Consider the following 222,143-nt stretch of genomic DNA (forward strand, 5'->3'; position numbering starts at 1 on the left):
GAGTGCCGGATCGCCCAGATGGCCGCAGCGGCACGGGTTCATCGCGGCGATGAGCTGCACCCGCGCCGGGTAGGTGACGTGGGCATTGGCGCGCGCGACGGTGACTTCGCCCGTCTCCAGCGGCTGGCGCAGCGAATCGAGGACCTGGCGCTGGAACTCGGGCAGTTCGTCGAGGAACAGCACGCCCAGATGCGCCATCGAGACTTCGCCGGGGCGCACTTTCAGCCCGCCGCCGGTCAGGGCGGCGATCGAGGCGGAGTGGTGGGGTGAACGGTAGGGGCGGGCGCGGCTGATGCGGCCGTCTTCCAATGTGCCCGCCACCGAGGATACCATGGAGACTTCCAGTGCCTCGGCCGGGGTGAGTTCGGGCAGGATGCCGGGCAGGCACGCGGCGAGCAGCGACTTGCCCGCGCCCGGCGGCCCGATCATCACCAGATTGTGCGCACCCGCCGCCGCGATTTCCAGCGCGCGCCGGGCGGTTTCCTGCCCCTTAACCTGCTTCAGATCGGGCCCGCGCTCGGGAGGGTCGGCGCGGCCCGGCTTGGGCGGGGGCAGGACTTGCGTGCCTTTGAGATGGTTGAGCAGACTGATCAGGTTGGGCGCGGCCACCACCGGCACGCCGCCCTTGCCGTTACTGGCCCAGCTGGCCTCGCTGCCTTGCGCGGCCGGGCAGATCAGGCCCTTGTCCCTCTCGCTGGCATGGAGCGCGGCAAGCAGCACGCCGGGCGAGGGGATGATTCGTCCGTCCAGCGCCAGTTCGCCCACGGCGACGAAGTCCGCCATTTGCTCGGCATCGACCACGCCCATGGCACTGAGCAGGGCAAGGGCTACCGGAAGGTCATAATGCGAGCCGTCCTTGGGCAGGTCCGCCGGGGAGAGATTGACCGTGATCCGCTTGGGCGGCAGCGCCAGCCCCATGGCGGTAAGCGCGGCGGAAACCCGCTGGCGGCTCTCGCTCACTGCCTTGTCAGGCAGGCCGACCAATGTGAAGGCGGGGAGGCCGGGCGCGATCTGGCACTGGACTTCGACGGCACGCGCTTCCAGACCGAGATAGGCCACGGTCGAAACCAGCGCGACCACGAAAAGCCCCCATTTCTCTAAGGTGTTAATTAACGATCGGGTTTTACTATCCGATTTGTCCGGACGCGGGGATCGATAATTTATCCCTTACAACGTTTTAACCAGATCGGGCATGATTTGGGTAAGGCGCGCGGGCGCACCCTTCGCGCATGCGCTCGTCCCCTGTACTCCTCGGGCTGTTCAGTCTGGCTGCCGCGTCCCCCCTGTCGGCGCAGACCATCGCCTACGAGGCCGTCGAAGTGGATGCCGACCTTTTCGTCAACGGTGGCGAGCGCAGTCTTCCTGTCCGCTGGAGCACGGCTCCTGCAACGCCGGTTCCGGCGGGGGCGGTCCACTACGGCCCGTTTCGCGTGCTCGATGAAGGGCGGGCGGCGCTGGTGGATGTCACTGGCCCGCGCAGCCCGGGCCAGTTCGCGGCGATGCTGCGCGATCATCCGGGCATTGCCGAGATTGAGATGGTGGAATGCCCGGGCACCGAGGATGACCTTGCGAACTTGCGGCTGGGCCGGATGATTCGGGAGCGGGGCATCGCCACGTACGTTCCGAACGGCGGTTCGGTGCGTTCGGGCGGGGTGGAGCTGTTTCTGGCGGGCGCGCGCCGCTATGCCGATCCCGGCGCAGAGTTCGCCGTGCATTCGTGGAAGGACGACGCCGGGCTGGAGCCGGACGACTATTCCGCCAATGCCCCCGAGAATCGCCGCTACCTTGATTACTACGCGCAGATGGGCATGAGCCCGATCGAGGCGGAGGCTTTCTATGCCATGACCAATTCGGTGCCGTTCGAATCGGCCAAGTGGTTTGGCACGGGAACGATGGGGCTGTGGGTCAAACTGGACCGCGCCGTGCCGGAAAACCAGGCCGTAAACTTGGCGCATCAGCACGTCTCGTCCTTGACTCTCTCCTACAGCTCCAGTAACGGCCCGCGTCTGTAATCGGCTGTCCGCCGCGCGGGCGGCCCTTTTTGTTCGGGTCCTTCGGGACCGATTTGGAATTTCGAGGACTGACATGAAGCGCACTTTCCAGCCTAGCCGCCTTGTCCGCGCCCGCCGTCACGGCTTCCGCGCCCGCACGGCGACCGCCGGTGGCCGCAAGGTGCTTCGCGCTCGCCGTGCCCGCGGCCGCAAGAAGCTCTCGGCGTAATCTGCCTGGCAGCAGGCAAGGGCGTTCGCCCTTGCCGTTCGGCACCAGCCCACGCCCCCGTCCGGCCCTTGCGGTGATGGACAGGGGCGTGGGCTGGTGCCGTTTTGCTTGGTGCGAATCGGTGGTTCCGGTTCCATCGCTGCCGCATTGGCTGTAAACGCTCACCCATGACCGCTGCCTATCAGACGATGACCCGCCGGTCCGACTTTCTGGCTGCCAATCGCGGCCTGCGAGTCGCGCGTGCGGGATTCGTCCTGCTGGCCAACGCCAATGGCGGGCAAGGGCAGCGGGCAGGGATCACCGTGACCAAGAAGATCGGCAATGCCGTGGTGCGCAACCGCATGAAGCGCCGCTTTCGCGCGCTGCTGCGCGAACTGCTGCCGGAGCATGGCCTGCCCGATACCGACCATGTGCTGATCGGGCGCGAGAACGGGATCGAGCGCGATTTCGCGCTGCTGCGCGAGGAACTGGTGGCGGCTTTGGGCCGTGCGCGGGCGGGCAAGGGCGATCCGGCCCGGCGCAAGGGCGCGCCGCGAAAGGGGCGCCGGTGACAGGCGGGGGCATGAAGAGGGCGCTGGCCTTTGTCGTCTCGCTGCCGGGGCTGCTGTTGATCGGCATTGCCCGGGCGTGGCAGCTCGGGCCGTCCCGGCTGATGCCGCCGACTTGCCGCTACAGTCCGTCGTGCTCGCAATATGCGATTGAGGCCGTGCGCAAGCATGGTGCGATTAAGGGTGGATGCCTGGCGATATGGCGTCTATTGCGCTGCCAGCCTTGGGGCGGGCACGGCCATGATCCGGTTCCGGATTGAATAGAACGCCCCGGTAGAACGATTGACGAGAAGCGGGCGGCTTGCGGCGCCGCTGCTGACGGGAATACGACAGGAAGCGCCTTCGTGGATAATCAGCGTAACATCATCCTGGCGGTCGTTCTGACCGCGCTTGTCCTTTTCGGATGGGAAGCCGGAATCGGCTATTTCTATCCGCAGGCCAAGGCGCCGGTACAGGCCGAACAGACGGCGGACGCCAGTAAGAGCACGAAGCCTGCTGATGCCAGCAAGATCAAGCCTACCCGCGAGGGAGGCTTGCGCGATGCGGCCGACGTGGCGCTGGAAAAGCAGGATCTGAAAGCCGCGCTGACTCACGGCGGCCGCGTGCCGGTTGCGGCGCCGGGCCTGTCGGGCTCGATCAACCTCACCGGCGCGCTGATCGACGATCTGGTGCTCAATCGCCACCGCGAGACGGTGAAGAAGGATTCGGGGCCGGTGCGCATCTATTCGCCCGCCGGCACGCCCGCGCAGCAGTTCGCGCAGTTCGGCTGGACCGGCGATGCCGGAGTTACGCCCCGGGCGCAGACGGTCTGGAGCGTGCCTGCAGGGGCTAAGCTGACGCCGTCGACTCCGGTGACGCTCACCTGGGACAACGGCAAGGGGCAGGTCTATTCGATCACGTTCAAGATCGATGACAACTACATGATCACCGCCGACCAGAGCGTGGCCAACAAGGGCAATGCGCCGGTTTCGGTGCAGCCTTTCGGCCTTGTGAACCGCACGGACGAGACCGCCAGCCTCGATACCTGGAACGTGCATTCGGGGCCGATCGGCGCGTTCGACGGTTCGGTGAATTTCGGTACCAACTACAGCACGGTCTCTGACGCTCGGACTGTCAAGGAAGCCGGCAATACCGACTGGATCGGCTTCACCGATATCTACTGGATGTCGACGCTGATCCCGGTGAAGGCCAAGGCGGAAGGCACGTTCCGTTCGCTGGGCGATCACATTTTCCGGGCCGATGTGGTTTATGGTCCGTCGGTGGTGCAGCCGGGCAAGGTTCTCACGCAGGAAACCAAGCTGTTCGCCGGGGCGAAGGAGCACACCGTGCTCGATGCCTATGAAAAGCAGGGCATCACCAACTTCGGTCTCGCCATCGACTGGGGTTGGTTCCGCTGGTTCGAAAAGCCGATCTTCTGGCTGCTCACCAAACTGTTCAGCCTGGTCGGGAACTTCGGTGTCGCGATCATCCTGCTGACGGCGATCGTGCGCGGCATGATGTTCCCGATCGCCCAGCGCGGCTTTGCCAGCATGGCGGCGATGCGGGCGATCCAGCCGAAGATGAAGGCGATCCAGGAGCGTTACAAGGACGACAAGGAACGCCAGCAGAAAGAGGTGATGGAGCTCTACAAGAAGGAAGGCGTGAACCCGCTTGCGGGCTGCCTGCCGATGTTCCTCCAGATCCCGGTGTTCTTCGCGCTCTACAAGACCCTGATCCTGGCGATCGAGATGCGCCACCAGCCCTTCGTGCTGTGGATCAAGGACTTGTCCGCGCCCGATCCGCTGCACATCCTCAACCTGTTCGGCCTGCTGCCGTTCGATCCGCCGGGCTTCCTGGGGATCGGCGTGCTGGCGCTGCTGCTGGGCGTGACGATGTACTTCCAGTTCAAGCTCAACCCGGCACAGATGGACCCGACGCAGCAGCAGATTTTCTCGCTGATGCCGTGGTTCATGATGTTCGTGATGGCGCCGTTCGCCTCGGGCCTGCTGATCTACTGGATCACCTCGAACCTGCTCACGATCGCGCAGCAGAAGTACCTCTACAGCCGCCATCCGCAGCTCAAGGCACAGGCGGACAAGGATGCGCAGGACAAGCAGCGCGCCAGCGAGCGAGAGAAGAGCAAGGCCTGACGTGGACAAGACACCCGAGGATCTGGCCGCCGGCGAACTGGCCGAGCGTGCGCGCAAGCTCTTTTCAGGACCGGTCGCGTTCCTGAAGAGTGCGCCCGCGCTCAAGTTCCTGCCCGATCCGGAAGTGCCCGAAGTGGCCTTTTGCGGGCGGTCCAACGTCGGCAAGTCCTCGCTGCTCAATGCGCTGACGGGCCGCAAGGCGATTGCCCGCACCTCGGTGACGCCGGGGCGCACGCAGGAACTGAACTTCTTCGACGTGGGCGATCCGCTGCAGTTCCGTCTGGTCGACATGCCGGGCTACGGCTTCGCCAAGGCGCCGCCTGCGGTGGTCGAGACATGGCGGCGGCTGGTGCGGGACTTCCTGCGCGGCCGGGTCGTGCTCAAGCGCACGCTGCTGCTGGTGGACAGCCGTCACGGCGTGAAGCCGGTCGATGCCGAAATGATGAAGATGCTGGACGAGGCCGCGGTGGGCTATCGCATCGTCCTTACCAAGGCGGACAAGATCAAGGCCAGCGAGCTGGAAAAGGTGCACGCGGCCACTGTGGCCGAGGCGCGCAAGCATCCGGCGGCCTATCCGGACGTGCATGTCACAAGTTCGGAAAAAGGCATGGGTATAGAAGCGCTGCGCGCCGCCGTGCTGGGTGACGCGGAACTTTGACGGGAAGCGGAAGGTTTCTCCGGAAAACTGCCGGTTTTCGTGAATATGACGATTGTGTGACGGCTCGCGGCCCATTATGGGCTCGCGCTTTCATGCGCCGGGGGGAAGGAGGATATCTTGCCGATGCGCCAGATTGCCGTTCTTCCTTATCGCACCACCGGGCCGGAGGTGGATGCGCCGATCCAGATCCTGCTGATCACCTCGCGCGAGACGCGGCGCTGGGTCGTGCCCAAGGGCGGGCTGATGAAAGGCCTGCCGCCGCATGCCGCCGCCGCCGTGGAAGCGGAGGAGGAAGCGGGCGTGCTGGGCGCGGCCTGCCCGGTGCCGCTCGGCTCCTACCGCTATCGCAAGAAGCGCAATTCCGGGGCCTTTGTGTGGGCCGACGTCGATGTGTTTCCGTTCTCCGTCACCGAGGAGCTCGATACCTGGGACGAGCAGCACCAGCGCGAGCGCCGCTGGTTCTCGCTGGCCGAGGCGGCCGAGGCGGTCGACGAGGAAGACTTGCGGGCGCTTATCCGTTCCTTCGGTGCGCGCGAGTTTCGTGCCGCCGCCAGTCCTGCCCGCCTGATCGGGGCCGTGGCCGACAAAACAGGGGTTAATACGATGTTCGCGTGGTTCCAGAAGCTGCTGCCGCAGCAGAGCCATTTCTTCGACTTGTTCGAAAAACAGGCGGCAACGCTGGTGGCCGGGGCCGATGCGCTGGCGCGGCTGGCGCAGGGCGGTTCGGCCCGGGGGCAGCACATCCGCGAAATCGAAGAGCGCGAGCACGACGCCGACGATATCACCCGCGACGTGCTCCATGCGGTGCGCCGCAGTTTCCTGACCCCGTTCGACCGTTCGGCGATCACCAGCCTGATCACCACGATGGACGATGCCATCGACGAAATGCAGCAGACTGCGGGCGCCGTCGATCTTTACGACGTCAGCGAGTTCGAGCCGGAAATGCGCGACATGGCCGCAATCATTGTCGATGCCGCGCGCCTGACGGCGGAGGCCATGCCGCTGCTGCGCAAGATCGCGGACAACGGCCACCGCCTGCACGAGCTGACCGAGCGGCTGGTGCGCATGGAAGGCCATGCGGACGAGATTCACGCGCAGGGCCTGAAGCGCATATTCAAGGCCAGTTCCGGCAAGGATCCGCTGCACTTCATCGTGCGCCAGGAGATGTTCAAGCGGCTGGAGCGCGTGGTCGACCGCTTCGAGGATCTGGCGAACGAGATCGACGGCCTCGTGATCGATCACGCCTGAGCCTGCCATGGATCACAGTCTTGCTCTGCCGCTCCTGATCGGCCTTGTCATGATGGGGCTGGCGTTCGATTTCCTGAACGGCCTCCACGATGCCGCCAATGCCATTGCCACGGTGGTGGCGACGCGGCTGCTCTCGCCGGTCATGGCGGTGCTGTTCGCCGCCGCGGGCAACTTCGCTGCCTACTGGTTCGTGGGCTTGCACGTCGCCGAGACGGTGGGCAAGGGCATCATCGACAAGGACGCGGTGACGCCTGCGGTGGTTTTCGGGGCGCTGGTCGGGGCGATGTTCTGGAACGTCGTCACCTGGTTGAAAGGCATTCCTTCCAGTTCCAGCCATGCGCTGATCGGCGGGCTGCTGGGCGCGGGCATGGCGCATGGCGGTTTCGCGGTGGTCGAAAGCTCGGGCACGACCAAGACGGTGGTGGCCATCGTCGCTTCTCCGGTGATCGGGTTCGCGATCGCCATGGCGCTGATGCTGGCCACAAGCTGGGGTTTCCGGGGCTTTTCGTCGCGTTCCGCCAATCGCTCGTTCAAGGGGCTGCACTTGCTGTCCAGCGCCGCTTATTCGATCAGCCACGGCGGCAATGACGCGCAGAAGACGATGGGCATCATTGCCGTGCTGCTCTATTCGACCGGGCATCTTTCCGGAGGGTTCCACGTGCCCGAATGGGTGGTGCTGTCCTGCTATACGGCGATGGCGCTGGGCACGCTTTCAGGCGGGTGGAAGATCATCAAGACGATGGGCTCCAAGCTGACCAAGCTTAACCATCATTCCGGTTTCTGCGCGTCCGGAGCCGGTTCGATGGTGGTCTTCGGGGCCAGCGCGATGGGCATTCCGGTTTCGACCACCCACGTCATTACCGGTTCGGTCGTCGGCACCGGCGCGGCCCGGCGCGCCAGTGCTGTGCGCTGGTCGGTGGCGAGCCGGGTGATCGTTGCCTGGGTCATCACGATCCCGGCGAGCGCAGCGGTGGGGGCGCTGTTCTATGAGCTGACGCGGCTGTTCTGACCCTTCAGGGGATCTTGTGAACGGCAAAGGCGATCCGCGTGGGGGCCGTGCCGTGATCGAATGCGGCCGCGGCGAATTTGGGGCGCGACATTTTTACGCGCACATCGTTGGAAAAGCCCACGCGTTCCAGCGGCATGCCAATGAAGTTCCGGTCCGCCTTGCCGTTGCCATTGGCGTCCCAATAGGCCTGCGCGGCATAACGGCCGGGCGGCACGCCGCGCACGGTCACGACAGTCGTACCGGCGCGGGCCGCGGTATCGGCGGACCACGGGCAGTCCTTGCGGGTGAATTGGGCAGGCGGGCAGATATCGACATGAACCTTCCCGCTTGCGGTCTCGATTCCCGAAACCGCCACTTCCACCGGCGCCCCGGCGGGAGCGGCGCCCGGAAGAAGCGAACCGGCAAGGAGAGCCATGAGTCTGCGCATGCCGCAGTTATGATCCAACGGAGATCATAAGTCCATCGCGGTAAATACGGCTTCTGCCTCGACAGGCCCCGCTGCAGAGACTAGTCCCTGCCGCTCAAGCCAAAGGGAAGCCCCGCCCCGTGAAGCTCATCATCGGTAACAAGAACTATTCAAGCTGGTCGCTGCGCGGCTGGCTGGCCTGCAAGCAGTCTGGCCTGCATTTCAAGGAATTGACTGTGCCCCTGTTCGGAGAGGACTGGGCGCATATCAAGCAGTCTTCGGACGATCTGGCCCCCAGCCACGGCAAAGTGCCGGTGCTGTGGGATGGCGACGCCGTCGTGTGGGACAGTCTGGCGATCATTGAATATCTGGCCGACAAAGTGGGCCGCGACAGGTTCTGGCCCAAGGCGGACGATGCCCGGGCCATGGCCCGTTCGATGGTGGCGGAAATGCACTCCAGCTATCTGCCGCTGCGCCGGTCTTGCCCGATGAATGTCCGCGCGAAAGTGCAGGGCGCGCAGATCGAGGAGGACGTGCGGGCCGATATCGTGCGCATCCTCACGCTTTGGGCGGAGGCGCGCGCGCGGTTCGGCAAGGGCGGGCCTTACCTGTTCGGGACGTTCGGCGCGGCCGATGTGATCTATGCGCCTATCGTCAGCCGGTTCCTGACTTATGGCATTGCCGTTCCCGGCTTCGCGCAGGCCTATATGCAGGCCATGTGGGAACACGAATGGATGCAGCAATGGATCGCGGCGGCCGAGGCCGAGGAATGGGTGATCGAACAATACGAAATGCCGGTGGCCTGACGATGCGTGCCCTGCTTCTCCTGATCGCCGCGCTGGCTTCATTGGCAGCTTCGCCTGCTCTTGCCTGGGGCGCCTACGGCCACCGCACGGTCGCCGCGATCGCGCTGGAAAACGTGAAGCCCGCCACGCGCGCGCAGATCCGCGGGCTGCTGCACGCTGCGCCGGAGCTGGTCACGCCCGAATGCCCGGTGAAGAGCTTGGAGGATGCCTCGGTCTGGCCTGATTGCGTGCGGCGTGACGGCGCGCGCTGGGCCTATACCTTCCCCTGGCACTACCAGAACATTTCGGTGTGCGAGCCGTTCAACATCAAGGCGAACTGCTCTTACGGCAATTGCGTCAGCGCGCAGGTGAGCCGCAACGCGCACTTGCTCGCGGACCGGCGGCTGCCTGCCGAACAGCGGCTGGAAGCGTTGATGTTCCTCACGCACTTCGTGGGCGATCTGCATCAGCCGCTGCATGTGGGTGAGAACCACGATCTGGGCGGCAACCGGGTGAAGGCGGACTATGGCATGGCGACTGGCCTCAATCTGCACTGGATCTGGGACGGGCCGGAGGCCGAACGCGCCATATCCTCAGCCAATCCGCCGCTGGTGCGCCGGTACAGCGCGGCGGAAAAGGCGCGCCTGGCCACGGGCACGGTCACCGATTGGGCCAGGGAAAGCTGGCAGGTCTCGCGCGATTTCATCTACCCCGCTGCGTTCGGCAAGCTGCCGTGCAACCGCACTGAGGCCGAACACGTAGTGTGGACCAACGAAGCGATCGAAAAGGCGATCCCCATCGTCGATGAGCGAATCGAGCGTGCAGGGCTGCGGCTGGCGAAGATGCTGGACAAGGCGCTGGGCTGAATTTGCCGGGCGGATGCGGCAGCAGTGACGGTGCAGCCAGGCTTGCACCGTCTTAACAAGCGGGGACGCGGCCGCTCTAGGCCCGCGATCAACGAATTTTAAGCTCCTTGTGACATCATCTCCAGACTTCGACCGGAGTCTTGATGGTGCTCGAATTTCTGTTGTGTATCCGCGAGGAACATGACCTGCGTCTGGTGCTTCTGGCAGTGGGGGTAAGCCTGCTGTCGGCGAAGCTTGCAGTGCTGACAATTCGGCAGGCGGGGCCGCAGCAGGCGCGTGCGGCCCGCATCCGGGCCGTGGCGGGCGGTCTGGTAACCGGATTCGGCATCTGGATTGCCCATTTCATTGCACTTGCCGGTTTCCATCGCAGCTCCGTTTCCGGCCACGGGATGGTCATGACCACCGGCTCGCTGCTGGCCGTTCTGGCTGCCATGGCGGGAGCATTCTGGATCGTCAGGACCAGCCGCGCCCGGTATCGCATGCTTTGCGCCAGTGCCATCGCTGCGGCCGGTCTGGCGGTCATGCACTACACCGGTGCGGCGGCGCTTGAGGTTGCCGGGCCGGTTCGCTGGCATCTTCTTACCTTGCTGCTTTCGCTGGTCGTCCTGACCGTTCCTCTCTATCCGGCGCTGTCTCTGGCGGAGCATGGCAAGACCTGGCTGTCGGGCGCTCTGGCATCCGTGATCATGGCCTGTGCGGTTGTGGGCGGACATTTCCTGGGCATGGTGGCGATGCAGTTTCCTGCCGTAGAGGTGACGCCCCCGGAGGAAATGCTCTTGTCCCAGCCGGATCTGGCGGTGTCCGGCGCGGTGTCGGTGGCGCTTCTGGCCTTGTGCTACGCCATCTGGGAAATCTCGCGCCGCAGGGCGGCGACGGCCGCGAGCGAGCGGGAATTCGGATTTCTGATCAAAGGCGTGTCGGACTGCGCCATCTACATGCTCGATCGCGAGGGGCGGATCGCGAACTGGAACGCCGGAGCGCAGCGGCTCAAGGGCTATACCTGCGGGGAAGCCGTGGGCATGACGCTGGACGCATTTCACACGCAGGAAGACCGGGAGGCCGGGCTCTCCGGCAAGTTGCTGGCCATCGCGCAAGACGCAGGCAAGTGCGATCATGCAGGCTGGCGCGTGCGCAAGGACGGTTCGCGCTTCTGGGCCGATGAGACGATCGAGCGGATCGAGGACGATTCCGGGCGCCATCTGGGCTTTGCCAAGATCACGCGGGACATGACCCAGTGTAAACGGGACCAGGACCGGATCCGCGTGACCAGCGGAAACCTCGATGCGGCGCTGGAGCACATGCACCATGCCTTGTGCCTTTATGATTCGAACGACCGCCTGGTGCTGTACAATCGCCGCTTCCTGGAAATGTGGGACGTGACGGAGGACAGTGTTCCGCCCGGAACGCCGTTCATGCAGGTCGTGGAAACGGTGGTGGAGAAAAAGACCGGCGCGAAAGTCCCGCAGGAGCGTCTCGACAATGTGCGGGTGCAGTTGCAGCTGGCGCTGGCCGATCCCAATCGCGCGCCTTACGTTTCCGAATTCAACGGCGGCTTTGTCGTTGCGACTACGGCCCGCGCGCTTCCCGATGGGCGATGGGTGATCACTTTCGAGGACATCTCGGAGCGCCGCCGGTCGGAACAGCAGATCGCCCACATGGCCTTGCACGACGGGCTGACCGGGCTGAACAACCGCACCAGCTTCAACCGCTGGCTTGACCGGGAAATCGGGCAGGTGGAGCAGCGCGGCCAGCAGCTGGCGCTGGTCGCGATCGATCTGGACCGGTTCAACGAGATCAACGACAGCCGCGGCCACAGCGAAGGGGACGCGGTGCTGCAGGGCGTCGCCGATGCCTTGCTGGGAACGGCGCATGACGACGAGATCGTCGCGCGGCTGGGAGGCGACGAGTTCGCCGTGGCCAAGCCGTTTACGGCCCATGCCGAGCTTGTGGATTTCGTCACCCGCATAAACGCCTGTTTCGCCAAGCGGGACGCGGAAGAGGACGAGGGCGGGATCGGGGCAAGCCTGGGCATCGCGATCTACCCCGCCGACGCTTCCGAGCGCGAAGCTTTGCTGAACAATGCGGACCTGGCGATGAAGCGGGCCAAGGAAAGCCTCAGCGAGAATATCTGCTATTATGAGCCGGGCATGGATGAACGCGCCCGCCACAGGCGCCAGCTTGCAAACGATCTGCGCCATGCCCTTGCTCGCGATGAGCTGCGTATCCTCTACCAGCCGCAACGCTCGCTCAAGACCAATAAAGTCAGCGGCTATGAAGCGCTGCTGCGCTGGCATCACCCCCGCTTCGGGTTGATTTCGCCCGCCGAGTTCATCCCGATCGCGGAGCAGACGGGGGAGATCATGCGCATCGGCGAATGGGTGCTGCGCGCTGCCTGCGCCGAAGCCGTGCGGTGGAAGTGGGACGGCAAGATTGCCGTGAACCTCTCACCCGTGCAGTTGCTCAAACCCGATCTGCCCGAGCGGGTGACGAATATCCTGCTGGAAACCGGCCTGTCCCCCCGGCGCCTGGAGCTGGAAATCACCGAAACCGCCATCATCGCCGACAAGGCGCGCGCGCTGCACAGCCTGCGCCGCATCAAGGCATCGGGCGTCAGTGTGGCGATGGACGATTTCGGCACCGGGTATTCGTCGCTCGATACGCTGCACTCGTTCCCCTTCGACAAGATCAAGATCGACAAGTCGTTCCTGCTGCGCGCGGAGCAAAGCGAACAGGCAGGCACGATCGTCCGCGCGGTGCTGGCGCTGGGCAAGAGCCTGGGCATCCCCGTGCTGGCGGAAGGCGTCGAGACGGAAAGCCAGCTGGCGCTGCTGGTCAGAGAGGGATGCGACGAGGCGCAGGGCTATTACTTCGGCAAGCCCGGAGAAGCGCCCAGCATGATCGCATACCGGGCTTCCTTCCAATAGCCGTCCGTTTCCGGTGTGATCCTCTCGCCAGGGCCTGAGCCTAGCGAATCCGTTTGGTGGGGTAGGGCGTGCCGTCCTTGTGGAAGTATCCCTCGCTGGTGAACTTCATGTCGATGTCCGGATAGGCGCCGGTGCCGTTGCGATTGCCTGCGCTGATTGCGATGAAAGTGCAGTCCGCGCTGCTTTCGTTGATCAGGTGGTGCCCGTTGGGGGCGCCCTTCGGCCAGGCGCAGACATCGCCGGGTTTCAGCACGGTGCGGCCATCGTTTTCCACCAGCACGGCCTCTCCTGCCAGCATGATCAGCAGTTCGTCCTCGTCGTCGTGCCAGTGGCGCTGGCTGGACCAGGCGCCGGGCTTGAGCACCACATGGCTCGCGCCCATTTCGGTCAGCCCGCCCGCCGGGGCCAGGCGCCGCCACCAGCGGCCGGAAACCGCCTCGTCGAAGGGCGGGGGATAGCCTGTTGCGTTGGAAGGGGGGATGGCGTCGATATCGAGCTTGGGCATGCTGGCGGTTCCTCCCTATAGCTATCGCTGCAGGCTTATGCGATGAGCGGGCGTTATGTCCCAGACCGCGCCTCTAGCTGCAAGTGTCATAGACCTTGCCGAAGCCCTGATCGCCTGCCCCAGCGTTACGCCCGCCACCGGCATGGTGTTCGATTGCCTGGAAGAACAGCTCGCGCCGCTGGGTTTCGATGTCACGCGCTTCGCCGCGGGCGATGCGCCGGACGGTCCGGTGGAGAATCTCTTCGCGGTGCGGCGCGGTCCGCAAGGATCGCGGCATTTTGCCTTTGCGGGACACCTTGATGTCGTGCCGCCGGGGGAGGGGTGGACGACGGCGCCGTTCCTGCCCGAACGGCGCGGCGAACTGCTGTATGGACGCGGCGCGGTTGACATGAAGGGCTCGATCGCGGCGATGGTTGCCGCCGTGCGCGAGATCCCGGTGGACACCGGCACGATCAGCTTCATTATCACCGGGGACGAGGAAGGTCCGGCGCGCCATGGCACGGTGGCGCTGATCGAGCTGATGCGCGAACGCGGCGAAATTCCGGACATGTGCCTTGTCGGCGAACCGACTTCGGTCAACCGGCTGGGCGACATGATGAAGATCGGCCGCCGCGGTTCGGTGAACATCTTCCTCGATGTCGATGGCACGCAGGGCCATGTCGCCTATCCGCATCTGGCGGATAATCCGGTGACGAAGCTGATCACCATGCTGGCCGAGCTTAACGATCTGGCGCTCGATGACGGCACCGACTGGTTTCAGGCCAGCAATCTTGAGATCACCGATCTGACTGTGGGCAACCCCGCGCACAATGTGATTCCTGCCCAGGCCGCCGCCCGCATTTCGATCCGGTTCAATGATCTGCACACCGGCGCGGAACTGGGCGAGCGGGTCGCGGCGATTGCCGAAAAGCACGGGGGCACGGCCCGCCCGATCGTGTCCGGAGAGGCATTCCTTACGCAGCCGGGGGCATTCTCTACGCTGTTGGCGGATGCGATCCGGGCCGAAACCGGCGTCGAGCCGGAACTGTCCACCAGCGGCGGAACGTCGGACGCGCGCTTCCTCAAGGACTTGTGCCCGGTGATCGAATTCGGCCTGTGCAACGCAACGATGCACAAGCGGGACGAGGCCGTGGCAATCGCCGATCTGGATACGCTGACCCGAATCTACCAGCGGGTCATTGCCGCGGCGCTGGCAGCGCCCAGCGTAAATTCCTGACACCCCGTGACATTGACCCGACAGGTTCGGGTGTTACGGTTCCTTTCGATTTTCTTGCGGGGGTTGCATGGCCAAGCGGCTGACGTTCTTCATTATTGCCGGCATGGTTCTCGGTATTCTGGTAGGCTGGGTGCTCAATATCACGCACACGGCGGGCGATCCGGCGCTGCAAGTCTGGGCCGACTATCTCAAGCTGCTGCCCGACGTTTTCCTGAAACTGATCAAGATGATCATTGCCCCATTGGTCTTCGCGACCATCGTCACCGGCATTGCCGGCATGGGGGACAGCGCCGCGCTCGGGCGCATCGGCGGCAAGGCGATCGGCTGGTTCGTTTCCGCCAGCCTCGTTTCGCTGATGCTGGGGCTGCTGCTGGTCAACCTGTTCCGCCCCGGGGTGGGCGTGGGGCTGGAAAGTGCGGGGGATCTGGGCGATCTGGCCACGGGCGAGCTTTCGTTCCGCCACTTCGTGCTGGAAATCTTCCCCACCAGCGCGTTCGATGCGATGGCGGAAAACAACATCCTGCAGATTCTGGTCTTCTCGCTTTTCGTGGGTGTGGCGCTCACCGCGATCGGAGAGAAGGGCGCGCCAGTGGTCAAGGCCAGCGAGGCGCTGTCCCACCTCATGCTGCAGATCACCGATTATGTGATGCGCTTTGCCCCGGCGGCGGTGTTCGGTGCGCTGGCCAGCGTGATCGCCACCAAGGGGCTCGGCATCGTCGTGACCTATGGCGTGCTGGTGAGCGAGTTCTACTTCGGCCTGCTGCTGCTCTGGACGCTGCTGCTTTCCTTTGGCGCGATATTCCTGCGCGGGCGCATCTTCACGTTGATCCGCTATATCCGCGAGCCGCTGCTGCTCACCTTCTCCACCGCGTCGTCCGAGGCGGGGCTGCCCAAGCTGTTCGAGCAGCTCGACCGGTTCGGCGTGCCGCGCCGCGTTTCGGGCTTCATCCTGCCGCTGGGCTATTCGTTCAATCTCGACGGTTCGATGATGTACATGAGCTTCGCGACGATTTTCGTGGCGCAGGCCTATGGCATCCACGTGCCGATCGGCACGCAGATCCTGATGCTGCTAACGCTGATGGTCAGTTCCAAGGGCATTGCGGGCGTGCCGCGCGCCAGCCTGGTGGTGATCGCGGCGACACTCAGCCAGTTCGGCCTGCCGGTGGAAGGCATTGCGCTGCTGCTGGGCATCGATACTTTTCTCGACATGGGCCGTTCGGCCACCAATGTCATCGGCAATGCGGTGGCGACCTCGGTCATCACCCGCAGCGAAGGCATGTTGCAACCGCTGCTGGACGACGATGCCGAACCGCCGCACGCGCCATCGCACACGTCCTCGCACGGGCGGGCGGGGCTCAATGTCGATCCGGAGCAGTACGAAACCACCTGAACCGCCCGGCAAGGCCGGGCTCCCGGCCCCTCCGGCAAGCCATGCGATAGCCTCCCGACTGGACAAGGGCCCCCGCGATTGCGACCATGCGCGCATACGCGGGGGGCCACCAGCTTGGGAGCGCGCGCATGACAGACATGGTTGAGGATACCAGCGCTTCGGAGCATGCCGGGCACAACCGCCTGCAATGGCGCATTCTCGCCGGGTTCCTGAGCGGACTGGTGCTCGGCCTTCTGGCCTATACGTTCGCGCCCGAAAGCCACTGGATCGCTGCGATCATGGCCTATGGAACCGTGCCTGCCGGGCAGCTGTTCCTGCGGCTGCTGTTCATGCTGGTGATCCCGCTGCTGTTTTCCGCGCTGGTGGTGGGCATTGCCGAAATGGGCGAGCTGCGCGCCTTGCGCAAAGTGGGCGTGGCGACGCTTGTCTATACGTTTGTTGTCTCCGGAATCGCGGTGGCACTCAGCCTGCTGGTGGTCGATACGATCCGGCCGGGCGCGGGGGTGGACCGGCAGGCCGCCCAGGAACTGCTGGCGCAGGGCGCGGAAAACGCGGGGGCCATCGTCAAAGCCTCGGCACAGGCCAAGACCGGCGTCGATGCGGTGCTGGGGCTGATCCCGTCCAACATCGTCTCCGCCATGAGCGACAACGACATTCTGGCGGTGATGTTCTTCGCGCTGTTCTTCGGGATCGGGCTGCTGCTGGTGCGCACGCCGCGCGCGCTGGTGCTCAAGGATGCGATCGAGGGGCTGTTCGAAGTCTCGATGACGCTGATCGGCCTCGTCATCCGGCTGGCGCCCTATGCGATCTTCTGTTTCATGTTCAATCTCGCCGCCCAGTTCGGGTGGGATCTTCTGATCAAGCTGGCGGCCTATGTCGGCGTGGTGCTGCTGGCGCTGGGCCTGCAGATGTTCGGTGTGTTTCCGCTGCTGCTGGCGTTTCTGGCGAAGAAGAGCCCGCTCGCCTTCTTCCGCGAGACGCGCGAGGCGGCGGTCATGGCGTTCTCCACCTCCAGCTCCAACGCCACGCTGCCCACCGCGCTGCGCGTGGCGGACGAGGACCTGCACCTGCCCCCGCGCATCGCCCGTTTCGTGCTCACCATCGGGGCCACGGCTAACCAGAACGGCACGGCCATGTTCGAAGGCGTGACGGTGCTGTTCCTCGCGCAGTTCTTCGGCGTCGATCTTACGCTTCAGCAGCAGTTGTTCGTGATGGTGGTCTGTATCCTCGCGGGGATCGGCACGGCGGGGGTGCCGGCGGGATCGCTGCCGGTGATCGCGCTGATCCTGGGCGGCGTGGGCGTGCCGCCCGAGGGGATCGGCCTCATCATCGGCGTGGACCGCTTCCTCGACATGTGCCGCACCACGCTCAATGTCGTGGGCGATCTGGTCTGCGCGACGGTGATTTCCGCGATCGGCGGCGGCGATGCCGGGGCTTCGGAGCCCGTGCCTACCTGACCAGCTTCACCGGTACGAACGGGCCCATGCCGCAGCCCGCGCCCCGATCGAAACTGCTGCCGTACTGACGCAGCGGATAGATGATGTCGTTGCGGCACAGCTGCGAGAGCGAGGTTTCGTACGTGAACGTATCCGCCGCCTTCAGCCCACCGCAGCGGTTGGGCAGGGTCACGCGCCAGACTTTGCGGCCCGCGCCGAAGAAATCGATGGTCCGGTCGTCGCGGATGCGGGTGGAGGTGAATTGCGTGAGCGGCAGGCAATCGCGCGCCGGGCCGAGCGCTTCGGCGGCAGGGCTGGGCGGAGGCAGATCGCGCGGCGAGTCCTTGGAGCAGGCGCTCAGCGCCAGCGGGGTGAGGAAAAGGGCGGGCAGGAATGCGGCTTTCATGAAACCCTCCGTTCAGGAAGCCTTCTTGCCGGCTCCCTTTTCCATGACTTTGGGCTTGTAGCCACACAAGTCAACGACCGGGCAGCGCCAGCATTCGGGAGTGCGCGCCTTGCAGATATAGCGCCCGTGCAGGATCAGCCAGTGATGCGCGCCCACGCGAAAGGGCCCGGGCACTTTCTTTTCAAGCTGCTTTTCCACCGCCAGCGGCGTCTTGCCCTTGGCGAGGCCGGTGCGGTTGCCGACGCGGAAGATATGCGTGTCCACCGCAAAAGTCTCGGCCCCGAAGGCGCAGTTCATCACCACATTGGCGGTCTTGCGGCCCACGCCCGGCAGTTCGACCAGCGCGTCGCGGTCTTCCGGCACTTCGCCGCCGTACCGCTCGACGAGGATCTGTGAGAGGGCGATGACGTTCTTCGCCTTGGAATTGAACAGGCCGATGGTCTTGATGTGCTGCTTCAGGCCCTCTTCGCCCAGCTCCACCATTTGCTGCGGCGTTTTTATGTCGCGAAACAGCGCCCGGGTCGCCTTGTTGACTCCCACGTCGGTCGCCTGCGCGGAAAGCACCACGGCGACGAGCAACTGATAGGTGTTGCCGAATTCCAGCTCCGTCTCGGGCGCGGGATTGAGTTCGGCAAGACGGCGGAAGAATTCGAAGATCTGGTCCTTCTTCACCGCAACCACCGACCCATTTCAGGATAGACCGGTGCGTCCTCAGGGCCCATGCGCCCGCTCCGCGTCATGCCGTACCAGGTGAGCAAGGGAATGCCGGGGCCATTGTCCGTGGCAAAGGCGGTGCTCAGCGATTCGCTGCCGCCGCGATAGCCACCGGAATGAAACACGACGTCGAGCTCGACATCGCACGCTTTTGCGGCAGCGGCGGACCAGGCGATCGCGGCCATTTCCTCGCCTGCGTCATCACCAACTTCCGTCATTGTGGCGCGGCGGGCAGGTTCGGCGACGGCAATGTGTCCGGCTTCATGCAGGAGATCGCCCGGCCAGATCGCCTCTTCGGGATCGATGCGCACCGTTGTGCCGCAGACACCCAGCCCCGGCAGCACGATGGCTTCGCACGGGGCCACCGGCTCCACGGCAATACCGATGCCTTCAAGGAAGGCCAGGATGCGCTCGGCCGCTGCCGCACCACCTGGCTCGCGCCAGCGGCAGGCTTGAAGCGCGGGATGCGCGGTCACAGGCCCAGAACTTCGGGCATGGTGTAGCGACCCGGCTTCTGCCCCTGCAGCCACTGCGCCGCGCGGACCGCGCCTTTGGCGAAGATGCTCCGGTTCTCGGCCATGTGCGAGAGGGCGAGCCGTTCGTTGTCCGCCAGGAAGTGGACGGTGTGATCGCCCGCCACGGTGCCGCCGCGCAAGGCGGCGAAACCGATCGTGCCTGCCTCGCGCTGGCCGGTGATGCCGTCGCGACCGCGCACCGCGCTGTCGGCCAGCCCGACGCCGCGCCCATCCGCCGCCGCTTCGCCCAGCAGCAGCGCGGTGCCGCTGGGGGCATCGACTTTCATGCGGTGGTGCGTCTCGACAATCTCGATATCCCAGTCCTCGCCCAGACGGCTCGCCGCCTCGCGCACCAGATGGGCCAGCAGCGTTACGCCGAGCGAGGTGTTGCCGGTCTGCAGCACCGGTATCGTCTGCGCGGCACTATCGATCAGCCAGTGGTGACGCTCTTCCAGCCCGGTGGTTCCGATGACGATCGGCACGCCCGCCGCCATCGCCGCATCGAGATTGGCTTCGAGCGCTGTGGGACTGGAAAAGTCGATCAGCACATCGGCTTTCGCGGCCACGGCCGCCACATCGCCGTCCTGGTCCACGCCGCCCGCAAGATCCTCGCCCGCGTCGGCCAGCGCCTTGGCAATGGCCTGGCCCATGCGTCCTGCGCTGCCGATGATTCCGATCGTGCTCACTTGTCTTCTCCGGCGGGCGTCATGCCGAACTTGTTCCGGCGTCCATCATACCCCAAAATCCCGCCAGCGAATGGCGCACTATGGCCTGCGAAACAAGTTCAGGCTGAAGAAAAGGGCACAGACTTGGCTGCAATCCGCAATATCGTGATCCTCACCGGGGCGGGCGTTTCGGCGGAGAGCGGGATCGATACCTTCCGCGATTCGGGGGGGGTGTGGGAACAGCACCGGGTAGAGGATGTCGCTACGCCCGAAGCTTTCGCCCGCGATCGCGATCTGGTGCTGCGTTTCTACGACATGCGGCGTGAGGCGATCCAGACGAGGCAGCCCAACGCCGCGCATCTGGCGCTGGCGAAACTGCAGGCGCAGTGGCCGGGACGGGTTACGCTGGTGACGCAGAACGTCGACGATCTGCACGACCGCGCGGCGGCGGCGCTGGGCGTGACAGCGGCGGACCTCATCCACATGCACGGCGAGCACCTCAATGCCTGGTGCACGGCCTGCGATGTCCGCTCGCCCTGGGCCGGGCCGCTGCTCGACCGTCCGGCCTGTCCGTCCTGCGGGGAGGCGGCGCTGAGGCCCGACATCGTCTGGTTCGGGGAAATGCCCTACCGCATGGAGGAAATCTTTGCCGCGCTGCGCGAGGCGGACCTGTTCGTCTCGATCGGCACCTCCGGCGCGGTCTATCCCGCCGCCGGATTTGTGCGCAATGCGCGCGATCTGGGCGCGGCGACGCTGGAACTCAATCTCGAACCCTCGCAAGGCAGCTTGTGGTTCGACGAGGCGCGCCACGGCCCGGCGACCGTAGTGGTGCCCGCATGGGTGGAGGAAATGCTGGCGCGTTGATGGCGTGCGCTCAATGCGCGCCGCATCCCTTGCAGGCCGGATCTTTGGCGATTCGCAGCGGGCGCATGGAGGGCGCCATGCCGTCGATCAGGTGCAGGGTGCCGAATTGGGGATCGCCGAATGCGGCATGGCCCGCCAGCAGCACGCGAATCGCATGCATCGCGGCGAACGTGCCGGTCACGCCCACCATTGCGCCCAGCACGCCGTCGGCCGCGCATGTGTCGCAGTCCTGCGCATCGAAGGCATCGCCTACAAAACAGCGGTAACAGGGCTGGTCCGGCAAGTGTCCGGCGAAGTTCGCAACCTGTCCCTGGAACCGGCCGATCGCGGCGCTGGTGAGCGGGATTTCCTGTTTTACACAGGAATCTGACACTGCAAGGCGAGTCGCGAAGTTGTCACAACCATCCAATACCAGACTCGCGCCGGAGAGGATTTGATCAGCGTTGTCACCCCCCACCCGCGCGGCGGCTGAATCGACCTTGAGGCCAAAATCAAAACGCCGCACCCACTCGGCCGCCACTTCCGCCTTGGGCTTGCCGACATCAGACGGCGTGTAAATCGTCTGGCGCTGGAGATTGCTGACGTCGATGACGTCATCATCCACCAGTGTCAGCCGCCCTATGCCGGCTGCGGCGAGATATTGAAGGGCAGGACTGCCAATCCCGCCGCAGCCGACAAGCACGACGTGCGAATCGGACAGGGCTGCCTGACCCGTGCCACCCACTTCGGGCAGGACGATATGGCGGGCGAAGCGCTCAAGACGGTCCGGGGAGAGCGTCATGCCGGGGAGGCCTCAGGCTGGGCCCGAGGCGTTGTCGTCGGGCAGGCGTTCCTTGACGAAACCGTGCAGCCCGAACCACCACTGCGCGGCAATGACCGCGCCCTTGGCGGGCTGGAGCATGCCCAGCATCATCACCAGCGCCAGCGGCACCAGTATCGAGACCATGGCCAGCGGACCCATTTCGAAATCGAGCGACAGCATGATGATCAGCGGCGCCATCAGGTGGCCGGTGACGAGGATCGCGATATAGGCGGGAAAGTCGTCCGCGCGCTGCGGCATAAGATCCAGCGTGCAGACGGGGCAGTGTTCGCGCGGCTTCAGCCATTTGCGAAACAGGCTGCCCTCGCCGCAACGGGGGCATTTGCCGCGAATGCCGCGCATGGCGGCCTGAACGAAAGTGCCGGGAATCATGGCGCGGGCCTACAGCAAGCAGGGCAGCCGGTGAAGCCGGAAAAGGCCGGGGAGGCTGGCAGAAACGAAACCGGCCGGGCTGCACAAGGTGCAGCGCCGGCCGGTCCGGGGGCATAGAGGGAATATCAATTGGCGGCAGCGTGGATCCGGTTGCGGCCGCCGTTGCTGGCATCGCCGAGCGCGGCTCCGGCCCGGCTGCAGGCCTCGTCGAACTGGGCATAGTTCCGGATGGGCGCCAGGCCGCAGGAGAACGTCACGGGCCAGCCCTGTTCGCCCAGGCTCTGGTCCAGCGCCATCGAGGCGCGCAGGCGCTCCATGATCAGCCGGGCTTCGTCGAGCAGGGTATCGGGCAGCAGCACGGCGAATTTCTCTCCCTCCCAGCGGGCGGTCAGGTCGGTGCGGCGCAACTGGCTTTCCAGGCGGCGGCCAATGGCTTTCAGCACTTTGTCCGCGGCGGCCTCTCCGAACTGCTCCTGGATCAGGGCGAAGTGATCGACAGCGATCAGCGCCAGCACGGCGGTATGCTGGCCAAGCAGCACTTCGCGGGCCGAGTCGGTGAAACCGCGCCGGTTGCCGATGCCGGTGAGCGGATCTCGTTCGGCGGCATCGGTCAGCCGCTTGATGCGGGCGGCCGATTCGTTGGCAGCGGTCGCGACACCGCGCAAAAGCCGGCCGACAAGATCGTTGCCGCCTTCGGGAATCTCTCCGGCTGTTTCCCCGGCCTGAACCGCTTGCAGCAAGGCCGCGGCATCGGCGAGCGGCGCCAGCAAGGCGCGGATCGCTGCGGCTGCAAGGATAGTGCCGGTCACAGTGGCGGCCAATACGATGGCGAGCAGGGTGAAATCCCATTGCCCGCTTGCGGCCTGCACGGCCACGCAAGCTGCCAGCGGGATAAGCGCTGCACCGCTGCAGATCAGGATAATCCTGTTCTCGTAGTGGTTTGGAAACAGAAAAGCTGTGGCTTTGTAGAAGCGCATCGGGGGGTGCCTCTTCCAGTTCTGTCAGTCCGCGATTCGTTCGCGAATCTATTGCCTAATAGTATCGGTATGCGCTTATCAAAGTGTTAAGATTTACAGCCAGAAAGGCAGATATTGTGCAGGTAAATCGATTGTATTTCTGGAATTGGCACTTTTACTTTTCATGTCCGGCGCGGGTAGGAGGCACGGGCGGGGCACCACAACGAAACAGGGCCTGCGAAGCGGAAGCCGCCGCGCAGGCCCTGTGGTAAACCCCGTGGATAGCCCCCGGATAACCGGGGGAGAAATCAGCTTTCGAGCTGGCGCAGGAGCGAGCGCACGTCACCGTCCATATCGGCGTCGCGCGTGCGCAGCTCCTCTATCAGGCGCACCGCATGGATCACGGTGGAGTGATCGCGTCCGCCGAACTTGCGGCCGATTTCCGGATAGGAGCGCGGGGTGAGTACCTTGGCGAGGTACATTGCCACCTGGCGCGGGCGCACGACGGCGCGGGCGCGGCGCTTGGAACTCATCTCGGTCCGGTCGATCCGGTAGAACTGGCAGACCGTGCGCTGGATCTCGTCGATCGTGATCCGGCGGCGGTTGGCCGAAAGGATATCGGTCAGTTGCTCTTCGGCCAGTTGCAGGGACACCTGCTGGCCGGTGAGCTGGGCATAGGCGATCAGCTTGTTGAGGCCGCCCACCAGCTCGCGCACGTTGCGGTTGATCGTGCGGGCGAGGAACTCGATCACGTCGGCAGGCACGTCGATCGAGGCGAAGCGCGTCAGCCGGTTTTCGAGGATCGAGCGGCGCAGTTCGATGTCGGCGGGCATGATGTCCGCGACAAGGCCCATCGACAGGCGGCTGAGCAAGCGCGGCTCAACCCCGTCGAGCGCCTGCGGCGCACGGTCCGCGGCAAAGACCAGGCGCTTGCCTTCCGCCAGCAGCGCATCGATCGTGTAGAGCAGCTCTTCCTGTGCCGAAGCCTTGCCGATGATGAACTGGATATCGTCCACCAGCAGCAGGTCGAAGCCGCGCAGGCGGGCCTTGAACTCGATCATCTGGTTCTGGCGCAGGGCCTGCACGAACTCGACCATGAAACGTTCGGCCGAGCAGTAGAAGATGCGCGCATGCGGGTGATTCGCCAGATAGGCGTGGCCGATCGCGTGGAGCAGGTGCGTCTTGCCCTGGCCGGTCGCGGCCTTGAGGTAGAGCGGCGAGAACTGGGGTTTTTCGTTGGCGGCCATGCGCTGCGCGGCGTTGAACGCCAGAACGTTGGCCGTGCCCGTCACGAACGAAGTGAAAGTCTGCGAGGCATCGATGCTGGCCGGGCCCTGGCCCAGGGCCGTGAACGATTCGCCGGGGGCCGAGGCCGAAAGCGAATTGCTGCCGCCGTGGGCCGAATCGTTGGCCGGCGCGCTGCTCGGGCGGCCGCCGCTGCCCAGGCGCAGTTCGGGAAGCTGGCGACGGCCGGGGTGGACGAGGATGCGCACGTGGCGCACGTCGGGCCGGGCGATCTTCCATGCCAGCGAGAGGCGGTCGGCGAAGCGGTCGTTCACCCAGTTCGCCGAGAATTCGGTCGGCAGGTAGAGGTCCAGCGTGCCGGTTTCCTTGCAATAGTTGCCCGGCTGAATCGGTTTGATCCACTGGCTGTGGACCTGATGGCCCAGGTCCTTGCGCAGGCCCTGGCTAATATCCGCCCAGTCGGCCGCCAGATTCACGGCTTCCTGATCCTCTTCCATCACTGCACGCACCGCCTTAGACTTCCTGTTCGCTGAACCAGCGTTTTGACCTGTTGATGACCCTGACACCCGCGCGAACCCCCTTGTTCGTGTGACCCCAAGCAAACCCTGGCGGAGCTGGTTCCCCACGATGGCGCCCATACCTTAACGGACAAAAAAGCCCTTGCGCCGCAAACAGCGTTTGCGGCTGTGGATGTTCAAGCTATCGATGTTTCCCCGGCCAGTTCCGCGAAGGCCGGCGTCCCTTTTGGGAGGGGTTTCGCCAGCGCGCAATATGGTCTGCGCCAAATAAAAATATTTTTGGCCGTTGACACACGCATGACTGCGGGCTTCCGCCGAAAAATTAAATTTATGCTTTTAAAACAACGTCTTCCGCAATGCGGTGCTGCGAATCGCAGCGTTTTCACGGATTTGTAGCAATTCGTGTTGCAATGCAGCGGAAAACGAAACGGAGCCGGAGATTGCCTCTCCGGCTCCGTTCCTGTTTCGTGCCCGGGACAGATGTTTGGATCTGCCCCGAAAGCCGAATCGGCGTGCGACTCAGAGCGCGGAAACGCGCTTGGTCAGGCGCGACATCTTGCGCGCGGCCGTGTTCTTGTGGAGGACGCCGCGCGCCACGCCGCGAGCGAGCTCGGGCTGGGCTTCCTTCAGCGCGGCAGCGGCAGCGCTCTTGTCGCCGCCGGCGATGGCCGATTCCACTTTCTTCACGAAAGTGCGGATGCGGCTCATGCGGTTGGTATTGATCAGGGCACGGCGCTCGTTGCGACGGATGCGCTTGCGGGCTTGCGGCGTATTGGCCATCGAATTTCCTCTGTCTGGCCGACCGTGCGGCCCCTACCTAAACGAATCTGCGGGAGGCGAGCGGACTCGCCGGAAAGCGCGCCCCTTAGCGGTGAGCGGTGCCTGCGTCAACCCGCAGACGATGCGCTAACCCGCTCGTTTCCGCTGGTTTGCCGCCTTTGGCCGCCGCTTTCGGGCCGGAATCGTTTCTGCCGGCTACCTCTGGCATTGCCGGCACCAGAAGGTGCTGCGCCCGCCTTGGACGAAGCGCAGCACCGGCGCGCCGCAAGTCGTGCACGGCTCTCCCTCGCGTCCGTAGACCTGCCAGGAGGCGGCGAAGTAACCCAGTTCGCCGGTCGGCTGCGCATAGTCGCGAATCGTCGAGCCGCCTGCCGCGATCGATTCGGACAGCACCTGCTGGATCGCGGGCACCAGCCGGGCGAGGGCAGGGCGCGAAACACGCCCGGCTTCCTTGTCCGGACGGATGCCCGCGCGAAACAGCGCTTCGCAGACGTAGATATTGCCGAGCCCGGCCACGATCGCCTGATCGAGCAGCAACTGCTTCACCGGGGCGGTGCGGCCCTGAAAGGCCTGTTTCAGGTGCCGGGGCGTCAGGTCCGGGCCGAGCGGTTCGGGGCCCATCCCGGCGAACGGTCCCCAGCTTTCGAGACCGTCCGTCTCCACCAGATCGACCGAGCCGAACCGCCGCGCGTCGTTGAGAGCGAGGACATGGCCCGATTCGGTCTCCAGCACGAGATGGTCGTGCTTTTCGGGCCGCTCGGGCTCGATACGCCAGCGGCCCGACATGCCGAGGTGGAACACCATGGTCCGCTCGCGGTCGGTATGGATGAGCCCGTATTTGGCGCGCCGCCCCATCGTGGTGACGCGCGCGCCGGTCAGCGTCTGGACCAGATCGGGCGGGAAGGGGCGGCGCAAGTCCGGCCGATTCACCTGCACGCGCGCGATTCGCTCGCCTTCGAGAAAGCGGGCGAGGCCGCGCACGGTGGTTTCGACTTCGGGGAGTTCTGGCATCGGCCACCGGGTTAGCCGGATCGGCACCGCCTGTCATCGGGGAGAGCGTACGATCCCCTCTCCCAACCCTCTCCCCTCAAGGGGAGAGGGCTACATGCCTTCCCGGTAACGAGTCCTGACATTACGCGGGCGCGGAATCCTTCTGGACCCGGGCGAAGACCGCGCGCACGTCCTCCGGCAGCGCGGCGTCAGGATCGCTCAGCATGGCCACGGCGCGGGCTTTCATGCCCGGATCCCAGAACTGGACGATATGGTCCACCGTGGCCGCTATCGCTGCCTCCTGCCCTTTCACGGCGAAATTGCGCAGGATCTGTCCGGCCATGTAGGCAAGGCGCTCGTCGGTGCTCATCATGGCCCCGGTTCCTTCCATAGAATCCTCTACTCCGCGGGTTCGGCTGGTTCGATGCGGCGGCTCTGTTCGGCCTGCGCGCGGTACTGCATCTGCCATTCGGACGGGCCGTTGGACGGTGCCACTTGCACCGCCGTCACCTTGTACTCGGGGCAATTGGTGGCCCAGTCGGAAAAGTCCGTGGTGATGACGTTGGCCTGCGTGTCCGGGTGGTGGAAAGTCGTATAGACGACGCCGGGTGCCACCCGCTCGGTGATCAGCGCGCGCAAGGTGGTCTCGCCCGCGCGGCTGCGCAGCGATACCCAGTCGCCGTCGCGGATGCCCCGGTTCTCGGCATCGAGGGGGTGGATCTCCAGCCGGTCCTCGGCATGCCAGGCCTCGTTCGCGGTGCGCCGGGTCTGCGCGCCGACATTGTACTGGCTGAGGATGCGCCCGGTGGTGAGCAGCAGCGGAAAGCGCGGGCCGGTGCGCTCGTCGGTCGGCACATAGTCGGTCACCACGAACAGCCCCTTGCCGCGCACGAAGTGATCGGCGTGCATCGTCGGGGTGCCTTCGGGCGCGGCGCCGTTCACCGGCCATTGCAGCGAGCCGCGCGCTTCCAGCAGATCGTATGTCACGCCTGCGAAAGCCGGGGTCAGCCGCGCGATCTCGTCCATGATCTGCGCGGGGTGGGTGTAGTGCCAGTCCAGCCCCATCGCCTGCGCCACGCGCTGGACGACTTCCCAGTCCGCATATCCTTTTCCATCGGGGCCGTTCTTCGGCTCCATCACCTTGCGCACGCGCTGGATGCGGCGTTCGGCATTGGTGAAGGTGCCGTCCTTTTCCAGAAAGGTCGATCCCGGCAGGAAGACATGGGCGTAGCGGGCGGTCTCGTTGAGGAACAAGTCCTGCACCACCACGCATTCCATCGCCGCAAGGCCCGCCGCGACGTGGGTGGTGTTGGGATCGGACTGGAGAATGTCCTCGCCCTGGATGAAGATGCCCTTGAACGTGCCGTCTGTCGCCGCATCGAGCATGTTGTTGATGCGCAGGCCCGGCTCGGGATCGAGCGTGACGGCCCAGTCCTGTTCGAACAGCGCGCGCGTGGCGCTGTCCGCGATGTGGCGGTAGCCGGGCAACTCGTGCGGGAAGCTGCCCATGTCGCACGAGCCCTGCACGTTGTTCTGCCCGCGCAGCGGGTTCACGCCAGTGCCGGGCCTGCCGACGTTGCCCGTCGCCATGGCAAGGTTGGCAATGGCCATCACGGTGGAGGAGCCCTGCGAATGCTCGGTGACGCCGAGCCCGTAATAGATCGCCCCGTTCCCGCCCGTGGCATAGAGCCGGGCGGCGGCGCGCAGATCGGCGGCGGGCACGCCGGTCAGGTCCTCGATCGCTTCTGGCGAACGGGCGGGCTCGGAGACGAAGGCGGCCCATTCGGCATAGGCATCGGTGTCGCAGCGCTCGCGGATATAGGCCTCGTTCACCAGCCCTTCGGTGACGATCACATGCGCCATGGCGGTGAGCAGCGCGACATTGGTGCCCGGCCGCAGCGGCAAGTGATGCGCGGCGGCGATATGCGGGGATCGCACGAGATCGATGCGGCGCGGATCGACGACGATCAGCTTCGCGCCTTCCCGCAGCCGCTTCTTGATGCGGCTGCCGAAGACGGGGTGCCCGTCGGTCGGGTTGGCGCCGATCACCAGGATGACGTCGGCCTGCTCCACGCTGTCGAAATCCTGCGTGCCTGCCGAAGTGCCGAAGGTGGTCTTGAGGCCATAGCCGGTGGGCGAGTGGCACACCCGCGCGCAGGTATCGACATTGTTGTTGCCGAAGCCCTGCCGGATCAGCTTCTGGACGAGGAACGTCTCCTCGTTGGTGCAGCGGCTGGAGGTCACGCCGCCGATGGCGCGGGTGCCATAGGCGTTCTGGATGCGGCGGAATTCGGACGCGACGCGGGCGATGGCCTCGTCCCAGGACACCTCGCGCCAGGGTTCGTCCACCGAATCGCGCACCATGGGGTTGAGAATGCGGTCGCGGTGCTGGGCATAGCCCCAGGCGAAGCGGCCTTTCACGCAGGAATGGCCATGGTTGGCCTTGCCTTCCTTCCACGGCACCATGCGCACCAGATCCTGTCCGCGCATCTCCGCGCGGAAGGTGCAGCCCACGCCGCAATAAGCGCAGGTGGTGACGACGGCACGGTCCGGCGTGCCCTTTTCGATGACGGTGTTCTCGATCAGCGCCGATGTCGGGCAGGCCTGCACGCAGGCCCCGCATGAGACGCATTCGGACGGCAGGAAGCCCACGTCCTGACTGGCGGAAATCTTGCTGGCAAAGCCGCGTCCATCGACCGTGAGCGCCAGCGTGCCCTGCACTTCGTCGCAAGCGCGCACGCAGCGCGAGCAGACGATGCACTTGGCCGGATCGAAAGTGAAATAGGGATTGCTCTCGTCCTTGCAGCCGTCGAGGTGGCTGGCGCCTTCATAGCCGAAGCGCACATCGCGCAGGCCCACCGAACCGGCCACGTCCTGCAATTCGCAATCGCCGTTGGCCGAGCAGGTCAGGCAATCGAGCGGGTGGTCGGAGATGTAGAGTTCCATCACCCCGCGCCGCAGCTTGCGCAGCTTATCGGTTTCGGTGCGCACCACCATGTCCGGCGCGACCGGCGTGGTGCAGGACGCGGGATAGCCCTTGCGCCCCTCGATCTCGACCAGGCACATCCGGCACGAGCCGAAGCTTTCGAGACTGTCGGTGGCGCAGAGCTTGGGGATCGCGGTGTCCACCATCGCCGCCGCGCGCATGATCGAGGTTCCGGCGGGCACGCTGACCGGCTGGCCGTCGATGGTGAGCGATACGGTCTCGCCGGTCTTTTCGGGCGTTCCGAAGTCTTTTTCGCGGGTGAATGTCATCTGTTCTACTCACCTGAATCCGAAGTGTGCATTCCTAATTCCGTCATCCCCGCAATCCCGTCATCCCCGCGAAGGCGGGGATCCCGCTTTCTATCGTGGCGTAGAGGAGAAAAGCGGGGCCCCCGCCTTCGCGGGGGCGACGAGTGGCGACAAAGGGAACGCGCGCTTCCATCATACTACTCCGCCGCTTCGGTCAGCGTTTCAGCGCCGCCGAAATCCTCGGGGAAATGATCGAGCGCGCTCAGCACCGGGTAGGGTGCGAAACCGCCCAGTGCGCAGAGCGAGCCATGCTTCATCGTCTCGCACAGATCGCGCAGCAGCTCGATTTCCTCCTCGTGCGTGCGCGCGGCGGTGCGGGCGTTGCGCAGCTGCGGCAGCGTTTCGGCCGCGCCTGCCGCGCGCGGGGCCTTGGAGACGATGCGGTCTATCAGTTCAACGCCGCGTGTGGAGCCGATGCGGCAGGGCGTGCACTTGCCGCAGCTTTCGGCGGCGCAGAATTCCATGGCGAAGCGGGCGAGCCGGGCCATGTCCGCCGTATCGTCGAACACGGTGATCCCGGCATGGCCGATCAGCCCGCCCGCCGCGGCGAAGGCCTCGTAATCGAAGGGCAGGTGGAACATCGCGGGCGGGAAATAGGCGCCGAGCGGTCCGCCCACCTGCACCGCGCGCACCGGGCGCCCGCTGGCGGTGCCGCCGCCGATCTGGTGGACCAGTTCGCCCAGCGTCACGCCGAAGCCGATCTCGTGCAGCCCGCCATATTTCACATTGCCCGCGATCTGCACCGGGATCGTCCCGCGCGAATGGCCGAAGCCGACATTGGCATAGGCCTGCGCCCCTTCGGAGAGGATGAAAGGCACGGCGGCGAGGCTGAGCACATTGTTGATCACGGTGGGCCGGCCCCACAGTCCCTCGATAGCGGGCAGCGGCGGTTTGGCGCGCACTTCGCCGCGCAGGCCCTCAATCGATTCGAGCAGCGCGGTCTCCTCGCCGCAGACATAGGAGCCCGCGCCCACGCGCACTTCCAGCGTGAAGGGGGCGATGCGCCCGGCGGCACGGCGGATCGCCGCGCGCATGGCCTCTATGGCGAAAGGATATTCGCTGCGGATATAGATATAGCCGTGGCTCGCGCCCACCGCGTGCCCGGCAATCGCCATGCCTTCGATCAGGCAATAGGGATCGCCTTCCATCAGCATGCGGTCGGCGAACGTGCCGCTATCGCCTTCGTCGGCATTGCAGATGATGAATTTCTCGTCCGCCGCCGCATCGAGCACGGTTTGCCACTTGATGCCGGTGGGAAAGCCCGCCCCGCCGCGCCCGCGCAGGCCCGAGGCCTTGACCGCGTCCACTACCGCCTGCGGGGGCAGGGCATGGGCGGCCTCCAGCCCCTTCCAGCCGCCATGCGCGGCATAGTCGGCAAGGCTCAGCGGATCGGTCACGCCGCAGCGGGCGAACGTGAAGCGCTGCTGGTTCGAAAAGAACGGATGGTCCGCGATCGCGCCGATGCGGGCAGGGTGGCTGCCGTCGAGCACGGCGGCCACGTCTTCGGGGCCGATGGGGCCGTAAGCCACGCGGCCCTCGGCGGTTTCCACTTCGGCCAGCGGCTCGATGGCGAAAAGACCGTAGGAGCCGGTGCGCACGACTTCGCAGCCCGCCCGCGCGAAAGCTTCCGCCACATCGTCCGCGCCGAGCGCGACCGAAGCCATGTCCTTGCTGACGAAGACGCGCGTCATGCTTCCACCTCGCTGGCGATCCGGGCCGCGGCCTCGCCGTCTATCCGCGCCACCGGGCGGCCATCGACAAGCGCATTGGGGCCGATGGCGCACAGGCCCAGACAATAGACCGGCTCCAGCGCCACTTGCCCGTCCTTGCGGGCATGGCCCATGGCCACGCCGAGCCGGTGCGCGAGCGCCGCCTCGATCGCCGCGCCGCCGCGCGCCTGACAGCTTTCGGCGCGGCACAGCTTTACCACGTGGCGGGCGGGCGGCTCGGTGCGGAAATCCGGATAGAAGCTGATGACCCCGTGCACTTCGGCGCGGCTGAGGTTGAGGGCGCCCGCGATCAGCGGCACGGCGGCGGGGGCGATAAAGCCGAATGCTTCCTGCAATTCATGCAGCAGCGGGAGCAGGGCGCCGCGCGTGGTGGCGTGGACGGTACCGTCGATAACGGCCTGAATCTCGGAAAGGTCTGTCATAGGGTCTGCCAGGGCGCTCTTCTCTTTGCTGTCACGCTGCGGCATCGGCCGGGAGTGGTCAAATTGATAAGAGCGATGCCTGATAGAAACTGTCAATCAACAGGCAGTTCGGCGATGGCGCGGGCGCATCCCAGCGCGGCGGCGGCCATCGGGTCCAGCGGCGTGCGGTCTCCGGCGATCAGGCCGATGCGGCTGACGGGCCTTGCGGTGGCCAGCGGATGCACGCTGGCCCAGCCTGCGCCTTCGATCAGGCCGGTATGGCGTTCGGGCATGATCGTCGCCAGGCCGCCGGAACGCACCATGGCCAGCAGCGCGGTATAGCTATCGGCGGTGGCCCGGGGGGCGGCGGCAATGCCGGCATCGTGCATCAACTCGTCGATAATGCGCCGGTTCTGCATGCCCTGGTGCAGCAGGCACAGCGGATGGCGCGCCACGTCCTGCCAGCATACGTGCCCCGGCGGCGGGCTGGCACCGCCGCGTGCAGTCACGAAGACATAGGTTTCCGTATAGAGCGGCACGCTGATCACATTGGCCGGGCGTTCGTGGTCGAGATAGGTAATCCCGGCATCGATCTCGAACGCATCGATAGCGCGCACGATCCCGCGCGAGGTCTGGGAGCGGACGGCGATCGTCATGCCGGGATGGGTGCGCAGCAGGGCTTCGGCGAAGCGGCCGGCCTCGGGCATGGCTGCGGGTATGACGCCGAGCCGGAACTCCCCGTGCAGCGGCCCGGCTTGCGCTTCCACGGCATGGACCATGCTTTCGTGCGCGGCGAGCAGCTGCTGCGCCCAGGGCAGCATCGCCTGTCCTTCCGGCGTCAGGCCGATATAGCGCCGGTCCCGCTCGACAAGGCGCTTGCCAAGCTGGGTTTCGAGTGCGGCCAGTGCGGAGGACAGCGTTGGCTGGGTGATGCCGCAAGCTTCCGCCGCCAGGGCGAAGTGCTGTTCGCGCGCCAGTGTTACGAAATAGCGCAAGGCCCTGAGTTGCATGTCCGCATCCGTTTTCGAAGTAATAGACGCAGCCTATCATCCCGTGGCGCGAAGGGAATACGGCCCTGGTGGTCTCAGGGCAGGGCGGGATCAGCCGTTGCAGAGCTGCCCAAGCACCGTTTCCAGCGCGTGGCGGGCCGTGCCGGTGAGGCGGAGGAACGAGCGTCTGGCATCCGAAGGGTCGTTGTGCCGTTCAACATATCCATTCTGGATCAGAATAGTGATCCAGCGCAGTCCTGTCGATGTGGGGACACCTGCGGCGAGACAGGCACTGGTGATATATATCTTCTTTTGCTCTTCTTCCGCCATGTAGAGATCAAGCAAAATGTCCCACGCAGGGTCGCTGAAGAGTCCTTCCGAGAACACCTGCTCTCGCATTCGTCTTGTCTGATAGAGCTTATGGGCGATTGCTCTTGTATTTTTACTATTTTTAGGGAAGTTTGTTAACGTATATTCTGGAGTGTGAGAGTCCGCAGGTGGAGCTGATCGTTCGAGACAGCCGAAGGGTGGATCTTCGGTGAACGTGTTTCTATCCATCTGCACCCCTTATGCGGCCGTGTAACCTCTGCGTTAATAGACCAACTTTAATCCGTTTTGGAACCAAAATTTACGTATTTTTCCTATGAGAAGGATTGCGCGCGGTATCTTTCCGGAGAGCGCCGGGAAAATCCGTTAGGCTCTTATTCCTAGTGCGTTAGATTGACCTCAAACGAGAATTTCGATTCAGATGGAAGTGGGACTCATGTTCTCAAAAGCGAACTCCCCGGAAGACGCGCTTCGAGCGTCGATCACGGTTCTGGACCAGGTCGTGTCCCTCTATGACCGCCTCGGCCTCACGTTCCCGGCCGTACACGCCGCAACGGCGCTGCAGGCCGCGCATTTCGCTCTGGAAGAAGGCGCGGTTACCGGGTTGGATAGTCAGCAGCAGTCCGCGCGGACCTGAGATAGCAAGGGCGCAGGAGCGCTCTTCGTATCATGCCGTCAAGGCAAGCATGTCTGACGGTCCCCGGGCCTGCTTGACTTCGTAAAGCCTGGCATCCGCGGCTCTCAAAAGCGAATCCAGCTTCTGGTTACGGTCATGGCTGACTATTGTGCCGATACTGGCCGATATGCCGATGGTCTGGCCTTCGATATCGAACGGCTGCCGGATCGTGGCGCCAATGCGCCGGGCGAGCAGGGCGGCTTCATCAGCGTGGTGGAGGCCGAACTGTATGATCGCGAACTCGTCGCCGCCGAGGCGGGCGACAAGGTCGCCGCTGCGTATCGCGCTGCGCAGGCGGTCGGCCACGGCAAGCAGCAGCGCGTCGCCTGCTGCGTGTCCGTACCGGTCGTTGACAGGCTTGAACCCGTCAAGGTCGAGGTAGTGGATCGCGATCGGCTGGTTGGGGGAAATCAGCGCGGCCCGCTCGTCGAAATACTCCTGCAGCGCCAGCCGGTTGGGCAGTGTGGTCAGCGTGTCGCGCCGGGCGAGGGAAATCGAGACCAGCCGCCCCCCGATTTCCGCCTTGGCGGCGGTGTAGCGCACCATGATCCAGCGGGTTCCGCCCAGCACGAACGACGTCGCGATAAAGGCCATGGCCAGATAGGCGGGATCGGGGCGGAAGGCGGAAACCAGGATCGGCGGCCCAACGGAAACCAGGATGCTGGCTATGGCAAGCCGGGGCCTGAGGCCGCAGTTCGTCGCCGTGCCTGCGCAGAAGCCGACAATGACGCAGATCGTAAGCATGTGAATTTCCGGCGCTGGCGACCGGAAAACCAGCAGGCCGAAAATGCCGAGCAGCACGGCGAAAAGAAAGTAAGGCATCGAAAAGAGCATTTCCAGCCGCCGGGCTTGCGTGCGGTCAAGCGGGCCGGTCAGGGCAAGGTCGCGGTAGTAGAGGGTAATCCCGATGCGCAGTGCGCTGGCCGCCAGCCCGGCTCCGCCCAGCACCAGCCAGCCGGGTTCCGGCGCGCGGCTGTAGGCCAGCCAGAACGTGATGGCGAATGCGGCCCACATGGCGATGGCAGGCAGCAGATGCAGGTAGAGACTGCGAACCTGTTCCACATAGACCCGCTCGATCAGGGACTCGATGCTACTAGCGGGCAATTGTCCGATCCTCTTAGATAGGATCGCCGAGCATACCCTGCCGCGTGGGCGTTAGGCAATTTGTGGCTGTTTTGCGCCGTACAGCGCGGTTTCCAACCGGCAACAGGCTGAAAGAAAACCGTATATTGCCTGCGTCAGCTAATTGGCAGCGGCAGGCGCGGTGCCTGCCGACTGCCTTGCCGGGCGGGATCAGCTGCGGCCGACGGACGTATAGGCGAAGCCTGCTTCCCGAACCATGTCCGGCTGGTAGATGTTGCGCAAATCCACCAGCACCGGCGCCTTGGCGAGCGCCTTGACCCGGTCGAGATCGAGCGCGCGGAAGGCATCCCATTCGGTCACGATCACAACGGCATCGGCGCCGTCGATCGCGGCGTAGGGATCGGAGACCATTTCCACTTCGGGCATGAGCGGCTTTGCCAGTTCCATGCCTTCCGGATCGTAGGCGGCCGCCGAAACGCCCGCATCGGCCAGGGTCTGGGCAATGGCGATTGCTGGGGAATCGCGCATGTCATCGGTGTTCGGCTTGAACGTCAGGCCAAGCAGAGCGGCGCGCTTGCCGCGTGCGGCATCGGCGCCACCGAGCGCTTCGATCACCTTGCGGCCCATCGCGCGCTTGCGCAGGTCGTTGACCTTGACCACCGCCTCGACGATCCGCACCGGGCTTTCATAGTCCTCGGCGGTCTTGAGCAGGGCCAGCGTGTCCTTGGGGAAGCACGAGCCGCCATAGCCGGGCCCTGCGTGAAGGAACTTGCCGCCGATCCTCCCGTCGAGGCCGATGCCGCGGGCCACGTCCTGCACGTTGCCGCCCACTTTCTCGCACAAGTCGGCCATCTCGTTGATGAACGTGATCTTGGTCGCGAGGAAGGCGTTGGCTGCATATTTGATCAGCTCGGACGAGCGCCGCGAGGTGAACAGGATCGGCGATTCGTTGAGGAACAGCGGGCGGTACACCTCGTGCATGACCTCGCGGCCGAATTCGTCCTCGGCACCGATGACGATGCGGTCCGGGCGCTTGAAGTCGCCGATCGCGGCGCCCTCGCGCAGGAATTCGGGGTTCGAGACGACGGCCACACGGTGGGGCGTGCCGCTTTCCTTGAGGATGCGCTCCACTTCATCGCCGGTGCCGACCGGGACGGTCGACTTGGTGACGACCACGGCGTCGTTGGAAAGACTTTCCCCCACTTCGCGGGCGACGGCATAGACGAACGAAAGATCGGCGTGCCCGTCCCCGCGGCGCGAAGGCGTGCCCACGGCGATGAAGATCGCGCTGGCCCCCTTGATGCCTTCGGCGAGGTCCGTGGTGAAGGACAGCCGCCCTGCCTTGACGTTGCTGGCAACCAGCGCGTCGAGCCCGGGCTCGTAGATCGGCATGACGCCTTCGTGCAGCCGGTCGATCTTCGACTGGTCCTTGTCGATGCAGACCACATCGTGACCGAAATCGGCAAAGCACGCCCCGGATACCAGCCCCACATAGCCAGAGCCCACCATTGCAATCTTCATGAAAACCTCATTCGGTCGAAACCCGCCCTGCCTTTAGGCGGCAAATGCGGTCAGGTCCAATCCCATCCCGTATGATCATCACATTGAGTGATAAGTGCGGAACCATTCGACGAAGCGAGGCACGCCTACGTCGAGCGATGTCGAGGGGGCATAGCCGGTGTCGCGGGTGAGGGCGGCGATGTCGGCATAAGTCGCGGGGACATCGCCCGGCTGCATGGGCAGCAGGTTGAGCTGTGCCTTGCGGCCACACGCCTGTTCGAGCAGTTCGATCAGGTGCATCAGCTGTTCGGGCTTGTTGTTGCCGATGTTGTAGAGCGCGTGCGGCTTGACGCTGCCGCCTGCCTTTTCCTCGCCGTTGTCGAGCGGCGGCCGGTCCAGGCAGGCCAGCACGCCGCCGACGATATCGTCGATATAGGTGAAGTCGCGCTGCATCTCGCCATGGTTGTAAACGTCGATCGGGCGGCCCGAGAGAATGCGCTCGGCGAACTTCCACATCGCCATGTCAGGGCGGCCCCAGGGGCCGTACACGGTGAAGAAGCGCAGGCCGGTCAGCGGGATGCGGAAGAGATGGGCATATGTCTCGCTCATCAGTTCGTCCGCCTTCTTGGTGACAGCGTAGAGCGAGACGGGGTGGTCGGCGCGGTCCTCCACCGCGAAGGGCAGCTTGGTATTGCCGCCATAGACCGAGCTGGAGCTGGCATAGACCATATGCGCCACGCCGCGTGCGCGCGCCAGTTCGAGCATGTTGACGTGCCCGGCCAGATTGGCGGAGACATAGGCCTGCGGGTTTTCGAGCGAATAGCGCACGCCTGCCTGCGCGCCGAGGTGGACGATGGCTTCGAACCCGGTTTCGCCAAGCGCATCACTCAGCGCTTCCATGCTGGAAAAGTCCAGCTTGCGGAAATGGAACAGGTTGCCGAACCGCGCCGCCAGACGGTCGAGCCGGGCCTGCTTGAGCGAGACCTGATAATAATCGTTCATGCTGTCGATGCCGATCACCGGCTGGCCGCGAGCCATCAGGGCTTCGGAGACCGCAGCCCCGATGAAGCCCGCCGCGCCTGTTACCAGCACCGTCGAATCGTTTTGAAGCATGAATTCTCCAGATCTGCGGCCTGTTTGCGTCCGGACAGGCGGCTTCCGCGCGAACGAGCCCTAGAGCATTTTCCGATCCGGTGGAAATGCGAAGCGGGTACAGGAGAGAGGGACACGCCCCTCCTGTACCCGCTCCGCGTTCCCGCTTCCGGCGGTGTGGCCGGTATGCGGGAACGGTCACCTCGGGCCGCCCCGGCGCGTGCGGATTTACGCACGGCTTCAGGGGCGGAATATCTCGGGGCCGGGCAGGGCAGGACGGTCCCGCCGGGCTTGCGGCGCGGCAGGTAACATGCGCCTGTGTCAGTTTAGCGTCGCTGAACGGGGAGCGGTGCCGCAAGGCAGGAGGGGACGAATTCCGGACGAGCCGTTGCGGCGCGCCATTGCTTTCAGCCGTTGCGCGGATACCGGGCCCGCGCGGGGGCGGGGCTCGTGCTTCGGTCTTTTGCGGAACGTGCGCTTATGCGCCGCGGATTTCGGTCAGCTTGCGCTCCCAGGCGAGTGCGTGCTCGACGATCGTGGGCAGGTCGGCGTAGCGTGGCACCCAAGGGACGGTTGCCTTGATCCGGCTGTTGTCGGAAATGAGCGAGTCCGGGTCGCCCGCGCGGCGGCCTTCCATGCGCCGGTCGATCGTCCGGTTCGTGACACGGTCGACCGCATCGAGCACTTCGAGCACCGAGAAGCCGCGTCCGTAGCCGCAATTCATGGTCAGCGACTGGTCCGGATTTTCGATCAGGGCTTCCAGCGCGAGCACATGGGCGTTTGCGAGGTCCGAAACGTGGATGTAATCGCGCACGCCGGTGCCGTCAGGCGTGTCGAAATCAGTGCCGAACACCCCGACATGGCTGCGCTTGCCCAGTGCCGCTTCGACCGCGACCTTGATCAGATGGGTTGCGCCTGCCGTCGATTGGCCGGTGCGGGCCTGCGGATCGGCGCCCGCGACGTTGAAGTAGCGCAGCGCGCAGAAATTGAACGGATGGGCCTTCGCCACGTCGCCCAGCATGATTTCGGTCATCAGCTTGGACATGCCGTAGGGATTGATCGGGGCCTTGGGGCTGTCTTCGGTGACGGGCGAAACTTCGGGGATGCCGTAAGTCGCGGCGGTCGAGCTGAAAATGAAGTGTTTCACGCCCGCTTTCACGGCGGCATCCACCAGCGCGCGGCTCTTGGCGGTGTTGTTGTGATAGTACTTCAGCGGGTTTTCGACCGATTCGGGAACGATGATCGACCCGGCGAAATGCATGACCGCGCCGATCTTCTGCTCGGCGAAGATCCGCGCGAGCAGGTCCGCGTCTTCGATATCCCCTTCATAGAGCGGCACGTCTTCGGGAATGGCGAAACGGAAGCCTGTGCTCAGGTTGTCGATCACCGCCACCGGCCAGCCGGCATCCTTGAGGGCGAGAACGGCGTGGCTGCCGATATATCCGGCGCCGCCGGTGACGAGAACGGGGAGTTTGGTATTCATGATTTGGGCAGACTGCTCCCTGGCGCATAACGAGGCCGCTGTCATGGCCATGGCGGCCTGACAGCACTGTTTCCCAACCGTTTATCCAACCGGGCGGTCTGCGTCCACGCCTGGTGCGGGGCAAAAGAGGGAGCGATTGGAAAAAAAACGGGAGGGTGGGGTTCAGCCTCGGCGGAAATGTTCGACGATCCGGCCGTCGATCGGTTCCTTGAAGCGCAGGGCGAGGTGGCTGGCATCCTTGCGGGTGGCGCTGGCATGGAACGGGCCGACAGCGCCGATCCACAGGGAGACGTCGCCATCGCTGACGGCGCAGAACGCGTCGGTCTCCAGATCGCAGCCCTGATCCGCGAGGTCCGAAATACGGACTTTCGCGGTTTCCTGCGGGCCAATGCACTCGCCGTACAATATCGTTGCCATAGGCATTCATGTGTCCGGGATCAGCCGGACCCTTCCAATCAGTATACCGCCGCGGCTTGTGCCGTCTGGCGGGCGGAGCCAGAGCCCCGCGTCCTCTCCTTTACGCGCTCTAAAGGTCAGAACGGTTTCAAGCCAGTGTTCATTGCATGACCAATGCTGACAAAAGCTTGAACCGGTTTCTACGCAAGAGCGGCGAACCGGCACTGCCGGACGCCGGAGGGCTGCCGTCAGGCGACCTCTTTTTGCGGGCTGGTGCCGCTGGTCCCCTCACCGAACAGGGCCTTCACGAATTCATCGCGCCAGAACACGACGTCTTCGTCCCGCACCGAGGCCAGCAGCTTTTCGTGGCGGCTGCGCCGTTCCGCCAGCGGCATGTCGAGCGCACGCTTGATCGCTTCGCTGACATCCTCGATCGAGTGCGGATTGACCAGCAGCGCGTCGGTCAGTTGCAGCGCCGCGCCTGCAAATTGCGAAAGGACGAGGACACCGGGATATTCCGGGTTCTGCGCCGCGACATATTCCTTGGCGACAAGGTTCATGCCGTCGCGCAGCGGGGTGACGAGGCCGATATCGGCCGCGCGGTAGAAGCCCGCGAGCTGGCGGCGCGGGTAGCCGCGGTTGACGTAGCGGATCGGCACGAAAGCGACATCGGCGTGGGCGCCGTTGATGTGCCCGGTCTTGCGCTCCAGGTCTTCGCGGATCTGCTGGTAGCTGGCGACGTCCCCCCGCGAAGGCGGCGCGATTTGCAGCAGCACCACCTTGCTGGCGAGATCCGTATAGTCGCCCAGAAACCGCCCGAAGCTTTCGAAGCGTTCGCCTAGTCCCTTGGAATAGTCGAGCCGGTCCACACCGATCATCACCTTGCGGCCGCGCACGCTGGCCTTGAGGTGCTCATAGGCTTCCAGCGCCTCGGCGCTCTCCGCGCCTTCCACGAATTCCTCGTAGTCGATCCCGATCGGAAAGGCACGGGCGACGATACGGCGCCCGTCGTAATCGATGGTCCCGTCCTTGTTGACGGAAAGACCCATCTCCTTTTCGACATAGTGCAGGAAACTGCCCAGCCATTCCTCGGTCTGGAAGCCGATCACGTCGTATTCGAGCATTGAGCCGACCAGCCGTTCATGAAACGGCAGCGAGACGAGCAGCCGCGCGGGTGGCCATGGCGTGTGCAGGAACAGGCCGATGCGGTTCTTCACTCCTTTCTGGCGCAGCATCGAGCCGAGCGGCAGCAAGTGATAGTCGTGCACCCAGACGAGATCGTCGGGCTCGATCAGCGGCAGCACCGAATCGGCGAAGCGTGCATTGACCCGTTCGTAGCCCTCGCCGAAGTTGCGGTCGTATTCGGTCAGATCGATCCGGTAGTGGAACAGCGGCCACAGCGTGCGGTTGGCATAGCCGTTGTAGTATTCGTCGATATCCTGCGGTTCGAGGTCGATCGTCGCGGTGGTGACATCGTCGATCCGCTGCATGTTGAGATGGCCGTTGAACTCCTCGGTCTCCTGCCCGGACCAGCCGAACCAGATGCCGCGGTGTTCGCGCAGGGCTGAGTTGAGCGCCACGGCAAGGCCGCCCTGCGCGCCCGCGGCGCCGGCGGCCTTGGGTACGGAGACCCGGTTCGAAATAACGATCAGCCTGCTCATTCTTGTATCCCCTGTGCGGCCCAGCTCGCGGCGCGGCCCCGGATTGCCCCCGGCCTGACGGGCGTCAGCGCCAGTCCCGCCACGACCGGGACAATTGCCCGGCGCAATTAATTATACCGACCAGCGAATAGGTCTGGGGAAAGTTCCCCCACAGTTCGCCGGTTTCGAAATCCATGTCTTCCGACAGAAGCCCCGATTTGGTGCGGTGTCCCAGCATCGCTTCGAACAGGCGGCGCGCCTCTTCGTCGTCGCCGCTGCGGTGGAGCGCCTCGATCAGCCAGAACGTGCAGATGTTGAAGGCGGTTTCGGGCAGGCCGAAATCGTCCTCGTTGGCATAGCGCAGCATGTGCTCGCCGCGCCGTAGCGCCTTTTGCACGGCCGTGAGCGTGGCCCGGGCCTTCGGTTCTTCGGCCCGCAGATAGCGCAGCTCCACCATCTGCAGCAAGCTGGCGTCGAGTTCCGATCCGCCGAAGCTGGCGGCATAGTGCCCGTCCGCTTCGTGCCCCTCCACGCTGCACCAGGCGCCTTCGTCGATGTTCTCGCGCACAGTGTCCGCCCGCTCGCGCCATAGCTTGGCTCGCTCCGACAGGCCCAGGCGCTCGGCGGCATTGGCCAGGCGGTCGCAAGCGGCCCAGCTCATGACGCTGGAATAGGTATGCACGGCGGTGCGGGTGCGCAGTTCCCACAAGCCCGCGTCGGGCTGGTTGTGGGTCTGCCAGGCCATTTCGCCCACTTTTTCAAGGCTGGCGAAATCGTCCATGTTGGCGATGCGCAGCAGGCGCTGGTCGGTGAAGGCCTGGATCGAAGGCAGCACGATCTGCCCGTAGCAGTCGTTCTGCACCTGATAGTAGGCGGCATTGCCCACGCGCACCGGCCCCATGCCGCGATAGCCGGGCAGATCCTTGGCTTCCCATTCGATGATCTCGCGCGCGCCGCTGACGGCATAGAGCGGCTGGATCGCCCCGCCTTCGGCATCGTCGACGATGTTGCGCAAGTAGGAGAGGTACTTTTCCAGCACGTCGAGCGCGCCGAGGTGGTTGAGCGCCTGCACGGTGTAGTAGGCGTCACGGATCCAGCAGTAGCGGTAGTCCCAGTTGCGCTGCGAATGCGGCGCTTCGGGGATCGAGGTGGTGAGCGCGGCGACGATCGCGCCGGTTTCCTCATGCTGGCACAGCTTGAGCGTGATCGCGGCGCGGATCACCGCGTCCTGCCAGTCCAGCGGCGTGGCCAGGCTGCGCACCCACAAGTGCCAGTAATTGCTGGTGAGCTGGAGCATGGTGTCCAGCTCGTGCTCGACATTGCCGGTGAACGGCTCGTCGGGGCCGAGGAAGAAATGCAGCGAACGTTCGACCCGGAAAAAGCGCTCATCGAGCACGTAGCCGACCGGTGCATCGGTGGTCAGGCGCAAGGTGTTGCGCTCGACCAGATAGCGGATGTGGTTCGAGCCGTGGGTGATCTGCGCCAGCTCAGTGCCGTAACCGCTCATCGGGGTCAGCACCGTGCGGATGCGCGGCGACCCGGCAACGGGGCGCACCACGCGCGCATAGGCGACCGGGCGGTAGGTGCGGCCGCTGCGTTCGAAGCGCGGGCAGAAATCGTAGATGTCGACCGCACCGCCGCTGGCATCCTCCAGCCGGGTGACGAGGATCGGCGTGTTGCGCATGTAGTGCTGGCTGACCGAAACCTGGTTTTCCAGTTCGAAGCGCCAGGTGCCCGCGTCCTGCCCGTCCTGCCCGCGCATCAGCGCGCAGAACGTGGGATCGCCATCGACCCGGGGCACGCAGCCCCAGACGATCGCGCCGCGTTCGTCGATCAGCCCGCTGACCTGGCAATTGCCGATCGGCCAGAGTTCCAGAGAGCTGTGATGGGTGCCGTTGCGATCGGGCGAACTCATGCCTTGGTCTTCTCCTCAAGCGCCGCGGCAAGCCAGTCGTGGACGGCGGCGACGCCCGCGAGACGCCAGGTGGCGGCAGTCGGGCGCATCGCCCCGACCAGAATGCCGTTGCCGCCGAAACGGATGACGGCGCGGAACGCATCCTCGTCGGTCACATCGTCGCCCACGAAAAGCGGCGCGGTGCCGGAGAATTGCGGCAGATCCATGAAGCGGGCGACAGCGCTGCCCTTGTCCGACCCCGGCATGACCAGTTCGATCACCTGCTTGCCGTGTTTCATCTTGAGGCCGTGCATAGCGGCCAAATCTTCGGCGCGGGCCAGCAGGTTGTCCCGGGCATGGGGATGATGACGGTAGTGCACGGCAACGCTGAACGGCTTGGGCTCCACCAGCAACCCGCCATTGGCCAGTGCGAAACCAGTGAGGTCTTCGACGATGCTGCCGGGCAGGGGATCGGCCAGAGGGTAGACTTCGCCGCCTGCCGCGGGCCGGAACTCGCCGCCGTGCGATCCGGCCATGGCTACGCCGAGCGGCCCGAGCAGGGTTTCGAGCGCATCCAGCGAACGCCCGCTGACAAGCGCGAGGCGTCCGTCCAGGCGCTGCGAGAGCGCTTCGATCAGGCCGGGCAGTTGCCTTGCGACGACGACGGCATCGGGGCGGTCAGCAATGTCGACAAGCGTGCCGTCGAAGTCCAGAAAAAGCGAGGTCTGCGGCGAAATTCGCAGGGGGGGCGGTTGTGGCAGATCGCGCGGTTCGGCGCCGTGTTCCGCCAGCGAGGTATCGTCGCTCGGGTCGGTCATTGCAGGCAGTCTTGCACCATCGGACGGGATATGGCCACCCCCAAGGCTGCACGAAAATGCCGCAGCTGCGAAATCGCGCTGCGGCGGGCTGTCGCAGGGGCGCAGAATGGGGGCGGCGCCGGGGCGCGGGCGCGGCGGGCCGGGGCGATCGAATGGCGCAAGGTGCGCTGCCGCACGGGGCATATGGTTGAAAACCCCCGGCGCCATCGCCATTGTGCCCGCCTGCCAAAGGCCATGCGGGCCATCACTTCAGGAGGCACAGATCTCGATTTTCGACGATGCGCACGGGGTGCTGACCCGGGCCGGTGCTTTCGAGGGCGGTCTTGTCAGCGGCGTGCTTTCCGTCACGGGGCTGGTTCTGCTGGGCTGGTTTGCCAACTGGCTGGCGAAGAAGCTGGTGATCCGGCCGGTGACGGAGATCATCGCACGCACGCCGCTGCGCAACGAGGCTGCTGACGCGCGTTCGCTGGTAACGCACCTGGCCAATGTGGTGCCGGCCGTGATCCTGCTGCAGGGCATTCCGCTCGTTGCCGGGTTGCCCGAGCGGTTCGTGCTGTTCGTGCAGGTCGTGGCGCAGTCTTTCGTCGTCTTCACGCTCGCGCGCGCGCTGAGCGATCTGCTGGAACTGGCGAACGACGCCTATGAGCTGAAACCCGATGCCGCGAGCCGCCCGATCAAGGGCTATGTGCAGGTCGGCAAGATCGTGGTCTATGCCGCGGCGGCCATTCTGATCACCGCCACGCTGATCGGCCAGTCGCCGTTCCTGCTGCTTTCCGGGCTTGGCGCGCTGGCCGCAGTGCTGATGCTGATTTTTCGCGACACGATCCTGTCACTGGTCGCTTCGGTGCAGCTGCGCTCCAACGATATGCTGCGCGTGGGCGACTGGATCGAGATGCCGCAGCTCAATGCCGATGGCGATGTGATCGATATCGCGCTGCACACCGTGAAAGTGCAGAATTTCGACAAGACCGTTACCACCATTCCCACGCACAAGCTGATCTCCGATTCCTACCGCAACTGGCGTTTCATGCGCGAATGGGGCGGGCGGCGGATCAAGCGGCCGCTGCTGCTGGATCAGACCACGGTCAGCTTTCTGTCGCGCCAGCAATGGGACGATTTGCGCGCCTTTGCGATCCTGCGGCCCTATATGGACGCCAAGGAGCAGGAACTGGCAGTCTGGAATGCCGCGCATGCCTATGGCGAGGGGGAGGAGGACCGCCCGGCGAACCGGCGGCGGCCGACCAATGCCGGGACGTTCCGGGCCTATGTCAAAGCCTATCTCAAGGTGCATCCGCGCATTTCCAAGCGCGGCACCTTGCTGGTGCGTCAGCTTGAACCCACTGAAAAAGGGCTTCCGCTGGAAATCTATTGCTTCACCAATACCGCGGACTGGGGCGAGTACGAAGCGATCCAGGCGGATATCTTCGATCATCTTATCGCGATCCTGCCGCAATTCGGGCTCCGGCTGTTCCAGCAGCCGGGCGGTGCCGATCTTGCGCGGCTGGACGCTTGCGTTTCCGGCGGAACGCATCAAAGCAGGGTGCCGTCCCGGCAAGGGGATACCTGACGGGGGTAATCCCGCTGATGCCTTGCCATGTAAATGACGCAAGCTATGAATAATTCGATGCGGGCGGCAGATGCAGCGTCCCCATACCGCGCTGCTGCGGCCAGTATTTCTTGAAGGGGTATACATGAAGAAGATTGTGGCGTTCGATCTCGACGGAACGCTGGCGTTGAGCAAGCAGCCGTTGACGGACGAGATGGCGGACCTGATGGCCGAACTTCTGACCGTTGCCCAGGTCGCCGTCATTTCCGGGGGAGACTGGCCGCAGTTCGACAAGCAGGTGGCCAGCCGCCTGCCCGCGCACGCCGATCTTTCGCGCCTGTGGATGATGCCCACCAGCGGCGCCAAGCTCTTCGTCCATCGTGAAGAGGCCTGGACGCCGGTCTATGCCGAACTTTTCACCGAAGAGCAGAAGCGCGAGATTCTGGAAGCTTTCGATGCCGCGCTCGATGCTACGGGCTTCACTCCGGAAGAAACCTGGGGCGAGCGGATCGAGGATCGCGGCAGCCAGATCACCTTTTCCGCGCTGGGCCAGCAGGCCCCGCTTCATGCCAAGGAAGTCTGGGATCCCGATTTCGCCAAGCGCAAGGTGATACAGGCCGATCTGATCCAGCGCCTGCCGGGCGTCTCGGTCAATCTGGGCGGCGCGACATCGGTGGACGTAACCCAGCCGGGCGTCGACAAGGCATGGGGCCTGAAGCGCCTTGCCGAACACAGCGGCGTGGCCGAAGCGGACATGTTGTTCATCGGCGATGCGATCTTCCCCGGCGGCAACGACTATCCGGCCAAGGCGATGGGGCTCGATACGATCTGCGTGCGCGATCCGGCCGATACCGCGAATGTGATCGCCGCTATCGTTGCCTGCCAGAAGGCGGGCTGAGCGCGGTCTGCCTCGGCAGCAGGGCTCCGCACAGGAACGATCGCGATGCCCGCTTTCTATCTGACGCTGATTGCCGTCCTGCTCGCCGGGATCGGCGCGCGCGGCCAGATGACGATCGCAGGCCTTGCGCGGGCACAAGGCGCGCGGCCCGGCGTGCTGATCGTGGCGCTGGTCTCGGCCGTGCTGACCGCGCTGCTGGCGGCGTGGGCCGCGCATGCCGTGCTGGCGGAACTGCCGCCGCCGGCGCGCATGGTCTTTGCGGCCATGGCGCTGGGTCTGGCGGGGCTGGAATCCCTGGCGCTGGCCCCCCGGCGGGACGATCCGCGCGAGCCGACTCGCTCGCTGGGGGCGCTGGCGCTGGTCCTGCTGGCGCAGCAAGTGACCGATGCCGCGCGGTTTCTGATTTTCGGCATGGGGGTCGGCCTGGCCGCGCCCATCGCATCGGGCGCGGCGGGCGTGCTGGGCGGCGCCGTGCTGGCAGGGGCCGCCTGGGCTTTCCCGCAAGTGTCCGGAATGTCCGCCGTGCGCTGGATACGGCGGACTGCCGGCGGTTTGCTCGCGATCGCGGCGCTGGTGTTATTTCTTTCGCAAATCGGGATTCTCTGATCGAAAAATTCAGTCGAACAAACTCTTATAATCGGCGTTTTATGCGGTAGAGCGTGTTTACGAGACACAACAGAGGGAAACGCCATCATGACCTCCAAGGACAATTCCAAAGCCGCCCTGATCGACAGCCTGAACGGCCTGCTGGCGGATAGCTTCGCGCTGTACCTGAAGACCAAGAACTTCCATTGGCACGTGCGTGGCCCGCAGTTCCACGATCTGCACTTGCTGTTCGACACCCACGCCACCGAGGTTTTCGGGCTCACCGATCTTATCGCCGAACGCGTGCGCAAGCTGGGCGGCACGACGATGACCTCGATCGGTTCGATCGCCGCCAAGACCACGATCCGCAACGAGGACGATGCGCGCCTTGATGCCATGGCGATGGTCAAGCAGCTGTTCGAGGATAACACGGCGTTCGTGGCCACGCTCAAATCGGTCAAGGAACTGGCGGGCGAAGCGGGCGACAATGCCACCGACGGCATTATCGACGACTGGACCGACCAGGCCGAACAGCGCGCGTGGTTCCTGCGGGAAATTATGGCCTGACCATTTCGTGACGGCGGGGAGAGTGCTAGACCTCTCCCCGATGTCCAAGCTCGAAATCCTTAAAAACGCCGATAACGGCGCCATTGCCGCATGGTTCGCGCAGCGCCTGCGCGCCGCGCTGGCCCTGAACCCGGAAATCGCGGTGACAGTGCCGGGCGGCTCCACCCCGTTTCCGATCTTCGACCTGCTGGCGAAAGAGGATCTGCCGTGGGAACGCATCGCGGTCTGGCCCGGGGACGATCGCATCGTCGATGAGGATCATCCGGCCAGCAATGTGGGCAAGATCCGCGCGCGGCTGGAGCCTGCCGGGGCGAAGATCGTGCCGCTGGCAGAGGATGCGCAGCCGCCGCATTTCGCCATCGCCTGGCTGGGCATGGGCGGTGACGGGCATGTGGCCTCGCTGTTTCCCAACACCGATCCGCAGGCGGACGATCCGCATCCGGTGCGCCGCCTGACGCCCGATCCCCTGCCGCCCGAAGCCCCGTTCGACCGTCTGAGCCTGACGATCCCCGCGCTGACGGACAGCGACGAGATCATGTTCGTGATCCGGGGGGCGGATAAACGCGCCGTGTTCGATGCGGCGGTGAAGGGCAAACATGATCTGCCGGTTTCCCGTCTGCTCAAGGCGGCGCGGCATAAAGTGACGTGTTTCTGCTGAAAATCCTGCCGGCCCCACTGCACCGGGCGCTTTACCGTCTGGCGCACTGGGCGCGAAAGCAGGTGTGGAAGGTCCGGCGTTCGAACGTATCCGGCGTGCGCGTGCTGGCGCTTGACGAGGCAGGCCGCGTGCTGCTGGTTCGCCATTCCTATGGCACGCGCAGCTGGATGCCGCCGGGTGGCGGCTTCGGTGGGGAGGAAGACCCGGTCGCGGCAGGTCGGCGCGAACTGGCCGAGGAGACCGGCTGCGGGCTGCACGCGGCGCGGCTGGTGGCGGTTGTCGACGAGGATCTGCACGGCGCCACGAACCGCGTTCACATCGTCGCCGGGCGCGCGGAGGGGCAGGCCATGCCGGACAGGCGCGAGATCGTGGCAGCACGCTTTTTCCCGCTGGATGCGCTGCCGGGCGCCATGGGCAAGGGGCTGGCGGACAGCATCTGCGGCTGGGTGGAAACCTACCGCGCGCAGGGGCCGTCACAGCAGAGATAACTGGCCATCCTTCGCCGGGCGGGCTTCCTCCTCTGTGCGTTCCAATGCGGACAGGGTGAGGCCCATCAGCCGGATCGGCTGGGGCAGGGGCATCAATTCGTCGAGCAGGGCATGGCCGATCGCGCCGAATTCCGCCTTGTCCGCCACATAATGCGTTAGCGAGCGGGCGCGGGTGAGCGTCTTGAAATCGGCATAGCGCAGTTTCAGGGTTACGGTGCGTCCGCGGGCCGAGGCGCGTTCGATCCGTTCCCAGACGGTATCGACGATGTGGTCCATGGTCTCGCGCAGCGCTTCGCTCTCCTTGATATCCTCGGAAAAGGTGCGCTCGCCGCCCACCGATTTGCGCGGGCGATTGGCGCGCACCTGCCGCAAGTCCACCCCGCGCGCGGCGCGAAACAGGTATTCGGCGAAGCTGCCGAAATGGGCGCGCAGGAAGGCGAGGTCTTTCGTCGCAAGGTCCGCCCCGGTCTCGATGCCCAGCTTTGCCATCTTTTCCGCCCCGCGCGGGCCGACGCCGTGGAACCGGCGCACCGGCAGACCGGCCACGAAAGCGGCGCCTTGCCCGGGCCGGATTACGCAGAGGCCATCGGGTTTGTTCTGATCGCTGGCCAGCTTGGCGAGGAACTTGTTGTAGGAGACCCCGGCGCTGGCGGTGAGGCCCGTTTCCGCCTTGATGCGGCGCCGGATTTCCTCGGCAATGCGGGTGGCCGAGCCGATCCCCTGGAGGTCGGCGGTCACGTCCAGATAGGCCTCGTCGAGCGAGAGCGGCTCCACATGCGGCGTATATTCGAGGAAGATCGCGCGGATCTGGCGGCTGACGGCGGTGTAGACATCGAAGCGCGCCTTGCGGAAGATCAGGTCCGGGCAGAGCCGCAGCGCCCGTTTCGAAGGCATCGCCGAACGCACGCCAAAGGTGCGCGCCTCGTAGCTCGCTGCCGCCACCACGCCGCGCCCGGCCGCGCCGCCCACCGCCACCGGTTTGCCGCGCAGCGCGGGATCGTCGCGCTGTTCCACGCTGGCGAAGAAGGCGTCCATGTCGACATGGATCACCTTGCGCAGCCCATCGGCTTCCTCTTCGTGTCCGGACGGTGCAGGGGGCGGCGGCATGCCCGTTCTATAGGACGGGTTGGCGATGTTTCACAAATGTTCTTGCGCCGGATGACGGTTGCCTTGTTCGCACTTGCGGCTTTTTCGCGCTTGCGGCATGGGCGCGGCTATGCATTCCCCCGATGCGCCTGTCCCCTCTGAACAACCCGAACGCTTCCCCATGGGAGAGGTGGAATTCGTCGCGCTCCTTGCGTCCATCCAGGCGCTGATGGCGCTGTCGATCGACGTGATGCTGCCTGCGCTTGGCCGCATTTCCAACGATCTGGGCGTTTCCGATCCGAACGAGCGCCAGCTTATCGTCGGCGTGTTCCTGATCTGCTCGGGGCTGGCTTCGCTGTTTCCCGGCGCGATCGCGGACCGGTTTGGGCGGCGGCGGGTGCTGCTGACGGCGGTTTCGGGCTATATCCTGCTCTCGCTGATCTGCGCCGTCTCGGGCAGTTTTACCCTGCTGCTGATTGCGCGCGGGGTGGCCGGGGCGATCACTTCGGCCATGCTGGTGCTGCCGATGGCGATCCTGCGCGACCGGTTCGACGGGGACCGCATGGCGCGCACCCAGTCGATGATCGCGATGACGTTCATGGTGGTGCCGATGATCGCGCCCATGGTGGGGCAGACGGTGCTGCTCATCGCCAGCTGGCGCTGGATCTTCGGGATCATGACGGTGATGGGGCTGGTGGTCTTCACCTGGATCCTGTTGCGCCTGCCCGAAACCCTGAAGCCCGAATTCCGCCAGCCGATTCAGGTGCGGGTGATCGCCGGAAACATGGCGCTGGCCTTGCGCGAGCGCGCCTCGTTCGGATACTTCTTCGGCGCGGCCTTCGTTCAAGGCGCACTGTTCGGCTATATCAACAGCGCGCAGCAACTGGTGGGCGAGCATTTTGGTGCAGGGATGCTGTTCCCGGCCGTATTCGGCGGCATGGCGCTGGTGATGGCCAGCACCAACTTCATCAATTCCCGCATTGTCGAACATTTCGGCGCCCGGCGCGTGTCGCACACGGCGCTGATCGCCTACATCGGGCTGGCGGCGTTGCACCTGATCGTTGCGTTGAACGGTGAGAACCTGTGGATCTTCGTGCCGCTGATGACACTGAGCATGTGCATGATGAGCTTCATCGGCGCGAACTTCCAGGCGATTTCGCTGCAGCCGTTCGGGCGCATTGCCGGGGCGGCCTCTTCGGTGATGTCGTTCCTGCGCACGGTGATCGGCGCCGTGCTCGGCACGCTGATCGGGCAGGCCTATGACGGTACGGCGCGGCCGATTATGGCCGCGATGGCTGTCTGCGGGACCACCGCGCTGGTGCTGGTGCTCTATTCGGAGGGTGGGCGCCTGTTCCGCCGGATCAATCCGCCGGGTTTCTACAAGAACAACCCGCCGCCGGCCGCGCACTGAGTTCCGGTGCCGGGCCCGGCAGCTTGCCGCGCGCCGGTTCTATCTCCCGTGTTTGCCGGATATGCTGGCCGGGCCGCTACATGCGACGGCCACGGAACAGCTGAACCAGTCCAACGATGACGGCGATCACCAGCAGCAGATGGATCAGCGCGCCGGATACCTTGAATACGATGAAGCCGAGCAGCCAGAGGGCCAGCAGGACGGCGGCGATGGTGAACAGCATGAGCGTTTCTCCCGAATCGTGTCCATAAGGAACGCACAGGGCGCTCAAATGCTCCCGCAGCTACCGGGAGGCCGCTGTGGTGAAGTCGCCTCGGGTCAGCGCAGGGTGAGGCGCGATTGGCGGATCGCGGCGCGCTTCGCCCCATGCGGCGGCAATAAAACGTGCCTTTTCCATTGGGCTTGTGGAGACGCGGTGGTCCCAGGCATGCTCCCCGAGCCGTTCGACTTTGCGGGCGATGGCGCCGTAGATATTGGCGGCGGACAGCACTGCCCAGCGCTGGCGGAAGGCCAGCCGGGCCGCGCCGGTGCGGGCCGAAGCCTCGTATTCCCGGGCCAGCGTGCAGGCGCGGGCGATCATCGGCACCAGCGCACGGCGATAATGCGGCTTGGTGACTTCGCCGGGCGGAATGTCGGCTTCCGCCAGCCACTCCACCGGCAGATAGCAGCGCCCCTGTGCATCGTCTTCCCACACGTCGCGCACGATGTTGCCGAGCTGGAAGGCGATGCCGAGATCGCAGGCGCGGTCGAGCGTGTCCCGGTCGTCCGCGGGCACGCCCATCACGGCGGCCATCATCACCCCCACGGCTCCGGCGACATGGTAGCAGTAGCGCAGCATGTCGGCCTCGCTGCGCGGACGCCATTCGTCCGCGTCCATGGCAAAGCCGGTCAGCACGTCTTCCACCATCGCACGCGTCAGCGGCACTTCCTGCATGAGCAGGCCCAGGGCATCGAACGCGGGGGTGCCGGTGGCTTCCCTGGCCATCGCCAGTTCGGTCAGCGTGCGGATCGTCGCGAGGCGGTTTTCCGGGGCCAGCCGGGTGCCGATGGGGCCGGGCAGCACGGGGCGGCCATGTTCCTGCTCGTCGGCAATGTCGTCGCAGGCGCGGCACCAGGCATAGAGCAGCCAGACCCGTTCGCGCGTCGTGCGGTCGAACAGGCGGCTGGCGGCGGCAAAGCTCTTCGAGCCCCGGCGGATCGAGCGGCGGGCTGCGGCGACGAGCGCGGGGCGGTCATATCCGGCCATGGCCGTCCCCCCGCGCATGGATGCTCACAGCGTATCCGGGTTCATGTTCACGATGGGCGTGACCGGTTCGTGTGCCTGCATGCGCTGCAGCAGCAGGTCCAGCTCGCTTTCGGCCATGACGATGCCCTGGTGGGCGGGGCGCACGAAACCCACTTCGGCCATGTGCCGGTTGAATTCCAGAAGCCCGTCGTAGAAGCCGAATGCGTTGAGGATGCCCACCGGCTTGTTGTGATAGCCCAGCTGCGCCCAGCTTACCGCTTCCCACAATTCGTCCATCGTGCCCACGCCGCCGGGCAGGACCAGGAACCCGTCCGACAGGCGGGTGAAGGCAGCCTTGCGCTCGTGCATGTCGGAAACGATGGTCAGTTCGCAATCGTAATTGGCGACTTCCCCCGTTACCAGCGCTTGCGGGATCACGCCGATCACTTCGCCGCCCGCCAGCATGGCGGACCCGGCGATGGCGCCCATCAGGCCCAGCTTGCCGCCGCCGTAAACGACGCCGATGCCCTTTCTGGCCAGTGTTGCGCCGACCTCGCGGGCAAGGTCCATGTAGCGGGGATCGGCGGGGGTGGCGGAGCCGCAATAGACGGCAAGGCGTTTCATATCAGTTCGTGGCCTTCAGTTGGATGGGAGTGCCTTCGGGCAGGTCCTGCGTCTGGCAGGCGACTTGCCCGGTAAAGGAGAGAAGCTCCGCCAGCGGCAGGCGGATCAGGGTTTCGGGAGCATAGTCACCGGCCAGCAGCGCCTCGGGCGTGCGCGAATAGACTTCGCCGTCCTGTGGCGGGCCGAGCCGTTGGCGCGCGGCTTGCGCCAGCGCTTCGGCGCGCCAGACAAGCGCCACTTCGGGATCGCCCATGTACTGCGCGGCCTGATCCTCCCCGCCCAGGCGGATCAGCTCGCGAGTGTCGGGATCGAGATAGTGGATGGTGCCTTCCGTATCGGCCAGCAGCACATGGCCCATCGGGCTGACGGCGATGATCTCTTCGAAGGCTACGCCGGTCCAGCTCCAGTCGCGGTGCAGGGCCCGCATCGCGCGCTTCATCGCAGGTCTTCCTGCATCAGCTTGGCCGTGGCCTTGGCGCTGCCGACGACGCCGGGAATCCCCGCGCCGGGATGCGTGCCCGCGCCGACGAGGTACAGGTTTTTCAGCTTGTCGTCGCGGTTGTGCCCGCGGAACCACGCGCTTTGCGTCAGCCGCGGCTCCAGGCTGAAGGCATTGCCTTTCCACGCGCCGAGGTCCGCTTCGAAATCGGGCGGGGCGTAGTGGAACTTCGTGACGATCCGGTCGTCGATATCGGGGATCAGCCGCCGCCCCACTTCGGCCAGCACGCGCTGTTCCAGCTCGGGGCCCACGTCCGCCCAGTCGATCGGCAGCTTGCCCATGTTGGCCACGGGCACGAGGGCATAGAACGTGCTCTTGCCCTGCGGCGCCATCGAGGGATCGGTGACGGTGGGGTGGTGCAGGTAGATCGAGAAATCGCGGGGCAGCACCCCGTGCTCGAAAATGTCGTCCAGCAGGCCCTTGTAACGCGGGCCGAACAGGATGGAGTGGTGCGGAATGCCCGGCCAGGTGCCTTCCAGCCCGAAATGGACGATGAACAGGCTGGGCGAAAAGCGCTTGTTCGCCAGTTTGTGCGCCATTTCCTGCCCGCGCCGGTTTTCCCCCAGCAGATCGCCGTACGTGTGCATGATGTCGCCATTGCTGGCGATGGCATCGAAGCGCTGTTTCCAGCCGCTGGCGGTTTCCACTTCGGTGACGTGATCGCCCAGTGTGTGGATGCGGGTGACTTTCTCGCCCAGCTTGATCTCGCCGCCCAGCCGCTCGAACAGGCTGGCCATGCCGTGCGCCAGCTTGTTGGTGCCGCCCCTGGCCCACCACACGCCGCCGTCCTTTTCCAGCTTGTGGATCAGGGCGTAGATCGCGCTGGTGGTCATCGGATTGCCGCCCACCAGCAGCGTGTGGAACGAGAGCGCCTCGCGCAGGTGTTCGTCCTTCACGAAGCTGGAGACCATGGCATAGACCGAACGCCAGGCCTGATAGCGCAGCAGCGAGGGCGCGGCTTTCACCATGCTGGTAAAATCGAGGAACGCCTCGTGCCCCAGCTTGACGTAGCCTTCCTGCCAGACCCCGGCGGCATAGCGCTGGAACTCGTCGTATCCGGCCAGATCCTGCGGGGCGAGGCGGGCGATTTCGCGGTGGAGTGCGGGTTCGTCGTTCGAATAGTCGAACACGGTGCCGTCGGTCCAGTTGAGCCGGTAGAACGGCGATACCGGCATCAGCTCGACATCGCCGGCCATGTCATGCCCGGAAAGCGACCACAGCTCGCGCAGGCAATCGGGATCGGTGATGACGGTAGGGCCCGCATCGAACGTGAACCCCTCGCGCTCCCAGACGTAGGCGCGCCCGCCCACCTTGTCGCGCGCTTCCACCAGGGTGGTGGCGATTCCGGCGCTTTGCAGGCGGATGGCAAGCGCGAGCCCGCCGAAGCCCGCGCCGATGATGCAGGCTTTCTTCATGCGGCGCTCCCATCAAGCGAGGCTAAAGGGCGCCCGCGTCCCGTCAGGCTGGCAAGGGCAGCCCCCACCGGGACGGGCGGCTTGCCCGCGAGGATGCGCGCCTTGTCCGCCATGGTGGAGCGGCCGGCATAGAAACGCTCGATCAGCGGTTTAGGCAGGCCGTAGAACCGTTCGAGCACGCGCCAGCGCGCCTCCGGGCGCGCCGCGCCGAAAAGCATTCGGGTCAACATCCGGTAGAAGCGCCCCTTGCGCCAGTGCTGTGCGGCCCATGCATGACTGGCCCTTTCTAGGCGCGTGCCGGAGAGGTTGTCGAGAGTGGTAAGATGCAGCGCGAATCTTACAGCATCGGGAACCGAATACGAAGTGAGCGGATGAACCAGCGCCGCGCGCGTGCCCGCCCGCGCCGCACCGGCTTGTCCCGCGCGCCAGAACGCGTTGAAATCCCCCGCTGCGATCACCGGCAGCACGCCGCTTTCCTCATATTCGCAAGAGTCCACTTGCCAGCCCTGCCGCGCGGCATAGTCCGCGATGCGGCGGCGCAGCAGCGGCAGATCCAGCGCGGACCCATCGGCGTAGTAGGTGTCTTCCACGAAGACTTCGGTGGGGGAAAACGGCAGGCAATAGACAAAGCGGTAGCCGTCCGTCTGCTCCACCCGCGCGTCCATCACTACCGGCATCGCCAGCCCGTGCGGCGCGGCAAGGCGCAGGCGTTGTCCCAGGAATTTCTGCCAGCCGCCCGCCATGTGCGGCAAGCCGGGGATGCCGCGCGCGTCGAGCACGCCTTTCGCCGCGATCGAGCGCCCGTCCGCCAGGGTGATCGAGGTGGGGGTGACGGCGGTAGTTTCGACGCCGGTGATCACACATTCCGGGGGCAGCGCGGCGCGCACGGCGGCGTCCAGTCTGCCGCTGCTCATGGTGCGGTAGGGCGTGGCGAGAACCCGGGAACGGCTCGGAAAACGGACCTCATAACTATCCCAGCGCGCCGTTGTCAGCGCGTCGGCCAGCGCTTCTGCGCCTTGCGGAAGGTCGCTGGCGAAGAACGACCAGAGGTGCTGCCCGCCCAGCGCCGCGCCGCGCTCCACCACGATCACGCGCAGCTCCGGGCGCAGCCGCGCCATGGCCAGTGCCACAAGGCCGCCCGCCAGCCCGCAGCCGGCGATGGCAAGATCACAGCTTTCCGGTCGCATCGCTGTCTCGTTTAGGGATGGGCGGTGTTCGCCGCAACTTGGCATCGTTGTTGCGTTGGGGCATTGTCACAGAGATGACAGAAGACCTGACTATCTGCGAGGCTGGTTTCGAAGACTCCGCGGGTATCGCGGAAATCTACGCGCATTACGTGCTGGAGAGCACGGCGACATTCGAAACCGAACCGCCCGATGCCGTGGAAATCCGGCGGCGGATCAGTGACATCGTGGATGCGGGCTATCCGTTCCTGGTTACGCGGGACAGCACCGGGCGCGTGCTCGCCACGGGTTTCGCGCACCGCTACGGCCCGCGCGTGGGCTACCGCTACAGTGTGGAAACCACGATCTACGTCCGGCCGGACTGCGTCGGGCGGGGCATCGGCAGCGGCTTGCTGACGGCGCTTGTGGAGGCGTGCGAGGCGCGCGGCTACCGGCAGGCCTTCGCCGTGATCGCGGCTTCCGAACCGGCATCGGTGGTGCTTCATGCCAGGGCCGGATACCGCCCTGTGGGCACGCTGACGGGGGCCGGGTGGAAGCATGGCCAGTGGATCGACGTTTTCCTGATGCAGCGCCAGCTTGGACAGGGTAATGAGACTTTACCGGAAGATGCCGGTGAAAGTCTGGCTCAGGATCAATAAGTTTCGGCCTGTTGCGCAACCCGCACCGGTTTCCGGCGTTGGGATATGGGCAGACAGGGAAGGATATCCGCATGATTGCACGCCCGTTTTTATTCTCCGCGCTTGCGGTGGCCCTCGTGGCGCCCCTCGTGCTGCCCGCCGCCGCGATGGCGCAAGATGGGGCCCAGGATGCGCCTGACGGAAACGTGCTCGAAGGCGACCATCTGACGGTCGGCGCGGGCGGCGTCTACGGCCCCAGCTACGATGGTTCGGACGACTATGTCCTCTCCCCGTTTCCGATCATTCAGGGGCGGGTCCACGGCATAGAGATCACACCGCGCGCGGGCGGCATCGCGCTTGACGTGATCCCCGACGGCAAGGATGCACGGATCGGCTTTTCGCTGGGCCCGGTGGCCAGCCTTTCGTTCAACCGCAACCGGCAGATCAAGGACCGGGTGGTCAAGGCGGCGGGCAAGCTCGATACCGCGGTCGAGCTCGGCGTCAACGGCGGCGTCACCGCCTACAAGCTGCTCAACGACTACGATTCGCTGACGGTTTCGGCGGATGTGAAATGGGACGTCGGCGGCGCCTACAAGGGCATGACCTGGTCTCCCTCGGTCAGCTACGCGACCCCGCTCAGCAAGGCGGTTCTCGTGGTGCTCTCGGCCAGTGCGCACCATGCCGACGGCAAATATGCGCGGTACTACTATTCGGTGACGCCGGAGCAGAGCGCGGCCAGCGGTTTGCCCGAATATACCGCCAAGAGCGGCTGGGACAGTGCCAGCGTCGGTATGCTGGCGGGCTGGGACTTGTCGGGTGATTTGCGCGATGGCGGCTGGGCGCTTTTCGGCCTGGCCAATTATTCGCACATGCTCAACGCTGGCAAACGCACGCCCTATACCTCTATCCGGGGCGAAGCGGGCCAGTGGACGCTGGGCGCGGGCGTGGCCTACACGTTCTGAGAGCCTGCGCCTGAAACGGTTATTGCAGCGCGGCGCGCACGCGGGCTTGCAGATCCGGCAGAACCTCGTTTTCGAACCAGGGATTCTTCGCCATCCATAGCCGGCTGCGCCAGGCAGGATGGGGCAGGGGAAGCAGCCCTTCCGGCGCCGCGCGCCAGCGGCGCACCGCTTCGGTGAGGTTCGGCGCGAAGCCGCGCGGAAGGTAGCGCTTGTGCGCGTATTGCCCGATGACCAGCGTCAGCTGCACCTCCGGCAGAGCCTCGCGCAAGGGGGCGTGCCAGCGCGGGGCGCATTCGGGGCGCGGCGGCAGGTCGCCGCCACTGCCCTTGCCCGGATAGCAGAACCCGCTGGGCATGTGCGCCACGCGATCGGGATCGTAGAATTCTTCCGGCGAAAGGCCGGTCCATGCGCGCAGGCGGTCTCCGCTGTCGTCGTCCCAGGCCCGCCCGCTGGCGTGGACCTTGCTGCCCGGCGCCTGCCCGATCACAAGGATGCGCGCGCTCCGGCCCGCCTGCACGACCGGGCGCGGATCGTGCGGCAGGGCGGCTTCGCACAGGCGGCAGGAGCGGATCGCGTCCAGCAGGGTTTCAAGGTCCGCGGCCATGATGGCCAGATGGCGCCGGGCGCCGCCCGATGCAAGCAAGGCCCGCCGTTCCTGTCGCGCAAATCGGCGCTTTACGCAGCCCGCCGTGCAGTTCATCCTGCCTGCAACAAAAACGGGGGAATGGAGACTGATGCATGCCTGATCTGACGCTGGCACCGGCCTGGACCGCGCTGTTTCTGGGGCTTTTCGCACTGTTCGCGGGAATCGGGGAATTCCGCAAGCCCGGGCACTGGCAGAAACTGATCGAGGAGATCGTCGCCTCGCCTGCGCTGCAACTGGCCACCGGCTTGCTGGAGCTGTTCCTGGGCGCGGTAATCTATATCGTCAATCCCTGGGCCTCGCCCGACTGGCTGTCGAGCTTTCTCAGCGTTGTCGGCGGGCTGATGTGCCTCGAAGCGCTGGCGGTTCTGGCCTTCTCCGATGTCTACATGGCTTTCTGGGTGCGCCGTTTCGGGCCGCTGTCCAAGCTGTGGTGCTGCGGTTCGATCGTGATCGGCCTGATCCTGATCGGGGTGAGCCTGCTGCACTTCTGAGGCGGCACCTTGCCGCTGCGGATTGGCGGTTTTGTCAGGCATTCGGTCTGTCCTGAAAGGGCATTCATTCAAAATTTAGCATGGTCTGGCACTGATAGGGCTCCCTCGGCATTTGTGGAGCAATTCAGTGGAGTTAGGCAGCCGGTTCAGCAGGCTTCCTTTGGCAACCAGAATCACCGGCGCCTTCGTCGTGGCCATGGTGCTGCTATCGGTTACCAGCTACCTCGTCACTACGGGGCTGATGCTCCGTAACGCGGAACGCAGCGCGATCGAGCGCCAGGAAGTGAACATGCGCGTGGCATGGAACGTCCTGACGGGATATGGCCCGATTCATACCGAGAACGGCCAGCTCATGGCGGGCAGCCAGGTGCTCAACGATTTCAACGAGCCGGTTGACAGGATCAAGGAACTGGTCGGCGGCACGGCCACGATCTTCCAGCTGGACCAGCGTGTCGCCACCAATGTCGAGAAGCCGGACGGAACGCGCGCGGTTGGCACCGTGCTGGCCAAGGGGCCGGTCTGGGACACGGTGATGGGTGAGCACAAGCCGTTCCGGGGCCAGGCCACCATTCTGGGGCGCTCGTACTATACCGCTTACGATCCGATCATGGATGCGGACGGGAACCTTGCGGGCATTCTCTACACTGGCATTCCGACCTCCGATTTTCTTTCCAGCGTGCACCATGTCGGCCTGCTTTCGGCGCTGGCGGCCATTGTCATCACGGTGATCGCGGCGGCCGTTACCTTGCGGTTTTCCCGCAAGCAGTTTGCGCCGCTGCAGGACTTGCGAGACAGCATGGGCGAGATGGCGCAGGGGCGCTACGATGTCGCCATCGGCCATGAAGGCCGCACGGACGAGATCGGCGCGATGGCCGATGGTCTGCGGGTGTTCCAGCAGGCCGCGCTGGAAAGGCAACGCGCCGATGCGGACCAGCTCAAGGCGATGGATGGCGTGGCGCGCGAACTGGCGGCGCTGGCCAAGGGAGACCTGACGGTGCGGATCGGCAGCGATTTCCCGCAGGCCTACGCGCGTCTTGGCGAAGATTTCAACGCGGCGGTCACGCCGCTGGGGGCGGCGATCGAGACGATCATCGATTCGACCCGCAAGATCCACCTGACGGCGAGCGAAATCCGCTCCGCGGCAGACGATCTGGCCCTACGCACAGAACGCCAGTCCGCACGGCTGCAGCAGACCGCGAGTGCGATGCAGGATATCACCGGCACCGCGCAGCAGTCTGCCGAAATCGCGGGCAGGGCGCGCGAATCGATGGATACGATGCAGGGCGAGATCGAGGAAACCGGGCAGACCGTATCGCAGGCGATCAGTGCGATGCAGGCGATAGAGGAATCGTCGGACGAGATCGCCCAGATCGTGACTCTGATCGACGGGATCGCCTTTCAGACCAACCTTCTGGCGCTCAACGCCGGGGTCGAGGCGGCGCGGGCGGGCGAGGCCGGAAAGGGCTTTGCCGTGGTCGCTGCGGAAGTGCGCTCGCTGGCCCAGCGGTCGGCCGATGCAGCCAGCGAGATCAAGGAACGGATCGCCAAGAGCTCCACGCAGATCGGCCGGGGCGTGGAAGTGGTGAACCGCACCAGCGAAACCCTGTCGCAGGCGGTCAACCGCATCGGCGACATCGGCAAGCTGATCCGCGAGATCGCGCAGGGCGCGCAAGCGCAATCGGGCGGCGTGGCCAAGGTCAACAGCGCGATCAGCGAGATGGATCTGGTCACCCAGCAGAACGCGGCGATGGTGGAGGAAGCGACCGCCGCCGTTGCCAGCCTGACCGACAGTGCCCGCGAACTGGTGGAGGAAATCTCGCGCTTCAAGACGGCGGGCAGTGGCACTGGCCGTCCGGGCGCCGCGATCCGGCGCGCGGCCTGATCCTCAGTCTTCGGGCGCCCGGCGCAGGTCCATCAGCGAACTGGAATAAGGCTGGACCAGCGCCTGCGCCCGGTCCCAGCCGCCGTGCAGCCACAAGTCGCGAGCGGCAGCATCGGGCGGCAGGATCACCGGCATCGTCTCGCGCCCCTCGGCCCTGAGCGCGGCATTGGCCGGGCAGGCGAGCAGCGCGAAGCCCGGGATCTCGCTGTCCTTCCACACCGCCGCCATGGCAAAGAGCGGCTGGTCGGCGCAGGAAAACCAGCACTGGCGCCGTTTGCCGTCCGCCGGGGAGGGCTTGCCCCATTCCATTAAGGCCGTGGCGGGGATCAGGCAGCGGAACTCGCTGTTGCGCAAGTTGCCGATCCAGAACGGACTTTCCAGATTGCGCACGGTCAGCACTGGCCGCCCGTCGGGCACCGAGGGCGGCGGCGGCACGCCCCACAGGCGCGGGATCATCCGTGTTTCCAGCACCCGCCCGGCCGGACGCGGCCCGGCGATGAATTCGCGCCCCGCCGTGATGACAGGCGCGAACTGCCCGGGCGCGACATGCCCGCCCGCCCAGGGATCGTCCCCCACCCGGGCGTTGAACGCGCGCCCCACCGCAAGCGCGGGGGCGTCGAGGCGATAGAGCATGGGCATGGTTTGGTGTGTCTATTCGGCCGTAGCGGCTTGTTCGGCGCTTGCGACCAGTGCCTGTAACGCAGCCATGTGCGCTTTGAAGGCCTTGCGTCCCTTGCGGGTGAATGAGATCCAGGTTCGCTGGCGCCCGTCCATGGCGGCTTTCTTGAGCGTGACGTAACCGGCCTCGGCCATGGCCGAAAGGTGTTTCGAAAGCACCGAATCGCTCACGTCGGCGATCTCGCGCAACTTGGCGAATTCGGCGCTGCTCACGTTGGAGAGCACTGCTGCGATTTGCAGCCGGGCCGGTTGATGCAAGGCGGGGTCCAGGGGCGGTAACGGTTTCACGCCGCGGGGTCTTCCAGAAGTTCGCGCTTGAACACCCGATGCCACCACAGGCTGAGCCCCACAGCGATGGCAAAGGCCAAGGCGGTGAGGCCGGCCTTTGCCGGCAAACCGAAACCGCCAAGCCGCAAATGCAGAGCGAGAAGAATGAACGGAACGAGGACGACTAGATATGCCAGGGTGACGGCGAGCGTCTTGCCTCGGCGGTAGCCGTGGACGAACACTCCGTTCCTGCGTTCATCGGATCGTTTGATCAGTATGATCAACATAATGATCACCGGAATCGTGGCGAATTGAACCGCCGAAGATATGCTGATGGCCCCGATCAGCAGCGCGAACATGCCGCCAAAGGCCGCGTGGCGCCATGGGGGGCAATTCGCGATGTCATCCGCGAGTGCCGCCTTGGTGCCGCTGATCGTGGCAAGGGCCTGCTTTGCCTCCTCGTGCTGCGTTTCTTGTTCCTGAGCCATCATCATTCCCGCGTTATCCTGCCGGTCTATGCCTTGGATACGGCACTGTCGAGGTTATGCCCGGCCTGTGGCGCCGCGCGCCGGGCGGCTCTTCCGTCAAGCCAGAGGCTGATTGCCGGGCGCACTGTCAGTGCGATGACGTCAACCGCCGCGTGGAGAACGATCGATGTCATCAGCGATCCGGTCGAGAGGTAAACGTAGCTAAAGAAACCGCTGATCCCGGTAATCAGAAGCACGCTTTTCCATCCTTGATACCAGTGGGCCAGGCCAAAGCTCAGTCCGGCGATGATGAAGCCTGCCATGGCCGAACCGGTCGCCAGCGTGGCAACCATCGGCAAGGCCAGGCGGAAGAACACTTCCTCGCTCAGCCCGGCATTGATCGCGAGGGGCAGCGTTGCCAGCACTTCGGCGCGATTGCGGGGGAACAAGGCTTCGACATCGCCGATCACGGGCTGGGTCTTGCGGCGCAGCAGGAAGCGCCAGATCACGTAGGACACGCTTCCGCCACAAGCCACGCCCCCGATCATGCCGCCGTAGTAGGCAATGGAGCCGGTGTCTGATCCGTCCGCGCCGGAAGACTGCCCCAGCAGGAGGCGCAGCGGTTCGAATTCGTGAGGAAAGGCCCGCACTGCTCCCGCCTTGCCCACGATCGCCAGGATCGCCATGCCGATAAGTCCGAACTGGACGAAGGAGCGCAGTGTCATGCGCAAGTAGCAGCGCTGCCGTTCCGCACTGCCGGTCAGCAGGCGGAACCGCGCCATGGCGCCCTGGTTTGCGTATGTACGGTAGGCCAGCGCGGCCAGCAGAATGACGAGCAGCGCCATGTAGGGCAGGGATAAGGTCACGATGCGATCCTTCCTCTATCGAAGTGGAATGACTTTCCAATTTGGAAAGTTCCTAGACGTTACTTTCCAATTCGGAAAGTTAAATCTTTCCATATTGGAAAGTGATGGGCTGCGCTGGACCTGTGCCGCAAGGATGTCTATCATTCACGCCAACCCCGGGGAGGCAGCACCCCGCATCGATCTATCGGATGCGGGAAAAAGCCTGAGAGTTGTGGGTATGCTCCACAAGACCCGTCGAACCTGAACCCGTTAGCACGGGCGGAGGGAGTGGACTGCCGTCACCGGTGCATCCGCTTTCCATTCGCCCATGGAGAGAAGCGCATATGGCTGACATCAACAGCAAGCTGGAAATCGGCGTCACCACCGGCCCCATTCGCGGATCGAAGAAGATCTACGTTCCGGCCCAGTCGAACCCGTCGATCAAGGTCGCCATGCGCGAGATCCATCTGGAGCCCACCAGCGGCGAACCGCCGGTGCGCGTCTATGATACGTCCGGCCCCTACACCGATCCCGAAGCCGTGATCGACATTGCCGCCGGCCTGCCCGCGCTGCGCCGCGAATGGCAGCTGTCGCGCGGCGATGTGGAGGAATACGAACCGCGCGAAGTGAAGCCGGAAGACAACGGCCAGCTCGGGCCGGACCGCTCCGGCGGCGTCCCCCCGTTCCCCACGGCTCTGCGCAAACCCCTGCGCGCGAAGCCGGGCGCGAACATCTCGCAGATGCACTACGCGAAGCAGGGCATCATTACCCCGGAGATGGAATACGTCGCCGAGCGTGAGAATCTGGGCCGCGCGCGCCTTGCCGAATATGTCCGCCAGGGCGAAAGCTTCGGCGCCGCGATCCCCGATTACGTCACGCCCGAATTCGTGCGCGAGGAAGTCGCCCGGGGCCGCGCGATCATTCCCAGCAACGTCAACCACCCGGAATCTGAGCCGATGGCGATCGGCCGCAACTTCCTGGTCAAGATCAATGCCAATATAGGCAATTCGGCCGTCGCCTCTGACGTGGCCGCCGAAGTCGACAAGATGGTCTGGTCGATCCGCTGGGGCGCGGACACGGTGATGGACCTGTCCACCGGCCGCAACATCCACGACACCCGCGAATGGATCCTGCGCAACAGCCCCGTGCCGATCGGCACCGTGCCGATCTATCAGGCGCTGGAAAAAGTCGGCGGCATCGCCGAGGACCTGACGTGGGAGATCTTCCGCGACACCCTGATCGAGCAGGCCGAACAGGGCGTGGACTACTTCACCATCCACGCGGGCGTGCGCCTGCCCTACATCCCGCTGGCGGCCAAGCGCATGACCGGCATCGTCAGCCGCGGCGGCTCGATCATGGCCAAGTGGTGCCTTGCCCACCACAAGGAATCGTTTCTCTACGAACGCTTCGACGAGATCACCGAGATCATGAAGGCCTACGACGTCGCCTACTCGCTGGGCGACGGCCTGCGCCCCGGCTCGATCTACGACGCCAATGACGAGGCGCAGTTCGCCGAACTCTACACCCTGGGCGAATTGACCAAGAAGGCCTGGGCGCAGGACGTGCAGGTGATGATCGAGGGCCCCGGCCACGTGCCGATGCACAAGATCAAGGAGAACATGGAAAAGCAGCTGGAAAGCTGCGGCGAGGCTCCGTTCTACACGCTCGGGCCGCTCACCACCGACATCGCGCCGGGATACGACCACATCACCAGCGGCATCGGCGCCGCCCAGATCGGCTGGTACGGCACGGCGATGCTCTGCTACGTCACGCCCAAGGAACACCTGGGCCTGCCCGACCGCGACGACGTGAAAGTGGGCGTGGTGACGTACAAGCTCGCCGCCCACGCGGCCGACCTCGCCAAGGGCCACCCCGCCGCGCAAGTGCGCGACGATGCCCTTTCCAAGGCCCGCTTCGAATTCCGCTGGCGCGACCAGTTCAACCTGTCGCTCGATCCCGATACGGCCGAGCAATACCACGACCAGACGCTCCCGGCCGAAGGCGCCAAGACCGCGCACTTCTGCTCGATGTGCGGTCCCAAGTTCTGCTCGATGAAGATCAGCCAGGAAGTGCGGGATTTCGCGGCCAAGCAGAACCAGCCGAGCGACGCCTTCATCGCCGCTGAGGAGGCGGAGAAGGGCATGGAGGAGATGTCCAAGGTCTATAAGGACAAGGGCAACGAACTCTACCTGCCGGCAGAGGACTGACAATGCGCCGCGGCGCGGGCAGGGCGTGGCTGGCGGCAGCGGCGCTCGCCGCGCTGTGCGCCGCCTGTGCGCAGGAAGAACCGCCGCTCGATGAGGCGGCGGTTCTCGCCCGCTCCGATGCAGTGGCCGGACACTTCCAGAGCGCGCTGCAAGGACAACTCAAGACCGCGCTTGCGGCAGGCGGGCCGATGCTGGCCGTCACTGTTTGCCACGATGCCGCGCCACTGATCGCGGCGCAGGAATTAGAACGCAGCGGCGCTGAGGTCAGCCGCGTGGCGGAGCGCAACCGCAGCCCCGCCGGAAGGCTGACCGACGAAGTGCGCGCCCACTACACTGGGCTCGCCAGCGCCCCGCTCGTGAACGGCAAACCCGCCAGCCGCATCTGGCGCAGCGGCATGGGAGACGGCGCGATCATCAACGTGCTGCGCGCGATCCCTATGCGGGAAAAGCCCTGCACCGTATGCCACGGCACGAATGTCGCATCCGATCTGGCTGCACGCATCCGGGAACTCTACCCGAACGACAAGGCCACCGGCTTCAAACCGGGCGACATGCGCGGGGCTATGCTGATCCGCTGGCCTGCTGCGGCGTTTGCGGAGTAGGTATTGTTGCTAGCTGGATGCTGTATCTTATCGTGCCTTAATGCAAAAGGCAGGGGGGATTATAGCAAATCTTGGCAGCGCATAATTGCGTCGGTGCGTCGTGTGGTTGCATCCGATAGGCATTTTGTCCGTTGGTAATAGCTGCTCTGTGAATAGCATTTATTGATTTCTGTAAAATAATTGGCGTGTGCGACTGCCATGCATGCATCATATTCTGAGCCTTGAGCTGAAACGGAAGTAGGAGTGATCGTCGCCATAGCCATTACAAGTGCAGGCATTAAAATGCGTTTCATACTCATTTCCCTATTACGAAGGCGATCAGTGCCACTATTTCAATGACGATATGACGCATATATCGTATACTGTCAAGGTGCTGTGTCTAGGATGTCCGTCTAGAAGTCGCGGTAGCAGTATACCAAACTGCCAGATCGCGCGTTTGTTTTGTCTAGTTCTGCAATTGCGTTGCGATACCCTTGTGAAGACCTTGTTCAAAATCATATCATGATCGGCAGTTGACCGAGCATAGTGGTGGGACAGGGGGGCGCGATGCCGGTGCGCTGGAAAGCGCGCTGGCGCGGCCGGTCAACAAGTGGATGTATATGAGGATGACCGCTGCGCTCTCACCTATGCTTATGGCATTGCCCGCAATCATCCTTTTGCGGACGGCAACAAGCGCACCGCATGGGTGTCCGCGCGGTTGTTCCTGCTGCTCAACGGGGTGATCCTTTCGTTTGCGCCGAGAGGGGCTATCGACATGGTTCTGGCTCTCGCGGCGGGGGAACTGTCCGAGGACGAACTCGCGAGGTGGTTTCGGGTGCATCTCGAAGAAACGTGAAGCGGGATCCCCGCCTGCGCGGGGATGACGAAGCCGGGTTGGGAGGATAGCGCACAACGCGGTTGCAAGGCGTTACGCCGACGGTATGGGGAGCGCGAGGAGTCCTGAGCGTGTCGAAGGGCCCTCGCACGTTCCTTCTTCCCCCCTCCCGACAAACCGTTTTCCTACACACCCGCCGGTGCCGTATTCTCGCGGCCATGCCCCAAACTCCTCTCCGCTGGCCTGCTTACTTGCGCATTCCGCCGTTTGTGCCGGTGCCGCTGCGGCATCGGCGGGACGGGTGGTCGGCGGTGCGGCAGGGGGAGTTTGTCGGGTGGCTGGCTGAGACGGGATCGGTGTCCGAAGCGGCGGCGCGGGTGGGGGCTTCGCGCGAGAGTGTCTACCAGCTGCGGCGGCGGGAGGGGGCGGTCTATTTCGCCGCCGCGTGGGACTTTGCCCTTGCCGCCGGTGCTGCCGGGCAGGGTGACATTCCGGCCTTTCCGAAGTTGACAGGCTGGGCGCTGTCCGAGGCGGCGCACCGGGAGGTGGTTGCCGTGCGGATGCGGTGCGGGCGCTATGCCGGATGTTCGCTGAAGCCCAGCACGTCCGCGCTGCTCAGGGTGCTGGCGCAGTTCGATCGCGGCGCGCCCGATCCGCGCGCGCCGGGGTGGTGGTGAGCAAGGTGACACCCAAGGTGACACACACTTTTCTGCGCTTGCGTGTAAACTGGAGTGTCACAGTGGCGGGGCGGCGCGGGCGTCAGCCGAACAGGTATTTCATGCGGATGGTGAGGGGCGTGCCGGGGGCGATGTCCGTCAGCGACTTGCCATAGCCAGGCATGCCGCCGGGATTGTTCGAGATGCCCACGCCTTCGAGCGGCATGCCGATGAAGTTGCGTTTGGTCTTTCCGTTGCCGTCCTCGTCATGGATGACGGTGACGGCGTAGCGTCCGGCGGCGGGCAGCGGCAGGGTGACGTGCATCGTGGGGCCGGTGACGGGGAAAGTGCGCCGGATCGCGGTCTTGCTCTTTTCGCAGCTCGGGAACTTCACCTTGTCGCGCCACAGGCAGGCCACGATCTGGCCCTTGGTGGAGTGCAGGCCGGTTACGGTGAGCGTGAAAGTGCTCTGCGGCTGGGCCATCGCCGGGCTGGCGGAAAAGGCGGCGATGAGGGCGGCGAGCGGGCGTGTCTTCACGAGGGGCCTTTCGGTTGCAGTCTGGCCATGACGCCGCGGCGGGTGGTGGTCCGCAGGAAGGGCTTGCACGCGGGGCTCTCAGGCGGGGGCGTGGCGGTGCAGCAGGGCGCCTGCGATATCGAGATCGCCGTTCCAGGCGCGTTCGTGGAAGAAGAACACGACGGCGTTCACCAGCGGCTCGATCAGCGCGATCCCGCCCGCCATGGCGACGGAGCCGGTGATGGCGAAGGCCACGGTGAAGCCGACGAGCAAGTGCAGGGTCAGGAAGCTGGCGGTTTTGGCAAGATCGTGAGACATCGGTTGGTCCTTTCGCTGGCGGCATTAATGCGAATATCTCGCAATAATAAGCGGACGATGCTGCATGCAGTGATCGGGCGGGGCGATTACGACGGGCCGATCGGGAGGGGCATCCGGCGCATGGATGGGCCGGTCTGGCGGAAGCCGTGCAGAGCAAATTGCGCTCTGCGTGCAAACGGGTATGCAGCACGGCAGAGGCCGTTACAGGCCCACGGGCCGCCAGGGGAATACGATGCATCAATCCGCCGCCGAAATCGCTATCCGCACGCGCCGGGCCGCGTTCAACCGGGCCATTGCCGATGGCGATGTGGCGGCGATCTCACCCTTGCTGGGGCGCGACGTGGTGATGGTGACGGGCAGTGACAGCGCTATCGTCTCTGGCCGCAACGCACAGCTCAAGGCCTGGCGGCGCGAATTCGCGAGCCCCGCGCGGGTGGTCTACACGCGCACACCCGTCAGCGTGGCGGTGTCGCGGGTGGAGCCGGTGGCGCTCGAACAGGGGCACTGGAAGGGGTTGGAGGCCAGTTCGGGCCGGGCGATGGCGGCCGGGGACTATTCGGCGAAGTGGCGCGAGGTGCTGGGCGAATGGGTGATCGTGGCGGAGATCTACGCGACGCTGGGATAGGCTGTTAACGGGCTTGGTTTTCTACGGGGAACTACGGAGCCTTGCAGGCGGCGCTTAATTTTCGCCGTTAGCGTGCGTCTTAAGTTCCATCGGGGCGAATATCTTGTCGGGCCCCGGTAAAGGGAACTCGGGATTACAGGTGCCGCCATGCTCAGCAAGATGAACTCTTCCGTACCCGTGGCGCATTGCTGGTATTTGCGCCGCCATGTGCCGGAAGGGCGGCGGCGGCGCGAGGCGGGCGGTGTGGTGCATTGCACTTGCCGCTATTGCCAGCGTCCGATCCGTTCGCGCGACGGCGGCCGGTGGGATCTGTCTGACGGTTTTGACCTTGATGCGATCGCAAGTGCCGGGCGGACAAGCCATTTTTGCGTGATCGACACGCTCGATGAAATGGTGATTGCCCGCTACACCCTGCCGCACGGCGCGGACGAGGACATGATCGCCGAGCGGCTCGCGGAGATACGCGAGAAGCACGAGATCGAAGAGGACGAGGACGTGCTGGAAGTCCGCCTGGTGCAGAGCCAGGGGGCCCTTACACTCGTCCACTGATCTGAGGGCGGTACCGCTCAAGGGCCGTCAGCTTTCTTATATCAATAGTTAACTTCCGTTCCGTTCCGCGGCTGTCACGTCTGCCGCAGCGGCTTCCGCACGCGCAGCCGCATCGGCCGCTGCGTCCTGTGCTGTGCTGCCGCCTGGGGCGAGCGGCTCTCCGGCAGGTTCAGCCCCGGGCGGCTGGTCCATTCCACTGGCAGGACCGCTCTGCCCGTCCGGCTGGCCGGCATCGTCGCTGCCATCCCATTCGTCACGGCCGAACGGCCAGGCGGGGATATCGAGAGCAGACAAGTCGTCTTCTATCCATGATGAGTTTCCGCCCAGAGCTAATGCTCGCCGGGCATAGTCCGCAGTGGGCCGGGCGGCGATCACCGGTACCTTGGGATAGGTGCGCATGGCGTGCGTGGTGGCGCTGGCGGCCAGAATGCCTGCACAGACGCTGCCTGCGATGAGGAGCAGAACCAGTTTGCCGGAACCCATCGGTCCTCCGTCAAGGCTTTCTCCCGCATCCCGCAGTTCGAGGCTTACGGGCCTGAGACTGACAGCGGGCTGAACGTCAGGCTCCCATACACGAAAGGGGCGTCATCCGCGAGGGATGACGCCCCTTGTGTGCTGCGCTGCACGGCCGGGCGATGGGAGAGAGGAGAGAAACCCGCCCGCGAACGCTGCTTGATCAGTCGTTGGACAGCGCGTTCTTGGCGTCCGACGTGGTGAAGCTGACGGGACGGCTGTTGTAAGTGCCGGTCACGCGCTCGCCCTTGACGAAAAGGCGGAAGGGGACACCGGACTTGGTGTGGCCGTTGATCACCGTAACCTTGCCCTTCTGGGCGGTGGTGTAGGTGTAGTCCACGCCTTCGTGCGAGAACTGGCGGGCTTCGCTGGCCTGCGCGGCGGCAGGAACGGCGAGGAGCGAAACGGCGGCAGTCGCGAAAATGGTCTTGAACATGGCAATATCCCTTTAAGTGGATGCAGGAAGATTGCCTCGGGCATCTCTTCTTGTTGTTGCGGTGCAGCATTTACGCATGTTGCACTGCGGTGCAATTTCAAAACTTCGACCCTCGGTTGCGATTATTGCAACAGTGTGGATTTGTCGTTTACGCGGAATGGGTTGGGCAAAAGCGTTGGCCATCGAATGGCGTGCATTTTTTGCAGAGATTTTAGTTAGCGCTACCTTTCGGCGCTTTTCCGAAGGCTTCGGGCGTGCAAGGAGGGGCGGTCTTGCTGCTTGCAGGGGGTAAGGATACCATGGTCCTATGGAGCGTTCCCTTCCCCCCTTTGTCCTGATGCTGCCCATGGTGCTGGGGGCGTGCAGCGGCGGCGTGAGCGGTGTGCCTGGTGACAGCGAGGATCGTGCGCCGTTTCATGCGATTGCGGAAGATGAGGCGGTAAATGTCACTGGCACGGAGCCGTTCTGGGGCGGTCAAGTGGCAAAGGGGCGTTTCCATTACACCACGCCCAATAATCCGGAAGGCGCCGATGTGCCGGTATCGCGGTTTGCCGGGCGCGGCGGATTGTCGTTTTCGGGGGACTTCGAAGGCAAGACGCTCACGCTTGCCATCACGCCCGGCGCTTGCTCGGACGGGATGTCCGAACGCCAGTATCCTTTCGTGGTCACGTTCCGTCTGGGTGCAGAGTTGCGGCATGGTTGCGGCTGGACGAAGCGGCAGCCCTGGAGCGGCGGGGAGTGAGCCAGGGGGCATCCGTGCCGGCATTGGCGGATGGACCTTCGAACCGTGGCGCGGCACGTTTTACCCGGAGAAGCTCGCGAAAGCGCGGGAGCTGGAATACGCCGCTTCACGGCTGACTGCGATCGAGGTCAACGGCACGTTCTACAGCGCGCAGACGCCCGCGACATATGCCAGGTGGCGCAAGGCCGCGCCCGAGGGCTTCCTGTTCGCGCTCAAGGCCGGGCGGTTTTGCACCCAGCGCAAGGATCTTTCCCAGGCGGGCGAGAGCGTCGCCCGTTTCCTTGGCCAGGGGCTGACCGAGCTGGAAGACCGGCTTGGCCCCATTTTGTGGCAACTGCCGCATACCAAGGCATTCGATGCCGCGCAGATCGCGGCTTTTCTGTCGCTGTTGCCCGCTTCGCAGGATGGTGTTCCGCTGCGCCATGCCATCGAGCCGCGCCATGAAAGCTTCGCGGATCCCGCGTTCTTCGATCTTGCCCGCAAGGCAGGCGTGGCGGTGGTATACGCGGATTCGCCGAAATATCCCTGCTTTCCGGAGCAGACTGCCGCTTTTACATACGCCCGTCTGCAGGATGCGCACGAAGACATCGCAACCGGCTACGGCGCGGCGGCGCTCGATGGCTGGGCGGACAGGGCGCGGGACTGGGCCGAAGGTGGCCGTGATGTCTTCATGTTCTTTATCAACGGTGCCAAAGTGCGTGCACCGGCGGCGGCCGAGGCGCTGATCGAGCGGGTCGGCCGCCCGCCTGTCAGCGCTTCTTGACGAACTCCGCGCGCAGGACGAGGCCCTTGATGCCCGGGTACTTGCAGTCGATTTCCTGCGGATCGCCGGTCAGGCGGATCGACTTGATCAGCGTGCCCTGCTTGAGCGTCTGCCCGGCGCCCTTGACGTCGAGATCCTTGATCAGGGTTACCTGATCGCCGTCCGCCAGCACGTTGCCGACGGCATCGTGCACGACCACCGTATCGGCTGCCGCGCGTTTGGCCGCGAGTTCGGAAGCGGGCATCCATTCGCCGCTTTCCTCATCGTACACATAGTCTTCGTCGTCGTTTGCCATGGCCTGTTCCCTTTCTGCGGGAGGCCATGGCAGGCCAATCCCGCTCTGGCCACTTTTTTCTGGGGTCCGCAGCGAGGTGCCCGCAGTGCGCTTGCGGAAGCGTTGTGCCTGACGCCTCTGGATAGAAAACAAAGAAATACTAGAGAGTACGCTAATCGTACTGCACTGCAAAAATGACGGTTTCCTAAGCTAATTGAGTATTGTTTGCTTCCCGCCGGGCGCCAACAATGTTACAAACTATTCATACAAAGACGGGCCGCTATGTACGGCACCGTGTGGGAAGAGGATGGTGTCATGAAGCAATTCCTGACAGCATTGCAGGCAGGGATTGTCCTGTTTGCGATGGCAATGTCTGGTACGGGCTGGGCCAGCGAGACCCGGGTTGAACCCGGTGCAATGACCGGCGCCTATTACATGCGTGACACTTTGGTTCCCCGAGCAGACGATCTCGCCCTTATCCAGCGCAAGCCGGCTCTTTACGTCGCCAGTTTCAACGATGGCATGGCGACAGTTGCCTATTCGCTGGAGAACGGGCGGATCGTCTATCGGGTGGTAAAAGGGGAAATCGATGCGGCTGCGAAGGCCGACATCGACAAGGCATTGACCAGGCTGCAGCGCAAGCTGGCCTGAGAGCGCGAAACGCGCACAGGAGCTCTCGGGTCGTTCGAAGGGCTAAGGGATGGGGAGAAGCGCAAGGCGCGGCAGGGAAACTTGCCGCGCCTTGTCGTTTGTGCAGTGACCTTGCAGATTTCCTGAAATTTGCGGTTGGTAAAATGCCCCGGACGGTCCGGTGGTTGTACCTACCAGCTTCGTGACCAGTCATCATTAACGGCGCGGTATTAAATAGACCTGCCGGTGGCGAATCGACCCTGATGCGTCGGTCCCACGGCTGGCCACAAACGATTGCACGGCAGGTAGTGACAACAGGCAATATACGCCTGGGAGGGGTAAATAATGCTCGATTGGTTTGAGAAGAAGGCGCCGATCCGCAAGAAATTTCAGACGCTGGCCTTCGTGCACGGCGGTCTTACGGGGATTGGGTTGATCGTCACCGTCTTCGCGGTGCTGGATGGCCTGCCTTCCGTTGTTCTGATCGGGGGCGCGACGGGCGTGTTCGTGGCGACCATCGTTACGGTCATGGTCACGAGGGAGCGCATCTGCACCCCTTACGTGAACACGGTGGTGCGCATGGAACAGCTGGCTGCGGGCGATACGGACAGCGAAATCCTTTATACCGACTACAGCGATTGCGTGGGCCGGATGACCAAGGCCATGGCAACCTTCCGCGATAATGCCGCGCTTGTGCGGAAAAACGGCGAGACTCAGGATGCTGTCGTTTCCGGTCTTGGCAATGCCCTGCAGCGCCTGGCCAGAAATGATCTGGACTGCCAGATCCGGGAAACTTTTCCGGAAGGATACGATGGCCTGCGCCAGGACTTCAACCGCGCCGTCGAAGAGCTTGCGGGGGCGATCGCCTCGGTCCATCAGACGGCGGATTCGGTGCTTACCGGGGCGTCTGAAATTCACACCGCGTCGGACGATCTGTCCCAGCGCAACGAACACCAAGCGGCCAGTCTCGAACAGACGTCTGCTGCGATGAACCAGGTGACGAAGGGCGTCAGCGACGCTGCATCCGCAGCGCTCGATGCCCAGAAGTCCATTTCCAATACCCACCGCGAGGCCAGTGAGGGCGGCGCGGTTGTCGATCAGGCTGTGCAGGCCATGGCGGCGATCGAGAAATCGTCTCAGGAAATCAGCCAGATCATCGGTGTGATCGATGGCATCGCGTTTCAGACCAATCTGCTCGCCCTCAATGCCGGGGTCGAGGCGGCGCGGGCCGGTGATGCGGGCAAGGGCTTTGCCGTGGTGGCCACCGAAGTGCGTGCGCTGGCCCAGCGTTCGGCCGATGCGGCCAAGGACATCACGGCGCTGATCAACGCTTCAAGCGAGCAGGTGGAGACAGGCGTCAGGCTGGTTGGCGAAACCGGCAGCAGGCTTTCCAAGATCGTGTCGCGCGTGGGTGAGATCAACACGCTCATTTCGGGCATTGCGACGACCGCGCAGGATCAGGCGGCGAGCCTGAACCAGGTTAATGAGGCGGTGGGGGATCTCGACCGGGTGACGCAGCAGAACGCTGCCATGGTCGAGGAATCGACGGCTGCCGCCCGCTCGCTCACCGACGAAGCGCGTGAGCTGTCGAAGATCGTTTCCAGCTTTACCACCGGCAAGCGGCAAGGGAGGGGCGCGGCAAGCCTGCCCATGCAGGCGCGGCCGCGCCAGGCCATGCCAGCCATGCCGGTTGTGCAAGGGAACGCGGCTTTGAAGCTTCCAGAACCGAATGGAGACGACTGGTCTGAATTCTGATCGGGCAGCCCCGCCGGTTCTCAGCGACGGGGCGCTCTTTTGCTGGACACGCCTGCTCCGGCGCAGGCATAGTTTCGCCCGAACAGCGATCGGGGGGACGTCCATGGACTATGTGAAGGTGGCCAGCGCACAGCAAGTTGCGGAAGGCGCGCTGGTTCCGGTGGAAGCGGGCGGCGACAAGCTGCTGCTGACCAAAGTGGGCGGCACGTACTATGCGGCGCAGCGCAAGTGCCCCCATCTTGGTTTCAACTTGTGCAAGGGGAAGCTGGAGGGGGCTGCGGTCGTGTGCCCGCTGCACAAGGCGAAGTTCGATCTGAATACCGGACAGGTCGAGCGCGATCCCAAGCTGTTGTTCATCGGCATGAAGGCCAAGTCCGATTTGAGGACTTACCCCGTGAAGGAAATGGGCGACGATATCTACGTGGGAATCTAGGCCGCATCGCATTCTTTTGAGTGCCGGGCGATCCTAGTGTGATGCGAACTTCAGTTCCGTCATACTAAAGCGTGATCATCTTTGAATGAAACACTCGTCATTGCGAGCGAAGCGAAGCAATCCAGGGCAGTGTCACTGCGCTTTAGGCTGCCGCGGCCCTGCGGGTCTCGCAATGACGATTCAACATAAAATGATCAGTCCTAACGGTAGTTGCGGCCCAGTTTGATCGCCTGCCGGGGCTCGGAGAAGATCGATCCTGCCGTTACCCGGGTGCCGCGCAGCACCAGCACGACTGTATCGCCTGCCTCGATCTTCACGTCTTCCGAAGGGTGGACGTAGCTCTGGCCATTGGGGCGGTCTATCTGCACGAGGAAGAACGCGCCGGCTCCGCGCCGCTCTGCTTCGGCAACCGTCGCGCCCGCCAGACCTGACTTTTCGGGCACGGTCACGGCTTCGATCTCCAGCCCGAATTCGTGCAGCCCGCGTTTCAGGTCGCGCACTTGCGGAGCCTCGCCCAGGAACTTGGCGGTCGTGGGGTACAGCACCATTTCGGCGATGCGTTCGGCGCCGATGTGGGTGGGCAGCACGACTTTGTCCGCGCCTGCGTGGATCAGCTTGCCTTCGGTTGTCGGGTATTCGCCGCGGGCGATGATTTCCAGGCGCGGGTTGAGATTGCGGGCGGACAGCGTGATGAAGACGTTCAGCGCATCGTCGGGCAGCACCGTGGCCAGCACCCGGGCCCGTTCGATGCCGACCGCGCGCAGGGTGGCCTCGTCGGTCGCGTCGCCCTTGTGAGTGAGGTGCCCGCAGCTTTCCGCTTCGGCCAGTTTGGCGGGATTGCGGTCAAGGATGATGAACGACGTTCGGGCGCGCTGCAGCTCTATCGCAAGCTGTTTGCCGATGCGGCCGTAGCCGCAGATGATGGTGTGGTTGGTCAGGCGGTCGATCTGGCTTTGCATGCGGTCGATCCCGAGAATGTTGCGTATCTGGAAATGGGCGAAAACCTGGACGAGGGCGCCAGTGAAGAAGATGATGCCGGTGCATCCCAGCACGATCGTCGCCATGCCCAGCGTGCGCAGCCAGGTGGTGTCGAGCGGGTGAACTTCGTTGTAGCCGACCGAGAAGATCGTCAGCGTCACCATGTAGGTGGCATCGCTCAGCGACCAGCCTTCCGCGACGAAGCCCGCCGTGGCGAGGACGAAGATGATGAGGATGAACGCCGCGGCACTGATCAGGTTCTGGACCGGCGAGCCCAATACGCGGCCTGCCGCTCCTCCAATCCTGTCGTGCTCACCGGTCATCGGTCGCGGCTGCCCCATTCCTGTCTTGTGCCCGAACCCTGTGTGCGGGTGCTAGGCTTGTCCGGCGGCAGGATCAATTCCCCGGATTCCAATCGGGTTCGGCCAGTTCGAATCCGGCAAAGTCGAAACCGGGGGAAACCACGCAGCTGACAAGCGCCCAGCCGCCCTGTGGCTCCGCAGCCTGCCAGTGTCCGGCCGGCACGATCAATTGCGGCGCCTGCCCGGCCAGGACGTCTCCTCCCAGCGTGTAGGGTGTGACGGGTCCGGCGTCATCCGGCGCCATGGACAGCGTGATCGGACTGCCCGCATGCCACAGCCAGATTTCGGCGGCATCGACCCGGTGCCAGTGCGAACGCTGGTGCGCTTCAAGCAGGAAATGGATCGCCGTGGCCCCGGGCCGCGCGCCGGACGGGCAAGAAGCGCGCCAGGTTTCTGCGTACCAGCCCCCTTCGGGATGCGGAGCCAGCCCCAGTTTCTCGATGATGATGGCGGCCTCGCTTCGGTCTGGCTGCATGGTCTGGTCCTTCTGTCGCGATTACCGGTATCCGGCGCGAATGCGTGCTGTATAGGGAAGAGCGTCTAAGGGAGAAGATTCGTTCATGCCACATCCGCTCGGCATTGAATTGCTTACGGTACTTGGAATGGGGCCGGTCGAACATGTGACGCTGGCGGCCGATCTGGGGTGCAGTGCCGTGTCGATGGGGCTTACCCAGCTGCCTTTCAACCCGCATGGCTATGCAGGCTGGTCGCTGCGCGACGATGCCGGGTTGCGGCAAGAGCTGAAAGCAGTCCTGCGCGAACGGGGCATCGTGATCGCCCTTGCCGAGGGGGTGAGCGTTTCGGCCGAAAAGGACGCGTCCGAGCTGGCGGCCGATATGGATCTCTTTGCCGAACTGGGCGCGCTGCGGGTCAACGCCGTGGACAGAGGTGTCGAGCGCGCGCGTGCTTACGACCAGTTGGCCGCGCTGGCCGGGATGGCCCGTGAGCGGGGCATGGAGTTCTCGTTCTCGTTCTGCCCGGCCTTTACGATCGGCAATCTGGAAGAGGCGCTGAAAGTCGTCCGGCACATCGGCGAAGGCGATGCCACGGTGCTGATCGATTCGATGCACTTCTTCCGCTCCGGCGGAACCGTGCGCCAGATTGCCGAACTCGATCCCGCGCTGATCGGCTACGTCCAGCTTTGCGACGGCCCGCGCAAGGGCGGCGGCGAATACATGCAGGAAGCGATGTATTCGCGGATGATTCCAGGCGAGGGCGAACTGCCCTTGCGCGAATTCGTGGATGCCTTGCCGCGCGGGCAGATGCTGGGGCTGGAAGTGCCCTTGATGGCGCAAGCGGAAAGCGGCCGCCCGGCGCCGGAATACATTCGCGAGATCGTTACGAAGACACGGGATCTGCTCGCCTAGGGGTTGCGGGGATTCAGCCCATGCGGCTGTCCCAAAACAGAGCTTTAGCGCTTTCCATCGCCGATCACCATTTCGGCGCCCTTTTCGGCGATCATCATCGTCGGGGCATTGGTGTTGCCGGACGTGATCGCGGGCATCACTGAGGCATCGATGACGCGCAAGGCGCCGATGCCGTTCACCCGCAGGCGGTGATCGGTCACAGTGCCCATCGCGGCCGTGCCCACGGGATGGAAGATGGTGGTGCCGATATCGCCAGCGGAGCGGCGCAATTCGTCTTCGCTCTGGAAAGCGATGCCCGGGCGCACTTCTTCCGGGCGGAAGCGGGATAGCGCCGGTTGCGCCACGATCCCGCGCACCTGCCGGATCGCTTGCGCGGCCACGCGGCAATCCTCGCTGGCAGAAAGGTAGTTCGGGCGGATGCTGGGCGCGGCGGCGGGATCTGCCGCGGTGATGCGGGTGGTTCCCCGGCTTTCCGGGCGCAAGTTGCAGACACTGGCCGTAAAGGCGGGAAAGGGATCGAGCGAGCCGCCGAAAGCTTCCAGGCTTAGCGGCTGCACATGGTATTCCAGGTTGGCCGAGGCATAGTGCGCATCGCTTCTGGTGAAGACGCCGAGCTGGCTGGGCGCCATCGCCATCGGCCCGCTGCGTTTCAGCAGGTATTCCAGCCCGATCAGCGCCTTGCCGAACAGGTTCGCGGCGCGCTGGTTGAGCGTGGCGACGCCAGAGACACGCCAGGCGCAGCGCAGTTGCAAATGGTCCTGTAGATTGGCGCCGACTTGCGGCGCATCGCATACGGGGGTGATGCCGAGTGCGGACAGATGGGCCGCCTCTCCAATCCCGGAGCGTTCGAGAATTGCGGGTGAACCGATCGCCCCTGCCGCCAGCAGTACTTCGCCGTTTGCACGCGCTGTCCGGGGGGAGCCGTCCAGCGTGTAGGAAACGCCCACGGCGCGGCCCTGTTCGATGATCACCTTGTCCACCAGTGCGCCGGTCACGACTTTCAGGTTCGTGCGGCTGCGCACGGGCTTCAGGAACGCGTCCGAAGCGCTCCAGCGCCAGCCCTTGCGCTGCGTGACCTGAAAGAAACTGGCGCCTTCGTTGTCGCCGGTGTTGAAGTCGCCGATGGCGGGAATGCCAGCCTGGCCGCAGGCTTCGCGGAACGCTTCGAGAATGTCCCAGCGCAGCCGCTGTTTCTCCACCCGGATTTCACCGCCGCTGCCATGCACGGGGCTGGCGCCGTCATAGTGGTCTTCGGCGCGGGTGAAGTAGGGCAGCACGTCGTCCCAGCCCCAGCCCGGATTGCCTGCCTGGCGCCACCCGTCATAATCCGCAGCCTGCCCGCGCATGTAGATCATGCCGTTGATCGAGGAGCATCCGCCCAGCACACGCCCGCGCGGGTACTTGAGCGCGCGGCCATTGAGCCCCGCTTCGGCTTCGGTCGAGAGGCACCAGTCGGTGCGCGGATTGCCGATGCAGTAGAGATATCCGACCGGCACCTTGATCCAGATGTAATCGTCCTTCCCGCCCGCCTCCAGCAGGAGCACGCGGGTCTTCGGATCGGCGCTCAGCCGGTTGGCGAGCACGCACCCGGCGCTGCCGCCGCCCACGATGATGTAATCGAAATCTCCCATAATGGTGGGGCTAGGCTGCAGGGCTGCGGCAATCAAGCGAACGTTGGGACGGGACAATTGCTCGCAGGGGCGATGCCGGGAAACTGGGGGCGCAAAGCCCTTGAAGGGCTCTGGAGTGCAGCCCAAGATCACCGGTAAAGACAGCGAGGAGGAGAGCGCCATGGCGGTACCGGCCATTGGAAAGACCGGCATCTGGTCTCTGGAACTGCGTTTCGGAGACAAGGGGCAGGCCAATGAAGCCGCCGCCGAGCTGGATGAACTCGGCTATGGAGCGCTCTGGATTCCCGGCGGGATCGACAGTGGTGCGCCCGCCGATGTGCAGCGCCTGCTGGGGGTGACCCGCCGCGCCACCATCGCGACCGGCATTCTCAACCTCTGGAAGCACGAGCCGGTGGAACTGGCGGCGTGGTTCGCCAGTCTGGACGAAGCGGAAAAGGCACGCACGTTACTGGGCATCGGTGTCAGCCACGGCCCTCTGATCGGCGAGCAGTGGGGCAAGCCGCTGCCGGCGATGCGCCGTTTTCTGGACGGCCTGGACGCCGCGGGCATGCCGCGCGGCCATTTGTGCCTGGCGGCGCTGGGGCCGAAAATGACCGCGCTTGCCGCAGAACGCACAGCGGGCGCTCACCCCTATCTGGTCACACCGGAACACACCGCGCAGGCGCGCGCTATTTTGGGGCCGGGAAAGCTGCTGGCGCCGGAGCAGGGTGTGATCCTGGAAGAAGATCCCGCGCGGGCGCGCGCACTGGCGCTGGGTGCGCTCGAACACTACCGCAGGCTGCCCAACTACAGGAACAACTGGCTGCGCCTCGGCTTTGCCGAAGACGAGATCGATGCCTGTTCCGATCGTTTGATCGAAGCGCTCTTTGCCGTGGGCGGCGTGGAACAGGCAGCCGCGCGGGTGCAGGCGCATCTCGATGCGGGCGCCGATCATGTCTGTCTGCAAGTCATCGGCGGCCAGTCCGGAGCAGGTTTTGATGCGTTGCGGCCGTTATGGCGCCGCCTGGCGGAGGCCTTGCTTTGACCATCGCGCGGCAGAACCGGGGCACATCGCGCAAGACCGGCGGGCGTTGCACAGAACGCCGTATCGAGATTGGCGCACCGCCTGAACTGGTCTGGGATTTTCTGGCCGATTTCGAAGGCTGGGGGGCGTGGAACCCGCTCTACATAGAGACCAACGGCCGTGCGGAGCCGGGAGAGCGGATACGCTTTGCGGTAAAGCTCGAAGGGATGAAGCCGGGCAAGGGGCATGGCACGATCGGGACAGTAAAGCCCAACGAACTGCTGGAATATACGATGGCCAGCTTCGGCGGTCTGATGAAAATACACCGCTACATTGCGGTGGAGGAAATCTCGCCCACGCGGTGCACGGTGATAAACGGAGAGGTGATGAGCGGGCCCATGAGTGTGCTTGTCTACCGGGCGGTAGGAGAGAAAGTGGCCCGGGGGTTCGAGGGCATGAACGAAGCGCTGCGCAAAGTGGCCGAGCAGAAATGGATGGGGCAGGCATAGCCCGGCAGGCCGGGGCCGGCCTGCAGTCGATCAGATCTGCGATCGATCAGCGTTCGTCCGGATGTCTTGACCGGTTCCCGGCACGATTAAGATTTCTGCAATCCATTGCACATACTTTCCATACGTGCAGGGGATGGCGGTTTTGCCGCCATAGTCGACAAGAGCCGTCGATGCCCGGGAGCGCGCAGAACCGTCGGGGGGCGGCCTGCTGTGCCCAGGCGGGTCGCGAACTTGGGTCGCGTTCGGTAACTCGCCTTCGTCGGCGGCTCTATATCCTGCCGCTCCGGCAGGAGCAGATATCCCGTCAGTTGCCTAACGCGTGTTCTATGGCCGTGACCGGATCGCCTTGCGCTGGACGGTCCGCCAGCGCACGCTCGATCCAGATTGCGGACATGGCCAAAATGGCCAGTATCAGACTTGCTATCAAAACGTAGCGGACGATGTGCGGCGTGCTGCCGCCGCGTGCCTCGTCGCCGTCGAGATGAATCTCGTCGTCAATTCGCTGCATTGTGCTTCTCCCGCTGGCCGGGCAGCGGCACCTGGGCCGCAGTTTGCAACCCGGCCAGAAACAAAACGCATGAGGGAGCCGGATGGTTCCCAAACAGATTCTCAGTGATCCGTGCGGCCGAGAAGCTGCAAGGTGCGCGCGTCGCGCTGCCCGTCGTGGAAGGCATCGAGCGCGTCGGCGAACCGGCTGCCGGGTGTGGCTGCCGCCAGTTCGAACAATGTCATTGAACTGCGGAACTTGAGGGCGTCCACAGGGCCCAGGATAGCAATGGCGCCGCGCCGCCCGCGCCAGTTCAGCATGGCATCCGTGCACTCGGCAAGGCGAGGGCCGAGCAGGGGATGGGCAAGGTAGTCCTGCGCTTCACCCAGTCCGCCGATCGCATAGAACCGGGCAGTGGGGCTGTGGCCGAGGCCTGCAAGCTGCGGAAACACGAACCACATCCAGTGGCTGCGTTTGGCTCCGGCCCGAAGTTCGCCAAGGGCCTGCGCGTAGACATCGCGCTGGGCATCGGTGAAACGTTCGAGGCCGGAGGGGCCCATCATCTCGTCAGGCTGCCATGTCAGTCGCGCAGGAGGTCGTTAATCCCGGTCTTCGAACGGGTCTGCGCGTCCACCGTCTTCACGATCACCGCGCAGTAGAGTGAGGGGCCGGGCGTGCCGTCGGGCAGTGGCTTGCCAGGCAGCGCGCCAGGCACGACAACCGCATAGGGCGGAACACGGCCAATGTGGATTTCGCCCGTCGCGCGGTCGACGATCTTGGTCGATGCGCCGATGAACACGCCCATCGAAAGGACCGCGCCTTCCCCGATCACCGCGCCTTCGGCCACTTCCGAACGCGCGCCGATGAAGCAGTTGTCCTCGATGATGACGGGGCCTGCCTGCAGCGGTTCCAGCACGCCGCCGATGCCGACGCCGCCCGAAAGGTGCACGTTTTTGCCGATCTGCGCGCAGGAGCCGACGGTGGCCCAGGTATCGACCATCGTGCCTTCGCCGACATAGGCGCCCAGATTCACGAAAGAGGGCATCAGCACCGCGCCCTTGGCGATGTGGGCGCTGCGGCGCACGACCGCGCCGGGCACCACGCGGATGCCCGCTTCGCGGAACTTCGCTTCGTCCCAGCCTTCGAACTTCAGCGGAACCTTGTCGAAAGCGGGGGCGCCGGCCGAGCCGTATTCCATCACGGCGTTGTCGTTGAGGCGGAAGCTCAGCAGTACGGCCTTCTTGAGCCACTGGTTGACGACCCATTCGCCGTCCACTTTCTCGGCGACGCGGGCCTTGCCCGAATCGAGCAGCGCGAGCGCTTCGTCGACGATCTTGCGAACATCCTCGCTGGCGGGCGTTACGGTATCGCGCGCATCAAACGCGGCTTCGATGGCGGCTTCGAGTCCGGACATTGCAGAAAGTCTCCGAAATAAGTCAGTTTCGTGCCGGGCGCCTATCGCGGGAACGCGCAGAGGACAAGCGCGTCAGGCTGAAAAGTGGGGGCAGCGGGCATGCCGGGCTTTGGAGTGGGTGCTGATCCCGATCAAAGACTCTCTGTTATGGTAAATAAACAATGACCGCGCCGCGCGAGTCGTGGCGAAGTCTATGGAGGCTATTATGCCCGACAACGACAATATGGATGAGCGCCGCAAGAAAAAGGCGAATGAAATCATCACCAACATGCATGATAACAAGGCTAGCGGCCGGGATATTCAGGCGCAGAAGAAAGCGAACAAGGAATCTTTCGGCCACGAGGGCGAATATACGCCCTGAAAGCATATCCATCGCGATGGGGATGGCGCTATGACGGCACATGCCAAACACACCAAGCAGCCCAAGCCGGACAGCCCTGTTCCCGTCGCGCTGGAAACTCCGGCCAGTGGGAAAAATGCGGGAAAGATATGTTTCTTTGCCGACTGTCCTGAGAAGATCAAATATCCGACGACGGGGATGCGGCAGTTGCGATCTGCCGAAGACGGCATGGTTTTTTGCAAATGGTGCCAGGAAGACCTTGAAAGCGGCTACAAGCGGATCAAGGCGCCGCCGCCGGTAACCGATGTTTCAGATGTTCAGCCCTACCCGGAACCGCGCAGGCACTTCGCGCTGTTCAAGTGTCACAGCCGCAGGGACTGTCCGGTTTTCCTGAAAGAGCAGAAGAGCGTGGCGATTCTTCCGGGCGAAACGATCGAAGACAGTATCATGCCTTACGACACGCCCCTGCAGGCGTATGACGATGGGCACTGGCCTTGCGAGGTTTGCGAAAAAGACCACGGCATCCCGTGGCTTTAGCCTTCCGGCTGCATCAATTCGCGCACGAATCCGATCAGGCCGGTCTGGCGCGCGCGGCGCATGCGCTCGGCTTCCAGGATTTCCGTGACCTTTTTGTAGCACGTCTGCATATCGTCGTTGACCACCACGTAGTCGTATCCGTCCCAGTGGCTGATTTCAGAGCGTGCGCGCTCCATGCGCCCGGCGATGATCTCGGCGCTGTCGGTGCCGCGGCCAGTCAGGCGGCGGCGCAGCTCCTCGATGCTGGGTGGCAGCAGGAACACGCGCACCACGTCGCGCTCCAGCTTCTGGTAGAGCTGCTGGGTGCCCTGCCAGTCGATGTCGAACAGATAGTCCTGCCCGTTCTTCAGGCCGGCTTTGACCTGCGCTTTGGGCGTGCCGTAGCAGTGATCGAAGACCCGCGCCCATTCGAGCAGTTCCTCGTTCTCCACCATCCGGTCGAACTCGGCTTGGCTGACGAAGTGGTAATGCGTGCCGTCCACTTCGCCGGGGCGGGGCGCGCGCGTCGTCACAGAAACCGAAATGCACACGTCCGGATCCTGTTCGAGCAGCATGCGTGAAATCGTCGTCTTGCCGCCGCCGGAGGGCGAGGACAGGATGAACATCAAGCCGCGGCGGGCGAGCGGGCCAGCCGGTTCGGATGATAACGCGGGCGAGTGTGCGGACTTTGGCATGCTCTTCCCGATGGCGGCCCGCGCCGGTCAAATCAACCCGAAGCGTGCGGCTGTCTGGGGGAAACGACGCTTCTGCGCCTTAAAGTCTGTTTGGAAATTCGCCGGAAGCGAATTTCGCGGCACCAGCCCACACCCCCACCCGGCCTCCCACAGGATACTGCCGATGGGAGGCCGGGTGGGGGAGTGGGCTGGTGCCGCACCGAAAATGCCCGAATGGGCATTTTTCGAACAGGCTCTTAGTCTTCCTCGCCGTTGCGGGCCATTTCCGCCAGTTTGGCTTCGCCGTCGCGCCGGGCTTCGCGGGCCTTGGTACGATCGTAGAGCGTTTTGGCCACCAGCGCGCCGCCAACCACAATCGCGCCGGGGACCGAGCGCATGGCAACTTTGGCAAGGGCGCCGTGCAGCATCGATTCGCCCATGGTGCGGCCCTTCAGGATCTTTGCGGCCTTGCTGGGGGCGTATTTCCGCCCGAGCAGCGCGCGTTCTATGGCCTGGCGGGCCAGAGCGGTGCCGCCGCGCAGGGCAATGTCGGCAATCGCCAGGTTGGTGGCAGTGCTGGGGCTGGGGCCATGCATGTCGCCGGGGGAAGGCTTGGGTTTTCCCTTGCGGCGTGCTGCCTTTTGGGATGAGCCGCTCTTCCCCGTGTTGTCTGGCGCGGCTTCGATGCCTTCTGGAGGTGTTTCTTCCGAAGGCCCGGTGCTGCTCACTTCTTCTTGCCGAAATCCACAGAGACGACATTCGATCCGTCTTCGCTGGGCGTCACGCGCGAAGCCAGATCGCGGTCTGTCTCGTCGTTACCCACTGGGCCGGAAAACTCGTCTTCGTTGTCGGCAATCGCCTGGAACTGCAGGCCGAAATCGACTGCCGGATCGACGAAGGCCGTGATCGCGGAGAAGGGCACGTTCAGCAGGGCAGGCACCTGATTGAAGCTGAGCCCGACCGAGAAGCCTTCATCCGTCACGTTCAGATCCCAGAACTTGTTCTGGAGGACGATCGTCATTTCATCCGGGAAACGGGCCTTCAGGTCCGCCGGGATGTCCACGCCGGGCGCGCCGGTCTTGAACGTGATGTAGAAGTGGTGGCTGCCGGGAAGCGTGCCGTTGGAGGCCTCTACTTGTCCGAGCACACGCCCGACGACGGCGCGCAGGGCCTCCTGCACGATTTCGTCATAAGGGATCAGGCTATCTGGCGGCGTATCGTTCATCGCGCCCTACGTGCGCATGGTTCATCGGACGGTCAAGCCGTTACAGCATCGATTTTAAGACCTTTTGCCGGTTTTACCAAGGAAATATCCATAGGGGCATTAACCACGGGGTGCTGCAGCGCTGTTTGCATGCAATTGATTCCCGCACTCACAGGTCTATAGGCGCTTTTCATGCGCACCGCCTCGATCACTCGCAAGACCCATGAGACCGACATCGCCGTTGAGGTGAATCTGGACGGAACCGGAACTTATGACGTTTCGACCGGCATCGGCTTTCTCGATCACATGATCGAGCAGTTCTCCCGTCATTCGCTGATCGACATCACCTGCCATATCAAGGGCGATCTGCATGTGGACCAGCACCACACGGCGGAGGACAGCGCCATCGCCATCGGCCAGGCGATCAGCCAGGCTCTGGGCGACAAGGCGGGAATCGGCCGCTACGGCGAAGCCCATTCGCCGATGGACGAAGCGCTCTCCCGCGTGGTGCTCGATATCTCCGGGCGGCCCTATTTCGTGTGGAAGGCCGCTTTCACGCAGGAAAAGCTGGGCGAGTTCGATACCGAGCTGGTCGAGCACTGGTTCCACTCGATCGGGCAGGCGGTGGGGATCACGCTCCATATCGAACTGCTTTACGGCACCAACAACCACCATATCTGCGAAGGCATCTTCAAGGGCTTTGCCCGGGCGATGCGTTCGGCGGTGGAGCTCGATCCGCGCAAGGGCGGGGCGATCCCGTCCACCAAGGGTATTCTGGGCGGGAAGACGCTCTGATGGCGCTGTTTATCCTCTCGCTGCGCTATACCGCTCCGATCGAGGTCGTGGACGCCCTGCTGCCGGATCATGCCGCCTGGCTCAAGGCGAACCATGCCGAAGGGCGCTTTCTGGCCTGGGGGCGCAAAGTGCCGCGCGATGGCGGGATCATTCTGGCCCGGGGCGAAAGCCGCGAGGCCGTGGCGGCGCTGGCGGCCACCGATCCCTTCGTTGCAGGCGGTGCTGCCGAGGTCGAGGTGATCGAATGGTCCCCCACTTTTGCGGGTGAGGGGCTGGAAGGATTGACGCCATGACACTGGCCCTGATCGATTATGGCGCGGGCAATCTCCACTCGGTGGCCAATGCCCTGCGTGCGGCGGGCGCTGAGGATGTCGCGGTCACGGCGGACCCGTCCGTGGTGCGCGCAGCGGACCGGATCGTGCTGCCCGGCGTGGGCGCGTTCAAGGCCTGCGCGAAGGGCCTGTGGGGCATTCCCGGCATGGTCGAGGCGATGACCGAGCGCGTGCAGGTGGGCGGGGCGCCGTTCCTGGGCATTTGCGTGGGCATGCAGCTTCTGGCGACGCGCGGGCTGGAATATGGCGTGACCAAGGGGCTCGGCTGGATCGCGGGCGATGTTGCGCTGATCGAGCGGACCGATCCGGAGATCAAGGTGCCGCACATGGGCTGGAACGACGTGGCGCTGGGCCGCCACGATCCTGCCAGCGGGCTGATCGAGCCGGGCGAGGCCTATTTCCTGCATTCCTATCACTTCGCGCCCGAAGACGGCCAGACCGTCGCCGCGATGACCGACCATGGCGGCGGCTTGGTCGCGGCCGTGGCCAGGGACAATGTCGTGGGCGTGCAGTTCCACCCGGAAAAGAGCCAGGCCTATGGCCTGTCGCTGCTGTCCCGTTTCCTCGAATGGAAGCCTTGAGATGATCGTATTTCCCGCCATCGACCTGAAGCAGGGGCAGGTCGTGCGCTTGGCCGAAGGCGATATGGCGCGCGCCACTGTCTATGGCGACAATCCGGCGGCGCAGGCCATGCTGTTTGCCGATGCCGGTTCGCAGTTCCTGCATGTCGTCGATCTCGACGGTTCCTTTGCGGGCCGTGCCGAGAACCGCGCTGCCGTGGAGGGGATTCTCGACGTCTTTCCCGGCCATGTGCAGCTCGGCGGCGGCATTCGCACGCCCGAGGCCGTGGCGGGCTGGTTCGAACTCGGCGTATCGCGCGTGGTCATGGGCACGGCGGCGCTGAAAGACCCGCAGTTCGTCAAGGACATGGCCGGTGAATACCCCGGCGGGATTGTCGTGGCCGTCGATGCGCGCGATGGCATGGTCGCGACCGAGGGCTGGGCGGAAGTGTCCGACGTGTCGATCGTCGACATGGCCCGCCGCTTCGAGGACGCGGGCGTTGCCAGCCTGCTGTTCACCGACATCGGCCGCGATGGCCTGCTCAAGGGCTGCAATGTGCAGGCGACGGTCGATCTGGCGCGGCAGACCGATATGCCGGTGATCGCCAGCGGCGGGGTGAAAGGGCTGGACGATATCCGCATGCTGGCGCTCCATGAAAAGGACGGGATCGAAGGCGTGATCACTGGCCGCGCGCTCTATGACGGGCGCCTCGATCTGGCTGCTGCCATCGCCATGGCCGAGCGCGGGTGATGAACGACAATCGCCTCGTCGGGCTGCTGCTGGTGCTGGCCGCGCTGCCGGGGCTGGCCTGGGCCTGGAGCGATTACCGAAGCGGCACGGTGCGGCTGGTGCTGTTCAGCCGCAGGTGCGGAGCGAATCTGGTCCATCGCGAGGCCGATCCCCGGCGTTTCTGCGCCTGTCTGGGTTTTAATGTCCTGCTGTTCGCGCTCATGGTGGCGGGCGGCGTTTTCTTGATGGTGAAGCCATGACAGTCCGCATCCGTGTCATCCCCTGTCTCGACGTGGCCAATGGCCGGGTGGTCAAGGGCGTCAATTTCGTCGATCTCAAGGATGCCGGCGATCCGGTCGAGCAGGCGCGCGCCTATGATGCCGCCGGGGCCGACGAGCTGTGCTTCCTCGACATTACCGCCAGCCACGAGGCGCGCGGCACGCTGCTCGATATCGTCCAGCGCACCGCCGAAGTCTGCTTCATGCCGCTGACGGTCGGCGGCGGGGTGCGCACGGCGGAAGACGCGCGCGCGCTGCTGCTGGCAGGGGCGGACAAGGTGGCGGTCAATTCCGCCGCCGTCTCGCGCCCCGAAGTGGTGGCCGATATTGCCGAGAAGTTCGGCTCGCAGTGCATTGTCGCTTCGGTCGATGCGCGCAGAACCGGGCCGGGCCAGTGGGAAATCTTCACCCACGGCGGGCGCCGCCCCACCGGCATCGATGCGCTGGCGCATGCGGTGAAGCTGGCAGAGCTGGGCGCGGGCGAGCTGCTGGTCACCTCTATGGACGGGGACGGCACGCAGAACGGCTACGATCTGGAACTCACGCGCATGATTGCCGATGCGGTTTCGGTTCCGGTGGTGGCCTCGGGCGGGGTCGGCACGCTCGATCATCTCGTTGCGGGGGTGACGCAGGGCCATGCCAGCGCGGTGCTGGCCGCCTCGATCTTCCATTTTGGCAAGCACTCCATTGCCGATGCCCATGCCGCCTTGCGCGCCGCAGGGCTGCCCGCGCGCGGGTAGTACAGCTACAACCATCTGCCTCATGCGTGCCCCGTAACGGGACGGGGCTGCCGCCGCTCTTGCGCAAAGGCGGCGGCGCTGGAATGGCAGTCTGCGACGTCGAGTTAGACGGGGAGAGACACATGTTGCTTTACCGGTATTTTCCGGCTGCGATCCCGGCGCTTCTGGCGGCGGCCCCGGCTTATGCTTCGGAGGGAACGCAGCTTCCCGAACCCAGCAGCCTGTTTCTGCTGGGGCTGGGCGTGGCAGGCGTCGTCATCGGCCGCCAGCTCTCTGCGAAGAAGCACCGGGACTGATCATCTGACGGCTTGACCGCGCGCGGCCCGCGCCGCATGGCTGGCGCATCATGAGCAGCCCCGACACTCTCGCCCGCCTCGAAGCCACGATTGCCGCGCGGCGCACGGCCGATCCCGAATCGAGCTATGTCGCCAGGCTCAATGCCAAGGGGCCGGGCAAGATCGCGCAGAAGGTGGGCGAGGAAGCCACCGAGACCGTGATCGCCGCGCTGACCCAGGACCGCAAGGCCCTGACTGGAGAGGCGGCGGACTTGATTTTCCATCTCATGGTGCTGCTGGGGGCGAAGGACGTGCCGCTGGCCGATGTTCTCGCCGAACTCGACCGCCGCGAAGGCGTCTCGGGCATTGCCGAGAAAGCCTCCCGCCCCAAGGACTGACCCGGAGAGACCGATGCCCATCGATCCCAAGCTGCCTTACGACGAGAACAATATCTTCGCGAAGATCCTGCGCGGCGAACTGCCGTGCAACAAGGTCTACGAAGACGATCACGCGCTGGCGTTCCACGATATCCGTCCGCAGGCGCCGGTGCACGTTCTGGTGATCCCCAAGGGGGCCTATGTCTCGTGGGACGATTTCACCGCCAAGGCCTCGGATGCGGAGATCGCCGGGTTCATGCGCTCGGTGGGCAATGTCACCCGCCAGCTTGAGCTGGACGAACCCGGCTACCGGCTGATGATCAACATGGGCGCCGCCGGGCATCAGGAAGTGCCTCATCTGCATGTGCACATCTTCGGCGGGCGGCAGTTCTTCCAGATGATCGCGGACTGACCGCCCGCAAGGCACCTTTCAACCGGTTAATTGCGCGTAAGCCGTTCCGAATGACCGCGGCGGCTTTGCAGCGCAGCACGGCCCCGTTACACCACCCGGCGCATGACGGCTTTTCCCCAACCCAGCAGCGGCGTGATCGAAGGCGATACGCACCGCTTTGCCTTGCGCGTATTCTACGAGGATACCGATGCGGGCGGCGTGGTCTATCACGCCAATTACTTGCGCTGGTTCGAACGCGCGCGTTCCGATCTCGTCGAGCTGCTGGGGATCGACCAGCGCGCGGCGCTGGAGAGCGGCGAAGGGCTCTACACCGTGGCCGAAGTGACGCTTCGCTACCTGTCGCCCGCACGGCTGGGCGATACGGTCTGCGTGGAGACCACGGCCAGCCAGGTCGGCCGGGTCCGTTGCACATTGCATCAAACCGCCTTGCGCGATGGCGTCCGGCTGGCCGAGGCCGCCGTAAAGGTCGGGTTCATCGGCCTTGATGGACGACCGCGCCGTCAACCCGCCGCCTGGCAGGCGGCATTTGCCCAGCTTTTGAAATCCCGCCCGGAAGGACAGGAATGACTCTCGATACGCTTGCTTCCACTCTGAGTTTCGCTGGAGACACCGGCAGGCTCAACCCGGTCAAGCTGTTCCTCGATGCTGATATCGTGGTGCAGGCCATCATGATCGGGCTGATCCTGGCCAGTATCTGGGTCTGGACGATCATTGTCACGTTCATGCTGCGCATGGGCAGTGTCTCGCGCCGCTGCGACGATTACGAGGACGGTTTCTGGGAGGCCGAAAACTTCGAGGCCTATCAGAAGGACCGGCGCCGGGGCGATGTGCCGATGGGCAAGGTCGCCGGGGCCGGGCTTATCGAATGGCGGCGCAATGCGGCGACGCGCAGCGTTGATCACGAAGGCGCGCGCCAGCGTATCGCCATGGCCATGAACGCCGCTGTGGGCGAGGAAGCGGACAAGCTGGCGGCCAGGCTCAACTTCCTGGCCACGGTCGGCTCGGTGGCGCCTTTCGTGGGCCTGTTCGGCACCGTCTGGGGCATCATGAACAGCTTCTTCCAGATCGGCCAGCAGCAGAATTCCTCGCTCGCGGTAGTGGCGCCGGGCATTTCCGAGGCGTTGTTCGCCACGGCCATCGGCCTGTTCGCGGCCATCCCCGCGGTGATTGCCTACAACCGCTTTTCGCACCGCGTGAACATGTTTGAGGGGCGCCTGCAGCGCTTCGCGGACAAGCTGCACGCGGCACTGACGCGCCAGCTGGAGTCGCGCTGATGGCCATGGGCCTGCATACGCAAGGCCGGGGCAAGCGCGGGGGGCGCAGCCGCGCGCCGATGGCGGAAATCAACGTTACACCGATGGTGGACGTGATGCTGGTGCTGCTGATCATCTTCATGGTCACGGCGCCGCTGCTGAAGGCTGCCGTGCCGATCGAGCTGCCCGAAACCCGCGCCAAGGCGATGAGCGAGGAGGCGAACCAGCTCACCATCTCGATTCGCCGCGATGGGGTGATCTTCTTCGAAGCCTCGCCGCTGGCGCCGGGCGAACTGCCCGGGCGGCTGGCATCGGTCCAGCGCGGCGCGGATGGCAAGCCGCCGCTGGTAACGCTGCGGGCGGACAAAACGCTGGACTACGGCCGGGTGATGGACGTGATGGGCGAGTTGAACCGGGCCGGTTTCACGTCGATCTCGCTCGTGACCGGCGTCAGCGGCGGTTAAGGCGGCAGGGGTAGGGTCCGGCGGATGGCATCCACGGCATTGCGTAAGGAAGAGGGCATCGGCCTCGCCGTTGCGGTTGCGCTTCACGCGGCCGTGCTGGCGGCGTTGATGATCCGCCCGCCGATGCACGATATCGTCAAGCCGCCCCAGCGCATCGAAGTGACGATCAGCGATATCTACGGCAAGACTTCGATGTCGCCCGATCCCTTCAGCAAGGCCGCGCCGGATCGCGGCCCGGTGCTCGGCGAACCGGCGCCTCCGCCCGAACCCGCCGCTCCCGAGCCGCAGCCGCAAGCCGCTGAGGAGCCGCAGCCGCAACCGGCACCGCCCAAACCGAAACCCGCGCCGAAGCCTGTCGCCAAGGCCGTGCACAAACCCAAGCCCCGGCCCAAGCCTGCACCTGTGAAGACCCCGCCGAAGAAGTCTTCAAGCCGCAAGTCCAGCGCGATCGACGATATCATTGCAAAGCCGAGCCGTTCCACTCAGGCCCCGTCAAGCAAGGGCAGCAAGACTCCGCGCAAGAGCGGCGCCAGTTCGTTCGCGCAGGCTTTCAGCGATGGTGTGCCGGGCGCCACATCCGATTCCGGCAAGGGCATGCCCGCGGCGGAATTTGGCCCCAGGCAGGTTTCCGCACTGGCCGCGGCCATCAACCGCCAGCTCAAGCCCTACTGGCAGGCGCCGCAAGGCGCGGATGCGGACTTGCTCGTGACACGCGTGCGTTTCCGGCTCAATCCCGACGGCAGCCTGAAGGGGGAGCCGCAGGTTCTGAGTACCAGTGGCCAGACCGCGGCGAACAAGGCGCAAGTCCAGCGCCATCAGGAACAGGCCGTGCGCGCGGTGAAACTTGCGGCGCCTTTCGATCTGCCCGAAGATCTCTATCAGGGCTGGAAGGTCATCACGACCAACTTTGACAGGAAGCTATCGCAATGAAGACGTTCCATCACCTTGCGTTCGGATTGCTGCTGGCCGTGTCGAGCGCCGCGCTGGCGCAGGATGCAGCGCCGCCCGCACAGCCGGAGGCTCAGGCCTCGGAAGGGCTCGAAGTCACGGTTTCCGACGATAGCGAGTGGCAGGATCTGGGTATTGCCATCACGGTCTTCGCCACCGACGCCGATGTGCCCACGCGCACCAATGCGGGATCTACGTCGGCGCTTGGCCGGGCGCTGTCGAGTGTGGTCGCGGCCGATCTCAAGAACAACGGGCTGTTCAAACCCGCCGGGCCGGGCGGGCTGCCGCAGCCATCGTTCGACCAGGTTCGCGAGCCCAACTATCCGATCTGGTCCATGCGCAGCGCGGACATGCTGGTGCAGGGCTATGTCCATGCCAATCCGGACGATACCCTTACCGTGGGCTGCTATCTCTTTGACGTAGCGCTCAAGCAGCCGCTGGCCAAGGCGGGATGGAAGGTCAATCCGCAGGACTGGCGCCGCGCGGCGCACAAGTGCGCAGACATGGTCTATTCGCGCCTGTCGGGCGAAAGCCCCTTCTTCGATTCGCGCATTGCCTACATCGCCGAGACAGGCCCCAAGAGCCACCGGATGAAGCGGCTGGCGGTGATGGATTCGGATGGCGCCAACATGCGCTATCTCACCAGCGGGCAAGCGACGGCGCTGACGCCGCGCTATTCGCCCGATTATTCGAAGATCCTCTACCTCTCCTATCTCAACGGAGAGCCGAGCATCTATATCTACGATCTGCGTTCCAACACGCAGAAACTGCTCCTGCGCAGCAAGAACCCGACGCTGGCCCCACGCTGGTCGCCCGATGGCAAGTGGGTGCTCTATTCGATGGCGATCGCGGGCAATACCGACATCTACAAGATGCCTGCTTCCGGCGGTCAGGCCACGAAGCTGACGGACAGCCCCGGTATCGATATCGGCGGCAGCTTCTCTCCCGATGGCAGCAAGATCGTGTTCGAAAGCGATCGTTCGGGCAGCCAGCAGGTCTATGTGATGAACGCGGACGGATCAGGCCAGCATCGCATCAGTTTCTTCGGCGGCCGTTCGGCCACGCCCGAATGGAGCCCGCGCGGCGATCAGATCGCTTTCACCCACATTGCCGGAAACCTGCGCATCGCGGTCATGTCTCCCAACGGGCGCAACATGCGCTATCTGACCAATTCCTGGCAGGACGAGGCGCCGACCTGGTCGCCGAACGGGCGCATCGTGCAGTTCTTCCGTACCGAGAAGAACTCCGGCGTGACTTCGATCTGGCAGGTTGACCTCACCGGCCGCAACGAGCGCAAGCTGCCCACGCCGGTGGGCGCGTCCGATCCCGCATGGGGGCCTGTCCGGCCCTGAGCGGATTGCTGATGTCCTTTAATCGTTCCGGTTGACTCTGTTGAGAATTCTACGGAACTTCCCCCCTCGCCAGCCATTCCTCCAGGCTGAGCACCAAAGGAGACTGCCCATGCCTTCTTCCCACACTATTTCCCGGCACACCAGGAGCGGGGCGGCAGCGCTGCTGCTGGCGGGCGCTCTTGCCGTTTCCGCCTGCAAGACCACGGCGCCTGCCGAACTGCCGCCCGAACCCGGCCCGGCGACCACCACGACGACAACCGCGCCGAGCCAGCCCAGCGGCCCGATCGCGGGCAGCCAGGCCGATTTCGTGGCGAAGATGATGGGGGCGGACACCATCTATTTCGACACGGACAAGTACGACATCGATTCGATGGATCAGGCCGCGCTGGCCAAGCAGGCGCAGTGGCTGATGCAGTATCCGAACAAGCGCGTCACGATCGAGGGTCACTGCGACGAGCGCGGCACCCGTGAATACAACCTTGCCCTGGGTGAGCGCCGCGCCAATGCCGCGAAGAACTACCTTATCAGCCTGGGGGTCGATGCGTCGCGGCTTTCGACCGTCAGCTACGGCAAGGAACGCCCGGTGGCGCTTGGCTCGAACGAGCAGGCCTGGGCGCAGAACCGCCGCGCCGTGACGATCACGATCGATTGATCCGTATGAGGGCTTCGCTGCCGGATAATCGGTGGCGGAGCCCTCAAAGGGTTGCATCGGTTTCGATTCGCGGATTATCGCGCTTCGGATGAGCCGCGCACGCCGATCAAACGACTGGGGATTCCCGCGCTGGCGCGGCTATGGCAGCTCGCGCGAGGCGGCGCAGGTGCGCCTGTGCGATCGCCATGGCTGCAACGAGCCGGGCGATTGCCCCGCGCCCAAGAGCCCCAACAGCCCCGACCGCTGGTACTTCTGCCAGAAACACGCGGCCGAATACAACGCGGGATGGGATTATTTCGCCGGTCTCGACAAGGAAGCCGCGGCCGAGCGTGAGGCGCAGGAGCGGGCCGAGGCAGCGGGCTATCAGGAATCGGCGCATTACGGCTGGGCCGGATCGGGTGACGGCACGCGCAGCCGTGATGAACTGCGCGCGCTGGAAGCGCTGGGGCTCGATCCAGATGCGGATTTCGACGCGGTGCGCAAGGCCTGGCGCACCAAGGCCAAGGAAGTCCACCCGGACGTGCGCCCGGGCGATGCCGATGCGGCCAAGGCGTTTCAGACCTATCAGCTTGCCTACGAAGTGCTGCGCGCGGCCGAAGAGCGGCGGGAGTGGAAAGGGTAGGGGCGCCTTTGTGCCCGTCTTGCCGGGCCGGTCTGGTCCTTCATGTCAGGCAGGACGATGTGCCGCTGACACAACAAAGGGCGCTCCATCGAGGGAGCGCCCTTTGTTTTTGTCAGGCGGGTGCCCGGCGCGTTACTTTGGCGCCAGCACCATCAGCATCTGCCGGCCTTCCATGCGCGGATAGGCTTCGACCTTGGCGATCTCGGCGACGTCTTCCTGCACGCGGCGCAGCAGGTTCATGCCCAGCTGCTGGTGCGACAGCTCACGGCCACGGAAGCGCAGGGTGACTTTCACCTTGTCACCGTCGCCGATGAAGCGGACGACGTTGCGCATCTTCGTGTCATAGTCGTGATCGTCGATGTTCGGGCGCATCTTGATCTCTTTGATCTCCTGCGTCCTCTGGGTCTTGCGCGCGGCATTGGCCTTTTTCTGGGCCTCATACCGGTACTTGCCGACATCGAGGAACTTGCACACCGGCGGATCCGCGTTGGGCGAGACTTCGACCAGGTCAAGGCCGACATCGGCCGCCTGTTCGATGGCTTCGCGAGTGTACATGACGCCAAGGTTTTCGCCGTTCTCGTCGATGACGCGAACCTTGTCGGACTGGATCATGTTATTGTAGCGCGGTCCACTCTTGACCGGGGGCGTCATCATACGCCGGGGTGGGGGTGCTATAAGCGTTCTCCTGAATCGTTACCGTTGCATATTCGGATTCGCGGGTCATTAGTGCGAATCGCGCGGGCGCGCAAAGCGGGATTTCGCGCAAGCCTGTTAAGAAAGTGCGTTCCAGTGTGCCCTCGCCCTTTACCCAATATACGGACTCAGGCCGCTTTTCGCCAGAGGGGATAGCGAACAAGCCTTTCGCGGGCTGGCACGAGGGCCTCTATCGCCTCCGCGGGCTGGAGCGCGGAAAGGATCGCAGGATCGGCTGCGTTCATGCCGCCGGTCAGGCTTCCGAACGCGGGAAGCACCATCCGGTTGCCGCTCATGACCGCGCAAGGGCGGGCGATACGCCGCCCCCGCGTTTCCACCACAAGGCGGGGATGGAAGTGCCCGGAAAGCTCTGCTTCCAGCGTTCCTTCCTGGGCGATGTGCCGCAGGGCGATGCCGCTGGTATGCAGTTCTTCCAGGCAGGTCCCTCCGGCATCGGGGCCGAGTTGCGGATCATGGTTGCCGGTGATCCAGACCCAGTCCAGCGCGCGGGTGAGTGCGGCCAGCATGCCCGCGGCATGCGGCTCAAGCCGTTCGGGGCCCATGCTGTCGTGGAAATTGTCCCCCAGCGCAAAGACCCGCCGCGCCCCGGTGAGGCGCACGGCCATGGACAGGCGCTCCAGAGTCTCCCGGCTGTCGTAAGGGGGGAGCATCTGGCCGCTGCGGGCGAAGAAGCTGCTCTTTTCCAGATGCAGGTCCGCTACCAGCAGCGCCTGTTCGCGTGGCCAGAACAGCGCGCTTGCCCGTCCCGGCACGCCGGTGACGAGCCGCATTTCCTGACCGCAGAACGAAAAGGGAACCATGGCTTCCCCTTGCCGCAGGCCGCGCGATTTGGCAAGCGCGCACGATGACCGACTGGACCCCTTATGCCGCCCGCGCCAGCGAATGGTTCCAAACCCTGCGCGACAATATCTGCGCCGAATTCGAGGCTATCGAGCGGGAGGCGGGTTCCAGCGCCGCGTTCGAATATACCCCGTGGAAACGGGCGGCCGTGGAAGGGGGCGAAGGCGAAACCGGCGGCGGCACGCGCGGGCTGATCAAAGGCAAGGTCTTCGAAAAGGCCGGGGTGAATATTTCCACCGTTTCCGGCGGGCTGGCGAAGGATTTCGCCGAGACCATCAATGGTGCCTCGGCCGAACAGAACGCCTTTTCGGCCACGGGCATCAGCCTGGTGGCGCACATGGCCAATCCGCATGTTCCGGCCGTGCACATGAACACCCGCTTCCTCACGACCACCAAGGCATGGTTCGGCGGCGGCGCCGATCTCAATCCGCCGCTGCCTTACGATGAGGATACGGCCGAGTTCCACGCCGAACTCAAGGCCGCCTGCGATGCCCACGGCGCGGACTACCATGATCGCTTCAAGGCCTGGGCGGACGAGTATTTCTATATTCCGCACCGTAAGGTTCATCGCGGTGTAGGCGGCATTTTCTACGATCACCTCGAATGCGCGGACGAGGCGGCATGGGAAGCCAACTTCGCCTTCACCAAAGCGGTGGGCGAGGCTTTTCTGGCCGTCTTCCCCCGGATCGTGCGCCGCCGCATGGGCATGGACTTCACACCTGCGGACAAGGCGCAGCAACTCGAATGGCGCGGCCGCTACGCCGAGTTCAACCTCGTCTATGACCGTGGCACTCTGTTCGGCCTGAAGACCGGCGGCAATATCGATGCCATCCTGATGAGCCTGCCGCCAGAGGCCACATGGAGCTGATTTTCGCCTTGCCGCGATTTAACTTTTGACCCTGCCGGATGACCCCTTAAGAGTTTGAACTTCAAGTTTTCTTCGGGGGTTTCATGCGATCTGGCCGTTTTTCCTGTCTTCTTGCGCTTGCCGCGACGCTGGCTGGCTGCGGCGGGGGCGGTTCTTCCTCGACAGGTTCTACGGCTTCGGGCGCAACGCCCACGCCCGGTTCCACGCCGCCCGTGACCAGCACGCCCACACCCACGGCCTGTTCGCTCTCGTCCCGCCAGCAGTGGACGCTCGCGCAGTTGCAGGAGTGGTATCTGTTTCCCGATCTGCTCGACAGTTCCGTGGACCCGGCCAGCTACTCGACGGTGAGTGATTACATCGATGCGCTTGTCGCCCCCGCGCGGGCGCAGTCGAAAGACCGCTATTTCACCTATCTGACCTCCATATCGGAAGAGGATGCCTATTACGAAAAGGGCGAAACGGCCGGTCTGGGTGTGCAACTGGGCTTCGACTACAACAGTAACCGGTTGTTCGTGGTGGAAGCCTATGAAGGGGCGCCGGGGCTGGCGGCGGGCATGGACCGGGGCACCGAGATCATCGCCATCGGCACGTCGGCTTCCAACCTGCAATCGGTCCAGTCGCTGGTCCAAAACGGCGGAACCCAGGCGGTAAGCGATGCCATGGGGCCGTCCACCGTGGGCACCACGCGCGTGTTCCAGATCCGCCAGCCCGATAGCTCGGTCTCGACCGTGAGCGTTTCCAAGCAGGACTATGCGCTCGATCCCGTGTCCTCGCGCTATGGCGCCAAAGTAATCGAGGATAACGGGCGCAAGGTCGGCTACATTGCCTTGCGCACGTTCGTGGATACGGCCGAGCCTGCGCTGCGCAGCGCGTTTGCCGATTTCAAATCGCAGGGGATTACCGAGGTTATCGTCGATCTGCGGTATAACGGCGGCGGCCTTCTTCAGGTTTCGCAGCTGTTTTCGGACCTGCTCAATGCCCAGCGCACCGGCCAGGTGCAAAGCTACACCACGTTCCGCGATTCGAAATCGGACGAGAACGAAACCAACTACTTCTCCAGCCAGCCCGAAGCGATCGCGGCGACCCGCATTGCCTTTATCGGCACGGGGAGCACGGCATCGGCGAGCGAACTGCTGATCAATGCCGAGAAACCCTATCTCGGCTCCAACGCGGCGCTGATCGGCAGCAATACTTATGGCAAGCCGGTGGGGCAGGTCGGGCTGGACAATGCACCGTGCGATGACCGCTTGCGCGCGATTGCGCTGAAAGTGGAAAATGCCAATCACGAGGGCGATTACTACACGGGCCTGGCCAGCGTGCTGCCGCAGACGTGCCAGGCCACCGACGACATTTCCTATCAATTGGGTAATCCGCAGGAACCCTCGATCAAGGCGGCGCTTAATTTCCTCGACGGGCGAAGCTGCACCGCGATCGCAACGGCAGGCGTGGCGCAGCAGGGCGCCGGACGGCGGCTGTTGAAGGCCAAGAACCCGAACGCAGTGCAGCGCGAACTGCCCGGCGTCTACTGACCCTGGTTAAGCAGGCGGGCCCGTCAGGCGGGAACGCTTGACCGGCTCTTCATCAGGGGCTGGATGCGGGTGCCGAAATTCTCCACCCCTTCGATGAAATCGTCGAACGTCAGCAGAACGCCGCCGGTGTTGGGCACTTCGGCCATTTCGTCGAGCATGCGGGCCACGCTTTCGTAGCTGCCCACCAGCGTGCCCATGTTGATGTTCACCGCGCCTTCGGGAGCGGCGAGCTGGCGCACGTTGGTATCGGTATTGACGGTATCCTTCGCGCCCTGATCGGCCAGCCAGGCAATGGCATCGAGATCGGCCCCGTCGTTGTAGAGCTTCCACTTCGCCATCGCTTCCTCATCGGTTTCGGCGGCGATGATCATGACGAGGACGAAGACTTTTACGTCGCGCCCGGTTTGCGCGGTGAAGCGGGCAAGGCGTTCGTTGTTGGAGGCAAAGGCGGTGGGCGTGTTGACGCCCTTGCCCAGGCAGAAGGCATAGTCCGCCCACTTGGCTGAAAAGCCCAGCCCTGCGTCGGACGATCCGGCGCAGATGATCTTCATGTCCCCCTGCGGCTGGGGCCGCACGAGGCAATCGTCCATCTGGTAGTATTCGCCCTTGAAGTCGCTGCGGCCGGTATCCCATAGCTCGCGCAGGATCTGGGCATATTCGTCGAGCATCTTGTAGCGGTTGCTGAAATGCTTGTCCCCCGGCCACAGGCCCATCTGGGTATACTCGGGGGGCTGCCATCCCGTCACCAGATTGAGCCCGAAACGGCCGTGGCTGATCGAATCGATCGTGTTGCACATGCGCGCGGCGAAAGCGGGCGGGATGATCAGGGTGGGGCAAGTGGCGAAGATCTTGATCTTCTCCGTCGCCGCCGCAAGGCCGGACATCAAGGTGAAGCTTTCCAGCCCGTATTCCCAGAACTCGCTCTTGCCGCCAAAGCCGCGCAGCTTGATCATCGAAAGCAGGAAATCGAGCCCGTGCTTCTCCGCGCGCAAGGCGATCTCCTTGTTGAGATCGAACGTGGGCTTGTATTGCGGAGACGTGGTGCTGATCAGCCAGCCGTTGTTGTTGATGGGGACGAAAACGCCGACTTGCATGGTCTAGCTCCTGAGAAATTCGAGCACGATGGGGTTGAAGCGTTCGGGATCGGTCACGTTGCAGGCGTGGCCGCCCCATTTGAAGGTTTCGATCCGGGCCTGCGGAAACGAGGCCGCCAGTTCGCGCGCCGATGCGAAAGGCACCAGAAAATCGTCACGCGTGGCGATCGCCAGCAAGGGCGGCAGCGCGGCGATGGCGGATGGGTGCGGGGCATAGGCCTGCACGGCGTCGATCCGCTTTTCCATCGTTTCGGCGCCGGGAAAGGCGGCAAGGTGATGCGGAAGTTCGGCCGCGAGCTGGGCGTCGTGGCTGGCGATCCAGTCGGGCGGAAACAGGAACAGCGGCTGCGCCTGCAGGAACGCTTCCGCCCCGGCCGAACGCAGCAGCGCCAGCCGCGCTTCGAAGCACCGGCGGGTATGGGCGGACAATGTGCGCCAGGCATTGATCGCGACCAGCCGCTCTATCCGTCCGGACGCGAGCGCGGCCTCGATCCCGATCATGGCGCCGAGCGCATGGCCCACCAGACTGGCGCTCTCTATCCTGAGGGCATCCATCAGCGAGAGGACATCGCGCGCCATGTCTTCGACCGACGCTGGCCCGGGCAGAGCACGGCTGCTGCGGCCGGTGCCGCGGTGGTCGTAGGCGATGACCCGGTGCTGCGCGGCGAGCGCTGCGATATTGGGCTCCCAATATCCGGCGGAGCCCCCGAGCCCGCTGGAAAGGATCACCGGCGGGGCATCCGCCGGGCCATGGGTTTCGTAGTAGAGCCCGGCGGCCTCAGCCAATGTGCGCGACCGATGCGACTTCCACGAGGCATTCCGGCTTCACCAGATCGCACCGGATGCAGTAGCGGGCCGGTTTGTCGCCGGGGAAGTATTCCGCATAGACGGCGTTGAACGCGGGGTAATCGGCCAGATCCTTCAGGAAGATGTGGTTCATCGCCACGTCCGCCATAGTGCCGCCCGCGGCTTCCACCGTGGTCTTGACCGCGTCCAGCACATGGCGGGTCTGCGCGGCGGCATCGCCCGGATAGAGCACGATGCCGCCTTCGCCGAGGGCCAGCATGCCGGAAACGTAGAGCACGCCGCCCGCTTTCGCGCCCGCGGAGTAAGGGGCGATCGGTGCGGGAAAGGCAGAGGGATTGATCGGTTCGAAAGACATGGAAGGCTCCTTGCGGTCAGGCCTTGGGAGGAAGCTGGCTCACGGCGGTGCGGAAATCGGCGGCGGTGCTGACCCAGCCGAAGAACTTCTCGACATTGTAGACCGTGGCCTGCTGCATGAAGTCCGGCCCCAGGTGATGGGTGGCATCTTCCAGCAGCACCCCGAAATATTCGAGGTGGAATCCGTCGCGCAGCGTGGATTCGACGCAGACGTTGGTGGCAATGCCGGTGAAGATCAGGGTGCGGATGCCGCGCGCGCGCAGCACGCTGTCCAGCTGCGAATTGAAAAAGGCCGAATAGCGCGGCTTGTGCACGCGCAAGTCCCCGTCCTTGGGGGTGAGGGCATCGACCAGTTCGTAATCCCAGCCCCCGCGCGCCAGGAACCGCCCGGCCAGTTCCGGGCGCTTGCGCATGGTCTTGAGGGCGTTGGACTTGTGCCAGTTGGGGGAGAGCGGCGTGCCTGCCTCGGTATAGTCCGCATCCCATCCGTTCTGCAGGAAGATCACCGGCATTCCCGCGGCGCGGGCGGTATCGAGCACGTCCGCGATCTTGCCCGCCACGCTGGCCGCGGGGCCGACATCGAAGCCCGCCTCGTCCACATAGCCGCCCTTGCTGGCATAGGCGTTCTGCATGTCCACGACGATCACCGCCGTGGTGGCCGGATCGATCCGGATCGGCTCGGGGCGTGAAGGCAGCACGGCCGAAGGTCCGGTTCCGGAAGGCGAGGGGTCAACAATATGTTCGTTCACCCACGCACTATTGGGCAGCAGCGGAAAGGGATCAAGCTGTCGAAATTTGCGCACGAAGTGTTTCGTTTTATCGTGTTCGCCTGAATTTCGGGCCAAACCGTTTCCAGAAATTAATTGCCCGCCAAATTTCGTTTATGAAACTATGCGAAGTCTTCCGTCTGCAACGGAAATCAGGAAAGGGACAGCGTGAGCAAGAAACTGGCCATCGTGTTGAGCGGAGGCGGCGCGAAAGGCGCGTTCCAGGTTGGCGTCCTCGATGCGCTCATGGGCAAGTATGGCGTGAAACCGCATATCGTGGTGGGCACGTCCACGGGCGCGATCCAGGCGCTGGGGGCGGCGCAGGACGATATCGAGCGGCTCAAGGAATTCTGGCTGAGCCTGCGCAAGGACAGCGACATCTACAAGAAGCGTTTCCTGCCTTTTGCCGTGCTGTTCGGCGCCAAGGGCATCTACGACGCGCGGCCGCTGCGCAAGCTGCTGGCCGGACTCTACGATCCGCAGCGGCTGGCGGGATCGGGGATCGCGCTGCGGCTGGGCGTGGTGCAACTGCAGTCGGGCGAGTTCCGGACCATCGATCAGAGCGTGCCCGGCATCGATAACTGGGTCTATGCCAGCAGCGCCATGCCGGTCTATTTCGATCCGCTGGAAACCAGCGACGGCGCGCAGTGGGTGGACGGCGGCGTGCGCGACGTGACGCCGCTGGGCGCGGCGATGAAGGAAAACCCCACCGGTGTGCTGGTGATCCGTGCCTCGCCGCCTGCCGGTTCGGTGAAGGACAAGAGCTTCGGCGGTCTGGTGCCGATCGGGCTGCGGTCGGTGGGCATCCTGCAATCGGAAGTCTCGCGTAACGATCTGGCGAACACGGGCCTGATCAACGACACCCTGGTGGCGCGAAACCGGATGTGGGAGGAACTGACGCAAGCGGGCAATTCACCGGAAGAGGTGCTCCGTCTGCTTGCTCCGCTCGATCAGACGGTGGCCCGTTATCACTTCGTGCCGGTGCGCACGATCGAACCGGCGGAGGACTTCTCCGATACGCTGGAATTCGATCCCGCCAAGATCCGCAAGGCCATGGCCGCCGGTGCCGCAGCGGTCGATGCCCATTGGGACGAAATCAAGGACATCGTGTGAAGGCGCGCTTCACGGCCTGAGCCTAGCAGCAGCGCAGGCTCTGCGCGGCGTGCGGTTGCGCCGGAGCGCGCAGGCGTTCATCGATCAGCCAGTGGATCACGTCGCCTGCGCTCCGCGCATGGCGGCGCTGGTTGGTCAGGCCGATACGCCGCAGATCGAGGTCGCCGGTGAGTTCGGCACCGAATTCCCCGGCCTTGGACCAGCGGACGCGGGCTTCCACCTCGATACCGTCCGGCAAGCTGATGATGAGCGTTTCGCCCACATGCGCGGTGATCCCGCGTGAGGCGATGCGCATGCCGCGTTCCGATACATCGCGGACAATGACATCGTGCCCGGGAAGGCCGGGGGCGCGCATGACGGCACGGATCAGCGTGCGCTGGCGCGGCGGACGCGGGCGGTGGCCGGTTTCGGAGAGCCCGTGGGCCGCTGCCAAGGGCGCAAGCCCGGCGTTCGGCGCGGTATCTGCAAGTTTCAAACCAGCCATGGCAGTCATGTTCCGCACCCTTTGGTATCTGTTTTCCCGTATGTGCGGAGCTTGCGGCCGCTGCGTTTGCGGCAGTGCTCCGTACCGTTTTGAGGACGGCATGATGACCGGGCTGTTAAGCTTTTCTGGTTACCTACGCAGTCGCCCTGAGTAGAGCTAAAACTGTTGCAAAATGTGCAGCTATTGGGCTTTCCTCTTGTGGCCTGACGAAAAATCCTGACATGTCAGGATAGCATGCTCCGCCAATATGAACTCGTCGAACGCGTCAAGGATTACGCGCCAGAGGCCGATGAGGCCCTGCTCAACCGTGCCTATGTCTATACCGTGCAGAAGCACGGCACGCAGAAGCGCGCGAGCGGGGACCCCTATTTCAGCCATCCGGTGGAAGTGGCCGGTCTGATGACCGAGCTGAAGCTCGATCAGCAGACCATCATCACCGCGCTGCTGCACGATACCGTGGAAGACACGCTCGCCACGATCGATGAGATCGAGAAGCTGTTCGGTCCCGATGTCGCGCGGCTGGTCGACGGCGTGACCAAGCTCTCCAAGATCGAGGTCATGACCGAGAGCGAGCGCGCCGCGGAAAATCTGCGCAAGTTCCTGCTTGCCATGAGCGCGGACTTGCGTGTCCTGCTGGTGAAGCTTGCCGACCGCTTGCATAACATGCGCACGCTGCACTTCATCAAGCGGCCGGAAAAGCGCCAGCGCATCGCGCGTGAGACGATGGATATCTACGCCCCGCTGGCCGAGCGCGTGGGCATGTACGAATACATGCGCGAGATGCAATTGCTCGCGTTCGAGCAGCTCGAACCGGAAGCCTATGCGACGATCACCGGCCGTCTGGCGCAGATCCGCAGCCAGGAGGGCGGGCAGGTCGATGATATCGCACTGGCCATCAAGCAGGCGCTGGCCGAGGCGGGTATTCAGGTGGAAGTGACAGGGCGCGAGAAGCACCCCTATTCGATCTGGAAGAAGATGGCCGAGCGTCATGTGACGTTCGAACAGATCACCGATATCATGGCTTTCCGCGTCCTGACCGAAACGCCGGATGACTGCTACCGCGCGCTGGGCGTGCTGCATCAGACCTGGCAAATGATCCCGGGGCGCTTTAAGGACTATATCTCGACGCCCAAGTCCAATGGCTACAAGTCGCTCCACACTGCGCTGATCTACGAAAACTCGATGCGCATGGAAGTGCAGATCCGCAGCAAGGAAATGCACCGCACCAATGAGTTCGGCCTCGCTGCGCACTGGGCCTACAAGCAGGGCGGCACCCGGCCGGACGGGCAAGTGGGCTGGCTGCGCGACCTGATCGAAATCGTCGATGCCAGCCACGACGCCGAGGAACTGCTCGAACATACCAAGCTGGCGATCTATCAGGACCGCATCTTCGCCTTCACCCCCAAGGGGGCGCTGAACCAGTTACCCAAGGGATCGACGGCAGTGGACTTCGCCTATGCCGTGCATACCGATCTCGGCAATGCCGCAGTGGGGGCCAAGATCAACGGCCGCCATGTGCCGCTGCGCACGCAGCTTGCCAACGGCGATGTGGTGGAGATCATCAAGAGCCCCAATTCGGAGCCGCAGCTTTCCTGGCTGGGCTTCGTCATCACCGGCAAGGCACGTGCCGCGATCCGCCGGGCTGTCCGGGCCAAGGAGCGGGCGGAAGTGTCCGAGATCGGCACCAAGCTGTTCGACGAGATCGCCGGCCGGCTGCCGCAACGGATCGGCAAGAAAGCGATTTCAAGCGCGATCAAGCGGCTGGAACTGCGCGATGAGGAAGATCTGATGTTCGCCATCGGATCGGCCCGTCTGACCGATCGCGAGGTGATGGAAGCGCTGGTGCCCGGCAGCACCGCCGAACTGCCCGAAGACCCCGAATGGACTCATGCGGAGCGGGCGATCTCGATCCGGGGGCTCACCCCCAGCATGGGCTTCGAGCTGGCCGAATGCTGCCACCCGGTGCCGGGGGACCGCATCGTCGGCCTGCGCCGCCCGGACAAGAAAGTGGAAGTCCACACGATCGATTGCCTCACGCTGGCCAATGGCGTCGATGCCGACTGGCTCGATCTGTCATGGGGGGAGCGGACCACCGGGGCGATCGGACGGTTGCGGCTCGTGCTATACAACCGCCCCGGCACGCTGGCCGAAGTGACGCAGGTGTTTGCGTCCAACCGCGCCAATGTCGCGAGCCTGAACATGGTCCAGCGCGACGATCCCTTCGGGACTTACGAGGTGGACCTCGAAGTCGCCGATCTGGCGCACCTCACGCGCATCATCGGGGCCTTGCGCGCCAGCGAGGCGGTAACGGAAGCGGTGCGTATCTGATCCGGATCAGACTTCGAGAAAGACCTGCAATTCGTCGCCATCCGCCAGGTCTTCGGCCTTGCGGACGGCTGCTTTGACGGGCAGCAGCCAGCCGCCGTCCGCCTTGCTGGGAAACACCGATGTGGCAAAGGCCGTATCGCCGATCCGCGCCTTGACCTTGAGCGATCCGAAACCGCGGGCCGTGCCCTCCAGCTTGCGCATCAGTGCTGTCGCGGAGAGCGCTTCGCCTGCCTCTCCATCGATCGTGACGAAATGCCAGGCGGCGCTGCCGGATGCTCCGGTCCAGCGCCAGAGGCTGCCATTGTGAGAGAGATGCTCGCTAGGGATGGGCATTGCTGCTGCGCTTTCGAGATTACCGGGGCAGGATTATAGGGGCAGGGCGCGGACAGGCACGGGCACATTGCACAGGCTCACTCCGCCTGCAGGCTGGATGTAGAAATCGTCCTTCCGGTTGGCACGCTTCTCCATGTAGGCGCGGAAGCTCTTGCTTGCGGTGGATAGATACGCGTAGCCGGGCAGGTCCGGCACGTCGTTGCCCATGCGAACGGACACAATCGGCGTGCGCTCTTCGGGTGTCTTGTAGAACCCCATTTCGCCGGTCCCGCGCGGCAGCGAGGACAGGTATTCCATCCCTGCAATCACGCGGCCAACGACGGCGATGTTGCGGTCCAGCTGGCGCGGCGCCTGGCCAATGACGGCATAGAGTTCCGCGCCTGTCCCGGTATCCGGGGAGAGATTGCGGCCAACGCCAACCGTGCCATAGCAGTGAGCAGGCCAGATTCTTGCGCTATCGGAAGCAACCGGCCAGCCAGCTTCGAACCCGGTGACAAGGGCGTAGGGATCACGGCTGCGCAGGACTTCCGCAGGGGCCATATCGCTGACCTTGGACATCATGCCCGCAACCTTTTCCAATGCGGCGATCTTGCGTCTGAGAGCGGGGTCGGTGGCGCTTGCGGCATCTGCCGTATATTCCAGCCCGGACATCGTGCGCAGCCCGTCTGGCAGAGGTTTGGCCTTGCCCGGCACTTCGCCATCGGGATCGCCCCATTGCACAACGTAATTGTCCTGCACCCGCACGACCGCGATTCCGTCAAACCAGCGCGCGGCGGCGAGCTTGCGGATGTTGCCGGTCCAGCCCTGCGAGAACGGCTTGGATATAAGCTGGATAACCACGCGGCGCGGCGAACCTTTGGCATCGGGCGCCAGATTCATCACCATCAGATCTGATGGCGCGATCCGCACCCAATCCGCTGCCGGCGCAGCGGCAACGATCTGGTCCGGCGTCTGCAACGGAGCCTGCTCTTGGGCTGCGGCGGGAACGGGAATGGCAGAGGTGCCCAGCAAGACAGGGACAAGGCCCGGAAGAAATTTGTGCATGTAAGCGAAGATGCCATGCTCAGACCGCTTGCGAAACCCCGTAACCCACGCTAGGGGCACGCCCTCACCAGAGTGCGGAGCGGTGGCCGAGTGGTCGAAGGCGCACGCCTGGAAAGTGTGTATACGGTAACCCCGTATCGAGGGTTCGAATCCCTCCCGCTCCGCCATTCTGAAATTTCCGGTTTTCAGCCCCTCCAATGCCTTGAAAACCTTAGTGGTTTCGGGTGTTCGAAATCCCTCGTTCCGGCTATAGATAAGGTGTCCTGAAAACAGCACGTGAAGAGCTGTTTCGCGGCCTATGATATCGCCGTTTCCCCAGAGTTTCGAAGGGTTCGCGAGGAACCACAGAGTGTGTCCGAACATCTCGCCGAAGGGGGGCTTGAGCTTGCCCAGTTTCGCGCTCTTTTCCTGCCAGACCAGTTTTTCCCGCTCCAGCTTGGCGATACGCTGTTCATAGGCGCTGATGGCGCTATTGCTGGAGGTATCGACTATGAGATCCAGCAGCTTTGCCACTTCTGAATCAGGTTTGAGCAGAGCGCGCTTGGCGGCTTCCCAGCCATGCGATGCAATGCGAGTTTGCTGATCCGATGCATCGGCGAACATCAGCCGGGCAACATCGAACAGGCTTTTAGACGGGCGCATGCTTTCCAGCAGTTCTTCAAAAAGCCCTTAGATCTCGGCGCGGCGGATTGACTTCCTATGGCTGAGGCATTCCTTGTTGAAGTACATATAGTAAGGGTGCTTCTCGCCGGACTTGCTCTTTGGCCAGCAGGAGGTCTGCCGCTTTTCACAATCGCCGCACAGGACGACTCTTCGCAAAGGAAAGTCCGCGTTGATGTGGGGACGCGCGACCATATCCGCGTAGATAACGCGTGTAAGAATGCGGTTGGCAGTTTCATGGGGCACAGTGCCAAACCGCATCTTGGGAAAATCGGGTTGATCTTCAAGGAACCTTGCGACCTCTGCTTTAGAGGCGAAGCGGCCCGAGGCGTATCCTCCTGCTCGCCGGTCCGAGGTGTGAAAAGAGCGATTGCACCTTATGGAAAATATAGTATACGATTGCTAAATTAAAGAAAGCAGGACAGAACTTACATGGCAATCGGTTGGAAGGGTGTTTTCCCGGCAGTCACCACACAGGTCCGCGAGGACTTGTCGATCGACGTGGCGGACACCCAGCGCGTCGTCGACGACCTGATCAGGGACGGCGTCACGGGAGTGATCGCGCTCGGCACGGTGGGCGAGAACAACTCGCTGGAATTCGATGAAAAAGTTCAGGTCCTTTCCGCCATCGTCGAAGTCGTGAACGGACGTGTCCCGGTTCTCACCGGCTGCTCCGAATACGATACGCGGCGCGCGGCACGCTATGCGCAGGCGGCGGAAAATGCGGGTGCGGATGGCATCATGCTGCTGCCGCCCATGGTCTATGTGCCCAAGGCGCCCGAACTGACCGCCCATTTCAGGGGCGTGGCAGAGAACACCGGGCTGCCGATCATGCTCTACAACAACCCGCCTGCCTATCGCACCGTGATCGACAAGGGCGTGCTGGCCGCACTGGTGGACGTGCCGAACATCGTTGCGGTGAAGGAGTCGGCGCCCGATACCCGGCGCTTCACCGATTTCCGCAACGAATTCGGCGATCGTTACGTGCTGTTTGCCGGGCTTGACGATGTCGCGCTGGAAGGCCTCTATCTGGGCGCGCAGGGCTGGGTGTCGGGTCTCACCAACGCCTTTCCCAGGGAATCGGTCGAACTGGTCAATGCCTTCGCCCGCGGCGATCATGCCAAGGCGCAGGAAATCTACCGCTGGTTCATGCCGCTGCTGCACCTTGATGCCGAGCATGACCTTGTCCAGTCGATCAAGCTGGCCGAGGAGGTGATGGGCCGGGGCTCGGAACGCGTCCTGCCCCCGCGCTACGTGCTCCAGGGAGAGCGCCGCGCCGAAGTGATCGCGATGGTCGAGAAAGCCGCCGCGACGCGTCCGGATCTCACCCCGTCCGTGCCCGCTGCTCTCACGGCGGCCTGAAGGCGCAGCGATGCGGCACAGGGCTTCTGTATGCAACACCGCCCCGCTGCCCCCCGTTTCGGCACGGCCTGGATCAGCCATGAAGCCCCGTTCCGGGCGGGCTTTCAGATGAAATAACCCTGCCTGCCGCCGGATCCGCGCCTTGTGGCGATCCGGCGGCACCATCGTCGTTGTCGAGAGGTCTGCCATGTCCCGCGTGCTACGCCGTCTGTCCCTGTCCGGCCTTCTTGCAGGGCTGCTGCTTTGCCAGCCGGCATTCGCCGCTCCCGGGCCTTCGCGCGAGGATGTTGATCGATCGGTGGCTCTGCGTGAGAACTGGCAGTACCTCACCCGCGAGATCGCCTGGCCGGCACATTGGCTGCCCGACTCCTCAGCGTTCACCTATCGCAAGACCGTGGAGGGCGGCTTCGCCTTCGAGACCGCTGATGCCGTGACCCTGGCGAAGTCGGCCGCTTTCGATCACGACCGTCTCGCGCGGGAATTGAGCCGCGCCTTGGGCCGGACGGTGCAGCCGATGCGCCTGCCCTTCACCGGGTTCGACTATGTGGGCGACCGGCAGACGATCGCCTTCTGGCTGGACGAGCAGGGCTGGCGTTGCACGCTATCGGACTATCATTGCGAGGCGCAGGCCGATCCAAGCCGTCCGCGTGGTTTCGGTGTCGTGCGCGATCTGTCGGTCCCGGCCGACAACCATCCACGCCTGTCGCCCGACGGGAAGCGCGAAGCCCTTGTGGAAGACGATAACCTCGTCGTGCGCCGTAAGGGCGGCGCAGAGCCGGTGCGCCTCAGTACGGACGGTTCGGCTGGCGATTTCTATGATCCCGAGACGATCGCCTGGTCGCCGGATAGCCGCCACCTGATGATCTATCGTGTGCGCCCCGGCTATGCCCGCCATGTGCTGCGGGTGGAAGCTGCCCCGGACGGGCAGATCCAGCCCAGGCTGCAAAGCCAGCTTTATCCCAAGCCCGGAGATGCCGTCGATATCGAGCAGCCGGTGCTGTTCGATATCGATACCGGACGCGAAACGGTGATCGACGCGGCGCTGTTTCCCAACCCCTACCAGCTATCCAATCCGCGCTGGCGGCCCGATGGGCGCAGCGTTGCCTTCGACTACATCGCGCGCGGCTTCGGGCAGGCCAGGGTCATCGCGGTGGATGCCGCCACCGGCACGGCCCATGCCGCCGTTACCGAGGATGCACGCACGTTCGTTTATGCCGATAGGCGCTTCGTCCAAGAACTGGGCAAGACCGGCGACGAGATCATCTGGGCCTCCGAGCGTGACGGCTGGAACCACCTCTACCTGATCGATGGGCGCAGCGGCCGGGTAAAGAACCGCATCACCACGGGAGACTGGGTGGTGCGCGAGGTGCTGAAGGTGGACGAGGCGAAGCGGCAGGTCTGGTTCATGGCCAGTGGCATAAACAAGGGCGAGGATCCCTATTTTCGCCATGCTTACCGCGTGGATTTCGACGGGCGCAATCTGACCGCGCTGACTCCGGAAATGGCCGACCACGACGTCAGCCTTTCGCCGGACATGCGGCTGCTTGTCGATACTTATTCGCGCGTCGATCTGCCCACCGTCAGCGCGCTGCGCCGGGCGGCGGACGGCTCTCCGGTCGCCACCGTGACCCGAGGCGACATTTCGCGCCTCGCGGCGGCAGGGTTTCGTCCGCCCCAGGTCTTCACGGCGAAGGGCCGCGACGGCAAGACCGACATCTGGGGACTTGTGGTGCGCCCGCACGACTACGATCCGGCCAAACGCTATCCGGTGATCGAGAATATCTACGCCGGTCCGCACGACAGCTTCGTTCCCAAGCAGTTCTGGCCCTTCGGCTACCATTCGGGCGGGGACAAGGTGATCGGAATGCAGGCGCTGGCCGATCTTGGCTTCATCGTCGTGCAGATCGACGGCATGGGGACGGCCAACCGTTCCAAGGCGTTTCAGGACGTGGCGTGGAAGAACCTGCAGGACTCCGGCTTTCCGGACCGGATCGCCTGGCACAAGGCGCTGGCCGCGCAGGATCCTTCCTACGACATCAGCCGCGTGGGCATCTACGGGGCATCGGCTGGCGGACAGAGCACGCTCAATGCGCTGTTGTTCCATGGCGGCTTCTACAAGGCAGGCGTCGCGCTTGCCGGGTGCTACGACAACCGCATGGACAAGATCAGCTGGAATGAGCAGTGGCTGGGCTGGCCGGTCGATGCCAGCTACGCCGCCGCTTCGGGAGTCGATCACGCGGCGCAGCTCAAGGGTAAGCTGTTTCTGATCGTGGGCGAGCAGGACAGCAATGTTGATCCCGCCTCGACCATGCAAGTGGTGGATGCACTGATCGAGGCGGACAAGGATTTCGATCTCCTTGTTGTCCCCGGCGGCGGGCACAGCGTGGGCCGTTCGACCGGCCCGATCGACTATGTGACGCGGCGGCAGTTCGATTTCTTCGTGCGGGCGCTGCAGTAGTTTTGCGTTCTTCGTCATTCCCGGTTTCGCGGAGATGATGCAGCCGCCTGAACGATCACCTTGCTGAAAAGGGAATAGGTATGCGCACCGTTCACACCAGCATGGCGGCGCTTGCCGCTTGCCTTCTCATCAATCCCGCCCTCGCCGGTACGCCCGCGGCGGAATGGGAGCAGCCCGAAGTCGTCCGTCAGGGCGCCGAGCCGATGCACACCACTTTCGACGGGTTCGAGAGCCGGGCGGCTGCCCTGTCAGGCGATACCGCCAAATCGCGCTATCACCTTTCGCTGGATGGAGAGTGGAAATTCCACCTCTCCGCCAATCCCGAAAGCCGCCCCGCTGACTTCTTCCGGCCGGATTTCGACGTCAGCGGCTGGGGCACGATGAAGGTGCCCGGTATCCTCCAGGCCGAGGAGCATGGCCGCGCGGTCTTCGTGGGCAGCGGCTATCCGTTTCCGCGCAACCAGCCCAAGATCGATCATGCGCTCAACGAAGTCGGCTCGTACCGGCGGGACTTCACCATTCCCGCGCACTTCGCCGGACGCCGTCTGCTGCTGACGGTCGGTGCGGCGGGCGCGGCCTATTACATATGGGTCAATGGGCAGAGGGCCGGTTATTCCGAGGATTCCAAGCTTCCCGCCGAATTCGATATCACCGCCCATGCCCATCCGGGCCGCAACACCGTGGCGATCGAACTCTACCGCTTCGCCGACGGCAGCTATCTGGAGGATCAGGACTTCTGGCGCGTCAACGGCATCGAGCGCAGCGTGACGCTCTACGCCGCCCCGCCGACGCATATCCGCGATCTCCTCGTCGATGCAGGGCTGGAAAACGGCTACCGTGACGGAAGGCTGCGCGTGAAGGTCGATCTTGGCGGGCTTCACGCACCGATGCGGGTACGTGCGACCGTGCTCGACGGCAAGCGGCAGGCCGCCGTGCGCGAAGGCACCGGGCAAGGCCGCGTCGCGCTTGCCGCATCGCTGCCGGGCGTGCGCACCTGGACGGCGGAAGCGCCCAACCTCTACACGCTGCTGATCGAACTCTTCGACGGCAAAGGCAGGCTGGTGGAGGCGGCCAGCCGCCGCATCGGTTTTCGCACGGTGGAGGTCGCGGGCGGTGAAGTGCGGGTCAACGGCAAGCGCATCATGATCCGCGGCGTCAACCGGCACGAGCACGATCCCCGGACCTTCCACGTCGTTTCCGAAGCGACGATGCGCCGGGACATCGAGCTGATGAAAGCCGCCAACATCAATGCCGTGCGCACCAGCCACTATCCCAACGACCCGCGCTGGTACGACCTTGCCGACGAATACGGTCTCTACATCATGGATGAGGCCAACATCGAGAGCCACGGCTATCTCTCGCTGTCGCAGCAGCATGATAACGATCCGTCATACCTGCTGGGCAACGACCCGAAGTGGCGGACGGCGCATCTCGACCGCGTCAGCCGCATGGTTGAGCGGGATCGCAACCACCCCTCGATCATCTTCTGGTCGCTCGGCAACGAGACCGGCGTCGGCGACAGCTTCGAGGCGGCGGCGAAGTGGGTGAAGGAGAACGATCCCACCCGCCTCGTCAGCTTCCTGGGCTGGAGCATGAGCAACTGGCGGCATCCAACGAATGCCTACGCCGATATCTTCGCGCCGATGTATGACGATGTGCCCAAGCTGATCGACTATGCGAAAGACCCGGCATTCACGCAGCCGCTGATCCTCTGCGAATATGCGCATGCCATGGGCAACAGCCTCGGCGATATCGCGGGCTATTGGAAGACGATGCGCCGCTATCCCAAGCTGCAGGGCGGCTTCGTGTGGGACTGGGTGGACCAGACGATGCTGATGAAGGACAAGGACGGGCGCGACTACTGGGCGCAAGGGCCGGACTTCGATCCCGATCCCGCGGCGCCGGGCGTTCACGGCGATGACAGCCCGGTCGGTGACGGTGTGATCCAGTCCGATCGCACGCCCGATCCGGAGTACTACGAACTGGCGCATGTCCAGTCGCCCGTCGCTTTCGTGCAGGATGCGGGCGGATATCGCGTGGTCAATCGCCACGATCATATCGGCCTTTCGGGCTTCACGCTGGACTGGTCGGTGACGGAAGACGGCGTCGAGACGGCACAGGGCATGCTCGCCACGCCCGCCGCCGCCGCGGGAGAGAGCGCGCGGCTCGCCGTGCCCGTCCCGGCGGCGAAGGATGCCTCGGCCGAGCGCTTGCTGACGCTGCGGGCCCGGGCGAAGGCCGGAACGGTGCCGATGCAGCCTGCGGGCCATGTCGTCGGCTGGGAGCAGTTCGCGCTGTCTCCTGCACCCGCAGGCACTGTCCCGGCTGGCGCGGTCGCGCCGCAGGAGAGCGAAGGGATCCTGCGGCTCGCGGCAGGTGATGCGGTGCTGGAAATAGACCGCGCCACCGGCCTTGTGCGGCGCTATGCGCGTGGAGGAAAGGTGCTGCTGACTGGCGGCGCCCCCAATTTCTGGCGCGCGCCGACCGACAACGATGTGGGCTCGCGCGTGCCTAGATCTCACGCGATGTGGCAGTATTTTTCGCAGAACCGCCGTGTGGAAGCGGTCATGCGCGATGGCAACGCGATCGTCGTGCGGCACGACATGGGCGTCGGCTCGGTGAAGGTGGAAACGCGCTGGACGATGGCGGCGGACGGCACGGTAGGCGTCACCGCGCGGTTCGAGCCGCTGCGCGACACTCTGCCGGACCCTTTGCGCCTTGGCCTTGCCTTCGAGACGTCGCCGGTGCTGGATCACGTGCGCTGGTACGGGCGCGGGCCTCAGGAGACATATGCGGATCGCAAGAGCGGCGGGATGATCGGCCGCTGGGGCGGCAGCCTGGCGGACCAGTTCCACGACTATGCGCGCCCGCAGGAAAGCGGCAACAAAACCGATGTGCGCTGGATCGAACTGACCGGTCGCGGCACGGGCGGGCGCGTCAATGGTCTGCGTGTTACCGGCATGCAGCCGCTATCCGTTAATGCGCTGGCGTTTCCTTATGCGGACCTGTCGCTGAAGCCGCCGGGCAAGGCGCATAGTTCGGACATTCGCCCGCATGGCAACGGCACGCTGCTGATCGATGCGGCACAGGCCGGAGTGGGCGGGGATACCGGCTGGAACCTCGATGGCCGGGCGCACATGCCCTATCGCATCGCCTTGAAGCCGGTGAGCTGGTCCTTCACCATCGGCCAGCCCTGAGGCAGGCGTTTCCCCAACGCGTTTGGAGAACAAAAAAACGCCCGGTTCCAGGGAACCGGGCGCGTACTTCGCAGGCGGCGGCACGGGAGGGAATAGAGCGGCCGCCGCCTGTCTTTCGGATCAGAAGTTGATGGTCGCGCCGACGAAAACCGTGCGCCCCAGCGCGTCGTAGACGCCGGGATAGGTATTGCCGTTGCCGAACACCTGCAGCAGCCCGGCCGAAAGCGCCGGTGGATCCTTGTCGAACAGGTTGTTCACGCCCGCGCGCAAGGTCAGCCGCTTGTCGATGGTCTGGGTCAGCGACAGGTCGAGATAGTTGTAGGCCTTGATCTTGCTGTTTACGACCGTTTCCGGTGCCTCCAGCAGCGTATTGTCGGTCAGGCTCGACAGTTTGGTGCCGCCGATGTGACGCCAGGACAGCGAAACCACGGTATCGCTTGGCGCCGTCCAGGTGAAACGCGCAACGTGGCGCCATTCGGGCGAGGGCTGGCCGCAGGTATATCCGAACAGGCCCGTGCAATCGTAGGATCCCAGCCCCGGAACCGGCTGTGAGACCTGATTGATGAGGTACGTGCCCACGACCCCCACGTTGATGCTCCCGGCCTTGCCGATATCGAAGGTGTAGTCTGCATTGACGTCGATACCGGAGGTCTTGAGGAAGCCCGTGTTCATCGTCGTCGAGACGATGTAGCCCGCGTTCTGCCCGAAAATCGCGCCCGAGCGGGAGTCGCGCTGGAACAGCCCGCAGAAGTACGGATCGCCGGTTCGTGCGCACTGGCCAATGATCAGCGAAGGTGCGATCGAGCCGATGTAGTTCTTCACCTTGATGTTGTAATAATCGATCGAGAGCGAGAAACTGCGCAGGAACGTGGGCGTGATGACGACGCCCACGGTGTACGTATCGGCGGTCTCGGGCTTGAGCGTGAGGTTGCCGCCGCTCAGTGCCGAGCACGTTGCCGCCGGGCACTCGACGATATGGCCATACTGTGCCGAAGTCGCGCCGGTGAGTTCGCAGATATCGAGCGGAGCGGTGGGATTCGCGCCCGCACAGGGATCCTGCGCCGCGACGTTTCCGACCGTCTGTGAAGCAAACAGTTCCTGCACGTTCGGCGCGCGGATGGCGCGGTTGTAGCTGGCCCGGATGCGCAGGTCGTCAACCGGTTTCCAGCTCAGCTCGCCCTTGTAGGTCCACACGTTGTAGCTGGAACCGAAGCCGGTCGAGTCCTGCTTGTTGTCGTAGGACGAATAGCGCAGGCCGCCGTTGATCGTCAGCGAGCGGAAGAAGGGCTTGTCCTCGATCAGCGGCACTTCGATTTCGCCGTACAGCTCGGTCACGCTGATCACGCCGTCGGAATTGACGGTGCCGTTCTGCTGGGCGATTTCGTCGGCAGTGAACTTCAGCGCTTCGCGGCGGCGCTCGGCGCCCAGCGCGATGGCGACGCCGTTGGTGGCCCAGGGCAGTTTCACGCCCAGCTGGCCAAGGTCGCCGGTCAGGGTGCCGGAGAACACGCTGAGCGAATTGCGCGAGGCGGTGTTGCTTTCGCCGAAGAGGTATGCCGCCTGTTCGGTGGTCACGCCGCCGGCCTGGAACACGTTGACGGGAATGCAGTCGGGATCGGTGCCGTCGATGGCGGCGCGGCAGGTCGGCACGCCGTTGACGTCGATGGCGTTGAGCGCAAGGCCTGCCTTCACCTGATTCACGTCGTTGAGGTAGGTCTCCTTGTACTTGACCAGCGCGTACATGTAGTTGACGTCGTAGCCGAACCCGCTGCCCAGATCGCCGCGCAGGCCTGCGGTGTAGCGGAAATCGTTGAAACGCAGGTTGTCCCGGCGCGGGGCGATGTCGGTGCGGTAGGATACCAGCGAATCTTCGGTGGTATCCGTACCGGCCGCATTGCCGCAGATCGCTTCGAGCTGGCTGGCGCTGGCATAAGGGTTGTTGCACGATACCGGGAAGGCCGTGCCCAGCCAGATCGCGGACGGCGCGACCTGCGAGAACGTCTTGTCGTGCATGTACATGAAGCTGCCGTAGAGTTCGGCCGCGTTGCTGATTTCGAAGTGGGTGAAGCCGCCCGCCGTGATGCGCTGGTCAGAGCGCTGGAAATAATTGTCCGGCGCGTAGTTGTAGGCATAGGTATTGTCGTAAGGCACCAGCGCGCCCGGCTGGGTGCGGCTGTTCACCAGCGTCTGGCCCTGAAAGGCGCTGTTGCTGGACAAGGGCACGAAGGAGCCGAACGGCGTGTTGCTGGAACCGCCGCAGAACAGTTCGGTGCCGTTGTTCTGATCCTGCAGCGCGCATGAGGACACGTCACGGGTCGACTGGCGGACCGGGCTGAAGCTGCGATAGCCGCCATAGAGGGTAAGGTTGCCGCGGCCGCCGGCGAAGTTCTTGCCGGCCGCAACCGTGATGTCCTGCTTGCCGCCGTCGATCACCGAACTGGGAGCGGGATCGTAGCCGTGCGTCGTCAGCAGCTCGCGCATGGCGGAATTGTTGTTGTTATGCTGGGCGAAGCCGGTCTGCATGTCGACGCGCACGCCGTCCAGATCCTTCTTCAGCACGAAGTTGACGACGCCCGAAACCGCGTCCGAGCCGTAGACTGCCGAAGCGCCGCCCGTCAGCACATCGACGCGGTCGACCAGGCTGCTGGGCACGAAACTGAGGTTGACCGCCTGCGAAGGCATCATGCGCTGGCCGTCGATCAGCACCAGCACGCGGTTCGAGCCGAGATTGCGCAAGTTGATCTTGGAGGTGCCGTCAGAGCCGTTGGAGACATTCTCGTTCGCATCGGCGGTGAACTGCGGCAGGCGATTGAGCACCTGCTCGACGGTTGTCGCGCCCTGATAGCGGAATTCGTCCGAGCCGACGACGGTCTGCGGGCTGCTGCTCTGCACGTCCGCGCGCTTGATGCGAGTACCGGTGACGATGATGTCGTTCGCGGATGCGGCCTCGGCTCCAGATGCCGGCAGGTCCTGTGCCTGCGCGGTCCCGGCGGCCAGCGCCGTGAGCGCGACGGCGCAATATAGCTTTCGGTGGTGACCCCTCATCGATGTGACTCCCTTGTTGATCGGACAAGGATGCGTCATCTAGTCAGACAAGTCAAATATCGTATACGAAATATCATAAATTAATGGTAAGGTGGCGGATTTCCGGGCTGTACTCGGATTTCGTCTGGCCGCTGGGTGCCGATGGGAAAGGCCGTTTGTAAATCGGCGTGCGAATGGTGCCCCCCAGCCCTGGCTCGGTGATCGGCGCCCAATCGGGGAGTACTCTCCAGGTCATCTATTGTCGTTTGCGATTGAGGCAGGAGACGAGGCGGAGGAAGGCAAGTTCAGTTACGATCGCAAGGTTCAGCCGAAGCCCAAGCTCGGTCCCCACATTACCGAACTCAAGCGGTTACTGGTGGAGAACGAACGCAAGCCGCGCCGCGAACGGCTGACGCGGATCCGGCTGTTCGAGGTGCTGCGGGCGCAAGGCTATGAAGGTGGCTACGACACCGTTCGCCGCCATGCCCGCCGCTGGCAGCGCGAGGAAGGATGATGGAGCGCCATGAGATCATCGGCCTGATGGCCGAGTTGAAGTTCGCCGGCATGCATCACGCCTATGACGAGATCATTGCCGACGCCCTCAAGCGCCAGCATCCCGTTCAGAACGTCGTTGGCGACCTGCTGAAGGCCGAGGCCGCCGAGAAGCACGCCCGGTTCCAAAATACCAGATGACCGCGTTCAAGCTGCCGCTTACCCGCGAGCTCGACGGCTTCGAGTTTACCGGCACGCCGATCACGGTCCCCGTTCGCGCGCCGATTGACAATCCGGACTTATCCGTGAGCCGCTTCCGGTGATCTTATGAGTTGCTCAAGCGTAACTGCGTAGTGCCGAGCCGCCTGTTCGATCTGGAATTTCTCCAGATAGCATTGATAGGCGGTTTCTCCCATGGCGGCACGCTGCTCAGGCATGAGTTTCAGAAATTCACCGAGCTGTGCCGTGAAACTCGCGATATCGTCGGAAGAGGCCAAGCCGCTACCGCTATCAACCACTTCCCGCCAGATGTTGATCTTGGAACTGATCAGGACTGGGCGCTGGCAGGCCATGGCTTCCGCGACAACCACACCAAAATTCTCCTGATGCGACGGTAAAACAAAAGCTTCGCACTGCCGAAACGCACCCCATTTCCCGTCTCCGCTCAACATACCAGTCCAATGAACCCGGTCGGTAATACCGAGCGAGCCGGCTAGCTCCTCAAGCTCGCTGCGCCAGCCAACTTGATCTGGCCCCGCGAAAACTAGGTCAAGATCCGGATATTTGTTCGCAACGGCAGCAAACGCCTCCAAGGCGATGTCGCACCCCTTCTTGGGGTGAAGGCGCCCCAGAAACAGAAGATACGCCCGATCACGAACACCCGGAACCAGATCAAAAAAAGCGGCTGCCTGCCGTCCTATCTCCTCGGCAGGTGGGGGCGCTATTCCCAGTCGCACCAGAGCCTCTTTGAATTTGTATCCCCAAAATGTTCCGCGTGCGCGGAGTTGTTCATCCTTCGCTGTGAACAATACGGCACGGGCGTTGGCAAGGGCACGCCCTTCGGCAACAAGCCAATAAATTTGCTTGGCAAGATGCTTGAGGGGAAACGCCTGCTTGAACCATGGGTCAAGCATGCCGTGGACAAAAACAAAATAGGGTGTCGTCGGCGCGGTGTTCGCCGCCACGGCAACTGAAGTGTAGTTCCAAAGTCCGTTGGCAACGACAGCGTCGAAATGCCCAGTATTCGCTTTCAGCCATGGTCCCAGCTTGCGGCAATATTGATAGGGCTGGGTCCCTGGCCCCAAGGCATGCACTTGGAAGCCAAAGTCATCAAGCCAAGGGGCATCTGGCGTATCCGCCGTTGCGATCTCCGTCTCGTGTCCTAGGTCCTTCATGGCATGAGACATAAGTCTGACGGCCTCGACGACTCCACCATGTTGAGGATTCACGCTGCCAATGACTTGAAGAATTCGCATATGCAACAAGGCTATATGCACTTTCGTGGCAGTATGCCATTCAAAATGGGCGGCGATGGCGTTGAATATCTGAATTCAAAGCCGATCCAGAGCGCTATCTACGGGAGGCTATCCAGCACGACCGAATTGTTTGGTTCCTGCATTTGATGGTGCATCATCCATGCAGGAATGGAAGGATGCGCTATGGGGCCGGTTCTACACGGGAGGGCCCGCACGACAGAGGCGGTCCGTCGAGCGATACAACAAGTCAAGAGAGTCTGAGGGTTCTGTCGAAGCGCTACGGGATCAGCCGGTTGCCAGAGGTGACCGGCGACAGGGAACCCAAGAAGAAGTTCAAGACCTGTCGACCGGCTACTTCCACATCGACATTGCTGAAGTGCGCACCGCCGAAGGCAAGCTCTATCTCTATGTAACCATCGATCGGACCAGCCAGTTCGCCTTCGTCCAGTTCGTCACCAAGACTGGTAGAACATCGGCTTCTGCCTTCCTGGTCGCCCTGATTGAGGCCGTGCCCTACACGATCCACGCCGTGCTCACCGATGATCCTGTCCTGAGCGAAGCCGAAGGGGACATCCAGTTCACCTTCCCGCCGCGTTATGCCGATGGTCCCACCGCCACCTATATGACCCATATGTTCGACATGCGCTGCCGCGAGAACGGGATCGAGCACAGGCTTACCAAGATCAAGCATCCATGGACCAATGGCCAGGTCGATCGGATGAACCGGACGATCAAGGAGGCAACGGTTATGCTGCGAACCGATGAATGGCAGCACATGATCGACAGAACACCCAGCTTCATTTGTGAATCGGACGTTCATGCGATTGACGGATCATCAGGTTCTGTGTTTAGCCTCCGCCATGGAGGCATTTACGGAGAAAATTTCCGAGGCGCTCAAGCCCGAGGCGCGAGAGGCCAGTGGTTCACGTGCCGGGTGCGCAAGCTCTCGTGGACCAAGTGGACTTCCGGTGCATTTGGAATTGCTCCTGCGTCATGTGCTGGGGATCCCGAACGGACGCGAGCCCGATCTGGAGACCCGTCTCGATGGCGAGCAATGGCGTGCTTATGCGAATGCGGCTAATCATCACTATGTGAGTGCCCTTGTTGCGGGCAAGGCCGACATGTCCAGGCACGACGGCAAGCCCACCATCGATCCTGAAGCCCTCGACATGCTCGCAATGCAGGTGAAGCGGTCTGCCTATTCGGTCCTTGTCGTTTCAGCCGCGCTGCGCCGACTTCACCGCGACTACTTGGTGCCGTTAGGCATTCGCTATGCGACCTTCAAGGGGGTGACCCTTGGAAAAACGTATTACGGATCGCTCGCGCAACGTCCCTGCCGGGATCTCGATATTCTGGTAGACCCGAGCTCGACGGAACTCTTGGTCGAGCAGCTCCTCGACGCGGGATACCGCTTTGGTGCCAGGGATGCGAACGAGAGCGCTTCAGCCCGGCCGGACGCTGTTCGCAAGGCCCTTGTCACGCGTGCGCGCGAATTCACGCTCATTGATCCGGCAGGTGGAATAATCGACGTGCACACTTCGCTTGATTTGTCGTGTGGCAGTCTCGATCCCGCGCGCGTGTTGGCGGATTGTGATATCTGTGCGATCAGTGGCGAAGATTATCCGGTTTTGAAGACTCCAGACCTGTTTACCTATGTCTGCTACCATCATGCCCGTCATCGCTATTCACGTTTGCACTGGCTGGCTGACATCGTGACGATTCTGAAGCACCCCAGCTTCGATGCAGACCTAGTGCGGCAGACAGCACGCGCGGAAGGATTCGGGCGCCTTGTCGAGGCTTCTATGGCGATGCCGGCCTACCTTGAGGCCCGCCTAGAAGGACGGGATCACGACAAGGTTGATAGCCTAACCCGGATGCTCGGTGAAGCGTGCCTGCAGTATCTCGATCCAGCCGAGCCGGGGCCCGAAGTAGTGCGCAGTGAAGGGCAGGTCCGGTTGAACGACCGCGTTGCGTACCTAATCGATATGGTCCGGTGGGACTGCAGTCTGCGCGATGGGATCTGGGCCATTGCCCAGGTCCTGCTCTGGAAGCTCAAGCCCAACCACGCGGACATGGCGGGACTGGAACTGCCACGCGCAGTGCGGGGCCTGTACTGGCTCACTCGCCCTTTCCGTCTAGCCATCAAGATTGTCCGTCCTGACTGGCGAAGCCGGTAAGCACATGTTCTCGTCAACAGAGGCAGAGTCGATAGGTGGGGCTATGGCGTGGCCCAGGTTGACCTTGATCTACGCTGATCGGCCCCCATCGAGTGGTCCGGTTTGATTGTTAGTGCATTGTTGCCTCCGGCGCCATGGCCGGCCGTAGGTGGAGCGTAGTGGAACCGGAGGGCGGCCATGGCGGCATCGCCGTTTCCGGGGCCGGTGGGCGATAGCTCAGTGAGCTATGCGGCCTGACGGTGTTGTATGCCTACGCCATGCTTCGATCAGGATACGGGCTTCGGCCAGGGTGTAGAAGATCTCCCCGTTGAGCAGCTCGTCGCGCATCGACCCGTTGAAGGACCCGCAGTAGCCGTTCTTCCATGGGCTGCCCGGTGTGATGAAGAGCGTCTTCACACCGATCTTCGTCAACCACTGCTGTACGGCCTTGGCGATAAATTTAGGGCCATTATCTGACCTGATATGTGCCGGAGGACCGCGCGTGACGAACAGCTCAGCCAGCGCCGCCAGCACATCCTCGCTCCTGAGCCGCCGCGCCACCGGCAGGGCGAGGCATTCCCGGCTGGCCTCGTCGATGATCGACAGGATGCGGAACTTCCGGCCATCGTGAGTACGCCCCTCGACGAAGTCGTAGGACCACACATGCCCTGGATACTCGGGTCGCAGCCGGATACACGATCCGTCATTGAACCAGAGCGTGAGCGCTTCGGCTGCTTTTGCGGCACCTTGAGCCCCTCGCGCCGCCAGATGCGCTCAACCCGCTTGCGGTTCATACGCCAACCGGCATCGCGCAGCAAAGCCGTCACCCGGCGATAGCCGTAGCGGCCATGTTGCCGGGCCAAGGCGATAATGTCCTCGGTCAGCGCGGCTTCGTCGTCCGCCCCGCGGGGCACCTTGCGCTGTGTCGATCGATGCTGTGCAAGCACACGGCAAACCCGCCGCTTGGAGACAGCCATCATCCCACGGATGTGATCGGTGCAGCGCCGTCGGCGCGCGGGGCTCAGTAGTTTCCCCTGGCGGCCTCCTGTAGGATCAGCTTGTCCAGAGTCAGGTCCGATACCACCTGCCGAAGCCGGGCATTCTCGCGCTCCAGGTCCTTCATCCGCCGCGCCTGATCCATCTTCAAGCCGCCATACTCCTTGCGCCAGCGGTAGTAGCTCTGTTCGGTAACGCCGATCCGACGACACGCATCGGCAACTGTCCCGCCCTGCGCAAGTACGATCTCCGCCTCACGCAGCTTGCCTATGATCTCCTCCGCCGTGTGCTGGACGTCGCCACGCGGCTGATCCGCACGATCTTTTGATGCTTGGTGCCCAAGCGCAGTTCGGCCGCATTGAAGATGCGATCGACGACATAGAAGTGGGCCTTCACCCGATAGTTGACCAATTGCGTTTCCCCTTTCTCATCGACCAGGAAGAGGGGAGGCGCGTCATCGGCCACCAGGCTGGCGGGGAATTCGATGAAGGTCTGACTCCCGTCATCGAAAGCCCTCAGCGGGCGCCAGGTCGGACGATCCCCTGAAATGGCGTAGTTGAAATGGAGGTCTTCAACGGAAATCCCCGCGGCGACGGGTGCTGCCGCTGTGGCGGCGGCTTCGGCCCGCTTGACCGCCAGGAGTTCGTCCTCGGGATAGGTCCAGGACAGTGCGGCCATCGCAACCCTGGCCGCGCTGGTGAGGGAGATGTGATAGCTGTGCCGGTCGGTGGTGATGACAAGGTTGGTCGCAAGGCCCGACGTGAACGGCTTGACCAGGATATGTGTGCGTTTGCCTGGACCGGTTCCGCTCGCCGTGTCGCCGATTACCCAGCGCGCGGTGTCCCCGCTCGCGACGGCGATCAGGGTTTCGCCGGGTTGCAATGCAATGTCCGTAACGCGCTCGGGAGCGGTGATGACATGATAGATTGCGCCCTGCGCGAACGGATAGACGGCAACGGCGTTGTTGAAGGCGCCGGTTGCCGGGCCGACAGTGGCGGCACGATTGGCCGCTGTTATCGCCAGTTGGTCTGGGCCGGAATTTGCAGCGGCCGCATGTCCGGTATCAATCGAGAGAAAGAGGCACGCGGCGAGCAGCACCGGCCTGGTCGGGGAAGAGATCATGGTTGTGTCTCCGTGGGCGTTGTTTGCGGGAACCCGGCATTCGTGCCGGACGGGATCATGGCCGAAGAACCAGCAGGTGGAGTTTGCTGGGATGATGCCGGTGCCGCCGGTTCGATTTCGCGGCTCCAGTCGATCGCATCGACATAGATACCGAGCGGATTCCTGCGCAGCGCATCGGCCGATTTCGGCGGGCGGGTCAGAATTGTCAGGATGCCGGTCCAGTGCGCGGTTCCCGCCTGGATGCCGCGGTCATAGGCAGTCTCCGCCCACTTGATCTGGAACGATCGATCCGAGGCGCGTACGACGCTCGTTACCTGCACTGAAACAGTGTGCTCGCCGATCCTGGCGAAAGGGTCGGTAGCGCGCGCATAGCCATCGAGGAAGCGCGCGCCCCGCCGCGTCGTGAAATCGTAGGCGGAAAGCCAGTCCTTGCGCATCAGGACCGGGTCGAGCGAAACCGAACGAACATTTTCGATGAATTTGGCAAGGTGCCAGGCGATCTGCGGATCGCTCGGCCTGTAGGCGCGCTGCGCCTCCGACACCGCCCGGGCTTCGCCCAGGCGGTCGACCTCGACGACATAGGGCGTGACCCGGCTCTGCAGCGACTGCCAGACCAGCGCGCCGGCCATGCCGCAGCTCAAGGTGAATGTTCCGAAGGCCATGAGCCGCCAGTTTCGAGCCTGCACACGAGCGGATCCGATCCGCTCGTCCCAGACTTGCCCGGCCCGCTGGTAGGGCGTTTCCGGCTCGGGCGTGCGTCCATAGCGCTGGACGGCGCGTTTGAAGATCATCGCTCAGTCCTCCTTTTCCTTGATGTCGGGTGTGGCGGACGCACCGCCGCGATCGCCGTCCTTGAGCGTTTGCAGCGCAACGTGGCGGTGATGACGCGCATCCTGCTGTCGGCGCAGTGCCAGCGCCCAGGGCGGCGCGGAGTGACCGGCCCCTTCGGATGGGCGGGCGTTCGTGCCGGTGCCATGGAGCGCAAACCATGCGGTATCGCGGCCCTGTTCGGCGGCTTCGCGCAGGCCAAGGCCTGAGGCAGCCTTCTGGCGGACCGCTCCGGCGGCGGCCTTGGCCATGCCGCCAAAACCGGACCGCATACTGGAAGACCCTGCCGCCGTTTGTCCGAGTTCGTAAGATGCTGCGGCTGCCGAACCGAGGGTCGTACCCGCCCGGATCGCACCGAGCGCAGATCCTCCGGCCAGGCGGGCTGCTCCGATCGCCGCGCCGCCGCCCGTGGCGATCGCTCCGGCCGCGCCGATCGTCGTCCCGAGGGCTGCACCGGCGCCGAGCTGCGGAGCACCGGCGACCAGGCCCGAAGCGATGCCGGGGCCGAAGATGCCCAGGCCGAACAAGGCGAGGCTTGCCAGCACCAGGCTCATGGCCTGACCAATGTTCGGTTCCTGCCCCTGCAAGGCCGAAGTGAACTGGGCGAAGAAGCTGGACCCGATGCCGACTATGACCGCCAGCACCATGACCTTAATCCCCGAACCGACGACGCTGCCGAGCACCCGCTCGGCAAGGAAGCTGGTGCGGTTCCAGAGCGCGAAGGGTACGAGGATGAAGCCGGCAAGCGACGTCAGTTTGAACTCGATGATCGTCACGAACATCTGAACGGCGAGGACGAAGAAGGCGAGAATGACGATCAGCCACGCGATCAGCAGCACCGCGATCGTCAGGAAATTGTCAAAGAAGCTGGTGAAGCCAAGAAGCTGGCTCGCCTGCTGGAGCAGGGGCCAGGCGGCGGCAAAGCCGGTGCCCGCAAGCCGCCCCGGTTTCAGCAGGTCGGCTGCTGACAGGGCTGCGCCTCCTGCCGTCAGACCTGCTTACGCAAAGGACCGGAAGATCAGGTCGGCAAGTGTCGAAAAGCTGTTCAGGATGAAGGCGAAGGCGCCGACATAAAGGATCTTGCGGATGAACCGGCCAAGGACGTTGTCTTCGCCGCCCATGGCCCAGAACAGTCCTGCAAGCGTGATGTCGATGCCGATCAGCGTTGCGGTGAGGAACCGGACGTCGCCGCCAAGGAGCCCAAATCCACTGTCGATGTAGCGGATGAAGGCCGTCATGAACTGGTCGATGACATTGAGGTCGTTCATGCTGACGAGATCCTGTTGAACGCGGGCGCGAGCGGATCATGTTTCAATTGCGTACCAGACTCCGGCAGGTGAAGCGTCCGTTGACATCGGACGAGCAGAGCTGGCGGTTTGCTGGAGACAAGGACTACCGCCTTGAGCTCGTCGAAACCGACAATCTGATCTTCGAAGTGAAAACCTGGCTGCCCGGCGGTCTGCCATGCAAATGGCAAGATGGACGCAAAGGCCGGATCGAGGCGCTTGCTGGCGACATCGTCGCGACCATGCTCGCTGCCTTTCCGCTCATGGACGTCAGGAGGCAGAAGGAAGAGGAGCAGGAACGCCTGCGGCGCGAAGAAGAGCACAGGCGTCATCAGCGGGAGCAGTAACGCAAGCTCGAGCGCAACCGCTTCAGGCGGCTCGTAGAACACGCCGGTCAGTGGCGCGAGGCCGAACTGGCCCGAAGCGCGCGCCGTCTCGCACGATCCGCTGGAGGGGGATCCGCTCGATGTCTTTGCATCGATCGCCAAAGTGACCACCTGGACCTATCGTGATCCGTGAGCACGATCTTCGCTCAGCCCCGTGCGAAATTGGGTTTCAGCACTTTGGCGCCGTCGCGCAGATGCTCGAGCTGATCGGACCAGTGCTGCTATAGGCCCGGCGGACGGCATTGGTGTCCATGTGCGCGAGTTGGCGTTCGATGGCATCCGGATTGAACTTTCCCGTCTCGTTGAGCAGGGGGGGGGCTGCCATGGCGCGAAACCCGTGCGCCGTCATCTGCTTGGGCCCGAAGCCGAGAACTCTCAGCGCGGCATTGACCGTGTTTTCCGACATCGGTCGGCGCGGCGAGCGGAACGAGGGGAAGCAGTACCGTCCCGTGCCGGTCAGGTCCCAGAGCTGCTCGAACAGCGCGGTTACCTGGCGCGACAGCGGAACCCGGTGCGGCCGGCGCATCTTCATTTTCTCGGCCGGGATATTCCAGAGCGAGCGATCGAAGTCGAATTCGCTCCACTCCGCCTGACGCAGTTCGCCGGGCCGAACGAAGAGATGCGCGGACAGTCGCAGGGCAAAGAGGGTGATGGCATGACCCGTGTACCCCTCGATCGCGCGCATGAGTTCACCTGCGCCTTTTTCGGTGGTGATGGCCGCCAGATGCTTGGCCTTGGGCACTGTGAGCGCGCCGCGCAGGTCGCGCGCTGGATCGTGTTCGGCCCGGGTCGTGGCAATCGCGTAGCGAAACACGCGGCTGAGCACGCTGCGCATGCGCCGGGCACTTTCATAGCGTCCCGTCGCCTCGATCGAACGAAGCACGCCGAGCACTTCTTGCGCGGTGATCTTTGCGACCGGCCGGTTGCCGATTTTGGGGTAGGCCTTTTCGAGCAGCCAGCGAATCTTGCTCAGCGTGATTTCCGCCATGCCTTCGCGTTCGTTCTTTGCCACCCATTCCTCGGCGACCAGCTTGAAGCTGTTCTCCTCGGAGATCTTTTCGCGGGCTGCGGCGAGCTTCTTTTCGTGCGAGGGATCGAGGCCCGCCGCTATCAGCTTGCGGGCTTCATCACGCTTCTCACGAGCGTCCGCGAGACCGAGGTCCGGCCATTGACCGAGCGAGAGCGTCTTCTGCTTGCCGAGCCAGCTGTAGGTGAGGCGCCAGAGCTTCGAGCCGTTGGGTTTGACGTAGAGATGCAGGCCACCGCCATCGAACAACTTATAGGGGCGTTCCTTCGCCTTGGCGCTGGACACGGTGGTCGCGAAGAGGGTGTGCATATGGGTATCGCCTTGCCAAAGGGCGGAGAACGATACCCATCAGGATACCCATTTTGTTCCCGGTTGGTGCCGTATTCGCCCGGATGTCGTCGGACGCTTATAGCACAAAAAATGGCGGAATTCAGCCACTTCCTGGACGTCAGTGGACGTCCTCGGAAGAACAAATGGTGCCAGAAGAGGCATCGAGCCTTTTTGAATTGCGGCAGAAATCCGCCTATTTCCGAAAAGCGGAATTTTCGAAAGCCCCCCGAAAGGCCCCCAGCGGCCACCAAGGGAGAAGCTGTTGTCGAAGAGAGGTACTTCCCGAAGTCAGGTTTCGCCTGAGGGGTGATCGGGGCATTCTGGCGCCCCTACCCTGAACTTGGGCGGTTGGTCGCGAAACCCCTCAATTCATCATCTAGGAAGAGGTGAACCCACGGGTTGATGATAAGTGGCTGCGAAGACCTCGTCGGACAGCCAGCGGCGGAAGTCGCGGTTATCGCTGAACTGTTTGAATAGCTGCGTATCGTCCTTCATCAAGCCGATGATGACCGACATCAGAGCCTTGTCCAGTTCAATGCGGGCGTTTTGCTTGTCCGAGTTCTGCTGGGCATTGCGATAGGCTTCGTCCGCCGCGACGCGCTGTGGAATGTCTTCGGCGATCAGCTTGCGGATGCGGTCACCGTCTGCCCAGTCGATGTTGCCGAAAAGGTCATTGAACGACTGGAGGATGTTGGAGAGGCGGTCCAGCTCCGGTTCGGGCCTGTGTCCACCGCCCTCAAGGGGCACCGGGTCAATTTCATGATCTTCGTCGGCCAGTATCAGCCGCTCCACCGTTTGCTTCTCGACGCGATAGCTATCCATGTCGATGGCTTCGAGGATGCCCTTCGACAGATCCTCTTCACGCGGCGCCGGCAGTTTTGGGATCAGGAAATTTAGGAAGATCGATAGCTTTTCCCACTCCGGGCTGTTGAACGGGAGGATGGCAGACAAGAATGCGTATGTGCGGGCGAAAGCCTTGGCACTGCCTTTGAATGCCACTTGCCCGTCCTCATCGAGCGTATGCAAGTAGGCCGCCACGCAGCCGTCTAGGATGGGATCGAGTTTATCCCGGTCGGCACCGCCCAGATAGAGGCCGGCTAGTCTGTCGAGGTCCTCTTGGCCATAGACCTGACAGGCGTCGAGCGTTGCCTTGAGATCGTGCAGTTTGTTCGGATCTGTCTCCTCACTCAAGATGGTAGTGCGGTAGAACCTGTCGAACGACTTCTTGATGGTCTCGGTGTCGTTCATGAAATCGAGCACGAAGGTGTCGTGCTTTTTAGGGTGTGCCCGGTTGAGCCGCGACAGCGTCTGTACGGCTTTGATGTTGGACAGGGTCTTGTCGACATACATGGTATGCAGAAGCGGCTGATCATAGCCAGTCTGGAACTTGTCGGCGCAGATCAGGAAGCGGTAGGGATCGTTTTCGATGCGGTCGGCAATGTCCTTGGATGGAAAGCCGTTCAGACTCGCTTCGGTGACCTTGGTTCCGCCTAACTCATGCTCGCCGGAGAATGCAACAATCGCCCTGTAGGGACTTTTGCGTTCGAGAAGGTATGCGGAGATCGCCTGAAAATACTGGATTGCACGTTCGATGCCGGAGGTCACGACCATGGCACGGGCCTCGCCACCGATCTTGTTCAGAGCAACCACGTGGTCGTGGAAATGGTCCACCATGATTTCCGCCTTGAGCCGGATGGCATGGTCATGACTCTCCACAAACCGGCGCAGTTTTTTGTTCGCGCGCTTCGCGTCGAACTCGGGATCGGCTTCGACAGTCTTGACGAGGCGGTAGTAGCTGTTGACCGGCGTGTAGCTCTTGAGGACGTCGAGGATGAAGTTTTCCTGGATCGCCTGCTTCATGGTGTAGCTGTAGTGAGCGCGATGCTTGATCTGATCGCCCTCGGTGTAGGGCTTGCCGAAAATTTCCAGTGTCTTGTTTTTTGGTGTGGCGGTGAAGGCGAAGTAGCTGGCGTTGGGCAGCATCTTCCGGCCTTCGATGATGGTGTTAATCCGATCCTCGACGATCTCGTCATCGTCTTCATCGATACCGGTCAATGCGGCATTGAGGGCGGCTGATGCCTTACCCCCCTGGCTCGAATGCGCCTCGTCGATCACGATAGCGAACCGGCGTTCTTTGTGATCGCTGCCGATGTCCTGAAGGATGAACGGGAACTTCTGAACCGTGGTGATGATGATCTTCTTACCGGCCGCAATGAATGCTTTCAGGTCACCGCTGCGCTCTGCATGGCCAACAGTGGCCCCAACCTGTGCGAAATGCCTGATGGTGTCCTTGATCTGCTGATCGAGAATGCGGCGGTCCGTTACGACGATTACCGAGTCGAAGACCGGCTGGCTCTGAACTTCCAGCCCCACGAGCTGATGCGCCAGCCATGCAATGGAGTTCGACTTGCCTGAACCGGCGGAATGCTGGATCAGCACGCGCTGTCCGGTCCCATGGGCGCGGGCGCTGGCCAGGATTTGGCGTACCACGTCGAGTTGGTGGAAGCGCGGGAAAATCTGTTCCTTTTTGACCTTGCCGGTCTTGAGATCGCGCTTCTCGATGATTTGCGTGAAGTTCTCAATGATATTGGCAAGGCTGGTCGGGGCGAGGATCTCCTTCCAGAGATAGTCGGTCTTCAGTCCATCGGGGTTGGGCGGATTACCCGCGCCGTCGTTCCAGCCTTTATTGAAGGGCAGGAACCAAGATGCCTTGCCCTTCAGGTGGGTGCAGAACATCACCTCAGCGTCATCGACGGCGAAGTGAACCATGCACCGTCCGAACTCGAATAGCCGTTCACGCGGGTCGCGGTCGCGGCGGTATTGTTCGACGGCGTCGGCGACGGTCTGCTTGGTCAGGCTGTTCTTCAGCTCGAACGTGGCGATGGGCAGCCCGTTGATGAACAGCGCCAGGTCAAGCGCGTGCGCGGTATCATCGACACTGTAGCGGAGTTGGCGAGTGACGGTGAAGCGGTTAAGTCGGAAGCGGGCCTGAGCGGCCGTGTTGCCTGGGGTCGGGGTCGCATAGAACAGCGTGACCTCATGGGGGCCATGCTTCACGCCCTTGCGCAGCACGTCGATAATGCCGCGCTTCGTGATCTCGCCCTGCAAACGGCCCAGGAACTTCTGGCGGACAGGGGTGTCTTCCTCAAGACTCAGCGCAGAGACGAGTGCAGGCTGGGTGGAGCGGATGAACTCCGTGAACTGTGTCAGGTCCAGCGTCCAAGCCCGGTCGTAATCCTTGGGGTCGCCGATCTGCCAATTCCGCAAGGCTGCCAACATGGCACCACTGTCGCGCACGGCGTTGGGAGAGGACTGCGTGCCCCGGGTATCCGCCATGTCCGCAACGATGAGGGCTTCCAAACCGCCTTCGGTCGTGTCGGACTTCATGCTGCTGCGAGCCAGCCCTTGGTCTTGAGCGTGTTGAAGGCGATCGCGACCTGCCGGGCGGTGAATGCCTTCTTGCGATCGTTCCACAGGTGGATGCGGGAGAGCGCCTCCTCTGGCGTGGCCGCGCCTTCGCGGGTCGCGACCCAGTGGACTGTCGCCAGCAGTTCCAAGCCATAGGGCGTTTCGAAGCCATCGACCAGATCCGCGACGCGGTTGAAATGCTCGTGCGTCTGCGGCTCGTTCGCCAGCGCGCCCTCTGCATCCGCGATCACGCCGGGAACGATGGTCAGTTCCTTGTTGGGCTGATCGCCGCCATCCTGATAGCCGGCGACGAAGTGCCCCTCGATCCGGTGCAGCACATGGGACAGGTTGGTCGCGTAGGGGCCATAGTGGTGCTTCACGTAGTTGAGCCGGAGGTTCTGTCCGGCTTCCTGCATGAAATACATCAGCTTCTGCACTTCGATCAGCGTGACGAACGGGTCCATCAGCCCTTGCAGGTAGCGGTGCATCAACGCGACAAGCGAGGCGCGGCCCACAGTCATCTGCGGCACCGAAGATGCGCGGATGGTGTCAGGCGCGCCGTTCGGCTCGAACACGATCACGTGAAGGTCGGGAATGTCGCGCAGCACCGCCTTGATCCGGGGGAGCACATCGCTCCAGCTCAGCCCGCCAAGACCGGCGCCGAGCGGGGGGATGGCAATCGACTTGATGCCACGCTCGCGCACCTCGTGGGCAAGCGCGCGCAGGCCGCTGTCGATGTCTTCCATCCGGCTCTTGCCCTTCCAGTGGCGCTTGGTCGGGAAGTTGATGATGTAGCGCGGCGTGAACTTGCCTGTTTCGAACACGAACATACGCCCCGGCTGGACCAGATCCGCGTCGCAGGCAGCCTTGTATGCCTTGAAATTCGCGGGGTAGGCGTTCTTGAACTGCAGGGCAATGCCTCGGCCCATCACGCCGACGCAGTTCACCGTGTTGACGATTGCATCCGCATCCGCCTTCAGGATGTCTCCGGTTCTGAGTTCGATCTGTGCCATGGTTACCCCGCTCTCAGTAGTACCATTTCCGGCAGATTTGAATAGCGGGCCGGTGCTCCGCCTTGGCGATGGCAAGTGCCGCCCGCTTACCAGTGGCCTCGTTGATCACCCCGATCCGTTCGACCAGATGCCAGGGAAACCGCCTTTCGATCAGGAACTCGGCTTGCTTCTGTTCCTTCGTGGGGCTGCCGGCCCACTGGTTGGTGCGTACCGAACTCCAGTTGATTTCATCCAGCTGGGCAAGGTCGCAGCGATCCTCGAAATAGTAGGAACCGGCATTGGACAAGGTGAACGCCCAGCGCCGGCACTTCGCGTTTGCCCATGCGACCACAGCATCGAGGTCTGCCACCAGGTGGACGATCGGAACCTGGCCGCCTTGGTATGAAAGCTCAGCACTGCGCCTGTGGATCAGGTAGAGCATCACGGAACGCGGGCAGAAATAGAAGGGCACGCATTCGCCCACGAACAGGTCGGGGTGGCTGGTGAGCGTCAGCTCGTTCATCCGGCGCACCTTGATCTTGTTCATCCCGATCACCGTGCCCGCGGCGGGCTTCTGCGCCAGCATCGCATCGGAATACAGGAACCCGTCCGCCGTAATCGACGCCAGCTTGTCCACGTGGACGATGTGGTAGATTTTGGGGTTGGCGAGTGGCGGCATGGGTCAGGCGGCTTCTTCCTCGTCGATGAAGTCTTCGGCATCATCGTCCAGTTCGCCACCGTCGGTCAAATCGTCTGCGATCTCGGCCTCAGCGACTTCGGGCAGGCTCGCCGCCACGTCGCGCACGTCGAGTTGGCCGGTGACGACATCGGCGATGAGGCGGATGCGAAACTCTTGGATGAACTTGATCTCAGATTGCACCTTGCGGATGGCGGCATCGAACTCGGCAGTGTGATCGCGGACATGAGCGCAGATCGCGCTCTGCTCTGCTTCCGGTGGCACGCCAATGACCCAGTTCGCGACAAAATCGGGCGAGACACGTTGCTGACCCGCCGATCCTGTCATGGCTTCGGTGCCGCGAAGCCGAAAAGCCGGATCGACGGTGAGCAGATACGCATAATCTGCCAACAAGCCCGGCATCGGACGGAGAACTATGAACTCGGTCGATCCGTAGCCGATAGCAGTCGGCATGTCGCTAAGGAGCGCGCCTTTGCCGTTCTCGAAGCAGGGAGTGATTTTCGCGAGTATCACGTCGCCTTGCTGGAACGGTGTGTATCCGGTCGAAACGTCAGCGGTTGGCCTCTGGTTCGAGTAATCGACTTGCCCTGTAGTGCCGACATTTTCCATCGGCAGGAACGTCACATGAATGTCCGCGCTAGGTGCCGATGTTCGGGGGTTTACTTGGCAAGCAAACTTGAGCCGCTTCACCTCCCAATGCTCCGGCACGTCTCCTAGCCAATCCACGCCGGAGGGCTTGAGCTTCGCGGCCGGATCGAGGCCGCGCGTGACGGCGCGGTGGATAATGGACTGCTTCTGCTCGTTCAGCAGCGCGATCAGCCGTCGTTTGGCACGGATCAGTTTCGCCGTCATCGCGCTATGCCAATCGAGAAAGCGGACGATCAGCCGTTGTTCGTCGAGCGGGGGCTGAATAAAGGGGATGTTCAAAAAGTCGGGCGGATAAAGGCGGAGCCGCGATGTGGTAATCCCGCGCGACGACCGCAGATATTCGCCCCGATAGGTCTCGGTGCGCAGCAGGTAATCGAGGTATAGAGGGTCAAACATCGCAGCGCGCTGGCGGTAAACGCCGTAGGCCGGGCTAACGATGCCGACATGCTTGCTGGTCCCAAGTGCGGCCATCCATGCCCACAGGGTGTTCACCACGATGTCGCCGGGCTGGCAGGTTTTGTGCCCCTCGTAGCTTTCGGCCATGAACATGGTAACATTCTTCTGGCTGCGCGGCGTCACACCAGTTTTGTGCGAAACCGATAGCAGCTCCTCATCGCCATTCACCGAACGCTCATCGACTTCGCGGAAACTCGTCTTGGCGCGGTGCAGTTCCCAATGTCGCGGCAGTGCGGGCAACCAATCGGCTGTTCGCACTGCGACTTCCGGGTAAGGCTGCAAGCCCTCAATCATGTCCCGGCACCGATGATCTGCGGCAAGAGACCATCGGTCTCCTGCTCCAGTGCCAAAATGTCAGCCCGGATCTGCTCCAGCGTGCGCAGGGGCTGCGGCTTGTAGAACACGCGCGTGAAGCTGATCTCATAGCCGATCTGGGGCTTTTCGGCGTCGATCCAGGCGTCGGGGGCATAGGGCAGCACTTCGCGGGCGACGAACGCCTCGATCCCGCCCGGCTCCAACAGCGGTACGTTCTCCGTGTCGCGCAGGGCTGTGTCCGGTTCGTATTCGACGACCACCTGCTTGCCGCCAATCACAGCGGGATAGAGGCCATGTGCGGGGTCGGGGTCGGCCTTGCCCGGCTTGTACACCCGCTTGATGACTTCCGCTGCGTTGGCATCCCGTTCGCCAAGGCTGCCACGCAACAGCTTCTCCCGCTTTGCTGTCATCTTGACGCCCGCCTTGCTGGCGAGCGGTGCGAGGGCTTCGAGGAAGGCGTTGAAGTCCATGTGCGGGCCTGCGCCCAGAACGTCTGCCGCATGGTCTGCAAGATTGGCGAGCGGACCTTCCTTTTCCTCAGCGCACGTCGCCCGGAATGCGCGAAGGCGGTCTTCGGTAAGATCGATCCTGACGCGCAAGGGGCGCTCGACCGTGACCTTCCAGTAGCCGAACTCTTCCTTGTCGAAGATGCGCGACTGTTCGTTCGGTTCGAACTTCATGAATGTGCGCACGATGCGGTCGATGTCATCCGGCGTCAGTTCGCAGTTCTTCTTGCCCAGGTTCTTGCGGAGCGGGGAGAACCAGCCGGTCGCGTCGATCAGCTGGACCTTGTCTTTGCGATGTTCGGGCTTGCGGTTGGTCAGGACCCAGACATAAGTGGCGATGCCGGTGTTGAAGAACATGTTGAGCGGCAAGGCGACGATCGCCTCCAGCCAGTCGTTCTCGATGATCCAGCGCCGGGTGTTGCTCTCGCCACTTCCGGCGTCTCCGGTGAACAGCGACGATCCGTTGTGGACGCTGGCAATGCGGCTGCCCAGCGCGGTCTTGTGCTTCATCTTGGAGACGAGGTTGGCCAGGAACAGCATCTGGCCGTCACTGGACCGGGTGAGCAAGCTGTATTCGTCATCGCCGCCATGGCTGATGATGAAGCGCGGGTCCCTGATCCCGCTCTTGCCGCCCATGCGCTCCAGGTCGCTCTTGTAGCTTTTGCCGTAGGGCGGGTTCGACAGCATGAAGTCGAACTCTTGCGTCGGGAAGGCATCGTTGCTGAGCGTCGACCATTCCGGCCCGCCCCTGATGTGGTCGGCCTCTTCGCCTTCGCCCTTCAGGATCAGGTCGGCCTTGGCGATGGCGTAAGTCTCGGGGTTGATCTCCTGCCCGAAAAGGTGCGTGGACACTTTCTTGCCGTGTTCCCGGGCGATGCGTTCCAGCGTTTCCTCGGCGACGGTCAACATTCCGCCCGTTCCGCACGCGCCGTCGTATAGCAGATAGGTGCCCGATGCGATCTGGTCCGCCACGGGGCGGAAGATCAGCTCCGCCATAAGTTTCACGGCATCGCGCGGCGTCCAGTGTTCGCCGGCTTCCTCGTTGTTCGCCTCGTTGAACTTGCGAACCAGTGCCTCGAAAATCGTGCCCATGCCGTGGTTGTCGAGCGCGGGCAGCTTGACCGACCCGTCGCCGTGCAGAACGGGATTGGGGCCAAGGTTGAGCTGCGGGTCAAGAAACTTCTCGATCAGGCCGCCCAGAACGTCGGCGCGAGACAACTTGGGGATTTGGTTGCGGAACTCGAAGTTCTCCAGGATCTCCTGCACATTGGGGCTGAACCCATCGAGGTATGCCTCGAAGTCGTCCTTGAGCTGCGCCTGGCTGGCGCGATTGCGAAGGTCTCGCAGGGTGAATGGTGACGTGTTGTAGAAGGCTTGTCCGGCGGCCTGGCGCAGCGCCGCGTCCTGCTCGATCACCCCGGCAGCATCGAGCTGTTCCTTCATGGCCCGGACATTGTCCTTGACCGGTTCCAGCACGGTATCGAGCCGCCTCAGGACTGTCATGGGCAGGATCACATCGCGGTATTTGCCCCGGACATAAAGATCGCGCAGCACATCGTCGGCAATCCCCCAAATGAAGTTCGTAATCCAATCGAGGTTGCCGTTGCTCATGGCTTGCAAGATGCTCCGTTGGTGCTTCGGCCAGTTGGCCCTGCTCTGTATCGATAGCCAATAGCCGAGGCTGGGAAAATTGGGAGAGGTACCCGTCAGTCCTCGGCGAAGAAATCCTCGTCCACGCGCTTGACGGTCACGCTGCGGCTGACCCTGACGCCGACGCCATATTCCGTCATCAGGTCTGTCAGCCGTTCGCCGTCGATCAGGATGATGCGCTGCGGGATGTGCCGGACGAAGTCAGCAGCCGGTGCGCTGAAACTTGATGTGGTGACAAAGACACCCTTGGTTGCCCCAAGACCGACCAGGCTGCCGACGAAGCCCTGGATCTCGGGCCGCCCAACGCTGACATGAGCAGCATATCGCTTTGCCTGGACGTAGATGCGGTCCAACCCCAACCGATCCTCGTCGATAACGCCATCCACACCTCCGTCGCCGCTCTTGCCGAGGTTGCGCGCGGCGCGTTCGTGGCTGCCGCCGTAGCCCATGGCGACGAGCAGATCGACGATCAGCCGTTCGAAAAAGGCGGGGCTTTGCGCAAGAATGCGGTCCAGCAGCTCGGCCTTGAGTGCCTCGTGTATCGCGGCTTGGGCTGCATCGATCTGTTCTTCCGGGGTTGCGTCTGACGACACTGACGCCTTTGCTGGCAGCTCCTCCTCGACAGAGGCGCTGCCCATACCGCCATAAAAGACCCTGAAACTCTCGTAGGACTTGAGAAGTTCAACGTCGATCGAGGCAGGATCTCGTGCCAGCAGTGCGTGACCTGCCTGGCTGGCGACAAACCGGCCGCGGCTGGGGCTGTCGATCAGGCCGGCCTTGCTCATGTAAAACTTGGCCCAGTGGATGCGGTTGTGCAGTATGCGCTGGCGCCCGCTCGGTAGCAGCACTTCACGTTCCTCCTCGCTTAGCGCCAGTTCGTCAGCGATCCGGGTTGCAGCGTCCGGCACGCGCGTTTCGCCCTTCGCGGCCAGCCGCAATACGGGCAGCATCAGCGCCTGATAGTCCGGTATCGACAATTCCTGTCCCCCTTCTGACAGTTCGCCTGCATCTCCTAGCGCGTGCTGATGCTCATGTCGCGTTGCGGTTTGTCTACGCAAATCAGGGCCCTCGTTCGCGCTCAACGGTTTGATCCTACCGCAGAAGGTCGTGAAGGCGCGTGATCCAAAGTCAGGCTAAACCCCGGAATTTTCAAAAATTTCATCTCGGGATTTTCACCCCTAGCGTCGGTGCGGGGGCATTGCCGGCAATTATAGCGTGGTACCCTTCGTTGGCGGGGGCCGCTTGTGGGGCGCTGTCCGATCCATGAACATGGCCTGCCCTTGCAATTCAATTTCAGGTGGACAGACGCGCCCTCAGAGGCGTTTGCTCACAGTCGCCACCCTCTCCCCGCTAGTGCAACATCATGTCATGGCATCGTGTGTAGTTGCTGCCCGGGCATTCCTCGTCGAGGGACTGGTGCCTGCTGGAGGCATCGACAACGCTCGCAGCAAAAGATGGTCTGACCGCCTGCATGCTATAAGGCTTTTTAAGTAACGCGCGCGCATGCGTGTACATAGACTTGGATGGCGGTGCAAACCATAAATCTCCGCTAAGCCATGATGCACCCTAATTTTCTAAGTATTTTGGCGTTTATCATGGATTAACGTCATTTCGTTTCGTGACGACTTGGATGTGTCGGGTTATCTGTCCCTCAGCGCGCTACTCCATGAAATAAAGATAAGGATTTTACACTTGAAAACTGATATATTTGCACATTACGCCCCCGAGTACTGGCAGGCGCTACTTCCCGTGATGCCCCTGCGTGAGAACTCGAAGCGCCCGTTTCTGACCGAGTGGCAGAAGTACTGTTCGCAGATGCCCTCCGATGATGAACGTGCGCAGTGGCTGCGCAACTACGCCACCTGCAACATCGGCCTGCCGCTCGGCCCGCAGTCCGGGCTGTGCATGCTGGACATCGACACAGATGACGAGGCCGTGATCGACACCATTAAGGCCCTTCTGCCTGCCACCCCCTGGGAGCGGCGCGGCAAAAAGGGCATGGCGTTGGCGTTCCGCTGGGACGGTGAGGCCAACTTCAAGATTAAAGGTACGGCCGGCTCGATGCTCGTGGAGCTGCTCGGGAACGGCAACCAGGTTGTGGTGCCGCCCTCGATGCACCCCGATACGGGCCAGCCCTACGCTGCGACGTGCAACCTGTGGGAGGTGATGGACCAGATCCCGGCACTGCCCGAGGGGTTCGAGGCAAAACTGCGCACCGAACTAGCTGCTGCGGGGCTGACCGCGACGACCAACGACGCAACCGGCTCGAAGCAGGCGGCGCGTCTGGGTGTCAAAATCAACGTGACAGCGGAGCCGGGGATCGAACGATTTCTGGGTCTCGCTCTACAGTATGCCTGTGACGAAATGGCAGGAGCGACCGAAGGAAGTCGCAACACAACGCTTTTCTCGCAGTCGGCCTATATTGCGCGCCACGTTGCGGCGGCTGGTGTGGACTGGACGCCTTTTGCGGACGCGCTGGCTGACGTGGCGATTAAGAAGGGTCTGACTGAGGCGGAGACACGATCGACGGTGGCAAGCGGTTGGAAAACTGGATCACCAGAGCCGACAGAGTGGATCCCGAAAGCGGCCGAGTACGTCTATCTGGCCGCACAAGACCGCTTCTATCACCCCCCGTCCGGCGTTCACCTGACGCAAAGTGGGTTTAGCGGTATGCACGGCAAAGTTCACGGTGGTCGGGACACTTTCGCGTCGTTTGTTCTCGATGGCGGGTTTGTCCGGAAGGTTCAGGACATCACATATGACCCGAGAGGTCCTGCCGGCATTGTGATGCGCGACAACAGTGACACATACAACACGTACCGCTCGTCAGAGATTTCGTCAGTCGCTGGCGATCCGAGCCCGTTCCTCAAGTTCATGGAGTTTCTGATCCCGGCCCAAGTCGAACGTGACCATCTTCTTAAGGTGATTGCGCACACCGTTCGGAACCCTGGCGATCGGGTACGCCACGCAACCATCTTGCGCACCCGTAATCAGGGAGTGGGCAAGTCGATGCTAACCAGCATCTGGAAGGGCCTCGTTGGAGAAAGCAACTTTCGACAGACATCTTCTCGTGAAATGCAAGGCAACTTTGAGGGATGGATCAAGGAAAATACAGTCCTGTATTGCCCTGAATTGAATATCGGAACCGGCTTGTCCACATACAATGAACTTAAGGAACTCATCACCGCTGATGATCTGGTAGTGAACGAAAAGCACCTCAAGCCACGGCGCTGGAATATTTACTCTACCATGATCTTTACGACGAACCTCGCTGTGCCGATGTTGATCGAAGCCGATGATCGTCGCATCTTCATGATCGACAGCCCGGCTCAGCCCCGTCCCGATGGTTATTACCGTGAGTTCGCCTCGTGGTGGCAAGAGAACCTGGGGGTGATCCGGCACTTCCTCGACAACGTCGATCTGTCCGACTTCAATTCCCATGCCCCGGCCCCGATGACCGATGCCAAGCGCCAGCTGATCCGGCGCAGCGCCAACCCGCTGGTGCAGGATCTGGCCCACATCATCGCGGAGCGGAAAGGGCTGCTTTGCCGAGACATCGTGACGATTGAGGAGGTTGTGTACGAACTGAACGGTGGCCGGGTGTCCGAGCGCACTATTGCTAATGCACTGAAGCAGCTGGGCGGGATCTCGCTTGGCCAGCAGCGGACGGCTAAGGGGCGGAAATCGCTGTGGGTGATCCGGAACCAAGGGCTGTGGCTGAAGTTTACGTCAGCTGCTCGCGCTCAAGAATTTGAGAACGCGGGAGGAGTGTTCGCAGGCGAATTGCCCGACGCCAAGGGAATGGATTTTGAGGTGGCTCTCCTGTCCGATCTCGCCGGTGTCGATCTGGAAGCGTTCCACGCCTCTCTTGGCAGTACCACGTTGGTGCTGCTCTAAGGGGTTCGCATTTGTCTGTCTGTCTAGGGTGCCTCAAAGTTTGAAGTGAAATCTCTCCAGCGCAGTATCTGCTTTCTCTTCTTCTCTCTTTTTCTGCCATAAATATAAAAACATCCTAGACAGTCAGACAGAGGGCGGTTGCTGCCGCCCTCAACACTGTTTCGGAATAATTGCTATTGGTCCTGGCTCTAGAACAGGACTTGAAAATAAAGTGGACTCAACCACTTGCGCGGCGACTCGCCGACTCCTAATTCCAAAAACGGCCCGACCAGAGGCGGCAACCTCCAGCCGGGCCTGACCATCAACCGTCTTATGAGGAGACGACTCAATGGCTGACCAGCCGACTACCAGTCCGCCCACCATTTGGGCCAGCACCATCGCCAACATCGACGACCTTCATCAACAGCTTGATGGCGCAGCGGACAACATCCGGGCGCTGGAAGAGCGCCTGATCGCATCCGAGGAGTACCTCCTCGACCTGCAGGCACCAGACCTTGCGGGCGTGATCCGCAAGCTTGAACTGCTCTGGGAAGAGCAGTTGCACGGGCAGGACCGGGTTTCGGACCAGAAGGCACTGATCCTCGACGACCTGCGCCGTCTCGACGACCTGCGCCGTCTCGACGACCTGCGCCGTCTCGCAGCCGCCTGAACATTCAACATTGCCACCGCTGGAACATCGGCCAGCGCCGCATTGGCGTCGCTGCGCCTGAACACGACTGTATGAAGGACGCGAACATGAAGCTGCCCACCTACCTTGCCCACGAACTCCTCCGACGCCTCGAGTGTGACGCTCCGGCCAAGGAAACCCACGATCTGCTCAGCGCGATCGGGATCAATACCGATGAACCCGGGCCTGCTCCTGACTTCGAAGCGATGGAGGAACGCTACGATGGAGCCTGCCAGACCGGCTCGTTCATCCTCGATGGGACGCTCGACTTTCTGGGCTACCGCGCGCCTTTGCACTTCCGCATCAGCTACGCGGGACCGATCGACGATGACGAACCGCTCGACATGCTGCGCGGGCCGGCCATGCAGGTCGATCTGCTCAACTGGTCGGATGGAGAGCCGACGTGGGTTCAGGTCGACACCTCGATCCTGAGCGAGAGCATGGTCGAGGACATCTGGTCGGCCATCTCCCTCCACGCGAGCCAGGCACAAAATCTTTAACTTTCTGATCGTTAAGTCAGGATTGACCCCTTCAAGATGCTTGGCGACGACCGATTACGCCCATAGATGGGCAGCTCCTAAAAACTTAAAGGAGAACGAAGTTGAACGTCGCCAAGCTCTACACCATCAAACAGTGCTGCGAGTTGCTCAGCATCGGTCGCACCAAGATGTACGACATGATGAACGCGGATGAGATCCGCTACGTAACGATCGGAACCGCCCGGCGCATCCCTCACAGCGAACTCATGCGGTTCCAGGAAAGCCGGCCCTGAAGTCCCCGCAGCCCCTTCACTCTCGATCTCAATTCTAATTCTGCTCTCCAAATCGTTGCTCTCGCTGCTCGCGGCGAGGTGGGTCGAGCCACTGCTCCGCCCCCCTCAGCCGCTCGCCTGCAGCCTTTCCGCCCAGAACACAGATAATGCTGGCAGGACAACGATGCCCCTCACCAACAATACCATCAAGAACGCGCGACCTCGCGCGAAGGACTGGAAGCTGGCCGACGAAAAAGGCCTTTACCTTCTCATTACGCCAAAGGGTTCAAAGCTGTGGCGGATGAAGTTCCGCCACCACGGGGTCGAGCGTAAGCTCAGTTTTGGCGCCTGGCCGGACATCACGCTCAGGCGGGCACGCGAACTGCGCGACGAGGCGCGTGCCGCAGTATCAGAGGGCCGAGACCCAGCCCGCGAACGCAAGGTTGCTAAGCGAGAGGGCAAGTATGAAGCCAGTCAGACCTTTGCCGCCATCGCTGACGAACTGATTGAAAAGGACCGTCAGGAAGGTCGTGCAGCCGTTACAATCAAAAAGAAGGAATGGCTGCTCGGGAAGCTGAAGGCGGCGTTCGGCAGCGCCCCCATCGCGGAGATCACCACCCCCGAGATGTTCGCCGTCCTTGATCGTATCCAGAAGACTGGACTGAGGGAAACCACGAAGCGGCTTCGGTCGGTAGCCGGGCAGGTCTTCAACTATGCGATCGCTACGGGCCGCGCTACGAACAACCCGACGCTGGCTCTGCAACGCGCTCTTCTAGCTCCCGATGTCACGCACATGGCAGCCATTATCGACGTCGACGACCTGCGCATTCTCCTGCGGAAGATGGACGAGTGCTCCGGCTACCCATCGACGCTTGCGGCGCTGCGGATCACGCCACACCTGTTCCAGCGCCCGGGCGAAATCAGGAAGATGAAATGGGCAAATCTCGATCTCGACCGCGCCCGCTGGTCTCCACCGATTGCAGACATGAAGAAGCGTCGTCCGCACGACGTCCCCCTTTCTCGACAGGCAATGGCCATCATCCGGGAAATGGAGCAGCACCGTAACGGCCCCTTTGTGTTTCCGGCCTTTCATACGGGCGCCAAGCCGATTTCCGAGAATACGGTCAACGGGGCGCTAAGGCGGCTAGGGTATGCTGGAGTCCAGTCCGCTCACGGCTTTCGGTCGACGGCAAGCTCCCTGCTGAACGAAAGAGGGAAGTGGGACCGCGACGTAATCGACCGTGCAATGTCCCGGCAGGTGGGCAATGCTACGAGTGCGATCTACAACCGCACTGCCTACTGGGACGAGCGGGTCGAGATGATGCAGTGGTGGAGTGACTGGCTCGATGAACTCAAGGCAGGAGAGACCTGATCGAAGGCCCCCATTCGAGGCTCCCAAAAGGCCCCCACGTGGTCGCGGTTGGGGGCCTCAATGGGCGAACAACAGCGAACGCCGGAAAGAAAAAAGCCCGGAGAAATCCGGGCTTTTTGGCTACTTACGGACACCTGCGAGCAGGTGAATGGTGCCCAGAAGAGGACTCGAACCTCCACGCCCTTACGAGCGCCGCCACCTGAAGACGGTGCGTCTACCAATTCCGCCATCTGGGCACGGGCGGGGCCGGATTGCGATCCCCGCTAGGTAGGAGCGCGCCTCTACGCAGGCCGGGCGGGGTTGTCAACTGGGGGTGATGCAAGATTTTTGTCTTTGCCGTTGTTGCCGCCGGATTGGCGCTGGGGTGCAAGGGGGGATGCCGTGTAACTGTGCGGTTGCTCCCTGTGCGCCCTTGTGGCAGGGGCGAAAATCATGTGCTGCGGTGCGGGATGGTTGTCGAGATCGCGCCGCTGAGCGAAGGACCGATCTGACCATGAGCCAACGCCCCTCCGATTCCCTTGCAGGCAAGATCATCACTGTCCTGGGCGGCAGTGGTTTCGTTGGCAGGCATCTGGCGCAGGAACTGCTGGCGCGCGGCGCGCGTCTGCGTATTGCCAGCCGCAATCCGCAGAAAGCCTATACGATCAGGCCGCTCGGCAATCTCGGGCAGGTTCAGTTCGCCCGTACCGATGTGACCAAGCCCGATTCGCTGGCGGCCGTGCTGGCCGGGTCGGACGCGGTGGTGAATCTGGCTGGCGCGTTTTCCGGTGATCTTGATGCCCTGCAGGGGCAGGGCGCCGGACGCATTGCCGCGGCTGCCAAGGCGGCTGGGGCAGACGCTTTCGTGCATGTCTCCGCGATTGGCGGTGATGCGCAGTCGGATGTCGCCTATGCCCGCACCAAGGCCGAAGGCGAGCAGGCGGTTCGCGCCGAGTTCCCGGACGCTACGATCGTGCGTCCCTCGCTGATCTTCGGGCCCGATGACAATTTCCTGATGATGTTCGGCGGTCTGATGACCCGGCTGCCGGTGCTGCCTGTCTTCGCGCCCGAGGCCAAGCTGCAGCCGGTCTTTGTCGACGATGTGGCCGAAGCGATCGCGAATGCGCTGGCAGATCCGGCGGCGCATGGCGGCAAGACCTATGAACTGGGCGGGCCCGAGGTCCTCACCATGCTCGAACTGAATGAGCGCATTGCCGCTGCCGAGGGGCGTTCGCGCAGCTTCGCGGTGCTGCCGGACGGTGTGTCGAGCCTGATCGCTGCGCTCACCGGCTGGCTGCCGGGCGCGCCGATCACCAGCGATCAGTTCAAGCTGCTCAAGGCAGGCAGCGTTGCCAGCGGCACGGCGCCCGGCTTGGCCGAGCTTGGCGTGCAGCCGCGCCCGCTGGGGCTGTTCCTGGACCGCTGGATGACGCAGTTCCGCAAGCACGGCCGCTTCGGGGCCAAGAGCGCGGCCTGACGGCATCCCTGCCGGTCCGTTCCGGCAGGGGGCGGGTTTCCGGTTATACGGTTACGCGTCCACTTCCGCGTAGTGGCTGGGCGGCTGGATCACTTCCATCCGCTCTGACAGCAGCGGGCGAAAGGAGGGGCGCGATTTCATCACCAGATACCAGCCGCGCGCCTGCTCGTGGCCCGACCAGTCAAGCCCGCCGAGATAGTCCGCGACCGAAATCTGCGCGGCGGCGGCCAGATCGGCCAGAGTCATCGTAGGCCCGGCGATCCAGGGGCGGTTGTCGATCAGGTAGTCGATGTAATCGAGGTAGTCGTGTGCCAGCTTCATGGCCTCGCGCAGGGCGCGGGCATCGGGGGACTGGCGCAGGACGAGCCGCTTTTTCATGCGCTCCAGCAGCAGCGGGCCCGAGACGTCGCCATAGAAGTTCTCGTCGAACATCGCGATCAGCCGCCGGATTTCCGCGCGCTGCTGCGCCGTGCCGCTGATCAGCGGATTGCGGTCTACGGTTTCCTCGAAATATTCGCAAATCGCCTGACTGTCGGACAGGACGATATTGCGCTCGGTTTCCTTGACCACCGGGGTGCGCCCCGCCGGGTTCATTTCGAAGAGACGGTCTTCGCCTTCCCACGGACGCGTTGTCTGCAATTCGTAGGCAATGCCCTTTTCGGCCATCAGCAGCCGGACCTTGCGGCTATAGGGGCAAAGGGGGAATTGATAGATGTGCCACATGACATTTGCGATGCCAAAGCGCTGGCGGGGCGTCCACCCGGCGGTGTTCCGGGGTTCAAACGAAACGCGTGGATAAGTCGGCGAGACGTGCCTGGGCGCGGGCAGGGCGATTTATCGTTGGGGCGCGGCCTCCGGAAGGGCGGCGTGGTTGACCGCTGGGCGGGGGGCTTGCAATCTGCGGCTCCAAACTATCCCCCTAAGCGGAGAATCCATGTTCAGCCATATCTGCGTAGGCAGTAACGATCTTGCCCAGGCCAAGACCTTCTACGATGCCATGTTCGGTGTGCTCGGCGGCACACCGCTCATGAGCGATCCTGCCGCAGGCCGTATCGCCTATGCCAACAAGGGCGCGAATTTCATGATTTGCAGCCCGATCGACGGGGAGCCTGCCACGTTTGCCAATGGCGGCACCATCGGTTTCACTTGCGACAGCGCGGAGATGGTCGATGCCTGGCACAAGGCGGGCTGCGAAGCGGGCGGTGCGTCCTGTGAAGACCCGCCGGGCGTGCGCGATTTCGGGGGCAGAAAGCTCTATCTCGCCTATCTGCGCGATCCGGAAGGCAACAAGCTTTGCGCCTTGTATGCGATGGACTGATAACGCGGCGGGCTGAAAAGAACGGCAGAGGAGAGGAAAACATATGCTGCTCAAGTCCATCCGCTTGGGGTCGAACGACCTCGCGAAGTCGCGTGCTTTTTATGATGCCACGTTCGGGGTGCTGGACGTCGCGGAGTGCGCGACGCCGGAACAGTACCCTATCGTGATGTGGGACCTTGGAGGGATGAAGTTCCTCCTTGGCCCTGCGCGTGACGGCCAGCCTTGCACGTTTGCCAATGGCGGCACGATCATCTTCGAGGCTCCGAGCGAAGAGGCGGTGAAAGCCTGGCATGCAGCCGGGCTCGCCAACGGCGGTACCAGTGAAGGTAAGCCGGAAGCCAAGCCGCAGGCGCGCGGGGCTTTCGGGGCCTACCTGCGCGATCCCGACGGGAACAAGCTCGGGGTCTACTGCGGCTTGCAGATAGGGTGAGCGGCGGGCCGGGCGGTCTTATCCCCGTGACAGCAGGAACACTGCGTGCTCGGCGCGGAAGTTCGCGGCAGACGCGCTGCATCTGGAGCCGCCCGATAGAAACCATTGCCCATCCACCGTAATGGCGCGTTCGCTCAGCAATGCGCGGAAGTCGTTGATGGTGAGGTGGTGGATATTGGGCGTTTCGTACCACGGCACGGGCAGCAGCCGCGTTACCGGCATGCGCCCGTTCCACAGCAGCGACAGGCGCCCGCGCCAGTGGGCGAAGTTGGGGAAGCTGACGAAAGCCTTGGCGCCGATGCGCAGCAGTTCCTCCAGCACTTTGTCCGGGCGCATGGTCGTCTGCAGCGTTTGCGAGAGGATCGCGTAATCGACCGACTTGTCGGGATAGAACGCCAGATCCTTGTCCGCATCGCCCTGGATTACCGACAGCCCCTTGGCCACGCAGGCCGCAACATTCGCCGGATCGAGTTCCATGCCGCGCGCATCGCAGCCCTTTTCGTCGCGCAGGGCGGCCATCAGCGCGCCGTCGCCGCAGCCGACATCGAGCAGGCTGGCGCCGGGCGTGACGCTGTCGGCGATCACGGCAAGATCGGGACGCAGCCGGGCTTTCATGGCGCGCTGGCCAGCATGGAGGCTAACTGCGGGGTGAGCCGCTCCATATAGCGTTCCGGCCGGGCCAGCGGCGTGAAGCCGAGCGCGGCATAGACGCCGTGGGCATCGGCCGTGGCGAGGCCGAAGCGGCGGATGTTCGCGTAGTCAGGCTGGTCGAGGAACCACTGGACCATGCGGCGGCCGAGCCCTTGCCCGCGCATGCTCTCTTCCACCCAGACATCGGCGAGCCAGGCGAAACTGGCGCGATCGGAGATGACGCGGGCGAAGCCGACCTGCCCCTGCTCCGGGTGATAGGCGCCGAGGCAATGCGATCCGGCGATCTGGCGCTCCACCTGTTCGCGGGTCACGCCCGGCGTCCAGTAACTGGATGCGAGCCAGCCGTGGATGCGGGGCACATCGATCCGGGCCGGATCGTCACTCAATTCGATCATCACAGAAATCCTTCGACCACGCGGTCGAGCGCGGGAACGTCGAGCAGGAAGGAATCGTGCCCGAACGGGGCGGAGAGTTCGACGAAACTCACCGGCAGCCCCGCTGCGTTGAGCGCATGCACCACATTGCGCGATTCCGCCGTGGGATAGAGCCAGTCGGTATCGAAGCTGACGAGGCAGAAGCGCGCTTTCGATCGGGCAAAGGCATTGGCCAGCCGCCCGCCGTGCTCCTCGGCCAGATCGAAATAGTCCATGGCACGGGTGATGTAGAGGTAGGAATTGGCATCGAAGCGCCCGGTGAACGAGAGGCCCTGATAGCGCAGGTAGCTTTCGATCTGGAAATCGGCGTCGAACCCGAAGGTCTTTGCCTCGCGGTCCTGCAACCGGCGGCCGAACTTGGTGGTGAGGCCTTCTTCCGAAAGGTACGTGATATGCGCGGCCATGCGGGCGACGGCGAGGCCTTTCTCCGGACCTTTGCCGCCAGTTTCGCCAACGGCATAATAGTCGCCTTCGTGCCAGTCCGGATCGGCCATGATCGCCTGCCGCCCCACTTCGTGAAAGGCGATGTTCTGCGCCGAGTGGCGCGCGGTCGAGGCGATGACCAGCGCGGCGGCGGTGCGTTCGGGGAAATCGGCGGCGAGCGAGAGTGCCTGCATCCCGCCCATCGATCCGCCGACGACGGCATGCAGCCGCGCGATTCCCAGCGCATCGAGCAGGGCCACATGCCCGCGCACCATGTCGCGGATGGTGATCACCGGGAAGCGCATGCCCCAGGGCTTGCCGTCCGGCGCCGGGCTGGCCGGGCCGGTGGAGCCCATGCACGAGCCGATCACATTGGCGCAGATCACGTGGAACCTGTCCGTGTCGATCGGCTTGCCGGGGCCGACCATGCGCACCCACCAGCCGGGCTTGCCGGTGCGCGGGTGGTTGGAGACGACATGGTGATCGCCGGTCAGCGCGTGGCAGATCAGTACCGCGTTGTCCTTCGCCGCGTTCAGCGTGCCGTGCGTTTCATAGGCGATGCGCACGCCGGACAGGCTCTGCCCGCCGTCGAGCGGCAGCGGATCGGCCAGTTCGAGCACCTGGCTCTCGTCTAGGATCGGGGCTTCTGACATTGCGGTTTCGTGAAGTGGGGAAGGGGCTCTCGCGTGTCAATTGATAGTCGGAAACGGCATTCGCCATTTCCGTGCGGCACCGGCCCGCTCCCTCGCCCGACTTCCCACGGAAGTATAGTTGATGGGAGGTCGGGCGGGGGAGCGGGCCGGTGCCGCAAGCTCGGCACGGATGGGCTGAGCGCACCCGTCAAAGACTCCTGTTATTCGCGGCTTTGGTAGGTTAAAGGCCCGCCCGTCATGAGCGAAACCGAAACCCGCAGCAAAGCCCCCCAAAGTCAGCCAGTGCCCAAGCCCTGGATCGAGGCGATCCATGCCTATGTGCCCGGCAAGTCGGCGGGCAAGGACGGGCGCCCGCTGATCAAGCTTTCGGCCAACGAGAACCCGCTGGGCACCAGCGAACGGGCGCTGGCGGCCAGGGCCAAGGCCCCCTCGCTCTATCCGGACCCGGACAGCAAGGATCTGCGCGCGCGCCTTGGCGCGCTGCACGGCATCGATCCGGCACGCATCGTCATGGGCACGGGCTCGGACGAACTGCTCAATCTGGCCGCGCAGGGCTATGCCGGACCGGGCGACGAAGTGATCTACGTGCGCTACGGCTTTTCGGTCTACGATATCGCCGCGCGCAGGTGCGGGGCAGAGCCAGTGGTGGCGCCCGATGCGGATTACGGCACCGATGTGGAAGCGCTGCTGGCGCTGGTGACGGCGCGCACGCGCGTGGTCTTCGTGGCCAATCCCAACAATCCCACCGGATCGTTCCTGCCCAGCGGCGAGATCGCGCGCCTCCACGCCGCGCTGCCGGCCGACGTGCTGCTGGTGATCGATCAGGCTTACGGCGAATATGTCGCGCCGGAGGATGACGACGGCGCGCTGGCGCTGGCCGCCGCGCATGAGAATGTGCTGGTGACGCGCACGTTCTCCAAGATCTTCGGCCTGGCCGGAGAGCGCATCGGCTGGGCCACCGGCGCGCCGGGGATCGTGGCCACGCTCAACCGCATTCGCGGGCCGTTCAATGTCTCCAACACGGGGCAGGCCATGGCCGGCGCCGCGCTGGACGACATGGCCTTCGTGGAGCGCAGCCGCGTCCACAACCGGGACGAACGCGCCCGCTTCGTGGAGAAGATCGCCGCGCTCAGCAATCACGGCCTGCGCCCGCTGCCCAGTCAGGCGAACTTCGTGCTGGTGCTGTTCGAAGGCAGGCTGACCGCCGAAACCGCGTTCGAGGGACTGGCCGAGCGCGGCTATATCGTGCGCTGGCTGCCCAATCAGGGCCTGCCGCACGGTCTGCGCATCACTATCGGTCATGCGCATGACATGGATGCCATTGCAGGGGCCTTGCGCGAAATGGCGGAGGCCGCGCAGTGAGTTTCGAACGGGTTGCGATTATCGGGCTGGGTTTGCAGGGCGGCTCGATCGGCCTTGCTGTGCAGGAATTCCTGCCGGGCGTCGTCACCACAGGCTATGACATTTCGCCCGAATACCGTGCGCGTGCCGCCGAACGCGGGCTGGTGCACACTGTCTGCGATACCGCCGTGGAGGCCGTGCAGGGCGCCGATCTGGTGATCTTCTGCGTGCCGCCGGGCGCCATGGGCGAAGCCGCCGCGCCGCTGCGCGAGGCGATCCCGGCCCATGCGCTCGTCAGCGATGTCGGCTCCAGCAAGCAGGCGATCGCCAAGGCGCTGGGCGAGGCGCTGCCCGATCATCTGGTGATCCCGGCACACCCGGTGGCGGGCACGGAAAATTCAGGGCCGGACGCGGGCTTCGCGCACTTGTTCCGCAACCGCTGGTGCATCGTCACCCCGCCCGAACAGACCGACCTGCTCAAGCTTTCCGCGCTGGTGGAATTCTGGGAAACGCTGGGCGCCAATGTCGAGATCATGAGCGCTCAGCACCACGATCTGGTGCTGGCGGTGACGAGCCACCTGCCGCACCTTATCGCCTATACCATCGTCGGCACCGCTTCCGACCTGGAGGACGTGACGCAGAGCGAAGTCATCAAGTATTCGGCGGGCGGCTTCCGCGACTTCACCCGCATCGCCGCCAGCGACCCGACGATGTGGCGCGACGTGTTCCTGTCCAACAAGGACGCGGTGCTCACCATGCTCCAGCGCTTCACCGAAGACCTGACCGCTTTGCAGCGCGCGATCCGGGTGGGCGATGGGGACATGCTGTTCGACCACTTCGCCCGCACCCGCGCCATCCGCCGCTCGATCATCGAGGAAGGCCAGGACGATTCGCGTCCCGACTTCGGCCGCGGCGATCACGACGGTGGTGCCGGCGGGGATTGAGAGGGCCTGTCCGGCACTTGCGGGGGAATTTTGAACTTCGCCCACATGCGCTGCGGGGTTCGATATGGACGGTTCAAAGAGCAGGGCAGGCAGATGCCGCGCGCAGTGTGGCAGGGCGGGCTGAAATAGGAAAATGTTCCGGGTGAAGCCGCCCGCAGGCGCTGCGAAGAGGCCGTCCGGATGATAGAAGGCCATTTCCTGAACGGTTTGGACGCCTGATGCCGGTTCGCGGCCTTGGGCGGAGGACCGGGCTGAAGAGCGAGGGGCCGCATGCGGATTTCGATCGATACACGCCTCGACTATACCCTGCCGGGGCCGGTCGATGTCCTGCTGCAGATCGAAGCGGCGATGATCCCGGAACAGAACGTGCTGCACGCGCATATCGATTTGCCCCGCTCGCGGCATTTCGCCCGGGTGCCGGGCCAGTCCGGCATCGGCGATCGTATCTGGCTGCGGATCGCCGAGCCGCTGAGCGTGCGCTATCAGGCCACGGTAGAGGTCAACCGGCTGATTGCCGATGTCAGCGGGCTGGCCGCCACGCCGCCGCACATGCTGCCGGGCGAGACCGTCGATTACCTGATGGCCTCCCGCTATTGCCTGGCCGATACGTTTCAGGACTTCGTGGAAAGCGAATTCGCCGGAACCGCAGGCGGCGCGCGCATCGCGGCGATCCGCGACTGGATCGCCCATACGCTGCGCTACGAACCCGGTTCGAGCGATGCCATGACGACCGCCATCGATACCTTTCACAGCCACCGGGGCGTATGCCGCGACTATGCGCACCTGATGATCGCGCTGGCCCGGGCCAGCACCGTTCCCGCCCGCTTCGCCAGCGTCTACGGCCTCGGGGTCGAGCCGCAGGACTTTCACGCGGTGGCCGAAGTCTTCCTTGACGGGGCATGGCACATGGTGGACGCGACCGGCATGGCCGACCCGGAGAGCATCGCCAAGATCGGCGTCGGCCGCGATGCCGCCGATGCCGCGTTCCTCACCAGCTTCGGCAAAGTGGAATTGCAGGAACAGGCCGTGGAGGTCCGCAAGGCTTAGCGGCAGTGCGGCAGGCCAAGCGATGTAGGAAATTTTTAAAATTGCCAACGCGGCTGATATTCACGGCGACGTCTGCTTCGCGCCCATTACGGTCGTTCGGTTAGGCTGATCTGGTGCCGATATCGGTCGAACTCAGTGGAAGGGCAGCTTTTCAACATTTTAACCGGTAAGCGGCCTTTCCGAAGGCGCGGACATTGCGGACGTCTGGCTATTGGCTATGTCAGTGCCCGGAGGAGCGCGATGCAGATTAAGATTGAAAGTCATGAACTTGATTTTTTTGACTGCATGGAAATTTGCCAAGGTGGGCCGGAAGCATGTTCGTTGTCCATCAACGGCGAACTGGTCGAGGGGCGCAAGTTCGATCCCTCACCACTCGCTTTCGAAGACAAGATACTGGTGCCTATGCGAAAAATTGGATTTCTTAAATCTGGCTACGTCTTGGTCCAGATCAATCCAATTTCCCTTGTTATCGAGCCGATTTCAAAGATTCATGATTACATGAGGCTATCTCGGATAGACGGTCGTTCCGTCGAATTTGCGACAACAGCGTGGGGGTCAGAGACGGCGCATCTTGCCATTCCGTGAAGTCCGCTTCCCCCGACTTTTCTGACGTTGAATGACTCGGCCCGCGTTGCCGAAACCCGCCCTTCGTTGTCGAACTTGGGCGGGTGAAGGGACGGCAAGTTTCCGTACCCTCAAGAGTGCGCCTGGACGGGGGAAAGTCGGGGTGAGCGGACGTTGTGCGGGGCGTGAGGCCTATTCTCTGAACCAATCAAGGGTCGCTCTCGCGTCGATCTCTGCCGCCTCTGGACTGTCGTATAGGCCCGACACATGTGAGCACATCCAATAGGTCTCGGGGCCTAAATCAGGTATATCCTCGATTGCTTCGCGGCTTTCTTCGAAAGAATAGAAACCATCACCGTGGTCGAATATTTCCACCAGTCGTTTGCCATCTCGGCTATTCACGCTTTTCCAAATGGCTTTCATGCGACGGAGCATGCCCAAAGCCTTATAAAGTCACAAGCCTTCGAATGGCGGCTAAGTCGGCGCGTCCGGTAAGTCCGCTTTTCAGAGGAAAATTCCAACAACCGCCATTCCGCAACCGGCCCATCGTAGCCGCCGCCGTCAACCGTTCAGCGCGTTGATCGCCTCCAGCACTCGCGCTTCCAACTCCTCGCGCGCGAGGCCCGGTTCTATGCGCTGGCCCACGCGCACGGTGATCGTGCCGGGCTTCTTCCAGCGGCGGTGATAGAGCGGTCCGCTGTTCACGGCCACCGGCACCACCGGCAGGTTCAGCAGCTTGTACAGCCCGGCAAAGCCCGATTGCAGCCGCCGCCGCTCGCCGTGGGGCACGCGGGTGCCTTCGGGGAAGATCACCAGCGGCCGTCCCTGCGTGGCGAAGGCGCGGCCGCTGGCGACCATCTTGCGCAGGGTTCTGGCGCCCCCTTCGCGTTCGATGGCAACCACGCCATAGCGCATTGCCGCCTTGCCCCAGCCGGGGATGCGGATGAGTTCCATCTTGGGCAGGGGCACGGGGCGGTCCATCTGCGCGGGCAGATCGATCGCCTCGAAAAAACTCTCGTGCTTGACCGCGACGAGCACGCCCTCGTTGGGCAGATCGCCCTCGATCACCACCCGGATTCCCAGCAGCAAGCGGGCGCAGAGCCGGTGATAGTGCGACCACATGCAGACAATCCGGCGCAGCGCGGCGTCGCTGAATGTCATGGCCAGCGATGCCGCGAGGACAAACCCAACCGTGCCGCTGTAGAACGCGGCGTAGAAGGCCAGGCTGCGGAGGATGTCTGCAGGCGTCGAGCGCATCAGCGTCCCATCAGGTTGAGCGCGGCGCGGGCCAGCAGCTTGTGGTATTCGAGGAGCAGCGCGCTGAAGCTTGGCTGAGAGGGCACGGCATCGCGCTCCACACGGACACCGGCGGGCATTTCCCGGCCGAGTTCGAGCATGGCCCGGCGCATGTGCCAGTCCGCCGTCACCAGCCGCACCGAGCGGGCGCGGTGCTGCTTGACCCATTGCGCGGCTTCCAGCGCGTTCGAGTGGGTGTCGTAGGCCTGATAGCCCAGCGTGATGCAGCAGGCCATGAGCCGGGAGGGCACGTTGAACTCGGCGGCGAATTCCTTCGGCTTCACTTCGCTGGCGACGCCCGAGACAAGCAGGCGCGGAGCGCTGCCTTCCTTGAGCACGTCGAGCGCGTGCTCGATACGGCCCTGGCTGCCGGTCAGCACGATGACGGCATCGGTGTGCACGCTGCCGGGCAGCGGCCCGGGCAGCGCGACGGCGAACCAGAGGAACCCGAAAAGCCAGATCAGCATGGCAAAGGCGAAGAGGCGGCGGAACATTGCGGAGGGCTATATAGGGGCTTGTGTGTACTAAAGCATCTTGCGCAAGGCATGGAGAACCGTGAGGCGTGCGGTAACCATCGCCAGCAGGATGGCAAGGACCGGCACGGCCGCCAGCAGCAGCCAGTCGCTCCAGATCAGCGCGCCGTTGTCGACCAGTCCGGCGCCGAGCCCGGCGAAGCGGCGGCTGAGAGACAGGATGACCACCAGCGCCAGCGCCAGCCCCACAGCGCCGCCGCCCGCCGCATCATAGCCGATCGAGCGCTGGAATACGCGTGCGACTTGCGAATCGGTGCCGCCGAGCAGGTGGACGATCTCGATCGTGTCGCGGTTGGTGCCCAGCGCCGTGCGCGCCGCCAGCAGCACGGCCGCCGTCAGTGCCAGCGCCAGCAGCGCGACCAGCGCGATGGCCAGCAACTGCAGCGATACCATTGCATCGAACACCGGTTTCAGCCAGTTCGACTGGGCATCGACCCGCGCCGACGGGGCAACGGGTTTCAGCGCGTCCTCGATGATGGAGAGCGCCTGGGGATTGGCGGGGCCTTTCAGCCGCACGTCGATCAGGGCGGGCACCGGCACGGCGGACCCCGTGGCCGTGGCAATGCCGGTCCCCAGCCAGGGCTCGATCAGGGCATCGAGTTCGGCTTGCGGCACCAGCCGCAGGCCCGATACGCCGGGCATGGCCTTGATCGCATCGACGGCGCGGCGCGCCTGTGCCGCACGCACGTCGGCACGCGGCTCCAGAATCTGGATGGTCACGCCGCCCTCGATCTCCGCCTTGGCGGAGGAGACCGCGTTGCCGAGCGCCAGACCGGCGGCAAGGGCAATGACCGTCATCGCCACCATGATCGCGATGACCCACGGCATCGGCCCGGACATGCGGGCCTGCGGGATCAGTTCCGCGCCCCTGGCTCTAAACAGGCGGCGCACCGTTACTGAACCTTGCGCGGGGGATAGCGCAGAGCGCCGGTGGGATCGGACAGGCGCCCGCGGTCCAGCCGCATGATCAGGCTTTCGGGCACCTTGCGCAGCAGATCGAGATCGTGGGTGGCCACCACTACCGTGGTTCCCTGCCTGTTAAGCATTTCGAACAGCCGCATGAGCTTTTGCGCCATGTCGGGATCGACGTTGCCGGTCGGCTCGTCGGCCACCAGCATGGCGGGGCGCGCGATCACCGCGCGGGCGATGGCGACGCGCTGCTGCTCCCCGCCCGAAAGCGTGGGCGGCCGGGCGCCGATCCGGTCGGACAGGCCGACCCAGTCGAGAATGTCCCGCACCGGGCCTGCCAGATCGTCCTCCCGGTGCCCGGCGACGCGCAGGGGCAGGGCGACATTGTCGAACGCGGACAAATGCGGGATCAGCCGGAAGTCCTGAAACACCACGCCGATCCGGCGGCGCAGCTGCGGCAGGCGGCCGCGCGGCATCGTGATCGCGTCGGTCCCGAACATGCGGATGGCTCCGCGCGACGGGCGCTGGGCGAGGTAAAGCAGCCTGAGCAGCGATGTCTTGCCCGCGCCGCTGGCGCCGGTCAGGAAATAGAACCGTCCGGGGAACAGCGTGAACGTCAGGTCGCTCAGCACCTCGCGATCGGTGCCATAGCGCAGGCCGACATTGTCGAAGTGGATGATTTCCCCGTCCGCAGTCATAATCCGTCTGGTCAGGCCGTAAACTCGTGAATGGCACCATTGCGGCGCCCAGATGACGAACATGCCGGGCCAAAGCGCCCGCCGGGCTCGAACGGGCGGTGCCGGTGGCTATAACGGCCAATGAATGTGGAAAAAAGAGCGACAGAGCGTGAACCCACAGGTCCAAAGCTTGTCGCACCCGAGTCAACCGTGCTTATGGGGTGTGTCATGATTATCGCCTGTCCTGCCTGCTCGACGCGTTATGCCGTACCGGACAGCGCCATCGGGGTGGATGGCCGCACTGTGCGGTGCGCCAAGTGCCGCCATAGCTGGTTTCAGGAAGGGCCCGAGCTTCTGCTGGAAGAGGCGCAGGCTGCTCCCCCACCCGCCGCAGAGGCAGCCCCCGCCGCAGCGCCAAGACCCGCAGCCGCTCAGCAGCCAGCCGCACCGCAGCGGCCCGCCCCGCCGCCACAGCCTGTTCCGCCAAAGCCTGCTTCGCCGCCGCCTGAGGCCGCCCCCCGCCGCGAAGTGACGCCTCAGGCCGGGGCCGCGGAGGAAACCCCGGCGATTGTTCCGCCCGGGCGTGAGCCGGATCCAGAGCCCGATGTCGATCCGCTGCCGCCGCCGCCCCCGGCCGCTCCGCGCCGGGCCGAACGTTCAGCCTCCGCCTACTATGACGATACTGCGAACAAGCCCTATTCGGACGAGGGGCCGTCCAGCTTCGATTTCTCGCCGCCGTTCCGCCCGCGCCGCAACTGGGCGAAGATCGGCACTTATGCGGCGGGGATCTTCGCGGTGGTGACGCTGGGGCTGGCCGGAGCCGTCGCCTGGGGCGGATTGCCCGACTGGGTGCCGTTGCCGCGTGCGACATTCCAGCAGCCGCAGCCGGACCTGCAGCTCGATTTCCCGCGCAACCGGCAGGACCGCAAAAAGCTGCCCGATGGCACCGAGTTCTTCAGCGTCAGCGGCACGATCAGCAATATCGGCAGTGAAGCGCACCGCGTGCCCTCGCTGCTGGTGGTGCTGCGCGACGAGCGTGAGCGGATCGTATACGAAAAGGAAATCGTGCCGCCCAAGCGCAAGCTGGCGCCGGGCGAGACGGTCACGATCAACGAGGCGCTCACCGATATCCCCAAGGCTGCCCGCGCGACCGAAATCGGCTGGAAGCCGGACTGAGCTTGAGGCCGTTTTCCGGGGCTTCCGGAAGATTCTCGAAAATATTGTTCGCGACTCGCTTGCGGCCTCCGAATCCCTTTGCTAAGGGCGCGCTCCTGCCACGGGGCGGATGTGATCCGGCCCCGTTTGATTTAGCGGTCGTGGCGGAATTGGTAGACGCGCAACGTTGAGGTCGTTGTGGGCGAAAGCCCGTGGAAGTTCGAGTCTTCTCGACCGCACCAGGCATCCTTTGAAAGCAAAGGATGCCCTTGGGGGCATGGCACAGGGCCAGCCCCCCGCAAATGGCATAACTCTCCGTAAATGGCGATTGTGGGCAGCCCGTTCGGGCCCCGATGCCGCTCGTTTTATGCGGATGGTGCAGCCGTTCGTCATCGTGAGGGGGGAAGGCCGCGTTGCATGCGCACGAACGGGCCCCGCCGCGAGGGCAGAGCCCCCGCAAACGGCACTGGCGGTATTGTCACCGCGCGCCGAGAAAGAACTCGACCGGCACTACCAGTTCGATTGTCTGCCCCGTGACCTCCTTTGGCGGTTGGGGAAGCGGGGCGGCGCGTTTGGGCAGTTTGACGGCTTCCTCGTCAAGCGAGCGGAAGCCGGATGAGCGCTCAAGGCTGACCGAGAGCACTTCGCCTTCGCGGTTCATCACGAACCGGATCCAGGGAACGCCCTGCTCATGGCGGCGCTGGGCGGAGGCGGGATAATGCTTCTTTTTGTTGAGCGCGCCCAGCACGAGCCCCTGCCACGCCGGCTTGGCATCGCTGACTTGCTGTGCGGGCGGGGCGGGCTTGCTTTCGGGCGCGGTGGTACGTTCGATCGGCGGGCCGGGATCGGGGACGGGCTCGGCCTGCGGCTGTGGCAGGGGCTCGCCGGCTGGAATCTGAATCCAGGGCGGCTCGATTTTCGGGCGCGCGGGTTCGGGGCGCGGCTTTTCCTTTTCGGTCTGTTCCGGGCCGGGCGGAACTTCGCTTTCGGGCTCGGGCGGCGCGGCGGGCGGGGCTACGTCGAACACGCTCAGCGTCTGCGGTTCCTGCTGCGCCTGGCGCACACCCCAATGGATCAGCAGCGTGCCGAGAAACACCGCGTGCAAGGCCACGGCCAGGATCACGCCAACCGAGCGTTCCCCCTGGCTATGGCCCGCATAGCGGCTCACAGGCACGTGGATGGTCTCGCTTTCGGCCGAAACGGGAATTGGTGAGGCGCCGTCTTCCCCGGCGGGGCCGGAATGACTGCGCATCCTGGCATATTGCTGGGGACTCATGCGTGCGGACCTGTCCGGGGGCCATGTGTGCAGCGTGTTGCCATTGTCTGTTTCCACATTTGGCAGGCCATACAGCCGGTCAGAAGCGGTACTGGACGCTGGCCTTGACGTTCCGCGGCTCGCCCCATGTGTAGAAGAGGTCGGTGAAGTTCGTCACGCCGGAGAAATAGCGCTTGTCCAGAAGGTTGTCGGCGTTGATGCCGAAAGTCAGGCGCTCGTTCACTTGATAGCGGGCCATCATGTCCGCCAGCCAGTAGGCGTCCTGCCGCAGCGTGACCGCGGTATTGGCCACCGAGATGGCGCTTTGCCAGCGCAAGCCCCCGCCGAATGACAGCCCGGCCAGCGGCCCGTTACGGACGCTGTAGCTGCTGTTCAGTTTGAACTGATGTTTCGGATTTCGCGAAGCGGAGTTCAGGCTGCTGTCGTTCAGCGCGAAGCTGCCCTGGGTCTGCCAGCCCGGCAGAATCTCGCCGGAAATCTCCACTTCGAAGCCGCGCCGGGTCGCGCCCATGACCGGGCGGTAGGCCTGCTGCGTGGTGCCTTTCACGTATTCCCCGGTGGCTTCCGCCTCGTTGTCCGCCTTCATCCAGAAATAGGACAGGCTGGCATTGAGCCGTTTGTCGAAGAATTCGCCCTTCACGCCTGTCTCATAAGTGATCCCGCGCAGCGGGGGCAGGGTGTTGCCGTTCACATCGAGCGCATTCTGTGCCTGAAAAATCCGGGCGTAGCTGCCATAGAGCGTGACATTGCGCAGCACGTCGAGGGTGATGCCGCCATAAGGCGTGACGACGCCACGCTCGCGCAAGCTATAGTTATAGAAGTCGTAGGCATCGCTGTGATTGCGCTGGTCGAAGCTGGAAACGCGGATACCGGCGATGACATGGAGCGGGTCCGCGATGGAGAACCGGCCCGCGGCATAGACATGATGCCGCTTGGTGAACCACCTGTCCGAGGAAAAGGCCGTGCCGGCCAGTTCGTCTGCTGTCGGGCGCGGAATCGCTGCACCGCCAGCGGCATAGTCATAGGGGAACTGATCGCCGGACAGATGGAGCCCGATGCTTTGCCTGTTGCGGGTGCGCGAGCTTGAGGCGCCCGCACCGATCACCAGTTCATGCGTGCGGCCGAGAAAATCGAACGGGCCGCGCAGCTTCGCCGATACGAATTCGTTGCGTTGCCATACGTCCGGGAAATAGAGCCGGTAGGTATTGCCATGATCATTCCCCAGAACGCCAACCCGCATTTCTGGTGTTTCGATCCGCTCCCGGCCGAATTGCAGCCTTGCCGTCCAGCCATTGGCAAACTGGTGCTCCAGCGAGCCGAAAAGGTTGAGAGCGTCCTGCTTGTACCCGGCCCAGGGGGCGCCGGGGTTGAAGGAACGGGGCTGGAGCCCGATGAAGTCACCGGCTCCGTTATAGGCCATGACCGGGCGGGTCGCGCCATATCCGCGCTGGACCCGGTGTTTGTAGTTCACCCCCAGATTGAGCAGCGTGTCCGGTGTCAGATCGATATCCACCGTCCCGTAGAGCATGACGTTCTTTTCGCTTTCATGATCGCGGAAGGTGCCGGCATCCCGCCAGGCCGCCACGCCGCGAGCCCGGATCGTGCCGCTGGCATTGACCGGGCCGCTGATATCGGCATCGGCGCGATAGCTGTTCCAGCTTCCCCCCGTGGCACTCAGGCTGGCCTGGAATTCGGGCGTTGGCCGTTTGCGGATCAGATTGATCGTGCCGCCATAGTATCCGTCCCCATCGGTAAGCCCGGTGGAGCCCTTCACGATTTCGATCCGGTCGATGTCGGCGATGTCATCCAGCGAATACATGCTGCTGGTAAGGAAATACCAGGGCGCGGAAGTGTAATGGCGGTTGCCGTCGATCCGCAGGTTGAGGGCATTGCCGCGGCTGCCGAAATCGATCGCGCTGCCCTGGCGCGTAACCGTGACGCCGGGGGCCTGCTCCAGAACATCGGCCAGGGTTTCGAGGCCGAAATCGTCCATTTTCTGGCGTGTCACCACGGTTACCGACTGCGGCGTCTCCCGCAGCGACATGGAAAGACCCGTAGCGGTCATGCTCGGGCCGGAGGCGGTGTACGAGCCTGATCCTTCCGTCGCGGCGAGGTCCGTGGTGGGACTGAAGTGGCCGCTGGCGGTGCCTTGCCCTTCCACCCTGACGGGGCCCAGCCGGATCGCGCTATCGCCCGAAGCCTGCGGGGCGCGTTCGAGTGTCACGGCATCGCCCGTGATCCGGAAGGTGAACCCCGTGCCGCTCAGCAAACGGCTGAGCGCTTGCACCGGCGCCATGGTTCCGCTGACGCCCTGGGTTCTTATGCCGCGCAAGGGGGCGCCATTGGCCGTCACCTGCAAGCCGGACTGAATACCGAACGCCACCAGTGCATCGGCGAGCGGCTGCGCCGGAATATCAAAGCGCCGCGCCGCCGTATCCTGCGCCTGCGCCGCCGGAGCGATCGTCATTGGTCCCATCGCCGCCGATGCCAGCAGGATCGCGTTCCATGCCTGCCGGGCGCAGCCGCCCCCCATCTTCTTTGCCACCTGAAAAACTCCAATCGTCAAACCTAGCTCCACTGATAGGAATGCTTCGCATTATCAGGAGAGTCGCGGGCTCAACGATTTGGGAGCGGAACTTTTCGGTCAAAAATTTGACTTTGCACCAAACCGGCGGATTTCCGTGCGGTCCCGGATGGTCAGGAGGCTGACACCACGATCAGCCATGGCGTGATCTGGCGCACTGTGCCGCCATGCGGCTGGGCGATCAGCCTCGCCGCCTCGGCGGGGGCATCGGTCTTGAAGGTGCCGGTCACGCTCTTGCGCCCCAGTTCGCGGCTGGTGAGCAGGATCGCGCCGCTGTGATACCGGCGCAGATCGGCCAGCACTTCGGAAAGCGGGCGGTCGACAGCGGTAAGGCGGTGCCCGGTCCATCCGCCGACCAGACCGGCAGAGACATGGCCGTTCCTGACCGGGCCATGGTCCGGCATCTGCGCCCATTCGCCCGCTTCCAGAATGGCCGAGCGGCCATCCGCACTGGTCGAGGTGACCCGCACGCGCCCATGCTTCACGGAAACGCCGGTTGCCCGCTCGCCCAGGCGAACATCGAAGCCGGTCCCGAGCACGGTGACGGCGGTGTTTCCGGCCAGAACTTCAAAGGGCCGGGCAGGATTGTGCGTCACCTCGAAATAGGCTTCGCCCGAGACCAGCGTTACGTGCCGTTCCTTGCCTGAATAGGCGACAGCGATTGCGCTTCCCGGTGCCATGCGGACGGTGCTGCCATCGTCCAGAGTGACGGTTCGCTGCTGCCCCGTGCCGGTCACGTAGTCTGCGCGGGCATGCTGGAGGATCTGCGGCGCGGCAATCCATGCCACGGCCGCAGCCGCCACGCCTGCGAGCACAGTGCGGCGCCCGGGCCGGAAACGCGGCCTGACCGGGCTGGAAGAGCGGGCCGGCGCTTCCGGAAGAAACGTGATTTTCCCGGTCTGCGCGATCAGGTTAGACGTGTGGGCCGCTTCCGCCCACGCGTGGTCATGCAATGGGTCCTGGGCCCGCCAGCGCTCGAACCGGGCGTGAAGACCGGCATCGTCAGGCTCGTCGTCGAGGAGAATCGTCCAGTCGACTGCTTCGCGCAGAGCCCGTTCCCATGCTTCGCTATCTCCGGATGCGGGCGGGGCGGCGCCGGGGTCTGCGGGGTGTGTCATGCTGCCTTCCTTGTCGCAGCAGGGGATAGGGGCGTGCGAAAACGTCTTTCGCTATCCCTGACGACGGGCCGGACGCCATTTTCGCTATTGTCCGGGAGGAGGCGCATCAGGACTCTCGCGAAAGGCGCAAAAGGCAATGCAGTTTGCCCTGGGCGACGAGTTGATGCGTATACGTTACCGAAAGCTCCAGGCGTTCGGCGATCTCGCGCAGTTTCAGGCCTTCCACGGTATGCAGCACGAGCGCGGTGCGGGTGCGCTCCGGCAGTTCGTTCATACTTTCGATGACGATACGGAACTCTTCCCGCGCGGCGGCGACCGCATCCGGCCTTGGCGTCTCGTCGGCGACAACTTCGGAGACATCCGTCAGCCTGCCGCCTTCACGCAGCGCCTCGCGCTTGCGGGCGCGCAGGCAGTCGAGCGCGAGGTTTTGCACGATCCGGTAGAAATAGCGCAGCGGCTCGGTCAGCACGCGGCTGCGTTCGACGGTTTCGATCCGCTCCCAGGCTTCCTGCACCACGTCTTCGGCGCGCGCGCGGTCGCGCACGATACCATTGGCGTAGTCCACCAGCGCAGTGCGATGCGTCCGGTACAGCAGGGTGGAGGCGCGCTCAGGCGGCACGGGCGGTTATGGTCTCCATTCCGGGCGGCCCCGGGCATTTCGAATGCGGCAGGGTGAGGTGCCATTTTTGCGATCAATTCGCAAAAGCCTTTTTTGGAGCGCGGAGTCAAGCCTTCGGGTTTTGAGGCGCGCATGTGGAATTGTCTGGAAAATCATGGACGGGATTCGTTGCAGCTTATGACGGGAGCATGCAGGAAAGGGCACGCCAACTGCCTATCCGCTGCGGGATTTCGCCTGTCGCTACCGGCGTGCCGCAGTGCGGGCGTTAATGCCATGATGCGCCTTTTTCAGAAACACGAGTTGCAAATGCTTCGCAATAGCGTATCTCTGTGCGCGGAGGTTGCCCATGTTTCAATTCGCCGCCAGGCCTTGTAGCCGCCGCCGGGAAGGGGTGGTCCGGGTCCGCTTTCGCACGAACCGGGCGGGCCGCATGGTGGAGGCCGCGATCGTCGAGGGGGCGGGCTATGCCTCGCTTGACCGCGAGGCCCTGGCGGCGCTGCGGCGTGCCCAGCCGTTGCCGGGAATTCCCGGCAACGGGCCCGAACCGCTCGACGTGACGGTTCCCATCGAATTCCTGCTCGCGCGAAAGGCAGGTGCTTTTGCCGATGCGCGGTCTGCACTGGCTCCCACCGGTATTTCAGGGCGCAATTAGGAGAGAGGACTATGTACGCATTTATCGATCGGCGTGTGGACGGCCTGTGCGATGGCGGCCGCTTTTTCGTCTGGGCCATGCGCGGCTGGAGGCAATCCCTGCAAAAAGGCGTTTGCCCGCCAAGGGCGCTGAGCCGCGGCTTTGCGGGCGTGGGCGGCGGTGCGGCCCTGCCCGATTTTCATATCGCGATGGCCTTGCTCAACCGGGATGCGCGCGAAGAGATCGTCATCGGGGCGATGGACTGTCCTCACATCGTCGAAGGGGAGGCCGTGCTGCTGGGGATATGGCGCGATCTTGCTCTTGGCGATACCGGCAATGCGCGCGAAACGCTGAAATTGCTGGCCAGCGAAGATGCCGCCCCTCCCATCGCCCGTGCCATGACCACTGCCGCCGCGAAGATGATCGCGGCGGGCTTCGACCTTTCAGAACTCTCCACCCATGTTTCAGAGGAAGTAAAACCCAGTGATGAGTGACCGTCTCGCCGCTTCGGCAAAACTGCCCCCTTCATCCGCGCTGACGATCGAGGAAGTGCGCTCGGTCCGCCATTGGAACGAGCATCTGTTCAGCTTCTCGATCACCCGTCCGTCCTCCTTCCGGTTCCGGTCCGGCGAATTCGTGATGATCGGCCTGCCCGGCGAAGGCCGCCCCTTGCTGCGTGCCTATTCGATCGCCTCTCCCTCATGGGCGGAGGAGCTGGAGTTCCTGTCGATCAAGGTGCCGGATGGCCCGCTCACCTCGCGCCTGCAGCAGATCGCGCCGGGCGATCACGTCTATCTCGGCCGCAAGCCCACGGGCACGCTGGTCGCCGATGCGCTGCTGCCGGGCAAGCGGCTGTTCCTGCTCTCCACCGGGACTGGCCTTGCCCCGTTCCTGAGCCTGATCCGCGATCCCGATATCTACGAGCGCTTCGACCAGATCCTGCTGGTCCACTGCGTGCGGCAGGTAAGCGATCTTGCCTTCCGCGAGGTGCTGGAAAGCCAGCTTGCCGAAGACCCGCTGGTGCAGGAACAGGCGCTGCTGCAGTTCCACTATCTGCCCACCGTGACGCGGGAACCCTTCCGCACCACGGGGCGCATCGATGCCCTGATCGGCAACGGCAAGCTCTTCGAGCACCCGCTCACCGGCCCTGCGCGCCTCGATCCGGAAAACGACCGCATCATGCTGTGCGGCAGCATGGCGATGATCCGCGATCTGGAAGCGAGCCTGGAAGCCCAGGGGTTCAAGGAAGGATCGAACGCGGCGCCGGGTGATTTCGTGATCGAGCGCGCTTTCGTGGACTGACCTCACGGGGCAAGGCGCTGGGGCGTAAAATGCCCCGGCGGTGTTTCCCAGGCCAAGTCTGTTGTGGTTGGGGGGGCGAATCCGGTAGGTTAGGCTCTGCCCATGATTTTAGCCTGGCTTCAGTTCCTCGTGTGTGTCGTCGTGATCGGCTTTGCCGGACCGGCGCTGACACGCAACGGCGACAGGATCGCTCAGCTGACGGGCATGTCGCGCGGCTGGGTGGGGCTGATCATGCTGGCCACAGCCACGTCGCTGCCGGAACTCTATACCGGGATCAGCGCGGTGGCGCTGGCCGATGCACCCAATATCGCGATTGGCGACGCGCTGGGAAGCTGCCTGTTCAATCTTGTCATGCTGGTGGTGCTCGATGCGCTTTCGCGGGACGAGCCGGTGTGGCGCAGGCTCGATCAGGGGCATATCCTGACCGCCGGTTTCGGCGTGATCCTGATCGGGTTCGTCGGCGCGCTGATCCTCGTTGTGCGCGAAGGGTTCGATTTCCGCATCGGCCATATCAGCCTCTACGCGCCGATGCTGCTGCTGCTCTACTTCATCGCTATGCGCGCGGCGTTCCACTACGAGCAACGCCCGCGCGAAACCGAACCGCAAGCCGCCGAAGTGCCCGAGGGCGTGACGCTGCGCGGCGCTATCGGCCGCTATTGCCTTGCCGCGCTCGTTGTCGGCGCAGCGGGCGCGTGGCTGCCGTTCGCGGGGCTCGCCGTGGCCGAGGCGATGCAGTGGAAGACCTCGTTTGTGGGCACGCTGTTCGTGGCGGCGGCCACTTCGATTCCCGAACTGGTGGTGACGATCACGGCGCTGCGCCTCGGTGCGGCGGACATGGCGATCGGCAACCTGCTGGGCAGCAATCTGTTCGCCATTCTCGTCATCGGGATCGATGACATCGCCTATCGCGGCGGATCGCTGTTCGTGGATATTTCACCGGCGCATGCCGTCACGGCCTTTGCCGGATCGATCATGGCGGGGATTCTGATCGTGGCGCTGCTCTACCGGCCGGGAAACCGCTTTTTCGGGTTTATAAGCTGGATCGGGCTGGCGCTGCTTACGGTCTACCTGCTCAGTTCCTACGCGATCTATCTGCACGGGCATTGAGGTGGGCGAGGCTTCGACAAGCTCAGCCTGAGCGGGGCGCGAGGGACGCGGGATCTCTTTCCTCGTCATGCTGAACTTGTTTCAGCATCCATCGTGCCCCGTAATCTGATTTTGGATCGACGCGCTTCGTTCGTACTTCGAGAAGGTGCCCGAGGGCGTTGCGTAAGGAATGACTGGCAAGGGCCCATAGCCTGATAGCCCCCGAGCCGAAGCCCAGCGAAGCTAAACAAGTTCAGGATGACGCGGTGAAAGGACGGTTTTGTCCGTAACGTCAAAGTGACGGGAATGCCGAGGCGGCACACATTGACGAGAAGACCGGGGGCGGTAGGTTGCCATGTTATGCGACAGGCCTTCATAACCGTTCTTCTTCTTCTTCTTGGGGTCGGCGGCTGCTCGGATGCATGTAACAACACGATAATCGCGACGGCAAAGGCCTCTGACGGGCAGTACAGCGCTGTATTGTTCCGGCGCGATTGTGGAGCCACCACGGGATTTTCCACCCAAGTTTCCATAGTCGGTCTTGGCCAACAGCCTTCTGGCGCAGGCAACGTGTACCGGGCTGACGACAATCACGGTGCGGCTTCACCGGGGGCTTGGGGAGGCCCTTGGGCCGAGGCTAAATGGCTGTCCGCAGATCACCTTCTGGCAAGGTTCGCTGCAAACTCGCGTGTTTTCGAAAAGGCCGGACAAGTCGATGGCGTTCGTGTGACTTACCAAGCTGTGTCCCGCTGAGGAGCAGGAAGGCGGATTATTCCCGGTTCAGATAAAGCCTACTCCACAATCGCCTTCGCAAAGCGCCGCTTGGCCACCGTCAGCAGTCCGGCCATCGCTACCGTCATGATCACCACTTCGGCAATCCCGTCCCCGTTCAGCACGGCGAAGTGGAACAGGCTGGCCACCGGCTCCACCAGGAACAGCAGGGTGTAGATCACGGCAATGAACGCCATGATCACCGCGAAGGTCAGGTTGTGGCCCGAACGGTGCACGCCGATGCCCGAACGGAACGAGCGGTTGACCACGATCAGCACCAGCACGGCGCAGATCAGCGCGGCAAAGCAGGTGGAGCGGAAATGGGCGTCGTCCATGCCGGAGTACTGCGCCCAGGCGGCGAGCGCGATCAGGAAGGCCACGGCGACCGTGCCCTGCAGCGCCGCCCATCCCAGCAGCACGCGCGAGACCAGCGGGCTGTCCGGCGCGCGCGGGGGGCGGTCCATGATGTCGGGCTCTTCGGGCTCGGCCTCGAACGAGAGCGAGCACATCGGGTCGATCACCAGTTCGAGCAGCGCGATATGGATCGGGCCGAGGATGATCGGCCAGCCGGTGAGCAGCGGCGTCAGTGCCAGCCCACCGATCGGGATGTGGACGGCGAAGATGAATTCGGTGGCCTTGCGGATATTGTCATAGATCCGGCGGCCGAGGCGTACGGCGGTGGCGATGGACTGGAAATCGTCGTCGAGCAGCACGATCGAGGAGGCTTCGCGCGCGACATCGGTGCCGCGCTGGCCCATGGCCACGCCGATATGCGCGGCCTTGAGCGAGGGCGCGTCGTTCACCCCGTCCCCGGTCATGGCGACGACTTCGCCCGCCGCCTTGAGCGCGGTGACGATCCGCAGCTTCTGCTCGGGCATCACGCGCGCGAAGACGGAGACGGCGCCGATGCGCTCGGCCAGTTCCTCGTCGCTGAGGCGGGCGATGTCCTCGCCGCTCATCGTCTCGCCCGCCGCGATCCCGGCCTTTTCGGCGATGGCGCGGGCGGTCGCCGGATAGTCGCCGGTGATCATCACCACCCTGAGCCCCGCGCTTTGCAGCGAGAGCACGGCCTGGGGCACGGTTTCGCGGATAGGATCGGCAAGGCCGACGAGCCCGGCGAAGGTGAAATCGAACCCGTGCTGGCTTTCGGGCAGAGTGCCGTTCGCCCAGCGGGTGCTGGCGACGCCAAGAACGCGCAGGCCGCGGGAGGCCATGTCCGCCACTGCGGCGTCCATCGTCGCGCGCGCCTCGCCGTCGAGGCCGCAGAGGCCAGCGATGGCTTCGGGGGCGCCCTTGGCGGCGACCAGTTTGCCGTCCTCGCCGCCGTTGGTCCACACGTGCGACATGGCCAGCAGGTCCGTATCCAGCGGATAGTGGCGGTGCAGCGTCCAGCCGTCGTCCTGCCGTTCCTTGAGCGCGGCGCCGGGATAGGCGGCGTCCAGCTCGTGGAAGGCCTTTTCCATCGGGTCGAACGGTTCTTCCGGGCAGGCCATGATTCCGGCGCGGGCGAGGTGGCGGAAGGCATCGGGGAACGTCGCACCATCGTCCGCGGCGCGAAAGGCCGCGCCGTCCGGCAGGCGCAGTTCCTCCACCAGCATCCGGTTCTGGGTGAGCGTGCCGGTCTTGTCGGTGCACAGCACGGTGGCGGCGCCCAGCGTCTCGATCGCGGTGCCGCGCCGGGCGAGCACGCGCGAGCGCGACATGCGCAGCGCGCCCATGGTCATGAACAGCGTGAGCACGACCGGCAGTTCCTCGGGCAGCATCGACATGGCCAGCGCCACACCCGAAAGCAGCGCATCGAGCCAGCTTCCGCGCAGGAAGCCGTAAAGCAGGATCGCCAGCACGCTGACGCCGATGCCGCCCGCGGCGAACCAGCGCACCAGCTTGCGGGTCTGCAGGGTGAGGCGCGGAGTCTCGTCCGTCAGCGTGGCGAGCGACTGGCCGATGGCCCCGATGCGGGTGCGCGGCCCGGTTGCGGCGACGCGCACGAGGCCGGTGCCGCGCACCACCAGCGTGCCCGAATAGGCATAGGGAATGCCGTCGCCGCCGGGCAGGGGCGTTTCGCCCGGTTCCTCGCCCGTAAGGCGGGCCTTGGTGACGGCGACCGATTCGCCGGTCAGGATCGCCTCGTCGGCCTGCAGGGTATCGGCCTGGACGATCCAGCCGTCCGCCGCCACGCGCCCGCCTTCGCTCACCACCAGCAGATCGCCGCGCACGATATCCTGCGAACGGACCGTCTGGCGCTGCCCTTCGCGAATGACCGTGGCCTGCGGCACCGAGAGGTCGCGCAGCGCGTCGATGGCCTTTTCGGTGCGCGCTTCCTGCACCACGGCGATCAGCACGGTGAGCCCGGCAAAGGCCATCAGGATCAGCGCGTCGTGCAGCTCGCCCAGCAGCAGGTAGATCACGCCCGCCGCCACCAGGAACAGCAGCATGGGTTCGTGCAGGACGCCGCCGATGATGCCGAGCAGCGAGCGCTGCTTGCCGCTGGAAAGTTCGTTAGGCCCGTCCGCGGCGAGGCGCTGTGCCGCCTCGGCATGGGACAGACCGCGATGGCCCGGCTGGGAGGGGGATACGGTCATCTCGGTGTTGCAGTGTGCGGGTTCTTTGTGACCGGATCAAGGTGGTATGGGGATGCAGTGTATTATGGCCGGGACTGGCGGCGGAACTCGGTAGGCGTCTGCCCGGTCAGCAGGCGAAAGGCGCGGGCATAGGCGCTCTGGCTTTCGAACCCGGCATCGGCGGCGATGCGCGCGATCGAGCGGGTGGTTGCGGTCAGTGGCTCCAGCGAGGCGAGCAGGCGCGCACGGCGGCGGTATTCGTCCCACCCCATGCCGATCTGCGCCTGACAGCGGCGGCGCAAGGTCCGTTCGGACAGCCCCGCGGCGTGCAGGGCTTCGCGCATCCGGCTGCCCGCCGGATCGGCGCGGACATGGGCCAGCGCCCGGCCAAGAGCAGGATCGGTGGTGGAGGGCAGGGTGAGCGGGGCCCGGTCGGCGATCCATTCGCGGCACAGCCGGGCGAAAGCGGCGAAGAAAGCGCGTCCGGTGGCATCGAGCCCGCCCTCCAGCGGCCAGCGCGCGGCCTCCGCCAGCATCTCGCGCATCAGCGGGGAGACGCGCAGGATGCGCACCCCGGTCCCGGCTTCGGGCACGCAGCCGGGCGAGAGCAGCACCGAGACCGAGCGGATGCGGTGCAGGCTGTTGCGGTGCCGCGTGCCCGCCGGAATCCACCCCGCCAGACTGCGCGGCAGCACGTGGCGGCCGTGATTGTCCTCCACGTCCATCGATCCCTCGAAGGCATATTGAAGCTGGTGCATGTCGTGATGGTGCCAAGGCGCGTGGAGGTCGTATTCGTCCTGCACCACGGCCCCGCCGAAAGGGCGCGGGGCACGGTCCGTCAGGGAGATCAGGCCGAGATCACGATCGGGATCGATGATGGCGGGCACGTGCGGCTCCTTGCCGTGCCACGCGGTGCGTGGCCGTTTCAGCGGCAAGAATGGCCGATAGCCGCGAGACAGTCAAAAGCCGGGCATGGCACAAGCGCGGCGTTCAAGACTTGGGGAGAAGACCATGACCATCCGCGTGCACCGTGAAGAGCAGCTTTCCTGGCGCAGGATCGGCGATATCCCGCTCGGCTGGATGCGCGCGCATATCGATCCCACCGAGCAGGAAGGGCATCTTTGCTTCCACGAAGCGGGCGGCGAGGGCGCGATGCAGCTCATGGAAATGCGGCTGAATCCGCACACGCGTATCGCCCCGCATTCGCATGACGACGACGAGATTTTCTACGTGGTCGAAGGATCGCTCCACTGGGGAGACAAAGTGCTGGCCGCGGGCGGCTCGATGTTCATTCCGGCGGGCACGGAATACTCCTTCCAGACCGGAGATGCCCCGGCCCGGCTGCTGAACTTCCGGGGCCGGGCGGATCACAGTTTCAATCCCGCGCGGCAGGCGGCCTGACTTCAGGCGCCCACCGTGCGGAAATTCAGACCTCCGCTCGTCCTGAGCTTGTCGAAGGACGTTGGCACTGCACTTGGATCAACACCCCCTTCGGCTGGCTGCTTGCAGCAGTTGCTCAGGACAGGCTTCGACAAGCTCAGGGTGAGCGGAGGTAGGGCGTTCGTTTAGGAATCCCCGCCTTAATGCTGGGCAGCAGCTTCCACCTGGCGCATCACGCGCAGGATGTTGCCGCCCCAGATCTTGGCGATGTCGTCTTTCGTATAGCCCGCCTTGAGCAGGGCAGCGGTGATTTTCGGCAGTCCGCTTACATCTTCGAGGCCGACCACGCCGCCGCCGCCGTCCCAGTCCATGCCGATGCCGACATGATCGGGGCCGACCACTTTCAGCGCATGGAGCAGATGCTTCATGAAATCGTCGAACGTGGGCTTGTCGGTCTCGGGATACTGGATGTCGATTGCGCGGCGCTTGGCGTTGAGGGCCTCCTGCTGCGCGGGCGTCATGTCGGCATTGTCGCGCATCTGCTCATAGAGCGCGCGCATGGCTTTCAGGCGTTCCGGATTGGGCTTGGTGGCGCGCAGATAGCTGCCGTAGCTGTTAATCTGGATGACCCCGCCCTTGGCCGCCAGCGCGCGCAGGCGCTTGTCATCGACATTGCGCGGATGATCGAAGACCGCCTTGCAGCCCGAATGCGAGAGCACCACCGGCGTCGTCGATTTGGCGATCAACTGGTCGAGCACTTCGTCGCTGGAGTGCGAAGCGTCGATGATCATGCCCAGCTTGTTGGCCTCTGCCAGCAGCTTCAGACCCAGCGGGCTGAGACCGTGCCACTTGGGTCCGTCGGGATCGGTCGAACTGTCGGCGAACTGGTTGTTCTTGAAATGGGCAAAGCCGGTTTCGCGCACGCCCATCTTGTAGAACAGCTTGAGCATCGAGACGTCCTCGCCCAGCGGATAGGCGTTCTCGATGCTCATGAAGACGATGCGTTTGCCTTCCGCGTGAATGCGGGCGGCATCGTCCGCCTTGAGCGCGAGGCCGAACTGATCGGGGTGCGAGGCCACCATCAGCCGGATCGACATCCCGCGCATCACCGCGAAATCGCGCACTTTGGCGTAGCTTGCCGCATCGAGCGGCCCCTGCGGCGTGAAAATCGCCCAGAACCCGCCATCGAACTGGCCGGCCTTCATGCGCGGCAGATCGACCTGCGAATAGTCCTTGCGCACGTCATGCCAGTCCATGATCGACCAGCCCGGCCGGTCCACCGTTTCCGGCGTGTCGAGGTGGGTATCGAGCGTGATCATGTCATGCTGCATCTGGACCACTTCGGGGGACGGTGTGTCCCCCGAAGCGTCCTTCGACGCATGGGCGGCCTGCAGGGGAAGCAGCAGAGCCGCTCCCGCCAGCAATTTGAAGGCCATGGTCTTCATAAGGTCAGTACTCCGCTGAAATCGTGAGCTGGAAAGTGCGGGGGGATTGCGGGCGGTAGATCGCGTAGTTGGTGCCGATCGGATAGATGAAGGACAGGATGTCCTTGTCGAAGATGTTGTCAACATTGACACGCAGCTTCACCGCCTTGAGCGGCCCGGCATCGAAGCCGTCCCCGATATCGACATAGCCGCTGAACACCGCATAGTCCTTCACCGCCAGCGCATTGGTGTTCTCCATGTCGGCATAGCGCTTCGAGGTGTACTTGCCCGAGATGTTGGCGACCAGCCAGCTTGCCGGTTCCAGCGTCACGCCGCCGGTGACGAGCCACTTGGGGCTGTCCGGCAGGTAGTTGTCCTTGATCACCGTGCCGTCCGGCAGGTTATCCTGATACTTGGTGATGTTGTAGGTGACGTTGAGGTTGGCATAGGCCAGCCCGTTCAGGAAGGCGGGCTTGTACGTGCCGGTGAACTCGGCGCCGTAGGCCTTCACCCCGCCCACGCTCTGGTAATAGCTTTCGGTCGCCCCGCTCGATCCGGGCAGGAGCGTGGAGAGCTGCTGGATGCGGTCGTCGAACTTGGTGTAGTAGGCCGCCAGCGAGGCGTAGAATTCGGGCTGGTTGGTGCGGATGCCCAGTTCGAAGTTCTTCGCCTTTTCGGGCTTGGGCGCAGGCACGAAGGCGGACGAGGAGCCCAGCGTGGTGGAGAAGATATCGTCCATGCCCTTGGGGAAGGCCATGTTCTCCGCATAGGAGGCGAAGATCTGGCTGCGCTCGTCCAGCTTGTAGAGCAGGCCCGCCATCGGCAGGAATGCGTCGTTGTAGTCGGCGCTGCCGGTCTGCGGGCCGTATCCGGGGCCGGTGCCGATGTAGTAATCGGCATAGTTGCGGTAGCCCGAGAGACGGTAGTGCACGTCGAGCGCCTTGGCGCCCACGGTGAGCGAAAGGGCATCATTCAACAGCGACAGCGTGTCCTTCACGAAGAGCTGCGTGGTGTCGCGCTGCGAGTGATAGTCGCGGCGGAAATAGACCACTTCGTCGGTCTGCGGGCTGGCGGGGGAACCGTCCGTGGTGTTGAGGCGCTGCTGGGTGCGGTGGTACTTGTCTACTTCGGCCCAGATGCCTGCTTCCAGCGTGTTGGGCCCGGCTTCCCAGTGCAGGCTGGTGGTGATGCCATAACGGTCCCCGCCGACGCCGGACTTGCCGAACTGCGTGCCCTTGGGCGCGTTGACCGGCAGACCGGCGGCAAGCTGGGCGGTATAGAGGCCCAGGCTGTTGGAATAGCTGTCCGGCGAGACGCCGTAGCCGGTCTTGTCTTCCCAGTAGGCGGTGCCGTCCACCCAGAAATTGCTGGCGATGCCGCCGTGCAGGGACAGGCTGTAGAGCTTGTCCTTACGCACGTTGATCGCCTGCGCATAAGTATAGGTGTAGTTCCCGTTGGAATAGGCGGGCTCTCCGGGCGCCGGTTCGAAACCGGGCGTGCTGGGATCGGGCACATTGATGTAGCCGCGATAGCGCCCGGTCTTCCCGCCCAGATCGGGCGTGGTCGAATTGTAGTCGCTCAGCGAGAGGAACGGGGAATCGTAGTCGAAGAAGTCGTTCGAGACGAACTTGAAGCGCGCCCAGCTATCGCCGCCCAGATCGGCGTGGAGCTGGCCTTCCCAGTGCTCGCGGTCGATCGTTCCGTAGCCGCGCCACAGGTCGCTATCCAGCTTGGTGCGGCTGACATAGGCCTTGAACGGGCCGACATGGCCGGTGGAAAGACGCACGAATGTGCGCTTCATGTCGTCGTCGCCGAAGCTCTGCGAGACGAACACGCCCAGATCGTCCTGCGGTTCGATCGAATTGTACGTCACGATCGGGCCGAGCGAGGCATAGCTAGGCTGACTGACATCGCCCGAGCCGGGCGACGCCGTCACCGATCCCAGGTTCTCGTTATCGACGTAGCGGAACACCGGGCTGCCGCCGAAAGCGTCTGAACGGCCGAGCGGCACGCCGTCGACGATGAAACCGATCTGATCGAGGCTGAAGGCGCGCACGCGCACGCTGTTGCCGAATTCATAAAGGCCCAGCGCGCCGTCGGTCTGCACGTTGAAGCCGGGGAGCTGTTCCAGCATCTTCAGGCCGGAGACGCCCGCGGGGGCGGAGAGCAGGGCTTCGCGCGTCACGGCGACGGTATTGGTGACCGAACCTTCGCCGATGGCCTCGTAGGCTTCGGAAATGCGGCGCCCGGTGACCATGATGACAGGGGCCTCGCTGGCACTGTCGTCCGCCGGGGCTTCTTCGGCGAAAGCAGGCGCGGCGCTGAACAGCAGCGCTTGGGCGAGTGCAGCGGCGGATACTGACCGGATCGTCGTCTTGAACATCGATGTCATTATCGGGACTCCCTGTTTTGGCGCTCTCGGGCGCAGGCAAGCCTCCGGCATCCCGGCAAACGCCCCGTTTGCCGGCTCCCTTCAAACCAGTATTGTTTTTCAGTTAGTTACGCGTTGTAGAAGGCGCGCAGAACTTTGGCATAGCGCTGGACATCCTCCATCTTGCCAGTGCTGACCCGCGACCATTGTTTCCATTTTCCATAAGCCGGGCGGATATCGACTCTGGCCTCGGCCATGGCCTTGAACAGCGCATCCGCATCGGGAACTTTCACGTAGACGAAGTTCGTGTCCGACGGCAGCGCGGTGAGGCCGCAGCTCTTCACCGCGTCCATGATCGCCTCGCGCGCTTCCAGAACGTGGGTCTTGGAATACTTGAGGAAGGCCTTGTCGTTGTAAGACGCGATGCCCGCCGCCAGCCCGGCGGTGTTGCCGCCAAAGCTCATCAGGTATCCGCGCAGCGTCTCGGCGAGACCCGGCGACGTGAGGGCATAGCCCAGACGCAGCCCGGCCATGCCGTAGATCTTGGAGAAAGTGCGGGTGATGATGAGATTCTCGCGCTCGCCCAGCAGGTCCACCATCGAGGTATATTCCGGCCTCGCGGTCAGCTCCATATAGGCTTCGTCGATCAGCACCGGGATCTTGGGATCGACCGCGCGGATGAAGGCGCGCAGCGCGTCGCCGTCGAGCGACATGGCGGTGGGGTTGTTGGGGTTGCAGATGTGGATCAGCCCCACGTCCGGGCCGATGGCGGCTTTCATCGCGGCCAGATCCACGCCCATGTCGGCACCCAGCGGCACGCGCTTGACCTTGGTTCCCTTGCGGGCGGCGTATTTGACGGTGGTGTCCCAGAACAGGTCCGGGCACAGGATCGCCTTGCCTTCGGGCAGGGCCATGGCGGCGCAGATGAGCACTTCGGTCGAGCCCGAACTCAGCACCACGTTCTCGGCGCCCATGGCATGGCGTTCGGCAATGAGGTCGACCATTTTCCTGAGGCCGCGATCTGCGTAGAACGCGCCCATCGGGGCGCTGCGGGCGATGGCCTGAAGCGCGGACGGGGCCGGGCCGAACGGGTTCTCGTTGCGGCTGAGCTGGGCGATCCCGGCGGGGGGGCCGAACACGTCGGCGGCTTCGGGACCGTATTCGGGCTCGGCTGCGAGCGCTGTGCGCGGCGTTCCGGCCAGCGTCAGGGCGCCGCCTGCACCGGCTCCGGCCAGCATGAGGCGGCGGGAGATTGCGATGGTCATTGCGCGCTTCCTTTCCTTGTGGGGGCTCAGGCGAGGCCGTGGCGGACCATCATGGCCGCCACGAAGAGAAGATAGAGGCCGAAGATCGGGCTCAGCACACCGGCGGGCAGCTTGTGCGCCGTCGCCGCGCCGATGGGGGCGGTGATGATCGACGTGCTGACGATGGCTGCAGCGGCAATCACATTGACATAACCGATGGAGCCGAGCGGCAGGTCGGGCGCGGAAAGGCCGATCGCCATGAAGCCCAGCGTGCCGGGCACGGCGATGATGAAACCCACGCCCGAGGCCGTGGCGATCGAGCGGTGGATGGTCCGCCCGCACAGGGTCATGACGATGATGGCGATGGTGCCGCCGCCAATGCCCAGCAGCGAGGAGAAGGCGCCGAGCCCGCCCGCGATTCCCGCGCGGACGGCGCCGCCGGGCACATCGTCGCGCAGGCGCTTGTCGCGCAGCACCGGAAACAGGAAGTGCAGCGCCATCAGCGCCACGCCCACGCCGAAGATCAGCGCCAGCACATTGCCGCTGGCCCGCGCGGCGAGCAGCACGCCCGCGCCGACGCCGAGCACGATCCACGGCGCCCAGGCCTTGAGCAGCGTAAAATCGACCGCATCGCGCCGGGCATGGGCCTGCACCGAACGCAGCGAAGTGATCACGATCGTCGCCAGCGAGGTGCCGATGGCGACATGGGCGATGCTTTCGGCGCTTCCGCCCAGCAGTGGCAGCATGATGAACAGCACGGGCACGACGATAAAACCGCCGCCGATCCCGAACAGCCCGGCCGCGAAGCCCGAAACCAGCCCGGCCAGCAGCATCAGCGCGACGGGAATGCCCCAGGTTGCCAGCAGTTCGGTCATGCGCGGGGCCTCCGGGTGGCGGCAGTCACACAATGGCGTGGAGAGTCGGGCATCGGTTCAGAATTCCCCCGTGAAAGTGATCTGGACGCTGCGCGGGGACAGGGGGCGGAAATAGGCCTCGCCCGAAACCGCAGGCAGGATGAAGGACAGCGTGTCCTTGTCGAAAAGATTGGCGACGTTGATGCGCATGCGCGCGTTGCGCAGCGGGCCCAGCGCGGCGTCGCGGCCCAGCTCGGCATAGGCATCGACGATCCACTGGCCGCCCAGCGGCTGGGTATTGGCATAGTCGGCATAGCGCTTCGACGTGTACTTGGCCGTTACGCTGGCGAGCGCCCAGGGGGCCGGTTCCACCGTCACCGTCTCGGATACGATCCAGCGGGCGCTGTCGGGAATGCGGTTGCCCCGGATCGGGGTGCCGTCCGGCAGGTCGTTGCGGAACGTGGCATTGCTATAGGTAAGGTTGGTGGTGAAATAGACTGCGTCCGCGAAGAGCGCGGGCTTGACCGAGGCCGAGGCCTCCAGCCCGTGCGCCTCCACCGCGCCGACGTTGCGGAAATAGGTCTCGGTGGCGCCTGCGCTGCCGGGAACCGGGCCGCCCACCGGGCTGATCAGGTTGGCAAAGCGCGTGTGATAGAGCGTCGCCATGGCAAAGAAGCGGGGCTGGTTGGTGCGCAGGCCCAGTTCCATGTTGCGCGCGCGCTCGGGGCTGGGATCGGGCGCGAAAGCGGGCGAGGCGGCAAAGGCCATGGAGGCCACGGCGTCCATGGCCTTGGGCAGGGCCATCGTCTCGGCATAGGAAGCGAAGAGCTGGGTGCGGGCATCGGGCAGGCGGTAGAGCACTCCGGCGCTGGGTTCGAACCCGTCGAAGTAATGGGCCTTGCCGCTGGCGGGGCCCCAGCCGGGCGTGCCGTCCGCATGGGCATAGTCCTCGAAATCGCGGTAGCCGTGGAGCTGATAGCGGATATCGAGCCCCTTGAAGCCCAGTTCCACGGTCAGCGGGCCCTGGCCCGGCGTCCAGCGATCGCGCGCCCAGAACTGCAGGACTTCGCGGCGCGAGCGGTAATCGCGGCGGTAATAGACCGTCTCGCCCGCCAGCACGGTGCCGTCCGGCGCGCCGCCCGCCTTGTTCAGCCGGTACTGGCGGCGGCGGTAGCGGTCGCCCTCGATCCACAGACCGGCGTCGAAAGCATGGTCCGCAAGCCGGGCTTCGCCGCGAAAGACCGCGCCCTGCCGGTGGCCGTCTATGCCCGAATACCCCCATTGCAGCCCGCGCGGGGCATGAACGGGCAGCCCGGCGGCGGCTTCGCGTTCGTAGTAGAGCAGGGAATTATCATAAGTATCCGGCGAAACACCGAAGCCGTGCTTGTCCTCGCGGTAGAGCGTGGCTTCAACGAAGGCGGAAGTGTCACCCGCCAGATGGAGCGTTACGCCGTAGAGCTTGTCGTTCCGGGCATTGATCGCGTTGCCATAGTAATAGGCATAGTCCGCGTTGGAATAGCGCACGCCGGGCGTGGTTTCCGGCAGATCGGGGATGAGGCTCGTATAGCCCCGCTCGCGCCCCGTCTTGCCGTTGAGGTCGGGCGTGGCGGAATCGTACTGCTCGCGCGTCAGGAACGGGGAGTCGAAGTCGAAGAAGTGGTTCGCCACGAACTTGAAGCGCAGCCACGAATGCGGCGTCAGGTCCGCGACAAGCTGGGCTTCCCAGTGCTTGCGGTCGATCGTGCCTGCCCCGCGCCACAGATCGCTGCGCAGCCGGGTGTGGCTGACATAGCCGCGCAAAGGCCCCACTTGCCCGCTGTTCACCCGCACGAACGTGCGGCGCAGTGCGTCCGACCCGAAGGACTGCGCCGCAAGCAGACCGAAATCGCGGCCGGGCTCTATGGACCGGTACGCGACAATCGGCCCGAGCGAGGAATAGCTGGGCAAGCCGACATCGCCCGCCCCGGTCGAGGCTTCGACGGCGGCGAGGTTTTCATTGTCGACATAGCGGAACACCGGGCTGCCGCCGAAGGCATCGGAGCGGCCGAGCGGAATGCCGTCCACCACGAAGCCGATCTGATCGAGATTGAAGGCACGCGTCTGCACGCTGTTGCCGAATTCGTAGAGGCCGAGCGGGCCATCGGTCTGCACATTGAAGCCGGGCAGGTATTCCAGCATCTTGAGCCCGGAAATGCCCGGCGGGGCCGAAAGCAGCGCCTTGCGGGTGACGCTGGCGGTCTGGCCCACATGCCCGGTGCCGATGGCTTCGGCGGCCTGAGACAACCGCCGCCCCGTCACCATGATCGGGCCCTGCGCGTCGGGATCGGTGGGGGTGGCTCCGGTATCGTTTGCCACCTGGAGTGCGGTGAGGCGCAGCACCACGACATCGCCGCGCATGCTGGCGATCGTTAGCGGAGTGCCCGCGATCAGGCTTTCCAGCGCGCGGCGCGCGGCCATGCGGCCCTTGACCGGATTCGCACGCAGCCCTTTCACATCGCCGTAGGGAAACAGGATGCGCATGTCCGATTGTTCGGAGAAGCGGTTCAGCGCTGCTTGCATCGCCTGGGCCTCGATCTCGAAATCATGAACCTGCGCCTGATGGGCGGCGTCGGGTACTTCGGCCATCGCCGGTGGCGCCAGCAGCAGGAGAAGGAGCAGCACATGTCCTAACTTCTGCAACCGGCATCTCCGCAGGGGCCGTGTTCCCTTGCTCACCCTCAACGAAGCGAGAAAAGAAGTCCGCCATGCGTGCCTGAATTTTTTTTGCATTGCAGCGACCGGGAAGGGCATGCCCCCCACTATGTGTCATTTTTTCTGGACAGGCGAGCGGTGACGTGATGGATTGCCCGCAATAAAAACGTCACGGAGGGGCAGGGCACATCGAACGGGGGGTACGCATTTGGATGAAATCCGCGCCAAGCTGGACTGGTTTGAGGCAGTCATACTGCCGCATCAGGCCGCGCTGCGCGCCCGTTTGGGGCGTATTCTCCGCTCCAGCCAGGACTTGGACGATACCGTTTCGGAAGTGCTGGCCCGGGCCTGGTCGACAGCGGACTGGGAGCGGGTGGATCACGGCCGCGCCTATCTGTTCCATATTGCCCGCAACCTGATCATAGACGAGGCACGGCGCGATAAAATCGTGTCTTTCGAACAGATTGCGGATCTGGAATTGCTGCAGTCGCACACCACTCTGGAGGCGCAATTGCATGCGCGTTCGGAACTGCGCTGGCTGCAGGATTTCCTCCCGCAACTGCCGCGCCAGTGCCGCCGCGTGTTTCACATGCGGCGCGTGCAGGAAAAATCGATGCGGGCCATAGCGGAAGAGCTTTCGCTGTCCGTTTCTACCGTAGAGAAACATTTGGCCAAAGCCGTTCTCCTGATTATGCGGGCGCGGTGGGAACGCGAGGAATCCGTCCTTGAGCCAAGAACAGCCGGAACGGCAGATGCCAGAGCAACAGATGTCAAAACAACGGACACAAGCGGACATCGAAGCGAAAGCTGCGAATCTCGCTGTTCGCCTTCCTGACGCGGGCGAGGCCGAACGCGCCGAAATCATGGCGTGGGTGGCGCAGGCTCCGGCGCACGCCGTTGCTTTTGCGCGCGCGGAAAGCGCATGGAAGGATTCCGAGCGGCTGAAGGCGCTGGGCTTCGATCTGCCTGAGGACGACGACGAGCCGGACGAAGTGATCGTGCCGGTGGAGACGGCCCGGGGCGTTTCGCGCCGGGGCGTGATCCTGTCCGGCGTAGCGGCTCTGGCGCTGGCGGGGCTGGTGCCGGTCACGCGCATGCTGAGCCCGGATGGGGAGAGCTTTTCCACCCAGCGCGGCGAAGTGCGCGAAGTGCGGCTGGCGGACGGCAGCACCCTGCATATCAACACCGATTCGGAAGTGCGGGTCGCTTATAGCGAGAACCGCCGCCTGCTGCGGCTGGTGCGGGGCGAGGCTTCGTTCGACGTCGCGCATGACAAGGCGCGGCCGTTCGATGTCGAGGCCGGGGATACGGTGACGCGCGCGGTCGGCACGCAGTTCACGATCCGCCGCCATCGGGACGACGTTGAGCTGACCGTGACCGAAGGGATCGTGTCGGTGAGCGACGGCACCGGGCAGGAAGCCCGCGTCGCGGCGGGCCATGGCGCGCGGATCAGACCGGGCGCGATTGCGGCCTCAGCGCTGGACAGCCGGACGATTGCCCGGCGCACCGCCTGGCAGGGCCGCATGCTGGAATTCGACGGGCTGACGATCGGTGAGGCGGTGGCCGAGTTCAACCGCTACCGCGCTGCCCCCATCGTGGTCGCTGACCCGAAGATCGCCTCGCTGCGCGTGGGCGGGCGGTTTGGCCTGTCGGAATCGGACAAGTTCCTGGAGGCGCTTCAGTCCGGTTTCGGTCTGGACGTTTCCCCGGGCGCCGATGGCTCCGTGAAGATTACCTCAGGCCGCTGAGGCGCCCTTTTCGGCTCCCACGAAACGGCACAGCCCTTCCTGCGCCACGCTGGCCACCAGCGTGCCAGCGCGGTCGAAAATCGATCCGCGCGCGAAGCCGCGGGCATGGCCGGACCAGGGGCTGTCCATGAAATAGAGCAGCCAGTCATCGACCGGCGGCGCGGCGTGGAACCACACCGCATGATCCAGACTGGCGACTTGCAGTTTCGGCGAAAAGAAACTGACCGGATGCGGCAGGACGGCCGTGGTCACGAGCGCGAAGTCGCTGGCATAGGCCAGCACCACGCGCGCCATCGTTTCGTCCGCCTGCATCGGGCGGGCAAGGCGGAACCACAGGAACTGGCTGGGCGTGCCCGATCCGTCAGCCCCCGAGGGTGAGGGCGGCCCGGGGCGCACTTCGAATGCGGCGAGGCGTTCCAGCATGGCGGGCGGCATCGGCTGGCCCGATGCTTCGAGCGCGCTGGCAAGATCGAGGCAGGCTTCGGGCGGCAGCACATCGGGCATCGTCGCGGCATGGGCGAAGCCCTGTTCCGTCCGGTGGAATGAGGCAGCAAGGTTCAGGATCGGCAACCCGCCCTGCATCGCCACCACGCGCCGGTTGGCAAAGCTGCCCCCGTCGAAATCGCGCAGCACGCGGTAGACGATCGGCCGCGTGGTATCGCCCGCGCGCAGGAAATAGGCGTGAAGCGAATGGGCCTGCTTGCCTTCGGCCATCGAGCGCGCAGCGGCGGCGAGCGCCTGTGCCACCACTTGCCCGCCGAACACGCGGCCCGGCCCTTCGGCGGACGGCGCGCCGCGATAGAGGTCGGTATCGAGTTCCTCGATCGTCAGCAGGCCGCGCAGTTCCTCGACCGCACTGGGGAGGGGATCAGTCATGCGCTTCGCTCCCCATGCCGTGCGGGCCCTGCAGCCAGTCGCGGGCCTGCTGTTCGATGGAGAGCAATTCGCCCAGCGTCTGTTCGATCGCGCGCTTCTGCTTGCGCAACTCGCCGACGCGCTCGCCGACTTTGCCGATGAGCTGGCGCACCTGCTCGACATGTTCGGGATCGACATCGTAGAGATCGAGGAATTCCTTGATCTCGCGCAGGGTGAAGCCCAGCCGCTTGCCGCGCAGGATCAGCTGCATCCGGCCGATCTCGCGCCGCGAATAGATGCGCGTGGTGCCTGCCCGCTGCGGCGCGATCAGGCCCTTGTCTTCATAGAAGCGCAGTGTGCGCATGGTTACGTCCAGCAGGCTGGCCGCTTCCTGGATGCCCAGCATCTCGGGGTGACCCGGAAGAGCGCCGTTACTGCTCATGCAGTCTGGCCCGAAGCGCGGCGTGCGGCTTCCTCTTCGGCGAGATCCTTTTTCGAGAGTTTGCCGACCATGGTCTTGGGCAGGCTGGTCCGGAATTCGATCGCGCCCGGTATCTCGATCTTGTTCAGCCGTTCGCGCAGGAAGGCCATCATTGCCTCTTCATCCAGACTGTTCCCTTCGTGCAGCACGATGAATGCCTTGGGGGACTGGCCGCGATAGGGATCGGGCACGCCGATCACCGCCGCTTCGGCCACCGCAGGATGCTCGTAGATCGCTTCCTCGATAACCCTGGGATAGACGTTGTAACCCCCGCACAGGATCATGTCCTTGATCCTGTCCACCAGGAAGAGATAACCGTCTTCGTCGAGATAGCCAATGTCCCCGGTGCGCAGCGCTCCGTAGATGAACGTGCGTTCTGACGCTTCCGGCCGGTTCCAGTAGCCTTTCATGACTTGCGGGCCGCGCGCGCAGACTTCGCCTTTCTCGCCCGTTTTGCAGACGTGGTTGGGATCGTCGGGATCGCGGATTTCCAGCGCAGTGCCGGGGAAGGCCGGGCCGCAGGAATTGTTCTTCACCACGCCGTCCAGCGGATTGCAGGCGATGATCGGGCTGGCTTCGGAGAGGCCATAGCCTTCCACCACGTTCACGCCGGTCTTCTCCTCGAAGGACTTGCGCACTTCCAATGGCAGCGGCGCGCCGCCCGAGATGCACACGCGCACGCTGTCGAACTCGCCGTGCAGCGCTTCCTTGTTGAGCGCGGTGTAGAGCGTGGGCACGCCGAAGAACTGCGTGGGTTTGGTGCGCTTGGCGGTGGCGAGGAAGCTCTTCATCTCGAAGCGCGGCAGCAGGATCATTTCGGCGGCGGTATCGACCGAATAGTTCAGCACTGTCGTCAGCGCGAAGACGTGGAACAGCGGCAGCACGCCTAATGTGCGTTCCTGATGATCGGGCATGTGGCCGACATGGGCGATCATCTGCGCCGAGTTCGCGGCGAGATTCTCATGGCTGAGCATCGCGCCCTTGGGCACGCCGGTGGTGCCGCCGGTATATTGCAGCACGGCCAGATCGTGCGGATCGCGAATGACCGGATCGGGATCGGCATCGCGCGCGATCAGATCGGCGAAGCGGACATAGCGCAAGTCATGCGGCTCGTGGACGATGTCGCGCCGCTTGAAGAGGAGGAAGGCGCGCCGCTTCATCGAAGGCAGCGCATCGGCGAAGGGGCACACGATCACGCGGTGCAGCGTATCCTTGCCCACCAGCGGTTCGATCTTCGGCAGGGACAGCGCAAGATCGGTGGTGATCAGGACTTCGGCGCCCGAATCCTCCACCAGATGCGCCATTTCGCGCTCGGTGTAGAGCGGGTTGAAGTTCACCACGACAGCGCCGATGCGCAGGATCGCGAAATAGCAGACCACGTAATAAGGCGTGTTCGGCAGGCACAGGCCGACGCGGGTGCCCTTGGTTACGCCCAGATCCTGAAGGCCGCGCGCGGCCTTGCGGACCAGTTCTCCGATTTCGGCATAAGTCCACTTGCGGCCCATGAAATCGATCGCGGGCCAGGCGCCGTGGCATTCCACGGCATGGTCGAGCAGATCGGTCAGCAGGCGCGGCGCGATCGGCGGCATCTCTTCCGGCAGTTGGGAGGAGCAGGAGGAAGTTGCCGGGTGTTTTCCACCGCCGATCGTCACCGCGCCGCCCATCAGAACGTCACCCGCGCGCCGAGCGAGAAGACCATCGCGTAAGCATCCGTGAGCGAGCCGTCGACCAGAACCGGCGTCTGCACCGGCGTTCCGGCATAGGCCGCCGTGGGCCGGTCGATCGAGGCATCCTTGAACGAGATGTAGGAAGCCGCCGCATCAAGCGTGATGTGGCTGGTGGCGGCATAGCTGGTGCCCGCCGAGAAGTTCCAGCGGTCCGCATCCGGCACGCGCGCATCGCGGTTGCCGTCGCGCGTGGGCGTTCCGGCATATTGCACACCGCCGCGCACGGTCCATTTCGGGCTGATGGCGTAGTCTGCACCCACCGCATAGCTCCAGCTGTTCTTGTAGTTTTCCGGGATCGATACATTGAGGGGATCGCCCAGATCAATCGAATCGAACTCGCTCCAGCCATAGCGCACGACTTGCGCGTTGAGCGTCAGCTTGTTGGTGGCCTTGTAGCGCACGCTGCCGATTGCCATCCACGGGGTGGAATAAGTCGCATGGGTATTGATCGTGCCGTTCTGCCCGGCCAGCGGGCCCAGCAGGCCCGTGGTTTCCACCGTGCCCTTGAGCTTGTGCTTGATGCTCGACTTGTAGGAGAGGCCGAGCGAGAACGGGCCGGTGTGATACTGCATGCCGGCCGACCAGCCCACATCCCAGCCCTTGCCCGAAAGCGTCTGGTGGCCGTCCGCCAGCAGGGGAGAGAGGTTGGGCAGGTAATTGCTCAGCGTGGCGTCGGCATGTTCGATGTTGAGCGCGGCGCCCAGTTTCAGGCCGGGCGTCAGTTCCACCGCCACGGTGGGCTGGATGTCGAACGTGCGCAGCTTGGTCTTGTCCGCCGAATAGCGTGACCAGCTGTCGGCGGCATAATCGGTGGTGAAGGAATAGGGGGCGGTCACCGCCAGGCCCAGCGCCACTTTACCGAAGCCATAGGCAATCGCGCCCGAAGGCAGCAGGCCGTTGTTGATCGGGTTCTTTTCCACCGGATCGCCGCCGACTGGCGCCGGGGCCTGTCCCGGGCGGACGAGGATGGTGCCCTGATCGGAGACTTTGCCGCGCGGCAGGATGGCGCTGGCGTGCACGGCGGCCTCACCGCCTTCCATCCCGGCGATCGAGGCCGGGTTCCACCAGATCGAATCGACGCCGGTATCGGCAGCCTCGCCCGAGAACGCGCGGCCCTGCGCGCGGACGGACTGTTCCTGCAGATAAAAAGCCTGCGCATGCGCGGCACCGGCCATGCCAAGAGTCAGGGCCGAAGCCGAGCCCGAAAGCAGGATGCGGGCGGTAACACTATTCATTTCAGGGTACTCCCAAAGTCAGTTTTTCATATTTCCATGCGCTGCCGTCACCGCAGCCGGGTCCAGGTCTGCGTCTTGCACAAGGGCCAGACGATGCAGCCCTTGAGTTTCAGGCTGTCCGGGCCGGTGGGGGTGATCGTGGCCTTGTAGGTGCCGCCGTCCTCGGCGTTGTAGACCCAGCCGCCCGACCACTTGCTGTCCTGCCGCGCGAACCCGCCGAGCATGGCCAGCCCCTTGACCTTGCGGCTGCGTTTGGACTCGTCCTTGTTGTTCACGTCGCGCAAGTCCGCATCGGCGCGAATGCCGTCGGAGTTGAGCAGGCGGCCGCAGATCGATTCACCGCAGCGGGTGATTTCGACGATGCCGTGGCGGGTGGGTGTCTGCCATTTGCCCAGAACGGTATCCGGACTGGCAGCGAAAGCGGGGCTTCCGATGGCAGCAGTGGCAACAAGTACCACGGCCGCGCGTTTCAACACTGTCATGTGCGACCTTTCATTCCTCTCTCGTCATGCCCCTGTTTTTCCGGGCCGAATACCTCGTGTCAGAGGAGGCGGTCCGGGGCTGATGCATGATGCCTAGCCCAAAATCTGCTTGACGTATAGGGAAAGAATTGCACCTATAGGGAAGAATTGAGGTGGGCGCCGATACGGCGCTAGAATGGCTACGCCGAGTCCCCCGATGGAGAGAATGCATGCAAAGCGTCGTGATTGCGGGCTACGCCCGCTCCCCCTTTCACTTGGCCAACAAAGGCGCGCTGGCGCGGGTCCGTCCCGATGACCTGACCGCACAGGTGATTCGCGGGCTGATCGGCAAGACCGGCGTGAACCCCGCCGAAGTGGAAGATCTGATCGTCGGCTGCGCGTTTCCGGAAGGGGAGCAGGGGCTCAACGTCGCCCGCCTGATCGGGCTGCTGGCGGACCTGCCGATTTCGGTGGGCGGGATGACCGTGAATCGCTTCTGCGGCTCTTCGATGAGCGCGATCCATTATGCCATGGGCCAGATCGCGGTGGGCGCGGGAGAGGCCTTCATCTGCGCGGGCGTGGAATCGATGAGCCGGGTGCCGATGATGGGCTTCAATCCCATGCCGAACCCGGAGCTCGCGAAGAAGAGCAGTGTCTACATGAGCATGGGCGAAACGGCCGAGAACGTCGCCAGCGAGTATCAGATCAGCCGCGCCGAACAGGAAGCGCTGGCGGTCGAAAGCCAGAGCCGCGCCGCCGCTGCGCGCGAGGCGGGCAAGTTCGCCGACGAGATCGTGCCGATCGAAACCAAGGGCGGCACGGTGAGCGAGGACGGCACGATCCGCCCCGGCACGACCGCTGAGGATCTCGCCGGTCTCAAGCCCGCGTTCGATGCGAACGGTTCGGTCACGGCGGGCACCTCCTCGCCGCTGACGGACGGCGCCAGCGCAGTGCTGGTCACGACCGAGGACTATGCGCGCAAGAACAACCTGCCGATCCTCGCCCGCATCAAGGCGGTGAGCATCAGCGGCTGCGCGCCCGAGACGATGGGCCTAGGCCCGATCCTCTCCAGCCAGAAGGCCTTGGCACGCGCGGGCATCACCGCCGCCGATCTCGACGTGGTGGAACTGAACGAGGCCTTTGCCTCGCAGGCCATTGCCTGCGTCAGGGATCTGGGGCTCGATATGGCCAAGACCAACATCGATGGCGGCGCGATTGCCATGGGGCACCCGCTCGGCGCGACGGGCGCGCGTATCGTCGGCAAGGCGGCCTCGCTGCTCAAGCGCGAGGGCGGCAAATATGCGCTCGCCAGCCAGTGCATCGGCGGCGGGCAGGGCATCGCCACCGTGCTGGAGGCGGTGGAATGAGCGATAGCATCAAGAAAGTCTGCGTGATCGGTGCCGGGACCATGGGTGCCGGGATCGCCGCCCAAGTCGCCAATGCCGGAGTGCCCGTGGTGCTGCTCGATATCGTCCCGAAGGACGGCACGAACCGCAACGCCATTGCCGAAGGCGCGGTCGCGAAAATGCTCAAGATCGAGCCCGCGCCGTTCATGAGCAAGAGTGCCGCCAAGCTGGTCGAGACCGGCAATATCGAGGATCACCTCGATAAAGTCGCCGAATGCGACTGGGTGATCGAGGCGGTGATCGAACGGCTCGACATCAAGCAGGGCCTCTATGCCAAGCTGGAAGCGGTAAAGCGCGACGGCACGGCGGTTTCGTCCAACACCTCGACGATCCCGCTCGCGAACCTCGTCGAAGGGCGTTCGGAGGCGTTCAAGCGCGATTTTCTGATCACCCACTTCTTCAACCCGCCGCGCTACATGCGGCTGCTGGAGATCGTCACCGGGCCTGACACGGATGCAGGCGTGGCCGCGAAAGTGGAGCAGTTCGCGGACGTCGCGATGGGCAAGACGGTGGTCCATGCCAAGGACACCCCGGGTTTCATCGCCAACCGTATCGGCACCTACTGGATCCAGCTTGGCATCAACGCCGCCTTCGACATGGGGCTGAGCGTCGAGCTGGCCGATGCCATCGCGGGCAAGGCGATGGGTGTGCCCAAGACCGGCATTTTCGGCCTTGTCGATCTGGTCGGCATCGATCTGATGCCGCATTTGCAGGCGAGCCTCACCTCCACGCTGCCCCAGGACGATCCCTATCACGCGATCGCCCGCACCATGCCGCTGATCGAGAAGATGATCGCGGATGGCTACACCGGCCGCAAGGGCAAGGGCGGGTTCTACCGGCTCAACAAGCAGGCGGGGCGCCGCAAGGAAGCCATCGATCTGGCCACCGGCGAATATCACGCGGCGATCAAGCCGCAGGGTCCGCGCGGGCCTGCCGCCAAGGGCGATCTCAGGGCCTTGGCCGAAAGCAAGGGCGATATCGGCTCTTATGCCTGGGCGGTCATGGGCGGCACGCTGGCCTATGCCGCGGCGCTGGTGCCTTCGGCGGCGGCGGACGTGGTGGCCATCGATGATGCCATGAAGCTCGGCTACAACTGGAGCGCCGGGCCCTTCGAAATGATCGACAAGCTGGGCGCGAAATATCTCGCCGAGCGGCTCGAAGCCGAAGGCCAGCCGGTGCCCGAGATGCTGAAAGTGGCGGGCGAGCGCACGTTCTACCGCATCGAGAACGGCAAGCGCCAGTTCCTTGGCCTGGACGGCGAATACCACGATGTGGTGCGCGCCGAAGGCGTGCTGCGCCTTGCCGATATCAAGCTTGCGTCGAAGCCGCTGCTCAAGAACGCCTCCGCCGCGCTGTGGGACGTGGGCGACGGCGTCGTCTGCCTGGAGTTCACCGGCAAGATGAACGCGCTCGATGGCGACGTGATGAAGCTGATCGTGCAGGCCATCCCGATGGTGGCCGCGCAGTACAAGGCGCTGGTGGTCTATACCGATGCCGACAGCTTTTCCGCCGGGGCCAATCTGGGCCTCGCGCTGTTCGGCCTCAACATCGCCGCCTGGGGCGAGATCGAGAAGCTCGTGGCGGGCGGACAGATGGCCTACAAGGGCCTGAAGTACGCGCCGTTCCCGGTGGTCAGCGCGCCCGCCGGGCTGGCCGTGGGCGGCGGGTGCGAAATCCTGCTGCACAGCGATGCCATTCAGGCCCATGCCGAGCTTTACACCGGCCTTGTCGAATGCGGCGTCGGCCTGATCCCCGGCTGGGGCGGCAATGGCGAAATGCTCGACCGTGCCCGCAAGGCGAACCGGATGCCGCGCGGACCGATGCCGGCGGTGGCCAAAGTGTTCGAGACGGTTTCGACCGCCACGGTCTCCAAGTCGGCGGCGCAGGCCAAGGAAATGCTGTTCCTGCGGCCCGAGGACGGCATCACCATGAACCGTGACCGCCTGCTCCACGATGCCAAACAGAAGGCGCTCTCGCTGGTGGAAGGCTACACCCCGCCCGAACCGCCCGAGTTCAAACTGCCCGGCCCCAGCGGTCGCACCGCGATGGGCATGGCGGCCGAGGGCTTCCACAAGCGCGGTATGGCGACGGATTACGACATGGTCGTCTCCGATGCGCTGGCCGCGGTGCTGAGCGGTGGCGATGCCGATGTGGTGGACACTGTGACCGAGCAGGAACTGCTGAAGCTGGAACGCGAGACTTTCATGCGGCTGGTGCACGAACCGCGCTCCATCGCCCGGGTCGAGCACATGCTGGAAACCGGCAAGCCGCTGCGGAATTGATGCAGGCAAAGCATGATGGCAACCGCATCGTGTGAAAGTCCTCCCCGATACGGGGAGGTGGCAGCCCGAAGGGCTGACGGAGGGGACTCCCGGCTGCAGCACCGCGCTTGACGGTGATTCCCCTCCACCACCTTGCGGGTGGTCCCCCTCCCCTCGCCGGGGAGGACGCGGTTGCCGAGGAATGACATGGCGCCAGATGCGCCTGAGGAGAGTGACAATGCAGGTCTACGAAGCACCCTTGCGCGACATGAAATTCGTGCTCAACGAGCTTCATACGGATGACGGTTTCGGCAATCTGGAGGCGCTGGAGGAATTCACGCCCGATCTCGTCGATGCCATTCTGGAGGAAGCGGGCAAAGTCGCGCAGGAAGTGCTGCTGCCCTTGAACCGCAGCGGCGACATCGAGGGCTGCACGCTCGAAAACGGCGTGGTGCGCACGCCCAAGGGCTTCAAGGAAGCCTATGACCTGTTCCGCGAAGGCGGCTGGTGTGCGCTGGCTTCCGATCCCGAATGGGGCGGGCAGGGCCTGCCCGAGCAGGTGAACAAGATGACCGAGGAGATGATCTGCTCGGCGAACGTCTCGTTCAGCCTCTATCCCGGCCTCACCCACGGCGCGACCACCGCGATCGAAGGCTATGCCAGCGACGAGCTGAAGCAGTTCTATCTGCCCAAGATGGTCTCCGGCCAGTGGTCAGGCACGATGTGCCTTACCGAGCCGCATTGCGGCACCGATCTCGGCCTGCTGCGCACCAAGGCGGTGCCGCAGGAGGATGGCTCCTACAAGATTTCCGGCGCCAAGATCTTCATCTCCGCCGGTGAGCAGGATCTGACCGAAAATATCGTCCACCTCGTCCTTGCCCGGATGCCCGATGCGCCCGAAGGGGTGAAGGGGATCAGCCTGTTCCTCGTTCCCAAGTATCTGCCCAAGCAGGACGGCACGCCCGGCCCTGCCAATGGCGTGTCGGTGGCCGCGATCGAGCACAAGATGGGCATCAAGGCCTCGGCCACCTGCCAGCTCAATTTCGACGAATCGACCGGCTGGCTGGTCGGTACGGCGCACAAGGGCATGGAGGCCATGTTCACGATGATGAACACCGAGCGCGTCTCGGTGGGCGTGCAGGGCCTTGGTCTGGGCGAGGCGGCCTATCAGTCCGCCGTGTGGTACGCGAAGGAGCGTCTGCAGGGCCGCTCGCTCTCGGGCGTGAAGAACCCGGACGGTCCGGCCGATCCGATCATCGTCCACCCCGATGTGCGCCGGATGCTGATGACCATGCGCGCCAACAACGAAGGTTGCCGCGCGATCTGCGCCTGGGTCAGCCGCGCGCTCGATGCGGAGAAGCACTCCACCGATCCCGAAGTGAAGCAGCGCGCGAGCGACTTCATCGCGCTGATGACGCCGGTGGTGAAAGCGCTGTTCACCGACCTTGGCTATGAAAGCGCCAATCTGGCGGTGCAGTGCTACGGCGGCCACGGCTACATCGCCGAAAGCGGCGTGGAGCAATATGTGCGCGATGCGCGGATCGCGATGATCTACGAAGGCACCAACGGCATTCAGGCGCTCGACCTCGTCGGTCGCAAGCTGCCCGCGCACATGGGCCGCTATCTGCGCGCGTTCTTCCACCCCGTCTCCGAATTCATCGAGGCGCACAAGGAAGACGCAACTCTCGGCAAGATGATCGAGGGGCTGGAAAAGGCCTTCGGCGCGCTCCAGCTTTCGACCGCGACCATTGCCCAGAAAGGCATGGCCGATCCCGAGGAAGCGGGCGCCGCCGCGACCGATTACTTGCGCCTGACGGGCCTTGTGGCGATGGGCTACTGCTTCGCCAAGGCCGCCCTGATCGCGCAAGGCAAGCTGGCCGGGGGCACGGAGGAAGCGGCTTTCTACAAAGCCAAGCTCACCACCGCGCGCTTCTACTTCGACCGCATCCTGCCGCAGGCGACCGCCGCGTTCCTGGCGATCAAGTCAGGCAAGGCCTCGATGATGGAAATGGACGCGGAGGCGTTCTGAGGGACAAATCCTCCCTGTCCCCCGCAGGGGGATGGGGAGGGGGACCGCCCGCGTAAGCGGGTGGTGGAGGGGGAGAAAACCCCTCCGTCACGCACTGCGTGCGCGCCACCTCCCCATCCCCTGCGGGGACAGGGAGGATTGGAAGGAGCTTTCAATCCGATAGCTTCCACCCCGTTTCCCCGCTAAAGGCGCGCGATGCTTCGCCTGACTGACCTTGCCCTGCCTCTGGACCACACGCCCGCCGATCTCGAACGGGCGCTGTGCGAGCGGCTGGGCCTCGCCCCGGGCGATCTCGAACGCTTCACGGTGGCCCGGCGCGGCAATGACGCGCGGCGCAAGACGGCGATCAAGCTCGTCTATTCGCTTGACGTCGCGGTGCGCGATGAAGCCGAAGTGCTCGCGCGCTTCGCCGATGATCCGCACGTGCGGCCCACGCCCGATACGGCCTACAAGTTCGTCACCTGCGCGCCGGAAGGCTGGGACGGCGAGCGTCCGGTGGTGATCGGCGCGGGGCCTTGCGGGCTGCTCGCTGCACTGGTGCTGGCGCAGATGGGGTTTCGGCCGATCATCGTCGAACGCGGCAAGGCCGTGCGCGAACGCACCAAGGACACCTGGGGCCTGTGGCGCCGCTCGGTGCTCGATCCCGAAAGCAATGTGCAGTTCGGCGAGGGCGGCGCGGGCACGTTCTCGGACGGCAAGCTCTACAGCCGCATCAAGGATTCGCGCCATCTTGGCCGCAAAGTGCTGACCGAATTCGTGAAGGCGGGGGCGCCCGAGGACATCCTCACCGAAGCGCATCCGCATATCGGCACGTTTCGCCTCGTCACCATGGTGATGTCCATGCGCGAGACGATCGAGAAACTGGGCGGCGAATACCGCTTCCAGACCCGCGTCGAGGACTTCGAGGTGGAAGAAGACGCGGACGGCACCCGCCGCCTCAAGGGCCTGCACTTGTCCACCGGCGAATTCCTGCCCGCCGGCCATGTGATCATGGCGGTCGGCCATTCGGCGCGCGATACGTTCCAGGTGCTTTACGACCGGGGCGTGCATATCGAGGCCAAGCCGTTTGCCATCGGCGTGCGGATCGAGCATCCGCAAAGCTGGATCGACAAGGCGCGCTATGGCCCCAATGCGGGCAACACAATCCTCGGCGCGGCGGCCTATTCGATCAGCCACAAGTGCAGCAATGGCCGCGTGGTCTATTCGTTCTGCATGTGCCCGGGCGGGCGCGTGGTGGCCGCCACCAGTGAGGAAGGCCGCGTCGTCACCAATGGCATGAGCCAGTATTCGCGCGCGGAATTCAACGCCAATTCGGGGCTGGTGGTCGATATCGATCCGGAGCGCGACTATCCCGGCCACCCGCTGGCGGGCATTGCGTTCCAGCGCAAGTTCGAGGAACTGGCCTACAAGGCGGGCGGCTCCAGCTACAAGGCGCCGGGCCAGAAGCTGGGCGATTTTCTGGCGGGCAAGCCTTCCACTGAATTTGGCGATGTCACGCCCAGCTATCAGCCCGGCGTGCATCTGACCGATCTGAAACAGTGTCTGCCCGATTTCGTGATCGATTCCATCCGCGAGGCGCTGCCCGTGTTCGGCCGTCAGGTGCCGGGCTACGACCATCCCGACGTGGTGATGACCGGGGTGGAAACGCGCACCTCCTCTCCGGTGCGCATCACGCGCGGGCGCGATTGCCAGAGCCTCAACACGCGCGGGCTCTATCCGGCGGGTGAGGGGGCGGGTTATGCGGGCGGTATCCTCTCCGCCGCCGTCGATGGCATCCGCGTGGCCGAGGCGCTGGCGCTGGAACTGGTCCCGGGCTTCGACAAGCTCAGCCTGAGCGGGGAATGAGGAGCTGCTTTTCCCTCCCGCTCGCCCTGAGCTTGTCGAAGGGCATCTGGCGCGACCTATGAGCCAGTACGACGCCATCGTCCTCGGCGCAGGCGCGGCGGGGTTGTTCTGTGCGGCCACCGCCGGACAGCGCGGCAAGCGCATATTGCTGCTCGATCATGCGGACCGGCCGGGCAAGAAAATCCTCATCTCCGGCGGCGGGCGGTGCAATTTCACCAACCTGCACACCGCGCCGGACCGTTACCTCTCGCAAAATCCGCATTTCGCCAAGTCGGCGCTCAGCCGCTACACGCCCGCCGATTTCCTCGCGCTGGTGGAAAGCTACGGCATCGCCTGGCACGAAAAGACGCTGGGCCAGCTCTTCTGCGACGAGAGCGCGAAGCAGATCGTCGCCATGCTGCTGGACGAGTGCGCGAGGGGCAGCGTTGACCTTCAATGCGGCGAGGCGATCCGCGCGGTGGACCATGCGGACGGGCTCTACCGTGTGTCCTATGGGGACCACACGGCGCAGGCACCCGCGCTGGTGATCGCGACGGGCGGCCCTTCCATCCCAAAGATGGGCGCGAGCGGCTTTGCCTATGATCTGGCGCGCCAGTTCGGCCTCAAGGTTGTGCAACCCCGCCCGGCGCTGGTGCCGTTGACGCTGCCTGCCGGTGATGCGCTGTTCCGCGACCTGTCGGGCGTATCGACCGAAGTGATTGTCCGGTGCGGCAAGGCCGCGTTCCGCGAGGCGGCGCTGTTCACCCATCGCGGGCTGTCCGGCCCCGCGATCCTGCAGATTTCCAGCTACTGGCAGCGCGGCGATACGATCACCACGCAGTTCCTGCCCGGTCGCGAGGAAGGCTGGCTCAAGACCCTGAAACGCGAGAGGCCGAAAACGGGCTTGCGCAAAGTGCTCTCGGAAAGTCTTCCGGACCGTCTGGCCGAGGCTCTGTGCGAACGGCTTGGCCTCACCGGCGATCTCGGCAACCTGCCGGACAAGGCGTTGGCGGCGGCCGAGGCGAAGCTGGCCCGCTGGCCGTTCGTGCCCGATGGCTCCGAAGGCTTCGCCAAGGCGGAAGTGACGGCCGGGGGCATCGATACCTCCGGCCTCTCGTCCAAGACGATGGAAGCGCGCAAGGCGCCCGGCCTCTATGCCATTGGCGAGGCGGTGGACGTGACCGGCTGGCTGGGCGGCTACAACTTCCAGTGGGCCTGGGCCAGCGCCCGCGCGGCCGGTCTGGCTCTCTAGGCCTGTTCCGTTCATCCGGAACGGAATTGGTTCCCGGTTTTCAGCTCTTGAACAGTTGCGGATAGGACTTCCTGAGATCGGCTATCTTCGGCTTGTCGTAGCGGTTGGTGTAGCTGTTGCCGGGGTTTTTCCGCATGAAGTCCTGATGATAGGTTTCCGCCGGATAGAACCGCCCGGTTTCCAGCTTGGTGGCGATGGGCCTGCCGAACACACGGGCCTTGTTGAGCCCGGCGATATAGGCGGCGGCCATCCGGCGCTGTGCGGCATTCTGCGGGAAAATGGCGGAGCGGTAGCTGGGGCCGGTATCGGGGAACTGGCGGTTTACTTGTGTGGGATCGTGCGCCACGGAAAAGTAGATCTTCAGCAGCGTTCCATAGCTGACTTTCGCCGGATCATAGACGATCCGCACCGCTTCGGCATGGCCCGTGGTTTCGGAGGACACCTTGCGGTACGTCGCATCGGCCTTGGTGCCGCCAGCATAGCCGGTGAGCACCGACTTCACGCCTTTCACATGCTCGAACACGCCTTCCATGCCCCAGAAGCAGCCACCGGCAAGAACCGCGACCTGGCTGCCCTTGGGGACGCTCTGGCGTGCCGGTGGTTCCGGGAAGGGGGCGGAAGTGCGCGGCGTGGCGGAATAGAGCACGGTGCCGGCGGCAACCAGCGCGGCGGCACAAGGGGCCACAAGATAGATAGGGCGGAACGGCATCGCAGGCTCTCCCGATTGCTTACCCCTTCAGGTACGCCCGATACCCGCCCAAAGTTACACCGCCACGCGAGGGCGCGGTTGGGGAAGACCTTTTCAGGCGCCCTTGGTTGTTCCGCGAACTACCAGCCGCGGGGCCATCTTCATGCTTTCGGCCGGATTGCCTTCGAGGAGCGCCTTGAGTTTTTCGACCATGGCTTTCGCACCACCGGCGATTTCCTGCCGGATGGTGGTGAGCGGGGGCATCGTCATCGAAGCCAGAGGCAGATCGTCAAATCCGATGACCTGCACATCCCCGGGCACAGCCCGGCCCTTTTCGTGCAGGCAGCGAAGGACGTTCATGGCGATCAGGTCGGACGCAGCGATGATGCCGTCCAGCTCCCGGTTGGCGGCTTGCGCTGCCTCCGCGATCTGCCGGGCCATGTCGTCGCTGGCCAGGCTGATCGGGATGCGCATGATCGGCACGCCCGCTTCTTGCGCGGCAGCTTCCGCGCCGCGCCAGCGTTCGTTGATTTCGATGCCCTTGGTTTCGCCCATGAAGGCAAGGCTGCGCGCGCCGGAGGCGATCAGGTGTTCGGCGGCGATGCGCCCGCCTGCGATATTGTCGGTGCCGACGGCGCAATGGACCTGCCCTTCGCGATAGGCGCCCCAAGCGACCAGCGGCCGGTAATGGCTGGCCACCGCCTCGATAACCTCGAACTGGTCGGACTGGCCGATCAGCAGCACGCCATCGACCATGCCCGAACCGGTTATGCGTTCCAGCCAGTCGCTTGTCCCGTCCGGAATCGCGCGGCTGAGCATCACGTCGTAACCGGACTCGGTCAGCTCGTCGGCCAGCCAGCCGAGCAGGGTGAGGAAGAACGGGTCCGAAATGTGCTGGCGCTTTTCGTGTCCCAGGGGAATGACGACGCCGATGACGCCGGTCCGCTTGGAGCGCAGCTTGCTGGCCATCTGGTTGGGGCGGAAGCCATGTTCGCGCGCCAGCGCCTGGATGCGCTCGCGCGTTTCGGCATTGACCAGCGACTTGCCCGCCAGTGCGCGTGACACAGTGCCGGTGGATACACCGGCCAGCCGGGCAAGGTCGGCAAGAGTGCGTACAGGACCAGTGGCTCCGGAATCACCCGAAGAGTTGTTGCTTCCCCCGCCGTTTTCATGCCCCATTGCCATCTCGCTTTTCTTAACACCTTGAAACGTCTCGCGGAAGTTACTTGTGTTGTTTAACTTTTACCGCGTTCGGGGCCTGCCCGGCATCCACGAACAGCGTCGCGAGTGCGCCTGCCAGCATCAGGACACCGGCCAGTATCAATGCGTTGCGAGGATCTGCACCAAGAAAAGGTTTGTATACTAACGGTATGGAAACCGTTTCGATCAGCATCGGCACGACGATGAAGATGTTGAAAACGCCCATGTAGATACCGTAGCGGGCGGGGGGAATCGAATCGGCCAGCATCACATATGTGTTGCCCATCATTCCGGCCCATCCGAACCCGATCCCTGCCATTAGCAGCATCAGCAGGGGCATCGATGGCGCGGAAGGGATCAGCAGCATCGCCGTGCCGGACGCGGCGAGGCACGCCGCGTGCACGGACCGGGCGCCGAGCCGCCGCACGGCGGGAATCAGGATGAACGCGGCGCCGAAAGCAATGAAATTGTACAGCGCTCCCAGTTGCTGCGCCGTCATCGCGGCATCGCGGAAGCCCTGCGAGGCTGTGTCGCGCGTGCCGTAGAGCGAGCGCGAAAGCGCGAAGGCAATGAATTGCCAGTATACGAACATCGCGTACCATTGGCACAGCATAGCAACGGCGAGCTGGCGCATCGGTCGTGGCATTTCCACGATAGCGCTGCCGATTTCGCGCATGGTGGCCGCGGGTGTAAGCGGCGCCGCCTTGATTCTGGCGCGCTCTTCGTCCGTGAGCGGCAGTTCGGGCACTCTTATGATCGAATAGAGCATCGTCGAGAGTGACAGGATGGCACCGATCAGGAATGCGATCCGCACCACCACCGGCACGCCGTTGGCGGAAAGCATGTTGCGGTCGATCACTGCCGCCAGCAGCGAAGGGAAGAGATAGGACAGCGTCTGCGCCAGCCCGGTGGCGGCGCTTTGCGTCAGGAACCCCACTGACTGCTGATCTTGGGATAGCCGGTCCGCCACATAGGCGCGGTAGGGCTCCATCGTAATGTTGTTGCCTGCATCGAGCAGCCAGAGCAGCCCCGCCGCCATCCACAAAGTGGAGGACGAGGGCATGGCGAACAGGCAGATCGAACAGAGTATGGCGCCGGCCAGGAAATAGGGCGTGCGGCGGCCGAAGCGGGACAGGGTGCGGTCGCTCATGGCGCCGATGAGGGGCTGGACAAGCAGGCCGGTAACGGGGCCGGCCAGCCACAGGAGCGGCATGGTCGCTTCATGGGCGCCGAGGAAGCCGTAGATCGGGCCCATGTTGGCCTGTTGCAGGCCAAAGCTGAACTGCAGGCCGAAAAAGCCCATGTTCATTTCAATGATACGCAACAGCGAAAGGCGCGGTTTCGCCCTCTCCGGCATATATTGTCCCCCCGTGGTTGCGAGCTTTCTTGTTATTACAAGCCTTCGCATAGGAAACGTATATAGCTTTAGGAGAAAATGGGACAGTCCTTGCCGGTAGTTGCAGAGCTTTCACTTTGCAGGAACTGCAAACGTTTGTATGACAACTGCCGTGAAGACGGCTTCTCCTTCTGCCAGGTGCGCGCCGAAGCCTTTGCTGTGGCGCCGCGCCGATCTTGCCGGGGTCGATTTCCGGCACTGTGCAAGGGCGCCCGTTATGGATCCCGGGCAGATCGTGCGCATCGAAGGCGGGATCGACGTCTGGGATGCCTGGCCGCTGGCACAGCCGGGCGGGCATCCGCTGCCCTGGCAGGGTGGAGAATTCTGGTTCGCGCTTGCCGCTCCCGTGAACGACGATCCCGAAGCGCGCCACCATGTGGCCCGGATTCACGGGTTTCACCGGGTGGCCGGGCGGTTCGTGCATCTTGGGCCGGTTTTCGCCGACCGCTTCAGCCCGGGCAGCCGTGAGTGGTCCGGATCGGCCAAAGTGGAAGGGGGAAAGGTCACGCTGTTCTTCACGGCCGCAGGGGCGCGGGGCGAAGAGCAGGTCTCGTTCCGCCAGCGCATTTTTGAAAGCACGGCCATGCTGGGCGGGGAGGGCAATACCTTTTCCGGCTGGAGCGAGCCGGTCGAGATCGTTCGTCCGCTTAACAGGCACTATATGGCCCGGCACGAAGCGATGGGCCAAGCGGGGCAGATCAAGGCTTTTCGCGATCCCGCGGTCTGGCACTGCCCGGTGGGGCGCGAATATCTGATCTTCACGGCCTCGTCCGCCACGGACCAGGGCAGCCACAACGGCGTGATCGGCTGCGCGGTGCGGGAGGCGGATGGCTCGTTCCGCAAGCTGGCACCGCTTGTCGATGCCTGCGGGACCTGCAACGAGCTGGAACGGCCGCATATCGTTGCGCATGGCGGGCTGCTCTATCTGTTCTGGTCTGCCCAGGCGGGCGTGTTCGCGCCGGGGATCGATGCGCCGACCGGGCTCTATGGCGCAGTGGCGAGCAATATCGCGGGGCCCTGGCGGCTGCTCAACGGGCACGGGCTGGTGTTTGCCAATCCGGATGCCGAACCGTTTCAGGCCTATAGCTGGTGGGTCCTGCCCGATCTCACCGTTGCCGGGTTTGTCGACTATTGGGGGATGGATGACACCCGCGCGCGGGAAAAGCCCAGGGGGCGGAAGCATTTTGGCGGAACTTTCGCACCGTTCCTGCGCTTGCATCTCGATGGTGACAGCGCCGGGCTGGCCGGGGACATCGCATAGCGCGTGTCCGCGGGCAGGGCGGTTTCGGCAGGTTATCTCTCTTTGTTGAACGAATGTTGCGCTAACTGGAAATCGTGTTACACCGCCCAACGGAAGGAACGCACCTTGTCAGGTGCGGGTCGCAACCATCACCGGGACATTTCGTATTGATTCCTTGTCTGCGCTTTAGGGGATACCTGTAAGGCTGCGGATGCGGCCCTATATTGACCGCCGGGCCGGGGATGCGCCGCGCGGCATAGCGCTGACGGGAATGAGAAGACCGCGGAGAAGGCAATGAGTGCAGGCGAACTGATCTCCCACTGGAAGCCCAAGGGTTCCGGCAAGACAAAGCCCGGAACGGGCCCGGCAGACGCGTTGCAGGATGCGATTGCCCAGCGGATTTACGAATCGGTTCTGCCGGGAGACGGCCCTGCCGAAGGCGCGTGGATCGATGAGGCTGCGGCGGCGGTGCTGGCCGCGGGCAAAGTGCGCAAGCCTGGTAAGCCGGTGATCGAACTGGCATCCGCCAGCGAGGAACGGCGCGTGCTGCGCATCGTGTTGATCAACGACGACATGCCGTTTCTGGTCGATTCGGTTGCCGCCGCGATTGCCGAGGCGGGGCTTGTGATCGATCTGCTGGCCCACCCTGTCCTGTCGGTGGAGCGCAACGCGAAGGGTTCGCTCGTCGCGATTCCGGATGGGCCGACGGACAAGAGCCACCGCGAATCGATGATCTATATCGAGACGCCCCGTGTCGATGCCCGCCAGCGGCGCGAACTCATGCGCGCGATCGAGTCGACCCTGGCCGACGTGTACTGTGCAGTGGCCGACTGGCAGAGCATGGTGAAGGCCATGCAGGCCGATGCCGGTGCGGTGACGGACGAGGAGGGCGCGGCGCTTCTGCACTGGTTCGCCGATGGCATGATCACCCAGCTTGGGCACGTGACCTGCCAGCGCGATGGCAGCCAGTCTCAGCAGCTGGGCATATGCCGTCTGGAAACCAACGGGCTGCTCTCCGATGCCAGCTATGCCCATGCGTTTGCGGTGTTCGATACGGAGCTTGCCGCTGGAGACGTGCGCGCACCGATGGTGATCAAGGCCAATCAGATGGGCACTGTTCACCGCCGCGTGCCGATGGACCTGTTTCTGGTTCCAGTGATCGAAAAGGGCGTGGTCACGGCGCTTTCAGTTCACGCGGGCGTCTGGGCCAGCGCGGCTCTGGCCGCACCGCCGGAGCGGGTGCCCCGGCTGCGCAGGCAATTGGCGGATCTGGCGGACAAGCTGGGGCTCGATCCCGTCAGCCACAGCGGCAAGGCGCTGGCCCATGCGTTGACGAGCCTGCCGCACGATCTCGTTCTGGGCCTGGGCGCCAGCGATGTCGAACGTCTGGCGACGACGATGATTGGTCTCGTGGACCGCCCTCGGCCGCGTCTGCTGGTCGCCCGCGCGCCGTTGATGCGGCACCTTTTTGCGTTCGTCTGGCTGCCGCGCGACACGGTTTCCACCGATATGCGCAAGCGTATTCAGGCCATGATCGAAAGCGCCGTGCAGGCCCCGACCCTCGATTGGAGCCTGCAGGTCGAGGCGGGCAATCTGGCGATGCTGCGCTTTACCCTGGACATTCGCGAAGGTGTTCACGAACCGGACGAGGACGAGCTTGACCACCGGCTGCAAGTCATGCTGCGCGGCTGGACCGAAGCAGTCGAGGCGGCGCTGGCGCCGGTGCTGGAACCAGCCCGCGCGGCCGCCGTGGCGGCGCGCTATGCCGAAGCGTTCCCGCTCGCCTACCGCAGCGACTATGGCCCGGCCGAAGCGGCCGTCGATATCGGGCACATGCGCAAGATCGTGGTCGGGGAAGCGGCCGATACCGGGCATGAGCAGGCGCACCGCGATGCTCGGCTCTATGCTCATGACGGCGATCAGGCCGGCCGCCTGCGGCTGAAGATCTATGAGGCGCATGGCAGCCTTCCGCTGTCTGATGCCGTCCCGGCGCTTGAGAACTTCGGGTTCCGGGTGCTGGAGGAAATGCCCACGCCGCTCGAAGGCGGAAAGATCGGCACGATCCACGATTTCACACTGGCGTTGCCTGCGGGGCGCGATGCCGGTGAAGTGCTGCAGCTCGCGCCGATGATCGAGGACGCGCTGTGCGGTGTGCTCAACGGCGCCAGCGAGAACGATCCGTTCAACCGCCTGGTGCCCGGCCTCGGCCTGTCCAAGCGCGAGGCGAACTGGCTGCGCGCGTGGTTCCGCTATCTGCGGCAGGCGGGCATGCACTATGGCATTGCCACTGTCGTCGATGCGCTGCAGGGCGCGCCGGTGGTTACGCTGGGCCTGATCGATCTGTTCCGCGCGATCCACGATCCCGGCTTTGCCCGAGACCGCGCCGATGCGCGCGTGATGGCCGAGGAAGCGATCCGGGCGGGGCTCGCCGGTGTCAGCGCGATCAACGACGACCGGCTGCTGCGCGCCTATCGCGATCTGGTCGAGGCGATGCTGCGCACCAATGCCTTTGCCCCTGCTGGGCAGACGGCGCTGGCGTTCAAGTTCGATTCCGCGAAAGTGCCGGGCTTGCCCAAGCCGCTGCCGTGGCGCGAGATCTTCGTCTATTCGCGCCGGGTGGAAGGCATCCACTTGCGCGCCGGGCCGGTGGCGCGCGGCGGCCTGCGCTGGTCCGACCGGCGCGACGATTACCGCACCGAGATTCTGGGCCTGATGAAGGCGCAGCGGGTGAAGAATGCCGTGATCGTGCCCACCGGCGCCAAAGGCGGTTTCTACCCCAAGCAGCTTCCTGATCCCGCGCAGGACCGTGCGGGCTGGGCGGCCGAGGGGCAGGCGTCCTATGAGATCTTCATCGGCACGCTGCTTTCGATCACGGACAACATCGCAAACGGCAAGGTCGTGCATCCCGAGGATGTGACCGTGCTCGATGGGGACGATCCCTATTTCGTCGTCGCGGCGGACAAGGGCACGGCCCGGTTCTCCGACGTGGCCAATGGCATTGCTGCCGGGCGCGATTTCTGGCTCGACGATGCTTTCGCCAGCGGTGGCTCCAATGGCTATGACCACAAGGCCATGGGCATTACCGCACGCGGCGCCTGGGTCTCCGTGCAGCGCCACTTCCTGGAACTGGGCGTGGACGTGCAGAGCGATCCGGTGCGCGTGGCGGGCTGCGGCGACATGTCGGGCGACGTGTTCGGCAATGGCATGCTGCTCTCGCAGGCGATCAAGCTGGTGGGCGCATTCGATCACCGCCACATCTTCATCGATCCCGATCCTGACCCGGCGAAGAGCTGGGCGGAGCGCAAGCGCATGTTCGCGTTGCCGCATTCGAGTTGGGACGACTACGATAAGAGTCTGATTTCCAAGGGTGGCGGGGTGTTCCCCCGGACCATGAAGTCGATCCCGCTCTCCCCCGAAGTCCGAGAGGCGCTGGGGATCGATGCGGCCGAGACGGATCCCGACACGCTGATTTCGGCGATCCTGCGTGCGCCGGTGGACCTGTTGTGGTTCGGCGGCATCGGCACGTATGTGAAAGCCTCCAGCGAGAACAACGCCACGGTTGGCGATCCCGTCAACGATGTGCTGCGCGTAAGTGCGAACGAAGTGCGCGCGAAAGTGATCGGTGAGGGCGCGAACCTCGGCGTGACGCAGGCCGGGCGGATCGAATTCTCGCTTCGGGGCCGCAGTGGTCTGGGCGGGCGCATCAATGCGGACTTCATCGACAATTCGGCGGGCGTCGATTGCTCGGACAACGAGGTCAATATCAAGATTGCGCTGGCCGCCGCGCGCCGCGCGGGCAAGCTGTCGGAAAAGAAGCGCGTCGAACTGCTGCGCGACATGACAGAAGAGGTTTCGGCGCTGGTGCTGGAGGATAACCGCCTGCAGGCTCTGGCGCTGTCTATCGCCGAAGATGGCGGGGCGCAGGCCATGCCTTCGCATGTCCGCCTGATGGAGATGATGGAGGAAGGCGGGCATCTTGATCGCCGCACCGAGGGGCTGGCCGACAACGAAACGCTGGCCCGCCGCGCGCAGGATGGCCGGGGGTTGACCCGGCCGGAGCTGGCCGTGCTGCTTTCCAGCGGGAAACTGCTGCTGCAGGATGCGATCGAGCAGAGCGATCTGCCCGCCGATCCGGGGCTGGTCGAGATGCTGCTGGAGGCCTTCCCGCAGCCGATGCAGGAGAAGTTCCCGCGCTTCATCAAGGATCACCGGCTGGCGCGCGAGATCGTGGCGACCAAGCTGGCGAACCGCATCGTCAATCGCCTGGGCATCGTGCATCCCTTCGAACTGATGGAAGAGGAAGGCGCGGGGCTGGCGCAAGTCGCGGCGGCCTTTTCTCTGGCGGAACGGCTGTTCGGCCTCGATGCGCTGTGGCAGCGGCTGGAAACCGCGCCGATGCCCGAACCCGCGCGCGTCACCCTGTTCGGCCGGGTGGCATCCGCCGTGCGCGGCCATATGGCGGACCTGCTGCGTGCGGGGGCAGGCCAGGTGGCGCCGGGCGATCTGATGGCCCGGCTGCAGCACGGCATCGCCGAACTGTCCACCGAGACGATTGAGCTGCTGGGTGAGCGGACGCTGGCCCATTCGCTGACGCAGCGGGCCGGGCTCAAGGATCTGGGCGTGCCCGAAGCCGTAGCGGAAGACGTGGGCAACCTGTTCGACCTTGACGGTGCGGTCGGCATTGCCGAACTGTCTGCCGATACCGGGATCGCTCCGCGCGAACTGGCCGGTATCTTTACCCGGATCGGCGCCGGTCTCGGCCTCGACTGGGCGCAGGCCAGCGCGACGGTGATGAACCCCTCCGATCCCTGGGAGCGCCTGCTGGTGGCGGGGCTGGCCCGCGATTTCCAGCAGATGCGGCTGGACTTCCTCAAGCGCCTTGCCGCGACCAAGGCAGGGCGCAAGGATCCCAGCGCCGCGGCCGAGGAATGGGGCAAGAGCCACCTGAACACGGTCCACGCCTTCCGCGCCATGGTACACCGCGCCGAACGCGCCCCCGCGATCACCCCCGCCATGCTGGCCCAGATCGCCAGCCAGGCCCGCAACCTGCTGGGACGTTAGGCTTACGCCAATCCTCCCTGTCGCGCAGCGATGGGGAGGGGGACCGCCCGCGCAGCGGGTGGTGGAGGGGGAAGAGTATCACTCCAGCGGCAGCGCGCGCGCTTCCTTGATCGTCTCCAGCACGATGATCGACTTCACATCGCGCACGCCGGGAATGCGGACCAGCGATTTCAGCGTGATCTGCGAAAGGTGCTCCACATCGCGCGCGATGACATGGACGAGATAGTCCATGTCGCCCGTCACCGCATGGCAGGCGATCACATAGGCATTCTCCTCGATCGCCTGTTCGAAGCGCGAGATGTTCGCATCGCTGTGCCCGTCGAGGTTGATCAGCACATAGGCATCGAGTTCGAACCCCAGCCGCCGCGCATCGAGCAGCGGCTGATAGCCCTGAATCACCCCGTCATCCTCCAGCCGCTTGATCCGGCGGCTGACCGGGGTGGCGGAAAGCGCGGTGCGCTCCGCGATCTGGGCGACGGGCATGCGCGCGTCTTCCTGAAGTGCGTGGATGATCTTGCGGTCGAAGTGGTCCATCTGCACGGATCGCCTTTCGGAAGGTGCTTTGTTAGTGGAATCCTCCAATAGCATGGCTTCGCGACGCGATAAACGCACGATACTGAAGCGTAGGGCGTGGTATTATCGCGCCATGAAGACGCCGTGCACGCAAACGAGCAACAGCGGCCTTCGGGGAGAATACGATGCCGCAGCCGCCGACTACACGGTCGGCCAGGACTGGCATGCCTATACCCCGCAGATGCACGCACGCTGGCGCCGCCTCCACGCGCGCCAGTCGGCACTGGTGGAGCGCCATGCCTGCCGCGCGTTCCGCGAGGGGCTGGCGCGGCTCGATTGCGCCGGGGGCATCCCGCGTTTCGAGGATGCCAATGCGGTGCTCGGCGCGGCGACCGGGTGGCGGCTGGTGGCCGTTCCCGGCTTCATTCCCGACGATGCGTTCTTCGATCACCTCGCCCATCGCCGCTTCCCGGTCACGCGCTGGCTGCGCGAGGAGCATGAGCTGGACTATCTGGTCGAGCCCGATGTGTTTCACGATTTCTTCGGCCATGTGCCGATGCTGCTCGACCCGGCGATTGCCGCTTTCCTCGAACTCTACGGCAAGGCGGGGAAACGGGCGATGGCGATGGACGCGCTGGAAATGCTGGCGCGCATCTACTGGTACACGATCGAATTCGGGCTGGTGCGCGAGGAGGGCGGGCTGAAAGTTTTCGGCGCCGGGATTATCTCGTCCGCCTCCGAAACCGTGTTTTCCGTCTGCGATCCGCAGGTGCTGCGCCTGCCGTTCGATGCGGTGCGGATCATGCGCACCGGCTACATGATCGATGCCTTTCAGAAGACCTATTTCGTGCTCGAAAGCCTTCCTCAGCTCATCGACGGGCTGGTGGGGCTCGATTTCGGGCCGGTTTACGAAAAGTGGCGCCACGCGCCTGCCTTGCCTGCGGGTGCGTGCCTGCCCGGCGAAATCCCCATTCTCAACCACGGAGCCCCTGCATGACCGACCTGTTCGAAAACCCCATTGGCCTCGACGGGTTCGAGTTCGTCGAGTTCTCCGCACCGGAAAAGGGCGTTCTGGAGCCGGTGTTCGAAGCCATGGGCTTCACCAGAGTCGCGCGGCACCGCTCAAAGGACGTGGAGCTGTGGCGGCAGGGCGAGATCAATTTCATCACCAATTACGAGCCGCACAGCCCCGCGTGGTTCTTCAGCCGCGAGCATGGCCCCTCGGCCTGCGGCATGGGCTTTCGGGTGCGCGATGCGCGGGCGGCCTATGCCGAACTGCTCGCCCGATCGGCCGAGCCGGTGCAGGTGGCGACCGGGCCGATGGAACTGCACCTTCCCGGTATTCGCGGCATCGGCAATTCGATCATCTACCTGATCGACCGCTATGAGCGGAACGGGGACGGCGCGCTTTCGATCTACGACATCGATTTCGAATACCTGCCCGGCGTAGCCCGGCATCCGGCAGGCGCGGGGCTGAACCTGATCGATCACCTGACGCACAATGTCTACGGCGGGCGTATGGCCTATTGGGCTGACTATTACGAGAAGCTCTTCAACTTCCGCGAGATCCGCTATTTCGACATCAAGGGCGAATATACCGGCCTCACTTCCAAGGCGCTGACCGCGCCCGACGGCAAGATCCGCATCCCGCTCAACGAAGAGGGCGAAGGCGGCAAAGGCCAGATCGAGGAGTTCCTGCGCCAGTTCAACGGCGAGGGCATCCAGCACATCGCGCTGATCAGCGAGGATCTCATCCAGACCTGGGATTACCTGCAAAAGCTGGGCGTGCCGTTCATGACCGCGCCGCCCGAAGCCTACTACGACATGCTGGACGAGCGCCTGCCGGGCCACGGCCAGCCGGTGGGCGAGTTGAAGGCGCGCGGCATCCTGCTTGATGGCAGTATCGAGGGTGGCCCTGATGGATCAAAGAGGCCGCGCCTGCTGCTGCAGATCTTCGCCGAGGCGCAGATCGGCCCGGTTTTCTTCGAATTCATAGAGCGTCAGGGCGACGAGGGCTTTGGCGAAGGCAATTTCAAGGCGCTGTTCGAATCGATGGAGCGCGACCAGCTCCGCCGAGGCGTGCTCAAGGTGGAGGAACCGGCCGGATAGGGCGGTATATTCCATCCTTCGACAAGCTCAGGATGAGCGGAGAATCGGGAAAAGACAAAACACCGGCCTCTCCCCGCTCATGCTGAGCCTGTCGAAGCACGAGCGGCGCGCCACGCTTGGAAAAGACGGGAGAAAGAGGATGACAGATCGGGCCCCGAAATTGGGCGGCATCCACCACGTGGCCTACCGCTGCCGGGATGCGAAGGAGACGGTGGAGTTCTACCGCGATGTGCTGGGCATGGATTTCATGCTGGCCATTGCCGAGGACAGCGTGCCTTCCACTGGCGAACCGGACCCGTACATGCACGTGTTCCTGGATGCGGGCGGCGGCAATGTGCTGGCCTTCTTCGAACTGCCCAACGCGCCGGACATGGGCTGCGATGAGGCAACGCCCGCTTGGGTGCAGCACATCGCCTTCAAGGTGGACAGCGAACAGGCGCTGCTGGACGCCAAGGCCCGTGCCGAGGCGCGCGGGCTCGATGTGGTGGGGCCGACGCACCACGGCGTGTTCAAGTCGATCTATTTCTTCGATCCGAGCGGCCATCGGCTTGAACTTGCCTGGCACTTCGGTACGCCGGAGCAGATGCAGGGGCTGAAGGACGTGGCCGATGCAATGCTGGAAGAATGGTCCCGCACCAAAAAGGCCCCGCGCCACGCGGCCTGGCTGCACGAGAAGATTGCGGCCGAAACCTGAGGAAGTCCCATGCGCCTCCATGCCTATTACCGCAGTTCGACCAGTTACCGGGTGCGCATCGCACTCAATCTGAAAGGGCTCGATTACGAAGTGGTGCCCGTGGACCTGCTCAAGGCCGAGCAGCGCGGCGAGAGCTACCGCCGGCTTAATCCCTTCGCCGGGGTTCCCGCGCTGGAGGCGGAGGGGCGCGTCTATGCCCAGTCGGTAGCGATCCTCGAATGGCTGGACGAGCGGCATCCGGACCGTTCGCTGCTGCCATCCGATATCGAGGATCGCTTCCTCGCGCGCGAACTGGCACTGGCCATCGCCACCGAACTGCACGCACCGCTCAATTCACCGGTGCTGACTTATCTGGAACGCGATCTCGGCCATTCGCAGGAGGAGGTCACGGCCTGGTATCACCACTGGATGGCCAAGACGCTGGGTCCGCTCGAAGCACAGCTGGCGGCTCTCGATACCGGCAACTACCTGTTCGACGCGCCGGGCCTGTTCGAATGCGTGCTGATCCCGCAGCTCTACAATGCGCGGCGCTTCGGCTTTGACTATGCGGCCATGCCCCACATGGCGCGGATCGAGGCGGCCTGCCTGTCGCACCCAGCTTTCGTGAAGGCGCATCCGGATAACCAGCCGGATAGCCCGGGGAAGGCGGCATAACCGGTCCTCCCTGTCGCGTAGCGATGGGGAGGTGGCATTCGCGCAGCGAATGACGGAGGGGTTTTCTTACCCCTCCACCACCAGCTTCGCTGGCGGTCCCCCTCCCCATCCCCTGCGGGGACAGGGAGGATTGGAAATAACCGCTACGTTGGCGCATCTGAAACGACTGTTTTCGGTAGCAATGGCCGCATAGCTACCCTCGCTACCACCCCTTACGCCCCCGCCCGCACCACGCAGCGAAAGCCGATGTGCGATGTCGCCGTGTCTACCATCTCCGGATGCCGCGCCGCCGGGCGGTAGCGCTGGCAGTAATTGGCCGCGCAGAGGTGAGAGCCGCCTTTCAACACCTTGCGCCCAATGCGCACGCCGGGCTGGGCGGGGTCGAAGCTGGTCTTCAGCTTGCCGCCGCGCGGGTTGCTGAGGGTGCAGCAGGAGCCGCCTGCCTTCTTCTTCGCCACCTCGGGCTTTTCGCTCCACCAGTCGCGGGTCCATTCCCAGGTGTTGCCGATCAGGTCGTAGAGGCCGTAGCCGTTGGCGGGGAAGGTCTTCACCGGGGAGGTGCGCTCCCAGCCGTCGAGGCACTGGTTGGCGAAAGGGAACAGGCCCTGCCAGTAGTTCGCCAGCATTGCTCCGCCGGGCGCGAGTTCGTCGCCCCAGGCGTATTCCTTGCCGTCGAGGCCGCCGCGCGCGGCATATTCGTATTCGGCTTCGGTCGGCAGGTCCTTGCCCGCCCATTTCGCATAGGCCTCGGCATCCGCATATGCGATCTGGACGACGGGATGGTCCCACAAGTCCAGCGCTGCGATATCCGCGTCCGGGCCGAGCGGGTGGCGCCAGTCGGTGCCGAATTCGAAGTGCCACCAGTTCGCCGGGTTGGAGGTGTCCACCGGTGTTGCCGTCTTGCGGAAGACGAGCGATCCGGCCTTGGCCATGCCGGGCAGCATTCCGGGATAGTCCTTCGGATCGGGCGCGATTTCGGCCACCGTGGTATAGCCGGTTGCCTCCACGAAGCGGGCGAATTGCCGGTTGGTCACGGGCGTTTCGTCGATCCAGAACCCGTCGAGCGAAACCCGCCGCAGCGGCGCTTCCTCCGGGTAGAACGCTTCGGAGCCCATGGTGAAGGTGCCGCCAGGTACGAAGACCATACCTTCGGTGACGGCCGGGCTCTCAGCGGTATCGGTTTTGGTCAACGGCAGCCCCTCCCATGCGCTCCGGAGGTGCCACTCATACAGAGGCGGCGGCGCGGGGGAAAGTTCAGACCATCGTTTCCGGGCGCACCAGCCGGTCGAACGTCTCGGCATCGACCAGCCCCAGTTCCAGCCCGGCCTCGCGCAGGGTCTGGCCGTGGACATGGGCGTGCTTGGCGATCTTGGCGGCATTGTCATAGCCGATTGCGGGCGCCAGCGCCGTCACCAGCATCAGCGAGCGGTCCACCAGTTCGGCGATGCGCGCGCGGTTGGGTTCGATGCCGTCCACGCAGCGCTCGGCGAAGCTCGCCATGCCTACCGACAGCAGATGGATCGAGCGGATCACCGCGGCGCCGATCAGCGGCTTGAACACGTTTAGTTCGAAAGCGCCCTGCATCCCGCCCACCGTCACAGCCTGATGATTGCCGATCACTTGCGCGGCGACCATCGTCAGCATCTCGCACTGGGTGGGATTGACTTTGCCCGGCATGATCGAGCTGCCCGGTTCGTTCGCGGGCAAGTCCAGCTCGCCAAGGCCGGAGCGCGGGCCGGAGCCGAGCAGGCGGATATCGTTGGCGATCTTGGTGAGCGCGACGGCCAGCGTGTTCAGCCGCCCGGAGAAATCCACCAGCGTGTCATGGCTGGCCAGCGCCTCGAACTTGTTGGGCGCGGTTTCGAAGGGCAGGCCGGTCAGCTCCGCGAGTTCGGCGGCGATTGCCCGGTCGAAGCCTTCGGGCGTGTTGAGCCCGGTGCCGACGGCGGTGCCGCCCTGCGCCAGCTTGCACAGCCCGTCCGCGATCAGCGGCTGGATACGCGCGCGGGCGAGCTGTACTTGCGCGTGATAGCCGGAAAATTCCTGCCCCAGCGTCACCGGCGTCGCATCCTGCAGGTGGGTGCGGCCGATCTTCACGATATCGCCCCAGGCTGCCATTTTCGCCTGCAGGGAGGCTTCGAGCCGTTCCAGCGCGGGCAGCAGATCGCGCGTCGCGGCGAGCGTGGCGGCGACGTGCATGGCGGTGGGGAAGCTGTCGTTGGAGGACTGGCTCTTGTTGACGTGATCGTTGGGGTGGACCGGGCTCTTGCCGCCGCGCGCGCCGGTCAGGACCTCGTTGGCACGCCCGGCGATCACTTCGTTGAGGTTCATGTTGGTCTGGGTGCCGCTGCCGGTCTGCCAGATCACCAGCGGGAACTGGTCGTCAAGCTGTCCGGAGGCGACTTCCCGCGCGGCCTGCTCGATGGCATCGGCAAGGCGCGCGTCCAGACCGTGCTGGCGGTTCACCCGCGCGGCGGCCTGCTTCACCAGCGCGAGGGCATGGACGATCGCCAGCGGCATCCGCTCCATTCCGCCAAAGGGAAAGTTCTCGATGCTGCGCTGGGTCTGGGCGCCCCAGTAAGCCGTTGCGGGCACATCGATTTCGCCGATGCTGTCGGATTCGCGGCGGACGTCCATGCGGCTTTGCCTCCTGCCTTTGCCTGTTGCCGGAACGGGCCGTTCCGGCAGGCTTAACAGATAGGCATTCAGGCCGGTTCTGCTACCGGCCCCCGCATCAGATCCTCGGCCATGCGGTCCGCCACCACCGACGGGGCGAGGCCGCGCTGGGCCGCTTCCTCCAGAATGGCCGCCGTGCGCGGGCCGATCTTGAGCACGCGTTCCTGCACCTGCTGCGTCGTCTCGCCCAGATATTCGGCCGAGACATTGATGATCCCGCCGGCATTGACGACATAGTCCGGCGCATAGGCAATGCCGCGCTCCAGCAGCAGCGGGGCGGCCAGCGTGTCGCCCAGCTGGTTGTTGGCCGCCCCGCAGACCAGCCGGGCCTTCATGGCGCTCACGCTTGCCCCGGTGAGCGCGCCGCCGAGCGCGCACGGGGCGAAGACCTCGGCATCGGCCTGCGCGACGGCATCGATGGCAGCCATGCTGGCGCCCAGCTCCGCCGCGAGGTTTTCGCAACGCGCGGCGTCGATATCGGCGATCACCAGCTTCGCCCCGGCTTCGGCAAGCAGGCGGCACAGCGCGCCGCCGACACTGCCCACGCCCTGCACGGCCACGGTCACGCCCGAAAGCGAACTGTTGAAACGGAAGCGCACGGCGGCCTTCATCGCCTCGAACACGCCGAGCGCGGTCCAGGGCGAAGGATCGCCGCCCGCGAAACCGGGGCGCGCGCTGCGCCCGGCGACGTGCTGCGTGCGGCTGGCCACGAATTCCATGTCGGCGACGCTGGTGCCCACGTCCTCCGCCGTGACGTAGCGGCCGTCGAGCCGCTCCACAGCCGCCCCGAACGCCTCGAACAGGGCGCGGCGGTCGAAGTCGCCTTCGGGCCTGCGCAGCACCGCCTTGCCGCCGCCGAAGGGCAGTTCGGCCATGGCGTTCTTGTAGCTCATGCCTTCGGCAAGGCGGAAGGCATCGGCCATGGCGGCGCCGGCATCGGGATATGTCCAGAGGCGGCATCCGCCCGCCGCCGGACCGCGCGCGGTGGAATGAATGGCGATCACGCCGTCGAGCCCGGCGGCTTCGTCATGCAGGCGGACATATTCCATCGGCGGCATCATGCGGTGGGCGGCAGTGACCATTGTCGGGCTCCTGTAAGAGGCCATGATATTGGCATCATCGCCCGGATATTTTTGACCCCATTATCAGCAATTCCGGCTGAATCCAGAAAGGACAGGCCGGAAAATGGATGGTATGGGGATAAAATGACCGGACTCGATCCCTACGAACGAAAAATCCTTCGCGAGCTTCAGCGCGATGCCAGCCAGACGACGGCGCAGGTCGCGGAGCGGGTGGGGCTCTCCGCCTCCCCCTGCTGGCGCCGCATCGACCGGCTGGAGCGCGAGGGCTATATCCAGCGCCGCGTGGCCATCGTCGACCGGGAGAAAGTGGGGCTGAGCGCGCATGTCTTCGCGCAAGTGAAGCTCAATGCCCACGGCCGCGCTAATTTGGAGGTATTCGCCGCCAAGATCCGCGAATATCCCGAAGTGATGGACTGTTATGTGCTGCTGGGCTCGGTGGACTTCATGATCCGCGTCGTGGCGGAGGACATCAAGGCTTACGAGCGGTTCTTTTTCGAAAAGCTGTCACAGCTTCCCGGTATACAGGAAGTGACATCGACCGTGGCGCTTTCGGAGATCAAGTCGACCACGGCGCTGCCGATCTAGATCCAAGAGCAAGATGCAGGAAATCTACATGCATCAAGACCCGCTCACCCTGAGCTTGTCGAAGGGTGCTGGCCCGGCGCTGCGCCAGCGTCCTTCGACAGGCTCAGGACGAGCGGAGGCGGTGCAAATTGCGGACATGATGCTCTTAGGTAAATTCCAAGTGCTGCCTTTTTTGCAACGATCCGTTCCGATCATTGCGTTTGATCGAGCGGGGTGATGCAGGCAGGGAGAGGTTCCATGCCCCGCGTGCCGTTCTTCCCTTCCTTCCAGCTAGCCCTGCGCCGCTGGTTCGCGCCAGCCGGTGAGGCCGTTGTGGCCGATCCTGCGCAGGTGCCGCAGGCGCCGGAGGAAATCGACGCGGCCGCAGCCGAGGCGGGGATTGTCATTCCCGAGCCTTGCGCGCCGGGTGTGGCGGCCAATCTGGCGCTGCTGGCCAGCCACGCCGCGCGGATGCGCGGGGACGCGTCATGAAGAGCGCCGCCGAAATCGCCCGTGCCGTGCGCGGCGGCGAATGCAGCGCCATGCAGGTGTTGGAGGAGTGCCTCGCCGCGATCAAGGCGCAGGCCGCGCCGCTGATCGCCGTCACCCGCCTGCTCGAAGAGCGCGCCCGTGCCGAGGCCGGGCGCATCGATGCGATGATCGCGGACGGCATCGATCCCGGCCCGCTGGCAGGCGTGCCCTACGGGGTGAAAGACCTGTTCGACGTGGCCGGGCTGCCGACGACGGCGGGCTCCACGATCTATGCCGATGCTCCGCCTGCCACCACCGATGCCGAAGCCGTCGCGCGCCTGCGCGATGCCGGCGCGGTGCTGGTGGCGACCCTGAATATGGACGAGTTCGCCTATGGCTTCGCGACGATCAACGCGGCCCACGGCACGACTCGAAATCCTCACGCTCCCTCCCGCCTTGCAGGCGGCTCCTCGGGCGGCTCGGCGGCTATGGTTGCCGCCGGGCTGCTCCCTTTGTCTCTGGGGTCCGACACCAATGGTTCGATCCGGGTTCCGGCCAGCCTGACCGGGATCTACGGGCTCAAACCCACCCACGCCGATCTGCCGTTGGCGGGCGTTTTTCCTTTTGCTGAAAGCTTCGACGATGCCGGGCCTTTCACCGCGTCCATCGCGGATATGCGCCTTGTCTGGGAAGTGCTGAGCGGCAAGTCCGCAGCGCTCTCCGGCAACACGCCGCGCGTGGCCCGGCTGGGCGGACGGTTCCGCGAGAATGCCGATCCGGATCAGCTTGCCGCGATCGACGCCCTGGCGCCCGATGCGCCGCTGATCGAATTGCCCGATATCGCGCGTGCCCGCTCGGCGGCGTTCCTGATCACGGCTTACGAGGGCGGCCACCTCCACCGCGAGGCATTGGCGAAGCAGGCCATGGCGTTCGATCCGGCGACGCGCGACCGGCTGATCGCGGGCGCTCTGCTGCCGCGCGCGCTCTATGACGAGGCGCAGGCCTTCCGCGCTGAATACCGCGCCCGGATAGAGGTGCTGGTGGCGGACCATGATGTCCTGCTCGCCCCGGCCACGCCTTGCACGGCCCCGCCGGTGGACGATCCGCGCATCACGATCGATGGCAAGCTTGTGCCCGCGCGCGCCGATCTGGGCATTCATACCCAGCCAATCAGTTTCACCGGATTGCCCTCGCTCGCGGTTCCGCTCTACCGTCCGGGCGCCCTGCCGCTCGGCTTGCAGCTGATCGGCCGGCCGCATGGCGAGGCGGAGCTGTTCCGCTTTGCCGCCGGTCTGGAAGAACAGGGCGCAATCGGGTCGATACCGCCGCCGGGGGCGGCATAAGGGGGCAAGCGCGTGACGCAGACGGAAACGATGGATCAGACGCCACAAGCCGCACCGGCGGCAGGCGTTCTGGAGCGCTACTTTGCGCTCAAGGAGCGTGGCACCACCGCCCGCACCGAAGTGCTGGCCGGTGTCACCACCTTCCTGACGATGGCCTATATCGTGCTGGTCAATCCGGCGATCCTGGGCAGCGCCGGGCTTCCCGTGGCCTCGGTCGCGGCGGCGACGTGTTTTGCGGCGGCTTTCGCCTCGATTCTGATGGGCATGGTTTCCAACACGCCGCTGGCGCTGGCGCCGGGCATGGGGCTCAATGCCTATTTCAGCTATACGGTCGTGCAGCAGATGGGCGTGCCCTGGCAGGTGGCGCTGGGCTGCGTGTTCATTTCGGGCGTCGCTTTCCTGATCCTGACGCTCACCGGCGTGCGCCAGCTGATCGTCAATTCGATCCCGCATTACCTCTTCGCGGCGGTCGCCGGCGGCATCGGCCTGTTCATCGGCTTCATCGGCTTCAAGGATGCGGGCATCATCGTTTCCAACCCGGCGACCTTCGTGGCGCTGGGCAATCTGAAAGACCCGAACGCGGCGCTGGCGATTTTCGGTCTGCTGCTGATCGGCGCGCTCAGCGTGTGGAACGTGCGCGGCGCGATGCTGATCGGCATTGTCGTCACCACGCTGGCGGGCTGGCTGTTCGGCATGGTCTCGGTCAGCCCGGAACCCTATTCGCTCTCCGCGCTTACCGGCACCGCGTTTCAGCTCGATCTGTCGGGCGTGTTCGGCCTCTCCGGCAGTCACGGGCTGGGCCTGCTCGAAATCCTTTTCGTGTTTCTGTTCGTCGATCTGTTCGACAATATCGGCACGCTCGTCGCCGTTACCAAGCGCGCCGGGCTGATGGACAGCGCGGGCCGCATCCCGCGCCTCAACCGCATCCTCATCACCGATGCCACCGCCACGATTGTCGGCTCGATGGCGGGCACCAGCACGGTCACCAGCTATGTCGAGAGCGCGGCGGGCGTGCAGGCGGGCGGGCGCACGGGGCTGACGGCGGTCGTCACCGGCGTGCTGTTTCTGGCGATGATGTTCGTGGCGCCTTATGCGCAGCTGATCCCGCTCGCGGCGACGGCCCCGGCGCTGATCATCGTTGGCGGGCTGATGCTGCTGCCGCTCACCGAAGTCGAATGGGAAGATCCGCTTTCCGCGATCCCCGCTTTCCTTACCGTGGCGATGATCCCGCTGACGTTTTCCATCGCCAATGGTCTGGCCTTCGGCATTACCGCCCATGCCGCGCTGAAGATCGTGCGCGGGACGGTGACGAAGAAGGACTGGTTCCTGCTGATCCTGGCGCTGCTGTTCGTTGCCCGCTTCATCTGGATGGGAGCCGCCTGATGCGCCGTATCGTTCTGGGTTTCGCCGCGCTCTCAGCGCTCATCGCCACGCCCGCGCTGGCCGAGGAGCTGGATGCGACCCCGCGCACTGTGGTGATGACGGCTTACCGTCCCGAATGGAACGCGCTTGTCCATGCGGTTTCCGATCCGAAGGAATATACGCTCAACGGCGGCACCTATCTTACCGGCACGCTGGAGGGCAAACCGGTGCTGCTGATGCAGAGCGGCGTGTCGATGGTCAATGCGGCGATGAACACGCAGCTGGTGCTCGATCACTTTGCGGTGAAGCGGATCGTGTTCTCGGGCATCGCGGGCGGGGTCGATCCGCATCTTTCCATCGGCGACGTGGTCGTGGCTGAGGACTGGGGCCAGTATCTGGAAGTCAACTTCGCGCGCAAGGCGGGCAATGGCTGGCTCTCGCCCGAACCGGTGGACCCGAAGGCGCCCGCCAACTGGAACTTCATGTATCCGCGCGGCACCCGCGTCGGCAATGCGGACGAGGCGCCCGAGCGGCACTATACCTTCAAAATGGATCCGCAGCTTCTCGCCGTCGCGCGCGAGATCGCGCCGAAAGTCGCCATGGAGCGCTGCGTGCCGCCATCGCCGCAGCAGTTGCCGGACAGCGAGCTGTGCCTGCACAAGGCGCCCAAGGTCGTCGTCGGCGGCACCGGGGTGAGCGCGGGCGTGTTCGCCGATAACGCGCAGTTCCGCGAATATCTCTATGCGGCCTGGCACGCGCGCGTGCTCGACATGGAAAGCGGCGCCGTCGCGCAAGTGGCCTATGCCAACGAAGTGCCCACGATCATCTTCCGCAGCCTCTCCGATCTGGCGGGCGGCGACAAGGAGAAGAACATGGAGGATACCTTCGAGCATCTCGCCTCGGTGAATTCCGCCCATGTGGTGCGCGCGTTCCTGGCCGCGCTGCCGGACTGAGGGGCGGGACGATGAAGACGGTCACGGGCAACAACGGCATCGTCACCGCGCCGCACCACCTTGCCGCGCAAGTGGGGTGCGATGTGCTGAAGGACGGCGGCACCGCCGTGGAAGCCTGCGTGGCCGTCGCGGCGGCGCTGGCGGTGGTCTATCCGCACATGACCGGGATCGGGGGGGACGGTTTCTGGGTGATCCGCGAGCCCGACGGGCGCGTGCACGGCATCCACGGCTGCGGCGGCGCGGCGCGCAAGGCGGACCTGGCGCTCTACGAAGGGCTGGAGGCAGTGCCCTATCGCGGGCCGCTGGCGGCCAATACCGTGGCGGGCACGATCTCCGGCTGGCAGGCCGCGCTGGCGGATGAAAGCTGCAAGCTGCCGCTGGAGCGCCTGCTGCGCGATGCGATCCGCTATGCGCAAGAGGGCGTTGCCGTCACGGCGGGCGGCGCGGGCATCGCCTCGGCCAAGGGCGGTGAACTGCGCGGGCAGCCCGGCGCCTACGCCGCGATTTTCGAACCCGAAGGCCGTCCGCTGGCCGAAGGCGATGTGCTGCGCCAGCCGCACCTGGCCGAAACGCTGCGCAAGCTGGCGGCTAACGGCCTCGACGATTTCTACCGGGGCGAACTCGCCGCGCTGATCGGCGCCGATCTGGAAGCGCTGGGCAGCCCCGTCTCGCACGAGGATCTGACCGCGCACCAGCCGAGCCGCCCGGCGCCGCTCCATGTGCCGATCACCGGCGCGCGGCTCTACAACAGCGCGCCGCCGACGCAGGGCTTCGCCTCGCTGCTGATCCTCGCGCTGTTCGACCGGCTGGCGGCGGATGCGCCCGAGGGCTTCGATCACGTCCACGGTCTGGTCGAGGCGACCAAGCAGGCGTTTCTGCTGCGCGATGCCCATGTCGGCGATCCGGCTTACACCGATTACGATTTCCAGTTCCTGCTCGATGATACGCAGGCGTTGAACAGCCTTGCGAGGCGCATCGATCCGGCAAAAGCACTGCCCTGGCCGCAGCCTTCGCAATGGGGCGACACCTGCTGGTTCGGCGCGGCCGACGATGCGGGCCGGGTGGTGAGCTGCATCCAGTCCACCTATTTCGAATTCGGCTCGGGCCTTGTCCTGCCGCGCACCGGGATCACCTGGCAGAACCGGGGCAGCTCGTTCCGCTTGGCCAAGGACGGCTGGAACGCGTTGAAGCCCGGCCGCAAGCCCTTCCACACGCTGAACCCGGCGCTGGCGGTGTTCGAGGATGGCCGGGTGATGGCCTACGGCACCATGGGCGGCGAAGGCCAGCCGCAGACGCAGGCTGCACTGTTCAGCCGCTATGCCCGCTTCGGCGCGGACTTGCAGGAGGCGATCAGTGCCCCCCGCTGGCTGCTGGGCCGGACATGGGGCGAACAGTCCACCACGCTCAAGCTGGAAGATGGCTTCGACAAAGCGCTCTACGCGCAGCTTGCCGAAGCCGGGCACGACGTGGAGCGCGTGGGCCCGTTGACGGCGACGATGGGGCATGCCGGCGCCATGGTACGTTTGGCAGACGGTTCCTTCGAAGGCGCCACCGATCCGCGCAGCGATGGAGGCGTGGCCGGATGGTGATGATAGTCCCAGCTCCCTCCCCCTTGATGGGGGAGGGATACGAAGGCTTGGCCGCGAAGCGGTCTAGCCGCAGTTGGGAAGGGGTGAGAGGGCGTGCGCGCTCCGCCTTCACCCCCATCCAAGCTTCGCTAGCGCCTCTCGGCGCAAGCTGCGCTATCCTTCCCCCATCGAGGGGGAAGGGAGGGCTGGCATGACGCCTGATCTGCCCCCCGGCGGTGCGCGCGCCGTGGCGCGCTGCGATGCGCTGGGCGTGGCGCCTTACAGCGACATGGCGGAGGGGCTTTTCCGCGCTTACCTGACGCCCGCCTATGCCGCCGCGCAGGAGGCCGTTGCGGGCTGGATGGAACAGGCGGGCATGACCGTGCGCCGCGATGCCGCCGCCAATCTGCTGGGCCGCTATGAAGGTGCCGAGCCCGACGCGCCCGCGCTGGTGATCGGCAGCCACCTCGACAGCGTGCGCGATGGCGGGCGCTATGACGGGCCGCTCGGGATCATGCTCGGCATCGAATGTGTGGCCGTACTCCATGCAGAGGGGCGCCGCTTGTCGTTCCCGATCGAAATCTATGCTTTTGGCGACGAGGAAGGTTCGCGCTTTCCAGCCGCGATGCTAACCAGCCGCGCGGTGGCAGGCACCCTCGATGCCGCCGCGCTGGATATCGCGGATGCAGATGGCGTTACGCTGGATCAGGCCCTTACGTCCGTTCGTGTCGAGCGAAGTCGAGACATCTGCGCCCAACGTGTCTCGACTTCGCTCGACACGAACGGAGGGGGTGTTGCGGAATATCTTACGGCCGCCCGGGAACCCGGTTCCATCCGCGCCTACCTCGAAGCGCACATCGAGCAGGGCCCCGTGCTCGAAGCCGACGGTCTTGCCGTGGGGACCGTCACTGGCATTGCCGCGCAATTGCGCTATGCCGTCACGGTAAAGGGCATGGCCGGGCACGCAGGCACCACCGCGATGCGTCTGCGCCGTGATCCGCTGGCCGGGGCCGCCGCCATGGTGCTCGCCGTGGAGCAGACCACGCGCGGAGACGATTCCGATGCCGTCGCCACCGTGGGCACGATCGAGGCGCGGCCCGGCGCCGCCAATGTCATCCCCGGCGAAGTGCATTTTACCATCGATGTTCGTTCGGGCGCAGAGGAACGGCGCAACGCGGTAGCCGAAGCGATCCTCGTGCGCCTTAAGGAAATCGCCACGGCACGCGAGCTCGATCTTGCCGTCGAACGCATCCACGACCTGCCCGCCAGCCCCTGCGATCCCGCATTGATGGACGTGATGGACGAGGCCCTGGCCGCCGCCGGGCAGCCGGTGCGCCGCCTGGTCTCGGGCGCGGGACACGATGCCATGAACATGGCCGGGCTTTGCCCCACCGCGATGCTGTTCATCCGCTGCGAGGACGGCGTCAGCCACAATCCCGCCGAGCATGTCGAACCCGAAGACGCGGACATCGCGCTTCGGGTCATGCTCGGCTTCATCGAGCGCTTGGGAGCGCGCGCCGGAGACCGCAATGCCGCCTGAACTGGACCCCATGCTCTTCGGCGAGATCGATCCGCCCCAGCGCCTGCTGATGGGCCCGGGCCCGATCAATGCCCACCCTCGCGTGCTGCGCGCGATGAGTGCGGACCTGCTGGGGCAGTTCGACCCGGAAATGACCGCGTTCATGAATCAGGTCATGGCGCTCTACCGCCCGATCTTCGGCACGGCGAACGAGTGGACGATGCTGATCGACGGCACCGCGCGTGCCGGGATCGAGGCGGCGCTGGTCTCCATGGTGGCGCCGGGCGACACCGTGCTGGTGGTGAACTTCGGCCGCTTCGGCCTGCTGCTGACCGAAATCCTCACTCGCATCGGCGCGCGGATCGAGACGGTGGACGCGCCCTGGGGCGAAATCGTGCCGATGGAGGCGATTGCCGCCGCGATCCACCGCTCCTCGCCGCATCTGGTCGCGACGATCCATGGCGATACCTCGACCACGATGGCCCAGCCGCTCGAAGGCTTCGGCGATCTGTGCAAGGCTGCGGGGGCGCTCAGCTATGTCGATGCCACGGCGACCATCGGCGGCATGGAACTGGCGGCGGACCGCTGGGGTGTCGATGTGGTGACGGGCGGTTTGCAGAAATGCCTTGGCGGCCCTTCCGGCTCGGCCCCGATCACGATTTCGGACCGGGCCGCCGAACACATCTTTTCCCGCCGCCATGTCGAGGCAGGCATCCGCATGGATGGTCTTTCGGACGGGCAGGGGCCGCGCATCGGTTCCAACTATTTCGATCTCGCCATGATCATGGATTACTGGTCGGAAAAGCGCCTCAACCACCATACCGAGGCGACCTCGATGCTCTACGCCGCTCGCGAATGCGCCCGCATCGCGCTGGGCGAGGGGCTGGAGGCGCGCTATGCCCGCCATGCCAGCGCGGGTCGGGCGATGACCGCGGGCCTGCGCGCGATGGGTCTCACCGTGTTCGGCGACGATGCCCACCGCATGACCAATGTGACCGGCGTGTACATTCCCGAAAGCGTCGATGGCGAAGCGGTGCGGCGGGCCATGCGCGAACTGTTCGAGATCGAGATCGGCACCGCTTTCGGCCCGTTGCAGGGCAAGATCTGGCGCCTTGGCGCGATGGGCTACAACGCGATGAAGCACAAAGTGCTGCTGACGCTGGCGGCGCTGGAAGCGTGCCTGCGGATGCAGGGCTTTGCGCTGCCGCTGGGCGAAGCGGTGCCTGCGGCGATGGAGGCGTGGGCCCTTCGGCAAGCTCAGGATGAGCGGGTATGAGCACGGCGCAGACATCGCGTGCCCGGCAGGGGCTTCGACAAGCTCAGCCTGAGCGGAACTTGTGGTTGCCCCAAACCCCGCTCGTCCTGAGCTTGTCGAAGGACGCTGGCGCGGCGTGCGAAGGGCTTCACGTATGACCCCCCGCGATCTCACCGGCTACGGCCAGACTCCGCCCGACCCGCAGTGGCCCGGCGGCGCGCGCGTGGCCGTGCAGTTCGTCATCAATTACGAGGAAGGCGCGGAAAACTCCGTCCTCAATGGCGACAAGGGCTCCGAGGCGTTCCTGTCCGAAATGGTCGGTGCGGGCAGCCATCCGGATCGGGCCATGGCGATGGAAAGCCTCTACGAATATGGCAGCCGCGCCGGGTTCTGGCGCCTGCACCGCCTGTTCACCGAACGCGGGCTTCCGGTCTCGGTTTTCGGCGTGGCCAAGGCGATGGAGATGAACCCGGAAGCGGTCGCGGCGATGCTTGCGGCCGATTGGGAGATCGCCAGCCACGGGCTGCGCTGGATCGATTATCAATACGTCCTGGAAGAGGTGGAACGCGCCCACATCGCCGAGGCTATCGCGCTGCACGAGAAGCTCACCGGTTCGCGCCCGCTCGGCTGGTATCAGGGGCGCACTTCGCCCAACACCGCACGGCTCGTCGCCGAAGAGGGCGGGTTTCTCTACGATGCAGACAGCTATGCCGACGATCTGCCCTATTGGGACAGCAAGTACGGCAAACCGCAGTTGATCGTGCCCTACACGCTCGATGTGAACGACATGAAGATCGTCGCGCTCAATGGCTTTACCGAGGGCGAGCAGTTCTTCCGCCACATGCGCGATACGTTCGACCAGCTTTGCGAGGAAGGCGGGCGGATGATGTCGGTAGGGCTGCACGCCCGCATTGCCGGCAAACCCGGCCGCGCGCGCTGGCTCGCGCGGTTCCTCGATCACGTTATGGAGAGCGGCGATGCCTGGGTGGCCCGCCGCATCGATATCGCCCGCCACTGGATGGAGGTACACCCCTATGCCGGGTCTTGATGAGTCCAACCCCATCCTCGTCATCCCCGCGCAGGCGGGGATCCCGCTTTTCTTCTTCGAGGTTGCCTTCGAGCACAACAAGCGGGGCCCCCGCCTGCGCGGGGGCGACGGTGCGTTTTCTGATATGTGCTGCCAGGGAGTGATGGCATGAAAATCGACGATCCCGTCCTCCACGCCGAGATGACCGAGGCGTTCTACGAATACGAACGCGCGCTGATGGAAGATGACATCGCGGCGATGGACACGCTGTTCCACGATGCCCCCACCACCAACCGTTTCGGCGTGGGCGAGGTACTCTATGGCATCGAGGAAATCCGTGAGTTCCGCAAGGGACGCGGCGGTTCTCCGCAGCGCAAGCTCGGCAAAGTTGCGATCACGGTTTACGGCGACAATTTCGCCACCGCCGATGCCGAATTCTTCCGTGAGGGTTCCGACCGGCGCGGGCGGCAGACGCAGGCCTGGGTGAAGTTCGAGGACGGTTGGAAAGTCGTCTCCGCGCACGTCAGCCTGGAGGGGAATACCCACTGATGACGGCGTTGTTCGAACACAGCCCCTGGGTGGAGGAACGCGCTGATGCGCAGCCTTCCAGCGGCGACCGGTACGCCGATCTGATGGCGGTGGTGCATGACGCTAC

Annotated in this window: 222 protein-coding genes, 3 tRNA genes and 4 pseudogenes (1 of these 229 running past the window's edge); 118 read left to right on the forward strand and 111 right to left on the reverse strand. The window is 64.3% G+C overall.

The annotated features are described in order from the left end of the window. A partial coding sequence (locus MTR66_RS06810; protein ID WP_243919042.1) for a YifB family Mg chelatase-like AAA ATPase occupies positions 1-1,080 on the reverse strand: 1,080 nt, incomplete at its 3' end. A gap of 149 nt (positions 1,081-1,229) precedes the next feature. On the opposite strand from MTR66_RS06810, the gene MTR66_RS06815 reads away from it, so the two are divergent. The 8 genes from MTR66_RS06815 to MTR66_RS06850 all read left to right on the forward strand — a co-directional run bounded on the left by MTR66_RS06815 (position 1,230) and on the right by MTR66_RS06850 (position 7,812). After that, positions 1,230-2,012, forward strand: coding sequence for an alpha/beta hydrolase (locus MTR66_RS06815; RefSeq protein ID WP_243919044.1), 783 nt, complete (start codon positions 1,230-1,232; stop codon positions 2,010-2,012). A gap of 73 nt (positions 2,013-2,085) precedes the next feature. Continuing rightward, a complete protein-coding gene (gene rpmH / locus MTR66_RS06820) occupies positions 2,086-2,220 on the forward strand; it encodes a 50S ribosomal protein L34 (protein WP_039279517.1) in 135 nt (44 codons plus the stop codon). Between the two features lie 167 nt (positions 2,221-2,387). Beyond that, the gene (gene rnpA, locus MTR66_RS06825) at positions 2,388-2,771 is read left to right on the forward strand and encodes a ribonuclease P protein component (protein WP_243919046.1); all 384 of its coding nucleotides are present in this window, start codon (positions 2,388-2,390) and stop codon (positions 2,769-2,771) included. 11 nt (positions 2,772-2,782) lie between these two features. Further along, complete coding sequence (gene yidD, locus MTR66_RS06830; RefSeq protein ID WP_243919048.1) at positions 2,783-3,028, forward strand: membrane protein insertion efficiency factor YidD; 246 nt, start codon at positions 2,783-2,785, stop codon at positions 3,026-3,028. A gap of 84 nt (positions 3,029-3,112) precedes the next feature. After that, on the forward strand, positions 3,113-4,897 hold the full coding sequence (gene yidC, locus MTR66_RS06835) for a membrane protein insertase YidC (protein ID WP_243919049.1): 1,785 nt from the start codon (positions 3,113-3,115) through the stop codon (positions 4,895-4,897). A gap of 1 nt (position 4,898) precedes the next feature. Further along, positions 4,899-5,555, forward strand: coding sequence for a ribosome biogenesis GTP-binding protein YihA/YsxC (gene yihA / locus MTR66_RS06840; protein WP_243919056.1), 657 nt, complete (start codon positions 4,899-4,901; stop codon positions 5,553-5,555). A 123-nt stretch (positions 5,556-5,678) separates the two neighbouring features. Next, positions 5,679-6,803 (forward strand): DUF47 family protein, encoded by a 1,125-nt coding sequence (locus tag MTR66_RS06845; RefSeq protein ID WP_243919647.1) that lies wholly within the window; start codon positions 5,679-5,681, stop codon positions 6,801-6,803. Between the two features lie 7 nt (positions 6,804-6,810). Then, entirely contained in the window at positions 6,811-7,812 is a 1,002-nt protein-coding gene (locus MTR66_RS06850; protein WP_243919057.1) for an inorganic phosphate transporter, read from the forward strand. A 4-nt stretch (positions 7,813-7,816) separates the two neighbouring features. Here MTR66_RS06850 and MTR66_RS06855 read toward each other — a convergent pair whose 3' ends face one another. Continuing rightward, positions 7,817-8,239: a DUF2141 domain-containing protein gene (locus tag MTR66_RS06855; protein WP_243919058.1), complete on the reverse strand. Its 423-nt coding sequence runs from the start codon at positions 8,237-8,239 to the stop codon at positions 7,817-7,819. Between the two features lie 119 nt (positions 8,240-8,358). Between MTR66_RS06855 and MTR66_RS06860 the strand changes: the two genes are divergently transcribed. From MTR66_RS06860 to MTR66_RS06870, 3 genes are all read left to right on the forward strand, one after another. After that, positions 8,359-9,024 (forward strand): glutathione S-transferase family protein, encoded by a 666-nt coding sequence (locus MTR66_RS06860; protein ID WP_243919062.1) that lies wholly within the window; start codon positions 8,359-8,361, stop codon positions 9,022-9,024. Between the two features lie 2 nt (positions 9,025-9,026). After that, positions 9,027-9,869 (forward strand): S1/P1 nuclease, encoded by an 843-nt coding sequence (locus MTR66_RS06865; protein WP_243919063.1) that lies wholly within the window; start codon positions 9,027-9,029, stop codon positions 9,867-9,869. Between the two features lie 143 nt (positions 9,870-10,012). Next, a complete protein-coding gene (locus tag MTR66_RS06870; protein WP_243919065.1) occupies positions 10,013-12,793 on the forward strand; it encodes a bifunctional diguanylate cyclase/phosphodiesterase in 2,781 nt (926 codons plus the stop codon). Positions 12,794-12,833: 40 nt separating this feature from the next. Here the strand turns inward: MTR66_RS06870 and MTR66_RS06875 are convergent, their stop codons facing one another. Beyond that, positions 12,834-13,298: a cupin domain-containing protein gene (locus MTR66_RS06875; protein ID WP_243919067.1), complete on the reverse strand. Its 465-nt coding sequence runs from the start codon at positions 13,296-13,298 to the stop codon at positions 12,834-12,836. A gap of 55 nt (positions 13,299-13,353) precedes the next feature. On the opposite strand from MTR66_RS06875, the gene dapE reads away from it, so the two are divergent. From dapE to MTR66_RS06890, 3 genes are all read left to right on the forward strand, one after another. Beyond that, positions 13,354-14,514, forward strand: a complete 1,161-nt coding sequence (dapE, locus tag MTR66_RS06880) for a succinyl-diaminopimelate desuccinylase (protein WP_243919069.1) — start codon at positions 13,354-13,356, stop codon at positions 14,512-14,514. 67 nt (positions 14,515-14,581) lie between these two features. Then, positions 14,582-15,904 (forward strand): dicarboxylate/amino acid:cation symporter, encoded by a 1,323-nt coding sequence (locus MTR66_RS06885; RefSeq protein ID WP_243919072.1) that lies wholly within the window; start codon positions 14,582-14,584, stop codon positions 15,902-15,904. A 137-nt stretch (positions 15,905-16,041) separates the two neighbouring features. After that, on the forward strand, positions 16,042-17,361 hold the full coding sequence (locus MTR66_RS06890) for a dicarboxylate/amino acid:cation symporter (protein ID WP_243919649.1): 1,320 nt from the start codon (positions 16,042-16,044) through the stop codon (positions 17,359-17,361). Here the strand turns inward: MTR66_RS06890 and MTR66_RS06895 are convergent. From MTR66_RS06895 to dapB, 4 genes are read right to left on the reverse strand one after another with little or no spacing between them, the layout of a single operon-like run. Further along, a complete protein-coding gene (locus MTR66_RS06895) occupies positions 17,354-17,746 on the reverse strand; it encodes a hypothetical protein (protein WP_243919074.1) in 393 nt (130 codons plus the stop codon). The two genes, MTR66_RS06890 and MTR66_RS06895, sit on opposite strands and share 8 nt — an antisense overlap. A 12-nt stretch (positions 17,747-17,758) precedes the next feature. Continuing rightward, a complete protein-coding gene (nth, locus tag MTR66_RS06900) occupies positions 17,759-18,418 on the reverse strand; it encodes an endonuclease III (protein ID WP_243919076.1) in 660 nt (219 codons plus the stop codon). Beyond that, positions 18,415-18,936 carry a hypothetical protein gene (locus MTR66_RS06905; RefSeq protein ID WP_243919078.1) on the reverse strand — a complete coding sequence of 174 codons (522 nt, stop codon included), beginning with the start codon at positions 18,934-18,936 and terminating at the stop codon, positions 18,415-18,417. The genes nth and MTR66_RS06905 overlap by 4 nt, the downstream gene beginning before the upstream one ends. Continuing rightward, positions 18,933-19,661, reverse strand: a complete 729-nt coding sequence (gene dapB / locus MTR66_RS06910; protein WP_243919080.1) for a 4-hydroxy-tetrahydrodipicolinate reductase — start codon at positions 19,659-19,661, stop codon at positions 18,933-18,935. Before dapB ends, MTR66_RS06905 begins: the two co-directional genes overlap by 4 nt. A 123-nt stretch (positions 19,662-19,784) precedes the next feature. On the opposite strand from dapB, the gene MTR66_RS06915 reads away from it, so the two are divergent. Beyond that, positions 19,785-20,504: an NAD-dependent deacylase gene (locus MTR66_RS06915; protein WP_243919081.1), complete on the forward strand. Its 720-nt coding sequence runs from the start codon at positions 19,785-19,787 to the stop codon at positions 20,502-20,504. 10 nt (positions 20,505-20,514) lie between these two features. Here MTR66_RS06915 and MTR66_RS06920 read toward each other — a convergent pair whose 3' ends face one another. The 12 genes from MTR66_RS06920 to MTR66_RS06975 form a co-directional block, all read right to left on the reverse strand. Further along, positions 20,515-21,285 (reverse strand): HesA/MoeB/ThiF family protein, encoded by a 771-nt coding sequence (locus tag MTR66_RS06920; RefSeq protein ID WP_243919089.1) that lies wholly within the window; start codon positions 21,283-21,285, stop codon positions 20,515-20,517. A 12-nt stretch (positions 21,286-21,297) separates the two neighbouring features. Beyond that, entirely contained in the window at positions 21,298-21,696 is a 399-nt protein-coding gene (locus MTR66_RS06925) for a DUF983 domain-containing protein (RefSeq protein WP_243919091.1), read from the reverse strand. A 125-nt stretch (positions 21,697-21,821) separates the two neighbouring features. Next, positions 21,822-22,673, reverse strand: coding sequence for a GGDEF domain-containing protein (locus MTR66_RS06930; RefSeq protein ID WP_243919094.1), 852 nt, complete (start codon positions 22,671-22,673; stop codon positions 21,822-21,824). A gap of 287 nt (positions 22,674-22,960) precedes the next feature. After that, positions 22,961-24,394: a chromosomal replication initiator protein DnaA gene (dnaA, locus tag MTR66_RS06935; RefSeq protein ID WP_243919651.1), complete on the reverse strand. Its 1,434-nt coding sequence runs from the start codon at positions 24,392-24,394 to the stop codon at positions 22,961-22,963. A 540-nt stretch (positions 24,395-24,934) separates the two neighbouring features. After that, entirely contained in the window at positions 24,935-25,195 is a 261-nt protein-coding gene (rpsT, locus tag MTR66_RS06940; protein ID WP_243919096.1) for a 30S ribosomal protein S20, read from the reverse strand. A 195-nt stretch (positions 25,196-25,390) separates the two neighbouring features. Further along, positions 25,391-26,206 carry a bifunctional DNA-formamidopyrimidine glycosylase/DNA-(apurinic or apyrimidinic site) lyase gene (gene mutM, locus MTR66_RS06945; protein ID WP_243919098.1) on the reverse strand — a complete coding sequence of 272 codons (816 nt, stop codon included), beginning with the start codon at positions 26,204-26,206 and terminating at the stop codon, positions 25,391-25,393. A gap of 121 nt (positions 26,207-26,327) precedes the next feature. After that, complete coding sequence (locus MTR66_RS06950; protein WP_243919100.1) at positions 26,328-26,558, reverse strand: formate dehydrogenase subunit delta; 231 nt, start codon at positions 26,556-26,558, stop codon at positions 26,328-26,330. Between the two features lie 26 nt (positions 26,559-26,584). Further along, positions 26,585-29,440, reverse strand: coding sequence for a formate dehydrogenase subunit alpha (gene fdhF, locus MTR66_RS06955; protein ID WP_243919108.1), 2,856 nt, complete (start codon positions 29,438-29,440; stop codon positions 26,585-26,587). 176 nt (positions 29,441-29,616) lie between these two features. After that, positions 29,617-31,170 carry an NADH-ubiquinone oxidoreductase-F iron-sulfur binding region domain-containing protein gene (locus MTR66_RS06960; RefSeq protein ID WP_243919110.1) on the reverse strand — a complete coding sequence of 518 codons (1,554 nt, stop codon included), beginning with the start codon at positions 31,168-31,170 and terminating at the stop codon, positions 29,617-29,619. Beyond that, positions 31,167-31,631 carry a formate dehydrogenase subunit gamma gene (locus MTR66_RS06965; RefSeq protein WP_243919112.1) on the reverse strand — a complete coding sequence of 155 codons (465 nt, stop codon included), beginning with the start codon at positions 31,629-31,631 and terminating at the stop codon, positions 31,167-31,169. The genes MTR66_RS06960 and MTR66_RS06965 overlap by 4 nt, the downstream gene beginning before the upstream one ends. Before the next feature lie 92 nt (positions 31,632-31,723). Next, on the reverse strand, positions 31,724-32,620 hold the full coding sequence (locus MTR66_RS06970; protein ID WP_243919114.1) for a LysR family transcriptional regulator: 897 nt from the start codon (positions 32,618-32,620) through the stop codon (positions 31,724-31,726). Positions 32,621-32,710: 90 nt separating this feature from the next. Beyond that, complete coding sequence (locus MTR66_RS06975; RefSeq protein ID WP_243919116.1) at positions 32,711-33,157, reverse strand: MarR family winged helix-turn-helix transcriptional regulator; 447 nt, start codon at positions 33,155-33,157, stop codon at positions 32,711-32,713. 205 nt (positions 33,158-33,362) lie between these two features. On the opposite strand from MTR66_RS06975, the gene MTR66_RS06980 reads away from it, so the two are divergent. After that, the gene (locus MTR66_RS06980) at positions 33,363-33,563 is read left to right on the forward strand and encodes a hypothetical protein (protein WP_243919117.1); all 201 of its coding nucleotides are present in this window, start codon (positions 33,363-33,365) and stop codon (positions 33,561-33,563) included. A gap of 30 nt (positions 33,564-33,593) precedes the next feature. Here the strand turns inward: MTR66_RS06980 and MTR66_RS06985 are convergent, their stop codons facing one another. The 8 genes from MTR66_RS06985 to otsB form a co-directional block, all read right to left on the reverse strand. Beyond that, entirely contained in the window at positions 33,594-34,706 is a 1,113-nt protein-coding gene (locus tag MTR66_RS06985) for a GGDEF domain-containing protein (protein ID WP_243919119.1), read from the reverse strand. Between the two features lie 189 nt (positions 34,707-34,895). Beyond that, positions 34,896-36,206: a UDP-glucose dehydrogenase family protein gene (locus MTR66_RS06990; protein WP_243919121.1), complete on the reverse strand. Its 1,311-nt coding sequence runs from the start codon at positions 36,204-36,206 to the stop codon at positions 34,896-34,898. Positions 36,207-36,284: 78 nt separating this feature from the next. Beyond that, the gene (locus MTR66_RS06995; RefSeq protein ID WP_243919123.1) at positions 36,285-37,298 is read right to left on the reverse strand and encodes an NAD-dependent epimerase/dehydratase family protein; all 1,014 of its coding nucleotides are present in this window, start codon (positions 37,296-37,298) and stop codon (positions 36,285-36,287) included. A gap of 457 nt (positions 37,299-37,755) precedes the next feature. After that, positions 37,756-38,760: a UDP-glucose 4-epimerase GalE gene (gene galE / locus MTR66_RS07000; protein WP_243919125.1), complete on the reverse strand. Its 1,005-nt coding sequence runs from the start codon at positions 38,758-38,760 to the stop codon at positions 37,756-37,758. A gap of 162 nt (positions 38,761-38,922) precedes the next feature. Next, the gene (locus MTR66_RS07005) at positions 38,923-39,177 is read right to left on the reverse strand and encodes a hypothetical protein (RefSeq protein WP_243919127.1); all 255 of its coding nucleotides are present in this window, start codon (positions 39,175-39,177) and stop codon (positions 38,923-38,925) included. A 227-nt stretch (positions 39,178-39,404) separates the two neighbouring features. After that, on the reverse strand, positions 39,405-40,817 hold the full coding sequence (gene otsA / locus MTR66_RS07010; RefSeq protein WP_243919129.1) for an alpha,alpha-trehalose-phosphate synthase (UDP-forming): 1,413 nt from the start codon (positions 40,815-40,817) through the stop codon (positions 39,405-39,407). A 64-nt stretch (positions 40,818-40,881) separates the two neighbouring features. Further along, positions 40,882-42,711, reverse strand: a complete 1,830-nt coding sequence (locus MTR66_RS07015) for a glycoside hydrolase family 15 protein (protein ID WP_243919130.1) — start codon at positions 42,709-42,711, stop codon at positions 40,882-40,884. Further along, the gene (gene otsB, locus MTR66_RS07020; RefSeq protein WP_243919133.1) at positions 42,708-43,508 is read right to left on the reverse strand and encodes a trehalose-phosphatase; all 801 of its coding nucleotides are present in this window, start codon (positions 43,506-43,508) and stop codon (positions 42,708-42,710) included. The genes MTR66_RS07015 and otsB overlap by 4 nt, the downstream gene beginning before the upstream one ends. Positions 43,509-43,695: 187 nt before the next feature. Here otsB and MTR66_RS07025 point away from each other — a divergent pair, with 187 nt between their 5' ends. The 6 genes from MTR66_RS07025 to MTR66_RS07050 all read left to right on the forward strand — a co-directional run bounded on the left by MTR66_RS07025 (position 43,696) and on the right by MTR66_RS07050 (position 48,250). Continuing rightward, complete coding sequence (locus tag MTR66_RS07025) at positions 43,696-45,075, forward strand: mechanosensitive ion channel family protein (RefSeq protein WP_243919135.1); 1,380 nt, start codon at positions 43,696-43,698, stop codon at positions 45,073-45,075. A 124-nt stretch (positions 45,076-45,199) separates the two neighbouring features. Continuing rightward, positions 45,200-45,952 (forward strand): HAD-IIB family hydrolase, encoded by a 753-nt coding sequence (locus MTR66_RS07030; protein ID WP_243919137.1) that lies wholly within the window; start codon positions 45,200-45,202, stop codon positions 45,950-45,952. Positions 45,953-45,997: 45 nt separating this feature from the next. Continuing rightward, positions 45,998-46,558: a hypothetical protein gene (locus MTR66_RS07035; protein WP_243919139.1), complete on the forward strand. Its 561-nt coding sequence runs from the start codon at positions 45,998-46,000 to the stop codon at positions 46,556-46,558. An 87-nt stretch (positions 46,559-46,645) separates the two neighbouring features. Next, the gene (locus MTR66_RS07040) at positions 46,646-47,104 is read left to right on the forward strand and encodes a Dps family protein (RefSeq protein WP_243919141.1); all 459 of its coding nucleotides are present in this window, start codon (positions 46,646-46,648) and stop codon (positions 47,102-47,104) included. Positions 47,105-47,144: 40 nt separating this feature from the next. Further along, positions 47,145-47,762 (forward strand): 6-phosphogluconolactonase, encoded by a 618-nt coding sequence (locus MTR66_RS07045; protein ID WP_243919148.1) that lies wholly within the window; start codon positions 47,145-47,147, stop codon positions 47,760-47,762. Further along, positions 47,750-48,250, forward strand: coding sequence for an NUDIX domain-containing protein (locus tag MTR66_RS07050; protein ID WP_243919149.1), 501 nt, complete (start codon positions 47,750-47,752; stop codon positions 48,248-48,250). Before MTR66_RS07045 ends, MTR66_RS07050 begins: the two co-directional genes overlap by 13 nt. On the opposite strand, the gene dinB is transcribed toward MTR66_RS07050, so the two are convergent. Beyond that, positions 48,236-49,357 (reverse strand): DNA polymerase IV, encoded by a 1,122-nt coding sequence (gene dinB / locus MTR66_RS07055; RefSeq protein ID WP_243919153.1) that lies wholly within the window; start codon positions 49,355-49,357, stop codon positions 48,236-48,238. The genes MTR66_RS07050 and dinB overlap by 15 nt on opposite strands. A 109-nt stretch (positions 49,358-49,466) precedes the next feature. Here dinB and MTR66_RS07060 point away from each other — a divergent pair, with 109 nt between their 5' ends. Continuing rightward, complete coding sequence (locus tag MTR66_RS07060) at positions 49,467-50,747, forward strand: multidrug effflux MFS transporter (RefSeq protein WP_243919155.1); 1,281 nt, start codon at positions 49,467-49,469, stop codon at positions 50,745-50,747. Between the two features lie 76 nt (positions 50,748-50,823). Here MTR66_RS07060 and MTR66_RS07065 read toward each other — a convergent pair whose 3' ends face one another. Genes MTR66_RS07065 through crtY form a run of 6 tightly spaced genes read right to left on the reverse strand, consistent with a single transcriptional unit; the run spans position 50,824 to position 55,697 of the window. Further along, on the reverse strand, positions 50,824-50,970 hold the full coding sequence (locus MTR66_RS07065; RefSeq protein WP_243919156.1) for a lmo0937 family membrane protein: 147 nt from the start codon (positions 50,968-50,970) through the stop codon (positions 50,824-50,826). A gap of 60 nt (positions 50,971-51,030) precedes the next feature. Continuing rightward, the gene (locus MTR66_RS07070; RefSeq protein WP_243919157.1) at positions 51,031-51,993 is read right to left on the reverse strand and encodes a phytoene/squalene synthase family protein; all 963 of its coding nucleotides are present in this window, start codon (positions 51,991-51,993) and stop codon (positions 51,031-51,033) included. Between the two features lie 24 nt (positions 51,994-52,017). After that, positions 52,018-52,596 (reverse strand): LOG family protein, encoded by a 579-nt coding sequence (locus tag MTR66_RS07075; RefSeq protein ID WP_243919158.1) that lies wholly within the window; start codon positions 52,594-52,596, stop codon positions 52,018-52,020. 1 nt (position 52,597) lies between these two features. Continuing rightward, positions 52,598-53,035, reverse strand: a complete 438-nt coding sequence (locus tag MTR66_RS07080; protein WP_243919159.1) for a hypothetical protein — start codon at positions 53,033-53,035, stop codon at positions 52,598-52,600. Beyond that, complete coding sequence (locus tag MTR66_RS07085; protein ID WP_243919160.1) at positions 53,032-54,510, reverse strand: phytoene desaturase; 1,479 nt, start codon at positions 54,508-54,510, stop codon at positions 53,032-53,034. Before MTR66_RS07085 ends, MTR66_RS07080 begins: the two co-directional genes overlap by 4 nt. Beyond that, the gene (gene crtY / locus MTR66_RS07090) at positions 54,507-55,697 is read right to left on the reverse strand and encodes a lycopene beta-cyclase CrtY (RefSeq protein ID WP_243919162.1); all 1,191 of its coding nucleotides are present in this window, start codon (positions 55,695-55,697) and stop codon (positions 54,507-54,509) included. The genes MTR66_RS07085 and crtY overlap by 4 nt, the downstream gene beginning before the upstream one ends. A gap of 74 nt (positions 55,698-55,771) precedes the next feature. Between crtY and MTR66_RS07095 the strand changes: the two genes are divergently transcribed. Further along, positions 55,772-56,332 (forward strand): GNAT family N-acetyltransferase, encoded by a 561-nt coding sequence (locus MTR66_RS07095; RefSeq protein ID WP_243919163.1) that lies wholly within the window; start codon positions 55,772-55,774, stop codon positions 56,330-56,332. Between the two features lie 71 nt (positions 56,333-56,403). Then, entirely contained in the window at positions 56,404-57,273 is an 870-nt protein-coding gene (locus MTR66_RS07100) for a MipA/OmpV family protein (protein WP_243919165.1), read from the forward strand. A 19-nt stretch (positions 57,274-57,292) separates the two neighbouring features. On the opposite strand, the gene MTR66_RS07105 is transcribed toward MTR66_RS07100, so the two are convergent. Then, the gene (locus MTR66_RS07105; RefSeq protein WP_243919167.1) at positions 57,293-57,877 is read right to left on the reverse strand and encodes a uracil-DNA glycosylase family protein; all 585 of its coding nucleotides are present in this window, start codon (positions 57,875-57,877) and stop codon (positions 57,293-57,295) included. 134 nt (positions 57,878-58,011) lie between these two features. Here MTR66_RS07105 and MTR66_RS07110 point away from each other — a divergent pair, with 134 nt between their 5' ends. Together MTR66_RS07110 and MTR66_RS07115 are read left to right on the forward strand one after the other, a co-directional pair. Next, positions 58,012-58,410, forward strand: coding sequence for a hypothetical protein (locus MTR66_RS07110; RefSeq protein ID WP_243919174.1), 399 nt, complete (start codon positions 58,012-58,014; stop codon positions 58,408-58,410). Between the two features lie 160 nt (positions 58,411-58,570). Continuing rightward, entirely contained in the window at positions 58,571-60,292 is a 1,722-nt protein-coding gene (locus MTR66_RS07115) for a methyl-accepting chemotaxis protein (protein WP_243919176.1), read from the forward strand. A gap of 3 nt (positions 60,293-60,295) precedes the next feature. Here the strand turns inward: MTR66_RS07115 and MTR66_RS07120 are convergent, their stop codons facing one another. Genes MTR66_RS07120 through MTR66_RS21340 form a run of 4 tightly spaced genes read right to left on the reverse strand, consistent with a single transcriptional unit; the run spans position 60,296 to position 62,570 of the window. Beyond that, positions 60,296-60,931: an SOS response-associated peptidase family protein gene (locus MTR66_RS07120; RefSeq protein ID WP_243919178.1), complete on the reverse strand. Its 636-nt coding sequence runs from the start codon at positions 60,929-60,931 to the stop codon at positions 60,296-60,298. A gap of 12 nt (positions 60,932-60,943) precedes the next feature. Continuing rightward, positions 60,944-61,228 (reverse strand): transcriptional regulator, encoded by a 285-nt coding sequence (locus MTR66_RS07125; RefSeq protein WP_243919180.1) that lies wholly within the window; start codon positions 61,226-61,228, stop codon positions 60,944-60,946. Positions 61,229-61,254: 26 nt separating this feature from the next. Further along, positions 61,255-61,731: a hypothetical protein gene (locus MTR66_RS07130; protein WP_243919182.1), complete on the reverse strand. Its 477-nt coding sequence runs from the start codon at positions 61,729-61,731 to the stop codon at positions 61,255-61,257. 20 nt (positions 61,732-61,751) lie between these two features. Beyond that, positions 61,752-62,570, reverse strand: a complete 819-nt coding sequence (locus MTR66_RS21340) for a CPBP family intramembrane glutamic endopeptidase (protein ID WP_243919184.1) — start codon at positions 62,568-62,570, stop codon at positions 61,752-61,754. A gap of 323 nt (positions 62,571-62,893) precedes the next feature. Here MTR66_RS21340 and thiC point away from each other — a divergent pair, with 323 nt between their 5' ends. Together thiC and MTR66_RS07145 are read left to right on the forward strand one after the other, a co-directional pair. Continuing rightward, positions 62,894-64,756, forward strand: a complete 1,863-nt coding sequence (thiC, locus tag MTR66_RS07140; RefSeq protein WP_243919192.1) for a phosphomethylpyrimidine synthase ThiC — start codon at positions 62,894-62,896, stop codon at positions 64,754-64,756. A 2-nt stretch (positions 64,757-64,758) separates the two neighbouring features. Further along, positions 64,759-65,358, forward strand: a complete 600-nt coding sequence (locus tag MTR66_RS07145) for a c-type heme family protein (RefSeq protein WP_243919194.1) — start codon at positions 64,759-64,761, stop codon at positions 65,356-65,358. Positions 65,359-65,417: 59 nt separating this feature from the next. On the opposite strand, the gene MTR66_RS07150 is transcribed toward MTR66_RS07145, so the two are convergent. Continuing rightward, positions 65,418-65,657 (reverse strand): hypothetical protein, encoded by a 240-nt coding sequence (locus MTR66_RS07150; RefSeq protein WP_243919196.1) that lies wholly within the window; start codon positions 65,655-65,657, stop codon positions 65,418-65,420. Between the two features lie 290 nt (positions 65,658-65,947). Here MTR66_RS07150 and MTR66_RS07155 point away from each other — a divergent pair, with 290 nt between their 5' ends. Together MTR66_RS07155 and MTR66_RS07160 are read left to right on the forward strand one after the other, a co-directional pair. Continuing rightward, a complete protein-coding gene (locus MTR66_RS07155; RefSeq protein WP_407673026.1) occupies positions 65,948-66,193 on the forward strand; it encodes a type II toxin-antitoxin system death-on-curing family toxin in 246 nt (81 codons plus the stop codon). 197 nt (positions 66,194-66,390) lie between these two features. Further along, positions 66,391-66,849 carry a hypothetical protein gene (locus MTR66_RS07160; RefSeq protein ID WP_243919198.1) on the forward strand — a complete coding sequence of 153 codons (459 nt, stop codon included), beginning with the start codon at positions 66,391-66,393 and terminating at the stop codon, positions 66,847-66,849. Positions 66,850-66,931: 82 nt separating this feature from the next. Here MTR66_RS07160 and MTR66_RS07165 read toward each other — a convergent pair whose 3' ends face one another. Together MTR66_RS07165 and MTR66_RS07170 are read right to left on the reverse strand one after the other, a co-directional pair. Beyond that, the gene (locus tag MTR66_RS07165) at positions 66,932-67,366 is read right to left on the reverse strand and encodes a DUF2141 domain-containing protein (protein ID WP_243919200.1); all 435 of its coding nucleotides are present in this window, start codon (positions 67,364-67,366) and stop codon (positions 66,932-66,934) included. Positions 67,367-67,444: 78 nt separating this feature from the next. After that, positions 67,445-67,663 (reverse strand): DUF2061 domain-containing protein, encoded by a 219-nt coding sequence (locus MTR66_RS07170; RefSeq protein ID WP_243919202.1) that lies wholly within the window; start codon positions 67,661-67,663, stop codon positions 67,445-67,447. 232 nt (positions 67,664-67,895) lie between these two features. On the opposite strand from MTR66_RS07170, the gene MTR66_RS07175 reads away from it, so the two are divergent. Both MTR66_RS07175 and MTR66_RS07180 read left to right on the forward strand, forming a co-directional pair. Further along, positions 67,896-68,288: a YybH family protein gene (locus tag MTR66_RS07175; RefSeq protein ID WP_243919211.1), complete on the forward strand. Its 393-nt coding sequence runs from the start codon at positions 67,896-67,898 to the stop codon at positions 68,286-68,288. A 147-nt stretch (positions 68,289-68,435) separates the two neighbouring features. After that, the gene (locus tag MTR66_RS07180; protein ID WP_243919213.1) at positions 68,436-68,837 is read left to right on the forward strand and encodes a hypothetical protein; all 402 of its coding nucleotides are present in this window, start codon (positions 68,436-68,438) and stop codon (positions 68,835-68,837) included. A 48-nt stretch (positions 68,838-68,885) separates the two neighbouring features. Here the strand turns inward: MTR66_RS07180 and MTR66_RS07185 are convergent, their stop codons facing one another. Beyond that, a complete protein-coding gene (locus MTR66_RS07185; protein ID WP_243919215.1) occupies positions 68,886-69,320 on the reverse strand; it encodes a hypothetical protein in 435 nt (144 codons plus the stop codon). Positions 69,321-69,513: 193 nt separating this feature from the next. Next, positions 69,514-69,786: a hypothetical protein gene (locus tag MTR66_RS07190; RefSeq protein ID WP_243919217.1), complete on the reverse strand. Its 273-nt coding sequence runs from the start codon at positions 69,784-69,786 to the stop codon at positions 69,514-69,516. A 307-nt stretch (positions 69,787-70,093) separates the two neighbouring features. Between MTR66_RS07190 and MTR66_RS07195 the strand changes: the two genes are divergently transcribed. Both MTR66_RS07195 and MTR66_RS07200 read left to right on the forward strand, forming a co-directional pair. Then, on the forward strand, positions 70,094-70,528 hold the full coding sequence (locus MTR66_RS07195) for a COG3650 family protein (protein ID WP_243919219.1): 435 nt from the start codon (positions 70,094-70,096) through the stop codon (positions 70,526-70,528). Next, complete coding sequence (locus MTR66_RS07200) at positions 70,482-71,291, forward strand: DUF72 domain-containing protein (RefSeq protein ID WP_243919221.1); 810 nt, start codon at positions 70,482-70,484, stop codon at positions 71,289-71,291. The genes MTR66_RS07195 and MTR66_RS07200 overlap by 47 nt, the downstream gene beginning before the upstream one ends. Here the strand turns inward: MTR66_RS07200 and MTR66_RS07205 are convergent. Then, positions 71,278-71,586, reverse strand: coding sequence for an alkylphosphonate utilization protein (locus tag MTR66_RS07205; protein WP_243919223.1), 309 nt, complete (start codon positions 71,584-71,586; stop codon positions 71,278-71,280). The genes MTR66_RS07200 and MTR66_RS07205 overlap by 14 nt on opposite strands. A 294-nt stretch (positions 71,587-71,880) precedes the next feature. Between MTR66_RS07205 and MTR66_RS07210 the strand changes: the two genes are divergently transcribed. The 3 genes from MTR66_RS07210 (at position 71,881) to MTR66_RS07220 (ending at position 74,383) form a co-directional block, all read left to right on the forward strand. After that, positions 71,881-72,216 (forward strand): hypothetical protein, encoded by a 336-nt coding sequence (locus tag MTR66_RS07210; RefSeq protein WP_243919225.1) that lies wholly within the window; start codon positions 71,881-71,883, stop codon positions 72,214-72,216. Positions 72,217-72,540: 324 nt separating this feature from the next. Continuing rightward, positions 72,541-73,950, forward strand: coding sequence for a methyl-accepting chemotaxis protein (locus MTR66_RS07215; RefSeq protein WP_243919226.1), 1,410 nt, complete (start codon positions 72,541-72,543; stop codon positions 73,948-73,950). Positions 73,951-74,053: 103 nt separating this feature from the next. Beyond that, positions 74,054-74,383 (forward strand): Rieske (2Fe-2S) protein, encoded by a 330-nt coding sequence (locus tag MTR66_RS07220; protein ID WP_243919227.1) that lies wholly within the window; start codon positions 74,054-74,056, stop codon positions 74,381-74,383. Between the two features lie 200 nt (positions 74,384-74,583). Here MTR66_RS07220 and MTR66_RS07225 read toward each other — a convergent pair whose 3' ends face one another. After that, on the reverse strand, positions 74,584-75,684 hold the full coding sequence (locus MTR66_RS07225; protein WP_243919228.1) for a potassium channel family protein: 1,101 nt from the start codon (positions 75,682-75,684) through the stop codon (positions 74,584-74,586). 73 nt (positions 75,685-75,757) lie between these two features. After that, positions 75,758-76,198: a cupin domain-containing protein gene (locus MTR66_RS07230; protein ID WP_243919229.1), complete on the reverse strand. Its 441-nt coding sequence runs from the start codon at positions 76,196-76,198 to the stop codon at positions 75,758-75,760. An 85-nt stretch (positions 76,199-76,283) separates the two neighbouring features. Here MTR66_RS07230 and MTR66_RS07235 point away from each other — a divergent pair, with 85 nt between their 5' ends. After that, on the forward strand, positions 76,284-77,090 hold the full coding sequence (locus MTR66_RS07235) for a sugar phosphate isomerase/epimerase family protein (protein WP_243919230.1): 807 nt from the start codon (positions 76,284-76,286) through the stop codon (positions 77,088-77,090). A gap of 44 nt (positions 77,091-77,134) precedes the next feature. On the opposite strand, the gene MTR66_RS07240 is transcribed toward MTR66_RS07235, so the two are convergent. After that, positions 77,135-78,721, reverse strand: a complete 1,587-nt coding sequence (locus MTR66_RS07240; protein ID WP_243919231.1) for a GMC family oxidoreductase — start codon at positions 78,719-78,721, stop codon at positions 77,135-77,137. A 115-nt stretch (positions 78,722-78,836) separates the two neighbouring features. On the opposite strand from MTR66_RS07240, the gene MTR66_RS07245 reads away from it, so the two are divergent. Then, positions 78,837-79,745: a TIGR03620 family F420-dependent LLM class oxidoreductase gene (locus tag MTR66_RS07245; protein WP_243919232.1), complete on the forward strand. Its 909-nt coding sequence runs from the start codon at positions 78,837-78,839 to the stop codon at positions 79,743-79,745. Then, on the forward strand, positions 79,742-80,233 hold the full coding sequence (locus MTR66_RS07250) for an SRPBCC domain-containing protein (protein WP_243919233.1): 492 nt from the start codon (positions 79,742-79,744) through the stop codon (positions 80,231-80,233). Before MTR66_RS07245 ends, MTR66_RS07250 begins: the two co-directional genes overlap by 4 nt. 304 nt (positions 80,234-80,537) lie before the next feature. On the opposite strand, the gene MTR66_RS07255 is transcribed toward MTR66_RS07250, so the two are convergent. From MTR66_RS07255 to dapD, 3 genes are all read right to left on the reverse strand, one after another. After that, positions 80,538-80,741, reverse strand: coding sequence for a hypothetical protein (locus MTR66_RS07255; protein WP_243919234.1), 204 nt, complete (start codon positions 80,739-80,741; stop codon positions 80,538-80,540). A gap of 101 nt (positions 80,742-80,842) precedes the next feature. Beyond that, complete coding sequence (locus MTR66_RS07260) at positions 80,843-81,280, reverse strand: DUF1810 domain-containing protein (protein WP_243919653.1); 438 nt, start codon at positions 81,278-81,280, stop codon at positions 80,843-80,845. Positions 81,281-81,300: 20 nt separating this feature from the next. Continuing rightward, a complete protein-coding gene (gene dapD / locus MTR66_RS07265; protein ID WP_243919235.1) occupies positions 81,301-82,134 on the reverse strand; it encodes a 2,3,4,5-tetrahydropyridine-2,6-dicarboxylate N-succinyltransferase in 834 nt (277 codons plus the stop codon). A gap of 205 nt (positions 82,135-82,339) precedes the next feature. On the opposite strand from dapD, the gene MTR66_RS07270 reads away from it, so the two are divergent. Together MTR66_RS07270 and MTR66_RS07275 are read left to right on the forward strand one after the other, a co-directional pair. Continuing rightward, complete coding sequence (locus tag MTR66_RS07270) at positions 82,340-82,495, forward strand: hypothetical protein (RefSeq protein ID WP_243919236.1); 156 nt, start codon at positions 82,340-82,342, stop codon at positions 82,493-82,495. Between the two features lie 30 nt (positions 82,496-82,525). Further along, positions 82,526-83,011 (forward strand): hypothetical protein, encoded by a 486-nt coding sequence (locus tag MTR66_RS07275; protein ID WP_243919240.1) that lies wholly within the window; start codon positions 82,526-82,528, stop codon positions 83,009-83,011. Here the strand turns inward: MTR66_RS07275 and gmk are convergent. From gmk to MTR66_RS07295, 4 genes are all read right to left on the reverse strand, one after another. Next, positions 83,008-83,685: a guanylate kinase gene (gene gmk, locus MTR66_RS07280; protein WP_243919242.1), complete on the reverse strand. Its 678-nt coding sequence runs from the start codon at positions 83,683-83,685 to the stop codon at positions 83,008-83,010. The two genes, MTR66_RS07275 and gmk, sit on opposite strands and share 4 nt — an antisense overlap. 236 nt (positions 83,686-83,921) lie before the next feature. Then, positions 83,922-84,260: a hypothetical protein gene (locus MTR66_RS07285; protein WP_243919245.1), complete on the reverse strand. Its 339-nt coding sequence runs from the start codon at positions 84,258-84,260 to the stop codon at positions 83,922-83,924. Positions 84,261-84,388: 128 nt separating this feature from the next. Next, complete coding sequence (locus tag MTR66_RS07290; protein WP_243919247.1) at positions 84,389-84,889, reverse strand: SspB family protein; 501 nt, start codon at positions 84,887-84,889, stop codon at positions 84,389-84,391. Between the two features lie 32 nt (positions 84,890-84,921). Further along, positions 84,922-85,062, reverse strand: coding sequence for a hypothetical protein (locus MTR66_RS07295; RefSeq protein ID WP_243919249.1), 141 nt, complete (start codon positions 85,060-85,062; stop codon positions 84,922-84,924). On the opposite strand from MTR66_RS07295, the gene hisB reads away from it, so the two are divergent. The 16 genes from hisB (at position 85,061) to MTR66_RS07375 (ending at position 94,658) form a co-directional block, all read left to right on the forward strand. Continuing rightward, the gene (gene hisB / locus MTR66_RS07300; RefSeq protein WP_243919252.1) at positions 85,061-85,663 is read left to right on the forward strand and encodes an imidazoleglycerol-phosphate dehydratase HisB; all 603 of its coding nucleotides are present in this window, start codon (positions 85,061-85,063) and stop codon (positions 85,661-85,663) included. The genes MTR66_RS07295 and hisB overlap by 2 nt on opposite strands. Beyond that, complete coding sequence (locus MTR66_RS07305; RefSeq protein ID WP_243919254.1) at positions 85,663-85,956, forward strand: YciI family protein; 294 nt, start codon at positions 85,663-85,665, stop codon at positions 85,954-85,956. Before hisB ends, MTR66_RS07305 begins: the two co-directional genes overlap by 1 nt. Then, positions 85,953-86,576, forward strand: a complete 624-nt coding sequence (gene hisH / locus MTR66_RS07310) for an imidazole glycerol phosphate synthase subunit HisH (RefSeq protein ID WP_243919263.1) — start codon at positions 85,953-85,955, stop codon at positions 86,574-86,576. The genes MTR66_RS07305 and hisH overlap by 4 nt, the downstream gene beginning before the upstream one ends. Before the next feature lies 1 nt (position 86,577). Further along, the gene (hisA, locus tag MTR66_RS07315) at positions 86,578-87,306 is read left to right on the forward strand and encodes a 1-(5-phosphoribosyl)-5-[(5-phosphoribosylamino)methylideneamino]imidazole-4-carboxamide isomerase (protein WP_243919265.1); all 729 of its coding nucleotides are present in this window, start codon (positions 86,578-86,580) and stop codon (positions 87,304-87,306) included. After that, the gene (locus MTR66_RS07320; RefSeq protein ID WP_243919267.1) at positions 87,306-87,545 is read left to right on the forward strand and encodes a hypothetical protein; all 240 of its coding nucleotides are present in this window, start codon (positions 87,306-87,308) and stop codon (positions 87,543-87,545) included. The genes hisA and MTR66_RS07320 overlap by 1 nt, the downstream gene beginning before the upstream one ends. Beyond that, the gene (gene hisF, locus MTR66_RS07325) at positions 87,542-88,303 is read left to right on the forward strand and encodes an imidazole glycerol phosphate synthase subunit HisF (protein WP_243919269.1); all 762 of its coding nucleotides are present in this window, start codon (positions 87,542-87,544) and stop codon (positions 88,301-88,303) included. Before MTR66_RS07320 ends, hisF begins: the two co-directional genes overlap by 4 nt. Positions 88,304-88,425: 122 nt before the next feature. Continuing rightward, positions 88,426-88,599: a PEP-CTERM sorting domain-containing protein gene (locus MTR66_RS07330; RefSeq protein ID WP_243919271.1), complete on the forward strand. Its 174-nt coding sequence runs from the start codon at positions 88,426-88,428 to the stop codon at positions 88,597-88,599. Positions 88,600-88,649: 50 nt separating this feature from the next. Next, on the forward strand, positions 88,650-88,976 hold the full coding sequence (locus MTR66_RS07335) for a phosphoribosyl-ATP diphosphatase (RefSeq protein WP_243919273.1): 327 nt from the start codon (positions 88,650-88,652) through the stop codon (positions 88,974-88,976). 13 nt (positions 88,977-88,989) lie between these two features. After that, entirely contained in the window at positions 88,990-89,367 is a 378-nt protein-coding gene (locus MTR66_RS07340) for a histidine triad nucleotide-binding protein (protein ID WP_243919275.1), read from the forward strand. A 102-nt stretch (positions 89,368-89,469) separates the two neighbouring features. Further along, on the forward strand, positions 89,470-89,934 hold the full coding sequence (locus MTR66_RS07345; protein ID WP_243919278.1) for a YbgC/FadM family acyl-CoA thioesterase: 465 nt from the start codon (positions 89,470-89,472) through the stop codon (positions 89,932-89,934). Beyond that, positions 89,931-90,641 carry a protein TolQ gene (gene tolQ, locus MTR66_RS07350; protein ID WP_243919279.1) on the forward strand — a complete coding sequence of 237 codons (711 nt, stop codon included), beginning with the start codon at positions 89,931-89,933 and terminating at the stop codon, positions 90,639-90,641. The genes MTR66_RS07345 and tolQ overlap by 4 nt, the downstream gene beginning before the upstream one ends. After that, positions 90,641-91,084, forward strand: coding sequence for an ExbD/TolR family protein (locus tag MTR66_RS07355; protein WP_243919282.1), 444 nt, complete (start codon positions 90,641-90,643; stop codon positions 91,082-91,084). The genes tolQ and MTR66_RS07355 overlap by 1 nt, the downstream gene beginning before the upstream one ends. 24 nt (positions 91,085-91,108) lie before the next feature. Continuing rightward, positions 91,109-92,014 carry a TonB C-terminal domain-containing protein gene (locus MTR66_RS07360; protein ID WP_243919284.1) on the forward strand — a complete coding sequence of 302 codons (906 nt, stop codon included), beginning with the start codon at positions 91,109-91,111 and terminating at the stop codon, positions 92,012-92,014. Then, positions 92,011-93,384: a Tol-Pal system beta propeller repeat protein TolB gene (gene tolB, locus MTR66_RS07365; protein ID WP_243919286.1), complete on the forward strand. Its 1,374-nt coding sequence runs from the start codon at positions 92,011-92,013 to the stop codon at positions 93,382-93,384. The genes MTR66_RS07360 and tolB overlap by 4 nt, the downstream gene beginning before the upstream one ends. 109 nt (positions 93,385-93,493) lie before the next feature. After that, positions 93,494-94,036, forward strand: a complete 543-nt coding sequence (gene pal / locus MTR66_RS07370) for a peptidoglycan-associated lipoprotein Pal (RefSeq protein ID WP_243919288.1) — start codon at positions 93,494-93,496, stop codon at positions 94,034-94,036. A gap of 88 nt (positions 94,037-94,124) precedes the next feature. Further along, the gene (locus tag MTR66_RS07375; RefSeq protein ID WP_243919290.1) at positions 94,125-94,658 is read left to right on the forward strand and encodes a J domain-containing protein; all 534 of its coding nucleotides are present in this window, start codon (positions 94,125-94,127) and stop codon (positions 94,656-94,658) included. 132 nt (positions 94,659-94,790) lie between these two features. Here MTR66_RS07375 and infC read toward each other — a convergent pair whose 3' ends face one another. Next, entirely contained in the window at positions 94,791-95,312 is a 522-nt protein-coding gene (infC, locus tag MTR66_RS07380) for a translation initiation factor IF-3 (RefSeq protein WP_243919292.1), read from the reverse strand. A 167-nt stretch (positions 95,313-95,479) separates the two neighbouring features. After that, on the reverse strand, positions 95,480-96,172 hold the full coding sequence (pdeM, locus tag MTR66_RS07385; protein WP_243919294.1) for a ligase-associated DNA damage response endonuclease PdeM: 693 nt from the start codon (positions 96,170-96,172) through the stop codon (positions 95,480-95,482). A gap of 44 nt (positions 96,173-96,216) precedes the next feature. On the opposite strand from pdeM, the gene hemF reads away from it, so the two are divergent. Then, positions 96,217-97,080 (forward strand): oxygen-dependent coproporphyrinogen oxidase, encoded by an 864-nt coding sequence (hemF, locus tag MTR66_RS07390; protein ID WP_243919296.1) that lies wholly within the window; start codon positions 96,217-96,219, stop codon positions 97,078-97,080. Positions 97,081-97,292: 212 nt separating this feature from the next. Further along, complete coding sequence (locus tag MTR66_RS07395; RefSeq protein WP_243919298.1) at positions 97,293-98,609, forward strand: S41 family peptidase; 1,317 nt, start codon at positions 97,293-97,295, stop codon at positions 98,607-98,609. Positions 98,610-98,632: 23 nt separating this feature from the next. On the opposite strand, the gene rutA is transcribed toward MTR66_RS07395, so the two are convergent. The 4 genes from rutA to rutB are packed head-to-tail and all read right to left on the reverse strand — an operon-like array spanning position 98,633 to position 101,613. Then, the gene (rutA, locus tag MTR66_RS07400; RefSeq protein ID WP_243919300.1) at positions 98,633-99,703 is read right to left on the reverse strand and encodes a pyrimidine utilization protein A; all 1,071 of its coding nucleotides are present in this window, start codon (positions 99,701-99,703) and stop codon (positions 98,633-98,635) included. 3 nt (positions 99,704-99,706) lie between these two features. Then, positions 99,707-100,489, reverse strand: a complete 783-nt coding sequence (gene rutD / locus MTR66_RS07405) for a pyrimidine utilization protein D (RefSeq protein WP_243919302.1) — start codon at positions 100,487-100,489, stop codon at positions 99,707-99,709. After that, the gene (rutC, locus tag MTR66_RS07410) at positions 100,482-100,865 is read right to left on the reverse strand and encodes a pyrimidine utilization protein C (RefSeq protein WP_243919306.1); all 384 of its coding nucleotides are present in this window, start codon (positions 100,863-100,865) and stop codon (positions 100,482-100,484) included. Before rutC ends, rutD begins: the two co-directional genes overlap by 8 nt. A 16-nt stretch (positions 100,866-100,881) precedes the next feature. Beyond that, complete coding sequence (gene rutB, locus MTR66_RS07415) at positions 100,882-101,613, reverse strand: pyrimidine utilization protein B (protein ID WP_243919307.1); 732 nt, start codon at positions 101,611-101,613, stop codon at positions 100,882-100,884. 186 nt (positions 101,614-101,799) lie between these two features. Here rutB and MTR66_RS07420 point away from each other — a divergent pair, with 186 nt between their 5' ends. Further along, positions 101,800-102,744 carry a patatin-like phospholipase family protein gene (locus MTR66_RS07420; protein WP_243919310.1) on the forward strand — a complete coding sequence of 315 codons (945 nt, stop codon included), beginning with the start codon at positions 101,800-101,802 and terminating at the stop codon, positions 102,742-102,744. 22 nt (positions 102,745-102,766) lie between these two features. Here MTR66_RS07420 and MTR66_RS07425 read toward each other — a convergent pair whose 3' ends face one another. Beyond that, complete coding sequence (locus tag MTR66_RS07425) at positions 102,767-103,177, reverse strand: PilZ domain-containing protein (protein ID WP_243919311.1); 411 nt, start codon at positions 103,175-103,177, stop codon at positions 102,767-102,769. A 285-nt stretch (positions 103,178-103,462) separates the two neighbouring features. On the opposite strand from MTR66_RS07425, the gene MTR66_RS07430 reads away from it, so the two are divergent. After that, positions 103,463-105,556, forward strand: coding sequence for a RelA/SpoT family protein (locus tag MTR66_RS07430; RefSeq protein WP_243919312.1), 2,094 nt, complete (start codon positions 103,463-103,465; stop codon positions 105,554-105,556). Positions 105,557-105,562: 6 nt separating this feature from the next. Here MTR66_RS07430 and MTR66_RS07435 read toward each other — a convergent pair whose 3' ends face one another. Together MTR66_RS07435 and MTR66_RS07440 are read right to left on the reverse strand one after the other, a co-directional pair. Then, the gene (locus MTR66_RS07435; protein ID WP_243919313.1) at positions 105,563-105,889 is read right to left on the reverse strand and encodes a DUF1905 domain-containing protein; all 327 of its coding nucleotides are present in this window, start codon (positions 105,887-105,889) and stop codon (positions 105,563-105,565) included. A gap of 33 nt (positions 105,890-105,922) precedes the next feature. Continuing rightward, positions 105,923-106,933 carry a peptidylprolyl isomerase gene (locus MTR66_RS07440; RefSeq protein WP_243919314.1) on the reverse strand — a complete coding sequence of 337 codons (1,011 nt, stop codon included), beginning with the start codon at positions 106,931-106,933 and terminating at the stop codon, positions 105,923-105,925. A gap of 76 nt (positions 106,934-107,009) precedes the next feature. On the opposite strand from MTR66_RS07440, the gene MTR66_RS07445 reads away from it, so the two are divergent. From MTR66_RS07445 to MTR66_RS07465, 5 genes are all read left to right on the forward strand, one after another. Next, positions 107,010-107,100, forward strand: a tRNA-Ser gene (locus tag MTR66_RS07445). Positions 107,101-107,284: 184 nt separating this feature from the next. Next, the gene (locus tag MTR66_RS07450; protein ID WP_243919315.1) at positions 107,285-107,452 is read left to right on the forward strand and encodes a hypothetical protein; all 168 of its coding nucleotides are present in this window, start codon (positions 107,285-107,287) and stop codon (positions 107,450-107,452) included. A gap of 573 nt (positions 107,453-108,025) precedes the next feature. Then, the gene (locus MTR66_RS07455; RefSeq protein WP_243919316.1) at positions 108,026-108,955 is read left to right on the forward strand and encodes a dihydrodipicolinate synthase family protein; all 930 of its coding nucleotides are present in this window, start codon (positions 108,026-108,028) and stop codon (positions 108,953-108,955) included. A 187-nt stretch (positions 108,956-109,142) separates the two neighbouring features. Next, on the forward strand, positions 109,143-111,413 hold the full coding sequence (locus tag MTR66_RS07460; protein WP_243919317.1) for a S9 family peptidase: 2,271 nt from the start codon (positions 109,143-109,145) through the stop codon (positions 111,411-111,413). Between the two features lie 80 nt (positions 111,414-111,493). Continuing rightward, positions 111,494-114,610: a glycoside hydrolase family 2 TIM barrel-domain containing protein gene (locus tag MTR66_RS07465; protein ID WP_243919319.1), complete on the forward strand. Its 3,117-nt coding sequence runs from the start codon at positions 111,494-111,496 to the stop codon at positions 114,608-114,610. Between the two features lie 120 nt (positions 114,611-114,730). Here MTR66_RS07465 and MTR66_RS07470 read toward each other — a convergent pair whose 3' ends face one another. Continuing rightward, a complete protein-coding gene (locus tag MTR66_RS07470) occupies positions 114,731-117,655 on the reverse strand; it encodes a TonB-dependent receptor (protein WP_243919321.1) in 2,925 nt (974 codons plus the stop codon). Positions 117,656-117,893: 238 nt separating this feature from the next. Between MTR66_RS07470 and MTR66_RS07475 the strand changes: the two genes are divergently transcribed. Genes MTR66_RS07475 through MTR66_RS21180 form a run of 3 tightly spaced genes read left to right on the forward strand, consistent with a single transcriptional unit; the run spans position 117,894 to position 118,449 of the window. Beyond that, complete coding sequence (locus MTR66_RS07475) at positions 117,894-118,148, forward strand: hypothetical protein (protein WP_243919323.1); 255 nt, start codon at positions 117,894-117,896, stop codon at positions 118,146-118,148. Next, a complete protein-coding gene (locus MTR66_RS07480) occupies positions 118,148-118,327 on the forward strand; it encodes a hypothetical protein (protein ID WP_243919329.1) in 180 nt (59 codons plus the stop codon). The genes MTR66_RS07475 and MTR66_RS07480 overlap by 1 nt, the downstream gene beginning before the upstream one ends. Beyond that, positions 118,324-118,449, forward strand: coding sequence for a hypothetical protein (locus MTR66_RS21180; protein ID WP_268740347.1), 126 nt, complete (start codon positions 118,324-118,326; stop codon positions 118,447-118,449). Before MTR66_RS07480 ends, MTR66_RS21180 begins: the two co-directional genes overlap by 4 nt. Here the strand turns inward: MTR66_RS21180 and MTR66_RS07485 are convergent. Beyond that, on the reverse strand, positions 118,426-119,601 hold the full coding sequence (locus tag MTR66_RS07485; protein WP_243919655.1) for a glycosyltransferase: 1,176 nt from the start codon (positions 119,599-119,601) through the stop codon (positions 118,426-118,428). The genes MTR66_RS21180 and MTR66_RS07485 overlap by 24 nt on opposite strands. A gap of 183 nt (positions 119,602-119,784) precedes the next feature. Here MTR66_RS07485 and MTR66_RS07490 point away from each other — a divergent pair. Beyond that, positions 119,785-120,349: pseudogene (locus tag MTR66_RS07490) on the forward strand (transposase family protein); the annotation flags it as partial. A 112-nt stretch (positions 120,350-120,461) separates the two neighbouring features. Then, a complete protein-coding gene (locus MTR66_RS07495) occupies positions 120,462-121,778 on the forward strand; it encodes a nucleotidyltransferase family protein (RefSeq protein WP_243919330.1) in 1,317 nt (438 codons plus the stop codon). A gap of 109 nt (positions 121,779-121,887) precedes the next feature. Here MTR66_RS07495 and MTR66_RS07500 read toward each other — a convergent pair. The 12 genes and pseudogenes from MTR66_RS07500 to MTR66_RS07555 all read right to left on the reverse strand — a co-directional run bounded on the left by MTR66_RS07500 (position 121,888) and on the right by MTR66_RS07555 (position 137,381). Continuing rightward, positions 121,888-123,027: pseudogene (locus MTR66_RS07500) on the reverse strand (IS3 family transposase). After that, positions 123,021-123,875 carry a P-type conjugative transfer protein TrbG gene (gene trbG, locus MTR66_RS07505; protein WP_243919331.1) on the reverse strand — a complete coding sequence of 285 codons (855 nt, stop codon included), beginning with the start codon at positions 123,873-123,875 and terminating at the stop codon, positions 123,021-123,023. Before trbG ends, MTR66_RS07500 begins: the two are co-directional and overlap by 7 nt. Beyond that, positions 123,872-124,666: a conjugal transfer protein TrbF gene (gene trbF, locus MTR66_RS07510; RefSeq protein WP_243919332.1), complete on the reverse strand. Its 795-nt coding sequence runs from the start codon at positions 124,664-124,666 to the stop codon at positions 123,872-123,874. The genes trbG and trbF overlap by 4 nt, the downstream gene beginning before the upstream one ends. Positions 124,667-124,669: 3 nt before the next feature. Next, a pseudogene (gene trbL, locus MTR66_RS07515) lies at positions 124,670-125,971 on the reverse strand (P-type conjugative transfer protein TrbL). Further along, a complete protein-coding gene (locus tag MTR66_RS07520) occupies positions 125,968-126,477 on the reverse strand; it encodes a hypothetical protein (protein WP_243919333.1) in 510 nt (169 codons plus the stop codon). The pseudogene trbL and the gene MTR66_RS07520 overlap by 4 nt, the downstream one beginning before the upstream one ends. A gap of 44 nt (positions 126,478-126,521) precedes the next feature. Next, positions 126,522-127,711, reverse strand: a pseudogene (locus MTR66_RS07525) (tyrosine-type recombinase/integrase). Positions 127,712-128,104: 393 nt separating this feature from the next. Beyond that, the gene (locus tag MTR66_RS07530; RefSeq protein ID WP_243919335.1) at positions 128,105-131,119 is read right to left on the reverse strand and encodes a type I restriction endonuclease subunit R; all 3,015 of its coding nucleotides are present in this window, start codon (positions 131,117-131,119) and stop codon (positions 128,105-128,107) included. Beyond that, positions 131,116-132,153, reverse strand: coding sequence for a type II toxin-antitoxin system antitoxin DNA ADP-ribosyl glycohydrolase DarG (gene darG / locus MTR66_RS07535; RefSeq protein ID WP_243919337.1), 1,038 nt, complete (start codon positions 132,151-132,153; stop codon positions 131,116-131,118). The genes MTR66_RS07530 and darG overlap by 4 nt, the downstream gene beginning before the upstream one ends. Before the next feature lie 13 nt (positions 132,154-132,166). Continuing rightward, entirely contained in the window at positions 132,167-132,811 is a 645-nt protein-coding gene (darT, locus tag MTR66_RS07540) for a type II toxin-antitoxin system toxin DNA ADP-ribosyl transferase DarT (protein ID WP_243919339.1), read from the reverse strand. A 3-nt stretch (positions 132,812-132,814) separates the two neighbouring features. Then, positions 132,815-134,227 carry a restriction endonuclease subunit S gene (locus MTR66_RS07545; RefSeq protein WP_243919341.1) on the reverse strand — a complete coding sequence of 471 codons (1,413 nt, stop codon included), beginning with the start codon at positions 134,225-134,227 and terminating at the stop codon, positions 132,815-132,817. Next, entirely contained in the window at positions 134,224-136,365 is a 2,142-nt protein-coding gene (locus tag MTR66_RS07550; RefSeq protein ID WP_243919343.1) for a type I restriction-modification system subunit M, read from the reverse strand. The genes MTR66_RS07545 and MTR66_RS07550 overlap by 4 nt, the downstream gene beginning before the upstream one ends. 95 nt (positions 136,366-136,460) lie before the next feature. Continuing rightward, positions 136,461-137,381: a restriction endonuclease gene (locus MTR66_RS07555; RefSeq protein ID WP_243919345.1), complete on the reverse strand. Its 921-nt coding sequence runs from the start codon at positions 137,379-137,381 to the stop codon at positions 136,461-136,463. Positions 137,382-138,096: 715 nt separating this feature from the next. On the opposite strand from MTR66_RS07555, the gene MTR66_RS07560 reads away from it, so the two are divergent. From MTR66_RS07560 to MTR66_RS07580, 5 genes are all read left to right on the forward strand, one after another. Then, on the forward strand, positions 138,097-140,301 hold the full coding sequence (locus MTR66_RS07560) for a bifunctional DNA primase/polymerase (protein ID WP_243919347.1): 2,205 nt from the start codon (positions 138,097-138,099) through the stop codon (positions 140,299-140,301). Between the two features lie 328 nt (positions 140,302-140,629). Continuing rightward, positions 140,630-140,950, forward strand: a complete 321-nt coding sequence (locus MTR66_RS07565) for a hypothetical protein (RefSeq protein ID WP_243919348.1) — start codon at positions 140,630-140,632, stop codon at positions 140,948-140,950. A gap of 86 nt (positions 140,951-141,036) precedes the next feature. Beyond that, on the forward strand, positions 141,037-141,468 hold the full coding sequence (locus tag MTR66_RS07570) for a hypothetical protein (RefSeq protein WP_243919350.1): 432 nt from the start codon (positions 141,037-141,039) through the stop codon (positions 141,466-141,468). Between the two features lie 101 nt (positions 141,469-141,569). Next, the gene (locus MTR66_RS07575; RefSeq protein WP_243919355.1) at positions 141,570-141,740 is read left to right on the forward strand and encodes a helix-turn-helix domain-containing protein; all 171 of its coding nucleotides are present in this window, start codon (positions 141,570-141,572) and stop codon (positions 141,738-141,740) included. Positions 141,741-141,903: 163 nt separating this feature from the next. Next, positions 141,904-143,091 carry a tyrosine-type recombinase/integrase gene (locus tag MTR66_RS07580; RefSeq protein ID WP_243919356.1) on the forward strand — a complete coding sequence of 396 codons (1,188 nt, stop codon included), beginning with the start codon at positions 141,904-141,906 and terminating at the stop codon, positions 143,089-143,091. A 149-nt stretch (positions 143,092-143,240) separates the two neighbouring features. Here MTR66_RS07580 and MTR66_RS07585 read toward each other — a convergent pair. Further along, positions 143,241-143,327 (reverse strand) — tRNA-Leu (locus MTR66_RS07585). A gap of 257 nt (positions 143,328-143,584) precedes the next feature. Between MTR66_RS07585 and MTR66_RS07590 the strand changes: the two genes are divergently transcribed. Further along, positions 143,585-144,547 carry a complex I NDUFA9 subunit family protein gene (locus tag MTR66_RS07590; RefSeq protein ID WP_243919357.1) on the forward strand — a complete coding sequence of 321 codons (963 nt, stop codon included), beginning with the start codon at positions 143,585-143,587 and terminating at the stop codon, positions 144,545-144,547. Between the two features lie 51 nt (positions 144,548-144,598). Here MTR66_RS07590 and MTR66_RS07595 read toward each other — a convergent pair whose 3' ends face one another. Continuing rightward, a complete protein-coding gene (locus tag MTR66_RS07595) occupies positions 144,599-145,270 on the reverse strand; it encodes a glutathione S-transferase family protein (protein ID WP_243919360.1) in 672 nt (223 codons plus the stop codon). A 211-nt stretch (positions 145,271-145,481) separates the two neighbouring features. Here MTR66_RS07595 and MTR66_RS07600 point away from each other — a divergent pair, with 211 nt between their 5' ends. Next, complete coding sequence (locus MTR66_RS07600) at positions 145,482-145,865, forward strand: VOC family protein (protein WP_243919362.1); 384 nt, start codon at positions 145,482-145,484, stop codon at positions 145,863-145,865. A gap of 43 nt (positions 145,866-145,908) precedes the next feature. Further along, positions 145,909-146,295 carry a VOC family protein gene (locus MTR66_RS07605; protein ID WP_243919364.1) on the forward strand — a complete coding sequence of 129 codons (387 nt, stop codon included), beginning with the start codon at positions 145,909-145,911 and terminating at the stop codon, positions 146,293-146,295. An 18-nt stretch (positions 146,296-146,313) separates the two neighbouring features. On the opposite strand, the gene metW is transcribed toward MTR66_RS07605, so the two are convergent. The 3 genes from metW to metX are packed head-to-tail and all read right to left on the reverse strand — an operon-like array spanning position 146,314 to position 148,456. Beyond that, positions 146,314-146,910 (reverse strand): methionine biosynthesis protein MetW, encoded by a 597-nt coding sequence (gene metW / locus MTR66_RS07610; protein WP_243919365.1) that lies wholly within the window; start codon positions 146,908-146,910, stop codon positions 146,314-146,316. Then, complete coding sequence (locus MTR66_RS07615; protein ID WP_243919366.1) at positions 146,907-147,341, reverse strand: GNAT family N-acetyltransferase; 435 nt, start codon at positions 147,339-147,341, stop codon at positions 146,907-146,909. The genes metW and MTR66_RS07615 overlap by 4 nt, the downstream gene beginning before the upstream one ends. Continuing rightward, positions 147,341-148,456 (reverse strand): homoserine O-acetyltransferase MetX, encoded by a 1,116-nt coding sequence (gene metX / locus MTR66_RS07620; protein ID WP_243919369.1) that lies wholly within the window; start codon positions 148,454-148,456, stop codon positions 147,341-147,343. Before metX ends, MTR66_RS07615 begins: the two co-directional genes overlap by 1 nt. A gap of 237 nt (positions 148,457-148,693) precedes the next feature. Between metX and hisC the strand changes: the two genes are divergently transcribed. The 4 genes from hisC (at position 148,694) to MTR66_RS07640 (ending at position 152,373) form a co-directional block, all read left to right on the forward strand. Beyond that, positions 148,694-149,818 carry a histidinol-phosphate transaminase gene (hisC, locus tag MTR66_RS07625; protein WP_243919371.1) on the forward strand — a complete coding sequence of 375 codons (1,125 nt, stop codon included), beginning with the start codon at positions 148,694-148,696 and terminating at the stop codon, positions 149,816-149,818. Then, entirely contained in the window at positions 149,815-150,741 is a 927-nt protein-coding gene (locus MTR66_RS07630; RefSeq protein ID WP_243919373.1) for a prephenate/arogenate dehydrogenase family protein, read from the forward strand. The genes hisC and MTR66_RS07630 overlap by 4 nt, the downstream gene beginning before the upstream one ends. Before the next feature lie 270 nt (positions 150,742-151,011). Beyond that, positions 151,012-151,788, forward strand: coding sequence for a transglutaminase-like domain-containing protein (locus MTR66_RS07635; protein WP_243919381.1), 777 nt, complete (start codon positions 151,012-151,014; stop codon positions 151,786-151,788). 240 nt (positions 151,789-152,028) lie between these two features. Continuing rightward, complete coding sequence (locus MTR66_RS07640; RefSeq protein WP_243919383.1) at positions 152,029-152,373, forward strand: hypothetical protein; 345 nt, start codon at positions 152,029-152,031, stop codon at positions 152,371-152,373. A 171-nt stretch (positions 152,374-152,544) separates the two neighbouring features. Here the strand turns inward: MTR66_RS07640 and MTR66_RS07645 are convergent, their stop codons facing one another. From MTR66_RS07645 to ftsE, 5 genes are all read right to left on the reverse strand, one after another. Continuing rightward, on the reverse strand, positions 152,545-152,775 hold the full coding sequence (locus MTR66_RS07645) for a hypothetical protein (RefSeq protein WP_243919385.1): 231 nt from the start codon (positions 152,773-152,775) through the stop codon (positions 152,545-152,547). Positions 152,776-152,913: 138 nt separating this feature from the next. Beyond that, positions 152,914-153,609, reverse strand: coding sequence for a lysophospholipid acyltransferase family protein (locus MTR66_RS07650; RefSeq protein ID WP_243919387.1), 696 nt, complete (start codon positions 153,607-153,609; stop codon positions 152,914-152,916). Beyond that, complete coding sequence (locus MTR66_RS07655) at positions 153,609-154,142, reverse strand: YdcF family protein (RefSeq protein ID WP_243919389.1); 534 nt, start codon at positions 154,140-154,142, stop codon at positions 153,609-153,611. The genes MTR66_RS07650 and MTR66_RS07655 overlap by 1 nt, the downstream gene beginning before the upstream one ends. 30 nt (positions 154,143-154,172) lie before the next feature. Next, the gene (locus MTR66_RS07660) at positions 154,173-155,021 is read right to left on the reverse strand and encodes a cell division protein FtsX (RefSeq protein ID WP_243919657.1); all 849 of its coding nucleotides are present in this window, start codon (positions 155,019-155,021) and stop codon (positions 154,173-154,175) included. Positions 155,022-155,074: 53 nt separating this feature from the next. Then, complete coding sequence (gene ftsE, locus MTR66_RS07665; protein WP_243919390.1) at positions 155,075-155,788, reverse strand: cell division ATP-binding protein FtsE; 714 nt, start codon at positions 155,786-155,788, stop codon at positions 155,075-155,077. A gap of 207 nt (positions 155,789-155,995) precedes the next feature. On the opposite strand from ftsE, the gene MTR66_RS07670 reads away from it, so the two are divergent. Both MTR66_RS07670 and MTR66_RS07675 read left to right on the forward strand, forming a co-directional pair. After that, positions 155,996-156,943, forward strand: coding sequence for an MJ0042-type zinc finger domain-containing protein (locus tag MTR66_RS07670; RefSeq protein ID WP_243919391.1), 948 nt, complete (start codon positions 155,996-155,998; stop codon positions 156,941-156,943). A 134-nt stretch (positions 156,944-157,077) separates the two neighbouring features. Beyond that, positions 157,078-157,164, forward strand: a tRNA-Leu gene (locus tag MTR66_RS07675). A 236-nt stretch (positions 157,165-157,400) separates the two neighbouring features. Here MTR66_RS07675 and MTR66_RS07680 read toward each other — a convergent pair. The 4 genes from MTR66_RS07680 to MTR66_RS07695 all read right to left on the reverse strand — a co-directional run bounded on the left by MTR66_RS07680 (position 157,401) and on the right by MTR66_RS07695 (position 162,519). Continuing rightward, complete coding sequence (locus tag MTR66_RS07680; protein ID WP_243919392.1) at positions 157,401-158,198, reverse strand: TonB family protein; 798 nt, start codon at positions 158,196-158,198, stop codon at positions 157,401-157,403. A 79-nt stretch (positions 158,199-158,277) separates the two neighbouring features. Continuing rightward, positions 158,278-160,743 (reverse strand): TonB-dependent siderophore receptor, encoded by a 2,466-nt coding sequence (locus MTR66_RS07685; protein WP_243919393.1) that lies wholly within the window; start codon positions 160,741-160,743, stop codon positions 158,278-158,280. A gap of 152 nt (positions 160,744-160,895) precedes the next feature. Beyond that, positions 160,896-161,900, reverse strand: coding sequence for a FecR family protein (locus tag MTR66_RS07690; RefSeq protein ID WP_243919394.1), 1,005 nt, complete (start codon positions 161,898-161,900; stop codon positions 160,896-160,898). 106 nt (positions 161,901-162,006) lie between these two features. Then, complete coding sequence (locus MTR66_RS07695) at positions 162,007-162,519, reverse strand: RNA polymerase sigma factor (RefSeq protein ID WP_243919395.1); 513 nt, start codon at positions 162,517-162,519, stop codon at positions 162,007-162,009. Positions 162,520-162,865: 346 nt separating this feature from the next. Here MTR66_RS07695 and MTR66_RS07700 point away from each other — a divergent pair, with 346 nt between their 5' ends. From MTR66_RS07700 to MTR66_RS07715, 4 genes are all read left to right on the forward strand, one after another. Then, positions 162,866-163,171, forward strand: a complete 306-nt coding sequence (locus tag MTR66_RS07700; protein ID WP_243919396.1) for an energy transducer TonB family protein — start codon at positions 162,866-162,868, stop codon at positions 163,169-163,171. 11 nt (positions 163,172-163,182) lie between these two features. Beyond that, complete coding sequence (locus MTR66_RS07705) at positions 163,183-163,644, forward strand: hypothetical protein (RefSeq protein WP_243919398.1); 462 nt, start codon at positions 163,183-163,185, stop codon at positions 163,642-163,644. Then, on the forward strand, positions 163,637-164,452 hold the full coding sequence (locus MTR66_RS07710) for a ferredoxin--NADP reductase (RefSeq protein WP_243919400.1): 816 nt from the start codon (positions 163,637-163,639) through the stop codon (positions 164,450-164,452). The genes MTR66_RS07705 and MTR66_RS07710 overlap by 8 nt, the downstream gene beginning before the upstream one ends. Before the next feature lie 102 nt (positions 164,453-164,554). Next, the gene (locus MTR66_RS07715) at positions 164,555-165,559 is read left to right on the forward strand and encodes a sodium:calcium antiporter (protein WP_243919402.1); all 1,005 of its coding nucleotides are present in this window, start codon (positions 164,555-164,557) and stop codon (positions 165,557-165,559) included. Positions 165,560-166,329: 770 nt separating this feature from the next. Here MTR66_RS07715 and MTR66_RS07720 read toward each other — a convergent pair. Beyond that, entirely contained in the window at positions 166,330-168,891 is a 2,562-nt protein-coding gene (locus MTR66_RS07720) for a cation-translocating P-type ATPase (protein ID WP_243919404.1), read from the reverse strand. Between the two features lie 62 nt (positions 168,892-168,953). Then, entirely contained in the window at positions 168,954-169,757 is an 804-nt protein-coding gene (locus MTR66_RS21345; protein WP_243919406.1) for an AraC family transcriptional regulator, read from the reverse strand. A gap of 124 nt (positions 169,758-169,881) precedes the next feature. Here MTR66_RS21345 and MTR66_RS07730 point away from each other — a divergent pair, with 124 nt between their 5' ends. After that, the gene (locus MTR66_RS07730; RefSeq protein ID WP_243919408.1) at positions 169,882-170,271 is read left to right on the forward strand and encodes a cupin domain-containing protein; all 390 of its coding nucleotides are present in this window, start codon (positions 169,882-169,884) and stop codon (positions 170,269-170,271) included. 179 nt (positions 170,272-170,450) lie between these two features. Here the strand turns inward: MTR66_RS07730 and MTR66_RS07735 are convergent, their stop codons facing one another. From MTR66_RS07735 to MTR66_RS07755, 5 genes are all read right to left on the reverse strand, one after another. Continuing rightward, positions 170,451-171,695, reverse strand: a complete 1,245-nt coding sequence (locus MTR66_RS07735; RefSeq protein ID WP_407673027.1) for a dipeptidase — start codon at positions 171,693-171,695, stop codon at positions 170,451-170,453. A 4-nt stretch (positions 171,696-171,699) separates the two neighbouring features. Next, positions 171,700-174,066 (reverse strand): TonB-dependent receptor, encoded by a 2,367-nt coding sequence (locus MTR66_RS07740; RefSeq protein WP_243919410.1) that lies wholly within the window; start codon positions 174,064-174,066, stop codon positions 171,700-171,702. Positions 174,067-174,173: 107 nt separating this feature from the next. Continuing rightward, entirely contained in the window at positions 174,174-175,310 is a 1,137-nt protein-coding gene (locus MTR66_RS07745; protein WP_243919412.1) for a pyridoxal phosphate-dependent aminotransferase, read from the reverse strand. Positions 175,311-175,336: 26 nt separating this feature from the next. Then, positions 175,337-176,164: a sulfite exporter TauE/SafE family protein gene (locus tag MTR66_RS07750; RefSeq protein WP_243919414.1), complete on the reverse strand. Its 828-nt coding sequence runs from the start codon at positions 176,162-176,164 to the stop codon at positions 175,337-175,339. A gap of 57 nt (positions 176,165-176,221) precedes the next feature. Continuing rightward, the gene (locus tag MTR66_RS07755) at positions 176,222-178,804 is read right to left on the reverse strand and encodes a TonB-dependent receptor (RefSeq protein WP_243919416.1); all 2,583 of its coding nucleotides are present in this window, start codon (positions 178,802-178,804) and stop codon (positions 176,222-176,224) included. 238 nt (positions 178,805-179,042) lie between these two features. Here MTR66_RS07755 and MTR66_RS07760 point away from each other — a divergent pair, with 238 nt between their 5' ends. Together MTR66_RS07760 and MTR66_RS07765 are read left to right on the forward strand one after the other, a co-directional pair. Further along, on the forward strand, positions 179,043-179,669 hold the full coding sequence (locus MTR66_RS07760; RefSeq protein WP_243919419.1) for an RNA polymerase sigma factor: 627 nt from the start codon (positions 179,043-179,045) through the stop codon (positions 179,667-179,669). Between the two features lie 28 nt (positions 179,670-179,697). Further along, positions 179,698-180,582: a FecR family protein gene (locus tag MTR66_RS07765; protein ID WP_243919420.1), complete on the forward strand. Its 885-nt coding sequence runs from the start codon at positions 179,698-179,700 to the stop codon at positions 180,580-180,582. On the opposite strand, the gene MTR66_RS07770 is transcribed toward MTR66_RS07765, so the two are convergent. From MTR66_RS07770 to MTR66_RS07790, 5 genes are read right to left on the reverse strand one after another with little or no spacing between them, the layout of a single operon-like run. Further along, positions 180,571-181,458 (reverse strand): acyl-CoA thioesterase, encoded by an 888-nt coding sequence (locus MTR66_RS07770; protein ID WP_243919421.1) that lies wholly within the window; start codon positions 181,456-181,458, stop codon positions 180,571-180,573. The genes MTR66_RS07765 and MTR66_RS07770 overlap by 12 nt on opposite strands. After that, the gene (locus MTR66_RS07775; RefSeq protein WP_243919422.1) at positions 181,451-181,879 is read right to left on the reverse strand and encodes a MerR family transcriptional regulator; all 429 of its coding nucleotides are present in this window, start codon (positions 181,877-181,879) and stop codon (positions 181,451-181,453) included. Before MTR66_RS07775 ends, MTR66_RS07770 begins: the two co-directional genes overlap by 8 nt. Beyond that, positions 181,876-183,582, reverse strand: a complete 1,707-nt coding sequence (locus MTR66_RS07780; RefSeq protein ID WP_243919424.1) for a long-chain-fatty-acid--CoA ligase — start codon at positions 183,580-183,582, stop codon at positions 181,876-181,878. Before MTR66_RS07780 ends, MTR66_RS07775 begins: the two co-directional genes overlap by 4 nt. Then, positions 183,582-184,880, reverse strand: coding sequence for an OmpP1/FadL family transporter (locus MTR66_RS07785; RefSeq protein WP_243919426.1), 1,299 nt, complete (start codon positions 184,878-184,880; stop codon positions 183,582-183,584). The genes MTR66_RS07780 and MTR66_RS07785 overlap by 1 nt, the downstream gene beginning before the upstream one ends. 47 nt (positions 184,881-184,927) lie before the next feature. Beyond that, entirely contained in the window at positions 184,928-185,362 is a 435-nt protein-coding gene (locus MTR66_RS07790) for a DUF2147 domain-containing protein (RefSeq protein WP_243919427.1), read from the reverse strand. A 209-nt stretch (positions 185,363-185,571) separates the two neighbouring features. Between MTR66_RS07790 and MTR66_RS07795 the strand changes: the two genes are divergently transcribed. From MTR66_RS07795 to MTR66_RS07815, 5 genes are all read left to right on the forward strand, one after another. After that, the gene (locus MTR66_RS07795) at positions 185,572-186,708 is read left to right on the forward strand and encodes a thiolase family protein (protein ID WP_243919428.1); all 1,137 of its coding nucleotides are present in this window, start codon (positions 185,572-185,574) and stop codon (positions 186,706-186,708) included. Further along, positions 186,705-189,029, forward strand: a complete 2,325-nt coding sequence (locus tag MTR66_RS07800) for a 3-hydroxyacyl-CoA dehydrogenase/enoyl-CoA hydratase family protein (RefSeq protein WP_243919429.1) — start codon at positions 186,705-186,707, stop codon at positions 189,027-189,029. The genes MTR66_RS07795 and MTR66_RS07800 overlap by 4 nt, the downstream gene beginning before the upstream one ends. A 217-nt stretch (positions 189,030-189,246) precedes the next feature. Next, positions 189,247-191,037, forward strand: a complete 1,791-nt coding sequence (locus tag MTR66_RS07805; protein WP_243919430.1) for an acyl-CoA dehydrogenase C-terminal domain-containing protein — start codon at positions 189,247-189,249, stop codon at positions 191,035-191,037. 195 nt (positions 191,038-191,232) lie between these two features. Then, a complete protein-coding gene (locus tag MTR66_RS07810) occupies positions 191,233-192,882 on the forward strand; it encodes an NAD(P)/FAD-dependent oxidoreductase (RefSeq protein WP_243919431.1) in 1,650 nt (549 codons plus the stop codon). Positions 192,883-192,940: 58 nt separating this feature from the next. Next, positions 192,941-194,113, forward strand: a complete 1,173-nt coding sequence (locus MTR66_RS07815; protein WP_243919432.1) for a BaiN/RdsA family NAD(P)/FAD-dependent oxidoreductase — start codon at positions 192,941-192,943, stop codon at positions 194,111-194,113. A 40-nt stretch (positions 194,114-194,153) separates the two neighbouring features. Here the strand turns inward: MTR66_RS07815 and msrA are convergent, their stop codons facing one another. The 3 genes from msrA to MTR66_RS07830 form a co-directional block, all read right to left on the reverse strand. Then, the gene (gene msrA / locus MTR66_RS07820) at positions 194,154-194,822 is read right to left on the reverse strand and encodes a peptide-methionine (S)-S-oxide reductase MsrA (RefSeq protein ID WP_243919440.1); all 669 of its coding nucleotides are present in this window, start codon (positions 194,820-194,822) and stop codon (positions 194,154-194,156) included. A gap of 93 nt (positions 194,823-194,915) precedes the next feature. After that, positions 194,916-195,980, reverse strand: a complete 1,065-nt coding sequence (locus MTR66_RS07825) for a LacI family DNA-binding transcriptional regulator (protein WP_243919667.1) — start codon at positions 195,978-195,980, stop codon at positions 194,916-194,918. 43 nt (positions 195,981-196,023) lie between these two features. Further along, entirely contained in the window at positions 196,024-197,358 is a 1,335-nt protein-coding gene (locus MTR66_RS07830) for an MFS transporter (RefSeq protein WP_243919442.1), read from the reverse strand. 256 nt (positions 197,359-197,614) lie between these two features. Between MTR66_RS07830 and MTR66_RS07835 the strand changes: the two genes are divergently transcribed. Next, positions 197,615-198,658 carry a glycoside hydrolase family 68 protein gene (locus MTR66_RS07835; protein WP_243919444.1) on the forward strand — a complete coding sequence of 348 codons (1,044 nt, stop codon included), beginning with the start codon at positions 197,615-197,617 and terminating at the stop codon, positions 198,656-198,658. A gap of 273 nt (positions 198,659-198,931) precedes the next feature. Then, a complete protein-coding gene (locus tag MTR66_RS07840) occupies positions 198,932-203,698 on the forward strand; it encodes an NAD-glutamate dehydrogenase (protein WP_243919446.1) in 4,767 nt (1,588 codons plus the stop codon). A 78-nt stretch (positions 203,699-203,776) separates the two neighbouring features. Here MTR66_RS07840 and MTR66_RS07845 read toward each other — a convergent pair whose 3' ends face one another. Continuing rightward, positions 203,777-204,232 (reverse strand): Lrp/AsnC family transcriptional regulator, encoded by a 456-nt coding sequence (locus MTR66_RS07845; protein ID WP_243919668.1) that lies wholly within the window; start codon positions 204,230-204,232, stop codon positions 203,777-203,779. Between the two features lie 112 nt (positions 204,233-204,344). On the opposite strand from MTR66_RS07845, the gene phhA reads away from it, so the two are divergent. The 4 genes from phhA to maiA all read left to right on the forward strand — a co-directional run bounded on the left by phhA (position 204,345) and on the right by maiA (position 207,668). Beyond that, positions 204,345-205,208: a phenylalanine 4-monooxygenase gene (gene phhA, locus MTR66_RS07850; RefSeq protein ID WP_243919448.1), complete on the forward strand. Its 864-nt coding sequence runs from the start codon at positions 204,345-204,347 to the stop codon at positions 205,206-205,208. Then, positions 205,205-206,320: a 4-hydroxyphenylpyruvate dioxygenase gene (gene hppD / locus MTR66_RS07855; protein ID WP_243919450.1), complete on the forward strand. Its 1,116-nt coding sequence runs from the start codon at positions 205,205-205,207 to the stop codon at positions 206,318-206,320. Before phhA ends, hppD begins: the two co-directional genes overlap by 4 nt. Positions 206,321-206,459: 139 nt before the next feature. Then, positions 206,460-207,014 carry a VOC family protein gene (locus MTR66_RS07860; RefSeq protein WP_243919451.1) on the forward strand — a complete coding sequence of 185 codons (555 nt, stop codon included), beginning with the start codon at positions 206,460-206,462 and terminating at the stop codon, positions 207,012-207,014. Positions 207,015-207,023: 9 nt separating this feature from the next. After that, positions 207,024-207,668: a maleylacetoacetate isomerase gene (maiA, locus tag MTR66_RS07865; protein WP_243919452.1), complete on the forward strand. Its 645-nt coding sequence runs from the start codon at positions 207,024-207,026 to the stop codon at positions 207,666-207,668. Positions 207,669-207,880: 212 nt separating this feature from the next. Here maiA and MTR66_RS07870 read toward each other — a convergent pair whose 3' ends face one another. The 3 genes from MTR66_RS07870 to MTR66_RS07880 form a co-directional block, all read right to left on the reverse strand. Beyond that, positions 207,881-208,813, reverse strand: coding sequence for a formylglycine-generating enzyme family protein (locus tag MTR66_RS07870; RefSeq protein WP_243919669.1), 933 nt, complete (start codon positions 208,811-208,813; stop codon positions 207,881-207,883). 109 nt (positions 208,814-208,922) lie between these two features. Continuing rightward, positions 208,923-210,305, reverse strand: a complete 1,383-nt coding sequence (gene fumC, locus MTR66_RS07875; protein ID WP_243919453.1) for a class II fumarate hydratase — start codon at positions 210,303-210,305, stop codon at positions 208,923-208,925. Positions 210,306-210,373: 68 nt separating this feature from the next. Continuing rightward, on the reverse strand, positions 210,374-211,426 hold the full coding sequence (locus MTR66_RS07880; RefSeq protein WP_243919454.1) for a Leu/Phe/Val dehydrogenase: 1,053 nt from the start codon (positions 211,424-211,426) through the stop codon (positions 210,374-210,376). Between the two features lie 123 nt (positions 211,427-211,549). Here MTR66_RS07880 and MTR66_RS07885 point away from each other — a divergent pair, with 123 nt between their 5' ends. The 13 genes from MTR66_RS07885 to uraD all read left to right on the forward strand — a co-directional run. Then, positions 211,550-212,011: an Lrp/AsnC family transcriptional regulator gene (locus tag MTR66_RS07885; protein ID WP_243919455.1), complete on the forward strand. Its 462-nt coding sequence runs from the start codon at positions 211,550-211,552 to the stop codon at positions 212,009-212,011. A gap of 13 nt (positions 212,012-212,024) precedes the next feature. Next, positions 212,025-212,228, forward strand: a complete 204-nt coding sequence (locus tag MTR66_RS07890; RefSeq protein WP_243919457.1) for a hypothetical protein — start codon at positions 212,025-212,027, stop codon at positions 212,226-212,228. Between the two features lie 20 nt (positions 212,229-212,248). Beyond that, a complete protein-coding gene (locus tag MTR66_RS07895; protein WP_243919459.1) occupies positions 212,249-212,482 on the forward strand; it encodes a hypothetical protein in 234 nt (77 codons plus the stop codon). Beyond that, positions 212,479-213,804: an AtzE family amidohydrolase gene (locus MTR66_RS07900; protein WP_243919461.1), complete on the forward strand. Its 1,326-nt coding sequence runs from the start codon at positions 212,479-212,481 to the stop codon at positions 213,802-213,804. The genes MTR66_RS07895 and MTR66_RS07900 overlap by 4 nt, the downstream gene beginning before the upstream one ends. Positions 213,805-213,834: 30 nt before the next feature. Continuing rightward, complete coding sequence (locus MTR66_RS07905) at positions 213,835-215,187, forward strand: NCS2 family permease (RefSeq protein ID WP_243919670.1); 1,353 nt, start codon at positions 213,835-213,837, stop codon at positions 215,185-215,187. Further along, complete coding sequence (locus MTR66_RS07910) at positions 215,187-216,119, forward strand: 5'-methylthioadenosine/S-adenosylhomocysteine nucleosidase (protein WP_243919463.1); 933 nt, start codon at positions 215,187-215,189, stop codon at positions 216,117-216,119. The genes MTR66_RS07905 and MTR66_RS07910 overlap by 1 nt, the downstream gene beginning before the upstream one ends. A gap of 11 nt (positions 216,120-216,130) precedes the next feature. Further along, positions 216,131-217,708, forward strand: coding sequence for a gamma-glutamyltransferase family protein (locus MTR66_RS07915; RefSeq protein WP_243919464.1), 1,578 nt, complete (start codon positions 216,131-216,133; stop codon positions 217,706-217,708). A gap of 190 nt (positions 217,709-217,898) precedes the next feature. Further along, positions 217,899-219,227: a Zn-dependent hydrolase gene (locus MTR66_RS07920; RefSeq protein ID WP_243919471.1), complete on the forward strand. Its 1,329-nt coding sequence runs from the start codon at positions 217,899-217,901 to the stop codon at positions 219,225-219,227. Continuing rightward, on the forward strand, positions 219,217-220,482 hold the full coding sequence (locus MTR66_RS07925; RefSeq protein WP_243919473.1) for a pyridoxal-phosphate-dependent aminotransferase family protein: 1,266 nt from the start codon (positions 219,217-219,219) through the stop codon (positions 220,480-220,482). Before MTR66_RS07920 ends, MTR66_RS07925 begins: the two co-directional genes overlap by 11 nt. A 133-nt stretch (positions 220,483-220,615) precedes the next feature. Next, positions 220,616-221,509, forward strand: coding sequence for an allantoinase PuuE (gene puuE / locus MTR66_RS07930; protein ID WP_243919481.1), 894 nt, complete (start codon positions 220,616-220,618; stop codon positions 221,507-221,509). Further along, entirely contained in the window at positions 221,496-221,660 is a 165-nt protein-coding gene (locus MTR66_RS07935) for a hypothetical protein (protein WP_243919482.1), read from the forward strand. Before puuE ends, MTR66_RS07935 begins: the two co-directional genes overlap by 14 nt. Then, positions 221,657-222,037 carry an oxalurate catabolism protein HpxZ gene (gene hpxZ / locus MTR66_RS07940; protein WP_243919484.1) on the forward strand — a complete coding sequence of 127 codons (381 nt, stop codon included), beginning with the start codon at positions 221,657-221,659 and terminating at the stop codon, positions 222,035-222,037. The genes MTR66_RS07935 and hpxZ overlap by 4 nt, the downstream gene beginning before the upstream one ends. Next, on the forward strand, positions 222,037-222,143 hold the start of the coding sequence (gene uraD, locus MTR66_RS07945) for a 2-oxo-4-hydroxy-4-carboxy-5-ureidoimidazoline decarboxylase (protein WP_243919486.1). It continues 352 nt past the right edge of the window; the window shows 107 of its 459 coding nt (coding positions 1-107); the start codon lies at positions 222,037-222,039; its stop codon lies off the right edge, out of view. The genes hpxZ and uraD overlap by 1 nt, the downstream gene beginning before the upstream one ends.

The sequence above is a fragment of the Novosphingobium beihaiense genome (assembly GCF_022832375.1).
Lineage (GTDB): Bacteria > Pseudomonadota > Alphaproteobacteria > Sphingomonadales > Sphingomonadaceae > Novosphingobium > Novosphingobium beihaiensis.

What these genes read in the sequence shown, in the direction of transcription:
- MTR66_RS06815 (WP_243919044.1), top strand. Translation starts at nt 1,230, where the DNA reads ATGCGCTCGTCCCCTGTACTCCTCGGGCTGTTCAGTCTGGCTGCCGCG.
- rpmH (WP_039279517.1), top strand. Translation starts at nt 2,086, where the DNA reads ATGAAGCGCACTTTCCAGCCTAGCCGCCTTGTCCGCGCCCGCCGTCAC.
- rnpA (WP_243919046.1), top strand. Translation starts at nt 2,388, where the DNA reads ATGACCGCTGCCTATCAGACGATGACCCGCCGGTCCGACTTTCTGGCT.
- yidD (WP_243919048.1), top strand. Translation starts at nt 2,783, where the DNA reads ATGAAGAGGGCGCTGGCCTTTGTCGTCTCGCTGCCGGGGCTGCTGTTG.
- MTR66_RS06845 (WP_243919647.1), top strand. Translation starts at nt 5,679, where the DNA reads ATGCGCCAGATTGCCGTTCTTCCTTATCGCACCACCGGGCCGGAGGTG.
- MTR66_RS06850 (WP_243919057.1), top strand. Translation starts at nt 6,811, where the DNA reads ATGGATCACAGTCTTGCTCTGCCGCTCCTGATCGGCCTTGTCATGATG.
- MTR66_RS06855 (WP_243919058.1), bottom strand. Translation starts at nt 8,239, where the DNA reads ATGCGCAGACTCATGGCTCTCCTTGCCGGTTCGCTTCTTCCGGGCGCC.
- MTR66_RS06865 (WP_243919063.1), top strand. Translation starts at nt 9,027, where the DNA reads ATGCGTGCCCTGCTTCTCCTGATCGCCGCGCTGGCTTCATTGGCAGCT.
- MTR66_RS06870 (WP_243919065.1), top strand. Translation starts at nt 10,013, where the DNA reads ATGGTGCTCGAATTTCTGTTGTGTATCCGCGAGGAACATGACCTGCGT.
- MTR66_RS06875 (WP_243919067.1), bottom strand. Translation starts at nt 13,298, where the DNA reads ATGCCCAAGCTCGATATCGACGCCATCCCCCCTTCCAACGCAACAGGC.
- dapE (WP_243919069.1), top strand. Translation starts at nt 13,354, where the DNA reads ATGTCCCAGACCGCGCCTCTAGCTGCAAGTGTCATAGACCTTGCCGAA.
- MTR66_RS06885 (WP_243919072.1), top strand. Translation starts at nt 14,582, where the DNA reads ATGGCCAAGCGGCTGACGTTCTTCATTATTGCCGGCATGGTTCTCGGT.
- MTR66_RS06890 (WP_243919649.1), top strand. Translation starts at nt 16,042, where the DNA reads ATGGTTGAGGATACCAGCGCTTCGGAGCATGCCGGGCACAACCGCCTG.
- MTR66_RS06895 (WP_243919074.1), bottom strand. Translation starts at nt 17,746, where the DNA reads ATGAAAGCCGCATTCCTGCCCGCCCTTTTCCTCACCCCGCTGGCGCTG.
- MTR66_RS06920 (WP_243919089.1), bottom strand. Translation starts at nt 21,285, where the DNA reads ATGACGCTCTCCCCGGACCGTCTTGAGCGCTTCGCCCGCCATATCGTC.
- MTR66_RS06925 (WP_243919091.1), bottom strand. Translation starts at nt 21,696, where the DNA reads ATGATTCCCGGCACTTTCGTTCAGGCCGCCATGCGCGGCATTCGCGGC.
- MTR66_RS06930 (WP_243919094.1), bottom strand. Translation starts at nt 22,673, where the DNA reads ATGCGCTTCTACAAAGCCACAGCTTTTCTGTTTCCAAACCACTACGAG.
- dnaA (WP_243919651.1), bottom strand. Translation starts at nt 24,394, where the DNA reads ATGGAAGAGGATCAGGAAGCCGTGAATCTGGCGGCCGACTGGGCGGAT.
- rpsT (WP_243919096.1), bottom strand. Translation starts at nt 25,195, where the DNA reads ATGGCCAATACGCCGCAAGCCCGCAAGCGCATCCGTCGCAACGAGCGC.
- mutM (WP_243919098.1), bottom strand. Translation starts at nt 26,206, where the DNA reads ATGCCAGAACTCCCCGAAGTCGAAACCACCGTGCGCGGCCTCGCCCGC.
- MTR66_RS06950 (WP_243919100.1), bottom strand. Translation starts at nt 26,558, where the DNA reads ATGATGAGCACCGACGAGCGCCTTGCCTACATGGCCGGACAGATCCTG.
- fdhF (WP_243919108.1), bottom strand. Translation starts at nt 29,440, where the DNA reads ATGACATTCACCCGCGAAAAAGACTTCGGAACGCCCGAAAAGACCGGC.
- MTR66_RS06960 (WP_243919110.1), bottom strand. Translation starts at nt 31,170, where the DNA reads ATGACGCGCGTCTTCGTCAGCAAGGACATGGCTTCGGTCGCGCTCGGC.
- MTR66_RS06965 (WP_243919112.1), bottom strand. Translation starts at nt 31,631, where the DNA reads ATGACAGACCTTTCCGAGATTCAGGCCGTTATCGACGGTACCGTCCAC.
- MTR66_RS06970 (WP_243919114.1), bottom strand. Translation starts at nt 32,620, where the DNA reads ATGCAACTCAGGGCCTTGCGCTATTTCGTAACACTGGCGCGCGAACAG.
- MTR66_RS06975 (WP_243919116.1), bottom strand. Translation starts at nt 33,157, where the DNA reads ATGGATAGAAACACGTTCACCGAAGATCCACCCTTCGGCTGTCTCGAA.
- MTR66_RS06980 (WP_243919117.1), top strand. Translation starts at nt 33,363, where the DNA reads ATGTTCTCAAAAGCGAACTCCCCGGAAGACGCGCTTCGAGCGTCGATC.
- MTR66_RS06990 (WP_243919121.1), bottom strand. Translation starts at nt 36,206, where the DNA reads ATGAAGATTGCAATGGTGGGCTCTGGCTATGTGGGGCTGGTATCCGGG.
- MTR66_RS06995 (WP_243919123.1), bottom strand. Translation starts at nt 37,298, where the DNA reads ATGCTTCAAAACGATTCGACGGTGCTGGTAACAGGCGCGGCGGGCTTC.
- galE (WP_243919125.1), bottom strand. Translation starts at nt 38,760, where the DNA reads ATGAATACCAAACTCCCCGTTCTCGTCACCGGCGGCGCCGGATATATC.
- MTR66_RS07005 (WP_243919127.1), bottom strand. Translation starts at nt 39,177, where the DNA reads ATGGCAACGATATTGTACGGCGAGTGCATTGGCCCGCAGGAAACCGCG.
- otsA (WP_243919129.1), bottom strand. Translation starts at nt 40,817, where the DNA reads ATGAGCAGGCTGATCGTTATTTCGAACCGGGTCTCCGTACCCAAGGCC.
- MTR66_RS07015 (WP_243919130.1), bottom strand. Translation starts at nt 42,711, where the DNA reads ATGAGTTCGCCCGATCGCAACGGCACCCATCACAGCTCTCTGGAACTC.
- otsB (WP_243919133.1), bottom strand. Translation starts at nt 43,508, where the DNA reads ATGACCGACCCGAGCGACGATACCTCGCTGGCGGAACACGGCGCCGAA.
- MTR66_RS07030 (WP_243919137.1), top strand. Translation starts at nt 45,200, where the DNA reads ATGAAGAAGATTGTGGCGTTCGATCTCGACGGAACGCTGGCGTTGAGC.
- MTR66_RS07035 (WP_243919139.1), top strand. Translation starts at nt 45,998, where the DNA reads ATGCCCGCTTTCTATCTGACGCTGATTGCCGTCCTGCTCGCCGGGATC.
- MTR66_RS07040 (WP_243919141.1), top strand. Translation starts at nt 46,646, where the DNA reads ATGACCTCCAAGGACAATTCCAAAGCCGCCCTGATCGACAGCCTGAAC.
- MTR66_RS07045 (WP_243919148.1), top strand. Translation starts at nt 47,145, where the DNA reads ATGTCCAAGCTCGAAATCCTTAAAAACGCCGATAACGGCGCCATTGCC.
- dinB (WP_243919153.1), bottom strand. Translation starts at nt 49,357, where the DNA reads ATGCCGCCGCCCCCTGCACCGTCCGGACACGAAGAGGAAGCCGATGGG.
- MTR66_RS07060 (WP_243919155.1), top strand. Translation starts at nt 49,467, where the DNA reads ATGCATTCCCCCGATGCGCCTGTCCCCTCTGAACAACCCGAACGCTTC.
- MTR66_RS07065 (WP_243919156.1), bottom strand. Translation starts at nt 50,970, where the DNA reads ATGCTGTTCACCATCGCCGCCGTCCTGCTGGCCCTCTGGCTGCTCGGC.
- MTR66_RS07070 (WP_243919157.1), bottom strand. Translation starts at nt 51,993, where the DNA reads ATGGCCGGATATGACCGCCCCGCGCTCGTCGCCGCAGCCCGCCGCTCG.
- MTR66_RS07075 (WP_243919158.1), bottom strand. Translation starts at nt 52,596, where the DNA reads ATGAAACGCCTTGCCGTCTATTGCGGCTCCGCCACCCCCGCCGATCCC.
- MTR66_RS07080 (WP_243919159.1), bottom strand. Translation starts at nt 53,035, where the DNA reads ATGAAGCGCGCGATGCGGGCCCTGCACCGCGACTGGAGCTGGACCGGC.
- MTR66_RS07085 (WP_243919160.1), bottom strand. Translation starts at nt 54,510, where the DNA reads ATGAAGAAAGCCTGCATCATCGGCGCGGGCTTCGGCGGGCTCGCGCTT.
- crtY (WP_243919162.1), bottom strand. Translation starts at nt 55,697, where the DNA reads ATGCGACCGGAAAGCTGTGATCTTGCCATCGCCGGCTGCGGGCTGGCG.
- MTR66_RS07095 (WP_243919163.1), top strand. Translation starts at nt 55,772, where the DNA reads ATGACAGAAGACCTGACTATCTGCGAGGCTGGTTTCGAAGACTCCGCG.
- MTR66_RS07100 (WP_243919165.1), top strand. Translation starts at nt 56,404, where the DNA reads ATGATTGCACGCCCGTTTTTATTCTCCGCGCTTGCGGTGGCCCTCGTG.
- MTR66_RS07105 (WP_243919167.1), bottom strand. Translation starts at nt 57,877, where the DNA reads ATGGCCGCGGACCTTGAAACCCTGCTGGACGCGATCCGCTCCTGCCGC.
- MTR66_RS07110 (WP_243919174.1), top strand. Translation starts at nt 58,012, where the DNA reads ATGCCTGATCTGACGCTGGCACCGGCCTGGACCGCGCTGTTTCTGGGG.
- MTR66_RS07120 (WP_243919178.1), bottom strand. Translation starts at nt 60,931, where the DNA reads ATGCCCATGCTCTATCGCCTCGACGCCCCCGCGCTTGCGGTGGGGCGC.
- MTR66_RS07130 (WP_243919182.1), bottom strand. Translation starts at nt 61,731, where the DNA reads ATGATGATGGCTCAGGAACAAGAAACGCAGCACGAGGAGGCAAAGCAG.
- thiC (WP_243919192.1), top strand. Translation starts at nt 62,894, where the DNA reads ATGGCTGACATCAACAGCAAGCTGGAAATCGGCGTCACCACCGGCCCC.
- MTR66_RS07145 (WP_243919194.1), top strand. Translation starts at nt 64,759, where the DNA reads ATGCGCCGCGGCGCGGGCAGGGCGTGGCTGGCGGCAGCGGCGCTCGCC.
- MTR66_RS07150 (WP_243919196.1), bottom strand. Translation starts at nt 65,657, where the DNA reads ATGAGTATGAAACGCATTTTAATGCCTGCACTTGTAATGGCTATGGCG.
- MTR66_RS07160 (WP_243919198.1), top strand. Translation starts at nt 66,391, where the DNA reads ATGCCCCAAACTCCTCTCCGCTGGCCTGCTTACTTGCGCATTCCGCCG.
- MTR66_RS07170 (WP_243919202.1), bottom strand. Translation starts at nt 67,663, where the DNA reads ATGTCTCACGATCTTGCCAAAACCGCCAGCTTCCTGACCCTGCACTTG.
- MTR66_RS07175 (WP_243919211.1), top strand. Translation starts at nt 67,896, where the DNA reads ATGCATCAATCCGCCGCCGAAATCGCTATCCGCACGCGCCGGGCCGCG.
- MTR66_RS07180 (WP_243919213.1), top strand. Translation starts at nt 68,436, where the DNA reads ATGCTCAGCAAGATGAACTCTTCCGTACCCGTGGCGCATTGCTGGTAT.
- MTR66_RS07185 (WP_243919215.1), bottom strand. Translation starts at nt 69,320, where the DNA reads ATGGGTTCCGGCAAACTGGTTCTGCTCCTCATCGCAGGCAGCGTCTGT.
- MTR66_RS07190 (WP_243919217.1), bottom strand. Translation starts at nt 69,786, where the DNA reads ATGTTCAAGACCATTTTCGCGACTGCCGCCGTTTCGCTCCTCGCCGTT.
- MTR66_RS07195 (WP_243919219.1), top strand. Translation starts at nt 70,094, where the DNA reads ATGGAGCGTTCCCTTCCCCCCTTTGTCCTGATGCTGCCCATGGTGCTG.
- MTR66_RS07200 (WP_243919221.1), top strand. Translation starts at nt 70,482, where the DNA reads ATGGTTGCGGCTGGACGAAGCGGCAGCCCTGGAGCGGCGGGGAGTGAG.
- MTR66_RS07205 (WP_243919223.1), bottom strand. Translation starts at nt 71,586, where the DNA reads ATGGCAAACGACGACGAAGACTATGTGTACGATGAGGAAAGCGGCGAA.
- MTR66_RS07210 (WP_243919225.1), top strand. Translation starts at nt 71,881, where the DNA reads ATGAAGCAATTCCTGACAGCATTGCAGGCAGGGATTGTCCTGTTTGCG.
- MTR66_RS07215 (WP_243919226.1), top strand. Translation starts at nt 72,541, where the DNA reads ATGCTCGATTGGTTTGAGAAGAAGGCGCCGATCCGCAAGAAATTTCAG.
- MTR66_RS07220 (WP_243919227.1), top strand. Translation starts at nt 74,054, where the DNA reads ATGGACTATGTGAAGGTGGCCAGCGCACAGCAAGTTGCGGAAGGCGCG.
- MTR66_RS07225 (WP_243919228.1), bottom strand. Translation starts at nt 75,684, where the DNA reads ATGACCGGTGAGCACGACAGGATTGGAGGAGCGGCAGGCCGCGTATTG.
- MTR66_RS07230 (WP_243919229.1), bottom strand. Translation starts at nt 76,198, where the DNA reads ATGCAGCCAGACCGAAGCGAGGCCGCCATCATCATCGAGAAACTGGGG.
- MTR66_RS07235 (WP_243919230.1), top strand. Translation starts at nt 76,284, where the DNA reads ATGCCACATCCGCTCGGCATTGAATTGCTTACGGTACTTGGAATGGGG.
- MTR66_RS07240 (WP_243919231.1), bottom strand. Translation starts at nt 78,721, where the DNA reads ATGGGAGATTTCGATTACATCATCGTGGGCGGCGGCAGCGCCGGGTGC.
- MTR66_RS07255 (WP_243919234.1), bottom strand. Translation starts at nt 80,741, where the DNA reads ATGCAGCGAATTGACGACGAGATTCATCTCGACGGCGACGAGGCACGC.
- MTR66_RS07260 (WP_243919653.1), bottom strand. Translation starts at nt 81,280, where the DNA reads ATGGGCCCCTCCGGCCTCGAACGTTTCACCGATGCCCAGCGCGATGTC.
- dapD (WP_243919235.1), bottom strand. Translation starts at nt 82,134, where the DNA reads ATGTCCGGACTCGAAGCCGCCATCGAAGCCGCGTTTGATGCGCGCGAT.
- MTR66_RS07270 (WP_243919236.1), top strand. Translation starts at nt 82,340, where the DNA reads ATGCCCGACAACGACAATATGGATGAGCGCCGCAAGAAAAAGGCGAAT.
- MTR66_RS07275 (WP_243919240.1), top strand. Translation starts at nt 82,526, where the DNA reads ATGACGGCACATGCCAAACACACCAAGCAGCCCAAGCCGGACAGCCCT.
- gmk (WP_243919242.1), bottom strand. Translation starts at nt 83,685, where the DNA reads ATGCCAAAGTCCGCACACTCGCCCGCGTTATCATCCGAACCGGCTGGC.
- MTR66_RS07285 (WP_243919245.1), bottom strand. Translation starts at nt 84,260, where the DNA reads ATGCATGGCCCCAGCCCCAGCACTGCCACCAACCTGGCGATTGCCGAC.
- MTR66_RS07290 (WP_243919247.1), bottom strand. Translation starts at nt 84,889, where the DNA reads ATGAACGATACGCCGCCAGATAGCCTGATCCCTTATGACGAAATCGTG.
- hisB (WP_243919252.1), top strand. Translation starts at nt 85,061, where the DNA reads ATGCGCACCGCCTCGATCACTCGCAAGACCCATGAGACCGACATCGCC.
- MTR66_RS07295 (WP_243919249.1), bottom strand. Translation starts at nt 85,062, where the DNA reads ATGAAAAGCGCCTATAGACCTGTGAGTGCGGGAATCAATTGCATGCAA.
- MTR66_RS07305 (WP_243919254.1), top strand. Translation starts at nt 85,663, where the DNA reads ATGGCGCTGTTTATCCTCTCGCTGCGCTATACCGCTCCGATCGAGGTC.
- hisH (WP_243919263.1), top strand. Translation starts at nt 85,953, where the DNA reads ATGACACTGGCCCTGATCGATTATGGCGCGGGCAATCTCCACTCGGTG.
- hisA (WP_243919265.1), top strand. Translation starts at nt 86,578, where the DNA reads ATGATCGTATTTCCCGCCATCGACCTGAAGCAGGGGCAGGTCGTGCGC.
- MTR66_RS07320 (WP_243919267.1), top strand. Translation starts at nt 87,306, where the DNA reads ATGAACGACAATCGCCTCGTCGGGCTGCTGCTGGTGCTGGCCGCGCTG.
- hisF (WP_243919269.1), top strand. Translation starts at nt 87,542, where the DNA reads ATGACAGTCCGCATCCGTGTCATCCCCTGTCTCGACGTGGCCAATGGC.
- MTR66_RS07330 (WP_243919271.1), top strand. Translation starts at nt 88,426, where the DNA reads ATGTTGCTTTACCGGTATTTTCCGGCTGCGATCCCGGCGCTTCTGGCG.
- MTR66_RS07335 (WP_243919273.1), top strand. Translation starts at nt 88,650, where the DNA reads ATGAGCAGCCCCGACACTCTCGCCCGCCTCGAAGCCACGATTGCCGCG.
- MTR66_RS07340 (WP_243919275.1), top strand. Translation starts at nt 88,990, where the DNA reads ATGCCCATCGATCCCAAGCTGCCTTACGACGAGAACAATATCTTCGCG.
- MTR66_RS07345 (WP_243919278.1), top strand. Translation starts at nt 89,470, where the DNA reads ATGACGGCTTTTCCCCAACCCAGCAGCGGCGTGATCGAAGGCGATACG.
- tolQ (WP_243919279.1), top strand. Translation starts at nt 89,931, where the DNA reads ATGACTCTCGATACGCTTGCTTCCACTCTGAGTTTCGCTGGAGACACC.
- MTR66_RS07355 (WP_243919282.1), top strand. Translation starts at nt 90,641, where the DNA reads ATGGCCATGGGCCTGCATACGCAAGGCCGGGGCAAGCGCGGGGGGCGC.
- MTR66_RS07360 (WP_243919284.1), top strand. Translation starts at nt 91,109, where the DNA reads ATGGCATCCACGGCATTGCGTAAGGAAGAGGGCATCGGCCTCGCCGTT.
- tolB (WP_243919286.1), top strand. Translation starts at nt 92,011, where the DNA reads ATGAAGACGTTCCATCACCTTGCGTTCGGATTGCTGCTGGCCGTGTCG.
- pal (WP_243919288.1), top strand. Translation starts at nt 93,494, where the DNA reads ATGCCTTCTTCCCACACTATTTCCCGGCACACCAGGAGCGGGGCGGCA.
- MTR66_RS07375 (WP_243919290.1), top strand. Translation starts at nt 94,125, where the DNA reads ATGAGCCGCGCACGCCGATCAAACGACTGGGGATTCCCGCGCTGGCGC.
- infC (WP_243919292.1), bottom strand. Translation starts at nt 95,312, where the DNA reads ATGATGACGCCCCCGGTCAAGAGTGGACCGCGCTACAATAACATGATC.
- pdeM (WP_243919294.1), bottom strand. Translation starts at nt 96,172, where the DNA reads ATGGTTCCCTTTTCGTTCTGCGGTCAGGAAATGCGGCTCGTCACCGGC.
- hemF (WP_243919296.1), top strand. Translation starts at nt 96,217, where the DNA reads ATGACCGACTGGACCCCTTATGCCGCCCGCGCCAGCGAATGGTTCCAA.
- rutA (WP_243919300.1), bottom strand. Translation starts at nt 99,703, where the DNA reads ATGCAAGTCGGCGTTTTCGTCCCCATCAACAACAACGGCTGGCTGATC.
- rutC (WP_243919306.1), bottom strand. Translation starts at nt 100,865, where the DNA reads ATGTCTTTCGAACCGATCAATCCCTCTGCCTTTCCCGCACCGATCGCC.
- MTR66_RS07430 (WP_243919312.1), top strand. Translation starts at nt 103,463, where the DNA reads ATGCTCCGCCAATATGAACTCGTCGAACGCGTCAAGGATTACGCGCCA.
- MTR66_RS07435 (WP_243919313.1), bottom strand. Translation starts at nt 105,889, where the DNA reads ATGCCCATCCCTAGCGAGCATCTCTCTCACAATGGCAGCCTCTGGCGC.
- MTR66_RS07440 (WP_243919314.1), bottom strand. Translation starts at nt 106,933, where the DNA reads ATGCACAAATTTCTTCCGGGCCTTGTCCCTGTCTTGCTGGGCACCTCT.
- MTR66_RS07455 (WP_243919316.1), top strand. Translation starts at nt 108,026, where the DNA reads ATGGCAATCGGTTGGAAGGGTGTTTTCCCGGCAGTCACCACACAGGTC.
- MTR66_RS07460 (WP_243919317.1), top strand. Translation starts at nt 109,143, where the DNA reads ATGTCCCGCGTGCTACGCCGTCTGTCCCTGTCCGGCCTTCTTGCAGGG.
- MTR66_RS07465 (WP_243919319.1), top strand. Translation starts at nt 111,494, where the DNA reads ATGCGCACCGTTCACACCAGCATGGCGGCGCTTGCCGCTTGCCTTCTC.
- MTR66_RS07470 (WP_243919321.1), bottom strand. Translation starts at nt 117,655, where the DNA reads ATGAGGGGTCACCACCGAAAGCTATATTGCGCCGTCGCGCTCACGGCG.
- MTR66_RS07480 (WP_243919329.1), top strand. Translation starts at nt 118,148, where the DNA reads ATGGAGCGCCATGAGATCATCGGCCTGATGGCCGAGTTGAAGTTCGCC.
- MTR66_RS21180 (WP_268740347.1), top strand. Translation starts at nt 118,324, where the DNA reads ATGACCGCGTTCAAGCTGCCGCTTACCCGCGAGCTCGACGGCTTCGAG.
- MTR66_RS07485 (WP_243919655.1), bottom strand. Translation starts at nt 119,601, where the DNA reads ATGCGAATTCTTCAAGTCATTGGCAGCGTGAATCCTCAACATGGTGGA.
- MTR66_RS07495 (WP_243919330.1), top strand. Translation starts at nt 120,462, where the DNA reads ATGGAGGCATTTACGGAGAAAATTTCCGAGGCGCTCAAGCCCGAGGCG.
- trbG (WP_243919331.1), bottom strand. Translation starts at nt 123,875, where the DNA reads ATGATCTCTTCCCCGACCAGGCCGGTGCTGCTCGCCGCGTGCCTCTTT.
- trbF (WP_243919332.1), bottom strand. Translation starts at nt 124,666, where the DNA reads ATGATCTTCAAACGCGCCGTCCAGCGCTATGGACGCACGCCCGAGCCG.
- MTR66_RS07530 (WP_243919335.1), bottom strand. Translation starts at nt 131,119, where the DNA reads ATGAAGTCCGACACGACCGAAGGCGGTTTGGAAGCCCTCATCGTTGCG.
- darG (WP_243919337.1), bottom strand. Translation starts at nt 132,153, where the DNA reads ATGGCACAGATCGAACTCAGAACCGGAGACATCCTGAAGGCGGATGCG.
- darT (WP_243919339.1), bottom strand. Translation starts at nt 132,811, where the DNA reads ATGCCGCCACTCGCCAACCCCAAAATCTACCACATCGTCCACGTGGAC.
- MTR66_RS07545 (WP_243919341.1), bottom strand. Translation starts at nt 134,227, where the DNA reads ATGATTGAGGGCTTGCAGCCTTACCCGGAAGTCGCAGTGCGAACAGCC.
- MTR66_RS07550 (WP_243919343.1), bottom strand. Translation starts at nt 136,365, where the DNA reads ATGAGCAACGGCAACCTCGATTGGATTACGAACTTCATTTGGGGGATT.
- MTR66_RS07565 (WP_243919348.1), top strand. Translation starts at nt 140,630, where the DNA reads ATGGCTGACCAGCCGACTACCAGTCCGCCCACCATTTGGGCCAGCACC.
- MTR66_RS07570 (WP_243919350.1), top strand. Translation starts at nt 141,037, where the DNA reads ATGAAGCTGCCCACCTACCTTGCCCACGAACTCCTCCGACGCCTCGAG.
- MTR66_RS07580 (WP_243919356.1), top strand. Translation starts at nt 141,904, where the DNA reads ATGCCCCTCACCAACAATACCATCAAGAACGCGCGACCTCGCGCGAAG.
- MTR66_RS07590 (WP_243919357.1), top strand. Translation starts at nt 143,585, where the DNA reads ATGAGCCAACGCCCCTCCGATTCCCTTGCAGGCAAGATCATCACTGTC.
- MTR66_RS07595 (WP_243919360.1), bottom strand. Translation starts at nt 145,270, where the DNA reads ATGTGGCACATCTATCAATTCCCCCTTTGCCCCTATAGCCGCAAGGTC.
- MTR66_RS07600 (WP_243919362.1), top strand. Translation starts at nt 145,482, where the DNA reads ATGTTCAGCCATATCTGCGTAGGCAGTAACGATCTTGCCCAGGCCAAG.
- MTR66_RS07605 (WP_243919364.1), top strand. Translation starts at nt 145,909, where the DNA reads ATGCTGCTCAAGTCCATCCGCTTGGGGTCGAACGACCTCGCGAAGTCG.
- metW (WP_243919365.1), bottom strand. Translation starts at nt 146,910, where the DNA reads ATGAAAGCCCGGCTGCGTCCCGATCTTGCCGTGATCGCCGACAGCGTC.
- MTR66_RS07615 (WP_243919366.1), bottom strand. Translation starts at nt 147,341, where the DNA reads ATGATCGAATTGAGTGACGATCCGGCCCGGATCGATGTGCCCCGCATC.
- metX (WP_243919369.1), bottom strand. Translation starts at nt 148,456, where the DNA reads ATGTCAGAAGCCCCGATCCTAGACGAGAGCCAGGTGCTCGAACTGGCC.
- hisC (WP_243919371.1), top strand. Translation starts at nt 148,694, where the DNA reads ATGAGCGAAACCGAAACCCGCAGCAAAGCCCCCCAAAGTCAGCCAGTG.
- MTR66_RS07635 (WP_243919381.1), top strand. Translation starts at nt 151,012, where the DNA reads ATGCGGATTTCGATCGATACACGCCTCGACTATACCCTGCCGGGGCCG.
- MTR66_RS07640 (WP_243919383.1), top strand. Translation starts at nt 152,029, where the DNA reads ATGCAGATTAAGATTGAAAGTCATGAACTTGATTTTTTTGACTGCATG.
- MTR66_RS07645 (WP_243919385.1), bottom strand. Translation starts at nt 152,775, where the DNA reads ATGAAAGCCATTTGGAAAAGCGTGAATAGCCGAGATGGCAAACGACTG.
- MTR66_RS07650 (WP_243919387.1), bottom strand. Translation starts at nt 153,609, where the DNA reads ATGCGCTCGACGCCTGCAGACATCCTCCGCAGCCTGGCCTTCTACGCC.
- MTR66_RS07655 (WP_243919389.1), bottom strand. Translation starts at nt 154,142, where the DNA reads ATGTTCCGCCGCCTCTTCGCCTTTGCCATGCTGATCTGGCTTTTCGGG.
- MTR66_RS07660 (WP_243919657.1), bottom strand. Translation starts at nt 155,021, where the DNA reads ATGTCCGGGCCGATGCCGTGGGTCATCGCGATCATGGTGGCGATGACG.
- ftsE (WP_243919390.1), bottom strand. Translation starts at nt 155,788, where the DNA reads ATGACTGCGGACGGGGAAATCATCCACTTCGACAATGTCGGCCTGCGC.
- MTR66_RS07670 (WP_243919391.1), top strand. Translation starts at nt 155,996, where the DNA reads ATGATTATCGCCTGTCCTGCCTGCTCGACGCGTTATGCCGTACCGGAC.
- MTR66_RS07680 (WP_243919392.1), bottom strand. Translation starts at nt 158,198, where the DNA reads ATGAGTCCCCAGCAATATGCCAGGATGCGCAGTCATTCCGGCCCCGCC.
- MTR66_RS07690 (WP_243919394.1), bottom strand. Translation starts at nt 161,900, where the DNA reads ATGACACACCCCGCAGACCCCGGCGCCGCCCCGCCCGCATCCGGAGAT.
- MTR66_RS07700 (WP_243919396.1), top strand. Translation starts at nt 162,866, where the DNA reads ATGTTTCAATTCGCCGCCAGGCCTTGTAGCCGCCGCCGGGAAGGGGTG.
- MTR66_RS07705 (WP_243919398.1), top strand. Translation starts at nt 163,183, where the DNA reads ATGTACGCATTTATCGATCGGCGTGTGGACGGCCTGTGCGATGGCGGC.
- MTR66_RS07710 (WP_243919400.1), top strand. Translation starts at nt 163,637, where the DNA reads ATGAGTGACCGTCTCGCCGCTTCGGCAAAACTGCCCCCTTCATCCGCG.
- MTR66_RS07715 (WP_243919402.1), top strand. Translation starts at nt 164,555, where the DNA reads ATGATTTTAGCCTGGCTTCAGTTCCTCGTGTGTGTCGTCGTGATCGGC.
- MTR66_RS07720 (WP_243919404.1), bottom strand. Translation starts at nt 168,891, where the DNA reads ATGACCGTATCCCCCTCCCAGCCGGGCCATCGCGGTCTGTCCCATGCC.
- MTR66_RS07730 (WP_243919408.1), top strand. Translation starts at nt 169,882, where the DNA reads ATGACCATCCGCGTGCACCGTGAAGAGCAGCTTTCCTGGCGCAGGATC.
- MTR66_RS07735 (WP_407673027.1), bottom strand. Translation starts at nt 171,695, where the DNA reads ATGAAGACCATGGCCTTCAAATTGCTGGCGGGAGCGGCTCTGCTGCTT.
- MTR66_RS07740 (WP_243919410.1), bottom strand. Translation starts at nt 174,066, where the DNA reads ATGACATCGATGTTCAAGACGACGATCCGGTCAGTATCCGCCGCTGCA.
- MTR66_RS07745 (WP_243919412.1), bottom strand. Translation starts at nt 175,310, where the DNA reads ATGACCATCGCAATCTCCCGCCGCCTCATGCTGGCCGGAGCCGGTGCA.
- MTR66_RS07750 (WP_243919414.1), bottom strand. Translation starts at nt 176,164, where the DNA reads ATGACCGAACTGCTGGCAACCTGGGGCATTCCCGTCGCGCTGATGCTG.
- MTR66_RS07765 (WP_243919420.1), top strand. Translation starts at nt 179,698, where the DNA reads ATGGCGTGGGTGGCGCAGGCTCCGGCGCACGCCGTTGCTTTTGCGCGC.
- MTR66_RS07770 (WP_243919421.1), bottom strand. Translation starts at nt 181,458, where the DNA reads ATGACTGATCCCCTCCCCAGTGCGGTCGAGGAACTGCGCGGCCTGCTG.
- MTR66_RS07775 (WP_243919422.1), bottom strand. Translation starts at nt 181,879, where the DNA reads ATGAGCAGTAACGGCGCTCTTCCGGGTCACCCCGAGATGCTGGGCATC.
- MTR66_RS07780 (WP_243919424.1), bottom strand. Translation starts at nt 183,582, where the DNA reads ATGGGCGGCGCGGTGACGATCGGCGGTGGAAAACACCCGGCAACTTCC.
- MTR66_RS07785 (WP_243919426.1), bottom strand. Translation starts at nt 184,880, where the DNA reads ATGAATAGTGTTACCGCCCGCATCCTGCTTTCGGGCTCGGCTTCGGCC.
- MTR66_RS07790 (WP_243919427.1), bottom strand. Translation starts at nt 185,362, where the DNA reads ATGACAGTGTTGAAACGCGCGGCCGTGGTACTTGTTGCCACTGCTGCC.
- MTR66_RS07795 (WP_243919428.1), top strand. Translation starts at nt 185,572, where the DNA reads ATGCAAAGCGTCGTGATTGCGGGCTACGCCCGCTCCCCCTTTCACTTG.
- MTR66_RS07800 (WP_243919429.1), top strand. Translation starts at nt 186,705, where the DNA reads ATGAGCGATAGCATCAAGAAAGTCTGCGTGATCGGTGCCGGGACCATG.
- MTR66_RS07805 (WP_243919430.1), top strand. Translation starts at nt 189,247, where the DNA reads ATGCAGGTCTACGAAGCACCCTTGCGCGACATGAAATTCGTGCTCAAC.
- MTR66_RS07810 (WP_243919431.1), top strand. Translation starts at nt 191,233, where the DNA reads ATGCTTCGCCTGACTGACCTTGCCCTGCCTCTGGACCACACGCCCGCC.
- MTR66_RS07815 (WP_243919432.1), top strand. Translation starts at nt 192,941, where the DNA reads ATGAGCCAGTACGACGCCATCGTCCTCGGCGCAGGCGCGGCGGGGTTG.
- msrA (WP_243919440.1), bottom strand. Translation starts at nt 194,822, where the DNA reads ATGCCGTTCCGCCCTATCTATCTTGTGGCCCCTTGTGCCGCCGCGCTG.
- MTR66_RS07825 (WP_243919667.1), bottom strand. Translation starts at nt 195,980, where the DNA reads ATGGGGCATGAAAACGGCGGGGGAAGCAACAACTCTTCGGGTGATTCC.
- MTR66_RS07830 (WP_243919442.1), bottom strand. Translation starts at nt 197,358, where the DNA reads ATGCCGGAGAGGGCGAAACCGCGCCTTTCGCTGTTGCGTATCATTGAA.
- MTR66_RS07835 (WP_243919444.1), top strand. Translation starts at nt 197,615, where the DNA reads ATGGATCCCGGGCAGATCGTGCGCATCGAAGGCGGGATCGACGTCTGG.
- MTR66_RS07840 (WP_243919446.1), top strand. Translation starts at nt 198,932, where the DNA reads ATGAGTGCAGGCGAACTGATCTCCCACTGGAAGCCCAAGGGTTCCGGC.
- MTR66_RS07845 (WP_243919668.1), bottom strand. Translation starts at nt 204,232, where the DNA reads ATGGACCACTTCGACCGCAAGATCATCCACGCACTTCAGGAAGACGCG.
- phhA (WP_243919448.1), top strand. Translation starts at nt 204,345, where the DNA reads ATGAAGACGCCGTGCACGCAAACGAGCAACAGCGGCCTTCGGGGAGAA.
- hppD (WP_243919450.1), top strand. Translation starts at nt 205,205, where the DNA reads ATGACCGACCTGTTCGAAAACCCCATTGGCCTCGACGGGTTCGAGTTC.
- MTR66_RS07860 (WP_243919451.1), top strand. Translation starts at nt 206,460, where the DNA reads ATGACAGATCGGGCCCCGAAATTGGGCGGCATCCACCACGTGGCCTAC.
- maiA (WP_243919452.1), top strand. Translation starts at nt 207,024, where the DNA reads ATGCGCCTCCATGCCTATTACCGCAGTTCGACCAGTTACCGGGTGCGC.
- MTR66_RS07870 (WP_243919669.1), bottom strand. Translation starts at nt 208,813, where the DNA reads ATGGTCTTCGTACCTGGCGGCACCTTCACCATGGGCTCCGAAGCGTTC.
- fumC (WP_243919453.1), bottom strand. Translation starts at nt 210,305, where the DNA reads ATGGACGTCCGCCGCGAATCCGACAGCATCGGCGAAATCGATGTGCCC.
- MTR66_RS07880 (WP_243919454.1), bottom strand. Translation starts at nt 211,426, where the DNA reads ATGGTCACTGCCGCCCACCGCATGATGCCGCCGATGGAATATGTCCGC.
- MTR66_RS07885 (WP_243919455.1), top strand. Translation starts at nt 211,550, where the DNA reads ATGACCGGACTCGATCCCTACGAACGAAAAATCCTTCGCGAGCTTCAG.
- MTR66_RS07890 (WP_243919457.1), top strand. Translation starts at nt 212,025, where the DNA reads ATGCAGGAAATCTACATGCATCAAGACCCGCTCACCCTGAGCTTGTCG.
- MTR66_RS07895 (WP_243919459.1), top strand. Translation starts at nt 212,249, where the DNA reads ATGCCCCGCGTGCCGTTCTTCCCTTCCTTCCAGCTAGCCCTGCGCCGC.
- MTR66_RS07900 (WP_243919461.1), top strand. Translation starts at nt 212,479, where the DNA reads ATGAAGAGCGCCGCCGAAATCGCCCGTGCCGTGCGCGGCGGCGAATGC.
- MTR66_RS07905 (WP_243919670.1), top strand. Translation starts at nt 213,835, where the DNA reads ATGGATCAGACGCCACAAGCCGCACCGGCGGCAGGCGTTCTGGAGCGC.
- MTR66_RS07910 (WP_243919463.1), top strand. Translation starts at nt 215,187, where the DNA reads ATGCGCCGTATCGTTCTGGGTTTCGCCGCGCTCTCAGCGCTCATCGCC.
- MTR66_RS07915 (WP_243919464.1), top strand. Translation starts at nt 216,131, where the DNA reads ATGAAGACGGTCACGGGCAACAACGGCATCGTCACCGCGCCGCACCAC.
- MTR66_RS07920 (WP_243919471.1), top strand. Translation starts at nt 217,899, where the DNA reads ATGACGCCTGATCTGCCCCCCGGCGGTGCGCGCGCCGTGGCGCGCTGC.
- MTR66_RS07925 (WP_243919473.1), top strand. Translation starts at nt 219,217, where the DNA reads ATGCCGCCTGAACTGGACCCCATGCTCTTCGGCGAGATCGATCCGCCC.
- puuE (WP_243919481.1), top strand. Translation starts at nt 220,616, where the DNA reads ATGACCCCCCGCGATCTCACCGGCTACGGCCAGACTCCGCCCGACCCG.
- MTR66_RS07935 (WP_243919482.1), top strand. Translation starts at nt 221,496, where the DNA reads ATGCCGGGTCTTGATGAGTCCAACCCCATCCTCGTCATCCCCGCGCAG.
- hpxZ (WP_243919484.1), top strand. Translation starts at nt 221,657, where the DNA reads ATGAAAATCGACGATCCCGTCCTCCACGCCGAGATGACCGAGGCGTTC.